163 protein-coding genes and 1 pseudogene (1 of these 164 only partly in view) are annotated in these 176,826 nt (G+C 74.5%); 106 read left to right on the top strand and 58 right to left on the bottom strand.

The window, feature by feature from the left end; genetic code table 11:
- Positions 1 to 97 precede the first annotated feature (97 nt).
- Genes GCU56_RS04940 through GCU56_RS04920 form a run of 5 tightly spaced genes read left to right on the top strand, consistent with a single transcriptional unit; the run spans position 98 to position 4,368 of the window.
- Positions 98 to 400, top strand: coding sequence for a DNA glycosylase AlkZ-like family protein (locus GCU56_RS04940; protein ID WP_345771639.1), 303 nt, complete (start codon positions 98 to 100; stop codon positions 398 to 400).
- Between the two features lie 9 nt (positions 401 to 409).
- Positions 410 to 1,228 (top strand): thymidylate synthase, encoded by an 819-nt coding sequence (locus tag GCU56_RS04935; protein ID WP_440588730.1) that lies wholly within the window; start codon positions 410 to 412, stop codon positions 1,226 to 1,228.
- Positions 1,225 to 1,761, top strand: coding sequence for a dihydrofolate reductase (locus tag GCU56_RS04930; protein WP_163480392.1), 537 nt, complete (start codon positions 1,225 to 1,227; stop codon positions 1,759 to 1,761). Before GCU56_RS04935 ends, GCU56_RS04930 begins: the two co-directional genes overlap by 4 nt.
- 10 nt (positions 1,762 to 1,771) lie before the next feature.
- A complete protein-coding gene (dapA, locus tag GCU56_RS04925) occupies positions 1,772 to 2,671 on the top strand; it encodes a 4-hydroxy-tetrahydrodipicolinate synthase (RefSeq protein ID WP_204331435.1) in 900 nt (299 codons plus the stop codon).
- On the top strand, positions 2,668 to 4,368 hold the full coding sequence (locus GCU56_RS04920; protein WP_163480390.1) for an RNase J family beta-CASP ribonuclease: 1,701 nt from the start codon (positions 2,668 to 2,670) through the stop codon (positions 4,366 to 4,368). Before dapA ends, GCU56_RS04920 begins: the two co-directional genes overlap by 4 nt.
- 113 nt (positions 4,369 to 4,481) lie before the next feature.
- Here the strand turns inward: GCU56_RS04920 and GCU56_RS04915 are convergent, their stop codons facing one another.
- On the bottom strand, positions 4,482 to 6,425 hold the full coding sequence (locus GCU56_RS04915) for an alpha/beta hydrolase family protein (protein WP_163480389.1): 1,944 nt from the start codon (positions 6,423 to 6,425) through the stop codon (positions 4,482 to 4,484).
- 73 nt (positions 6,426 to 6,498) lie between these two features.
- On the opposite strand from GCU56_RS04915, the gene GCU56_RS04910 reads away from it, so the two are divergent.
- The 11 genes from GCU56_RS04910 to GCU56_RS04860 all read left to right on the top strand — a co-directional run bounded on the left by GCU56_RS04910 (position 6,499) and on the right by GCU56_RS04860 (position 20,260).
- The gene (locus GCU56_RS04910) at positions 6,499 to 9,027 is read left to right on the top strand and encodes a DNA translocase FtsK (protein ID WP_163480388.1); all 2,529 of its coding nucleotides are present in this window, start codon (positions 6,499 to 6,501) and stop codon (positions 9,025 to 9,027) included.
- A 53-nt stretch (positions 9,028 to 9,080) separates the two neighbouring features.
- A complete protein-coding gene (locus GCU56_RS04905) occupies positions 9,081 to 10,514 on the top strand; it encodes a MiaB/RimO family radical SAM methylthiotransferase (RefSeq protein WP_163480387.1) in 1,434 nt (477 codons plus the stop codon).
- 5 nt (positions 10,515 to 10,519) lie between these two features.
- A complete protein-coding gene (pgsA, locus tag GCU56_RS04900; RefSeq protein ID WP_163480386.1) occupies positions 10,520 to 11,185 on the top strand; it encodes a CDP-diacylglycerol--glycerol-3-phosphate 3-phosphatidyltransferase in 666 nt (221 codons plus the stop codon).
- A 234-nt stretch (positions 11,186 to 11,419) separates the two neighbouring features.
- Positions 11,420 to 11,815, top strand: coding sequence for a helix-turn-helix domain-containing protein (locus tag GCU56_RS04895; protein WP_163480385.1), 396 nt, complete (start codon positions 11,420 to 11,422; stop codon positions 11,813 to 11,815).
- 133 nt (positions 11,816 to 11,948) lie between these two features.
- The gene (locus GCU56_RS04890; protein WP_345771638.1) at positions 11,949 to 12,506 is read left to right on the top strand and encodes a TetR family transcriptional regulator; all 558 of its coding nucleotides are present in this window, start codon (positions 11,949 to 11,951) and stop codon (positions 12,504 to 12,506) included.
- Between the two features lie 131 nt (positions 12,507 to 12,637).
- Positions 12,638 to 13,870, top strand: a complete 1,233-nt coding sequence (locus GCU56_RS04885) for a DUF4032 domain-containing protein (protein ID WP_163480384.1) — start codon at positions 12,638 to 12,640, stop codon at positions 13,868 to 13,870.
- Between the two features lie 304 nt (positions 13,871 to 14,174).
- Positions 14,175 to 15,365, top strand: coding sequence for an extracellular solute-binding protein (locus GCU56_RS04880; RefSeq protein ID WP_239521748.1), 1,191 nt, complete (start codon positions 14,175 to 14,177; stop codon positions 15,363 to 15,365).
- A complete protein-coding gene (locus GCU56_RS04875) occupies positions 15,362 to 16,321 on the top strand; it encodes an ABC transporter permease subunit (protein ID WP_163480382.1) in 960 nt (319 codons plus the stop codon). Before GCU56_RS04880 ends, GCU56_RS04875 begins: the two co-directional genes overlap by 4 nt.
- Before the next feature lie 3 nt (positions 16,322 to 16,324).
- Complete coding sequence (locus tag GCU56_RS04870) at positions 16,325 to 17,158, top strand: carbohydrate ABC transporter permease (RefSeq protein WP_163480381.1); 834 nt, start codon at positions 16,325 to 16,327, stop codon at positions 17,156 to 17,158.
- 48 nt (positions 17,159 to 17,206) lie between these two features.
- Positions 17,207 to 18,496: an ABC transporter ATP-binding protein gene (locus tag GCU56_RS04865; RefSeq protein ID WP_163480380.1), complete on the top strand. Its 1,290-nt coding sequence runs from the start codon at positions 17,207 to 17,209 to the stop codon at positions 18,494 to 18,496.
- Between the two features lie 102 nt (positions 18,497 to 18,598).
- Positions 18,599 to 20,260, top strand: a complete 1,662-nt coding sequence (locus tag GCU56_RS04860) for a glycoside hydrolase family 13 protein (protein WP_163480379.1) — start codon at positions 18,599 to 18,601, stop codon at positions 20,258 to 20,260.
- Positions 20,261 to 20,281: 21 nt separating this feature from the next.
- Here GCU56_RS04860 and GCU56_RS04855 read toward each other — a convergent pair whose 3' ends face one another.
- Complete coding sequence (locus GCU56_RS04855) at positions 20,282 to 21,298, bottom strand: PfkB family carbohydrate kinase (RefSeq protein ID WP_163480378.1); 1,017 nt, start codon at positions 21,296 to 21,298, stop codon at positions 20,282 to 20,284.
- 149 nt (positions 21,299 to 21,447) lie between these two features.
- Between GCU56_RS04855 and GCU56_RS04850 the strand changes: the two genes are divergently transcribed.
- Complete coding sequence (locus GCU56_RS04850; protein WP_163480377.1) at positions 21,448 to 22,287, top strand: PspA/IM30 family protein; 840 nt, start codon at positions 21,448 to 21,450, stop codon at positions 22,285 to 22,287.
- A gap of 128 nt (positions 22,288 to 22,415) precedes the next feature.
- Positions 22,416 to 22,601: a hypothetical protein gene (locus GCU56_RS04845; RefSeq protein ID WP_163480376.1), complete on the top strand. Its 186-nt coding sequence runs from the start codon at positions 22,416 to 22,418 to the stop codon at positions 22,599 to 22,601.
- Between the two features lies 1 nt (position 22,602).
- Here the strand turns inward: GCU56_RS04845 and GCU56_RS04840 are convergent, their stop codons facing one another.
- Complete coding sequence (locus GCU56_RS04840; protein ID WP_163480375.1) at positions 22,603 to 23,457, bottom strand: DNA-formamidopyrimidine glycosylase family protein; 855 nt, start codon at positions 23,455 to 23,457, stop codon at positions 22,603 to 22,605.
- Between the two features lie 95 nt (positions 23,458 to 23,552).
- On the opposite strand from GCU56_RS04840, the gene GCU56_RS04835 reads away from it, so the two are divergent.
- Complete coding sequence (locus GCU56_RS04835; RefSeq protein WP_345771637.1) at positions 23,553 to 24,140, top strand: antibiotic biosynthesis monooxygenase; 588 nt, start codon at positions 23,553 to 23,555, stop codon at positions 24,138 to 24,140.
- A gap of 10 nt (positions 24,141 to 24,150) precedes the next feature.
- Here the strand turns inward: GCU56_RS04835 and GCU56_RS04830 are convergent, their stop codons facing one another.
- Complete coding sequence (locus GCU56_RS04830) at positions 24,151 to 28,749, bottom strand: ATP-dependent helicase (protein WP_163480373.1); 4,599 nt, start codon at positions 28,747 to 28,749, stop codon at positions 24,151 to 24,153.
- A gap of 214 nt (positions 28,750 to 28,963) precedes the next feature.
- On the opposite strand from GCU56_RS04830, the gene GCU56_RS04825 reads away from it, so the two are divergent.
- The 5 genes from GCU56_RS04825 (at position 28,964) to GCU56_RS04805 (ending at position 33,655) form a co-directional block, all read left to right on the top strand.
- Positions 28,964 to 30,109: an acyl-CoA dehydrogenase family protein gene (locus GCU56_RS04825; RefSeq protein WP_163480372.1), complete on the top strand. Its 1,146-nt coding sequence runs from the start codon at positions 28,964 to 28,966 to the stop codon at positions 30,107 to 30,109.
- A gap of 12 nt (positions 30,110 to 30,121) precedes the next feature.
- Positions 30,122 to 31,414, top strand: a complete 1,293-nt coding sequence (locus GCU56_RS04820; RefSeq protein ID WP_163480371.1) for an MFS transporter — start codon at positions 30,122 to 30,124, stop codon at positions 31,412 to 31,414.
- Positions 31,415 to 31,571: 157 nt separating this feature from the next.
- Positions 31,572 to 31,766, top strand: coding sequence for a DUF3046 domain-containing protein (locus GCU56_RS04815; protein ID WP_163480370.1), 195 nt, complete (start codon positions 31,572 to 31,574; stop codon positions 31,764 to 31,766).
- 175 nt (positions 31,767 to 31,941) lie between these two features.
- On the top strand, positions 31,942 to 32,985 hold the full coding sequence (gene recA / locus GCU56_RS04810; protein ID WP_163480369.1) for a recombinase RecA: 1,044 nt from the start codon (positions 31,942 to 31,944) through the stop codon (positions 32,983 to 32,985).
- Positions 32,986 to 32,992: 7 nt separating this feature from the next.
- Entirely contained in the window at positions 32,993 to 33,655 is a 663-nt protein-coding gene (locus GCU56_RS04805; RefSeq protein WP_163480368.1) for a RecX family transcriptional regulator, read from the top strand.
- A 72-nt stretch (positions 33,656 to 33,727) separates the two neighbouring features.
- Here GCU56_RS04805 and GCU56_RS04800 read toward each other — a convergent pair whose 3' ends face one another.
- From GCU56_RS04800 to GCU56_RS04780, 5 genes are all read right to left on the bottom strand, one after another.
- Positions 33,728 to 34,150, bottom strand: coding sequence for a hypothetical protein (locus tag GCU56_RS04800; RefSeq protein ID WP_163480367.1), 423 nt, complete (start codon positions 34,148 to 34,150; stop codon positions 33,728 to 33,730).
- Between the two features lie 85 nt (positions 34,151 to 34,235).
- Positions 34,236 to 35,129 carry an amino acid ABC transporter permease gene (locus GCU56_RS04795; RefSeq protein WP_163480366.1) on the bottom strand — a complete coding sequence of 298 codons (894 nt, stop codon included), beginning with the start codon at positions 35,127 to 35,129 and terminating at the stop codon, positions 34,236 to 34,238.
- The gene (locus GCU56_RS04790) at positions 35,126 to 35,773 is read right to left on the bottom strand and encodes an ABC transporter permease subunit (protein WP_163480365.1); all 648 of its coding nucleotides are present in this window, start codon (positions 35,771 to 35,773) and stop codon (positions 35,126 to 35,128) included. The genes GCU56_RS04795 and GCU56_RS04790 overlap by 4 nt, the downstream gene beginning before the upstream one ends.
- A 75-nt stretch (positions 35,774 to 35,848) precedes the next feature.
- Positions 35,849 to 36,739: a glutamate ABC transporter substrate-binding protein gene (locus tag GCU56_RS04785; protein ID WP_163480364.1), complete on the bottom strand. Its 891-nt coding sequence runs from the start codon at positions 36,737 to 36,739 to the stop codon at positions 35,849 to 35,851.
- A gap of 22 nt (positions 36,740 to 36,761) precedes the next feature.
- Entirely contained in the window at positions 36,762 to 37,517 is a 756-nt protein-coding gene (locus tag GCU56_RS04780; protein WP_163480363.1) for an ATP-binding cassette domain-containing protein, read from the bottom strand.
- A gap of 123 nt (positions 37,518 to 37,640) precedes the next feature.
- Here GCU56_RS04780 and miaB point away from each other — a divergent pair, with 123 nt between their 5' ends.
- Positions 37,641 to 39,107, top strand: a complete 1,467-nt coding sequence (gene miaB, locus GCU56_RS04775) for a tRNA (N6-isopentenyl adenosine(37)-C2)-methylthiotransferase MiaB (protein WP_163480362.1) — start codon at positions 37,641 to 37,643, stop codon at positions 39,105 to 39,107.
- 57 nt (positions 39,108 to 39,164) lie between these two features.
- Here miaB and GCU56_RS04770 read toward each other — a convergent pair whose 3' ends face one another.
- Together GCU56_RS04770 and GCU56_RS24425 are read right to left on the bottom strand one after the other, a co-directional pair.
- Positions 39,165 to 39,869, bottom strand: coding sequence for an alpha/beta fold hydrolase (locus GCU56_RS04770; RefSeq protein WP_163480361.1), 705 nt, complete (start codon positions 39,867 to 39,869; stop codon positions 39,165 to 39,167).
- Positions 39,870 to 39,888: 19 nt separating this feature from the next.
- Positions 39,889 to 41,574, bottom strand: coding sequence for a DUF349 domain-containing protein (locus GCU56_RS24425; protein WP_163480360.1), 1,686 nt, complete (start codon positions 41,572 to 41,574; stop codon positions 39,889 to 39,891).
- A gap of 40 nt (positions 41,575 to 41,614) precedes the next feature.
- Between GCU56_RS24425 and GCU56_RS04760 the strand changes: the two genes are divergently transcribed.
- Genes GCU56_RS04760 through dapF form a run of 3 tightly spaced genes read left to right on the top strand, consistent with a single transcriptional unit; the run spans position 41,615 to position 44,129 of the window.
- Entirely contained in the window at positions 41,615 to 42,346 is a 732-nt protein-coding gene (locus GCU56_RS04760) for a hypothetical protein (RefSeq protein WP_345771636.1), read from the top strand.
- Positions 42,343 to 43,266, top strand: a complete 924-nt coding sequence (gene miaA, locus GCU56_RS04755) for a tRNA (adenosine(37)-N6)-dimethylallyltransferase MiaA (RefSeq protein WP_163480359.1) — start codon at positions 42,343 to 42,345, stop codon at positions 43,264 to 43,266. The genes GCU56_RS04760 and miaA overlap by 4 nt, the downstream gene beginning before the upstream one ends.
- Positions 43,263 to 44,129 carry a diaminopimelate epimerase gene (gene dapF / locus GCU56_RS04750; protein WP_345771635.1) on the top strand — a complete coding sequence of 289 codons (867 nt, stop codon included), beginning with the start codon at positions 43,263 to 43,265 and terminating at the stop codon, positions 44,127 to 44,129. Before miaA ends, dapF begins: the two co-directional genes overlap by 4 nt.
- A 4-nt stretch (positions 44,130 to 44,133) precedes the next feature.
- Here the strand turns inward: dapF and GCU56_RS04745 are convergent, their stop codons facing one another.
- Positions 44,134 to 44,358: a hypothetical protein gene (locus GCU56_RS04745; RefSeq protein WP_163480358.1), complete on the bottom strand. Its 225-nt coding sequence runs from the start codon at positions 44,356 to 44,358 to the stop codon at positions 44,134 to 44,136.
- A gap of 148 nt (positions 44,359 to 44,506) precedes the next feature.
- On the opposite strand from GCU56_RS04745, the gene hflX reads away from it, so the two are divergent.
- The 3 genes from hflX (at position 44,507) to GCU56_RS04730 (ending at position 47,834) form a co-directional block, all read left to right on the top strand.
- On the top strand, positions 44,507 to 45,994 hold the full coding sequence (gene hflX, locus GCU56_RS04740) for a GTPase HflX (RefSeq protein WP_239521747.1): 1,488 nt from the start codon (positions 44,507 to 44,509) through the stop codon (positions 45,992 to 45,994).
- Between the two features lie 63 nt (positions 45,995 to 46,057).
- Positions 46,058 to 46,804, top strand: a complete 747-nt coding sequence (locus tag GCU56_RS04735; protein WP_345771634.1) for a phosphatase PAP2 family protein — start codon at positions 46,058 to 46,060, stop codon at positions 46,802 to 46,804.
- Entirely contained in the window at positions 46,776 to 47,834 is a 1,059-nt protein-coding gene (locus GCU56_RS04730; protein WP_345771633.1) for a hypothetical protein, read from the top strand. The genes GCU56_RS04735 and GCU56_RS04730 overlap by 29 nt, the downstream gene beginning before the upstream one ends.
- A gap of 32 nt (positions 47,835 to 47,866) precedes the next feature.
- Here GCU56_RS04730 and lexA read toward each other — a convergent pair whose 3' ends face one another.
- Positions 47,867 to 48,664, bottom strand: coding sequence for a transcriptional repressor LexA (lexA, locus tag GCU56_RS04725; RefSeq protein WP_163480356.1), 798 nt, complete (start codon positions 48,662 to 48,664; stop codon positions 47,867 to 47,869).
- Between the two features lie 474 nt (positions 48,665 to 49,138).
- On the opposite strand from lexA, the gene GCU56_RS04720 reads away from it, so the two are divergent.
- The 4 genes from GCU56_RS04720 (at position 49,139) to GCU56_RS04705 (ending at position 54,395) form a co-directional block, all read left to right on the top strand.
- The gene (locus tag GCU56_RS04720) at positions 49,139 to 49,624 is read left to right on the top strand and encodes a LysM peptidoglycan-binding domain-containing protein (protein WP_163480355.1); all 486 of its coding nucleotides are present in this window, start codon (positions 49,139 to 49,141) and stop codon (positions 49,622 to 49,624) included.
- 190 nt (positions 49,625 to 49,814) lie between these two features.
- On the top strand, positions 49,815 to 50,474 hold the full coding sequence (locus tag GCU56_RS04715; protein ID WP_163480354.1) for a hypothetical protein: 660 nt from the start codon (positions 49,815 to 49,817) through the stop codon (positions 50,472 to 50,474).
- 390 nt (positions 50,475 to 50,864) lie between these two features.
- Positions 50,865 to 51,422 (top strand): transcriptional regulator NrdR, encoded by a 558-nt coding sequence (nrdR, locus tag GCU56_RS04710; protein ID WP_163480353.1) that lies wholly within the window; start codon positions 50,865 to 50,867, stop codon positions 51,420 to 51,422.
- A 93-nt stretch (positions 51,423 to 51,515) separates the two neighbouring features.
- Positions 51,516 to 54,395 carry a vitamin B12-dependent ribonucleotide reductase gene (locus tag GCU56_RS04705; RefSeq protein ID WP_163480352.1) on the top strand — a complete coding sequence of 960 codons (2,880 nt, stop codon included), beginning with the start codon at positions 51,516 to 51,518 and terminating at the stop codon, positions 54,393 to 54,395.
- Between the two features lie 135 nt (positions 54,396 to 54,530).
- Here the strand turns inward: GCU56_RS04705 and GCU56_RS04700 are convergent, their stop codons facing one another.
- Positions 54,531 to 54,686: a hypothetical protein gene (locus GCU56_RS04700; RefSeq protein WP_204331479.1), complete on the bottom strand. Its 156-nt coding sequence runs from the start codon at positions 54,684 to 54,686 to the stop codon at positions 54,531 to 54,533.
- A 256-nt stretch (positions 54,687 to 54,942) separates the two neighbouring features.
- Here GCU56_RS04700 and mgrA point away from each other — a divergent pair, with 256 nt between their 5' ends.
- Both mgrA and GCU56_RS04690 read left to right on the top strand, forming a co-directional pair.
- Entirely contained in the window at positions 54,943 to 55,974 is a 1,032-nt protein-coding gene (gene mgrA, locus GCU56_RS04695; protein ID WP_163480350.1) for an L-glyceraldehyde 3-phosphate reductase, read from the top strand.
- A gap of 88 nt (positions 55,975 to 56,062) precedes the next feature.
- Entirely contained in the window at positions 56,063 to 57,007 is a 945-nt protein-coding gene (locus GCU56_RS04690; RefSeq protein WP_163480349.1) for a hypothetical protein, read from the top strand.
- A gap of 8 nt (positions 57,008 to 57,015) precedes the next feature.
- Here the strand turns inward: GCU56_RS04690 and GCU56_RS04685 are convergent, their stop codons facing one another.
- Positions 57,016 to 57,537 carry a DinB family protein gene (locus tag GCU56_RS04685; RefSeq protein ID WP_163480348.1) on the bottom strand — a complete coding sequence of 174 codons (522 nt, stop codon included), beginning with the start codon at positions 57,535 to 57,537 and terminating at the stop codon, positions 57,016 to 57,018.
- 96 nt (positions 57,538 to 57,633) lie between these two features.
- On the opposite strand from GCU56_RS04685, the gene GCU56_RS04680 reads away from it, so the two are divergent.
- The 3 genes from GCU56_RS04680 (at position 57,634) to GCU56_RS04670 (ending at position 59,832) form a co-directional block, all read left to right on the top strand.
- Positions 57,634 to 58,605, top strand: coding sequence for a helix-turn-helix transcriptional regulator (locus tag GCU56_RS04680; RefSeq protein WP_163480347.1), 972 nt, complete (start codon positions 57,634 to 57,636; stop codon positions 58,603 to 58,605).
- Between the two features lie 121 nt (positions 58,606 to 58,726).
- Positions 58,727 to 58,909 (top strand): hypothetical protein, encoded by a 183-nt coding sequence (locus tag GCU56_RS04675; RefSeq protein WP_163480346.1) that lies wholly within the window; start codon positions 58,727 to 58,729, stop codon positions 58,907 to 58,909.
- Positions 58,910 to 59,022: 113 nt separating this feature from the next.
- On the top strand, positions 59,023 to 59,832 hold the full coding sequence (locus tag GCU56_RS04670; RefSeq protein WP_163480345.1) for an SDR family oxidoreductase: 810 nt from the start codon (positions 59,023 to 59,025) through the stop codon (positions 59,830 to 59,832).
- 9 nt (positions 59,833 to 59,841) lie between these two features.
- On the opposite strand, the gene GCU56_RS04665 is transcribed toward GCU56_RS04670, so the two are convergent.
- A complete protein-coding gene (locus tag GCU56_RS04665) occupies positions 59,842 to 60,774 on the bottom strand; it encodes a GGDEF domain-containing protein (protein ID WP_163480344.1) in 933 nt (310 codons plus the stop codon).
- A 127-nt stretch (positions 60,775 to 60,901) separates the two neighbouring features.
- Positions 60,902 to 61,855 carry a trypsin-like peptidase domain-containing protein gene (locus GCU56_RS04660; protein ID WP_163480343.1) on the bottom strand — a complete coding sequence of 318 codons (954 nt, stop codon included), beginning with the start codon at positions 61,853 to 61,855 and terminating at the stop codon, positions 60,902 to 60,904.
- Between the two features lie 103 nt (positions 61,856 to 61,958).
- Between GCU56_RS04660 and GCU56_RS04655 the strand changes: the two genes are divergently transcribed.
- From GCU56_RS04655 to GCU56_RS04640, 4 genes and pseudogenes are all read left to right on the top strand, one after another.
- A complete protein-coding gene (locus GCU56_RS04655) occupies positions 61,959 to 63,932 on the top strand; it encodes an alpha-amylase family protein (RefSeq protein WP_345771632.1) in 1,974 nt (657 codons plus the stop codon).
- Between the two features lie 65 nt (positions 63,933 to 63,997).
- Positions 63,998 to 64,789: an SDR family NAD(P)-dependent oxidoreductase gene (locus tag GCU56_RS04650; protein ID WP_163480341.1), complete on the top strand. Its 792-nt coding sequence runs from the start codon at positions 63,998 to 64,000 to the stop codon at positions 64,787 to 64,789.
- Positions 64,790 to 64,793: 4 nt separating this feature from the next.
- Positions 64,794 to 66,077 (top strand): annotated as a pseudogene (locus GCU56_RS04645) (erythromycin esterase family protein).
- A 2-nt stretch (positions 66,078 to 66,079) separates the two neighbouring features.
- Complete coding sequence (locus GCU56_RS04640) at positions 66,080 to 66,745, top strand: phospholipase (protein ID WP_163480340.1); 666 nt, start codon at positions 66,080 to 66,082, stop codon at positions 66,743 to 66,745.
- Positions 66,746 to 66,764: 19 nt separating this feature from the next.
- On the opposite strand, the gene GCU56_RS04635 is transcribed toward GCU56_RS04640, so the two are convergent.
- Positions 66,765 to 66,908, bottom strand: coding sequence for a hypothetical protein (locus tag GCU56_RS04635; protein ID WP_163480339.1), 144 nt, complete (start codon positions 66,906 to 66,908; stop codon positions 66,765 to 66,767).
- Between the two features lie 261 nt (positions 66,909 to 67,169).
- Positions 67,170 to 68,594: an NAD(P)/FAD-dependent oxidoreductase gene (locus GCU56_RS04630; protein WP_163480338.1), complete on the bottom strand. Its 1,425-nt coding sequence runs from the start codon at positions 68,592 to 68,594 to the stop codon at positions 67,170 to 67,172.
- 119 nt (positions 68,595 to 68,713) lie between these two features.
- Here GCU56_RS04630 and GCU56_RS04625 point away from each other — a divergent pair, with 119 nt between their 5' ends.
- The 8 genes from GCU56_RS04625 to GCU56_RS04590 all read left to right on the top strand — a co-directional run bounded on the left by GCU56_RS04625 (position 68,714) and on the right by GCU56_RS04590 (position 78,301).
- Positions 68,714 to 69,367, top strand: coding sequence for an alpha/beta fold hydrolase (locus GCU56_RS04625; protein ID WP_163480337.1), 654 nt, complete (start codon positions 68,714 to 68,716; stop codon positions 69,365 to 69,367).
- An 87-nt stretch (positions 69,368 to 69,454) separates the two neighbouring features.
- Positions 69,455 to 70,621 carry an ROK family protein gene (locus GCU56_RS04620; RefSeq protein ID WP_163480336.1) on the top strand — a complete coding sequence of 389 codons (1,167 nt, stop codon included), beginning with the start codon at positions 69,455 to 69,457 and terminating at the stop codon, positions 70,619 to 70,621.
- A gap of 240 nt (positions 70,622 to 70,861) precedes the next feature.
- Positions 70,862 to 72,418 (top strand): sugar ABC transporter ATP-binding protein, encoded by a 1,557-nt coding sequence (locus tag GCU56_RS04615; protein WP_345771631.1) that lies wholly within the window; start codon positions 70,862 to 70,864, stop codon positions 72,416 to 72,418.
- Positions 72,415 to 73,605, top strand: a complete 1,191-nt coding sequence (locus tag GCU56_RS04610; RefSeq protein WP_163480335.1) for an ABC transporter permease — start codon at positions 72,415 to 72,417, stop codon at positions 73,603 to 73,605. Before GCU56_RS04615 ends, GCU56_RS04610 begins: the two co-directional genes overlap by 4 nt.
- A gap of 131 nt (positions 73,606 to 73,736) precedes the next feature.
- On the top strand, positions 73,737 to 74,795 hold the full coding sequence (locus GCU56_RS04605) for a substrate-binding domain-containing protein (RefSeq protein ID WP_163480334.1): 1,059 nt from the start codon (positions 73,737 to 73,739) through the stop codon (positions 74,793 to 74,795).
- A gap of 65 nt (positions 74,796 to 74,860) precedes the next feature.
- Positions 74,861 to 76,030 (top strand): Gfo/Idh/MocA family protein, encoded by a 1,170-nt coding sequence (locus tag GCU56_RS04600; protein WP_163480333.1) that lies wholly within the window; start codon positions 74,861 to 74,863, stop codon positions 76,028 to 76,030.
- The gene (gene xylA, locus GCU56_RS04595; protein WP_163480332.1) at positions 76,027 to 77,190 is read left to right on the top strand and encodes a xylose isomerase; all 1,164 of its coding nucleotides are present in this window, start codon (positions 76,027 to 76,029) and stop codon (positions 77,188 to 77,190) included. The genes GCU56_RS04600 and xylA overlap by 4 nt, the downstream gene beginning before the upstream one ends.
- A 103-nt stretch (positions 77,191 to 77,293) precedes the next feature.
- The gene (locus GCU56_RS04590) at positions 77,294 to 78,301 is read left to right on the top strand and encodes a sugar phosphate isomerase/epimerase family protein (RefSeq protein WP_163480331.1); all 1,008 of its coding nucleotides are present in this window, start codon (positions 77,294 to 77,296) and stop codon (positions 78,299 to 78,301) included.
- 188 nt (positions 78,302 to 78,489) lie between these two features.
- Here the strand turns inward: GCU56_RS04590 and GCU56_RS04585 are convergent, their stop codons facing one another.
- The 4 genes from GCU56_RS04585 to GCU56_RS04570 all read right to left on the bottom strand — a co-directional run bounded on the left by GCU56_RS04585 (position 78,490) and on the right by GCU56_RS04570 (position 82,584).
- On the bottom strand, positions 78,490 to 78,978 hold the full coding sequence (locus GCU56_RS04585; RefSeq protein ID WP_163480330.1) for a cupredoxin domain-containing protein: 489 nt from the start codon (positions 78,976 to 78,978) through the stop codon (positions 78,490 to 78,492).
- 158 nt (positions 78,979 to 79,136) lie between these two features.
- The gene (locus tag GCU56_RS04580) at positions 79,137 to 79,637 is read right to left on the bottom strand and encodes a hypothetical protein (protein ID WP_163480329.1); all 501 of its coding nucleotides are present in this window, start codon (positions 79,635 to 79,637) and stop codon (positions 79,137 to 79,139) included.
- Between the two features lie 104 nt (positions 79,638 to 79,741).
- The gene (locus GCU56_RS04575) at positions 79,742 to 81,337 is read right to left on the bottom strand and encodes a DEAD/DEAH box helicase (RefSeq protein WP_163480328.1); all 1,596 of its coding nucleotides are present in this window, start codon (positions 81,335 to 81,337) and stop codon (positions 79,742 to 79,744) included.
- A gap of 188 nt (positions 81,338 to 81,525) precedes the next feature.
- Positions 81,526 to 82,584 (bottom strand): GlxA family transcriptional regulator, encoded by a 1,059-nt coding sequence (locus GCU56_RS04570; protein ID WP_163480327.1) that lies wholly within the window; start codon positions 82,582 to 82,584, stop codon positions 81,526 to 81,528.
- 71 nt (positions 82,585 to 82,655) lie between these two features.
- Between GCU56_RS04570 and GCU56_RS04565 the strand changes: the two genes are divergently transcribed.
- On the top strand, positions 82,656 to 83,975 hold the full coding sequence (locus GCU56_RS04565) for an MFS transporter (protein WP_345771629.1): 1,320 nt from the start codon (positions 82,656 to 82,658) through the stop codon (positions 83,973 to 83,975).
- Positions 83,976 to 84,011: 36 nt separating this feature from the next.
- Here GCU56_RS04565 and GCU56_RS04560 read toward each other — a convergent pair whose 3' ends face one another.
- On the bottom strand, positions 84,012 to 84,758 hold the full coding sequence (locus tag GCU56_RS04560; RefSeq protein WP_163480325.1) for an IclR family transcriptional regulator domain-containing protein: 747 nt from the start codon (positions 84,756 to 84,758) through the stop codon (positions 84,012 to 84,014).
- A gap of 202 nt (positions 84,759 to 84,960) precedes the next feature.
- Here GCU56_RS04560 and GCU56_RS04555 point away from each other — a divergent pair, with 202 nt between their 5' ends.
- The 4 genes from GCU56_RS04555 to GCU56_RS04540 are packed head-to-tail and all read left to right on the top strand — an operon-like array spanning position 84,961 to position 89,438.
- A complete protein-coding gene (locus GCU56_RS04555; protein ID WP_163480324.1) occupies positions 84,961 to 85,707 on the top strand; it encodes an SDR family NAD(P)-dependent oxidoreductase in 747 nt (248 codons plus the stop codon).
- A 28-nt stretch (positions 85,708 to 85,735) separates the two neighbouring features.
- Entirely contained in the window at positions 85,736 to 87,253 is a 1,518-nt protein-coding gene (locus GCU56_RS04550) for a class I adenylate-forming enzyme family protein (protein WP_163480323.1), read from the top strand.
- Positions 87,250 to 88,398, top strand: a complete 1,149-nt coding sequence (locus GCU56_RS04545; protein ID WP_163480322.1) for an acyl-CoA dehydrogenase family protein — start codon at positions 87,250 to 87,252, stop codon at positions 88,396 to 88,398. Before GCU56_RS04550 ends, GCU56_RS04545 begins: the two co-directional genes overlap by 4 nt.
- Positions 88,395 to 89,438: an acyl-CoA dehydrogenase family protein gene (locus GCU56_RS04540; protein ID WP_163480321.1), complete on the top strand. Its 1,044-nt coding sequence runs from the start codon at positions 88,395 to 88,397 to the stop codon at positions 89,436 to 89,438. The genes GCU56_RS04545 and GCU56_RS04540 overlap by 4 nt, the downstream gene beginning before the upstream one ends.
- Before the next feature lie 56 nt (positions 89,439 to 89,494).
- On the opposite strand, the gene GCU56_RS04535 is transcribed toward GCU56_RS04540, so the two are convergent.
- The 5 genes from GCU56_RS04535 to GCU56_RS04515 form a co-directional block, all read right to left on the bottom strand.
- Positions 89,495 to 91,111, bottom strand: coding sequence for a thiamine pyrophosphate-binding protein (locus GCU56_RS04535; protein WP_163480320.1), 1,617 nt, complete (start codon positions 91,109 to 91,111; stop codon positions 89,495 to 89,497).
- A 45-nt stretch (positions 91,112 to 91,156) separates the two neighbouring features.
- The gene (locus tag GCU56_RS04530; RefSeq protein ID WP_204331433.1) at positions 91,157 to 91,972 is read right to left on the bottom strand and encodes an ATP-binding cassette domain-containing protein; all 816 of its coding nucleotides are present in this window, start codon (positions 91,970 to 91,972) and stop codon (positions 91,157 to 91,159) included.
- 5 nt (positions 91,973 to 91,977) lie between these two features.
- Complete coding sequence (locus tag GCU56_RS04525; protein ID WP_163480319.1) at positions 91,978 to 92,913, bottom strand: ABC transporter permease; 936 nt, start codon at positions 92,911 to 92,913, stop codon at positions 91,978 to 91,980.
- Position 92,914: 1 nt separating this feature from the next.
- Entirely contained in the window at positions 92,915 to 93,715 is an 801-nt protein-coding gene (locus tag GCU56_RS04520; RefSeq protein ID WP_163480318.1) for an ABC transporter permease subunit, read from the bottom strand.
- Between the two features lie 154 nt (positions 93,716 to 93,869).
- Positions 93,870 to 94,850, bottom strand: a complete 981-nt coding sequence (locus tag GCU56_RS04515; RefSeq protein ID WP_163480317.1) for an ABC transporter substrate-binding protein — start codon at positions 94,848 to 94,850, stop codon at positions 93,870 to 93,872.
- Between the two features lie 222 nt (positions 94,851 to 95,072).
- Between GCU56_RS04515 and GCU56_RS04510 the strand changes: the two genes are divergently transcribed.
- Positions 95,073 to 96,608 (top strand): aldehyde dehydrogenase family protein, encoded by a 1,536-nt coding sequence (locus tag GCU56_RS04510; RefSeq protein ID WP_163480316.1) that lies wholly within the window; start codon positions 95,073 to 95,075, stop codon positions 96,606 to 96,608.
- Positions 96,609 to 96,653: 45 nt separating this feature from the next.
- On the opposite strand, the gene GCU56_RS04505 is transcribed toward GCU56_RS04510, so the two are convergent.
- Positions 96,654 to 98,150, bottom strand: a complete 1,497-nt coding sequence (locus tag GCU56_RS04505; RefSeq protein ID WP_163480315.1) for an aldehyde dehydrogenase family protein — start codon at positions 98,148 to 98,150, stop codon at positions 96,654 to 96,656.
- Between the two features lie 42 nt (positions 98,151 to 98,192).
- A complete protein-coding gene (locus GCU56_RS04500; protein ID WP_163480314.1) occupies positions 98,193 to 99,812 on the bottom strand; it encodes an AMP-binding protein in 1,620 nt (539 codons plus the stop codon).
- Positions 99,813 to 100,008: 196 nt separating this feature from the next.
- On the opposite strand from GCU56_RS04500, the gene GCU56_RS04495 reads away from it, so the two are divergent.
- From GCU56_RS04495 to GCU56_RS04450, 10 genes are all read left to right on the top strand, one after another.
- Positions 100,009 to 100,935, top strand: a complete 927-nt coding sequence (locus GCU56_RS04495; protein ID WP_204331432.1) for a PaaX family transcriptional regulator C-terminal domain-containing protein — start codon at positions 100,009 to 100,011, stop codon at positions 100,933 to 100,935.
- Positions 100,936 to 101,090: 155 nt separating this feature from the next.
- Positions 101,091 to 102,002 (top strand): SDR family NAD(P)-dependent oxidoreductase, encoded by a 912-nt coding sequence (locus GCU56_RS04490; RefSeq protein ID WP_163480313.1) that lies wholly within the window; start codon positions 101,091 to 101,093, stop codon positions 102,000 to 102,002.
- A gap of 14 nt (positions 102,003 to 102,016) precedes the next feature.
- Positions 102,017 to 102,901, top strand: a complete 885-nt coding sequence (locus GCU56_RS04485) for an amidohydrolase family protein (protein ID WP_163480411.1) — start codon at positions 102,017 to 102,019, stop codon at positions 102,899 to 102,901.
- Positions 102,902 to 102,914: 13 nt separating this feature from the next.
- Positions 102,915 to 104,525, top strand: coding sequence for an AMP-binding protein (locus GCU56_RS04480; protein ID WP_163480312.1), 1,611 nt, complete (start codon positions 102,915 to 102,917; stop codon positions 104,523 to 104,525).
- Between the two features lie 28 nt (positions 104,526 to 104,553).
- On the top strand, positions 104,554 to 105,018 hold the full coding sequence (locus GCU56_RS04475; protein WP_163480311.1) for a MaoC family dehydratase: 465 nt from the start codon (positions 104,554 to 104,556) through the stop codon (positions 105,016 to 105,018).
- Entirely contained in the window at positions 105,018 to 105,692 is a 675-nt protein-coding gene (locus GCU56_RS04470) for an RraA family protein (protein ID WP_163480310.1), read from the top strand. Before GCU56_RS04475 ends, GCU56_RS04470 begins: the two co-directional genes overlap by 1 nt.
- Before the next feature lie 17 nt (positions 105,693 to 105,709).
- The gene (locus GCU56_RS04465) at positions 105,710 to 106,390 is read left to right on the top strand and encodes an RraA family protein (RefSeq protein ID WP_163480309.1); all 681 of its coding nucleotides are present in this window, start codon (positions 105,710 to 105,712) and stop codon (positions 106,388 to 106,390) included.
- Complete coding sequence (locus GCU56_RS23705) at positions 106,387 to 106,782, top strand: RidA family protein (RefSeq protein WP_345771628.1); 396 nt, start codon at positions 106,387 to 106,389, stop codon at positions 106,780 to 106,782. Before GCU56_RS04465 ends, GCU56_RS23705 begins: the two co-directional genes overlap by 4 nt.
- Entirely contained in the window at positions 106,779 to 107,792 is a 1,014-nt protein-coding gene (locus tag GCU56_RS04455) for an amidohydrolase family protein (protein ID WP_163480308.1), read from the top strand. Before GCU56_RS23705 ends, GCU56_RS04455 begins: the two co-directional genes overlap by 4 nt.
- Positions 107,789 to 109,897 (top strand): acyl-CoA dehydrogenase family protein, encoded by a 2,109-nt coding sequence (locus tag GCU56_RS04450; RefSeq protein WP_163480307.1) that lies wholly within the window; start codon positions 107,789 to 107,791, stop codon positions 109,895 to 109,897. Before GCU56_RS04455 ends, GCU56_RS04450 begins: the two co-directional genes overlap by 4 nt.
- A gap of 15 nt (positions 109,898 to 109,912) precedes the next feature.
- Here GCU56_RS04450 and GCU56_RS04445 read toward each other — a convergent pair whose 3' ends face one another.
- On the bottom strand, positions 109,913 to 110,875 hold the full coding sequence (locus GCU56_RS04445) for a 2Fe-2S iron-sulfur cluster-binding protein (RefSeq protein WP_163480306.1): 963 nt from the start codon (positions 110,873 to 110,875) through the stop codon (positions 109,913 to 109,915).
- A 324-nt stretch (positions 110,876 to 111,199) separates the two neighbouring features.
- Between GCU56_RS04445 and GCU56_RS04440 the strand changes: the two genes are divergently transcribed.
- The gene (locus GCU56_RS04440) at positions 111,200 to 112,114 is read left to right on the top strand and encodes a transketolase (RefSeq protein WP_163480305.1); all 915 of its coding nucleotides are present in this window, start codon (positions 111,200 to 111,202) and stop codon (positions 112,112 to 112,114) included.
- A 5-nt stretch (positions 112,115 to 112,119) separates the two neighbouring features.
- The gene (locus tag GCU56_RS04435) at positions 112,120 to 113,124 is read left to right on the top strand and encodes a transketolase family protein (RefSeq protein ID WP_239521788.1); all 1,005 of its coding nucleotides are present in this window, start codon (positions 112,120 to 112,122) and stop codon (positions 113,122 to 113,124) included.
- 66 nt (positions 113,125 to 113,190) lie between these two features.
- On the opposite strand, the gene GCU56_RS04430 is transcribed toward GCU56_RS04435, so the two are convergent.
- Complete coding sequence (locus GCU56_RS04430; protein WP_163480303.1) at positions 113,191 to 114,387, bottom strand: cytochrome P450; 1,197 nt, start codon at positions 114,385 to 114,387, stop codon at positions 113,191 to 113,193.
- A gap of 373 nt (positions 114,388 to 114,760) precedes the next feature.
- On the opposite strand from GCU56_RS04430, the gene GCU56_RS04425 reads away from it, so the two are divergent.
- The 7 genes from GCU56_RS04425 to GCU56_RS04395 are packed head-to-tail and all read left to right on the top strand — an operon-like array spanning position 114,761 to position 121,525.
- Positions 114,761 to 115,441: a nuclear transport factor 2 family protein gene (locus tag GCU56_RS04425; RefSeq protein WP_163480302.1), complete on the top strand. Its 681-nt coding sequence runs from the start codon at positions 114,761 to 114,763 to the stop codon at positions 115,439 to 115,441.
- A gap of 31 nt (positions 115,442 to 115,472) precedes the next feature.
- Positions 115,473 to 116,459 carry a hypothetical protein gene (locus GCU56_RS04420; RefSeq protein WP_163480301.1) on the top strand — a complete coding sequence of 329 codons (987 nt, stop codon included), beginning with the start codon at positions 115,473 to 115,475 and terminating at the stop codon, positions 116,457 to 116,459.
- Between the two features lie 4 nt (positions 116,460 to 116,463).
- Positions 116,464 to 117,306, top strand: a complete 843-nt coding sequence (locus tag GCU56_RS04415) for an ATP-binding cassette domain-containing protein (RefSeq protein WP_163480300.1) — start codon at positions 116,464 to 116,466, stop codon at positions 117,304 to 117,306.
- Positions 117,299 to 118,015 (top strand): ATP-binding cassette domain-containing protein, encoded by a 717-nt coding sequence (locus tag GCU56_RS04410; protein ID WP_163480299.1) that lies wholly within the window; start codon positions 117,299 to 117,301, stop codon positions 118,013 to 118,015. The genes GCU56_RS04415 and GCU56_RS04410 overlap by 8 nt, the downstream gene beginning before the upstream one ends.
- A 14-nt stretch (positions 118,016 to 118,029) precedes the next feature.
- Positions 118,030 to 118,956 carry an ABC transporter permease subunit gene (locus GCU56_RS04405; protein ID WP_163480298.1) on the top strand — a complete coding sequence of 309 codons (927 nt, stop codon included), beginning with the start codon at positions 118,030 to 118,032 and terminating at the stop codon, positions 118,954 to 118,956.
- Positions 118,953 to 120,188 (top strand): ABC transporter permease subunit, encoded by a 1,236-nt coding sequence (locus tag GCU56_RS04400; RefSeq protein WP_163480297.1) that lies wholly within the window; start codon positions 118,953 to 118,955, stop codon positions 120,186 to 120,188. The genes GCU56_RS04405 and GCU56_RS04400 overlap by 4 nt, the downstream gene beginning before the upstream one ends.
- Positions 120,188 to 121,525 (top strand): ABC transporter substrate-binding protein, encoded by a 1,338-nt coding sequence (locus GCU56_RS04395; protein WP_163480296.1) that lies wholly within the window; start codon positions 120,188 to 120,190, stop codon positions 121,523 to 121,525. The genes GCU56_RS04400 and GCU56_RS04395 overlap by 1 nt, the downstream gene beginning before the upstream one ends.
- Positions 121,526 to 121,571: 46 nt before the next feature.
- Here GCU56_RS04395 and ppk2 read toward each other — a convergent pair whose 3' ends face one another.
- The gene (ppk2, locus tag GCU56_RS04390) at positions 121,572 to 122,504 is read right to left on the bottom strand and encodes a polyphosphate kinase 2 (RefSeq protein WP_163480295.1); all 933 of its coding nucleotides are present in this window, start codon (positions 122,502 to 122,504) and stop codon (positions 121,572 to 121,574) included.
- A gap of 145 nt (positions 122,505 to 122,649) precedes the next feature.
- Between ppk2 and GCU56_RS04385 the strand changes: the two genes are divergently transcribed.
- The gene (locus GCU56_RS04385; protein ID WP_163480294.1) at positions 122,650 to 125,631 is read left to right on the top strand and encodes a sacsin N-terminal ATP-binding-like domain-containing protein; all 2,982 of its coding nucleotides are present in this window, start codon (positions 122,650 to 122,652) and stop codon (positions 125,629 to 125,631) included.
- A gap of 104 nt (positions 125,632 to 125,735) precedes the next feature.
- Here GCU56_RS04385 and GCU56_RS04380 read toward each other — a convergent pair whose 3' ends face one another.
- Entirely contained in the window at positions 125,736 to 126,110 is a 375-nt protein-coding gene (locus tag GCU56_RS04380) for a hypothetical protein (RefSeq protein WP_163480293.1), read from the bottom strand.
- Between the two features lie 212 nt (positions 126,111 to 126,322).
- Positions 126,323 to 126,613, bottom strand: a complete 291-nt coding sequence (locus GCU56_RS04375; protein ID WP_163480292.1) for a hypothetical protein — start codon at positions 126,611 to 126,613, stop codon at positions 126,323 to 126,325.
- A gap of 194 nt (positions 126,614 to 126,807) precedes the next feature.
- On the opposite strand from GCU56_RS04375, the gene GCU56_RS04370 reads away from it, so the two are divergent.
- The 9 genes from GCU56_RS04370 (at position 126,808) to fabG (ending at position 136,621) form a co-directional block, all read left to right on the top strand.
- Positions 126,808 to 127,176 (top strand): anti-sigma factor antagonist, encoded by a 369-nt coding sequence (locus tag GCU56_RS04370; RefSeq protein WP_163480291.1) that lies wholly within the window; start codon positions 126,808 to 126,810, stop codon positions 127,174 to 127,176.
- Between the two features lie 264 nt (positions 127,177 to 127,440).
- A complete protein-coding gene (locus GCU56_RS04365) occupies positions 127,441 to 128,232 on the top strand; it encodes an ABC transporter ATP-binding protein (RefSeq protein WP_440588729.1) in 792 nt (263 codons plus the stop codon).
- Positions 128,229 to 129,080, top strand: coding sequence for an ABC transporter ATP-binding protein (locus tag GCU56_RS04360; protein ID WP_163480290.1), 852 nt, complete (start codon positions 128,229 to 128,231; stop codon positions 129,078 to 129,080). Before GCU56_RS04365 ends, GCU56_RS04360 begins: the two co-directional genes overlap by 4 nt.
- Positions 129,077 to 130,957, top strand: coding sequence for an AMP-binding protein (locus GCU56_RS04355; RefSeq protein ID WP_204331431.1), 1,881 nt, complete (start codon positions 129,077 to 129,079; stop codon positions 130,955 to 130,957). The genes GCU56_RS04360 and GCU56_RS04355 overlap by 4 nt, the downstream gene beginning before the upstream one ends.
- Positions 130,957 to 131,844, top strand: coding sequence for a branched-chain amino acid ABC transporter permease (locus GCU56_RS04350; protein ID WP_163480289.1), 888 nt, complete (start codon positions 130,957 to 130,959; stop codon positions 131,842 to 131,844). The genes GCU56_RS04355 and GCU56_RS04350 overlap by 1 nt, the downstream gene beginning before the upstream one ends.
- Complete coding sequence (locus GCU56_RS04345) at positions 131,841 to 133,031, top strand: branched-chain amino acid ABC transporter permease (RefSeq protein WP_204331430.1); 1,191 nt, start codon at positions 131,841 to 131,843, stop codon at positions 133,029 to 133,031. Before GCU56_RS04350 ends, GCU56_RS04345 begins: the two co-directional genes overlap by 4 nt.
- Before the next feature lie 133 nt (positions 133,032 to 133,164).
- Complete coding sequence (locus tag GCU56_RS04340; RefSeq protein WP_163480288.1) at positions 133,165 to 134,508, top strand: ABC transporter substrate-binding protein; 1,344 nt, start codon at positions 133,165 to 133,167, stop codon at positions 134,506 to 134,508.
- A gap of 131 nt (positions 134,509 to 134,639) precedes the next feature.
- A complete protein-coding gene (locus GCU56_RS04335) occupies positions 134,640 to 135,857 on the top strand; it encodes an acetyl-CoA C-acetyltransferase (protein WP_163480287.1) in 1,218 nt (405 codons plus the stop codon).
- A gap of 2 nt (positions 135,858 to 135,859) precedes the next feature.
- Positions 135,860 to 136,621 carry a 3-oxoacyl-ACP reductase FabG gene (gene fabG, locus GCU56_RS04330; RefSeq protein WP_163480286.1) on the top strand — a complete coding sequence of 254 codons (762 nt, stop codon included), beginning with the start codon at positions 135,860 to 135,862 and terminating at the stop codon, positions 136,619 to 136,621.
- 83 nt (positions 136,622 to 136,704) lie between these two features.
- Here fabG and GCU56_RS04325 read toward each other — a convergent pair whose 3' ends face one another.
- A complete protein-coding gene (locus GCU56_RS04325; protein WP_163480285.1) occupies positions 136,705 to 137,571 on the bottom strand; it encodes a DUF1206 domain-containing protein in 867 nt (288 codons plus the stop codon).
- 23 nt (positions 137,572 to 137,594) lie between these two features.
- Positions 137,595 to 138,446: a DUF1206 domain-containing protein gene (locus GCU56_RS04320; protein ID WP_163480284.1), complete on the bottom strand. Its 852-nt coding sequence runs from the start codon at positions 138,444 to 138,446 to the stop codon at positions 137,595 to 137,597.
- A gap of 194 nt (positions 138,447 to 138,640) precedes the next feature.
- Between GCU56_RS04320 and GCU56_RS04315 the strand changes: the two genes are divergently transcribed.
- The 4 genes from GCU56_RS04315 to GCU56_RS04300 all read left to right on the top strand — a co-directional run bounded on the left by GCU56_RS04315 (position 138,641) and on the right by GCU56_RS04300 (position 142,571).
- Positions 138,641 to 139,213, top strand: coding sequence for a hypothetical protein (locus tag GCU56_RS04315; RefSeq protein WP_163480283.1), 573 nt, complete (start codon positions 138,641 to 138,643; stop codon positions 139,211 to 139,213).
- 52 nt (positions 139,214 to 139,265) lie between these two features.
- The gene (locus GCU56_RS04310; RefSeq protein WP_163480282.1) at positions 139,266 to 140,876 is read left to right on the top strand and encodes an SIR2 family protein; all 1,611 of its coding nucleotides are present in this window, start codon (positions 139,266 to 139,268) and stop codon (positions 140,874 to 140,876) included.
- Positions 140,877 to 140,991: 115 nt separating this feature from the next.
- Entirely contained in the window at positions 140,992 to 142,227 is a 1,236-nt protein-coding gene (locus GCU56_RS04305) for a cytochrome P450 (protein WP_163480281.1), read from the top strand.
- Positions 142,228 to 142,346: 119 nt separating this feature from the next.
- Positions 142,347 to 142,571, top strand: coding sequence for a hypothetical protein (locus tag GCU56_RS04300; protein WP_163480280.1), 225 nt, complete (start codon positions 142,347 to 142,349; stop codon positions 142,569 to 142,571).
- Between the two features lie 6 nt (positions 142,572 to 142,577).
- Here the strand turns inward: GCU56_RS04300 and GCU56_RS04295 are convergent, their stop codons facing one another.
- Positions 142,578 to 143,282 (bottom strand): response regulator, encoded by a 705-nt coding sequence (locus GCU56_RS04295; protein ID WP_163480279.1) that lies wholly within the window; start codon positions 143,280 to 143,282, stop codon positions 142,578 to 142,580.
- The gene (locus GCU56_RS24420) at positions 143,279 to 145,321 is read right to left on the bottom strand and encodes an ATP-binding protein (protein ID WP_163480278.1); all 2,043 of its coding nucleotides are present in this window, start codon (positions 145,319 to 145,321) and stop codon (positions 143,279 to 143,281) included. Before GCU56_RS24420 ends, GCU56_RS04295 begins: the two co-directional genes overlap by 4 nt.
- 167 nt (positions 145,322 to 145,488) lie before the next feature.
- Between GCU56_RS24420 and GCU56_RS04285 the strand changes: the two genes are divergently transcribed.
- The gene (locus GCU56_RS04285; protein ID WP_163480277.1) at positions 145,489 to 146,187 is read left to right on the top strand and encodes a hypothetical protein; all 699 of its coding nucleotides are present in this window, start codon (positions 145,489 to 145,491) and stop codon (positions 146,185 to 146,187) included.
- Between the two features lie 73 nt (positions 146,188 to 146,260).
- Here the strand turns inward: GCU56_RS04285 and GCU56_RS04280 are convergent, their stop codons facing one another.
- Positions 146,261 to 148,549, bottom strand: coding sequence for a HelD family protein (locus GCU56_RS04280; protein ID WP_345771627.1), 2,289 nt, complete (start codon positions 148,547 to 148,549; stop codon positions 146,261 to 146,263).
- Between the two features lie 152 nt (positions 148,550 to 148,701).
- Between GCU56_RS04280 and GCU56_RS25015 the strand changes: the two genes are divergently transcribed.
- Positions 148,702 to 149,025, top strand: coding sequence for a DUF6191 domain-containing protein (locus tag GCU56_RS25015; RefSeq protein WP_163480276.1), 324 nt, complete (start codon positions 148,702 to 148,704; stop codon positions 149,023 to 149,025).
- On the opposite strand, the gene GCU56_RS04270 is transcribed toward GCU56_RS25015, so the two are convergent.
- From GCU56_RS04270 to GCU56_RS04260, 3 genes are all read right to left on the bottom strand, one after another.
- Complete coding sequence (locus GCU56_RS04270) at positions 149,011 to 150,018, bottom strand: alpha/beta hydrolase fold domain-containing protein (RefSeq protein ID WP_163480275.1); 1,008 nt, start codon at positions 150,016 to 150,018, stop codon at positions 149,011 to 149,013. The two genes, GCU56_RS25015 and GCU56_RS04270, sit on opposite strands and share 15 nt — an antisense overlap.
- Positions 150,015 to 150,743, bottom strand: coding sequence for an alpha/beta fold hydrolase (locus tag GCU56_RS04265; RefSeq protein WP_163480274.1), 729 nt, complete (start codon positions 150,741 to 150,743; stop codon positions 150,015 to 150,017). Before GCU56_RS04265 ends, GCU56_RS04270 begins: the two co-directional genes overlap by 4 nt.
- 355 nt (positions 150,744 to 151,098) lie before the next feature.
- Positions 151,099 to 151,845 carry a hemerythrin domain-containing protein gene (locus GCU56_RS04260; protein WP_163480273.1) on the bottom strand — a complete coding sequence of 249 codons (747 nt, stop codon included), beginning with the start codon at positions 151,843 to 151,845 and terminating at the stop codon, positions 151,099 to 151,101.
- Positions 151,846 to 152,048: 203 nt separating this feature from the next.
- Between GCU56_RS04260 and GCU56_RS04255 the strand changes: the two genes are divergently transcribed.
- From GCU56_RS04255 to GCU56_RS04235, 5 genes are all read left to right on the top strand, one after another.
- Positions 152,049 to 152,846 carry an alpha/beta fold hydrolase gene (locus tag GCU56_RS04255; RefSeq protein ID WP_345771626.1) on the top strand — a complete coding sequence of 266 codons (798 nt, stop codon included), beginning with the start codon at positions 152,049 to 152,051 and terminating at the stop codon, positions 152,844 to 152,846.
- An 11-nt stretch (positions 152,847 to 152,857) separates the two neighbouring features.
- Positions 152,858 to 155,134 (top strand): SpoIIE family protein phosphatase, encoded by a 2,277-nt coding sequence (locus GCU56_RS04250; RefSeq protein WP_163480272.1) that lies wholly within the window; start codon positions 152,858 to 152,860, stop codon positions 155,132 to 155,134.
- Positions 155,135 to 155,195: 61 nt separating this feature from the next.
- Positions 155,196 to 155,513, top strand: a complete 318-nt coding sequence (locus GCU56_RS04245; protein ID WP_163480271.1) for a hypothetical protein — start codon at positions 155,196 to 155,198, stop codon at positions 155,511 to 155,513.
- A 135-nt stretch (positions 155,514 to 155,648) separates the two neighbouring features.
- Positions 155,649 to 156,809 (top strand): acyl-CoA dehydrogenase family protein, encoded by a 1,161-nt coding sequence (locus GCU56_RS04240; RefSeq protein ID WP_163480270.1) that lies wholly within the window; start codon positions 155,649 to 155,651, stop codon positions 156,807 to 156,809.
- The gene (locus GCU56_RS04235) at positions 156,806 to 157,879 is read left to right on the top strand and encodes an acyl-CoA dehydrogenase family protein (protein WP_163480269.1); all 1,074 of its coding nucleotides are present in this window, start codon (positions 156,806 to 156,808) and stop codon (positions 157,877 to 157,879) included. The genes GCU56_RS04240 and GCU56_RS04235 overlap by 4 nt, the downstream gene beginning before the upstream one ends.
- 88 nt (positions 157,880 to 157,967) lie before the next feature.
- Here the strand turns inward: GCU56_RS04235 and GCU56_RS04230 are convergent, their stop codons facing one another.
- Entirely contained in the window at positions 157,968 to 158,588 is a 621-nt protein-coding gene (locus GCU56_RS04230; protein WP_163480268.1) for a hypothetical protein, read from the bottom strand.
- 143 nt (positions 158,589 to 158,731) lie between these two features.
- Positions 158,732 to 159,352: a hypothetical protein gene (locus GCU56_RS04225; protein ID WP_163480267.1), complete on the bottom strand. Its 621-nt coding sequence runs from the start codon at positions 159,350 to 159,352 to the stop codon at positions 158,732 to 158,734.
- A 162-nt stretch (positions 159,353 to 159,514) separates the two neighbouring features.
- On the opposite strand from GCU56_RS04225, the gene GCU56_RS25010 reads away from it, so the two are divergent.
- Positions 159,515 to 160,255, top strand: a complete 741-nt coding sequence (locus GCU56_RS25010) for an alanyl-tRNA editing protein (RefSeq protein ID WP_345771625.1) — start codon at positions 159,515 to 159,517, stop codon at positions 160,253 to 160,255.
- 12 nt (positions 160,256 to 160,267) lie between these two features.
- Here GCU56_RS25010 and GCU56_RS04215 read toward each other — a convergent pair whose 3' ends face one another.
- Positions 160,268 to 161,044, bottom strand: a complete 777-nt coding sequence (locus GCU56_RS04215; protein ID WP_163480266.1) for a DUF6308 family protein — start codon at positions 161,042 to 161,044, stop codon at positions 160,268 to 160,270.
- A 91-nt stretch (positions 161,045 to 161,135) separates the two neighbouring features.
- Here GCU56_RS04215 and GCU56_RS04210 point away from each other — a divergent pair, with 91 nt between their 5' ends.
- Positions 161,136 to 161,435 carry a hypothetical protein gene (locus GCU56_RS04210; RefSeq protein WP_163480265.1) on the top strand — a complete coding sequence of 100 codons (300 nt, stop codon included), beginning with the start codon at positions 161,136 to 161,138 and terminating at the stop codon, positions 161,433 to 161,435.
- 132 nt (positions 161,436 to 161,567) lie between these two features.
- Here the strand turns inward: GCU56_RS04210 and GCU56_RS04205 are convergent, their stop codons facing one another.
- Positions 161,568 to 162,614 (bottom strand): glutathione S-transferase C-terminal domain-containing protein, encoded by a 1,047-nt coding sequence (locus GCU56_RS04205; RefSeq protein WP_163480264.1) that lies wholly within the window; start codon positions 162,612 to 162,614, stop codon positions 161,568 to 161,570.
- Positions 162,615 to 162,653: 39 nt separating this feature from the next.
- Positions 162,654 to 163,070 (bottom strand): DUF1810 family protein, encoded by a 417-nt coding sequence (locus tag GCU56_RS04200; protein ID WP_163480263.1) that lies wholly within the window; start codon positions 163,068 to 163,070, stop codon positions 162,654 to 162,656.
- 57 nt (positions 163,071 to 163,127) lie between these two features.
- Here GCU56_RS04200 and GCU56_RS04195 point away from each other — a divergent pair, with 57 nt between their 5' ends.
- Both GCU56_RS04195 and GCU56_RS23690 read left to right on the top strand, forming a co-directional pair.
- Positions 163,128 to 164,198, top strand: coding sequence for an alpha-amylase family glycosyl hydrolase (locus GCU56_RS04195; RefSeq protein ID WP_239521742.1), 1,071 nt, complete (start codon positions 163,128 to 163,130; stop codon positions 164,196 to 164,198).
- Entirely contained in the window at positions 164,174 to 164,443 is a 270-nt protein-coding gene (locus tag GCU56_RS23690; protein WP_345771624.1) for a DUF3459 domain-containing protein, read from the top strand. The genes GCU56_RS04195 and GCU56_RS23690 overlap by 25 nt, the downstream gene beginning before the upstream one ends.
- Before the next feature lie 6 nt (positions 164,444 to 164,449).
- On the opposite strand, the gene GCU56_RS04190 is transcribed toward GCU56_RS23690, so the two are convergent.
- A complete protein-coding gene (locus tag GCU56_RS04190; protein ID WP_163480262.1) occupies positions 164,450 to 166,318 on the bottom strand; it encodes a prolyl oligopeptidase family serine peptidase in 1,869 nt (622 codons plus the stop codon).
- A 134-nt stretch (positions 166,319 to 166,452) separates the two neighbouring features.
- On the opposite strand from GCU56_RS04190, the gene GCU56_RS25005 reads away from it, so the two are divergent.
- A complete protein-coding gene (locus tag GCU56_RS25005; protein WP_163480261.1) occupies positions 166,453 to 168,000 on the top strand; it encodes an AAA family ATPase in 1,548 nt (515 codons plus the stop codon).
- Between the two features lie 24 nt (positions 168,001 to 168,024).
- On the opposite strand, the gene GCU56_RS04180 is transcribed toward GCU56_RS25005, so the two are convergent.
- The 3 genes from GCU56_RS04180 to GCU56_RS04170 form a co-directional block, all read right to left on the bottom strand.
- Positions 168,025 to 169,569, bottom strand: coding sequence for an acyl-CoA synthetase (locus GCU56_RS04180; RefSeq protein WP_163480260.1), 1,545 nt, complete (start codon positions 169,567 to 169,569; stop codon positions 168,025 to 168,027).
- A gap of 68 nt (positions 169,570 to 169,637) precedes the next feature.
- On the bottom strand, positions 169,638 to 170,525 hold the full coding sequence (locus GCU56_RS04175) for an SAM-dependent methyltransferase (protein WP_163480259.1): 888 nt from the start codon (positions 170,523 to 170,525) through the stop codon (positions 169,638 to 169,640).
- Between the two features lie 66 nt (positions 170,526 to 170,591).
- Positions 170,592 to 171,497, bottom strand: a complete 906-nt coding sequence (locus GCU56_RS04170; RefSeq protein ID WP_163480258.1) for an alpha/beta hydrolase — start codon at positions 171,495 to 171,497, stop codon at positions 170,592 to 170,594.
- Positions 171,498 to 171,619: 122 nt separating this feature from the next.
- Here GCU56_RS04170 and GCU56_RS04165 point away from each other — a divergent pair, with 122 nt between their 5' ends.
- Both GCU56_RS04165 and GCU56_RS04160 read left to right on the top strand, forming a co-directional pair.
- Complete coding sequence (locus tag GCU56_RS04165; protein ID WP_163480257.1) at positions 171,620 to 172,561, top strand: helix-turn-helix domain-containing protein; 942 nt, start codon at positions 171,620 to 171,622, stop codon at positions 172,559 to 172,561.
- A 444-nt stretch (positions 172,562 to 173,005) separates the two neighbouring features.
- The gene (locus GCU56_RS04160) at positions 173,006 to 174,190 is read left to right on the top strand and encodes a PP2C family protein-serine/threonine phosphatase (RefSeq protein ID WP_345771623.1); all 1,185 of its coding nucleotides are present in this window, start codon (positions 173,006 to 173,008) and stop codon (positions 174,188 to 174,190) included.
- Between the two features lie 5 nt (positions 174,191 to 174,195).
- Here the strand turns inward: GCU56_RS04160 and GCU56_RS04155 are convergent, their stop codons facing one another.
- The gene (locus GCU56_RS04155) at positions 174,196 to 174,519 is read right to left on the bottom strand and encodes an EthD family reductase (protein WP_163480255.1); all 324 of its coding nucleotides are present in this window, start codon (positions 174,517 to 174,519) and stop codon (positions 174,196 to 174,198) included.
- A gap of 94 nt (positions 174,520 to 174,613) precedes the next feature.
- On the opposite strand from GCU56_RS04155, the gene GCU56_RS04150 reads away from it, so the two are divergent.
- The gene (locus tag GCU56_RS04150; protein ID WP_163480254.1) at positions 174,614 to 175,195 is read left to right on the top strand and encodes a TIGR03086 family metal-binding protein; all 582 of its coding nucleotides are present in this window, start codon (positions 174,614 to 174,616) and stop codon (positions 175,193 to 175,195) included.
- A gap of 29 nt (positions 175,196 to 175,224) precedes the next feature.
- Here GCU56_RS04150 and GCU56_RS04145 read toward each other — a convergent pair whose 3' ends face one another.
- The 4 genes from GCU56_RS04145 to GCU56_RS04130 all read right to left on the bottom strand — a co-directional run.
- A complete protein-coding gene (locus GCU56_RS04145) occupies positions 175,225 to 175,629 on the bottom strand; it encodes a hypothetical protein (protein ID WP_163480253.1) in 405 nt (134 codons plus the stop codon).
- A 68-nt stretch (positions 175,630 to 175,697) separates the two neighbouring features.
- Entirely contained in the window at positions 175,698 to 176,105 is a 408-nt protein-coding gene (locus GCU56_RS04140; protein WP_163480252.1) for a hypothetical protein, read from the bottom strand.
- A 68-nt stretch (positions 176,106 to 176,173) separates the two neighbouring features.
- The gene (locus GCU56_RS04135) at positions 176,174 to 176,746 is read right to left on the bottom strand and encodes a dihydrofolate reductase family protein (RefSeq protein WP_345771622.1); all 573 of its coding nucleotides are present in this window, start codon (positions 176,744 to 176,746) and stop codon (positions 176,174 to 176,176) included.
- Positions 176,743 to 176,826 carry the 3' portion of a dihydrofolate reductase family protein gene (locus GCU56_RS04130; protein WP_163480251.1) on the bottom strand. Its footprint extends 495 nt past the window's final position, so only the last 84 of its 579 coding nucleotides appear in the window; its start codon lies off the right edge, out of view — the gene reads right to left on this strand; its stop codon occupies positions 176,743 to 176,745. The genes GCU56_RS04135 and GCU56_RS04130 overlap by 4 nt, the downstream gene beginning before the upstream one ends.

Raw genomic sequence — 176,826 nt, 5'->3', positions numbered from 1 at the left:
GTCCCCGGTGGGTGCGGGCGCGCGCCCTGCTGAGCCCGTTCGACTCGCTGGTCTGGGAGCGCCCGCGGGTCGAGCGGTTTTTTCGGCGGCGAAGCGGGTGCACGGCTACTACGTGCTGCCGTTCCTGCTCGGCGATCGGCTCGTCGCCCGGGTGGACCTCAAGGCCGACCGGCAGGCCGGCGTCCTGCGCGTGCAGTCGGCCTTCGCCGAGGCCGGCGTGGACCGCGCCGAGGTGGCTGCCGCCCTGGCCGAGGAACTCGCGCTGATGGCGGCCTGGCTGGAGCTCGACACGGTCGCCGTCGGCGACCGCGGCGACCTCGCCCCCGACCTGGTCGCCGCCGGTCCCGTCCGGAGGCTCGCCGCGGGCCTGCGCGCGGTGAGGGGGACGGGGTCCTTCTAGGCTGGCCCCGTGGCGAGCACGGACGGCCGGACGGTGGACACGCAGTACGAGGACCTCCTGCGCAGGGTGCTCGAGGAGGGCACGGCCAAGCAGGACCGCACGGGCACCGGGACGGTCAGCCTGTTCGGCGAGCGGCTGCGCTACGACCTGTCGGCCGGGTTCCCCCTGGTGACGACGAAGTCGGTGCACTTCAAGTCCGTCGCCTACGAGCTGCTGTGGTTCCTGCGCGGGGACAGCAACGTGCAGTGGCTGCGCGACCGCGGGGTGACCATCTGGGACGAGTGGGCCTCTCCGGAGGGCGAGCTCGGGCCGGTGTACGGCGTCCAGTGGCGGTCGTGGCCGACGCCGGACGGGCGGCACGTCGACCAGGTGTCGGCCGTCCTCGAGACCCTGCGCACCGACCCGGACTCGCGGCGGATGATCGTCTCGGCGTGGAACGTCGCGGCGATCCCGGACATGGCGCTGGCCCCCTGCCACACGCTGTTCCAGTTCTACGTCGCCGACGGGCGGCTGTCCTGCCAGCTCTACCAGCGCAGCGCGGACATGTTCCTCGGGGTGCCGTTCAACATCGCCAGCTACGCGCTGCTCACCCACATGGTCGCCGCGCAGGTCGGTCTGGTCCCCGGTGACTTCATCTGGGTGGGCGGCGACTGCCACGTCTACGACAACCACGTCGCCCAGGTGACCGAGCAGCTCTCCCGAGAGGTGCTGCCGTTCCCGACGCTGCAGCTCGCGCCTGCTCCGTCGCTGTTCGACCACTCCTACACGGACTTCCGGCTGCACGACTACCGCCACCACCCGGCGATCCGGGGTGCGGTGGCCGTGTGAGCGTCGGGCTGGTCTGGGCCCAGACGCCCGACCGCGTCATCGGGCGGGACGGCGGGCTCCCGTGGCACCTGCCCGAGGACCTCGCGCTGTTCCGCGACCTGACCACCGGCTCGACCGTGGTCATGGGCCGGCGCACGTGGGAGTCGCTGCCCGAGCGCTTCCGCCCCCTGCCGGGCCGCGCCAACGTCGTCCTCACCAGCGACCCGGCGTGGGACGGGCAGGGCGCCCGCCGCGCCGGCTCGGTGGCGGAGGTGCTGGGGCAGCGGGACGGCGCGCTGTGGGTGATCGGCGGCGGCCGGGTCTACGCCGCCTTCCTCCCGCACGCCGACCGGGTGGTCGTCACGCAGGTCGACGTCCGGGTGGACGGCGACACCTGGGCGCCGGAGCTCGGCCCCGAGTGGCAGCCGGTCTCCCGCGACCCGGCGTCGGGCTGGTCGACGTCGCGCACCGGCCTCCGGTACGTGGTGTCGGAGTTCCGGCGGGACCTCCGGGACGGGGCCGCGCCGGCAGGCCCACCCGCCCCCGCTCGGTAGATTCATGCCCATGACGACCGACCCCGCCCGACCCTTCGGGCGTGTGCTGACGGCGATGATCACCCCGCTGGTCGAGGACGGTTCGATCGACCTCGCCGGGGCGCAGGAGCTGGCCGCCCACCTGGTCGACCGGGACGCCCACGACGGCCTGGTGGTCATGGGCACCACCGGGGAGTCCCCGACGATCAGCGACGCCGAGCAGCGCGCCGTCCTCGAGGCGGTGCTGGACGCCGTGGGTGACCGGGCGACCGTGGTCGCCGGGGTGGGCACCAACGACACCGCGCACTCGATCGAGAAGGCGCGGGACGCCGAGCGGCTGGGCGCGCACGGGCTGCTGGTGGTGACCCCGTACTACAACCGCCCGTCGCAGGCCGGCCTGCTGCGGCACTTCACCGCGGTCGCCGACGCCACCGACCTGCCGGTGATGCTCTACGACATCCCGCCGCGGTCGATCGTGCCCATCGAGGTGGAGACGCTGGTGCGGCTGGCCGAGCACCCGCGGATCGTGGCGGTCAAGGACGCCAAGGGCGACCTGGGTGCGGTGGCCTGGACGCTGGCCCGCACCGACCTGGCGTACTACAGCGGCGAGGACATGCTCAACCTGCCGCTGCTGGCGGTGGGCGCGGTCGGCATGGTCAGCGTGGTCGGGCACCTGGTCGGCCCGCGGCTGGCCGAGCTCGCCGCCGCGGTCGAGTCCGGCGACCTGGTGAAGGCGCGCAGCGTCAACGAGAGCCTGCTGCCGGTCTACTCCGGCGTCATGGGCGGCGGGCAGGGGGTCATGATGGTCAAGGCGGCGCTGAACGCGCTCGGCCGGCCGGCCGGCCCGGTGCGGCCCCCGCTCGTCGACGCCACCCCCGAGCAGGTGACCAAGCTGCGCGCCGACCTGGCCGCGGGCGGAGTGGCCCTGTGACGGCGGGCGTCACGCAACCACACCTGGACCTCCAGGCGCCGCCACCGCTGGCCGCCGGCGCACTCCGGGTCATGGCCCTCGGTGGGCTCGGGGAGATCGGCCGCAACATGGCCGTCCTGGAGTTCGACGGCCGGCTGCTGGTCATCGACTGCGGCGTCCTCTTCCCGGAGGCCGAGCAGCCCGGGGTCGACCTGATCCTCCCCGACTTCGGCGTCATCGAGCACCGCCTCGACGACGTCGCGGCCGTCGTCCTCACCCACGGCCACGAGGACCACATCGGCGCCATCCCCTACCTGCTGCGGATGCGCGGCGACATCCCGCTGATCGGGTCCCGGTTCACCCTGGCGCTGGTCAAGGCCAAGCTGCGGGAGCACCGGTTGGACCCCGTGCTGGTCGAGGTCGCCGCGGGGGACGACGAGGTCGCCGGACCGTTCCACTGCGAGTTCATCTCGGTGAACCACTCGATCCCCGACGCCCTCGCCGTCGCCGTGCACACCCCGGCAGGGGTGCTCGTGCACACCGGCGACTTCAAGATGGACCAGCTGCCCCTCGACGGCGTCCTCACCGACCTCGGTGCGTTCGCCCGCCTGGGCCTGACGGGCATCGACCTGCTGCTGGCCGACTCGACGAACGCCGAGGTGCCCGGCTTCGTCACCTCGGAACGCTCGATCGGCCCGGTGCTCGAGGACGTGTTCCGCCGGGCCACCCAGCGGCTGATCGTCTCGAGCTTCGCCAGCCACGTGCACCGCATCCAGCAGGTGCTGGACGCCGCCGAGGTGCACGGTCGCAAGGTGGCCCTCGTCGGCCGCTCGATGGTCCGGAACATGGGCGTGGCCCGCGACCTCGGGCTGCTGCGGGTGGCACCCGGGCTCATGGTGTCCCTCGACGAGGCGACGTCGATGCCCCCCGAGCAGGTCGTGCTGGTCAGCACCGGGTCGCAGGGCGAGCCGCTCTCGGCCCTGGGCCGCATGGCGCGCGGGGACCACCACCAGGTGACCATCGAGGCCGGCGACACGATCGTGCTGGCGTCCTCGCTGGTGCCGGGCAACGAGACCGCGGTCTACAAGGTCATCAACGGGCTCGCCCGGCTGGGGGCCACCGTCGTGCACAAGGAGACGGCGATGGTGCACGTCTCCGGGCACGCGCCGGCCGGCGAGCTGCGCACCCTGCTCAACGTCGCCAAGCCCCGCCACCTCATGCCCGTGCACGGCGAGTGGCGGCACCTCCGGGCGCACGCCGCGCTGGCCGAGCAGACCGGGATGGCCGCCGACGCGATCCTGCTCGCGGAGAACGGCGTGGTGGTCGACGTGGTCGACGGGAAGGCCGCGATCGTGGGCAGCGTGCCGGTCGGTGACGTCTACGTCGACGGGCTCAACGTCGGCGACGTGGGGGAGGAGTCGCTGCAGGAGCGGCGGATCCTCGGCGACGAGGGCTTCGTCGCGCTCACCGTCGTCATCGAACCCTCGACCCGGACCATCGTGCGGCCGGTGCACCTCTCCGCCCGCGGGTTCGCCGACGACCCGGCCGTCTTCGACCCCGCCCTGCAGCTGGTCGAGGAGGTCCTGCGGCGCACGCTGGCCGACGGCGAGACCGACCCGCACCGGCTCTCCCAGGTGATCCGCCGGACGATCGGCAAGTGGGTGTCCGACACCCACCGTCGCCGCCCGATGATCATCCCCACCGTCCTCGAGGTCTGAGAGAGGGCCCCGCTGCCCCCTACGGCCCCCGCCAGAGGCTCGCCCGGAGCGCGCGAGGGGTGAGGAGGCCGGGGTCCTCCATCTGCAGCGGGGGGATGTCGGAGGCTCCGCAGCTACCGCACAAGCTCGATGGGCGTGATGTCCTCGGCGGCGGGCAGCTCGAAGCCCCACACCTGTGCGTAGAACGACAGCTCGCCGTCCAGCGCGGCGCGGATGTTCTCCGCCTTCCGGAACCCGTGCTGCTCGCCGCGGAAGAGCAGGTAGGCGTGCGGCACGCCCTTCCGCCGCAGCGCCGCGACGATCGCCTCGGCCTGTCCCGGCGGGACGACCTCGTCCTCGTCGCCCTGGAAGACCGCCAGCGGGGTGTCGAAGGCGTCGACGTGGGTGAGGGGGGAGCGCTCGGCGTACACGTCGGCGCCCTCCGGCCAGGGCGCCACCAGCCCGTCGAGGTAGCGCGACTCGAACTTGTGCGTCTCGGCGGCCAGTGCGCCGAGGTCGGCGACGCCGAAGTGGCTGGCCCCCGCGGTGAACGTCCCCGGCCGCATGCACAGCGCCGCCAGGGTGGTGTACCCGCCGGCCGACCCGCCGCGGATAGCCATCCGCGTGGGGTCGACCCGGCCCGCGTCGGCCAGGTGGCGGGCGCAGGCCACCACGTCGTCGAGGTCGACGACGCCCCAGCGGCCCTTGAGCGCCTCCCGGTACCGGCGGCCGTAGCCGGTCGAACCGCGGTGGTCGACGTCGGCGACGCAGAAACCGCGGGACGTCCAGTACTGGACCCCGACGTCGAGCGCCGGCGTCGCCGCCGACGTGGGACCGCCGTGCACGACGACCAGCAGCGGCGGCAGCGTGCCCTCGGGCGCGGTCGCCTCCGGATTGGTGGGCGGGTACACGAGCGCGTGCGCGACGTCGATGCCCGTCCCGTCGTCCGGGGTGGGGAAGGAGACGTGCTCCGGCCGGGAGAGCCAGGCCGGGTCCAGGCCCAGGTCGCGGGCCGGCCGCAGCACCTCCGCGCTGCCGCCGTCCACCGACACGCGCAGCACCACCGGCTCGCTGGCCGGCCCGGCCGCGACGCACACCACCGCGTCGCCGGCCGCCGCGAGCGACCGGAAGACCGCGTACGGCAGGTCCAGCTCCCGCAGCGCGCCGCCGGGCTCGCGGACGGCGAGCCGGTCCGCCCCGTCGCGGGCGCAGGCGACGACGAGCCGCCCGTCGGCCAGCAGCGCGTACCGGCTCTGTCCGAAGGCCCACTGCGGTCCGGCGATGTCACCGCCGGCATCGAGGACCAGCTCCACCTCGCCGTCGGGGCGGCGCCGGTACAGGCACCACAGGTCGTTCCGGTCGGAGAGGAACAGCAGGCCGCCGCCGGGTTCCCACACCGGCGCGACGACGGACTCGCCGGGGCCGCCGGCGACGACGGTCTCCGCGCCGTCGGGCGACCGGACGACCAGCTGCGCGGCGTCCCACGGCATGTCGGGGTGGTCCCACTGCAGCCAGCACAGCGTCACGCCGTCCGGCGCCAGGCGGAGGTCGGAGACGAAGTCGGGCCCGCGGACGAGCACCTCGGTGGCGCCGTCGGCCGCGACGCGGACCAGCTCGTTGACCACGTCCGCGGGTCCGGCGCCCGGCGCGTGCGTCTCGCGGACCGCCAGCACGCCCGCGGAGGTGGCCCGCAGGTCGGCGTGCCGCACTCCCGACGGCACGGCCGGCTCGGGGGTCACCGGCACCGGGACGGCGGCGCCCGGGTCGAGCCGGTACAGCCGCTGGTCGGAGAACTCGGTGAACCACAGGACGCCGCCGCACGCGGTCCAGGCACCCCCGCCGTACTCGTGCACCCGGGTGCGGGCGTTCCACGGTGCCGGGAGGACGTCGGTGAGGGTGCCGTCGGCGCTGCGGCGCACCACCGCGGACCGGCCGCCCTCCTCGGGCCGCGACTCCGACCACCACACGTCCGAGCCGTCGACGACCACCTCGCCCAGCCGCGCGGCGGTGCGCACGACCAGTTCGGAGGTGATCGGCGTGGGCCAGCTGCCGTACGGGAGGGGTGCGGGAGTCGGCATCTCCCGACCGTAGGTGCCGGACACGAGCCTCCGCCTGCCGTCGGGGGGCACCTGCGGCGATTACCGTCGATGCATGCCTGCTCGCACGACGACGACCCGGCCGTCGGGTCGGTCGTCCGCGCGCGGCCGCTCCGGTTCCGGGTCGACCGCGTCCCGGAAGCGCCCACCCGCGAAGCGGGCCGCGGCGGGTGGCCGCAAGCCCGCCGCCCGCACGTCCGGCCCCGGCCTGTGGGGTGTCATCGGCGGTGGCTGGTCGCTGCTGGCCCGCGGCGCCGGCGGGCTCGCCCGTTCGGTGGCGCGTCCGGAGGAGGCCGAGCCGCTCGCGCCCGAGCACCGGCGGGACGGTGTCGGGCTGGCGGTGCTCGGCCTGGCCGTGGTCCTCGGCGCCGCCGCGTGGAGCAACGGCATCGGCCCGGTCGGCGAGGCGCTGACCGGCGCCGTCCGGCTGGTCGTGGGCGCGCTGGTCATGGTGCTGCCCGTCCTGCTGTTCTTCGCCGCGCTGCGGCTGCTGCGCCGGGGTCCCCGGCCCGAGGCCCGCGGCCGGCTGGCGATCGGCTGGCTGTGCGCCGTCGCGTCGGTGCTGGGCATCGCGGAGGTCGTCGGCGACAGCGCCGTCCCCTCCCGCCTGGAACCGGGATCCGGCGGGCTGGTCGGGTGGGCCGTCGGTGCCCCGCTGACGGCCGGGGTCGGCAGCGTCGTCACCGTCGTCCTGCTGGTGCTCGGTGCCTTCTTCGGGCTGCTGGTGCTGACCGCCACGCCGGTGCACCAGATCCCCGAGCGGCTGCGTGAGCTCGCCGACCGGCTCATGGGCCACGGTCCCGACGAGGACTACGACGGCTACGACGAGGACTGGGACGACGAGGCGGACGACGAGGAGCCCGAGGAGGCGCCGGTCAGCCGGCGCTCCCGCCGCCGGTCGCTCATGGACGACCTCACCCGGACCGGCCCCATCGAGACCGTCCCCGCCATCGACCACGCGGCGCTCGACGAGGCGCCCGAGGCCATCCGCACCACCCCGCCGGTGCCCACGTCGCTGCGCACCCCGGTGGTGGACCGCACGGCCCCGCCCGAGGACCTCCCGCCCATCGACGAGCCCCAGCAGCTGGTCATCCAGCCGGTCGAGGGCGACTACGTGCTGCCCTCGCTGTCGACGCTCCGGCCCGGCACGCCCCCGCGGGCACGGTCCAAGGCCAACGACGTCGCGATCGAGGCGATCACCGGCGTCCTCGAGCAGTTCAACATCGACGCCGCGGTCACCGGCTTCACCCGCGGCCCGACGGTCACCCGCTACGAGGTCGAGCTCGGCCCCGCGGTGAAGGTCGAGAAGATCACCGCGCTGACCCGCAACCTCGCCTACGCCGTCGCCAACGACAACATCCGCATCCTGGCGCCCATCCCGGGCAAGTCGGCGGTCGGCATCGAGGTGCCCAACACCGACCGCGAGACGGTCAGCCTCGGCGACGTCATGCGCTCGACCGCGGCCAAGCAGGACCCGCACCCGATGCTGGTGGGCCTCGGCAAGGACATCGAGGGCGGCTTCGTCTGCGCCAACCTCGCGAAGATGCCGCACCTCCTGGTCGCCGGTGCGACCGGCGCCGGCAAGTCCAGCTGCATCAACTCGCTGCTGACCTCGCTGCTGCTGCGGGCCACCCCCGACCAGCTGCGGATGATCCTGATCGACCCGAAGATGGTCGAGCTGACGCCCTACGACGGCATCCCGCACCTGATCACACCGATCATCACCGACCCCAAGAAGGCGGCCACCGCGCTGGCCTGGCTGGTCGAGGAGATGGAGCAGCGCTACCAGGACATGCGGGCCACGGGCGTCCGGCACATCGACGACTTCAACCGCAAGGTCGAGAAGGGCGAGATCACCGCCCCGCCCGGCAGTGAGCGGGTCTACCGCCCCTACCCCTACATCCTCACCATCGTCGACGAGCTCGCCGACCTCATGATGGTCGCCCCCCGGGACGTCGAGGAGTCGATCGTCCGGATCACCCAGAAGGCGCGCGCCGCCGGCATCCACCTGGTGCTGGCCACCCAGCGCCCCTCGGTCGACGTCGTCACCGGCCTGATCAAGGCCAACGTGCCCTCGCGCCTGGCGTTCTCCACCTCGAGCCTCACCGACAGCCGGGTCATCCTCGACCAGCCCGGCGCGGAGAAGCTGATCGGCATGGGCGACGCCCTGTTCATGCCGATCGGCGCCGGCAAGCCGGTCCGCGTGCAGGGCGCCTACGTGTCCGACACCGAGATCGAGGCGGTCGTCGAGTTCACCAAGCGGCAGGCCGAGCCCGAGTACCGCGAGGAGGTCTTCACCGCCGCGGCGGGGGAGAAGAAGGAGATCGACGAGGACATCGGCGGCGACCTCGAGCTGCTGGTGCAGGCCGTCGAGCTCGTGGTCACCAGCCAGTTCGGCTCGACGTCGATGCTGCAGCGCAAGCTGCGGGTCGGCTTCGCCAAGGCCGGCCGGCTCATGGACCTCATGGAGAGCCGGGGCATCGTCGGCCCGTCGGAGGGGTCGAAGGCCCGCGACGTGCTGATCAAGCCCGACGAGCTGGAGTCGGTGATGTTCACGCTCCGTGGCGGCCCGGGGGACGGCTGAACGTCACCCTCCGGTTGCCCGACGTCCCTGGACTCGGCGACTAGCATGGGGCGGTGACAGCTCCGTCCAGCCCTGCCCGGAGAGTGGCGGTGGTGACCCTCGGGTGCGCCCGCAACGAGGTCGACTCGGAGGAGCTGGCCGGCCGGCTGGCCGCCGGCGGGTACGAACTGGTCGAGGACGCCGACACCGCCGACGCCGTCCTGGTGAACACCTGCGGCTTCATCGAGTCGGCCAAGAAGGACTCCGTCGACGCCATCCTCGCCGCCACCGACTCGGGCGCGGAGGTCGTCGCGGTCGGCTGCATGGCCGAGCGGTACGGCTCCGAGCTCGCCGGGGCGCTGCCCGAGGCGACCGTGCTCGGGTTCGACGACTACGCCGCGATCGGGGACCGGCTCGACGACGTCCTCACCGGTCGCCCGCTGGTGCCGCACGACCCGCGCGACCGCCGCACCCTCCTCCCGATCAGCCCCGCGGCCCGCACCGCGGCGGTCGGCACCGACGCCGCGCCGGCCATCCCCGGGCACGGCTGGCTGCAGCGCCGCCGGCTGGCCGGTGGCCCGTCCGCGGCACTGAAGCTGGCGTCGGGCTGCGACCGCCGGTGCGCGTTCTGCGCGATCCCGACCTTCCGCGGTTCGTTCGTCTCCCGTCCCCCGGCCGAGGTGCTGGGGGAGGCCCAGTGGCTGGCCGGCGAGGGCGTCACCGAGCTGGTGCTGGTCAGCGAGAACTCGACCTCCTACGGCAAGGACCTCGGCGACCTGCGCCTGCTGGAGCGGCTGCTTCCGCAGCTGGCGGACGTCGAGGGCATCGCCCGGGTGCGTGTCGCGTACCTGCAGCCGGCCGAGCTGCGTCCCGGCCTGCTCGAGGTCATCGCCGGTGGCGGTGGCGTCGCGCCGTACTTCGACCTGTCCTTCCAGCACTCCTCGCCGGCGCTGCTGCGCCGGATGCGTCGCTTCGGCGGCACCGACGACTTCCTCGCGCTGATCGAGCGGGCCCGGTCGCTGGCGCCCACCGCCGGCTTCCGCACCAACGTCATCCTCGGCTTCCCGGGGGAGACCGAGGACGACGTCGCCGAGCTCGAGCGCTTCCTCACCGAGGGCCGGCTCGACGCGGTCGGCGTCTTCGGCTACTCCGACGAGGAGGGCACCGAGGCCGTCGGGCTGCCGGGCAAGCACGACCAGGCCGAGATCGACGCCCGGGTGCGCCGCATCACCGACCTCGTCGAGGAGCTCACCGCCCAGCGCGCCGAGGACCGCGTCGGTGAGCGCGTCGAGGTGCTGCTGACCGAGGACCTCTCCGCCGAGGAGGAACCGGGCACCTGGGTCGGGCACGCCGCCCACCAGGACCCCGACGCCGACGGGACGACGACGATCTCCGGGGTGGCCGCCGACGCGGTGCCCGGACAGCTCGCGGTCGCCGAGGTGATCGGCACCGTGGGCGTGGACCTGCTCGCCACCGCTCTCGTACCGGCCCTCCCGGCCGGTCGGTGACCTGCATGAGCGAGGTCGCCCCCGATCCGGCCGCGACGCCGCCGCAGTCGGTCCGCGTGGTGAACCTGCCGAACGCCCTCACGGTGCTGCGGCTGGCGGTGGTGCCGGTGTTCGCCGTCCTGCTGCTCAGCGACGGCGGCACGGACGAGTCGCAGCGGTACTGGGCCACCTTGTTCTTCGCCCTGGCGATCATCACCGACCGCTACGACGGCATGATCGCCCGGCGCACCGGTCAGGTGACCGAGTTCGGGAAGCTGGCCGACCCCATCGCCGACAAGGCGCTGACCGGCAGCGCGCTCATCGCGCTGTCGGTCCTGTCGCTGGTCGCCTGGTGGGTGACGCTGGCGATCCTGGTGCGCGAGGTCGGCGTGACCCTGCTGCGCTTCTGGGTGATCCGGCACGGCGTCATCGCGGCGAGCCGGGGCGGCAAGGCCAAGACCGTCGTCCAGGCGCTGGCGATCGGTCTCTACATCCTGCCGCTGGACGGCGTGCTCGCCAGTGCCCGCTGGTGGGTGATGGCGGTGGCGCTGGTGCTCACCATCGTGACGGGCGTGGACTACGTCTACCGGGCCCTCACCCTGCGCCGCACGAGTGCTCGGGCGATGCGCGACGCGGCGGCCCGGCGGGCGGCCGGGCCCTCCGGCGGCCCGCGGACCGACGCGGCCGCCTGAGAGAGGACCCCCTGCCCCCCACAGCTCGCACGGTCGGGGCGGGTCCCTGCAGGGGGCCACTGTTCCCGCCGCACGCCTGGTGACGGTCGGGAAGGGCCGTCCGGTCCACGGCGTTACGCCCAGAGCGGACGCGTCCGGGATGGCGCGGTGTCTGTCAGCGGCGCCGCGTACCGTGAGCGCACGGCGCCCTCCCGGGGAGCCGCCGCTTCCGCACAGGGAGGACAGGAGACGGCCATGACGCTGCTGCGCACCCAGCTGGGGACGACCCTGCGCGGCCACCGGCTGCGCCAACGGCGCACGCTGCGCGACGTCTCCGGCGCCGCCCGGGTGAGCCTGGGCTACCTCTCCGAGGTCGAGCGGGGCCAGAAGGAGGCGTCCTCGGAGCTGCTCGCCTCGATCTGCGACGCGCTCGACGTGGAACTGGCCGACCTGCTGGCCGAGGTCAGCCTCGGCCTCCGCGGCGAGGACGGCAGGCTGCGTCCACTCGTCCCGGCCGGCGCGCCCGAGCAGCCGGTCGAGGAGGCGTCCGCCGTGGCGGAACAGCCGGCCGCCGAACCCGCTCTCGCGCTCGTCGGAGGCTCGGCCCGTGCGGCGACCCGTCCGGGGGGCGCGGTCTCGCTCGCCGCCTGAGACGGCGACCCTGCGCCCACGACACGGCCGGCGTCCGCGCCGGCGTCCTTGACTCGCCGGGGTCGCGGTGCCAGACAGGGGCATGGCGACGGTCGACCCCTTGGTCCCGGCCCCCGTGTCGCCGCCGGGATGGGTGCCCCGCGCGCCGGCCCACGTCCCCGGCGCGCACACCCGCGGCGGCAACGCGATGATGCGCACCCGGGCCGGGCTGCTGGACGGCGCGATCCGGGCGTTCGCCGAGCGGGGGCTGCGCCGCAGCACGATGCAGTCCGTGGCCGCTGCTGCCGGGGTGGCGAAGGCGACGCTGTACAACCACTTCCGCACCAAGGACGACGTGGCCCGGGCACTGCTCGCCGCCGAGGTCGACCGGTTGGCCACCTCCGTCACCGGCCTGCCCGCGGCCGCGGCGCTCGGCGTCCTCGCCGAGGAGGTGGCCGGGCACCCGGTGCTGCGCCGGCTGGCCGCTGACGAGCCCGAGGCGCTCGTCGCCCTGCTCGGCGTCCCGGCGGCCCGCTGGTCGGAGGTGGTGGCCCGCCTGGCCGAGGCGCTGGGCGGCGTGGACGCGGCCGCGGCCGAGGTGGTCGCCGCGTGGCTGGCCGGGCTGGTCCTGCAGCCGGGGGAGCCGGCGAGCCGTGCCGAGGCGGCCGCCCGGCTGGCGGTCCTCCTGCCCCCGGGAGACACCCCGGCCTGACCACGACGCCTCGCGCGGACGGCACAGCGGCATGGGATCGTGACGGTTCGACGTCCCACCGGCGGCGGACGGGTGCCGGCGCCGCCGGCCGGCCGCGGACGGCACCTGCTGGCAACCCAACGGAGCGAGCCATGCGGTACCTCTTCCGACCTCCCGCCTCCGACGGCGCGGGCCTGCTCAGCCTGCCCTGGGAGCAGCCGCTCGAGGAGTGGGACCCGGCGGTCCTGCTGGAGGTGCCGCAGCGCGGCATCTCGCGGCACGTCGTCCGGTTCACCGCGCAGTCCGGTCGCGTGTACGCCCTCAAGGAGATCGCCGAGCCGCTGGCCCGCCACGAGTACGCGCTGCTGGGGCAGTTCGAGGAGGAGGGGCTCCCGGCGGTCTCGGTGCTCGGCATCTGCGTCGACCGCCCGCACGGGCAGGACGCCATCCTCGTGACCCGGTACCTCGAGTACTCGATGTCCTACCGGTACCTGTTCTCGCGGCCGACCGGCGAGCACTCGGCCGACCAGCTGCTCGACACCCTCGTCGTCCTGCTCGTCCGCCTGCACCTGGCCGGGGTCTTCTGGGGCGACTGCTCGCTGTCGAACACGCTGTTCCGGCTGGACGCCGGCACGCTGGCCGCCTACCTCGTCGACGCCGAGACCGTCGAGCGGCACCAGCGACTCACCCCGGGGCAGCGCCGCTACGACGTCGACCTGGCCCGGGAGCGGGTGGGGGCCGAGTTGCTGGACCTGCAGTTCGGGGAGCTGTTGCCCCCGGACATCGACCCGGTCGACGTGGCCGACAGCCTGCCGCCCCGGTACGAGGCGCTGTGGGAGGAGGTGACCCGCGAGGAGGTCTTCGCCCGGGACGAGCAGCGCTACCGGGTGGCCGAGCGTCTCGACCGGCTCAACGACCTGGGCTTCGACGTGGGCGAGGTGGAGCTGGTCACCACGGCCGACGGCGCCAAGCTGCGCGTCGACACCCGCGTCGCCGAGCCGGGGCAGAACCGCCGGGAGCTGTTCCGGCTGACCGGCCTGGAGGTGCAGGAGCGCCAGGCCCGCCGGCTGCTCAACGACATCCGCGCCTTCCGCGCCTGGCTCGAGCAGAAGACCGGCGGACCGGTCGCCGAGACGGTGGCCAGCTACCGCTGGCTGGCCGAGGTCTACCGGCCGGTCGTGGACGCGATCCCCGCCGAGCTGGCCGGCCGGCTGGCGCCGGCCGAGGTCTTCCACGAGGTGCTCGAGCACCGCTGGTTCCTGTCCGAGAAGGCCGGTCGGGACGTCGGGACGTCGAAGGCGGCGCGCTCGTACTTCGAGACGGTGCTGCCGCGGACACCCAAGGAGATGACCACGCCCTCGGCGTTCGTCAGCGGCCGCGACTGACCCGTCCGCAGCGGCTGTCGGTGCAGCTCAGCGCTCGGTTACGAGCCGGTTTCGTTCGAGTTGACACCTCAGGTGACCTGGGCCACGGTACGAAAACCGCGGTGGCAGGACGTCACCGCGCGCCAACGGAGGCGATGCCGTCGTGTCGAAGAGAGTCAGGGGAAAGGCGCCTGGACCAGCGCCTTCCCGATCGGGGTCACCGACGCGGGCGCGATCCCGCCGGTCGCTCGGGAGCGCGGCGGCACTGCTCGTCGCGGCCTCCACGCTGGCGGCCTGCGGGGGTGACTCCGGCGGCGCGTCGACCTTGACCTGGTACATCAACCCCGACTCCGGTGGACAGGTCGAGATCGCCAGCCGGTGCACCGACGCGGCCGGCGGCGCGTACACGATCGAGACCGCCCAGCTGCCGCGTGAGTCCGCCCAGCAGCGCGAGCAGCTGATCCGCCGCCTGGCCGCGGAGGACTCGTCGATCGACATCATCAGCCTCGACCCGCCCTACATCCCCGAGTTCGCCGAGGCCGGGTTCCTCGCGCCGGTGCCGGAGGACGTCGCCGAGCGGGTCACCGAGGACGTCGTCCAGAGCGCGATCGACGGCGCGACGTGGAACGACCAGCTCGTCGCCGTCCCCTTCTGGGCCAACACCCAGCTCCTCTGGTACAAGAAGTCCGTCGCCGAGGCGGCCGGGCTCGACATGGAGCAGCCGGTCACCTGGGAGCAGCTGGTCCAGGCCGCCGAGGACCAGGACACCCAGATCGCGGCCCAGGGGATCCGGGCCGAGGCGCTGACGGTGTGGCTCAACGCCCTCATCGAGTCCGCCGGCGGCTCCATCATCGAGGAGACCGCTGACGACCCCCAGGACATCCAGCTGGGACTGGAGTCCGACGCCGCGGAGCAGGCCGGCGAGGTCATGCGGGCGGTCAGCGCCGTCGGTGGGCCGGCCTTCACGACGGCCGGGGAGGACGCGAACGTCACCGACTTCGAGGAGGGTGACGCCGGCTTCATGGTCAACTGGCCCTTCGTCTGGGGCCGGGCCCTCAGTGCCGTGGAGGCGGGCACGCTGGAGGCCAGCGTGCCCGAGGACTACGGCTGGGCGCTGTACCCGCGGGTCGTCGAGGACGAGCCGAGCGCGCCGCCCTACGGCGGGATCAACCTCGGCATCGGCGCCTTCAGCGAGAACGTGGACGGCGCCTTCGAGGCCGCGGAGTGCATCGTCTCCGAGGAGAACCAGGCCTACTACTTCACGACCAACGGCAACCCCGCGTCGAAGGCCTCGGTCTACGACGACCCCGAGGTCATCGAGGTCTTCCCGCAGGCCCCGGTGATCCGGGAGTCGCTGGAGCTGGCCGCTCCGCGACCGCTGACCGTGTACTACAGCGAGGTCTCCGGGGCGCTCCAGCGCGTGTACCACCCGGCGACGGCGATCGATCCGGCATCGACCGGCCAGGCGGCGAGCGAGCTCATCTCCGCCGTCCTCCGAGGGGAGCAACTGCTGTGAGCACCACGACGCTTCCTCCCACCAAGAAGACGGAGCCGGTCTCCGCACCGAAGGGCGGGATCAGCGACCGCGCACGCAGCGAGCGGAAGCTCGGTTGGATGCTGGCCGGCCCGGCCTTCGTCGTGATGCTGGCGGTCACCGCCTACCCGATCCTGCAGGCGATCTACGAGTCGCTCTTCTCCTACCGGCTCACCGACCCCGACAACCGGGCGTTCACCGGGTTGACCAACTACGCGGTGATCCTCAGCGACGGCCTGTGGTGGCAGTCCATCCTCGTCACCCTGTTCATCACCGTCGTGACGGTCGCGGTCGAACTGGTCCTCGGCTTCGGGCTCGCGATGGTGATGGCCAAGGCGCTGAGCTCGATCCGGCCGGTGGTGCGCGCGGCGATCCTCATCCCCTACGCGGTCATCACCGTCGTGTCGGCCTTCGCCTGGCAGTTCGCCTTCGACATCAACACCGGGTTCGTCAACTCGTGGTTCGCCTGGTTGCCCGGGGTCGCCACCGACACCGACTGGTTCGGCGAGAAGTGGCTGTCCCTGCTGGTGATCTGCCTGGCGGAGATCTGGAAGACGACGCCGTTCATCTCGCTGCTGCTCCTGGCCGGGCTCGCCCAGGTGCCCGAGGTGCTGCAGGAGGCCGCGCAGGTCGACGGCGCCACGTGGTGGCAGCGGTTGTGGAAGGTCACCATCCCGAACATGAAGGCGGCCATCATGGTCGCCCTGCTGTTCCGCAGCCTGGACGCGTTCCGGGTCTTCGACAGCATCTTCATCATGACGGGCGGCGCCAACGGGACCGAGTCGGTGTCGTTCCTGGCGTACCGGCAGACCATCGCGCGGCTCGAGATCGGTCTCGGGTCCGCGGTCTCGGTGCTGCTGTTCATCGTCGTGGTGCTGATAGCCGCGGCCTTCATCAAGGGCTTCAAGGTCGACCTGTCACAGGCACGGGGGGAGTAGCCGATGTCCACACGCAAGAAGGTCTTCTGGTGGATCGGCGGCGCGGTGATCGTCCTCTACGCGCTGTTCCCGATCGCCTGGATCATCTCGATCTCGTTGAAGGCGCCGTCGGACATCGCCAACGGTCAGTTCACGCCCACGGACGTGTCCTGGGTCAACTACAGCACCATCCTCACCGGCAGCGCGAGTGACCTCTTCCTGCCCTCCCTGCGGAACTCCTTCGGCATCTGCCTGATCGCCACGGCCATCTCCTGCCTGCTGGCGATGTTCGCGGCCTATGCCATCGCGCGACTGGACTTCCCGGGGAAGCGGCTGATCCTGTCGACCGCGCTGGGGGTGGCGATCTTCCCGGTCATCTCGATCGTCACGCCGCTGTTCAACGTGTGGCGCCAGATCGGGCTCTACGACACGTGGCCCGGGCTGATCCTCCCGTACCTGTCGCTCACGCTGCCGATCTCGATCTGGACCATGTCCGCCTTCTTCCGCGAGATCCCGTGGGAGATGGAGCAGGCCGCCCAGGTCGACGGGGCCACGACGTGGCAGGCGTTCCGGAAGGTGATCGTCCCGCTCGCCGCGCCCGGCGTCTTCACCACGGCGATCATCGCCTTCTTCATCGCGTGGAACGACTTCGTGTACGGCATCGTGCTGACCTCGACCGAGGCGGCCCGGCCGGTGCCGGCGGCTCTCGGGCTCTTCTCGGGGGCGTCCCAGTTCGAGGACCCGACCGGGGCGATCGCCGCGGCCGCGGTGATCGTCACGATCCCCGTCGTCGTCCTCGTCCTGCTCTTCCAGCGGCGCATCGTCGCCGGTCTCACCAACGGCGCGGTCAAGGGCTGACGCACCGGTGCTCCGCCACATCCCGACCTCTCGAGGGGACGAACTCTGATGGCATCGATCGAGATGCGGAACATCGTCAAGCAGTACGGGGACGGCTTCCCGGCCGTGAACGACGTCAGCCTCGACATCGCGGACGGGGAGTTCATGATCCTCGTCGGGCCCTCGGGCTGCGGTAAGTCGACGCTGCTGCGGATGATCGTCGGACTGGAGGACATCACCAGCGGCGACATGGTCATCGGCGGCAAGCGGGTCAACGACCTGGCGCCGCGGGACCGCAACCTGTCGATGGTGTTCCAGAACTACGCGCTCTACCCGCACATGACCGTGTACGAGAACATCGCCTTCCCGCTGCGGCTGTCGAAGACGCCCGACGACGAGATCCGTCGCCGGGTCACCGAGGCCTCCGACGTCCTGGAGCTCAAGGACCACCTCGAGCGCAAGCCGGCCAACCTCTCCGGTGGTCAGCGCCAGCGGGTGGCCATGGGCCGGGCCATCGTCCGGCAGGCCGAGGCGTTCCTCTTCGACGAGCCGCTGTCCAACCTCGACGCCAAGTTGCGCGGGCAGATGCGGACGGAGATCTCGCGGCTGCAGCGCCGGCTGGGCATCACCACGGTCTACGTCACGCACGACCAGACCGAGGCCATGACGCTGGGCGACCGGGTCTGCGTGCTGCGCAAGGGCAAGATCCAGCAGGTCGCGTCGCCGCGCGAGCTCTACGAGCAGCCGGTCAACCTGTTCGTGGCCGGGTTCATCGGCTCGCCGCCGATGAACTTCCTGCCGGCGGCGCCGGAGGGCAACCGGCTGAACACGCCCTTCGGGACCATCGAGCTCGACGAGCGCCGGGCGGCCAAGGTCGCCGGGCACGAGCTGCTGCTGGTGGGGATCCGGCCGGAGTACTTCGAGGACGCCTCGCTGGTCGATGAGGCGAAGCGGCCGCTGGGGTCGATCTTCCGGGCCCGGGTCGACGTGACCGAGTGGCTGGGTGACTCGCAGTACGCCTACATCCCGTACGAGGCGCCCGAGGCCATCCGCAACCAGCTCCGGGACCTCTCCCGCGAGCTGGACGCCGAGGAGCTCCGCACCCAGGCGATCGTCTCCATCGACGCGACCAGCCGGATCCGGGAGGGCCGGGAGGCCGAGTTCTGGCTCGACAGCCGCAAGGTGCACGTGTTCGACCCGCAGTCGGGGGACAACCTGACCCGGGACGCGGAGGCCGGGGCCCGGCTGACCCAGATGGCCGAGGAGGACCGCGTCGAGCAGGTGGGTGAGGCCCAGGCCGGCGGCCACACGGTCACCGGTGGTGGGGGCGGGGGCGCCTCGCGGGCCGGGGCCGCCTGAGCGACGACGTCACCGCCGGCGGCCGATCCGGCCGCCGGCGGTGGCGTGTCCGCGACCGAGCCGGGCCGTCCGCGGCCCACTCCTGAGCAGGTCTGGAGGGCCATGCCCGACCGCGCGCCGCAGGGTCACCGTCCGTGGTGGCGCACGGCGGTCATCTACGAGGTCTACCTGCGCAGCTTCGCCGACTCCGACGGCGACGGCGTCGGGGACGTCGACGGGCTGCGCGGTCGGCTCCCCTACCTCGTCGACCTCGGTGTGGACGCCGTCTGGATCACGCCCTGGTACCCGTCCCCCATGGCCGACGGCGGGTACGACGTCAGCGACTACCGCGACATCGACCCGCGGTTCGGCACGCTGGCCGACGCGGACGCGCTCGTCAGCGAGGCCCACGACCTGGGCCTGCGCGTCGTGATCGACCTGGTCGCCAACCACACGTCCGTCGCCCACCCGTGGTTCGTCGCGGCCCTGGCCGCGGGACCGGGGTCGGCCGAGCGAGGGCGGTACTTCTTCCGCCCGGGCCGATCCGGTGGCGCGCAGCCGCCCAACGACTGGATCAGCGCCTTCGGCGGATCGGCGTGGACGCGGGTCCGGGAGCCCGGGGGAGAGCCGGGTGAGTGGTACCTGCACCTGTTCGCCCCCGAGCAGCCCGATCTCGACTGGGGCGACCGGTCGGTGCAGGAGGAGTTCGACGCCGTCCTCCGCTTCTGGCTGGACCGCGGGGTCGACGGCATCCGCGTGGACGCGGCGCCGGCCATGGCCAAGGTGCCCCACCTGCCCGACGCCGGCCACGGCCCGGAGGCGCTGTTCGAGTCCAGCCGCTGGGTGGACAACCCGCACTGGGACGTCGACGAGGTGCACGACATCCTCCGGCGCTGGCGCCGGGTCGGCGACGAGTACGACGGCGACCGGCTGTTCGTCACCGAGGCGGTGGTCAACGGTCCCGAGCGGCTGAGCCGCTACGTCCGCCCCGACGAGATGCACACGACCTTCAACTTCGACTACCTGCGCGCGCCGTGGGACGCGCGGAGCATCCGGACGGTCGTGGAGGGGACCCTCGAGGCGCTGGCCCCGGTCGGTGCGCCGGCCACCTGGGTGCTGTCCAGCCACGACGAGACGCGGCACGTCACCCGCTTCGGGCGGGCGCACAGCGCGGCCGCCACCATGGGCTTCGACCGGGACGCGCCGCCCGCCGACCAGGCACTCGGGCTCCGCCGGGCCCGCGCCGCGGCGCTGCTGACGCTGGCGCTCCCGGGCGGGGTCTACCTGTACCAGGGGGAGGAACTCGGGCTGCCCGAGGTGGAGGACCTCCCGGACGAGGTCCTGCAGGACCCCACGTGGGAGCGCTCGGGGCACACGGCCCGCGGCCGCGACGGCTGCCGCGTGCCCCTCCCCTGGTCCGGCGACGCCCCTCCCTTCGGCTTCACCACGGAGGGGACGGAGCCCTGGCTGCCGCAGCCGTCGCGGTGGCGGGACCTCACCGTGGCGGCCCAGCGCGACGACCCGTCGTCCACCCTCGCGCTGTACCGGGCGGCGCTCCGCCTGCGCCGCAGCCTGCCCGACCTGCACGAGGGGCCGCTGGACTGGCGCGAGGCGGGAGACGACGTCCTGGCGTTCGACCGGGGGACCGGGTTCCGGTGCCTCGTCAACTTCTCGGCACGACCGGTGCCGCTGCCCGGTGGCGCGCGCCAGCTCCTGCGCAGTGACACCGCCGAGGGCGACCTGCTGCCCGACACGGCCGTCTGGCTCGCCGTCGACGGGGGCTGACCCTCCGGGCTCCCGTCGTGCTCAGCGGCGGGCGGCGGCCAGCTCCGCACGGGTCGGCGGGTCGGCGCCCACGCGTGTGCAGGTGAGCGCCGCCACCAGCGCGGCGTCGTCGACGATCGGCAGCAGCCGGTCGTCGGGGAGGTCCTGCAGTGCGGCGCGGGTGGTGACGCCGGCTTCCAGCAGCCCGGCGAACAACCCCGCGGCCAGGGAGTCACCGGCTCCCACCGTGTCGGCGACCTCCACCCGCGGCGGCTCCCGGTGCAGCAGCGAGCGGCCCGGGCGGGCGATCCGCAGCGGTGCGCCGCCGTCGGTGAGCAGCACGAGTGCGGCACCGCGGTCGGCCCAGCGCAGTGCCGTCGCGTCGAGGTCGTCGAGGGCCTCGGGCTCGAGCCAGGCGAGATCCTCGGCGCTGACCTTGACCACGTCGGCGCGGGCGAGCAGCCGCCGCAGGCGGGCCCGCACGTCTTCCGGGGTGTTGCCCAGGGTCGCTCCCACCGGGCCGCCGGCCAGCATCGGCCGGATGTTGGGATCGACGCTGACCAGGGCCCGGCCCGAGGCCGCGACCTGCTCGACCAGCCGGGCGATCGCCTCGCACCCGGGCGGGGTCCAGCTCGAGATCGAGCCGACGTGCAGGATCGCCGTCCCTGCCGGGAGGACCGCGGCCAGCTCCGCGTCCGACCACTGCCAGTCGGCGGCACCCTGGACGTGGAACCCGTAGTCGGGGGAGCCGTCGGCTCCGAGGCCGACCACGGCGAGGCTGACCGGTTCCGCGGCCGGGACCAGGCCGGCGAGGTCCACCCCGGCCAGTTCGACGTGGCGCCGCAGCGATGCCGCGAGCGGGCCGGTGCCCAGCCGGGCGAGCAGCCGCACCGGAGCGCCCAGCCGTCCCGCGGCAACGGCGACGTTGAGCGCGTTGCCCCCGGGCCGGGCGATGTAGTGCGGCGCGGTGCCCTGCGGGCCGGCGTCCGCGCTCGAGTCGGGGAGCAGGTCGACCACCAGTTCACCGAGCACGCTGAGGACGGCGCTGTCGCTGGACACGGTGGGACCCTAACGAGCGAAGCACTCGAGGGGTCTCTGGTGGCTGGCACACCCGGGCACCTGGGACGATGGGCGGCGACGACGATCGCTGCGGCCCGCCGGTCGGGTACCACCGCCAGCGGACGATCCGCGCCGGAGCAGGAGGAACCATGCCCAACCCGTTCGTGAAGCTCTGGAAGTACCTGACGGCCTCGGCGAATGCCCAGATCGACCAGCGCGCCGACCCCAAGATCCAGATCGCGCAGGCGATCGAGGCCGAGCAGCAGCGGCACCAGGCACTGGCCAACCAGGCCGCCGCTGTCCTGGGCAACCAGCGGCAGCTGGAGATGCGGCTGAACCGGCAGCTCGGCGAGGTCGAGAAGCTGCAGGCCTCCGCCCGGCAGGCGTTGGTGCTCGCCGACCAGACCCGAGCCGGGGGCAACGCGTCGAAGGCCGCGGAGTACGAGAACGCCGCGCAGGCGTTCGCCACCCAGCTGGTCGCCGCCGAGCAGTCGATGGAGGACCTCAAGCGCAGTCACGACGAGGCACTGCAGGCCGCGGAGCAGGCGCGCGGCGCCGTGGAGCAGAGCCGGATGCGGCTGCAGACGACCCTGGCCGAGCGCACCAAGCTGATGAGCCAGCTCGAGCAGGCCAAGATGCAGGAGCACGTCGCGTCGTCGCTCAAGCAGGTCAACGAGCTGTCGGCCCCGGGGAACACGCCGAGTCTGTCCGAGGTCCGCGACAAGATCGAGGCCCGCTACGCCAACGCGCTCGGCCAGGCGGAGCTGGCGCAGACGTCGGTGGAGGGCCGCATGCTCGAGGTGCAGAAGGCGACGCTCGACGTCGCCGGCGCCTCGCGGCTGGATCAGATCCGCGCCTCGATGGGTGGCCAGCAGGCGGTCACCGGCGGCGCTGCGGCACCCGCGCTCGAGAAGGGCGCCCCGCCCGTGCAGACGCCGACCGGTCAGCACGCGGCCGAGCCGGCGGACCGCCCGGAGCAGGGCGTCTGACCCAGCCCAGGACCTGAGCTGACGGGCCGGTCTCGTACCGGGACCGGCCCGTCTCATCACCGTGACGCGGGGTCACGACCCTCCTCGCCCCAACGTCCGGGCTGCTGGTCTCCTACCACGTGCCGCCCGTGCAGCGGCTTGACGACGCCGCCCACGTGCAGGGCCCCGAGGTGCACGCCGGCTTCCCGGCCGGCGTGCTCGACGGATTGGGCGCCGGCTGGGGGTGGGTCGCCTCGGTCTCCCCGGAGACGGCGATGGAGGACACCTGCCCCGGCGACACGACCGCCGGGCCGGTGCGGCCGGTCGTCCCCTGAGTCAGGTCGAGCCGATGAGCGGCTGCGGGCGGCCCGGCTCGCCGGTCCGTGCGGCAGGGTCGACGGGGGAGCGGGCGGCCTGGCAGCGCGGGCACCACCACGTGACCCGCTCCTGCAGGTCGGGGCCCTGGTCGCCCAGCAGGATCGAGGTGCCGCAGCGACGGCAGGGGCGGCCCTTGCGACCGGCGACCCAGTGGTCCTGCCCGCGGCGCAGGTCGCCGGTGGTGCTCTGCTCGGGGTGGTCGCGGTTGGCCAGCATCAGGGTGCGGGCCCGCTCGACGAGGCCGGGGAGGTCGGCCACGTCCGCCACCCGCGCCCAGGGGTGCACACCGCAGAGGAAGAGCGACTCGACCTTGTAGAGGTTGCCGATGCCGGCCAGGTTGCGCTGGTCGAGGATGGCCACGCCGATCTGTTCGTCGGGGTGGGACCGCAGCCGGCGCAGCGCCTCCTCGAGGTCCCAGTCGGGGCCGAGGACGTCGGGCCCGAGATGGCCGACCAGCTGGTCCTCGTGCTCGGTGCGCACCATCGCGACGTCGTGCAGCCGGTAGCCGACGCACTCCCACTGCTCGGTGCTCAACACCGCACGGACCGCGAAGGCCGGGCCGCCTCGCCACTTCGCTCCCGGCCGGTAGATGTGCCAACTGCCGTCCATGCGGAAGTGCGTGCGCAGCGTCCATCCGTCGGCGAGCCGGATCAGCAGGTGCTTGCCACGGGGCACCACGGCGGAGACGGTGCGCCCGGCGAGGTCGGTGGCCGCCAGTTGGGGCACGCGCAGCTCACCGCGGCGCAGCGTCGCGCCGGCGAGCGCGGTGTGCATGCGCTGCGCCGCCAGCCAGACGGTGTCTCCCTCGGGCACGCGCTCCAGTGTCCCCGAGCCGCGTTCGCGCTGCGCAGGCTGTGAGTCTCCCGACAGCCGGGATGACCCCGGCCGTGCTCGGCGCTGCTGTGCCCGTGGCCGTGACCTCCCTGCTCCGCGCCCGGTGGGCCCGTTCCGAGGTCGCCGGGCGCAGGCCCGAGCCGGTGACGGTCACCGTGGCGCGGGTGGTCCGTCCCCATCGTCGGCAGGCGTTCGAGCGGTGGGCGGCCGAGGTCCTCGCCGTGGCGGCCACCTATCCGGGCAACCTGGGCGGCACCCTCCTCAAGCCCGGACCGGGCAGCTCGGAGTACCACCTGGTCTACCGGTTCCGGGATGACGCGGCGCTGGCGGCGTGGGAGCGCTCGGCCCAGCGGCGGGACGCCCTGGAGCGGATGCAGGAGATGATCGACGAGGAGCGGTACGCGCGCGTCGCGGGCCTCGACAGCTTCTTCACCAGGCCGGCCGCGCCGGGGCCTCGGTGGCGGTCCACGGTGCTCACGATCGGCGCCGTCTTCCTCATCACCTCGACCCTGCAGGTGCTCGTCATGCCGCATCTGGCCGGCTGGGCGTGGCCGGTGCGGCTGCTGCTGTCGGCGTGCGTCGTCGTGGTGCTCCTCGGTTACGTGGTGATGCCCACCCTGACCCGGCTGTTCGCCGGCTGGCTGCACCCGCGCGCCGACTGAGCGCAGCGCGTCAGCCGCGCAGGCGCAGGCCGCGGGGGGTCGCGGCGAACCCGGCCGCCTGGAGGGCCGCCGACAGGGGTGTCGTCTCGTGCACCGACGCGCCATCGGCCTTCTGCACGACCATCCGCCCGAGTGCGCCCGCGGCGACCGCGCCCGACAGCGCCGTCGCCGCCTCCTTGAGCGTGGTCTCCTCCTCGGTCCAGGACAGCAGCGTCTTGCCACCCCGTTCCACGTACAGCACCAGGGCGCCGTCGACCAGGACCACGAGAGCGCCTGCCTTGCGACCGGCGCGGTGGCCGGAGCCGCGCCGTCCACCGGTGCCCTCGCCGACGTCGACCGCGTCGGAGCCGGCGGGGTCGACTGCTGTCGTGCGCTCGGGCCACGGCAGTGCAGCGCCGTACACGTTGGCCGGGTCGGTGGCCGCCAGCACGACCGCGCTCGCGGGGACGCGGTCGGGTGAGGCGAAGCTGCGCAGCCGGTCCACCGAGCCGGGCGTACCGAACTGGGCGGCGCCGAGGGTCTCCACGAAGTAGCCGCGCCGGGCCCGGCCGTTCTCCTCGAAGGCGCGCAGCACCGGGTAGACCGCCGAGAAGCCCCCGCTGACCTGCTCGGCCATGACCGCGCCACGGGTGAGGACGCCGTGCCGCTCGAGCAGGGCCTCGGCGCGGGCCGTCGTCCGCTTGGTCGGGTTCGACTCGCGATCGGGCAGCCGCGACCAGCGACCGGCCACCGTCGGTGGGCCGGTGCGGGTCGGCATCGCGGGGCGGCCGAGCCGGGTGCGCCCGTACCGGGAGCGGTCCAGCCGGGCCCGCGGTGCCGGCGCCTGGCGCTTGTGCGTGCCGCCGCCGGCGAGGCGGGTGCGCAACGGGGCGAGGGTGTCGTTGGTGAGCGCGCCGTTCCAGACCAGGTCCCAGACGACGTCGGCCAGGGCGGTGTCGTCGGTGGCCCCGACCAGGTCGGAGAGCCCGCGGAAGAACATGGCCTGCCCGCCGGCCAGTCGCTCCAGCACCGCGGAGCCGGGGCCGCCCTCCTCCGGCGGTTCCAGGGGCTCGGGCAGCAGCAGGGGAGCGAGGTCGGCCGGCACCAGGCTGACCCACCCGTCGCCCCCCGGCAGCCCGCCGGCACCGGCCCACAGCACCTCGCCGGCGCTGGTGAGCTCGTCGAGCATGGCTGGGGAGTAGTCGCGGACCCGTGTCGGCAGCACCAGTGACTCCAGGGCACTGGCCGGTACGAGGGCGCCGGCCAGTTGCTCGACGACCGCGAGCACGCCGTCGACCCCGCGCAGGCGGCTCCCCACCGACTGCCACGACGGGGTGAACCGGGCCAGGGTGTCGATGGGGACCGGCTCCACCTCCTGGCGGAGCTTGGCCAGGCTCCGCCGCCGGATCGAGCGCAGCACGTCGGCGTCGCACCACTCCTGCCCGCTGCCGCCGGGACGGAACTCGCCGGTGACCAGCCGACCGGTGCCGACCAGCCGCTGCACCGTCGCGGTGACCACCGCGACGCCCAGACCCAGCCGCTGGGCGGCCTCTCCGGGCGTGAAGGGCCCGTGGGTGCGGGCGTACCGGCCGACGAGGTCCCCGAGCGGGTCGGGCACGGGCTCGGTGAAGACCTCGGGCACGCCCACCGGCAGCGCGGTCCCGAGGGCGTCGCGCAGCCGGCCGGCGTCCTCGATGGCGACGTGCCGCTCCTCGCCGGCGATCCGCACGACCAGCGCACGCCGGGCGGCGACGAGCTCGGTCAGCCACGCGCGCGGCACTCCGCGCGCCGCGGCCTCGCCGGCGGTGAGGTCACCGACGATGCGGAGGAGGTCGGCTCCGCCGTCCATGTCCCGGGGGTGCCGGTCAGGCGGCAGCCGCTGCAGCTCGGCCTCGATCTCGGCCAGTGCCTCGGCGTCGAGCAGCTCGCGCAGCTCCGAGCGGCCGAGCAGCTCGGCCAGCAGGCCGGTGTCGAGCGCCAGCGCCTGCGCCCGGCGCTCGGCCAGCGGGGCGTCCCCCTCGTACAGGAACTGCCCGACGTAGCCGAACAGCAGCGACTGGGCGAACGGCGACGCGGACTGGGTCTGCACGTCGACGACCCGAACGCGGCGGGAGCGGACGTCCCGCATCAGCTCGACCAGCCCGGGGACGTCGTAGACGTCCTGGAGCACCTCGCGGGCGGCCTCGAGCGTGATCGGGAAGCTGGCGAACTCGCTGGCGACCGACAGCAGCTGGGCCGCTCGCTGGCGTTGCTGCCACAGCGGCGTGCGACGTCGGGGGTCGCGTCGGGGCAGAAGCAGCGCCCGGGCGGCGCACTCGCGGAAGCGGCTGGCGAACAGCGCCGACGTGCCGACCTCGGCGGTCACCTCGCGTTCGACGTCGTCGGGGTCCAGGACGGCGAGGTCGGCCTCCGGCGGCTCACCGGTGGTGTCGGGCAGTCGCAGCACGATGCCGTCGTCGGAGTGCATGGACGCGACGTCCACGCCGTACCGCTCGCGCAGCCGGGCGGCCAGCACCAGCGCCCACGGGGCGTTCACCTGGGCGCCGAACGGGGAGTGGACGACCAGCCTCCAGTCGCCGAGCTCGTCGCGGAAGCGCTCGACCAGCAGGGTGCGGTCGTCGGGCAGGTGCCCGGTCGCCTGCTTCTGCTCGGCCAGGTAGGCCAGCAGGTTGGCCGCGCCCCACTCGTCGAGGCCCGCTGCCCGCGCCCGCTCCAGACCGGCGTCGGAGCTGGCCGAGCCGACCTCCCGCAGGAAGGCGCCGAGGGCCCGCCCCAGCTCGAGCGGCCGGCCCGGTGCGTCGCCGTGCCAGAACGGCATCTTCCCCGGCTGCCCGGGGGCGGGACTGACCAGCACGCGGTCGTGGGTGATCTCCTCGATCCGCCAGGACGAGGACCCGAGGAGGAACACGTCGCCGACCCGCGACTCGTAGACCATCTCCTCGTCGAGCTCGCCGACCCGGCGACCGCCGGTCCCCTCGCCCCCGACGAGGAAGACGCCGAACAGCCCGCGGTCGGGGATGGTGCCGCCGCTGGTGACGGCCAGGCGCTGGGCCCCGCTCCGGGCGGTCAGGGTGTCGGCCACGCGGTCCCAGGTCAGCCGGGGCCGCAGTTCGGCGAACGCGTCGGAGGGGTAGCGACCGGCCAGCATGTCCAGCACGGCGTGCAGGGCGGAGTCCGGCAGCGACGCGAAGGCCGCCGAGCGGCGGACCAGCGCGGCCACCTCGTCGACGGTGCGCGGCCGCTCGGAGACCATCGCGACGATCTGCTGGGCCAGGACGTCGAGCGGGTTGCGCAGGTAGCGGATCGACTCGATCGCACCGGCCTTCATCCGCTCGGCGACCAGCGCGCACTGCACGAGGTCCCCGCGGTACTTCGGGAACAGCACCCCGCGGCTGACGGCGCCCACCTGGTGCCCGGCCCGCCCCACGCGCTGCAGCCCGGAGGCGACCGTGGGCGGCGCCTCCACCTGGACGACGAGGTCGACCGCCCCCATGTCGATGCCCAGCTCGAGGCTGGAGGTGGCCACCACCGCCGGGAGGCGTCCGGACTTCAGTGCCTCCTCCACGATCGCCCGCTGCTCCCGGGACACCGAGCCGTGGTGCGCCGCCGCGACCGGCTGGACGCCCTCGGGCACTCCGCCGCCCGAGCCGGCCTGCGCCATGAGCGCCGCGGCGTTGGTGCCCGGGGGCACCTCCTCGCCGGTGGCCCGCTCGTAGGCCATCTCGTTGAGCCGGCTGGTGAGCCGCTCGGCCAGCCGCCGGGAGTTGGCGAAGACGATCGTGCTGCGGTGGGCCTCGACCAGGTCGAGCACGCGCTCCTCGACGGCCGGCCAGATCGACGACCGCGGCTGGTTGCCCGCCGCCGACCCCTCGAGCTCGCCGGTGGGTTGGCCGAGGGTGCTCATGTCCTCGACCGGCACCACGACCGACAGGTCCCACTCCTTGGTCGAACCGGGCGCCACGACCTCGACGGGCCGGCCACCGGCCAGGAACGTGGCGACCTCCTCGATCGGCCGGACCGTCGCCGACAGCCCGATCCGCTGCGCGGGCCGCTCCAGCAGCTCGTCGAGCCGATCGAGGGAGAGCGCCAGGTGCGCGCCGCGCTTGGTGTCGGCGACCGCGTGCACCTCGTCGACGATCACCGTCTCCACGCCGCGCAGGGCCTCGCGCGCGGAGCTGGTGAGCAGGAGGAACAGCGACTCCGGCGTGGTGATGAGGATGTCGGTCGGCCGCCGGGCGAAGGTCCGGCGCTCGTCGGCCGGGGTGTCACCGGACCGGATGGCCACCTGGATCTCCGGCCGGGGCAGGCCCAACCGGGCGGCGGCCTGTCCGATGCCGGTCAGCGGCGCCCTCAGGTTCCGCTCGACGTCCACGGCCAGCGCCTTGAGCGGCGACACGTAGAGGACCCGGCAGCGCGCCCTCTCGTCCGCCGGCGGCGGGGTGCCGGCCAGCCGGTCGAGGGACCACAGGAAGGCGGCCAGCGTCTTCCCCGATCCGGTCGGGGCCACCACCAGGGCGTGGCCGCCACTGCTGATCGCCTGCCACGCGCCCTCCTGGGCGGCCGTGGGCTCGGCGAAGGCGCCGGTGAACCACGCCCGGGTGGGCTCGGAGAACCGGTCGAGAGCAGACACACCTCCAGTCTCCACAGGGGTACGACACTCCGCTGACCTGCCAGGACCGCCGGGGTGGAGGGACACCCGATCCGGCTACGGGCCGGGTGGCCCGGCCCGCGTCCTCGCCGGGGAGTCCGCCGCCGACCGGGCCCGCGGACACCGGCCACAGGCCGGGGCCGGTCGCCGCTGAGCCGTCTGGGGAACGGTCGTGGGGTCGGGCACACTGACGGCCATGCGCCGTTCCCTGTACGAGGCCGAGCACGAGGACTTCCGTGACATGGTCCGTGCCTGGGCCGAGAAGACCGTCGTCCCCTTCCACGCCCAGTGGGAGAAGGACGGGATCGTGCCGCGCGACGTGTGGACCTCTGGCGGTGCACAGGGCCTGCTGGGCATCGACATGGACGAGCAGTACGGGGGCGGCGGCGTCCGGGACTTCCGTTACCTGGCCGTCGTCGACGAGGAGCTCATGCGGATCGGCGCCACCGGTGTCGGCTTCACCCTGCACAACGACGTCGCCGGGCCCTACCTGCGCGACCTGGGGACCGACGAGCAGAAGCGGCGGTGGCTGCCGGGCTTCTGCAGCGGTGAGCTGATCACCGCGATCGCCATGACCGAGCCGGGGGCGGGCAGCGACCTCCAGGGCATCCGGTCGACGGCCCGCCGCGACGGCGACTCCTGGGTGCTCACCGGGTCCAAGACCTTCATCACCAACGGCATCAACGCCGACCTCGTCATCGTGGTGGCCCGCACCGATCCCGACGCAGCCGGCTCCAAGGGCCTCAGCCTGCTGGTGGTCGAGCGCGACATGCCCGGCTTCTCCCGCGGCCGGAACCTCGAGAAGGTCGGCCTCAAGGCGCAGGACACCGCCGAGCTGTTCTTCGACGGGGTCCGGGTGCCCGCCGAGAACCTCCTCGGCACGGAGAACCGCGGCTTCTACCACCTGATGGAGAACCTCCCGCAGGAGCGGTTGTCCATCGCCGTCGGCGCCGTGGCCGCGGCCGAGGCGGTGCTCGCCCACACCCGTGAGTACGTCACCAACCGCACGGCGTTCGGCAAGCCGGTGAGCACCTTCCAGAACACCCGGTTCGTGCTGGCGGAGCTGCAGACCGAGCTCACGATCGCGCGCACCTTCGTCGACGAGTGCATGCGGCAGCTCAACGACGGCGACCTGACCCCCGTCGACGCGGCGATGGCCAAGTACTGGACGACGGAGCTGCAGAACAAGGTCGCCGACCGCTGCCTCCAGCTCCACGGCGGCTACGGCTACATGGACGAGTACTTCGTGTCCAAGGCCTGGCGCGACGCCCGGATCCAGCCCATCTACGGCGGCACGAACGAGATCATGCGGGAGATCATCGGCCGCTCCATGGGCCTGTAGGCCCGGCCGCGGGTGACCACCCAGGCGCACGTGGCGCTCGATCCGGCGCGGGTCCAGCGCCGGACCGTCGGCGTGCTCAGCGGGGGAGTGGCCCTCGGCGGGCTCGGGGTCACGGTGGGCATCACCGTCGGTGGCCTGCTCGCCCGTGACGTGGCCGGCACGGACACGGCGGCCGGCCTCGGGCAGACCGCCGGGGTGCTCGGTGCGGCCGTCATCGCGGTCCCCCTGGCCCGGATCAGCGACCGGGCCGGCCGGCGGGCGGGACTGGCGACCGGGTACGCGATCGCCGTGCTGGGGTCGGTGCTCACCGTCGTCGCCGCGGTGCTCACGTCGCTGCCGTTGCTGCTGGTCGGCCTCTTCGGGTTCGGCGCGGCGACCGCCTGCGGCCTGCAGGCCCGCTACGCCGCGGCCGACCTGGCCGCTCCGGAACACCGGGGGCGGGCGCTGTCCCTCGTGGTGTGGGCGACGACGGTCGGCTCGGTGCTGGGACCCAACCTCGCCGGTCCCGGCGCCGACCTCGGGCGCGCGTTCGGTCTCCCGGCGCTGGGTGGGGCCTTCGCCATCTCGGTCGTCGTCTTCGCCGTGGTGGCGCTCGGCCTGCTCCTGCTGCTGCGCCCCGACCCGCTGCTGCTGGCGCGGCGGCTCCGCGGTGGCGGGTCCGCGGCCGGCGTCCGGCCGCGGCGGGCCACCGTCTCGGCCGTACGCGCCGTCTGGGCCGATCCGCGCGGACGCCTCGGCCTGACCGCCGTCGTCGTCTCCCACGCCGTCATGGTCGGCGTGATGGTGATGACGCCGGTGCACATGGGACACGCGGGTGGGGCCGAGGGGACGACGCTGCGGGTCATCGGCCTGGTCATCAGCGTGCACGTGGCCGGCATGTACCTGTTCTCCCCGTTGGTGGGGCACCTGGCCGACCGGGCCGGCCGGCGGGCGACGGTCGCCGTGGCCGCCGGTCTCCTCCTGGCCGCGGCAGCGCTCGCCGGGACCGCCGCCCCGGGCGCGGCGGCCCAGCTCGGCGCCGGCCTGCTGCTGCTGGGCCTGGGGTGGTCGTGCGGGTTGATCGCCGGTTCCACGCTGGTCACCGAGTCGGTCGACGACGGTCAGCGGCCCACGGCGCAGGGCGGGACGGACCTGCTCATGGGCCTGGGGGCGGCGGTGGCCGGGGTGGCCGGTGGCCCGCTGCTGGCGGCCGGCGGGTACGGCTTGGTGGCGGGCGTGTCGGCGGCCCTCGTCGTCCCCCTGGTCGTGGTGTGGGCCGCGACCGCCGCGGACCGGGTGCCCGCCGGGGGTCAGCGGCCGCGGTAGTTCCGGTACACGAGGACCAGCGAGGTGAGCAGCGCGAGGGCGATGCCGATCTCGAGGACGAGGTCCCACGTCGGCGATCCGGTGGTGGGGAACACGCCCCCAGCGTAGGAGCGGGTGCCCCGGCGCGGGCTCGGCCGGGCGCGCTAGCGTCGGGGGCGTGCGCCTGCAGGAGTTCTGGTCCCGCCTCGCCGACCAGTTCGGCTCGATGCGGGCCCAGAGCGTCGCCAGCGACCACGTCTTCGCCGCGCTCGGCGGGCGCACGGCGGTCGAGGCCATCGACGCCGGCCTGCCGGTGCGCAAGGTCTGGCTCGCGATCTGCGAGGAGTACGACGTCCCGCGGAAGGACCGCTGAGTCGCCGAGGAGCGGCGTGTCACCCTGGCAGTCGAACACACGTTCGGTCTAGATTGGGCGGCGCAGTCCACAGGCCGGGCGTTCCTCCACAGATCGACCGGTTCGACCGGAAGTGTCAGATCCCCGCCCTAGCGTCGGTGCCGACCCGCTTCCCCGTGATCTGAAGGTGAACACCATGGCAACTCTCGACCGCGACAAGGCCCTCGACATGGCCCTCGCCCAGATCGACAAGCAGTTCGGCAAGGGCTCGGTCATGCGTCTGGGTGACAGTCCGGAGGTGGCCATGAAGGTCATCCCGACCGGCTCGATCGCCCTCGACATCGCCCTGGGCATCGGAGGCCTCCCGCGCGGCCGCGTCATCGAGGTGTACGGCCCCGAGGCCTCCGGCAAGACGACGGTCGCCCTGCACGCGGTGGCCAACGCCCAGGCCGGCGGCGGCATCGCGGCCTTCATCGACGCCGAGCACGCACTCGACCCCGAGTACGCCCGCGCGATCGGCGTCGACACCGACGCCCTGCTGGTCAGCCAGCCCGACACCGGTGAGCAGGCTCTGGAGATCGCCGACATGCTCATCCGGTCCGGCGCCCTCGACGTCATCGTCATCGACTCGGTCGCCGCCCTGGTGCCCCGCGCCGAGATCGAGGGCGAGATGGGTGACAGCCACGTCGGTCTGCAGGCCCGGCTCATGAGCCAGGCGCTGCGCAAGATCACCGGCGCACTGAACAACTCCGGCACCACGGCGATCTTCATCAACCAGCTGCGCGAGAAGGTCGGCGTGGTCTACGGCTCGCCGGAGGTCACCACCGGTGGTCGGGCACTGAAGTTCTACTCGTCGGTCCGGCTCGACGTCCGGCGCATCGAGACGCTCAAGCAGGGCACGGACGCCGTCGGCAGCCGGGTCCGCGTCAAGGTGGTCAAGAACAAGGTGGCCGCGCCGTTCAAGCAGGCCGAGCTCGACCTCATCTGGGGGACCGGGTTCAGCCGCGAGGGCGGTCTCATCGACATCGGGGTCGAGCAGGGCTTCGTCCGCAAGTCCGGCGCCTGGTACACCTACGACGGCGACCAGCTCGGACAGGGCAAGGAGAACGCCCGCGGCTTCCTGCGCGACAACCCCGACCTCGCCGACGAGATCGAGAAGAAGATCAAGGAGAAGCTGGGCATCGGTCCGCAGCTCGACGCGGCGGCCCCCACCGACCCGGTCGACCCGGTCGACTTCTGAGTCCCCGGTGAGCGGCTGGCCCGAGGCTCGAGAGCGCTCGTCTCCCGGCCGCCGGCGCGGCCGGCGTCCCGGACCGTCCCCTGACCCGGACGGTCCGGACGCCGCCTCGCCGGGCACCGGCGACGAGCCGGCGGACCCCGAGCAGGTCGCCCGCCAGATCTGTCTCCGGGCGCTCACCGGCGCCTCGAAGACCCGGCAGCAACTGGCCGATCTGCTGGCCAAGCGCGGGGTGCCCGACGATGCGGCCGAGCGGGTCCTCGACCGGTTCGGCGACGTCGGTCTCATCGACGACGCCGCCTTCGCCCGGGCGTGGGTCAGCTCCCGCCAGACCAGCCGCGGCCTGGCCCGGCGGGCGCTCAAGGCCGAGCTGCGCGCCAAGGGCGTCGACGGGGAGGTCGCCGACGAGGCGGTCGCACTCGTCGACGACCAGGAGGAGTGGGACGCGGCCCGCCGCCTGGTGGACCGACGGCTCCCCGGTCTCCGCCGGGTGGACCGGGTGACCGCCGAACGGCGCCTGCTCGGCATGCTGGCCCGCAAGGGCTACGGCGCCGGCTTGGCCGGCTGGGTCATCCGCGAGGCGTTGGACCGGGAACACGATGCCGCGGAGACCGCGGACGCGGACGTGCCCGGCGGCCAGGACGAGGTCGGGTTGGACGCCTGGCTGCCCTGAGCGGAGAGCCGAGGTCTGCGGGACGGGACCTCGCCCCCGGTCGTCGTCGGCGGTCGCTCGCCCCGGCGGAGGTCAGCCGGCGTCGCGGGCCGTGGCCGACCAGGCCGGCACGTCGATCGCCCGCCCGTCCGGGGACTCCTCGTCGGGCACCAGCCAGCCGCCCTCGGTGCCGAGGGCGTGCGCCAGCCACGCCTGGATCTGCAGATCGAAGGCGCGCTCGGGTGCGCCGGTGGATCGGCTGACGGGGCCGAGGAAGGTCAGGTCGGTCTCCTGGCCGTCCTCCAGCTGCAGCACCACCCGGCACCGCGACCGGCGGTGCCGGGCCGGAGGCACGACCTCCCGCACCACGGCCGTCTGTGCGCCGGCAGCGGCCGCGAAGTCGCCCGCAGCCGCCCGGAGCCGCGTCACGAACTCCTGCGCGGCGTCGTTGCGGCCGTCGGACAGCCGCACCATGGTCGGGAGCGGCGGGACGGCGGGGCGCAGGGCGGTGTCCACGAGGGAGATCTCGGCAGCCGGGGTGGTGGACGTGACCCTGTGCCCGGTCCCGGCCGGGGGGCACGGTCGGCCGGGGGCACCTCGCTCAGGCGGGACCGGTGGGTGCGCCGACCGGGGCCTCGGCCGACCCCGCGACCTCGGCGGTCGCGGCCGTCTTCTTGTCCCGGCGCGTGCGCCGCTCGACGTACTTCGCCAGCTGGGAGAGCAGCACGTTGAGCACGATGTAGATCAGCCCGGCCGCGACGTACAGCTGGAACGTGTACTCGTTGCCGAAGCGGGGTGTGAAGAACTCGACCAGGCTCCGGGCCTGCCGGAGGAGCTCGAAGTAGCTGATGATGAACCCCAGCGAGCTGTCCTTGAGGAGGACGACGAGCTGGGCCACGAGGACCGGCAGCATCCGCCGCACGGCTTGCGGCAGCAGTACCAGGCTCATGACCTGGGACTTGCGCATGCCCAGCCCGAAGGCGGCCTCCCGCTGGCCCCGGTCGACCGAGAGGATGCCGGCGCGGAAGATCTCGGCCAGGACGGCGGCGTTGTAGAGCACGAGACCGCCGGTCAGCGCGGCGAAGGCGCTGATCTGGATGCCGAACTTCGGCAGCACGAAGTACAGCGCGAAGATGACCACCAGCAGCGGGATGGCCCGGAAGAACTCGATCACCGTGACCGTGGGGATCCGCACCCACCGGTGGTCCGACAGTCGCCCGACCGCCAGGAGCAGGCCGAACAGCGTCGCCAGCACCATCCCGACGGCGGCCACGCGCAGGGTCCGCACGAGGGCCTCGCCCAGCGCCTGGGGCACGCCGGTGCGGGTGTCGGTGAGCACCGCCCAGCGCTGCGGGTCCAACTGCCCGTTCCCGCCCAGGCGCCACAGGACGAACCCGATGACCGCCAGGACGACCAGGCCGCCCACGATCGTGGCGATGCGGATCCGGGCCCGGGCCTTCGGCCCGGGGAGGTCGAACAGGAGCGTGCTGCTCATCGGAGGATCGCCACCCGTCGCTCGACGCGGCTGAGGACGAACGCCGCCGGCAGCGTGATGACCATGTAGCAGACGACGACGCCGAGCAGCACCAGCATCAGCTCGCCGGCGTTGGCGTTGACCAGGCGGGGGAGCAGCGAGCTCAGCTCGCTCACCGAGAAGCCGGCGGCGATCGAGGTGTTCTTCACCATGGCGATCAGCACGTTGCCCAGGGGCGGCACCACCGTCCGGAACGCCTGGGGGAGGACGACCTCGCGCAGCGACTGGCTGAAGGTCAGCCCGATGGCGCGGGAGGCCTCGGCCTGGCCGGCCGGGACGGCGTTGATGCCGGAGCGGACCGCCTCGCACACGAACGCGGCCGTGTAGAGCCCCACGGCGAGCACCGAGCCCGGGAAGAAGTCGATCACGAAGTCGATCTGCGGCAGGCCGAAGATCACGAAGAAGAAGACCACCGTCAGCGGGGTGTTCCGGAACGTCTCGACGTAGAAGGTGGACAGCGCCCGCAGCGGCGTGATCGGGCTGACCCGCAGGGCCGCCAGGAGCGTGCCGAGCACCAGCGCCAGCAGCCCGGCCAGGAGCGACAGGCTCAGCGTGGTCAGGAACGCGTCCCAGAAGAGGTCGAGGTTGTCGACGAAGAACTGCACGGCGCCTCCTCCCGAGGCCGGACCGGCGGGACGCCGCCGGGCGGGTCAGCACCCGCCCGGCGGCGTCCCCGGGGATCAGTAGCGGTCGACCTGCGGCGGCTCGGGGGCGTCCTCGCCGGTGATGGCGCCGGCGGTGCGGTCCCACGCGGCCGCCCAGTCGCCGTTCTCGAAGGACTCCTCGAGGACGTCGTTGATGAAGTCGCGGAACTCGGTGTTCCCCAGCTCCAGCCCGATGCCGTAGGGCTCCTCGGTGAACGGGTTGCCGACGAGCTCGAAGCCCTCGGGGTTGCCGGCGACCAGGCCGGTGAGGATGACGTTGTCGGTGGTGACGGCGTCCACCTGGCCGTTGGTCAGGGCGTCGGCGCACTTGGAGTACACGTCGAACAGCGTGAGGGTGGCCTCGGGGTAGTTGTCCCGGATGTTCTGCGCCGGGGTCGAACCCTCGACCGAGCAGACGTTCTTGCCGGCGAGGTCCTCGGGACCGGCGATGCCGTCGGGGTTGCCGGCCGCGACCATGATGTCCTGACCCGCCTCGTAGTACGGGCCGGCGAAGTCGACGAGCTGCTTGCGTGCGTCGTTGATGGTGTACGTCGCGACGACGATGTCCACCTGACCGTTCTGGATGAACGGCTCCCGGTTGGCCGACACCGTCTCCACCCACTCGATGTCCTCGGCGGCGATGCCGAGCTCGGCGGCGACGAGCTTGCCGATCTCGACGTCGAAGCCCTCGGGGACGCCGTCGGGGTTCAGCAGTCCGAAGCCCGGCTGGTCGTACTTCGTGCCGATGGTGATCGACCCGGCCTCGGCGAGCTCGGCCATCGTCGTCCCGGCCGGGAACTCGGCGTCCTCCTGCACCTCGACGGTGCTGTCGGCGGCTCCTTCGGCCTGCTCGCCGGCGTCGCTGCCACAGCCGGCCAGGACGAGTCCGAGCGCCGTCATCGAGACGGCGTAGCGGGTGATGCGCATGTGCGTTCCTTTCCTGTCGGGCTCAGTGGTTGAGGATCTTCGAGAGGAAGTCCTTGGCCCGATCGGACTGTGGGCGGGTGAAGAACGTCTCGGGGTCTGCGGCCTCGACGACCCGGCCGGCGTCCATGAACACGACCCGGTTGGCCGCCCGGCGGGCGAAGCCCATCTCGTGCGTGACGACGACCATCGTCATGCCGTCGCGGGCGAGCCCGGTCATGACGTCGAGGACCTCGTTGATCATCTCGGGGTCGAGGGCCGAGGTCGGCTCGTCGAAGAGCATCACCTTGGGGTCCATGGCCAGCGCCCGGGCGATCGCGACCCGCTGCTGCTGGCCGCCGGAGAGCTGGGCGGGGTACTTGTCGGCCTGCGCACCCACCCCGACCCGGTCGAGCAGCTCACGGGCCCGCTGCTCCGCCTCGGCCTTGGGCTTCCGGCGGACCTTGACCGGGCCGAGGGTGACGTTCTCGAGGATCGTCTTGTGCGCGAAGAGGTTGAAGCTCTGGAACACCATGCCGACGTCGGCGCGCAGCCGCGCCAGCTCCTTGCCCTCCTCGGGCAGCCGCTGACCGTCGATGGTGATCTCGCCCTGCTCGATCGCCTCCAGGCGGTTGATCGCGCGGCACAGCGTCGACTTGCCCGAGCCCGAGGGACCGATGACCACGACGACCTCGCCGCGGTCGATCGACAGGTCGATGTCCTGCAGGACGTGCAGTTCGCCGAACCACTTGTTGACGCCGGTGAGCCGGACGAGAGGCTCTCCCTTGGCGAGGCTGGTCACCTCCGCGACCCTAGGGCCGGCCGCGTACACGGGACGAACGCGGCGATCACGAAGGCGTAACGAACCCACCGGCCGGGTGACGCGGCTCACCGGAGGGTGCTGCGCCGTACCCTCGCTGTCGTCATGGGAACCGACCTGAGCCGCACCGACCCCTCCGCCCCGGCGCGGACCTACCGGGTCCGCACCTACGGCTGCCAGATGAACGTGCACGACTCCGAGCGCCTCTCCGGCCTCCTGGAGGCGGCCGGCTACACCGCCGCGGGGGAGGAGGACGACGCCGACGTCGTCGTCCTCAACACCTGCGCGGTGCGGGAGAACGCCGACAACCGGCTGTACGGCAACCTCGGCCACCTGCGGCCGGTCAAGGACGGCCATCCCGGCATGCAGATCGCCGTCGGCGGCTGCCTCGCGCAGAAGGACCGTGGGGAGATCGTCCGCCGCGCCCCGTGGGTGGACGTCGTCTTCGGCACCCACAACGTCGGCTCGCTGCCGGCGTTGCTGGAGCGGGCCCGGCACAACGCCGAGGCGCAGGTCGAGATCGCGGAGTCGCTGGAGGTCTTCCCCTCGACCCTGCCGGCCAAGCGGGACTCCGCCTACTCCGGCTGGGTGTCGATCAGCGTCGGCTGCAACAACACCTGCACGTTCTGCATCGTCCCGGCGCTGCGCGGCAAGGAGAAGGACCGCCGTCCCGGCGAGATCCTCGCCGAGGTGCAGGCGCTGGTCGACCAGGGCGTCCTCGAGGTGACCCTGCTCGGGCAGAACGTCAACGCCTACGGCGTGGAGTTCCGCGACCGCGGGGCCTTCGCCGACCTGCTGCGGGCGACCGGCCGGATCGAGGGCCTCGAGCGGGTCCGCTTCACCAGCCCGCACCCGCGCGAGTTCACCGACGACGTCATCGCGGCGATGGCCGAGACGCCGGCCGTCTGCCACCAGCTGCACATGCCGCTGCAGAGCGGCTCGGACGACGTGCTGCGGCGCATGCGCCGCGGCTACCGGCAGGAGCGCTACCTGGGGATCATCGACCGGGTCCGGGCGGCCATGCCCGACGCCGCGATCACCACCGACATCATCGTGGGCTTCCCCGGCGAGACCGAGGCGGACTTCGAGCAGACCCTCGACGTCGTCCGCCAGGCCCGCTTCGCCAGCGCCTTCACCTTCCAGTACTCCAAGCGCCCGGGAACGCCCGCGGCGGAGATGGACGACCAGCTGCCCAAGGACGTCGTCCAGGAGCGTTACCTGCGGCTGACCGCGTTGCAGGACGAGATCAGCTGGGCGGAGAACCGGGCGCAGATCGGCCGCAGGGTCGAGCTGCTCGTCGCGGCGGGCGAGGGGAGCAAGGACGCCGCACGCGGCCGGCTGTCCGGCCGGGCCCGCGACGGCCGGCTCGTGCACTTCACGGCGGCGGACGGCGTCCGGCCGGGTGACGTCGTGGAGACCGTCGTGACCCAGGCCGCCCCACACCACCTGATGGCCGACGGCGCCCTGCTGTCACACCGGCGCACCCGGGCCGGCGACGCCGCCGACGCGGGCACGAGGCCGACGACACCCGGCGTGCTCCTGGGCATGCCCCGGATCGGCGCGCCAGCCTGAAGGAGGACCCGTCCTCCTCACCGCTCGCAGGCTCGCGGTGAGCCTCGGACGAGGCCCTCAGGCCAGTTCGAGCAGCAGGTCGGTGAGCTCGCGGGGGCGGTTCTGGGGCACCAGGTGGGTCGTGTCGATCTCCCGGTGGTGCCAGGCCTCCGAGGCCCGCGCCCGGGCGGCGGCCGCCTCGAACGCCGGGTTGGCCGGCACCCCCGGCTCGTCGGCGGTGGCCCGGACGTAGGTGCGGGTGAACGGCCACTCCTCCAGCGGCCGCGACAGCCGCACCGGTTCGGTGAAGCAGCCGACCGGGTGCGGCGTCCGGCGCGGGGCGGAGAACGCGGCCTCCGCCGGGTCGTCGTACCGCCGCTGCGGACCCTCGACCAGCCAGGGCTCGCCCGGCTGCTGCAGGCCCGTCGCGGGCGCGCCGACCAGCCCGTACAGCGAGTCGCCGTCCGCAGGGACGAAGGCGTCGAGGTAGACCAGGTGGCGCACCCGGTCACCGACGGCGTCCAGGGCCCCGGTGACCACCATCCCGCCGTAGGAGAAGCCGACCAGCACGATGTCGTCGAGGTCCTCGTAGCGGACCAGGTTGACCACGTCGGCGACGTGCGTGCCGAGGCGGACCTGCGGGCTGACCAGGTGCACCCGTTCACCGATGCCGGTGAGACCCGGGGTGAAGACCTCCTGCGCGGCGGCCGAGAGCATCCGGCGCACGTGCCGGAACCCGTGGGCCCCGCCCCAGGCGCCGTGCACGAGCACGAACGTCGTCACGGGCATCCCCCCGTCGTCGTCAGCGGCGGCTGGCGGCCTTCTCCGCCTCGGCCAGCCATTCCCGGCGGGTCTCCAGGTTGGCCCTCGCCTCCGTGATCCGCCGGGCGTCGCCCGCCGCCTCGGCCTTGGCCAGCTGCTCCTCGGCCTTGGTCACCGCCGCCCGCATCGACGTGACCATCGGGTTCTCCGGGGCCACCCGGGCGCGGGTGTTGTCGACGGCGCCGCGGACGCGCTGCTCGACGGCCTGCATCCGGTCCTCGAGGCTGCGCATCGCCCCCCGGGGGACGTGGCCGATGGCGTCGTAGCGCTCCTGCAGCTTGCGCAGGGCGTTCTGCGCCCCACGGAGGTCCGTGCCGGGGTCGAGCTTCTCCGCCTCGGCGAGGATCTCCTCCTTCGCCTGCTGGTTGGCCACCTGCTCGCTGTTGCGGGCCTTGTCCGACTCGGTGCGGGCGGAGAAGAAGGCGTCCTGCGCGGCGCGGAACTGCTTCCACAGGTCGTCGTCGCCGTCCCGGCCGATGCGGGGCACGGCCTTCCAGCGGTCCATGAGCGTGCGCATGGCCGCGCTGGTCGCGCCCCAGTCGGTCGAGGAGGACAGCCGCTGCGCCTCGGCGATCAGCTCCTGCTTGGCGGCCCGGGCCTCACCGCGCTGCGCGTCGAGGGCGGCGAAGTGCGCGCCCCGGCGGCGGCCGAAGGCGTCCCGGGCGGCGGCGAACCGGGTCCACAGCGCCTCGTCGGTCTTGCGGTCGATCCCGCGGATGGTCTTCCACTCCTCGACGATGGCCTTCAGCCGGTCGCCGGCGGCCTTCCAGGCAGTGGACTCCGCGGCCAGCTGCTCGGCCTCGGCGGCCAGCGCCTCCTTGCGGGCGACCTGCGCGGCGCGGGCAGCCGCCTTCTCGGCGCGGGACTCGGCGGCCGCGGAGTCGGCCGTCTCGACCATCGCCCGGGCCCGGGCGGCCAGCCCGTCGAGGTCGCCGACCGCGGTGGCGGTCGGGATGGACTCCGCCAGGCCCTGCGCCTTGGCCTTGATCTCGCTCGGGTTGCCGGTGTGCGCCTTGAGCCGGGCCTCGAGCAGCGCCACCTCGGTGGCGAGGTCGTCGTAGCGCCGGGCGTAGTGCGCCAGCCCGGCAGCCGGCTCCCCGGCCTGCCACGAGCCCACCGCGCGCTCACCGTCCGCAGTCCGGACGTACACCGTGCCCTCGTCGTCGACCCGCCCCCACTGGGCCGGGTCCGACGGCGGGACGGCGCCCTCGGCGTGCTCCGCGGGGGCGGACGGCGCCGGTGCGTGGGCCGGGACGACCGTCCCCGGGACGACGGCGTCCGGCACGGCCGTCTCAGGGACGACGGCTGCCGGCTGCTCCGCGGCCGCCGGGCCGGGCTCCCCGGTGGCCGGGGCGACGCCTTCGGGGCTGCTCACCGCGGGACCGGCGTCCGCGGCGCTGCCGGCCTCGGGGCCGGCGTCCGCGGGGCTGCCCACCTCGGGCGCGGCATCCACCGGGGTGCTGATCTCGGTCGTGGCCTCTGCCGGGAGTCCGGCCACCTCGGGGGTGGCGTCCGGGCCCGGCTCCACGGTCGGGTCGGCGAGAGCGGCGTCGCCGGGCGTGGGCGCCGCCGCCGTCCCCGCCTCGGGGGCCACCGCCTCGGAACCGGCCGTATCCGGCGTGGGCAGCTGCTGCGAGTGGTCTGCGGGGTTCTCCGTGCTCGACACGCACCGCAGTCTCCCACGCCGCATCCGGGACACTGCTGCGGTGAGCTCCGTTCCGGCTCCACCCCCGGTCGACGGGGTGGTCGAACCCGGCCCCGTGACCGTCTCGGTCGCCTTCTGCCCGTGCCCGCCGCTGCTGCACCCTGCCGTGGCCGGCCGCGCGGCAGCCGACACCGCCCGCCTGCGCGCGGCCTGCGCCGAGGCGGTCGACGCGATGCTGTCGGTCCGGCCCGAGGTGGTGCTCGTCGTGGGCCACGACGCCCGCGGACGCTTCGGCGCCGGTGACGGCGGTGACCTGCGTGGCTTCGGCGTCGACCTCACCGTGCCCTTCGCCGGGCGGCTGCGGCCCGGCGGCCGGCGCACGCCGCTGGCGCTCACCCTGGGCGCCTGGCTGCTGGGCGAGGCCGGGCACGCCGGCCTGTGTCTCGGCGTGGGGCCCGACGACCTGGCCGGCGCGTTCGACGGCCTCCCCGGGCCGGTCGGCGTCCTCGCGATGGGCGACGGGACCGCGCGGCGCACCGCCAAGGCGCCCGGGTACCTGGACGAGGCGGCCGCACCCTTCGACGCCGCCGTGGCCGCCGCACTGCGCGCCGGGGACGCCCGCGCCCTGGCCGGACTCGACCCCGCGGAGGGGGAGCGGCTGCTCGCCTCGGGAGTGCCGACCTGGCGGGCACTCGGCGCCGTCCTCGCCGGCCGGCCGGTCACCGCCCGTTTGCACGCCGAGCAGGCGCCGTTCGGGGTCGGCTACCTCGTCGCGGACTGGGTGGTCCGATGAGCGGCCGGCCACCGGTGGTGGCGCTGGTCGGGCCGACCGCCACCGGGAAGACCGCCCTGGCCGTCGCGCTGGCGGCGCGGCTGGGCGGCGAGGTGGTCAACGCCGACTCGATGCAGCTCTACCGCGGGATGGACATCGGCACGGCGAAGCCCGACGCCGCGGAGCGGGCCGGGGTGCCGCACCACCTCCTCGACCTGTGGCACGTGCGGCAGGCGGCGTCGGTGGCGGAGTACCGGAGCGAGGCCCGCAGGGTGATCGACCGGCTGCGGTCCGCGGGCACGGTGCCGCTCCTGGTCGGTGGCTCCGGGCTCTACGTGCGCGCAGTCCTCGACGAACTGGACTTCCCCGGTACCGACCCCGTCGTCCGGGCCCGGCTGGAGGCCGAGCTCGCCGAACTCGGGTCCCTTCCGCTGCACGCCCGGCTGCGGGAACGCGACCCGGCCGCGGCCGACGCCGTGCTGCCGAGCAACGGGCGTCGGATCGTGCGCGCCCTGGAGGTCGTCGAGATCACCGGCGGGCCGTTCCGCGCGAGCCTGCCCGAGCCCCGGCCGCACTACCCGGCCGTCGTCGTCGGGCTGGACCGCGAGCCGGCCGAGCTCGACGCGCGGGTGGCGACCCGGGTGTCGCGGATGTGGGCCGCCGGACTCGTCGCCGAGGTGCAGGCGCTGGCCGCCGACGGTCTCCGCGAGGGCCCCACCGCCTCGCGCGCCCTGGGGTACGCCCAGGTGCTGGCCCAGCTCGACGGCGACCTCACCGCGGACGAGGCCCGCGAGCGCACCGTCACGGCCACCCGCCGGTTCGTCCGCCGTCAGCGCTCGTGGTTCCGCCGCGACCCGGCCACCACCTGGCTGGACGCGGGACGGTCCGACCTGGTCGACGCCGCGGCCGCCCTGGTCGCCGCGCCTACGATCGGCGCGTGACCGGGAACCGCGTGCTGGTGGGGCACGGCACGGAGAACGACTTCGTCGTCCTCCCCGACCCCGACGGCACGCGGTGGCCGGAGGACCGGCTGGACGCGGCGATGGTGCGCCGGCTGTGCGAGCGGCGGTCCGGTCTGGGCGGGGACGGCGTGCTGCGCGTCGTCCGCAGCGTGCACGTGCCCGACGCCGCCGACGCCCTCGGCGCGGACCTGGACCGCTGCGAGTGGTTCATGGACCACCGCAACGCCGACGGGTCCCTGGCCGAGATGTGCGGCAACGGCATCCGGCTGTTCCTGCACGTGCTGGTCACCGAGGGGCTGCTCGACCGGTCAGCGTGCGCGGACGGCGTCCTGGTCGGCACCCGCGGCGGCCCCCGGCGGGTGGGCGCCGCCGCCGACGGCTACTGGGTCGACATGGGCCCGGCGCGGCCCTTCGGTCGCGGGCAGGCCGAACTGCCCGGGACGGCCCTCCCGGGTCGGGCCGTCTCGATGGGCAACCCGCACCTCGTCTGCCTCACCGACACCGACGTCGCCACGCTGGACCTGACCACACCGCCGGTCGTCGATCCGGGGCTGTTCCCCGACGGCGTGAACGTCGAGGTGGTCAACGTGCTGGCGGCCGGCGCGCACATCCGGCTGCGGGTGTCCGAGCGCGGGGTCGGCGAGACCCGGTCCTGCGGCACCGGCGCCTGCGCGGCGGCGTGGGCGGCCCTCGAGGACGCCGGGACGCCCACGGGCACGGTCGCCGTCGACGTCCCCGGCGGCCGGCTGACCGTGCAGGTCGACGAGCGGACGACCGTGCTGACCGGCCCCGCGGTGGTCGTGGCCGCCGGCGAGCTCACCGCAGAGTGGCTCGCCGGCTGACGGCTCACTCCGTCTTGTCGGCCGACCTCAGGTTCTCCGACTCGTCCGGGGCCTCGGGCATCATCGACTGCCCGGCGGTGCCGGGACTGCCCTTCGGCTGGCCGCTGCCGCTGTCCTGGTCCGGACCGCCGCCCAGCGGGTTGCGCGGCACGCCCAGGCCCTTGGGGTCACGACCCGGGTCGTCCAGCTCGCTGTCCGCGCCCAGGCTGCTGCTTCCGGTCTCACTCATCGGGCCCTCCTCGGGTTCGGTCGTGGTCGGGCCCTACCCGCCCGCGGACCCGGCACGCCTGCCGGGATGGTTGTCCGGGGTGGCGGTGTTGTAACGGGCGATGACAACTCAGATGCCCCAGGTGCTGGGGTCTGCCACGCTGGACACGATGACGACAGCACACGACCGCGCCGTCCACGAGGTCGCCGAGGAGCGGGCCGTCGTAGCGCCCGCCGACGAGCCGACCCGCCCCGCCCCGGCCGGGCAGTGGGACGAGGACGACGACACGACCGGCTCCTACGAGCGCGAGGCCCGCGGTGCCCTGCGCCGGGTCGCCGGACTCTCCACCGAACTCGCCGACGTCACCGAGGTCGAGTACCGCCAGCTGCGTCTCGAGCGCGTGGTGCTCGTCGGGGTCTGGACCGAGGGGACGCAAGCCGACGCCGACCGCTCCCTGGCCGAGCTCGCCGCTCTCGCCGAGACCGCCGGGTCCGAGGTCCTCGAGGCGGTCAGCCAGCGGCGCGACAAGCCCGACGCGGGCACCTACGTCGGCTCCGGCAAGGCCGCCGAGATCCGCGACATCGTCGCCTCGACCGGCGCGGACACGGTCATCTGCGACGGCGAGCTGACCCCGGGCCAGCTCAACCAGCTGGAGAAGATCCTCAAGGTCAAGGTGGTCGACCGGACCGCGCTGATCCTCGACATCTTCGCCCAGCACGCCTCCAGCCGGGAGGGCAAGGCGCAGGTCGAGCTCGCCCAGATGCAGTACATGCTGCCGCGCCTGCGTGGCTGGGGTGAGTCGCTGTCCCGCCAGGCCGGTGGCCGGGTGGCCGGCGGTGGCGGCATCGGTACCCGCGGTCCCGGTGAGACGAAGATCGAGACCGACCGTCGGCGGATCCGGGCGCGGGTCAGCAAGCTCCGCCGGGAGATCGCCGGCATGGCCACCGCACGGGCCACCCAGCGGGCCAGCCGCGGACGCAACGCCGTGCCCAGCGTCGCGATCGCCGGCTACACGAACGCCGGCAAGTCGAGCCTGCTCAACCGGCTCACCGGTGCCGGCGTGCTCGTGGAGAACGCCCTGTTCGCCACCCTCGACCCCACGGTGCGCCGGGCGGAGTCACCCGACGGCCGCGAGTACACGCTGACCGACACCGTCGGGTTCGTGCGGCACCTGCCGCACCAGCTGGTCGACGCCTTCCGCTCGACGCTCGAGGAGGTGGCCGCCGCCGATCTGCTGCTGCACGTCGTCGACGGCGCCGACCCCGACCCGCTCGGCCAGATCGACGCCGTCCACGTCGTCCTGGGGGAGATCGACGCGGCGGCCGTGCCGGAGCTCATCGTGGTCAACAAGGTCGACGCGATGACCGAGGACGACGTGCTCACCCTCCGGCGCGCCCTGCCCGGAGCGGTGTGGGTGTCGGCGCGCACGGGGGAGGGCATCGAGCAGCTCCGGGAGGTCCTGGCGGCCCGCCTGCCGCACCCCGACGTCGACGTCGACGTGCTGGTCCCCTACGACCGGGGTGACCTGGTCGCCCGGGTGCACCGGGACGGCGAGGTGCTCAGCGAGCAGCACGAGCCCGACGGCACCCGGCTCGCCGCCCGGGTGGACGGCGCGCTGGCCGCGGCCCTGCAGGAGTTCGGCGCTCCGGTCGCCTGACCGGCGCCGCACCACCCGGTCGGGCGAGATCACGATCGGGTCACGGGCCGGTACCGTGGCCTCGTGACCAGCGGCGCGGTTCGGCGGCGTCCGGGCGGCCCGCTGCCGCCGGACGACGTCCCCGCGTCCGCGGAGCCGGTCGTCGCCGCCGGCCGTCCCTCGTGGTGGGCGCTGGCGGTCGCCCTGCTGGTGACGGTGGCGGTGACGGCGGACCTGCTCAGCCGCGGGATCCTCGAGCGCATGGACCTGCGGGTCTCCGAGGTGGTCAGCGCCTGGGACCTCAAGGACTCCGCCGCCTACTGGCCGGTGTGGGCGGTCACCCAGCTCGGCGGGCGGGGGTTCATCCTCATCGTCCTCGCCGTGCTGGTCGGCTACCTCGCGTGGTGGCGGCGCACGGTCCTCCCGCTGGTCCGGGTGCTGGTCGCCCTCGCGCTGCTGACGGTCGTCGTCTACGGCTTCAAGTACGGGACCGGACGGACGGCGCCGGCCTATCCCGGGTCCTTCTTCTACCGCGACGGCGCCTCCTATCCCTCGGGGCACGTGGCCAACGCGGTGCTCATGTGGGGCGTCGCGCGGTGGCAGGCGGTGGAGTTCGGGCTCGCGCCACGGGTGCAGCGGACGCTCTGGTGGCTCGCCGTGTCCGCACCGGTCGCGACCGGCATCGCCATGGTGTCGCTGGACTTCCACTGGGTCACCGACGCCGTCGTCGGGGCGGCCGTCGGGCTGGTGCTCTTGGGCGTGGTTCACGCACTCGACGGAGTCGTCCTGTCACGCTGGGTCGGTGCCCGAGCAGGCCGGCCGTCCGCCTAGCGGCGTCGGGGGACGGCGTCTGGCAGCGGGGGTCGCCCTCGCCGCGACGCTCGTCCTCGGTCCGGCGCTGCCTGCGGCAGCCGAGCAGGCGGCGGCCGACCCCGCTGCGCCCTCGACCCGCTGCCAGCTGACCGATCCCCGGTTGCCCGAACTGTCGGGACTCGTCGCCGTGGGAGACCAGATGCTGGCGATCAACGACGGTGGCGACCGGATCGACGTCTACCTGCTCGACGCCGGCTGCCAGGTCGTGACGGTGCAGGGTGCCGACGTGGACCCCTACGACCCCGAGGACCTCGCCGTCGGCCCGGACGGGACGGTTTGGGTGGCCGACACCGGCGACAACCAGGGGGACCGGACGACGGTGGCCCTGCTGGCGCTGCGCCCCGACGGCGGAACCGGCCTGTACCGGCTGGCCTACCCGGATGGCCCGCGCGACGTCGAGGCGCTCCTGCTGGCACCGGACGGCGTCCCCTACCTGGTCTCCAAGGAGGTCCTCGGCGCCAGCAAGGTCTACCGCCCCGTGGCCGACCTGCTCGATGGCGGCACGGTCGGCCTCGTCGAGGTCGCCGCCGTGAACCTGACCGTGACCGGCACGCCCGGGGGACCGGTGGGCCGTGCGGGACAGCTCATGGTCACCGGTGGCGCGGTGGCGGCCGACGGGAGCCGGCTGGCGCTGCGCACGTACACCGACGCCTACGTGTGGGCGCTGGCGGGGGCGGACGTCGTCGGTGCCCTGGCCGGCGAGCCGACCCGCATCGCGCTCCCGGAGGCCCCCCAGGGGGAGGCGGTGAGCTTCACCGCCGACTCCACCGGGCTCGTGGTCGCCAGCGAGGGTCTGCCCAGCGACGTCACCGTCGTCCCGTTGCCCGCCGCCGCGATCGCCGCGGCGTCGTCCGGTCCTGCCGACGGGTCCCTGACCGACCTGTTCAGCGCCGACGACGGGCTGCCGGTCGTCCCCGCCGCACTGATCGCGGCCGGTGTCGCGGCGGTGCTGGTGTGGCTCGGCGGGAAGGTGCGCCGCCGCTCCTGACCCTCGGGCCGTCGTGACCCCGGGCCACCGCCTCAGACCCGGCGGAGCACCGTGACGACGCGCCCGAGGATCGTCGCCTCGTCGCCGGGGATCGGCTCGTACGCCGGGTTGTGCGGGAGCAGCCACACGTGCCCGTCGCGCCGCTTGTAGGTCTTCACGGTCGCCTCACCGTCGAGCATGGCGGCGACGATCTCGCCGTTCTCGGCGGTCGGCTGCTGGCGCACCACGACCCAGTCGCCGTCGCAGATGGCCGCCTCGACCATGGAGTCACCGGCCACCTTGAGCATGAACAGGGTCCCCTCCCCGACCAGCTCGCGCGGGAGGGGGAAGACGTCCTCCACGGCCTGCTCGGCCAGGACCGGGCCACCGGCGGCGATCCGACCCACGAGGGGCACGTAGGTCGGCGCCGGCACCTGGTCCCCGGTCGCCGTCTCGACGCCCGGCGCGTGACTCTCGCCCGGGGTGTCGCCGGGGAGACGGACGTCGAGTGCGCGGGGGCGGTTCGGGTCGCGGCGCAGCCACCCCTTCTTCTGCAGCACGGTCAGCTGGTGGGCCACCGAGGACGCCGACGAGAGGCCGACCGCCTCGCCGATCTCCCGCACCGACGGCGGGTACCCGCGTCGCTCGATCGAGTCGCGGATGACCTCCAGGACTCGGCGCTGACGCTGGGTCAGCCCGTCACCGGCCTCACCACGGTCCGGGAAGGTGCGGACCGATCCGCCCGTGACCGTCTCCGGCGTCGCGGCGGACGTGCTGCCGGCCCGTCCGCCCGAGGTGCGTCGTGTCGGGCTGCTGCCCGCTCCCCCCGACGTCCCGCTCGTGCCCGCCACGTGTCCTCCTCGTCGGCCGTGCCGCCACGGCCCTCGTCGGGCGCTCGTCCGCACCGGCCGGTCGCGTCCGGCGCGGCACCGGGCGGTCGCTCGGGACCTGCCGCCGCCCCGGGTGGAGCGGGGCCGGTGGTGCCCCGGGGGAACCGTAGCGCTCCGGACCGGCCATTTCAAACGTGTGTTCGAACGACACGCGCCGGGGAGTCGTTTCCGTCGGCGTCCTGCGGTAGACATCGTCCAGGCGTTCGGTTCGAACAGACGTTCGATCCGGTTCCGCCTCAGGTCGGCGGCGCCGAGCGGCGGAGGAGTGGCGGAGGAGTGGCGATGCGAAGCGTGCAGCGGGCGGTACCGATCTCGTGCGGGTGCCCGGGGGGCCGGGGCGGACCCGCCCCGGCGGGAGTGGTCCGACCGGTCGCCCCGGTGTCGCTTGTGGCGACGCCGGACGGCCCCGACCGGCTCCCTGGTGCGGGCTCGCGCGTGACCGGCCCACTCCGGCCGGTGGCCGAGCGTGCCGGGTCGGCCGGGCGGTCCGCCGTGGGTGGCCCGGGCGGTGCCGGCCGCCCGTCCCGGCGCCGGGGCGATCTCGCCCGCCCCGGAGGGCGACCGCCCCGGTCGGGCCGGCGGGCCGGCCGCACGGTCCGGGTGGGGTGTGGCTCCGGCTCGGCGGCCGCGCCGCTGCGCCTGACGCGCCGTGGCCGCCGGCTGGTCGCCGTGCTCGCCGCGGCCCTGGCGGTCGGCGTGGTCGCCCTGGGGCACGGCCTCCTCGACGACGGCCCCGGGAAGGGGTTGCGTCTGGCCGGTGACCGGACGGTCGTCGTCCAGCCGGGCGACACGGTGTGGTCCATCGCCGCGGAGGCGGCCGACGCCAGTGACGACGTGCGCGGCGTCGTCGACGCGATCCAGGCGCTCAACGGCCTGGACGACGCCGTCGTCGTCCCGGGTCAGGTCCTCACCCTGCCGTGATCGCTGCGTAGCGGTCGCGCTGGACCGGCCGGGTGGTGCATCGGCACCTCACTGGGTGCCGGCGAGCCGCAGGCCTGCGCAGACGCGTCCCCGGGGCCAGAGAGCGCCAAGGTCGGAGACCGATGTTCGTCAACCGTCGGTACGGAGTTGCTGACTGTCCGTGCACGGTTCCGCGCCTACGGTCATCGGTGTGTCAGGGATGACGGAGAGCCGAGCAGTGGTCTTCACCCAGCTGTCGCAGCACGTCGAGGTCTGCGTCGACGCCACCTGGTGGCCCGGGGTGATCCTGGGCTGGCGCCACGATGCCCGCGGCGCCTGCCAGGTCCGGGTGCGCGCAGTGGTCGCCGGGGCCGAGCGCGAGGCCTGGACCGATCTGGCGGAGCTCCGGCTGCCCGAGCCGGCTCGCGACGATCCTGCTCGCGACGTGCCTGCTCGCGCCCCGGCGCCGGCGGAGGGTCACCGTGGCCGGGGCGGCTCGACGGACCCCGCACCCCCGACGGTCACGCTGCACCGCGCCTCCGCGCGCGAGCGCCTGGTGGCCGACGTGCTCGCCGCGCCGGAGTACTCGTCGGAGGCCGGCGCCCCGACTGCCGCTGACCACCGCCGTCGTCGCCGCCGTCACGGTGGGGACGTCACCGCGGAGCTGCCCGCCGTCCGCAGCGGCATCGTGCCGGGGCGGCACCGCGCCCCTGCGGTCCCCGGGCGTCACCGTGCCGTCGACGAGGTCCCGGCAGAGCCGCCCAGCGACGCACCGCGCGCAGAGGCCGACTGCATGACCAGGCCGCTGCGCCTCGGTGACCGCGTACCGCGTCCGCGGCTCCCCCGACCGGACGCCGTCGGGCGGGCCTGACGGCGCCCTCCGCGCCAGGCGGAGCTGCGCCGTCCCTCCCGTGCCGGTCGGACTGGCGCCGCCCCACACCAGTCACGTCGCCGGACGCGGGTGCCCGGAGGCGTGTCGCGGCGTGTCGCTGTGACCGGTGGGACGGCTGAGCGCGCCTGGCCACCCGCGGGTCACGGCGGAACACGCCGGGTGCGTCTGCGCTTGCACATCTAGTGGGGGCAGTTCTAGGGTTCCCCTACATCTAGTAGTTGCACCGCTGTAAGTCCGTCCACAGCCGATCCTCAGGTTCTCCCCGTGACGTCCACCGGATGTCCCCAGGAGGGTCCACAGCGTCGGTCGTGACGGACGCCGCGCTCCGGGACTCCCCGGACGCGGCACCACACGAGAGGGGAGGACGCCGTGCGTTGCCCCTTCTGTCACAACGCCGACAGTCGCGTCATCGACTCGCGAGAGGCCGACGAGGGAGCCACCACGCGCCGCCGCCGCTCGTGCCCCGCGTGCGGGCGTCGTTTCACCACGGTGGAGGAGGCCGTCCTGGCCGTGGTGAAGCGCAGTGGCGTGAGCGAGCCGTTCAACCGCACCAAGGTGGTGGCGGGCGTGCGGCGGGCCTGTCAGGGGCGGCCGGTCGACGAGGACCAGTTGCAGCTGCTCGCCCAGCAGGTGGAGGACGCCATCCGCGCCACCGGCGCGGCCGAGGTGCCCAGTCACGAGGTCGGGTTGGCGATCCTCCGGCCGCTGCGCGAGCTGGACGAGGTGGCCTACCTCCGCTTCGCCAGCGTCTACCGGGCCTTCACCTCCCTCGAGGACTTCGAGAAGGAGATCACCGAGCTGCGGCTCCGGCACCTCCCCGCCGGCACCCCGCCGCTCCCCGGCATGCAGGACGGCCCCCCGGCCGTCCGTCGTCGGGGTGGGGGACGGGCCCAGCCCGCCCCCGACGGCAGCGTCGTCGGCACCTGAGAACTGTCAGCACCACCCGCTACACACCATCCAGAGCAGCACCCGAGAGCGGCGCTTCCCCAGCCGCCGGACCACGACACGAGGGAGAGCTCCGTGACAGAGACCGAGGACCGCTTGTCGGGCCGCACCCGCCGCGCCGCCAAGGCACCGACCCGCGGCAAGGGCCTGAAGATCAAGCGGGTCTTCACGACCGCCGGGGTGCACCCGTACGACGAGGTGACCTGGGAGCGTCGCGACGTCGTCATGACCAACTGGCGTGACGGCTCGATCAACTTCGAGCAGCGTGGCGTGGAGTTCCCGGCCGAGTGGAGCGTCAACGCGGCCAACATCGTCACCACGAAGTACTTCCGCGGCGCGGTGGGCACCGCCCAGCGGGAGAGCAGCCTCCGCCAGCTGATCGACCGGGTCGTGCTCACCTACGGCCAGGCGGGCCGGGACCACGGCTACTTCGCCACCGAGGGCGACGCCGAGATCTTCGAGCACGAGCTGACCTGGATGCTCATGCACCAGTACTTCAGCTTCAACTCGCCCGTCTGGTTCAACGTCGGCACCAGCGCCCCGCAGCAGGTCAGCGCGTGCTTCATCCTGGCCGTCGACGACACGATGGACTCGATCCTCAACTGGTACCGGGAGGAGGGGCTGATCTTCAAGGGCGGGTCCGGTGCCGGCCTCAACCTCTCCCGCATCCGCTCCTCCAAGGAGCTGCTGTCCTCCGGTGGCACCGCCTCCGGCCCGGTCAGCTTCATGCGCGGTGCCGACGCCTCCGCCGGCACCATCAAGTCCGGTGGCGCCACCCGCCGCGCGGCGAAGATGGTCGTCCTCGACATCGACCACCCCGACATCGAGGAGTTCATCGAGACGAAGGCGCGCGAGGAGGACAAGATCCGCGCGCTGCGCGACGCCGGGTACGACATGGACCTCGGCGGCAAGGACATCACCAGCGTCCAGTACCAGAACGCCAACAACTCGGTCCGGGTCTCCGACGAGTTCATGCGCGCGGTCGAGGAAGGCACCGAGTTCGGCCTCCGCGGCCGCATGGACGGGTCGGTCATCGAGACCGTCGACGCCAAGACGCTGTTCCGCAAGGTCACCCAGGCCGCCTGGGAGTGCGCCGACCCGGGCATCCAGTACGACGACACGATCAACGACTGGCACACCAACCCCGAGACCGGGCGGATCAACGCGTCCAACCCGTGCTCGGAGTACATGAGCCTGGACAACAGCTCGTGCAACCTGGCGTCGCTGAACCTGCTCAAGTTCCTCAAGGACGACGGCACCTTCGACGCCAAGACCTTCGTCAAGGCCGTCGAGCTGGTCATCACGGCGATGGACATCTCCATCTGCTTCGCCGACTTCCCGACCGACCCGATCGGCGAGACCACGCGCGCCTACCGGCAGCTGGGCATCGGCTACGCCAACCTGGGTGCGCTGCTCATGGCCACCGGCCACGCCTACGACTCACGCGGCGGTCAGACCCTGGCGGCGGCGATCACCTCGCTCATGACCGGGACGGCCTACCGCCGGTCCGCCGAGCTCGCCGGCATCGTCGGCGCCTACGAGGGCTTCGCCCGCAACGCCGACGCCCACGCCCGGGTGATGCGCAAGCACGCCGCGGCCAACGACGCGATCCGTCCGGTCGGCGCCGATGACGCCGACGTGCTCAAGGTCGCGACCGCCCAGTGGCAGGAGTGCCTGGAGATCGGCGGTGACAACGGCTGGCGCAACGCGCAGGCCTCCGTGCTGGCCCCCACCGGGACCATCGGCTTCATGATGGACTGCGACACAACTGGCATCGAGCCGGACTTCTCGCTGGTCAAGTACAAGAAGCTGGTCGGCGGCGGCTCCATGCAGATCGTCAACCAGACGGTGCCGCGGGCGCTGAAGAGCCTCGGTTACCAGGGTGAGCAGATCGAGGCGATCGTCGAGTTCATCGCGGAGCACGGGCACGTCGTCGACGCCCCGAGCCTGCGGCCGGAGCACTACGAGGTCTTCGACTGCGCGATGGGTGAGCGGGCCATCGCGCCGATGGGCCACGTCCGGATGATGGCCGCGGTGCAGCCGTTCATCTCCGGCGCCATCAGCAAGACGGTGAACATGCCCGAGACGGCGACCATCGAGGACGTCGAGAACATCTACTTCCAGGGCTGGAAGTCAGGCCTCAAGGCGCTGGCGATCTACCGCGACAACTGCAAGGTCGGTCAGCCCCTGTCCGACGGCAAGGCCAAGAAGGCCAGCAGCGACGTGGCCGCCACGACCGAGGTGGCGGCGCCGGCCGCCATGTCGCACCCGGTGCGCAAGCGGCTGCCCAAGAAGCGGACGAGCATGACCACGTCGTTCAGCGTCGCGGGCGCCGAGGGCTACATGACCGCGGGCATGTACGAGGACGGCAGCCTGGGCGAGGTCTTCCTCAAGCTGGGCAAGCAGGGGTCGACCCTGGCCGGCGTGATGGACGCCTTCTCGATCGGCATCTCGATCGCGCTGCAGCACGGTGTGCCGCTGGAGACCTACATCCAGAAGTTCACCAACATGCGCTTCGAGCCGGCCGGTATGACCGACGACCCGGACATCCGCATCGCCCAGTCGGTGATGGACTACATCTTCCGTCGCCTGGCGCTGGACCACCTGCCCGTGGACAAGCGCGCCGAGCTCGGCATCTTCAGCGCCGAGGAGCGGGCCGCCCAGGTGTCCGGTTACGGCACCTCGGCCTCCACCGCCGACGTGGTGGAGGAGGAGGTCGACGTGGAGGCGCTGCGCAGCTCCGTGCCGACCGAGGCGCCTGCCAAGCCGGAGCCCAAGCCCGAGGCCCCGGCGGGGAAGCCGATCACCGAGGCGCACTCCTCGGCCGAGCTGTTCGAGCTGGTCACCGGCACGGCGACCGACGCGCCGCTGTGCATGACCTGCGGGACGAAGATGCGCCCGGCCGGCAGCTGCTACGTCTGCGAGGGCTGCGGCTCCACCAGCGGCTGCAGCTGACGTAGTCGGCCGGCTCAGGACGTCGGTGCCCCGGTTCCGCCTCGTGCGGAGCCGGGGCACCGCTGCTGGGGCACTGCTGGACGGACGGTCGCTGCGACACCCCCGGGCTCAACCGATGGGCCCGGCACCCGGCGGTCAGAGCCGCTTCTGCTGCTTGCCCCAGCCGAGCGCCGCGGTGGCGACGAAGAAGACGAGACCGACGATGGCCAGCCAGAACAGGCCCTTCACGACCGCACCGAGGATGGTGATCGCCAGCCAGATGACCAGCAGGAGTCCGAGTAGGCGGAGCACGACATCTCCCGGGTCGGAGGGGACCACTGACGACCCGACCCTAGGCCCTCGCGTGCCCCCCTCCCAGGGGTCGAGCCACCCGCCGCGCGAGCAGGCGGGCCCCTCGACCGGCCGGCCCGCCAGCCGTCCGGCCGCCGGTGGGAGTTGCTCCGCGCGACCGGGGGACCGGCCACCTCACTCACCCTCACGGGCCACGGGGCGTCGGCCGCAGAGCAGGCGACGGGCCGGTACGCGGGCGCGCTGGTTGGATCGGGGCATGCCGTACTGCGCGTCCGACACCCGCTACGACTCCATGACCTACCGGCGCACCGGCCGCAGCGGCCTGGACCTGCCGGCCGTGAGCCTCGGGCTGTGGCACAACTTCGGCGACGACGTCCCGTTCGACCGGCAGCGCGCCATCCTCCGGCGCGCCTTCGACCTCGGCGTCACCCACTTCGACCTGGCCAACAACTACGGCCCGCCGTACGGCTCCGCGGAGACGAACTTCGGCCGCCACCTCGCCGATGACTTCGCGCCCTACCGCGACCAGCTGGTGATCTCGACCAAGGCCGGTTACGACATGTGGCCCGGTCCGTACGGGCACGGCGGGGGCTCCCGCAAGTACGTCCTGGCCAGCCTCGACCAGTCACTGCGCCGCATGGGCCTCGAGTACGTCGACGTCTTCTACTCGCACCGGCCCGACCCGAGCACGCCGCTCGAGGAGACGATGGGTGCACTCGACCTCGCCGTCCGGTCGGGCAAGGCGCTCTACGCCGGCATCTCGTCCTACTCGCCGGAGGACACCGCCAGGGCCGCCGAGATCCTCGCCGACCTCGGGACGCCGCTGCTGATCCACCAGCCCTCCTACTCGATGCTCAACCGCTGGATCGAGACCGAGGGCCTGCTCGACACCCTCGAGGACGTCGGCGCCGGCTGCATCGCGTTCTCCCCGCTGGCCCAGGGCATGCTCACCGACAAGTACCTGGACGGCATCCCCGAGGGCTCACGGGCCAGCCAGGGCAAGTCGCTGTCGACCGACCTGATCACCGACGAGGCACTGACCCACGTCCGCGCCCTGCACGAGATCGCGGGCGGGCGCGGTCAGAGCCTGGCGCAGCTGGCGCTCGCGTGGGCGCTGCGGGACCCGCGGGTGACCAGCGTGCTCGTCGGTGCGAGCAGCGTCGGCCAGCTCGAGCAGAACATCGCCGCCCTGGACCGGCTGGACTTCACCGACGACGAGCTGGCCGCCATCGACCAGCACGCCGTGGACGCCGGCATCGACATCTGGAAGGGCCCCCGCACCGCCTGACCGTCAGCCGCGGGCGCCCCCGGGTGCGACGAACTCCGGGTACTCCCGGCTCGACGGCCACCACGGCGCAGGACCGCACGGAGGTGGCATGGATCTCGAGGACGTGGCCGGCGAGCTCTACGCGGTGCCGCCCGAGGAGTTCATCGCGCTGCGCAAGGCCCGGCAGGACGACGCCCGCGCCGACGGCGACCGCCCGCTGGCCAAGGCGATCGGCGAGCTGCCCAAGCCGTCCACGGCGGCGTGGGCGTGCAACGTCCTGGTGCAGGCCCACCGCGCGGAGATCGAGTCGCTCGTCGAACTCGGCGGACTGCTCCGCGAGGCGCAGGAGAGCCTGGCCGGGGACCAGCTGAGAGCGCTCAACCGGCAGCGTTCCCAGCTGCTCAACGCACTCACCCGCCAGGCCGGTGCCCTGGCCCGGGAGCGGGGGCACCGGATCAGCAGCTCCGTCGAGGCCCAGGTCGAGGACACGCTGCGCGCGGCGATGGCCGATCCGGAGGCGGGGGAGGCGCTGCTGTCGGGTCGGCTGACCGCGCCCATGTCCTACAGCGGCCTGGGCACCACCGGCAGCCGGCCCGACCTGCGCCTGGTGCCCCCGCCGCGCGCAACCCGGCCGGACCGGCCGGAGCGGCCGGCGACGGCGGTCGGTGCCGACGCGGCCGAGCGCCGCCGGCAGCGGGAGGAGGAGGCCCGGCGGGCGGCCGAGGAGAAGCGCCTGCGCGAGCTGGCGGAGGCACGGCAGGCCGTCGAGGAGGCGACCACCGTGGCCGCCGAGACCCGGGCCGCCGCGGAGGAGGAGCAGTTCCGCGTCGACGACCTCGACGCACGGCGGAGCGAGCTCCAGGCCCGGGTCACCGAGCTCGCCGACGAGCTGGCGCGGGTCGAGCGGGCGGCCGCCGAGGCCACCGACGAGCTCAGGACCGCCGAACGGCACCGCCGGACCGCCGAGCGGCAGGCCACCGAGGCCGCCGCCGCCCGCGACCGGGCGGTCGAGCACCTGCACGCCCTGGAGGACGACGCACCGCCCGCCAGGTGACGCGCGGATCACCCCATGGACTTCTGGCCGTCCAGGGACTCCCGCAGGATGTCCGCGTGCCCGGCGTGCTGGGCGGTCTCGGCCACGATGTGCAGGAACACCCGGCGAGCCGAGCGGAACGCGCCCGGCTCGAACCACGGCGCCTCGGGCAGCGGGTGGCCGGCGTCGAGGTCGGGCAGCGTGCGCACCAGCTCGTCGGTGCGCCGGGCGACCTCCGCGTAGTCCGCGAGGACGCCGTCGAGGGTCTCGCCGGGACCCATCCGGAACTCCGCTCCCCACGCGGCCCACCCGGACTCCTCGGTGGGCGGGGCGACGGCTGCGGGGCCCTCCACGATGAAGCGGACCCAGTTGGCCTCCTGGGCGGCCACGTGCTTCACCAGCCCGCCGAGGGTCAGCTCGCTGGCCGTCGTCCGCTGCCGGGCCTGGTCGTCGGTGAGCCCGCGGACGGTGTAGCGGAGGAAGTGCCGGTGGGCGGCCAGCGTCTCCAGCAGGTCGGCGCGCTCGCGGGTGAGGGTGGTGGTCGCGTCCATGGTGTCCGCCTTCCGGTGTCCGTCATCTCGGTCAGGCACCACGCTATGGGGCACAAGTGCCAGATCCTGACCGCAATCCCGGACAAGATGGCGGACATGACCGACCCCGGTGGCCGCACCCTGCGCCTGCTGTCCCTGCTCCAGCAGCGCCGCTACTGGGCCGGCGCCGACCTCGCCGACCGGCTGGGGATCTCGGTGCGCACGCTGCGCCGCGACGTCGACCGGCTCCGGACGCTCGGCTACCCGGTGGAGGCGCAGCGTGGCGTCGACGGCGGGTACCAGCTGGCCCCGGGAGCGGCGTTGCCACCGTTGGTCCTCGACGACGAGGAGGCGGTCGCGCTGGTCATCGGGCTGCAGGCGGCGGCACACAGCGCGGTCGCCGGGACGGCGGAGTCGTCGGTGCGCGCGCTGGCCAAGGTGGTGCAGGTGATGCCGGCCCGGCTGCGGCGCCGGGTGGAGGCTCTGCGGGCGGTGACCGAGCCGGCGTCCTGGGGCGGGCCCCGGGACGTCGTCGACCCCGCCGCGCTCACCACCGTGGCCTCGGCCTGCCGGGACGTCGAGCGACTGGCCTTCGCCTACACCGCCGCCGACGGCACCCCGACCGACCGCGAGGTGGAGCCGCACCGGCTGGTCTCGCTGGGGCGGCGCTGGTACCTGGTCGCCTACGACCTCACGCGCGGGGACTGGCGCAGCTTCCGCCTCGACCGGCTGAGCGCCCCCCGGGCGACCGGCGCCCGCTTCGCCCCGCGGCGGCTCCCGGCCGAGGACGCCGTCGCGTTCGTGCGGGCCGGGCTCGGCGTACGGGCGACGGGGTGGCGGGTGGAGGCGCTCGTGGCGGCCCCGGCCGACGACGTCCGGGCGCGGATCGGCCGCTGGGCCGCGGTCGAAGACGCCGGCCCGGGGCGCTGCAGGGTCACCACCGAGCCCGACGACCTGGACTGGGCCGCCCTCGCCCTGGGCTCCCTCGGCGCGGAGTTCAGCGTGGTCGGCCCGCCGGAGCTGCGCGAGCACCTGCGCGGCTGGGCCGACCGGTTCGACCGCGCGGTTCCTGTCGTACCCCCCGCCTAACGTCCGGGTCGTCCCCTCCGACTGGGGACGGGAGCCACCCCAGGGTGCGGCTGCCGCGGCGAACGCGGGAGCGGCACCGTGGCACCGGGACGACAGGCATCGCACTCGCCGGGAGGTCACCATGACCCGCACCGTCAGCAGCCTCGACGACCTCGACCTGGAGATCGCCGTCGCCTACATCGCCCTCGGCGTCGCCCGCAGCGCGCAGGCGCACTGCCCGTCGGCCGAGAACACCCATCGGGTGGCCGAGGCCGCGGCGGCCGTCGACGGTCTGCTCGACGAGCGCCTGGCCGTCGCAGCCTGAGAGAGGACCCCTCTGCCCCCCGCCACTCGCAGGCTCGCGGCGGGACCCTGCAGAGGGGCCCACCACCCTCTCTGCCCCTCGCGGGTCCGCGGCACGGGTCTTAGCGTCGGCGCATGACCCAGAGCGCAGCGCCGCGCGTCGCCGTCGTCACCGGCTCGGAGTCGGGCATCGGCCGGGCCACCGCGGTCGCCCTCGCCGAGGCCGGCTGCGACGTCGGCATCACCTGGTACCGCGCGCAGGCCGCCGCCGAGGCCACCGCCGAGGAGGTCCGTGACCTGGGTCGCCGGGCCGAGGTGCGCCACCTCGACCTCACCCGGTTGCCCGGCGCGGCGGACGTCGTCGACGAGCTGGCCGAGGCGCTGGGCGGACTCGACGTCCTGGTCAACGACGCCGGCACCGGCCATGCCACCCCGCTGCTCGAGCTGGACCTCGACACCTGGCGGGAGGTGCTGGCCACCGACCTGGACGGTGCCTTCCTCTGTCTGCAGCGCGCGGCGCGGCGCATGGTCGCCGCCGGCCGCGGCGGTCGGATCGTCAACATCACCAGCGTGCACGAGCACCAGCCACGCGTCGGTGCCGCGGCCTACTGCGCGGCCAAGGGCGGCCTGGGGCTGCTGACCCGGGTGGCCGCGCTGGAGCTCGCCGAGCACGGCATCACCGTCAACGCCGTCGCCCCGGGCGAGATCGCCACCGAGATGACCGGTCAGGAGGACGAGGACCCCACCGCTCCCGGGCACGAGCGCCCCGGGGTGCCCCTGCGCCGGCCCGGCGACGCCCGCGAGGTGGCCGCCGTCGTCGCCTTCCTCGCCTCGCCGGCGGCCGGGTACGTCACCGGTGCGTCCTGGGCGGTGGACGGCGGGATGCTGCAGATGGGCCCGATGGCCGGCTCGCACCTGCGCTCGGACGACTGGCGGCGTCCCTGACGGGCCCGTTCAGGCGATCCGGCCGCTGCGCCGCTTGTGCCGGTACAGCTCCGCGTCCGCGCGCAGGAGCAGCTCGGGCAGGGTGTCGCCGGCGCGCGCGGCCGCCGTCCCGGCCGACCACGACGCCGGGTGGCTGGACCGCAGCCGGCTGAGCAGCTCCTCGGCCCGGACCGCGTCGGTGCCGGGCAGGCACAGGACGAACTCGTCGCCGCCGAAGCGACCGAGCAGGTCCGCGAGGCGCAGCTGCTCGCTCCAGCGCTCGGCGAGGGCCTGCAGCAGGGCGTCTCCGGCCCCGTGGCCGTCCTCGTCGTTGATCGCCTTGAAGCCGTCGAGGTCGAGCACGGCCACGGTCAGCGGCTCGCCGGTGCGCAGTGCGTGCGCGAGGGTGCGCGAGGCCTCCGCCTCCCATGCGCGCCGGTTGGCCAGCCCGGTCAGCGGATCGGTGCCCGCGGCGCGGTGCAGCTGGCCGGAGATGCGCGCCTGCGCCTCGGTGAGGATCACGACGGTCACCACCATGGTGGTCCACGGCGCGAGGAAGCCCGACGGCTCGGCTGCGGTGGCGCCGGCGGAGGCCGCGCTCAGCAGGAAGGCCACGTGCCCGCGGGCAGCGCCGTGGGAGAGGAAGTGCGCCGCGAAGACGCCGAGCGCGACCATCGCCGGACCGAGCCCGACGATGCCCACCGCGGTGGCCGAGCGCCAGGCCAGCACGCCGACGAGGGCGGACATGAGCAGCACCGCCACGTGCACCGTGCCGCTGCCCAGGCGGTCGCGGCGCACCCAGAGCACGGCCGCCCCGGCGGCACCGATGCCGGCGAGCGCCCACAGCAGCGGGACCGGCGTCCGCGAGGACATCGGCTGCACAGCGCCGACGGCACACAACGCCGCGCTCACCGCGTAGAGCAGTGAGAGCAGCGCGATGCCACCCTGTCGTTCCGGCCGCATGGGACCCCCCGTTCCATCCGGGGACAGCATCGGTCGCTCCGGTGACACTCCGCAGTCCGGCCGGAGGGTTCCCGCCCCAAGGGGTGAGCCGGTGCCCGTCCGGTCGGGGGACGAGGGTCCCCGCCGGTCACGCGCCGCTCAACTCGGTGGGCACCGTGATGACGTCCACCATGGCCCCGCGCCGGTGGACGGTGACCGGCAGCGGTACCCCGATGGCGTCCTCGAACAGCAGCCGCTGCAGGCTCTGCGCCTCCGCGACCGGCGCCCGCGCGGCCTCGAGCACGAGGTCGCCGGCCTTGAGGCCGGCCCGGTCGGCCGGGGAGCCCGCCACCACGTCGACGATCCGCAGCCCGCGCCGGCGGCCGGTCCGTTCGGCGAGCGCGGCCGGCAGCGGCGCCGGCGTGCTGACCAGGCCGAGGTAGGCGCGGCGCACCCGGCCGTCCCGGACCAGGGCCGCGACGATCCGGCGGGTCGTCTCGTCGACCGGCACGGCCAGCCCCAGCCCCCAGCCGGCCACCGCGGTGCTGACGCCGACGACCCGGCCGGCCGAGTCGGCCAGGGCTCCGCCGGAGTTGCCGGGGTTGAGCGCGGCGTCGGTCTGGATGACGTCCTCGACCACCCGGGCGGTACGGCCGTCGCGGGTCGGCAGGGAGCGCCCCAGGCCGCTGACCACGCCGGCGGTCACCGAGCCGGCCAGCCCGAGCGGGTTGCCGACGGCGACGACGAGCTGGCCCACCCGCAGGTGCGCGGCGTCGCCCAGCACCGCCGGGGGCGGGGTCGCGGACCGGGCGCGCACGACGGCCAGGTCGGACAGCGGATCGGCCCCGACGACCTCGACGTCGGACTCGCTGCCGTCGCTGAACACCGCCCGGCCGCGGCGGGCCGGGCCGACCACGTGGGCGTTGGTGAGCAGCAGCCCGTCCCCGGGGACGACGACGGCCGACCCGGCGCCGCCGCGACCACCGGGGCCGGTGATCTGCAGAGCGGCCACGTGCGGGGTGAGGTCGGCGGCGACCGCGGTGACGATGCGGGAGTAGGCGTCCAGCGCCGCGCCAGTGTCGGACTCGGGTGCCAGGCTCACGGCCCACCTCCTGATTACTCGATTACGCCCTCCAGTGAACGCCGGGCGAGCGGTCCGCGGCGGTGGTCATGCCGTGGGCGAACACCGCCGCGATACTGACCCGGTGACGGTTCCGGCGGCCGCCCGCAACGAGGCGGCGCGGCGGGCGTGGGCGGCCCTCCGGCCCCGGCTGGAGCCGGACGCGGTGGCCGCGTTGGGCGCCGCCGACGCCGACGCCTTCCTCAGCCGGGCCGACCTCGCGCTGTTCGACGTGCACGAGCCCCTCGCCGTCCTCTACGGGCCGGCCGCGGACGAGCTCTTCGAGCGGGCGCTGCGGATGGTGCTGACCGCCGCGGGCGAACGGCCGGCGGCGCTGCGCCGGATCGACCGCCGCCGGGAGATCGACCCCGGCTGGTTCCAGCGGGCGCGCGTGCAGGGCTACGTCTGCTACGTCGACCGGTTCTGCGGCACCCTTGACCGGCTGCCCGGCCACCTCGACCACCTCGCCGAGCTGGGCACCACCTACCTGCACCTCATGCCGCTGCTCCGTCCGCGTCCGGGCGAGAACGACGGCGGGTACGCGGTGGCCGACTACCGCGCGGTGGACCCCCGGCTGGGCACGATGGCCGACCTCGAGCAGGTGGCTACGGCGCTGCACGACCGGGGCATGAGCCTGTGCATCGACCTGGTCCTCAACCACACCGCCCGGGAGCACGCCTGGGCGCAGGGGTGGCTGGCCGGGGACCCCGCCTACGCGGGCTTCTACACCGCCTTCCCCGACCGGACGATGCCCGACGCGTACGACGCCACGATCCCCGAGGTGTTCCCGGACCGGGCGCCGGGCTCGTTCAGCTGGGTGCCCGAGGCCTGCGGCGGCGCCGGGGGCTGGGTCTGGACGACGTTCTGGCCGTACCAGTGGGACCTCGACTACGCCAACCCCGAGGTGACCCTGAGGATGCTGGGGGAGATCACCTGGCTGGCCAACCGCGGGGTCGACGTCTTCCGCATGGACGCCGTCCCGTTCATGTGGAAGCGGCTGGGCACCAGCTGCCAGAACCAGCCGGAGGGGCACTCCCTGCTCCAGTTGCTGCACGCGCTCGCCCGGCTGGCCGCACCCGGTGTGGTGTTCAAGGCCGAGGCGATCGTGTCGCCCGACGACCTGGTGCCCTACCTCGGAGGCCACGACCGGTACCGGCCCGAGTGCGACCTGGCCTACCACAACCAGCTCATGGTGCTGCTGTGGAGCAGCCTGGCCACCCAGGACACCCGGCTGGCCCGGCAGGCGCTCGGCCGGATGAAGCCGATCCCACCGACGGCCTCCTGGGTCACCTACGTCCGAGGGCACGACGACATCGGCTGGGCGGTCGCCGACGAGGACGCCGCCGCCGTGGGGCTGGACCCCTTCGCGCACCGGCGCTTCCTCAACGACTTCTACGCCGGCCGGTTCCCGGGCTCGTACGCGCGCGGTGCCCTGTTCCAGGAGAACGAGGCGACCGGCGACGCCCGCGTGTCGGGCTCCGCGGCGTCGCTGTGCGGCATCGAGGCAGCGCTCGAGGCCGGCGACGACGCCGCGCTGGACGCCGGCATCCGGCGGCTGGTCCTGCTGTACTCGGTGGCCTTCGCCTGGGGCGGCATCCCGCTGCTGTACATGGGCGACGAGCTCGCGATGCGCAACGACAGCGGCTACCTCGCCGACCCCGAGCGGGCGCCGGACAACCGCTGGCTGCACCGGCCCCCGATGGACTGGGCCGCCGGCGAGCGCCGCGGCGACCCCGCCACGCTCGAGGGCCGGGTGTTCGGGCAGCTGCAGCGGCTCGGCGCGGTCCGGCGCTCGCTGCTCGCGCTGCGCGCCGGCGTCGAGTCGGTGCTGCTGGACGCCGGGAGCGACGAGGTCCTGGTGTGGCGGCGCGAGCACCCGCGCAGCGGTGCCTTCGTCGGGGTGGCCAACTTCTCGCCGCACCCTCGCGGCCTCGACGCCGACACCGTGACCGGCTACGGGACCTTCGAGCAGGTGCACGGCAGCGACGGCCCGCTCCGCGTCCGGGACGGCCGGCTGGTGGTCCCGGGGCTGGGCTTCGCCTGGTACGCCGAGCCGTGACGCTCCCACTGCCGGCAGCCGCCGCTGTCGCGCGTGCTCGGCGGGCCGACGGGTAGAGGCAGGGCATGAGCGACTCGCGTCCCCTCGCCCTCGTCACCGGAGCCTCCAGCGGGATCGGCCTGGAACTGGCCCGCCAGTTCGCCGGCGCCGGCTTCGACCTCGTCGTCACCGCGGAGGACGCCGAGCTGGCCTCCGCCGCCGAGCGGCTGCGCAGCGGTGCGCAGACGGTCCAGACCGTGCAGGCCGACCTGCGCACCGCCGCCGGGGTCGCGGCCGTCCACGCCGCGGTCCAGGCCACCGGCCGGCCGCTCGCGGCCGCGGCGCTCAACGCCGGGATCGGGCACGGCGGCCCGTTCGTGGAGAACGACATCGAGGACGAGGTCGCGATCATCGAGCTGAACGTCACCTCGACGGTGCGGCTGGCCAAGCTGGTGCTCCGGGACATGGTGGCCCGCAACGAGGGCCGGCTGCTGATCACCTCGTCGATCGCCTCGACGATGCCCGGGGCGTTCCAGGCCGTCTACAACGCCTCGAAGTCCTTCCTCCAGTCCTTCGCGGAGGCGCTGGTCGAGGAGCTCGAGGACACCGGGGTCACCGTCACCTCGCTGATGCCCGGGCCGACCGACACGGAGTTCTTCGACCGGGCGGAGCTGCAGGACACCAAGATCGGTGCCGGCCCCAAGGACGACCCCGCCCAGGTGGCGGCGCAGGGCTTCGCGGCGCTGATGAAGGGCGAGGACAAGGTGGTCGCCGGATCGCTGAAGACCAAGGTGCAGGGGGCGGTCAACTCCGTCCTCCCTGACCGGCTGAAGTCGAAGGCGCACCGGCAGATGGCCGAGCCCGGCTCCGCCGAGTGACCCCGTGACCGGGCTCGCGGACCTCGCCCGACCGCTGCGCGACCCCGCCGACCTCGATCCGCTGCTGGACCGGATCGGCGGGTCGCGCGTCGTCGCGATCGGCGAGGCCAGCCACGGCACGCACGAGTACTACGCGTGGCGGGCGGCGCTGACCCGGCGGCTGGTCGAGGAGCACGGCTTCGGGTTCGTGGCCGTGGAGGGCGACTGGCCCGACTGCTACCGGGTCAACCGGAGCGTCAAGCTCCGCGCCGGTGCGGACTGCGACCCCCGGGAGGCCCTCGACGCGTACGCCCGCTGGCCCACCTGGATGTGGGCCAACGACGACGTCGTCGACTTCTGCCGCTGGCTGCGGGGGTGGAACGCCGCCCGGCCCGACGGCGACCGGGTCGGGTTCTACGGGCTGGACGTCTACAGCCTCTGAGACTCGATGCACGAGCTGGTCGCCTGGCTCCGGGAGCACGAGCCCGACTCCGTCGACAAGGCCGTCCAGGCGCTGCGCTGCTTCGAGCCCTTCGGGGAGGACGGCGCCGAGTACGCGTTCGCCACCCGCTTCGCGCCCACGACGTGCGAGCAGGCGGTCGTCGACCTGCTGCAGCACCTGTGCGCCGACCGCGGCCGCCGGGCACCCGCGGGTGATCCCGAGGCGCACTTCTCGGCGGAGATGAACGCCGGCGTCGTCGCGGATGCCGAGCGGTACTACCGGGCGATGGTGGGCGGGTCGGCGCAGTCGTGGAACGTCCGCGACGTGCACATGGCCGACACCCTCGACCGGCTGCTGGAGCACACCGGCGGCAGAGCCGTGGTGGGGGAGCACAACACCCACATCGGTGACGCGCGGGCCACCGACATGGCCGCGGGCGGGATGGTCAACGTCGGCCAGCTGCTGCGCGAGCGGCACGGCACGGACGACGTCGTCCTCGTGGGGCTGGGCGCCCACTCCGGCGGGGTGATCGCCGCGACGGCATGGGGCGAGCAGATGCAGGAGATGCCGGTGCCCGAGGCGCGGGCCGGCAGCCTGGAGGCGCTGCTGCACGCCGAGGTCGGGCACGACGCCCTGCTCGTCTGGCCGGCCGCCGGGCCGCGCCCGGCGGAGCTGGACCGGAGCCTCGACCACCGGGCGATCGGCGTGGTCTACCGGCCGGAGCGGGAACGCTGGGGCAACTACGTGCCGACCGTGCTGGGGGAGCGCTACGACGCCTTCCTCTGGTTCGAGTCCACCCGCCCGCTGCGGCCGCTGCACCTGGAGCGGTCCGACGCCCACGTGCCGCCGCTGGCGCACGCCGTCTGACGGTGGCCGCGCCGCAGGACCGCGCCGGCCGGCTGCACAGCCGGCCCAGCTGGCCGTCCGGGCCGCCGGTGGCGCCCGGCGTGCACGCCCTGGACGTGGGTGGGCGCGCGGAGGCGCTGCTCGCCGTGCCACCCGGTGGGCCGGGACCACGTCCGCTGCTCGTCTTCTGCCACGGCGCCGGCGGGACGGCGCAGCAGAGCCTGGCCGCCGTCGCGGAGCCGGCGGGAGCCCGGGGTGTCCTGGTCCTGGCGACGACGTCGGTGGGTCGGACCTGGGACCTCATCGCCGGCGGCCTCGGCCGGGACGTCGCCGTCCTCGACGAGGCGCTCGAGCGGGTGTTCGCGACCACATCGGTCGGCCGGGTGGCGCTGGGCGGCTTCTCCGACGGTGCGTCCTACGCACTGAGCCTGGGCCTGGCCAACGGGGACCTGGTGGACGCGGTGCTGGCCTTCTCGCCGGGCTTCGCCGTCCCGCCCCGGCGCGAGGGCCGGCCGCGGGTGTGGATCAGCCACGGCACCGGCGACCGCGTGCTCCCGGTGGAGAACTGCGGCCGGCGGCTGGCCCACGAGCTCGGGGGCGCCTACGACGTCACCTACGAGGAGTTCGACGGCGGCCACGTCGTCCTCCCCGACCTGGTGGACGCCGCCCTCGGCACCTGGCTGGGCTGACCGGACGCGAGGTCCCTCCTCAGGCGGCGCGGCGGGCACGGAGCCCGGCCCAGAGCAGGAGGACGCAGAGACCGATCAGCGCGGGCTGGAGCGCGAAGGCGGCAGCCAGCCCGTGCCGGTCCGCCAGGCTGCCGAGCAGGAAGGGGGAGGCGGCGGAGACCACGCCGAGGGTGCCAGGACGGCGAGGGCCGGCCTGCGCGTCCCCGACGACGTCGCCCTCACCGGCTGGGACGACAGCGACGCGGCCGCGCCCGCCGGTCTCACCACCCTGGCGCAGTCCCTGCGCGACCAGGCGCCGACTGTGCCCGTGCCGCGCTCGGACTCCCGACCGCGGCCGCGGCGCGGCACGGCTGGCAGGTCGTGGAGCGGACCAGCACCCGCCGACGGCCCTGATCGCCACGGCGCCCCGGCGCGTGCGTCCGGGCTAGGCCGACCGGCGCTCCGTCACGTCCTCGGCCGGCGCAGCCGGGTCCTTGGGGCCGCCGGTCTTGGAGACCGAGAAGCCGGGCCCGAGCTGCTCCAGCGCGAGCCGGCCGTACACCTGCTGCTGGGTCGCGACGCGCTGGGAGCGGCCGCGGCCGAGGAAGCTCACGGCCCAGTGCAGCACCGTGGTGATGCGGCTCTTGAAACCGACGATGTACATGAGGTGCACGACCAGCCAGATGACCCAGGCGAGGAAGCCCTCGAACTTGAACTTCGAGATGTCGGCGACCGCGGAGAACCGCGAGATCGTCGCCATGGAGCCCTTGTCGTAGTAGTGGAAGGGCTTCTGCGGCGGCTTGCCCTCCAGCCGGCGGGTGATCGCCTTGGCGGCGTACTTCCCGCCCTGGATGGCCACCTGCGCCACGCCGGGCAGCCGGTCGAGGCTCATCATGTCGCCGACCACGTGCACCTCGGGGTGGCCGGGCAGGGTCAGGTCGGGCTGGACGGAGACCCGCCCGGCCCGGTCGACCTCGGCGCCGGAGCGCTCGCCCAGCAGCCGCCCCAGCGAGGAGGCCTGGACGCCGGCCGCCCAGATCTTGGTGGCCGCGTTGATCCGCCGGACGTGGCCGTCGCCGTCCTTGACCTCGAGGCCGTTGGCGTCGACGTCGGTGACCATCGCGCCGAGCTGGACCTCGACGCCGATCCGGTTGAGCTGGCGGCGCGCGGCGTCGCCGAGCTTGTCGCCGAACGAGGGCAGCACCTTGGGTGCGGCGTCGAGCAGGATCACCCGGGCCGACGTGGGGTCGATGGACCGGAAGTCGCGGCGCAGCGTGCGGCGGGCCAGCTCGGCGATCTGCCCGGCCATCTCCACACCGGTCGGTCCGGCACCGACGACGACGAAGGTCAGCAGCCGGTCGATCTCGGCCTGGTCGGTGGCCAGTTCGGCCAGCTCGAAGGCGCCGAAGATGCGGCCGCGGAGCTCGAGGGCGTCGTCGATGCTCTTCATGCCGGGGGCGAACTCGGCGAACCGGTCGTTGCCGAAGTAGGACTGGCCCGCACCGGCCGCCACGATCAGCTCGTCGTAGTGGTGCACGGTCGTGCGGCCGAGGATGGACGAGGTGACCGTCCGGGCGGTCAGGTCGACGTCGGTGACCTCGCCGAGGACGACCCGCGCGTTGCGCTGCCCGCGGAGCACCTCGCGGGTCGCCGGGGCGATCTCGCCCTCGGACAGGATCCCGGTGGCCACCTGGTAGAGCAGCGGCTGGAAGAGGTGGTGGCTGGTCTTGCCGATGACCGTGACGTCCACCGGTGCCCGCTTGAGCGCCTTCGCGGCGAACAGACCGCCGAAGCCGGAGCCGACGATGACGACCCTGGGACGTCCGGACGAGGCGGCGCCGACGCGATCGGTCGCAGGTGATGTCGTCATGATGAATGAGTCTCCCACTCAGGCGTCTCCGGGCCGGTCCCGACCCCGGGCGATCCAGGCCACAGTCTGGCCTCCTCCCCGCCGGGCGTCACCTCCGGGCGGGCGTGGAGCCTGTCCGGGTGCGCAGTCCCGCCCGGGTGGTCCTGGTCCCCGGCCTCGGCCTGGACGACCGGTCGTCGGCGCGGGTTCGCGCCCTGGTCGACGCCGACGTCGTCCTGCTGCCCGGCATGGGGCGCCGCGGACCGGTGCCGTCCGTCGCCGCGCTCGCCGACCTGCTGGCGGCCCGGCTCGGCAGCGGGCCGGTGCTGCTCGTCGGGCACTCGCAGAGCTGCCAGGTGGTCGCCGCGGTGGCCGACGACCCCCGGGTGGTCGCGCTCGTGCTGCTGGGGCCGACCACCGACCCGCGGCTGCGCTCCTGGCCGGTGCTGGCCGGACGCTGGCTGCGGACGGCGGCCCGCGAGCCGTGGGCGCAGGTGCCCCTGGTCCTCGCCCAGTGGCTGCACACCGGGCCGCGGGCGATGCGGCAGCTGTGGCGCCGCGCGGCCCCCGACGACATCACCGTCCGGCTGCGCGGGGGAGCGCTCCCGGTCACCGTGGTCCGCGGCACCCGCGACCGGCTCTGTCCCCGGGACTGGGCGCTGACCGTGGCCGCCGCCGCGCCACGGGGCCGGCTGGTCGAGCTGCCCGGTGCCGCGCACATGACGGTGCACACCCACCCCGGAGACGTCGCCGCGATTCTCATCGGCGTCGCCGGGACGGATGGTCGCGGCTGACCGTGATGCCGCGCGCACGGGTGGTCCGCGGTGGACGGCGGCGCCGACGCGCTCGGGAGAGGACCCGGCGCGTGCCACTATGACCGCGTGCCGCACATCTCCGCCTCGGCCGGCGCGCTGCTGCGTCACGTGCGCACCGGTCGCGCGCGCAGCCGGGCGGACCTCGTCGCGCTCACCGGCGCCTCGCGGAACACGGTCAGCGCCCGGGTGGACCAGCTCATCGCGGCCAACCTCCTCGCCGAGGGCGGGCGGGGGTGGAGCACCGGCGGGCGGCCGCCCACGCTCCTGCAGTTCAACAGCCGGGCCGGGTGCGTGCTCGCCGTCGACCTCGGGGTGACCAGCGTCGACGTCGCGGTCACCGACCTGTCGGCACAGGTCCTGGCGACCGTCGGGCACCCCATCGACATCGCCGACGGGCCCGGGCCGGTGCTGGCCGAGGTCGACCGGCTGGCTCAGGGGGTGCTCGCCGAGGCCGGACTCACCTCGGCCGACGTGTGTGCCGTGGGCATCGGCGTGCCGGGACCGGTGGAGTTCTCGACCGGCCGGCCCTCGCACCCACCGATCATGCCGGGCTGGCACGACCACCCCATCCCGAGCGCCTTCGGCCGCTACGAGTGCCCCGTCTTCGTCGACAACGACGTGAACGTCATGGCGCTCGGAGAGATGGGCGTGGCCGGTTCGGTGCAGGACGTGCTGGTCGTCAAGGTGGGCACGGGCATCGGGTGCGGCGTCATCGTCGACGGGCGGGTGTACCGCGGGGCGCAGGGCAGCGCCGGCGACATCGGGCACATCTACGTCGCGCGTCCCGACGGGCGCACGGTGATCTGCCGGTGCGGCAACGAGAACTGCCTCGAGGCCATCGCGGGAGGCGGGGCGCTGCTGCGCGACGCCGTCGCGGCGGGGCTGCCGGTGACCAGCACCCGCGAGGTCGTGGAGCGCGCCGCCCAGGGCGACGGCATCGCCCTGGAGCTGGTGCGCGACGCCGGCCGGACGATCGGCACGGTGCTCGCGGCGCTGGTCAACTTCTTCAACCCGCACCGCATCGTCATGACCGGCGGTGTCGCGCAGGCCGGCGTGCCCCTGCTGGCGGGGATCCGCGAGGCGGTCTACCGCCGCGCCATGCCGCTCGCCGCCCGGGCCCTGGAGATCACGGTCAGCGACGCCCCCGACCTCTCCGGCCGGGTGGGGGCGGCCCTCATGGCCATCGAGGGCTTCCTCGACGAGGACTCGGTCCACGAGGCCCTCGCCCGCTGACCCCGGGCCGTCCGTCCCCCACGGGTGAGCGGTCCGCCTTCGAGCGAGCACGGTCAGGTTGCGGTTCGGTAAACGACGCCTGCGACCTTGACCACACCGTGGCCCGCACATAAGTTCACGCCTCAGCAGACTAATGGTCAACGGTGAGCAAAAGTCCGGAGGTGGTGTCGTGCGCAGCAGTCGGTCCGGCGCCCCGAGCGTCACCGTCGCCGCCGCACCCCCCGCCGCCGGAGGCCCGTCGTGACCACGCCCTTGCTGGAGATGCACGACATCGTCAAGACGTTCCCGGGGGTCCGGGCGCTCGACGGTGTCGACCTCGACGTCCGCCCGGGCGAGGTGCACTGCCTGCTCGGCCAGAACGGCGCCGGCAAGTCGACGCTCATCAAGATCCTGGCCGGTGCCCACCAGCCCGACGGTGGCCGGATCTCCTGGCAGGGGTCCCCGGTCACGCTGAGCAACCCGCAGGCGGCGATGTCGCTGGGGATCGCCACGATCTACCAGGAGCTCGACCTGGTGTCGGGCCTGACCGTCGCGGACAACATCTTCCTGGGGCGGGAGTTCTCCCGGTTCGGCCTCACCCGGCCGGCCGAGGGCAACCGGGCGGCCACCGCGCTGCTCACCCGCCTCGGCCACCCCGAGATCCGGCCCGGGGCGGAGGTCGGCTCGCTGTCGGCGGCCTCGCAGCAGATGGTCAGCATCGCCCGGGCGCTGTCCCAGGACGCGAAGCTGATCATCATGGACGAGCCGTCCGCCGTCCTGGACAACGAGGAGGTCGGGCGGCTGTTCGCCGTCATCCGGGACCTCACCGCCCACGACGTCGCGGTCGTCTACATCTCCCACCGGCTCGAGGAGATCCGGGAGATCGGCGACCGGATCACCGTGCTCAAGGACGGCCGCACGGTGGCGACCGGGCTGCCCGCCCGCGAGACGCCGACCCGCGAGGTCATCACGCTCATGACCGGCCGCACCATCGAGTACGTCTTCCCCGAGCGGCGCACGCAGCCGCACCTCGACGAGGCGCCGCTGCTCGAGGTGCAGGGACTCGCCCTGCGCGGCAGCTTCGCCGGGGTCTCCTTCTCGGTCCGGCCGGGCGAGATCGTCGGCCTGGCCGGACTCGTCGGCTCCGGGCGCTCGGAGATCCTCGAGACGGTCTTCGGCGCCCGGCACGCCACCAGCGGCACCGTCCGCGTCGCCGGCCGCCGGCTGCGGGCAGGGGACGTCGGCGGCGCGGTGGCGGCCGGCGTCGGCCTGGCGCCCGAGGAGCGCAAGAGCCAGGCGCTGCTCCTGGGTGACTCCGTCTACCGCAACATCAGCATCTCCAGCCTGGCCCGCTTCACCCGCGGTGGTTTCCTGTCCGGCGCGGCCGAGAAGGCCGCCGCGCGGGAACAGGTGGAGTCGCTGGACGTGCGGCCGGCCGACGTCGACCGCGAGGTCCGCACCCTGTCGGGCGGCAACCAGCAGAAGGTCGTCCTGGCCCGCTGGCTGCTGCGCGACTGCAAGGTGCTGCTGCTCGACGAACCCACCCGCGGTGTCGACGTGGGTGCGCGGTCGGAGATCTACGCGCTGGTCCGGGCGCTGGCCGACCGCGGGGTGGCCGTCGTCGTCGTCTCCAGCGAGATCCCGGAGGTGCTGGGCCTGGCCGACCGGGTCCTCGTCATCGCCGACGGCACCGTCGTCACCGAGCAGCCGGCCGGCGCGCTCGACGAGCACCGCGTGCTCGACCTGGTCATGGAGGGGACGGCGCACCCCGGCGTCGCCGTCCCGCGAGGAAACCGGCACGAAGGGGACGTGGCATGAGCGGCAGCACCACCGCGACGACCGGGGGAGTGGACAGCGCGTCCCCCACCGGCACCGGCGCCGCATCGGACGGGCGCGGCAAGGGACCCGGCTTCATGGCCGGGCCGGTCGGCCGCAACCTCGGCCTGGTGGTCGCGCTGGCGATCCTCTGCATCGTCGGGGTGGTCACCGCGGGCGACCGGTTCGCCGACGTCGACAACGTGCTCACCATCCTGCGGCTGGCCGCGGTCATCGGCGTGGTCAGCGTGGGCATGACCTTCGTGATCATCGGTGGGGGCATCGACCTGTCGGTCGGGGCGCTCGCGGCGCTGGCGTCGGTGTGGGCGACGACGCTGGCCACCCAGCAGATCGCCGAGGACGTCCACTGGATCGTGATGGTGTTCACGGCGCTCGTCGTCGGCGGCGTCGCGGGGCTGGTCAACGGCCTGGTCATCGCGTACGGGAAGCTGGCGGCCTTCATCGCCACGCTGGCGATGCTCGCCGCGGCCCGCGGCCTGGCGGAGATCATCGCCAACCGGCGCACCCAGATCGTCCAGGACCGCGACTTCCTCGCCTTCTTCTCCGGTGACGTCCTGGGCGTCCCGACCCTGGTGATCATCTTCGCCCTGGTCGCCATCGCCGGGTGGGTGCTGCTCAACCGCACCACCTTCGGCCGGCGCACCTTCGCGGTCGGCGGCAACGCCGAGGCCGCCCGCCTGGCCGGCATCCGGGTGCAGCGGCACACGGTGAAGCTCTACGTGCTGTCGGGCATCACCTGCGGCATCGCGGCGGTCATGATCATGGCCCGGACGACGACCGGCAGCTCCACCCACGGCACGCTCTGGGAGCTCGACGCGATCGCCGCGGTCGTCATCGGCGGCACGCTGCTGATCGGTGGCCGGGGCACGATCGTCGGCACGGTGCTCGGCGTCCTGATCTTCACCACGCTGGGCAACGTCTTCACCCTGAACAACCTGTCCAGCTCCGCCCAGGCGGTGGCCCGCGGCGTGATCATCGTCGCCGCCGTGATGCTGCAGCAGCGGCTGGTCACCGGCGGGTTCAGCTTCCGCCGGCCCGGTGCGGGGACCTCGTCCGGCGGTCCAGCCGCGACCGGCTCACCCGCGGGAGCGGTGACCGGCGGCACCGGCGCGGACGGCGGACCCGGCGGCGCCCGCCCCGGCGAGGGCACGGACCGCCCCCCGACGTGACCGGGGCGGCGCGCCGCCCCTCCCTCCCCGCACCACCCCACGGGCCGACGGCCCGCTGGGCGCACGGCACTCCCGCACCCCCCACACGACCTGGCGCCCCCTGCCAGGGAAGCGATACCCGAGGAGAGAACATGTCTGCAGCGAGGCAGCGTCCGTTCCGCCGCCTGTCCTACAGCGCGGTGGCCCTGATCGGTGCCGGTGCGCTGGTGACCGGCTGCACCAGCAACACCCCGGAGAGCTCCGGCGAGGGAGGCGGCGGTGACACCAACGCCGCGAGCTCCAACGACGAGGCCGGCGACACGGTGACCATCGGCTTCTCGGCGCCGGCCGCCGACCACGGCTGGATGGCCGGCATCACCGAGGCCGCCCGCGCGGCGGCCGAGGAGTACGAGGACGTCGAGCTCACCGTGGCCGAGGGCACCAACGACGTCGGCACCCAGATCAGCCAGGTCGAGACGTTCATCAACCAGGGCGTCGACGCGATCGTGCTGCTGCCCTTCGACGGCGCGGCGCTGACCCCGGTCGCGCTGCAGGCGATGGAGGCCGGCATCCCGGTCATCAACGTCGACCGCGAGTTCAACAGCCCGTTCGCCGCCCGCGCCACCATCCTGGGCGACAACTACGGCATGGGCGTCTCCGCCGGCACCTACGTCTGCGAGCAGGTGGGGGACAACCCCAACGCGGTCGTCGCCGAGATCGCCGGCATCGACTCGCTGCCGCTGACCCAGGACCGCAGCCAGGGCTTCGCCGACGCGCTCGACGAGTGCGGGCTGACCGTCGCCAACCGCGTCGCGGCGGACTTCACCGTCGAGGGTGGCGAGGAGGCCGCGGCCAACCTGCTCCAGGCCGCACCCCAGATCGACGCGCTCTGGAACCACGACGACGACCAGGGCGTCGGCGTCCTGGCCGCCATCGAGAACGCCGGCCGCGACGAGTTCGTCATGGTCGGCGGCGCCGGCTCGGCCAACGCCATGCGGGCGATCGAGGCGGGCGACTCCGTCCTCCAGGCGACCGTCATCTACCCGCACACCCAGGCCGCGGACGGCATCCGCCTCGCCCGGCTGGTCGCGCAGGACAAGTCCCTCTCGGACCTGGTCTCCGCTGAGGTCCCCCGGCAGATCGTGCTGAACGCCCCCGTCGTCACGGCCGACAACGTCGACCAGTTCATCGACCGCGCGTTCGAGTCCTGATCCGCCGGAGCCGCGGGGGAGCGGTTCCCGCTCCCCCGCGGCTCCACCTCTCCGAGAGAGCCTCCATGACACCTCCCCTCGGCGTCGGCCTCATCGGCTACGCCTTCATGGGCGCCGCGCACTCGCAGGCCTGGCGCACCGCCCCCCACTTCTTCGACCTGCCCCTGCACCCGCAGCTCACCGTGCTCGCCGGCCGGGACGCCGCCCGCGTCACCGCCGCGGCCGGCCGGCTGGGCTGGCACTCCACCGAGACCGACTGGCGCCGGGTGGTCGAGCGCGACGACGTCGCCCTCGTCGACGTCTGCACCCCCGGCGACACCCACGCGGAGATCGCGATCGCCGCGCTCGAGGCCGGCAAGCACGTGCTCTGCGAGAAGCCGCTGGCCAACACCGTCGCCGAGGCCGAGGCGATGGCCGAGGCCGCCGCGAAGGCCGCGGCCCGCGGCGTGCGGTCGATGGTCGGCTTCACCTACCGCCGGGTGCCGGCGATCGGCCTGGCCCGGAAGCTGGTCGCCGAGGGCCGGCTCGGCGACATCCGGCACGTGCGGGCGCAGTACCTGCAGGACTGGATCGCCGACCCGGCCGCGCCGATGTCGTGGCGGCTGGAGAAGGACAAGGCCGGTTCCGGCGCACTCGGGGACATCGGCGCGCACATCGTCGACCTCACCCAGCACGTCACCGGCCAGACCCTGACCGGTGTCAGCGCGATGCTCGAGACGTTCGTGACCAAGCGGCCGCTGCCCGCCGAGACCGGGAAGCTCTCCGGCGTCGGCGGCACGGAGATGGGCGAGGTCACCGTCGACGACGCCGCGCTGTTCCTCGGCCGGTTCACCGGCGGGGCGCTGGCCACCTTCGAGGCCACCCGCTTCGCGCTGGGCCGCAAGAACGCCATCCGGATCGAGGTGAACGGCTCGGCCGGCAGCCTCGCGTTCGACTTCGAGGACATGAACGTCCTGGAGTTCTTCGACGGCAGCGAACCGGCCGAGACCGCCGGCTTCCGCCGGATCATCGTCACCGAGCCCGAGCACCCCTACGTCGAGGCCTGGTGGCCGGCCGGCCACGGGCTGGGCTATGAACACGGCTTCACCCACCAGGTCGTCGACCTGGTGACCGCCATCGCCTCCGGCACGGACCCGACGCCGTCGTTCGCCGACGGACTCCAGGTCCAGCGGGTGCTCGACGCCGTCGAGCGCAGCGCCGCCGGGGGCTCGGCCTGGACGGAGATCCCCTCATGACCGATCCGTACACCCCCACGCCGGACGACAAGTTCAGCTTCGGTCTCTGGACCGTCGGCTGGCAGGGCGTCGACGTCTTCGGCGGCGCCGTTCGGCCGCGGCTGGACCCGGTCGAGGCGGTGCACCGGCTCGCCGAGCTCGGCGCGGCCGCCATCACCTTCCACGACGACGACCTGGTGCCCGACGACACGACCCGCGACAAGGAGCTGGACCGGTTCCGGACGGCCCTGTCCGAGACCGGGCTCGCCGTGGAGATGGCCACGACCAACCTGTTCAGCCACGCCGTCTTCAAGGACGGCGGGCTGACCGCCAACGACCGCGACGTCCGCCGGTACGCGCTGGCCAAGGTGCTGCGCAACATCGACCTGGCCGCCGAGCTCGGCGCGAACACGTACGTGCTGTGGGGCGGCCGGGAGGGGGCGGAGTCCGGCGGCACCAAGGACGTCGCCGCGGCGCTGGACCGGTACAAGGAGGCGATGGACGCCCTCTGCGGATACGTCCGCGAGCAGGGCTACGACATCCGCTTCGCCCTGGAGCCCAAGCCCAACGAGCCGCGCGGCGACATCCTGCTGCCGACCATCGGGCACGCACTGGCCTTCATCGACTCCCTCGAGGAGCCCGGCCGGGTCGGCCTCAACCCCGAGGTCGGGCACGAGGAGATGGCCGGGCTCAACTACGCCCAGGGCATCGCGCAGGCGCTCTGGCACGGCAAGCTCTTCCACATCGACCTCAACGGGCAGCACGGTCCGCGCTTCGACCAGGACCTGCGCTTCGGCGCGGGCAACCTGCGGGGGGCGTTCTGGACCGTCGACGTCCTGCAGGGTCCCGGTGAGGGCCGCGCCTACGACGGGTACGTGCACTTCGACTACAAGCCGCCGCGCACCGAGGACATCGACGGCGTCTGGGAGACCGCCCGGGCGTGCATGCGCAACTACCTGATCCTGCGGGAGAAGGTGCGCGCGTTCCGCGCCGACCCCGAGGTGGGCGAGGCCCTGGCGGCCGCCCGGGTGGGCGAGCTCGCGGTCCCCACCCTGGCGCCGGGGGAGTCCCTGGCGGACCTGCGCGCCGAGTCGCACGACCCCGACGCCATGGCGCAGCGGGGCATGGCCTTCGAGCGGCTCGACCAGCTCGCCATGGAGCACCTGCTCGGCGTCCGCTGAGCCCGCCCGCCCCCTCTTCCCCGGACTCTCGGCGCCGGGAGTCCCCGCTCCCTTCCGGACCCTCGGCGCCGAGGGTCCGCCTTCGACCAGGAGGAACCACCGCATGCCGCGTCCCGTCACCCTGTTCACCGGCCAGTGGGCCGACCTGCCGTTCGAGGAGGTGGCCCGGCTCGCCTCCGAGTGGGGCTACGACGGCCTGGAGATCGCCTGCTGGGGCGACCACCTCGACGTCGAGCGCGCCGCGAACGACGACTCCTACGTCCAGGAGAAGCTCGACCTGCTGAAGCGGCACGACCTGCAGGTCTTCGCGATCTCCAACCACCTCAACGGCCAGGCCGTCTGCGACGACCCGATCGACGAGCGGCACCGCGGCATGGTGCACCCGCGTGTCTGGGGCGACGGCGATCCGGAAGGGGTCCGCCAGCGGGCCGCGGAGGAGATGAAGCTGACCGCCCGCGCCGCGGCGAAGCTGGGCGTGACGACGGTCGTCGGGTTCACCGGGTCGAAGATCTGGAAGACCGTGGCGATGTTCCCGCCGGTGCCCGAGTCGATGATCGAGGACGGGTACCGGGACTTCGCCGACCGCTGGAACCCCATCCTCGACGTGTTCGACGAGGTCGGCGTCCGGTTCGCGCACGAGGTGCACCCGTCGGAGATCGCCTACGACTACTGGACGACGGTCCGCACGATGGAGGCCATCGGCCACCGGGAGGCCTTCGGGCTGAACTGGGACCCGTCGCACTTCGTCTGGCAGGACCTCGACCCGGTGGGCTTCATCTGGGACTTCAAGGACCGGATCTACCACGTCGACTGCAAGGACGCGAAGAGGCAGGTCGGCAACGGCCGCAACGGCCGGATGGGGTCACACCTGCCCTGGGCCGACCCGCGCCGCGGCTGGGACTTCGTGTCCACCGGGCACGGCGACGTCCCGTGGGAGGCGTGCTTCCGGATGCTCAACACGATCGGCTACGACGGCCCGATCTCGGTCGAGTGGGAGGACGCCGGGATGGACCGGCTGGTCGGTGCGCCGGAGGCGCTGGAGTTCGTCCGCCGGTTGGCGTTCGACCCGCCGGCAGCCGCCTTCGACGCGGCCTTCGCCAGCGGCAACTGACGAAGGACCCCTCTGCCCCCGCCACTCGCGAGCTCGCGGCGGGACCCTGCAGGGGGCCGGGGGCGGCAAGCCACCCGGGTCGGGGGACCGGGGGGAGGACCGAGGGATGGGTGGCGAGCGGGGGTCCCGCCGCCCATCCCCCGGGGTCTGTGGCCGCTCCGACGACGCCGGTCGGAGTCGGCGGGGTGTCACGCGGCGACGGTGACCGGCACCTCCATGCCGTTGGCCCGGTGCTGGCCGACGCCGCAGTAGAAGACGTAGTCGCCGGCTTCGAGGGTGACCTCCGCCGTCGCGGACTGGCCGGGCTGGAGGACGTCGGTGCCGCCGACGTCCTGGCCGTCCCGCTCGACCCGGAAGTTGTGCGGCATGGCGCCGGTGTTGGTGACCTCGAAGGTGTAGGTGCCGGCGGAGTAGGAGTCCTCGGACAGCTCGAAGTCGAAGTCGACCGCGGACACCGTCACCGCCTCGGCCTCGGCCGGGGCGGAGGTCGCCGGGGACGAGGAGGTGGCGGGCGCCGAGGACGACGACGTGCTGTCGGACGCCTCGGAGCTCGAGCTCGACGCTGCGGCACCGGGATCGCCGCCGTCGTCACCGCAGGCGCCCAGCGCACCGAGACCCAGGGCGAGGACCAGGGCGACGCCACGGCGGGACCGGGTCGAGCCGATGGTGTGGGACACAGGGCCTCCTCGGGACGGTGGGCGCCGGGGCGGCGATACCGGTGGAGGAGATCCTGCAACTTTGTAGTACTCGAGCGGAACCCCCACTCAGGGGGTTCACAGGTCGTTGACAGGTCGCGTGGAGCCGTCCGGTCGGACGGCTCCACGCGGACCGGCGGTCAGGCGGCCTTGCTGGCGGCCCGGGCGGCCCGGCGGTTGGCCTTGGCGAGGGTCTTGGCGGCCTTGCGGACCCGCCGGGGCTCCCGGTCGATCGTGCCGCGGGTGAGCAGGCCGACGCCGATGCCGAGGAGCCAGACGTCCTTGGCGACGGCCAGGCCGTCCGGGGTCGGGGCCAGGCTCCCGGGCTTCCGCATCCCCGGGGTGTTCAGGTAGAGCCCGAGCAGGCCCCCGGAGAACCCGGTGAGGGCCGCGCCGGCGACCGCGGTGGGCACGAACGGGGTCAGGAGCAGCGCCCCGATGGCCATCTCGCCGTAGGCCAGTCCCTTGACGAACTGAGTCGGCTCGACGCCCTTGAGGAACGGGTAGGTGCCCGCGGCGAAGCCGTGCAGGCCCGCCGCGGTGCCCTCGTCGGCGTCGCGCTTGCCCAGGCCGCTGTTGAGGATGAACGCACCGGCCGAGAGTCGGGGGCCGATCTCGGACAGTGTGATGGGCAGTCGCATGGTGCACCTCGCTGGTCGTCGGACGGTCGAGAGTTCAACCAGACTCTGGACGACCGGCTCTGTGCCCACCACCCCGGGGGTCAATCCCCGGGGTGGTGGCGCGGTCAGCGACCGCCGCGACGGGCGCGTCCGCTGAACGACGACGCCGAGTGCGTCCCGGCCCGGGCGGCGAGTTCGGCGCGGGTGCGCGCCGGCCCGCTGGTCCGCCCGGCTCCCGACCGCCCGCCGCCGGACGCCGTCCCCGTGCGGGACGCGGCGGAGGCCGCGGGCGCCGCCGAGCCGCCGGCCGCGCCGGAGCGGCGGCGGCGACCGCCACCGGAGCCCTGCGGCTGGGGAGCGGGCGCCGGCGCGGGCTCGACGTGCGGCGCCGCCGGGCCGGTCAGCGCCGTGATCTCCCGTGCGCCCGGCTTGATCGCCGAGACCTCGGGGGTGATGCCGGCCTGGCGGGCCAGCGTGCGGACCTCGCCGGCCTGGTCGGCCGTGGCGATGGTGACCACGGTGCCGCCGGCACCGGCGCGGGCCGTGCGGCCGGAGCGGTGCAGGTAGGCCTTGTGCTCGGCCGGCGGGTCGACGTGGACGACGATGGAGACGTCGTCGACGTGGATGCCGCGCGCGGCGATGTCGGTCGCGCAGAGCACCCGGGTCTCGCCGGTGCTGAACGCCTCGAGGTTGCGCTCGCGGGCGTTCTGGCTGAGGTTGCCGTGCAGGTCGACGGCGGGCACGCCCGCGGCGGTCAGCTGCTTGGCCAGCTTCTTGGCCTGGTGCTTGGTGCGGGTGAACAGGACGACGCGGCCCAGCCCGGAGGCGAGCTCCTTGACGATCTGCCCCTTGTCGGCGGCGTCGACCCGGAACACGTGGTGGGTCATCGTGGAGACCGGGGCGACGGCCGGGTCGACCGAGTGCGTGGTCGGGCTCGACAGGTAGCGCTTGACCAGGACGTCGACGCCGTTGTCCAGCGTGGCCGAGAACAGCAGCCGCTGGCCGACCTTCGGGGTGCGGTCCAGCAGGCGCTTGACGCCGGGCAGGAAACCGAGGTCGGCCATGTGGTCGGCCTCGTCGAGGATGGTGATCTCGACGGCGCCGAGGTCGGCGTGCCCCTGGCCGATGAGGTCCTCGAGCCGCCCGGGGCAGGCGATGAGGACGTCGAGGCCGCCGGCCAGCGCCTGCACCTGCGGGTTCTGGCCGACGCCGCCGAACACCACGGCGGTCTTCATGCCCAGCGCACGGGCCAGCGGGTCGACGACGGCGGCGACCTGGTTGGCCAGCTCGCGGGTCGGCACCAGGATCAGCGACCGCGGCCGCTTGGGCTGGCGCTTGCTGGTCGAGGCGGCGAGCCGGGCGACCAGGGGCAGGCTGAAGGCCAGGGTCTTGCCCGAGCCGGTGCGACCGCGGCCGAGGACGTCACGGCCGGCGAGGGTGTCGGGCAGCGTCGCCACCTGGATGGGGAACGGCGCGGTGATCCCGCTGGCGGTGAGCACCTCGACCAGCGGGGCGGGCACGCCGAGCTGGGCGAAGGTCGTGTCGGTGGGCAGCACGGTGGGGACGTCGCCGGCCGGCAGGACCGGTGCGGGCACCGGGTCGCGGCGGTCGGCCGGGCGGGCGTCGGGCGCCTGCTGGGCGCCGGTGGGGCGGCCACGGCCGCGGCTGCCGCGGCGGCGGGCGCGCGCAGCGTCGGGCGTGGGGGAGTCGTGCGAGGTCATCGTGTTCCTGACGGTCGGTGTGGCTCCCGTCGATCCCGGCGACCCCGGGCCCGGCGCGCCTGCGGTCGCAGGGCGGGGCTCACGTCGTCAGCGGGACGTCGGACAGCCGGGCGCGCCTGGGTGGCGCAGCCTCAGCCCGACGTCGAGTCCTGCAGCTCCGGATGAGCGGAGGGCGGCGCCGGTACACCTCACTCAACCAGACGCGGGGTCCGGATGTGCCCCACGGCGGGCGAGGCGCCGGTCACAGCCGTGCCACGGAAGGTGCGCCGGTAGGCGCCGGGAGCCACGCCGATGCTGGCCCGCAGGTGCTGGCGCAGCGAGGCGGGCGTGCCGAACCCGGCCTCGGTGGCGACCCGGTCGACGGGTGCGTCGGTGGACTCGAGCAGTTGCCGGGCCAGGGCCAGCCGCTGGCCGGCCAGCCAGCGCAGCGGCGAGAGCCCGGTCTCCTCGCGGAACCGGCGGGTGAACGTGCGCACGCTCATCCGGGCGTTCCCCGCCAGGTCGGCCAGCGTGAGCGGCTCGGACAGCCGCTGCGCCGCCCACGCCCGGGTGGCGGCGGTGCCGGTGTCGCCGGACTCGGGCAGCGGACGCTCGACGAACTGGGACTGTCCGCCCTCGCGCCACGGGGCGACGACGTTGCGCCGGGCCACCCGGTTGGCCACCTCGCTGCCGTGGTCCCGGCGCACCAGGTGCAGGAGCAGGTCGATGCCGGCCGCGTTGCCGGCCGAGGTGAGCACGTCGCCGTCGTCGACGAAGAGCACGCCGGCGTCGAGCGCGACGGTGGGGAACAACCGGCGGAACGCCGCGGCGTGCATCCAGTGCGTCGTCGCCGGCCGGCGGTCGAGCAGCCCCGCGGCGGCCAGGACGAAGGCGCCGGTGCAGATCGACACCATCCGCGCGTGCCCCGCGGCCGCCTGCAGTGCGTGGGCCAGCCCGTCGGGGAGGGTGCCGTCGGTCATGGCCGGCCCGCCGTAGACCCCGGGGACGACGACCGTCTGCGCCTGCTCCAGCAGCGTGACGTCGTGCTCGGGCAGCACGGTGAAGCCGGCCGAGGTGCGCACCGGTCCGCCGTCCAGGGTGGCGACGCGGACCCGGTAGCGCGGGCGGTCGTCGGCGTCGACCGCCGACTCGAGCAGCCGGTGGGGGAGTCCCAGCTCGAAGGCGATGGTGTTCGGCAGCGCGAGGACGGCGACCTCGTGGCGGGGCGCCGGGCTCGGTGTCCTGGCCGGACTCGGGCCTGGAGTCATGGCCGGATCGTTGCACATGTTGGCCGTCGGGCCACTCGTGTGGGGCAGGGAGCTCGGTCATGCTCGTCGCCGTGACGACGCCCGCCATCGCCCGCGCCGGCCGCATCCATCCTGCCTGGTGGGTCGCCGCGGTGACCTTCCTGGCCCTGGTCGGAGCGGCCGCGTTCCGGGCGGTCCCGGGTGTGCTCATCGACCCGCTGCGGGCGGAGTTCGGCTGGTCGGTCTCGACCATCTCGGCCGCGGTCGCGGTGAACATGGCGCTCTACGGGCTGACCGCACCCTTCGCCGCGGCCCTGATGGAGCGCTTCGGCATCCGCCGCGTCGTGATGGCGGCGTTGCTCGTGGTGGCACTCGGCAGCGGGCTGACCGTCTTCATGACCGCGAGCTGGCAGCTCGTCCTGCTGTGGGGCGTGCTCGTCGGTCTCGGGGCCGGCTCCATGGCCCTGTCGCTGGTGGCCACGGTCACCGGCCGGTGGTTCGTCGCCCGGCGCGGGCTCGTGTCGGGCATCCTCACCGCCGGTGGTGCGGCCGGGCAGCTGGTCTTCCTGCCGCTGGTCGCGTGGATCGACTCGGAGTGGGGCTGGCGAGCGGCCTCGCTGGGCACGACGGCGGCCGCGCTCGCCGTCCTGCCGCTGGTGGCGTGGCTGCTCCGTGACCGGCCTCGCGACCTGGGCGTCGTCCCCTACGGCGGAACGGCGGCCGACGACGTCGACCCGGTGCGCACCGGTGCCGCCCGGGCGGCGGTGCGCGGCCTCGCCCTCGCGGCCCGGTCGCGACCGTTCTGGCTGCTGGCGGTCGGCTTCTTCATCTGCGGCCTGTCGACCAACGGGCTGGTGCAGCCGCACTTCATCCCCGCCGCGCACGACCACGGGATGCCGGTGACGACGGCGGCGGGCCTGCTCGCGGTGGTCGGCCTGTTCGACATCGTCGGCACTGTCTTCTCCGGCTGGCTCACCGACCGGGTCGACCCACGGGTGCTGTTGCTGGCCTACTACGGCCTGCGCGGCATGTCCCTGTTCGCGCTGCCGACGCTCTTCGGGCCGGACCTGCACGTGAGCATGATCGCGTTCATCGTCTTCTACGGCCTGGACTGGGTGGCCACCGTGCCGCCGACGCTGGCGCTGTGCCGGGAGCACTTCGGCGCCCGCGCGCCCGTCGTCTTCGGGTGGGTGTTCGCCTCGCACCAGCTGGGCTCCGCGGTGGCGGCGTTCGGCGGGGGAGTGATCCGCGACGTCACCGGCTCCTACGACCTGGCCTGGTTCCTCGCCGGCGGTCTCTGCCTGCTGGCCGCGGCCGCGTCGATCTCGATCCGGCGCAACCCGCCTCCGCCGGCCGAGACGGCGCTGCCGACGTCACCCACGGAGGCTGCGGCCGCCCAGGCGCACGGCTGAGCCCCCGCTGCGAGGTGGAGAGCAGCGGGCCACCCGTCAGCCCATGCTGACCAGCCGGGCCGTCCTCATCGCCGCCTCGCCCAGCCGGGCGCTCAGCTCGGGGGTGAGCCGGCTCGCCGGCGCGGCGACGGCGAGCGCGGCGCGGGCGTGCCCGAGGTCCTCGCGGATGGCGACGCCGACGGCCCCGATGTCGACGTCGGTCTCGGTGTAGGCGACGGCGTACCCGGTGCGCCGCGCCTGCGCCAGCATCTCCTCCAGCTCCGCCCACGAGGGTGGCGGGGTGTCGCCGCGGGCGGGCAGCGTCCGCTCGGGATAGACCTCGAGCAGCTGCTCGGGGGTCATGGCCGCGAGGATGGCCAGCCCGGCCGACGTGCTGTGCGCGGGGAGGACCAGGCCGATCCGCCCGCCCACCCGCAGGGCGCGGGTGGTCTCGACGGCGTCGACGAACCGGACGGAGGCGCCCTCCTGGATCACCAGCACCACCGTCTCGTCGACCTCGTCGCGCAGGCCCTCCATGAAGGGGCGGGCGCGGGCGCGGATGTCCAGGCCGGTCACCGCCGACAGCCCGAGCGACAGGATCGCCTCGCCGGCGCGGTAGCCGCGGCGGTCCGGGTCGCGGCGCAGGAAGCCGTGGTGCTCGAGCATCGCGATCAGCCGGTGGGCCGTCGACCGGGCGATCCCCAGCTCTGCGGCGCACTCGGACACCCGCAGGTTCGAGCGATCACGCAGGAGGAGCAGCAGGCGTAGCGCGTTCCCGACCGACTCGATGGGATACGCGGGCACCGACGTGGGTGTCGAGATGGCCCCGCTCCTTCCTTGACCGGCCGTTTCTGCCGTGAGATGTTGTTGATAGCGGGACAGTGTTCTGCTGTCAAGAACAAGCGTTGCCGCGGAACCGTTCCGTCGCGTACCCCGGATCCGCCGCGACACCCACCCGCGGCCGCGGGAGGCCGCGCACCCACGACACCTCGGGAGAGAACAAGGCATGAGCCGCTTGCAGGACGTCACCGTCGTCATCACCGGCGGCGGGAACGGCATCGGCCGGGCCGGCGCCCTCGCCATGGCGGCGGAGGGCGCGACCATCGCCGTCCTCGACCTCGACGACGACGCCGCGGCCGGTGTCGTGACCGAGATCGAGCAGGCCGGTGGGAAGGCGCGGGCCTGGCGGGCCGACATCACCTCCCCGGAGCAGGTGGGCACCGCGGTGGACGAGGCCATCGCCTGGGCGGGATCGGTGGACGTGCTGGTCCACTCGGCCGGCATCGTGGGCCCCAGCATGCTCAAGGACATGTCCGTCGAGTCCTTCGAGCGGGTCGTCGCGGTCAACCTCACCGGCACGTTCGTCTGCCTCAAGGCGCTCATCCCGCACTGGATCGAGAACAAGCGCGGCAAGTTCATCGCCCTCACCTCCCCGGCGGCGCTGCGCGGCCAGGTCGGCGGCGGCAACTACGCCGCGGCCAAGGCCGGCGTGGTCGCCCTGGTCAAGACCGCGGCGGTGGAGCTGGCGCGCTACAACGTCACCGCCAACGCGCTGCTGCCGATCGCGGCCACGGACATGTCGGCGAAGGTGCGCGAGGACCCCAAGCTCGAGGAGAAGTTCCTGAGCCTGATCCCGCTGCGCCGGTGGGCCGGGCCCGAGGACATCGCCCCCAGCCTCGTGTACCTGGCGTCCTCGGACTCGGACTACATGACCGGCAGCATCCTGTCCATCGACGGCGGCCGCACGATCTGACCGACGGGACGACCGGAAGGGCCCCGACATGCCGCACTCCTGGACCGTCTCCGACCAGCTGCACTGGGTCGCCGGCCGGCGACCGGACGCGACCGCGCTCGTCGACGCCTCGGGGGAGGTGTCCTTCGGCGCGTTCCACCGGCGGGTGCAGGCCCTCGCCGGGCACCTGGCGCCGCTGGCCGGCGGCCGGGTGGGGCTCTACCTGGCCAACCGGCGGGAGTGGGCTGAGGCCTTCTTCGCCTGCCAGCTGGCCGGGATCGGCGTCGTCCCGGTCAACGACCGGTACCAGGAGCGCGAGCTGCGCCACCTCGTCGAGGACGCCGGGATCGGCCTGGTCGTCTCCGACGGCGCCGCCCACCGCGGCGACGTCCTCGCTGGGCTGCGCGGGGACGTCGACACGCTGCTGGTGGGCGATGCCTACGAGCGGGCGCTGGCCGGTGCCGACCCCGCCCGGCCGCGTCACCACGACGAGTCGGCCGTCCTCTACACCTCCGGGACGACCGCGCTGGCGAAGGGCGTGCGGCTGACCCAGGCCAACCAGGCGCTGGGCACCTTCCTGGGGCCGGCCACCCTGCTGGCGATGACCGCGGCCGACACCGTGCTGATCGCGACGCCGCTGGGCCACCGCGTCGGCCAGGTCCGGCTGCTCGGTGGCCTGCTCACCGGTGCCCGCACGGTGCTCACCTCCGACGCCCGGCCGGGCACCTTGGTCGACGCCGTGGAGCAGTTCGGCGTCACCGTGACCGGCATGGTGCCCACGATCGCCCGCGACCTGGCGTTCTCCGACACCCGTCCCGGTCCGCGGCTGGCCAGCCTCCGGGTGCTGAGCGTCACCGGGGAGGCCATGACGGCCGAGCTGCGCGAGCGGGTGGCCGGCATGCTGCCGGGGACCGAGCTGTGGACGTTCTTCGCCTCGACCGAGACGGGCCTGGCCACGGCGCTGCCGCCCGAGCAGTTCACCGCCCGCCCCCGGTCCTCGGGGCGCCCCCTGCCGGGTGTCGAGCTGGCCGTGCACGACCTCGGGACCGGCATCACCGGACGCACCGGCTCCGGTGAGATCCTGGTCCGGTCCGGCGAGCCGGGGTCCTACGCCGTCGGCGCCGGCTACGTCGGCGCCGCGGCGCAGTCGCCGTTCACCGACGAGGACGGCTGGTTCCACACCGGCGACATCGGCGTCCTCGACGAGGACGGCTGGCTGGAGATCACCGGCCGCAGCAAGGACATGATCCTCTCCGGCGGGTTCAACATCGCCGCGCAGGAGGTGGAGGACGTGCTCCGCCAGCACCCCGCCGTCCGGGACGTCGCGGTGACCGGCGAGCCCGACGAGCGGTTCGGTGAGCGGGTCGTGGCCTGGGTCGTCACCGGCGCCGAGGGCGGTGCCACGGCCGACGAGCTGCGCGCCTTCACCGGGGCCCGGGTCGCGGCCTTCAAGCGCCCGCGGGTGGTGCGTTTCGTCGACGACCTGCCCCGCACCGCCACCGGCAAGATCGCCAAGTGGCGCCTCTCGGGCGCGCCCGCGACCGACGCCGGAGAACCGCTGCGGTGAGCGCGGGGATGCGGGTGGCCATGCCGCCCGCCCACCAGGAGTTCCGGCGGCGGCTGCGCGCGTGGCTGGCGGACAACCTCCCCGCCGGCGGGCTGCCCGACGTCGACACCGACGACGGCTTCCGCGCCCACCAGGCCTGGGAGCGCACCCTGCACGACGCCGGGTACGCGGGCATCTCCTGGCCCGTCGCGCACGGCGGGGGAGGTGGGGACCTGCTGCACGAGGCGGTCTTCGCGGAGGAGTACGAGCGCGCCCGCGGGCCGGTGCGGATCACCCGGCCCTCGCTGCGCTTCCTGGGGCCGACCCTGATGCGCTTCGGCTCCCCGGCGCAGCAGCAGCGCTGGCTGGTGCGGATGCTGCGGGCCGAGGACATCTGGTCCCAGGGGTTCTCCGAGCCCGAGGCCGGCAGCGACCTCGCGGGTCTGCGCACGCGGGCCGAGCTGCGAGGGGAGGTCTACGTCGTCGACGGCCAGAAGACGTGGACCACCCACGGGCGGTTCAGCGACTGGATGTTCGCCCTGGTCCGCACCGGCGCGCCCGGCGGGCGGCACCGCGGCCTGACCTGCCTGGCCATCGACCTGCGCGGCCCCGGCGTGACGGTCCGCCCGGTCGGCCAGGCGCACGGCCGGACCGGCTTCGCGGAGGTCTTCCTCACCGGCGTCGAGGTGCCGGCCGACCAGCGGATCGGCGGGCACGACGAGGGCTGGGCGGTGGCCATGACCCTGCTGTCCTTCGAGCGCGGCCCCGACACCGGCGGACCGGTGCGCAGCCGGCAGCGGCTGGCGGCGCTCGCGGGCGACGTCGCCGCCGACCTCCCCCCGGCACAGGTCGCCGCGGCCGCCGGCGAGCTCGGCACCGCGGCGGCGCGGCTCTACGCCTACCGGGCGCACACCGCCCGCCGGGTCGCCGGCCAGTGGGAGGGCGAGCCGGGCGGGGTGGAGTCCAGCGTGGTGAAGCTCTACTCGACCGGACTCGACCGGGACCTCGTGGAGCTGGGCAGCGAGCTGTTCGGCGACCTGCGGCTGGCCGAGGGGACGCCGGAGTACGTCGACTTCTGGCACTCGCGCGCCGGGCGCATCTACGGCGGCACCGCGGAGATCCAGCGGAACATCGTGGCCGACCGGATCCTGGGGCTCCCGCGGTGACCGAGCTGCACCTGTTCCGGCCGACCGCCGAGCAGCGCGAGCTGGCGTCCTCGGCGGAGGCCGTCTTCGCAGCGGCCACGCGCGCCGGTGTCCGGGCCTCGGACGGCGCCGGGCCGGGGCCCGGCTGGCGGCTGCTCGCCGACTCCGGCTTCCTCGGGGCGCTGCTGCCCGAGGAGCGGGGCGGGCTGGGGCTGCTGCCCTCGGACCTGGTGCTGCTCACCGAGGAGGCCGGCCGCATCCTGCTGGCCGGGCCGGTCGTCGAGACGCTGTGGATCGGGGCGCCGGCACTGGACGCCCTCGACGGGGCGGGCGCCGGCGAGCTGGACCGGGTGCTGGCCGGGGCCGACTGGTGCAGCGCCGTCGACGAGACGCTGCGCGGCCCCGACCTCGACACCGCCGCCGTCGTCGCCGTCCCGGGCCCGGCCGGCGACGTCGTCCTGACCGCCGAGGCGCTGGGCGGCCTCGAGCCGGTGCCGACCGCCGACCGGCTGGAGCGCTCCTCCCGGGCACCGGACCTCGACGTCGGGGCGGGGCGGTCCCTGCCGCCGCTGGCCGGGGTCGGCGTGCTCGCCCTCGGCCGGCTGGGCGGCGCGGCCCACCTGCTCGGCGTGACCCGCTGGCTGCTGGACACGTCGGTGACGTACGCGACCGACCGCACCCAGTTCGGCGTCCCGATCGGCAGCTTCCAGGCGGTGCGGCACCGGCTGGCCGACGTGCACGTCGAGCTGGAGTTCGCCCGCAGCGCGGTCTGGTCGGCCGCGTGCGAGGTCGAGGCGGGGGCCGCCTCGGCGCGGACGGCGGTCGTCTGCGCGGCCGTCGCCGCGCGCCGGGCGTTCGCCCTGGCCGACCGCACCGCCCTGCAGGTGCACGCCGGGATCGGGATGACCTGGGAGCACCCGCTGCACGTGCACGTCAAGCGGGGCCACACCCTGGCCTCGCGGTTCGGCACCGGCCGGACCCTCGCCCACCACCTGGGGGAGCAGCTGCTCGCCGAGGCGGCGAGCGCACCGCGCAGCGAGCCGCCGCACCCCTCGATCTGAGCCGGCGCGTCCCGGACGCGCAGGGATGGCCATCCCCGCCCCGCCGGGACGGCGGCTCAGGGGCCGAACTCGCTGGGGTCGGTCATCACCTCGACGAGCGTCGGGTGGTCGACACCGCGGGCGGCGTCCAGGCACTCGCGCAGCTCGGCGAGGGTGTCCACCCGCTGGCCGGGCACGCCGAAGCCGGTGCTGATGTCGGCGATCCGGGGGCCGGCGATGTCCACGCCCGGGTAGTCCTGCCGCTCGACCGCCGTCCCACCGAACCGCTTCAGCGCCGCGCCGACCGCGGCGTAGCTCTGGTTGTTCATCACCACGTAGGTGACCGGCAGGCCGGTCCGGGCGGCCGACCACAGGGCGGGCATCCCGAACTGGAAGACGCCGTCGCCGAGCACCGCCGCGACGCGCCGGTCGGGCATCCCCATGGCGATGCCGAGGGCCGCGCCCATGCCCCAGCCCAGGGAGCCGGACGTGGACACGAAGTAGTCGTCGCCGCCGTGCTGGTGGGCGCGCTGCTGCAGGATGCCGCCGGCGGTCGTGGCGTCGCCGACGAGGGCGGTGCCACGCAGCGACTCGGTGATCACGTCCACGACGTCGGCCGGTCGCAGCGGGGCCCCGGACGCCGAGGGCGGCCGCGGTGCCGGCTGAGTGGCCGGGGGCACCTCGCGGGATGCGCCGGTCGGCAGGGCCGCCGCCAGCGCGTCCAGGACCAGGCCCTGGTCACCGACCAGCGCGGCGTCGACCCCGTGCACCATCGCGAGGTGCCTGGGGTCGGTGTGGCTGTGCACGATCGGCGTCCCGGCCGGCAGCGGCGGGACCTTGGCCGGCTCGAACTCGTTGAACAGGCGTGCGCCCAGGAAGACCAGCAGGTCGGCCTGCGCCACCAGCGGGTGGTCCACGGTGTACTGGCCGCGGAAGTTCGGGTGGTCGGTGGGGAAACCCGGCCGCTCGAAGCCGCGCCGGTCCTCGTGCAGCACTGGCGCGCCGAGCTGCTCGCTCAGGGCCACCATCCCCTCCACGGCGCGCACCCGGGCCAGCTCGCTGCCGGCGACGAACACCGGGCGGCGGGCGGCGGCGATCAGCGCGGCGGCGGCGGAGACCGCGTCCGGGCTCGGCGCGGTCCGCGAGTCGAACCGGTACCGGTCGACCGCCGGCACCGGCACCTCCGCCGCGCTCTCCAGCAGGTCCTGGCTCAGCGCGACCCAGACCGGCCCGGCCGGCTCGGTCACCGCCGTCCGGAAGGCCCGGTTGACGTCCTCGGGGATCGCCTCGGTGGTCAGGGACTGCCAGTCGGACTTCACGTACTGGTGCACGAGGTCGCGCATCCGCCGCCCGGTGGTGAAACCCTCGCGCGACTGGATCGAGGTCGCCTTGACCCCGTTGAGCACGACCACGGGGGAGTAGGCCAGCTGCGCGGCGTAGAGGTGGCTCAGCCCGTTGGTCAGCCCCACGTTGGCGTGCAGGTAGGCGACGCCGGGCTCGCGGGTCGCCCGGGCCAGCCCGTCGGCCATCGAGACGGCCACCGCCTCGTGGGTGGTCAGCACCAGCTCGACGTCCGTGCGGGTGACCAGCGCGTCGAGGACGGCGGCCTCGGTGCTCCCGGGGCAGGTGAACAGCTTGTCCGCCCCCCAGTCGCGGATCACGTCGAGCAGCGCCGAGGCGGCGGGTGTGGACATCGGTGGGGAGATCTCCTCGTCGTGGGGTGGGGGGGCGGCCGGCGCTCAGTGCGCCGTGACCAGCTCCATGAGGTGCCGGCGCAGCTGGGCGAAGGTCTCCTCGGACCGGGTGACCAGCTGGTTGCGCGGCCGGCCCAGGGGCACCGGGACGATCTCCTCCACCCGGCTGGGGGCCCCGCTGAGGACGACGACCCGGTCGGCCAGGTACACGGCCTCGTCGATGTCGTGGGTGACCAGGACGACGGTGATGTCGAGGTCGGACCGCACCTTGAGGATGAGGTCCTCCAGGTCGAAGCGGGTCTGGGCGTCGACCGAGGCGAACGGCTCGTCCATCAGCAGCATGTCCGGCTGGTGCGCCAGCGCCCGGGCGATCGCCACGCGCTGCTGCATGCCGCCGGAGAGCTGCCAGGGGTAGTTGCGGCCCACGTCGCCGAGGCCGACCGCGTGCAGGACCTCCGCGATGCGGTCCTCCCGCTGGCGCTTGGCCACGCCGGCGACCTTCAGCGGCAGGGCCACGTTCCGGTTGACCGTCAGCCAGGGCATCAGCGACCGGCTGTAGTCCTGGAAGACCACGCTGAGCCGGGCCGGCACCTCCTGCAGCGGTGCGCCCTCGAACCGGACCTCGCCCGAGGTGGGCGCCAGCAGCCCGCTCAGGCAGCGCAGCAGCGTGGTCTTGCCGGCGCCGCTGGGGCCGACGACGCAGACGAACTCACCCTTGGCCACGTCGAACGTGACGTCGGCGATGGCCAGCCGCTCGTTGGGCTTGCCCACGTTGTAGGCCTTCTGGAGCGCCCGGACCGACAGCACGGGCTCGGTGCCGGTGCCGGAGTGGGACGTGGGAGTGACCGCGGGGTGCGACACGGGGCTCAACCCTTCTGCTCGACGGCGCGCGCGCCGATGTACCAGGCCAGGACGACACGCTCGACGGCGATGAAGAGGAACGTGAGGATGCTGCCGACGACGGCGAGCACGATGATCCCGGTCCACATCTCGGTGATGGCGAACCGCTGCTGGGCCTCGAGGATGAAGAAGCCGATGCCCTCGCGGGAGGCGATCAGCTCGCTGACCACCATCATGATCACGCCGATCTGCAGGCTGTGCCGCAACCCGGCCATGATCTGCGGCATCGCGCCCGGCAGCACGATCGACCGCACCGTGGCCAGCGGGGACATGTGCAGCACCCGGGCCGTGTCCAGCCGGAGGGGTTCGATGCCCCGCATCCCGTCCAGGGTGTTGAGCATGGTCGGCCAGATCGCGGCCAGCACGATGATGGTGATCTTCATGGACGACCCGATCCCCATGATCGCGACGATCGCGGGGAGCAGGGCGGCGGTCGGGATGACGTAGATGAAGTACAGCACCGGGGAGACCGCGTGCCCGATGCGCTGGAACTTCCACAGCAGGGCGCCCACGGCCACGCCGAGCACGCCGGCGATCGTGTAGCCGACGGCGAAGTGCCGCAGGCTCGACCACAGGTCGCTGCGGGCCTCGCCGGCGATCCAGGTGTCGTAGAGGCTCTGCGCGATGTCGCGCAGCGGCGGGAAGAACGTCGACGTGGAGTCGGCGGACAGCACCCACCAGAGCACCAGCACGGTGACGAAGAACCACAGCCGCCACAGGTTCGACCACAGCCCGCGCAGGAGCCGGCCGGCGCCGCCCCCCGGGGCGCGGCCCGAGCGGGCAGCGAACTGCTGGGACGGCGTCGTCGCCGCGGCGACGATCGGGTCGGCGACGGAGGGGACGTCCGCGGACGCCGTCCGGCCCGTCTCGGGACGGGACGGCGCGTCGGGGCTCGGGGTCATGTCAGGCCGCCTTCGCTGCCGCGTTGCGCTGGCTCTCGTGCCAGTGCAGGAGGCGCTGCTCGAGGTAGGCGAAGGCACTGGTGACCAGCACCCCGGCCACGCCGGTGAAGAGGATGAAGGCGTACGTCGCCGGCAGCCGCGAGGGGCCGGCGTTCACCGAGGTGAGGATGCTCAGCCCCAGGCCCGGCGCGCCGCCGATGAGCTCCGCGATGATCGTCAGGATCAGGCCCACCGCGGCGGCCACGCGCAGTCCGGTCGCGATGAACGGCGCGGCGCTGGGCAGTGTCACGTTGAGGAACTTGCGCAGCCCGCGCAGCCGGAGGACGGCGGCGGTGTCCCGCACCACGGGGTCCACGGCGCGGACGCCGTAGATGGTCTGGATGGTCAGTGGCCAGAAGACGCCGAACGCGACGAGGAAGACCTTCATGTCCAGCGTGGCGCCCCAGACCACGATCGCCAGCGGCAGGATCGCGATGACCGGGACGGTCTTCAAGAACTCGATGACCGGGATGACGCTGAGGTAGGCGAACCGGTTCAGCCCGAGCAGCGTGCCCACCACGATGGCGAGCGAACAGCCGATCAGCAGGCCCAGGCCCCAGCCGCGGACGGTCTCCCAGACCGCCAGCCAGAGGTCGGCGGACTGCAGCTGGCGGCCCGCCTCGGCCATCGTCGCCGTCATGCTGGGGAACGAGGTGGTGTCGAGGATCTCGGCGGCACTGAGGTACTGCCAGCCCGCCAGCAGCGCGGCGACCACCAGGACGCGTGCACCGATGCGGAACCAGCCGGTGTCGACGATGGTCACGTCGCACCTCCGGACCCGTCGTCCGCGCTGCGGAGCGCATGCATGCCGGTCGTCCTCTCTGTGCTGAGCGATGGTGGCCCGGACCGGGGGCGGGGCGGCCGGCCGAGGGGGACGGACGGCTCGCCCGTCCCCCTCCGCCGGCAGAGGTGTGCTGTTACGGCTGCCAGACGAGGTCGGCCGGATCGACGGTGTCGTCGATCGAGCCCTGCTCGAGCATCAGGTCCTGGATCTCACCGATCGAGTCGACGTTGATCTCCGGGACGTAGTTGGTCGGGATGACCTGGGCCTGGGCCTGCTCCTCGGTGAGGTCGAGGTGCTCCACGAGGGTGGCCTTCGCCTCGTCCTCGTGCTCGCCGGCGTAGGTGATGGCCTCCTCCATGGCGGCCTGGAAGCCCTCGGCGACCTCGGGGTTCTCCTCGATGTAGCTGTTGGAGGCCGCGTAGCAGTAGATCGTCCCCTCCGGGAACAGGTCCGAGCTCGGGTGGGCGAGCTCGACCGCGCCCGCGTCGAGCGCCTGCTCGACGTAGGGGGAGGTGATGACCGCCGCGTCGACCCGGCCGTCGGCCAGCGCCTGCGGCATCTGCGGGAACGGCATCGCGATGAACTCGGTGCCGGTGGCGCCGGCGTCCTCGATGAGCTTGCGCGCGCCGATCAGGTTGATGCTGGCGAGCTGGACGACCGCGACCGTCTTGTCGGACAGGTCCTCGAGCGAGTCGATGCCGCTGTCCTTCGCCGCGACCAGGGCGCTGGCGTCACGCTCGGGGCTGACCTGACCGTCGATGGGCGCCACGCACTGGAGCGGCGTTCCCTCGCGGTTGGAGTTGATCAGGACGGGGGTGGTCACGAAGCCGAACTGCGCCTGGCCGGCGACCAGCGACGCGACGACGGGGATCGGCGAGGCGGCCTCCACCAGGTTCACCTCGAGCCCCTGCTCCTCGAACATGCCCTTCTCCATGGCGAGGAAGAGCACCGCGTTCGGCGAGAACGGGACGATGTTGACCGTCACCGGCGTCAGCTCGCCGCCGTCGGCACCGGCGGCCGAGCCCCCGCCGCTCCCGCCCTCGTCGCTGCTGCCGCACGCCGCCAGCATCGCCATGGCCGCCGCTGCTGCGGTGACCTTGAACCCTGTTCGCACTCGGTCCTCCAGTAGGTGTCGTGCATCGCCGCAGGCGCTGGTCGTGGCTGCGCGCCGCTGCCCGTCCGGTCGCCCCCGTTGCGGAGCCGGTGTCTGGCGTCCTGACCGGACGAGACGCAGGCCACACTATGGTCGCGCCGCTGGGAATGTCCAGCATGCGGATTCCAAACGCAGTAGGTTCTGCACAGAGGAACTCTCGCCGACCGTGAAGGGGTGCCAGACATGGACCGTCCGCCCACCGCCACCACCACTGCTGCCCCTGCCGCCGGGGGTTCCCTCTCCCTCCCGGCCCGGGCGCCCGTCCTCGTGGCGGGGGAGGAGCTGCCGGTCGACTCCTGGTCGCCGGTGGTCAACCCGGCCCGCACCGGTGAACTGGTGGGCGAGGTCGCGATGGGCGGCGCCGAGAACGTCGACCGGGCGGTCGCCGTCGCCCATGCGGCCTTCCGGGGGTGGGCGGCGACGCCGCCGGCGGCCCGCGCGGAGCGGATGGCGGCCGCCGCGGCGGCACTGGCCGAGCACAACGGACCGCTGGCCGAGCTGCTGACCCGGGAGCAGGGCAAGGTGCTCTGGGAGACCCGGCTCGACGTGGGCGGCGCGGGGCACATCCTGAACTGGTACACCGGGGTGGCCGACGTGCTGGCCGAGGACGAGGTGTTCCGGTCCGACGCTCGCGGCACGATCTGGACCGGTCGTCGCCCGATGGGCGTGACCGGGGTGATCGTGCCGTGGAACAGCCCGGTCTACCTGGCGTTCCTCGGCATCGCGCCGGCGCTGCTGGCGGGGAACACCGTCGTGGTGAAGCCCTCCGAGCTGGCGCCGCTGGCGCTGGGCGAGGTGCTGCGGATCGTGGCCGAGCACCTGCCCGAGGGCGTGCTGTCGGTGGTCCCCGGCGGCCGGGAGGCAGGGGCGGCGATCGCCGGCCACCGGCTGGTCCGCAAGGTGTTCTTCACCGGCAGCACCAGCACCGGGCAGGCGGTGATGCGGGAGGCCGCCGGGAACCTCAAGAACATCAGCCTGGAGCTGGGCGGCAACGACCCGGCGATCGTGCTGGAGAGCGCGCGGGTCGACGACGCGCTGGCCGAGGAGCTGGTGCGGTCGGTCTACTCGGCCAGCGGGCAGATCTGCTTCGACGTGAAGCGCGTCTACGTGCACCGGGCGCACCACGCGGAGTTCCTCGAGCGGTTCACCGCGGCGGCCGACCGGCTGGTCGTGGGGAACGGCCTGGACCCGCGGGCGACCATGGGGCCGGTGAGCAACCGGGCCCAGTTCGACAAGGTGTCCGGCCTGATCGAGCGGACGCGGGCCAGTGGCGCCACGGTGCGCACGGTCGGCACGAAGCTCGACCCCGGGAGCTGGGACGAGGGCCTGTTCCTGCTGCCCTCGGTGGTCAGCGACGTGGACCCGCGGGCGGAGATCGTGACCGACGAGCAGTTCGGCCCGGTCGTGCCGGTGCTGCCCTTCGCCGACGACGACGAGGCCGTCGCGCTGGCCAACGACACCGAGTTCGGGCTGGCCGCGTCCGTGTGGAGCGCCGACCGGGAACACGCACTCGCCGTTGCGCGCCGGATCGAGTCCGGGACGGTGTTCCTCAACGTGCACCGCTACGGCGCCTCGGACGTGTCCATGCCCTTCGGCGGGGTCAAGGGCAGCGGGATCGGCCGCGGCCACGGGCTGGCCGCGCTGCACGCCTGCACCGAGCTGCAGACCGTCGCGGACTACGTCGACGTCTCGGCGTTCCCCGGGCCGGACAACCGCTGACCGCCCGAGGGGCAGGGATGCCGTCCCTGCCCCTCGGGGGTCTGCTCAGCGGTGCCGGCCGTGCAGGAGCGCCACCACGCGGGCCAGCGCGTCGGCAGCCGTCGCGGGCCGGCCGAAGCTCATCAGGTCCACCGGCAGGCCGAACCGCTGCCGGGTGATCGCCTTGGCGCGGGTGAACTCCTTGAGCCCGTCGGCACCGTGGATCCGGCCGAACCCGCTCTCGCCGACCCCGCCGAACGGCAGCGCCGGCACCGAGGCGAAGGTCAGCACGGAGTTGACCGAGGTCATACCGGTGCGCATCCGCCGGGCGAGGTCCATGGCCCGTGTCCGTGAGCGGGAGAAGACCGCGCCGGCCAGACCGTGCGGATTGGCGTTGGTGCGCTCGAGGGCCTCCTCGGCGTCCCGCACCCGGGTGATGGTGAGCGTCGGGCCGAAGGTCTCCTCGCGGACGGCGGCGGAGGTCTCCGGGACGTCGAGCAGCACGGTCGGCGCGACGAACCGGCCCTCGACCGTGCCGCCGGCGACCAGCCGGCCACCGGCGGCCACGGCGTCGTCGACGTGCCGGCGGACGACGTCGGTCTGGCCGGGCATGGTCATCGGCCCGTAGGCGGCGTCGCCGTCGCTGCCCGGGCGCAGTCCGCGCACCCGCTCGGTGACCTCGGCGACGAACCGGTCGTACACCGGGGCGGTCGCGTAGACCCGCTCGATCCCGATGCAGGTCTGCCCCGCGTTGCTCATCGCGCCCCACACGGCGGCGCCGGCCGCCGCGGCCACGTCGGCGTCGTCGGCGACGATCATCGCGTCCTTGCCGCCGAGCTCCATGAGGACCGGGGTCAGCGTCTCGGCGCAGGCGGCCATCACCTCCCGGCCGGTGGGCGCCGAGCCGGTGAAGGCCAGCTTGCCGACGCCGGCGCGGCACAGCGCGGCACCGGTCTCGCCCAGCCCGGTCACGACCTGCAGGACGTCGGCGGCGTCGGGGACGGCGGCCCGCCAGGCCTCGGCCAGCCACGTGCCCACGGCCGGGGTGTGCTCCGAGGGCTTGAACACGACGGCGTTGCCGGCGGCCAGCGCGTAGGCGATCGAGCCCATCGGCGTGAACACCGGGTAGTTCCACGGGCCGATGACTCCGACGACCCCGAGTGGCTGGTACTCCAGCCACGCGGCGTGGTTGGCGGCGAGCAGGCCGGGAGCGACCCGCCGCGGCCCGAGCACCCGGCGGGCGTGGCCGCCGGCCCAGGCGAGGTGGTCGACGGCCAGGGTGATCTCCAGGAGCGCGTCGGCGTGCGGCTTGCCGTTCTCCCGGTGCACCAGGTCGGCCAGCTCCCGCAGCCGGCGGGCGAGGTGACCGCGGTAGGCGGCCAGCCGCTGCCGCCGGCCGTCGAACCCGAGGGCGGCCCACGCCGTCGCCGCGGTGCGGGCCCGGTCGACCGCCGCGCGGACGGCCTCGGCGTCCTGCACCGGGAAGAGCCCGACGACCGCGCCGGAGGCGGGGTCGGTCGACTCGAGGGTCTCGGCGGGGGTGGCGGTACCGGCGAGCGACATGGCCGGAGGCTAGCCGCGGGTGGAGCGGGCGGCGATCGTCGCTCAGGCCCCGCCGCGCGCGACCTGCCCGGCCCAGCGCAGGTCGAGCTTGCCCGCGGGGGAGCGCAGCACGTCCGGGACCACGACGACCTCGCGCGGGCGCTTGTAGTCGGCCAGCTCCGCGCCGACGGCGGCCCGCAGCTCCTCGGCGGTCACTCGCGCGCCGGGTGCGAGGGCGACGACGGCGGTCAGCCGCTGGCCGAAGCGCGCATCGGGGACCCCGACGACGACCGCGTCACGCACCGCGGGGTGCCGGAGGAGCACCTGCTCCACCTCCTCGGGCTGCACCTTCTCGCCGCCGGTGTTCACCACCCGGCTGCCGCGGCCGAGCAGGACCAGCGTGCCGTCGTCCGCCAGGGTGGCGAGGTCCCCGGGCACCGACCAGCGGACCCCGTCGACCTCCCGGAAGGTGCCGCTGCTGGCCGCGGGATCGCCGGCGTAGTGCACCTCCGGCGGCGCCGGCGCGGCGAGCGTCCCCACCTGGCCGGAGCCCGGGAGCACGTCGCGGCCCTCGTCGTCGAGCAGCCGGGCACCGGGCGCGAGCACGAAACGGGAGGTCGGGGCGACCTCGCCGCGGCGGGTGAGCGACAGCGCGTAGGGCCCACCCTCCGAGGCGACGACGACGTCGGTGATGTCGACGTCGGCGTGCCGGAGGAGGGCGGCCTTGTTCTCGGCGCTGAACACCGCCCCGACCGACACCACCCGCCGGAGGCTGGACAGGTCGTACGGGTGTCCCGCCGCCGCGGCGGCGTCCAGCGCGGCCACCCACGGCTGGGCGAAGACGTCGCCGACGACGACCACGTCGGTCACCCGGTGCCGGCCGATCGCCGCGGCCAGCTCGCCGGGGTCGTAGGAGCGGGACGCGGGGAAGACCACCCGGCCGCCGGCGACCAGGGTGCCGAGGGTCGTGTAGATGCCGGTGCCGTGCATGAGCGGGGTCGGCGTGTAGGTCACCAGCCGGTCGGGGTGGGACTGCGACTCGCGCACCCGCGCGGCCAGCTCGTCGAGGCTGCGGGGAGCCGGCACGCCGAACTTGGCGAACCCGTTGGGCACGCAGCTGACGGCGAACACCGTCGACTGCCGGGTGAGCACGCCCTTGGGTCGGCCGGTCGTCCCACCGGTGTAGAGCAGCCAGTCGCCGTCGGGGCGGCGGGTGCGCGGGAGCGGGGCGGAGCCGGCCAGGACGGTCTCGAGGTCGTCGCCGACCGGCGCGGCGCCCTGGGGGCCGGAGCCGACGCGCACCAGGGCGCGCAGGGCGGGCGACCGCCCGGCCACCTCGGCCACCACGTCGCTGGTCGACGCGTCGAAGACGAGCCCGGCCGCGCCCGCGTCGGCGAGCACGTGGGCCAGTTCGGTCGCGCGGTAGCGGTAGTTGACGTTGAACGGCACGGCGCCCAGCGCGCAGACGGCGAACACCGCCTCCACGTACTCCGGGCTGGTCCACAGCCCGATGCCGACGCGGGCTCCCGGGGTCACCCCCCGCTCCGCCAGACCGCCGGCGAGCCGGGCGGCGCGCTCGGCCAGCTCGGCCCACGTGCGCACGCGGTCGCCCTGGACGACGGCGACCGCCTCGCCGAGGGTCTCGGCCACGGTCTGGAGGACGGTCGCGAGATTCTCCTCCATGCGAGGCACACTACTGGCGATCGTCACGATCATGCGTATGTTGTTCGTGCGCCTCCGCGCGGGCGGGAGAGGCTCTGCCACCCGGTGGGAGCGGACTGGTCCCCGGCGTCGGCCGCCGCCCGCGCCGATCGTCCCGTAACCGGCAGGAGGCCGCCATGACCAGCAGTGCGGCACCGCTCGCACGGGGGGTGCGGCCGTGACCGTCACCGCGCGGCCCGCACCGGACGGGAACGGCGTCCTCGGGCTGCCGGCCGGGGACGACGGTGCCGCCGAGCGGCCCTCGCCGGCCGGCGGGACGGCGGTGGTCGCGGCCGTCCGCCCGCAGACCCACGTCCTCATGTTCTGCGGCGTCCATCTCACCGACCCCGCGGTCGCCGTGCCCACCCTGGGCCTGATCGACGCGCTGGCCCGCGTCGGCGTCGGCGAGCACGCCGCCCGCTCGACGGTGAGCCGGATGTTGCGCCGGGGCACGCTCGAGCGGCGCCGGCAGGGTCGGCGGATCGTGCTGTCACCGACGCCGCGGGCGCGGGCCGAGCTCGCCGAGGGCGGTGAGCGCGCCTGGCGCTCCCCGGTGAACCGCACCTGGGACGGCCAGTGGACGCTGCTCGGGTTCTCGCTGCCCGAGAGCCGCCGGGCCGATCGCCACCTGCTGCGGTCACGGCTGCTGTGGGCGGGCTTCGGCATGCTGCAGAACGGCCTCTGGGTGGCGCCGCGGCAGGTCGACGTCGAGGCGCTGCTCCAGAGACTCGACGTCCTCGACCACCTCAAGGTCTTCCGGGCCCAGGTGGCCGCCCCCACCCACGTGCCCGACCTGATCGACGACGCCTGGGACGTGGCGACCATCGCGCGCGGCTACGAGCAGTTCCTCGACCGCTGGGACCGGCCCGACCCGCTGCCCGGGGCGCCCGACGACCTGGCCCGCCAGTTGTGGCTCCTCGCGGAGTGGACGCTGCTGGTCCGCTCCGACCCCGGGCTGCCGGTGGAGTACCTCCCCGCCGACTGGCCCGCCGTCCGCGCCGAGCACGTGGCGCTGCGCCTGCGCACCCGGTACGAGGCCGGCGCGGCCGCGATCGCCGCGGGGCTCGTCGAGCGCCTGGACACCCCTGGCGCCGCGTCGCGCTGACCCGGGTCCTGGCATGCTCCCGGCACCCGTGGCGACTGCAGCCGCGCGTTGACGTCCGCCACGAAAGTGAATAACTTGCCCGTGGCGGCAGGTGTCGGGTGCGTATCGCCCATGTACCCCCTGCGTCACACTGCCACGCTCCCGAGAGGACTCCCATGCAGCTGAACGGCAAGGTCGCCGTCGTCACCGGGGCCGGTCGCGGCCTCGGCCAGGCCTACGCCAAGGCCCTCGCCGCGGCCGGTGCCGCCGTCGTGGTCAACGACCTCGACGTCGACCAGGCGGAGGTGACCGTCCGGGAGATCCAGTCCGCCGGGGGCACCGCGGTGGTCGAGGGGTCGGCCATCGGCTCGACCGAGGCCGCCGACGCGCTCGTCGCCAAGGCGGTGGAGGAGTTCGGCCGGCTCGACGTCATGGTCACCAACGCCGGCGTGCTCCGGGACCGCTCGCTGCTGAAGATGGACGACCAGGACTTCGACCTCGTCGTCCACACCCACCTGCGCGGCACCTTCACCTGCGGCCGCGCCGCGGCGAGGCAGTTCAAGGAGCAGGGCGGCAACGGCCGGCTCATCCTGATCGGCTCCCCGGCGGGCCAGCGCGCCAGCTTCGGCCAGACCGGCTACACCGCCTCCAAGGCCGGGATCGTCGGCCTGGTCCGCACCTGGGCCGCCGAGCTGGAGCGCAGCGGCACCACGGTCAACGCCGTCATCCCGGTGGCGCTGACCCGCATGGTCGCCACCATCCCGGCCCTGGCCGAGCTGGTGGAGAAGACCGAGCGGGGCGAGCCCATCCCGGCCGACGTCCGCCGCACCGGCCTGGGCACGCCCGACGACGTGGCCGGCCTCGTGGTGTTCCTCGCCTCCGACGAGGCCGCCGGCGTCACCGGCCAGGCCATCGGGATCGGCGGCGACCGGATCGCGGTCTGGTCGCACCCGACCGAGGTCGCCGTCGAGGTCCGGGAGGGCGGCTGGTCCGCCGACGCGATCGCCGAGGCGTTCCCGACGACCTTCCAGCCGCACCTGCAGGCGTGGAAGCCCGACACCGTGCCCGGCGCCCCCGAAGGGAAGTGACCCACGTGCCCGAGATGAACGTCGACGAACTGGTCGCCATCGACGTGCACACCCACGTGCACAAGTCGGTCCGCAGCGAGGCCCCGAGCCGGTCGGGCGCCGAGGACATGGGGGAGTACTTCGGCATCGGCAAGATGCCCGAGTACTCGGTCCCGGAGCTGGCCGAGTACTACCGCGAGCGCAAGATGGGTGCGGTCGTCTTCGGCGTGGACAGCATCTCGCAGAGCGGTGAGGACATGCTGGCGACCAACGAGGAGGTCGCCGAGCTCGCCGCCGAGCACGGCGACGTGCTCATCCCGTTCGCCAGCATCGACCCGCACCGCGGCGCAGCGGGGGTGAAGGCGGCCAAGCGGCTGGTCACCGAGTACGGCGTCCGGGGCTTCAAGTTCCACCCGAACACGCAGGCGTTCTTCCCCAACGACCGGCTGGCCTACCCGCTGTACGAGGTCATCGCCGAGCACCAGCTCATCGCGCTGTTCCACACCGGCCAGACCGGCGTGGGCGCGGGCACCCGGGCGGGCGGGGGCATCCGGCTGAAGTACTCCAACCCGATGCTCGTCGACGACGTCGCCGTCGACTTCCCGGACATGCCGATCATCCTGGCGCACCCCTCGTTCCCGTGGCAGGACGAGGCACTGTCGGTGGCCACCCACAAGCCGCAGGTCTACATCGACCTGTCCGGCTGGTCGCCGAAGTACTTCCCGCCGCAGCTGGTGCAGTACGCCAACTCGCTGCTCAAGAACAAGGTGCTCTTCGGGTCGGACTTCCCGGTCATCACGCCGGAGCGGTGGATCAAGGACTTCGAGTCCATCGCCATCAAGGACGAGGTCCGTCCGAAGATCATGAAGGGGAACGCCGCCACGCTGCTCGGCCTCACCGGCTCCGCCGACCAGGGCTGATCGGGGCGACCTCGTGAACGAGAGCTTCGCGACCGTCCTCGAGACGGTCGGCGACCTGCGCCGCGACCGGGTCGCCGTCAGCCACGGCGAGCGGTCGCGGACGTGGGCCGAACTGGACGAGCGAGCCGCGCGGCTGGCCGGGCACCTGGCGACACAGGGCGTCGGGCCGGAGTCGCGGGTCGCCGTGGCGCTGTACAACGGCATCGAGTACCTGGAGAGCGTCTTCGCGATCCTGAAGCTCCGCGCGGTGCCGCTGAACGTCAACTACCGGTACCGCCGGGACGAGATCGTCGGGCTGCTCGAGGACGCGCAGGCCGACGCGATCGTCTTCGACGCCTCCCTGGCCGAGCGGATGGGCGAGGCCCGCCCCGCGCTGCCCCGCCTGCGCACGCTGCTCCAGGTGGGGACGGGCGAGCTCCCGGAGTGGGCGACCGACTACGAGCAGGCGATCGCCGCGGCCGGGCCCGCGCCCCGCATCGAGCGCGGCAACGACCACTGGCTGATGTACACCGGCGGTACGACGGGGAAGCCCAAGGGCGTGCTGTCCCGGCACTCCGGGCTGTTCGCCACGTGCAGCGCCAACGGGCTGCTGCTGCTGGGCGAGGCGCTGCCGACGACGCTCGACGAGCTGCGGGCGGCGCTGGAGCGGCTCGGCCTGGACCGCGACTCGATGGTGTGCCTGCCCGCGCCGCCGCTGATGCACGCGACCGGCATGTACACCACCTTCGGCGCGCTGCTGGCCGGCGGCCGCGTGGTCTACCTCCCGTCGAAGTCCTACGACCCCGACGAGCTGGCCGCCACCGTGCAGCGGGAGCAGGTCGACACCGTCTCGATCGTCGGCGACGTCTTCGCGCGGCCGCTGGCCGAGGCGCTGGACGCCGCCGAGGCGGCCGGTCGCCCGTACGACGTGTCCACCCTGAAGCTGATGATCAGCGTCGGGGTGACCTGGAGCGCCGACGTCAAGGAGCGGCTGCTGCACCACGCCGACATGGTCTGCCGCGACCTCGTCGCCTCCTCCGAGGGTGGCCCCTACGCCGTCCAGGAGACCCGGCGCGGCGAGGTCACGGTCACCTCCCGGTTCAGCCTGTTCCCCGGTGCCCGGGTCATCGACGAGGACGGCGGAGACGTCGTCCCGGGGTCGGGACAGATCGGGCTGCTGGCGGCGCCGGTCGACGAGCACATCCGTTACCAGGGCGACGAGGAGGCGACCGGGAAGACCTTCCGCGAGTACGGCGGACGGCGCTGGGTCGTGCCCGGCGACATGGCCAGCATCGACGCCGACGGCTCCGTGGTCTTCCACGGCCGCGGCAGCCGGGTGATCAACACCGGCGGCGAGAAGGTCTACGCCGAGGAGGTCGAGCTGGCGCTGCTGACCCACCCCGCCGTCCGCGACGCCATGGTCGTCGGCACTCCCGATCCCCGCTGGGGGTCCCGCATCGTGGCCGTCGTCGCGCTCCGGCCCGGCGCCCAGCTGACCGACGAGGAGGCCCGGGCGCACGTCGGCGCTCAGCTGGCCGACCACAAGCGGCCCCGCGAGCTGGTCGTCGTCGACGAGCTCAAGCGCAGCCCGTCGGGCAAGGCCGATCTCGGCTGGGCCCGCACCGTCGCCCAGTCCCATCCGTGAGACCCGTCCGCACAGAGGAGCACACCCCATGAGCACCCCCACCACCGTCGACGGCATCGAGGGCGTCAAGAGCCTGGTCGGTCAGGAGGTCGGCCCCACCGACTGGGTCGAGATCACCCAGGACATGGTCAACCTCTTCGCCGACGCCACCGGCGACCACCAGTGGATCCACGTCGACGTCGAGCGGGCGAAGAAGGAGAGCCCCTTCGGCGGCCCGATCGCGCACGGCTACCTGACGCTGTCGCTCATCCCGCGCTTCCTGCCCCAGCTGACCCAGTTCACCGGGTTCGGCATGGGCGTCAACTACGGCACGGAGAAGGTCCGCTTCCCCTCGCCGGTGCCGGTGGGCGCCAAGCTGCGCGCCAAGACCCGGTTCGACGAGGTCACCGACATCAAGGGCGGCGTCCAGATCCAGCAGACGGTCACCTTCGAGACCGAGGGCGGCACCAAGCCGGCCTGCGTCGCCACGATCGTGGTGCGGCAGTACGTCTGATGGGGGTCACGCCGGCCGGGCCGGTCTCGCTGACCGCCCGGCTGGCGGCCCTGGACACCTGCGCGCTGTCCGACGCCCTCGACGGGTACGGGCGCGCGGGGGTCCTCGCCGGCCTGCGGCCGCTGTGGCCCGTGCCGCGGGTGGTCGTCGGTCGCGTCCGCACCCTCCGGGTCGGCCCGCGCGAGCCCGGCGCCGGGCCGACGGTGCATCTCGGGACGCAGCTGGTCGAGACCGCCGAGCCCGGGGACGTGGTGCTCGTCGACGCCGGCGGGCGCACCGACGTCTCGTCCTGGGGCGGCATCCTCAGCACCGCCGCCACCCGGGCCGGCATCGCCGGGATCGTCATCGACGGCGCCTGCCGCGACATCGGCGAGAGCGAGCAGCTGGGCCTGCCGGTGTTCGGGCGGGCCGTCGTCCCCACCAGCGCCCGCGGCCGGATCGTCCAGCTGGGCATGGACGAGGAGATCACCGTGTGCGGCGTCCCCGCCCGGACGGGCGACCTGCTCGTCGCCGACGTCTGCGGCGCCGTGCTGGTACCCCAGGACCTGGCCGAGCAGGCGGTGGAGCTCGCCGAGCGGATCGCCGCCCGCGAGCGGGACATGGTCGCCGCGGTGCGCTCGGGCCGCTCCGTCGTCGACGTCATGCACGACTCGCAGTTCCCGTCCCCCCGCTGACCCCCGCCGAGGAGCTCATGAGCGCCCCGCTGCCCACCGCCGAGTTCGCCGGGCTGCCCACCGCGGCGCTGTCCGACGCCATGGACCGTCTCGCCCTGCCGGCCGCCTGCCAGGGCGTCCGGCCCCTGGCCCCGGGGCAGCGGCTGCTCGGCCGGGCGTTCACCGTCCGGTACGTGGCCACCGGCCGGCCGCCGGGCACCGTCGGTGACTTCGTCGACGACGTGCCGCCCGGGGACGTCGTGGTGATCGACAACGGCGGCCGCGAGGACTGCACGGTGTGGGGCGACATCCTCACCGCCGTGGCCTCCCAGCGGGGGATCGCCGGCACCGTCATCGACGGGGTCTGCCGCGACGTGCACCGCGCCCGGGACATCGGCTACCCCGTCTACAGCCGGGGCTGGTTCATGCGCACCGGCAAGGACCGCGTCACCGTCTCCGACGTCGGGACGCCGGTCAGCGTGGCCGGCATCCGGGTGCGCGCCGGCGACCTGCTCGTCGGGGACGACGACGGCGTGGTCGTGGTCCCGGTGGAGGTGGAGCAGGAGGTGCTCGCCATCGCCCGCGAGATCGAGGACCGCGAGGGCGCCATCCTGGCCGCCGCGCTGGCCGGCAGCAGCCTGCGCGACGCGCGGGCGGCGCAGGGCTACCACCAGCTCCAGCGCGCCGGCCGACCCCATCCAGACGAGGAGGAACGGTGACCGGACGCCGGTCGATCGAGGTCGAGGGGCTGCACCACAGCGCCCCCATCCCCATGGCGGCGCGCGTCGGCCCGCTGCTGGTCTCCAGCGGCATCTCCGGGCAGGACCCGGCGACCGGCGAGGTGCCGGCGGACGTGGCGGACCAGGTGCGCCTGGTCTTCGCCAACCTCGGCCGCGTGCTGGCCGCCGGCGGGGCGGGCGCGGGCGACGTCGCCAAGCTGACCTTCTTCGTGCGCGACCGCGCCGTCCGGGCCGCCATCGACCCCCACTGGCTGGAGATGTTCCCCGACGCGGACAGCCGCCCGGCCCGGCACACCCTGACCGCGGACCTGCCGCCCGTCTTCGACGTGCAGTGCGAGGTCATCGCCTACGTGACGGAGGACGCCCGGTGATCATCGACGCGCACGCCCACGTGCTCGCCCCGGAGGTCTTCTACGCCTACCGGGCGCAGCTGCTGGGCAGCGGCGGGTACCACCAGGACCCCCCCAAGATCACCGAGGAGGCCCTCGCGGCGTCGGCCGCGGCGAACGTCTCGATCATGGACGGCGTCGGCACCGACGTGCAGTTCATCTCCCCGCGGCCGTTCCAGCAGATGCACTCGGCCAAGCCGCCGGAGATCGTGCACCGCTGGATCCGCGCCAACAACGACGTGATCGCCCGGTCGGTCGCCCTGCACCCCGACCGCCTGGCCGGGGTCGCGGGCCTGCCGCTGTGCGCCGGGGCGCCGGTCGAGTCGTGCTTCGGCGAGCTCACCCGCGCCGTCGAGGAGCTCGGCTTCATCGGGGTCAGCCTCAACCCCGACCCGTACGAGGGCACCGGCGGCGACACCCCGACCCTGGGCGACGAGTCCTGGTACCCGCTGTGGGAGCGGCTCGTCGAGTACGACGTCCCGGCCCTCATCCACTCCGCGGGCTGCTACAACGGCCGGGAGGTCTACAGCGACCACTTCATCACCGAGGAGTCCATCGCCGTCCTCTCGCTGATGCGCTCTCGGACGCTCCTCGACTTCCCCGACCTGAAGCTGATCGTCGGGCACGGCGGCGGCTCGGTGCCCTACCAGATCGGCCGCTGGAAGGCGGCCCGGCTGGCCCCGGGGCTGGGCAACGACGCCCTGGACGAGCGGTTCGAGGTCTCGCTGCGCCGGCTCTGGTTCGACACCTGCCTCTACGACCAGGCGTCGCTGGCGCACCTGTTCACCACCGTCGGACCCGAGCGCTGCCTGTTCGGCACCGAGCGGCCGGGCAGCGGCTCGGTGACCGACCCCGACACCGGCCGCCCCTTCGACGACCTCAAGCCGGTCATCGAGGGCATCCCCGCGCTCTCCGAGGCCGACCGCCGGGCGGTCTTCGAGGGCAACGCGCGGAGGGTGTTCAGCCGCTGGCCGGGGCCGACGACGGCATGACGGCCCTGGCGCCCGAGGAGCTCGCCGACCTGCGGTCGACCGTGGCCGGCGCGCTGCGGGCGGCGTGGGACGCCCCGCAGGCCGCCGGCCGGGACGGCGCGGGGGAGGGGGCGCTCACCGCGGTCTGGGACGTCGCCGTCCGGCAGGGGTGGACCGAGTTCGGGGGCGCCGACGCACTGGACGCCCTCGTCGCGGTCACCACCGAGCTGGGCCGGCTGGCCTGCCCCCTGCCGCTGGCCGACGGCTACGTCGCCGCGCGACTCCTGGGGGAGGACGTCGCCGAGGAGGTCGCCGAGGGCCGGGTGCGGCCCGTGGTGGCGCCGGCCGGGTCCGGGGGGACGGTCCGCTTCGTGGACGGTGCGGGCGCGGCGACCCACGTGCTCCGGCTGCCGGACGGCGCGGGTGACGTCGTCCTCGCGCCGGTGGCGGCGTACCGGCCCACCCCGGGGACGCCCGCACCGGCCTGGTCGGACGTGGACCTCGGCACCGAGGGCGTGCTGACGCACCCGGTGACGGCGGCCGAGGCGGAGGCCGCGCGGGCGGTCGTGCGGCTCGCGCTGGCCGCCCGGGCGATGGGCGCGGCGGCGCGGTCGGCGGAGCTCGCGCTCGAGCACGCGACGCTGCGGCACCAGTTCGGCCGGCCCATCGGGTCCTTCCAGGCGGTGTCGCACCGCTGCGTGGACGGCGCGATCGACGTCGGCGCCGGGACGGCGCTGACCGACGAGGCGGTGCGCCTGGCGACGGCGGGCGACCCGGCGTGGGTGCTGGCCGCCGAGCTCGCCGTCGCGCACGCCGCCGACGCGGCACCGCGGGTGCAGTTCGGCGCCCACCACACGCTGGCCGCCATCGGGTACTTCGAGGAGCACGAGGCGCCGTGGCTGTTCCGCCGGGTGCACGGCGACCTCGCGCGGCTGCCGCTGTTCGCCCTCGCCGCCGGCGAGGCCGGTGACCTGCTGGTCGAGGGGAACGCCGGCCTGCCCGCGCTCGACCTCGGCGAGACGGCGGAGGCGGCCCGCACCGAGCTGCGCCGGTTCCTCGCCGAGCGGGTGCCGGAGGGGCTGACCGGTGAGGACCCCGCGCTGCTCGACCTGCTGGGCGACGCCGGGTACCTGGCCGCCGGGCTCCCGCCGGAGTACGGCGGCCGCGGTGCCGACGCCGCCGAGCAGGTCGCGATCGGCGAGGAGCTCACCTACGCGGGACTGGCCCGGGAGGCCCGGGTGGCCGCCGCCATGCTCGGCCCGTCGATCGCCGCGCACGGCGACGCGGAGCAGCGCGCCCGCTTCCTGCCGCTGATCGCGCGCGGCCGGATGCCGTTCTACCTCGGCTACAGCGAGCCCGAGACCGGTTCCGACCTGGCGCACCTGCGGACGACCGCCCGCCGCGACGGGGACGACTGGGTGGTCACCGGCCAGAAGGCGTGGGGGACCGGCGCCCACCGCGCCGAGTGGATCTGGCTGGCCGCCCGCACCGATCCCGACGCCCGGGCGCACGCCGGCATCACGGTGTTCCTCTTCCCCGTCGGGCTGCCCGGCTGGAGCCTGCAGGAGCACCTGTCCCTGGGCGGGGAGATCTCCTGCAGCTCGTTCTTCGACGACGTCCGGGTGCCCGATGCCGCCCGCATCGGGGAGCCGGGCAGCGGCTGGCAGGTGCTCACCGCCGCACTGGCCCACGAGCGCATCCACATCGCGTCGGGCACCGCGCGGCTGCTGCGGCTGTTCGACGACCTGCTCGCCGTCCTGCGGGCCGATCCGTCGGTGGCCGGTCCGCGGGGCTCGGCTGCCCGGCGCACGGTGACCGAGCTGGCCGCCAGGCTGCAGGCCGCGCGGACGCTGGTCGCGTCCAGCACCCGCCGCGCCCTGGCGGCCGGCAGCGACTCGGCGGCGGCGGGGATGGCGAAGATCGTCGGCAGCGAGCTGGAGGAGGACCTCGGCGAGGCGGTGCTGCGGCTGCTCGGGCCCGCGGCGGCCCTGGCCGACGGCCCCAACGCCGGGGCGCCGCAGACGTTCGAGGCCTCCCTGCGGTTGTCGATCATGATGGTCGTGTCCGGCGGGACCAACGACATCCAGCGCAACGTGGTGGCCCGTTCCCTCGGACTGCCCCGCTGACGCCGGGCGGCGCCGTCAGAGCTCGAGGACCAGCCTGGGGCAGGCGGCGCGCGAGACGCAGATGAACATGGTGTCGTTGGCCGCCTGCTCGGCCGGGGTGAGGAGCGAGTCCCGGTGGTCGACCTCACCGGCGAGGACCGGCGTCTCGCAGGTGCCGCACGTCCCTTCCTGGCAGGAGGAGAGCACGGCGATCCCGGCGTCCTCGACGACGTCGAGGACGGACCGGTCCGGGGGGACGGTCAGGGTCAGGCCGCTGACGGTCAGCTCCACCTCGAAGGAGCCCGTGCGGACGGGAGCGCCCTGCTCCTTGGGGCTGAACCGCTCCAGGTGCAGGCTGCCCGCCGGCCAGGAGGCGCAGTTGTGCTCGACGGCCTCGAGCAGCGGCTCCGGACCGCAGGCGTAGACCACCGTGCCGGGCTGCGGGGTGCCGAGGACCCGGGGCAGGTCGATGAGACCGACCTCGTCCTGCGGGTGCAGGGTGACCTGGTTGCCGGTCGCGTCCTCGAGCGCCTCGAGGAACGCCATGGAGCGTCGGCTGCGCCCGCCGTAGTGCAGCTCCCAGTCCGCGCCGGCGGCCTCGGCGGCGGTGAGCATCGGCAGGATCGGGGTGATGCCGATGCCGCCGGCGATGAACAGGTAGCGCGGCGAGTCGACCAGCGGGAAGTTGTTCCGGGGGCCACGGACCTCGACCTCCGCCCCCGCGGTCAGCGCCTCGTGCACGTGCTCGGACCCGCCGCGGCTCTCCGGTTCCCGGAGGACGGCGATCCGCCACACCGACCGGTCGCGCGGGTCGCCGCAGAGCGAGTACTGGCGGGTCAGGCCGTCGGCCAGCTCGAGGTCGATGTGCGCGCCCGGCGCCCAGGCCGGCAGCTCGGCACCGGACGGGTCCCGCAGGTCGAGGACGACGACACCCTCGGCGCCGACGGTGCGGGCGGCGATCAGCAGGCGGAGGTCCACCTCGTCGTGGGTGCTGTGCACGGCAGTACTCCCCTCTCGGGACGGTGGCACTCGGACCGGGGACGCGCGGCCGGGCGACGGACCGCGCGATCGGGTCGAGGGTGACTGCCGTCACGGCGTCTCCGGAGCGGTACTTCCGAGAAGCGGAAGCACCGGTCCGTGGGGAGCAGTGATCGCCGTCACGTCGGCGGGGGACCCCCGCACGCCGGGCCCCGGGCCGGCGGTCGGCGGGCGTGCGACGACCGCGGTGCCGGCACGTCCTCGGCTGTCACTAGGGTCACACCTGGGCCCGTGGCCGGCGGCCAGGCGCCTCGCGGATGCCTCTCGTCAGCGAAGGAGACGCCCATGCGGGTCGACACCGCGCCACCGGCCACCACTCCGGCGCCGTCGGACGGGGACGACGGCGGCCCGACGCTCGACCGCGGCCGGTCGATCACACCGGTCGAGCTCGCGCGCCGTGCCGACTGGATCCGGCTCCAGACCATCGAGCTCATCGACCGGGCCGGCCTCGGTCACTACTCGAGCACCTTCTCCTCCGCCGAGGTCTTCGCGACGCTCTACTACCGCACGCTGCGGCTCCGCCCGTCCGACCCGGCGTGGCCCGACCGCGATCGCTTCCTGCTCGGCAAGGGCCACGCGGCCACCGGCCTGTGGCCGGTCCTCGCCGACCTCGGCTTCTTCCCCACGGAGTGGCTCGACACCTTCGGCACCGCGGGCACCGCCCTCAACGACCACCCGGACATGCTGCGGGCGCCGGGGATCGACTTCAGCTCCGGATCGCTGGGCCAGAACCTCTCGGTGGGCACGGGCATCGCCCTCGCGGGGCGGCTCCAGGAGCGCGACTACCGCACCTTCGTGCTCACGGGGGACGGCGAGCTGCAGGAGGGGCAGGTCTGGGAAGCGGTGATGGCCGCCAGCCACTACCGGCTGGGCAACCTGGTGGCGGTCGTCGACGCCAACGGGTTCTCCGGTTCCGGGCCGACCTCCGACGCGATGGGCATCGAGCCGCTGGCGGCACGCTTCGAGTCGTTCGGGTGGGCGGTCCGGGAGATCGACGGGCACGACCCCGAGGCGCTCCTGAGCGCCTTCGACACGCTTCCCGACCCCTCGGCCGAGCAGCCGGTCTGCGTCATCGCGCGAACCCGGAAGGGCAAGGGCGTGCGGATGATGGAGGAGGCGCCCCAGGCGTGGCACCTCGGCCACCTGGGACCCGACCTGCGCCGTCAGGTCGTCGAGGAGATCTCCGGGAGGATGCCGTGACCGCGATGCAGGAGGGCGCGCACGTGCCGTCGGTCGAGGAGTCCGACGAGCCGAAGATGCGCGACGTGTTCTCCGACGTCCCCACGGACACGGGACTCGCCACCGATCCGGCCGGCGTCGTGATCGCCGAGCTCGGGGACGCCGACCCGCGGATCCTCACGCTGTCGGCCGACGTCGGCGTCACGCTGGCGGAGTTCCGCTCCCGGCACCCGGAGCGCTACATCGAGATGGGCATCGCCGAGACCAACTCCATCTCGGTGGCCGCGGGCCTGGCCGCGTCGGGCTTCGTGCCCTACGTGTTCTCGATGAGCGCGTTCGGCGTGCTGAAGACCGCCGAGCAGCTGCGCACCGGCGCCGCCTACAACCGCCTCCCCGTCCGGCTGGTGGGCCGGCTGACCGGCCTGGCGATGGGCTTCTTCGGCACCAGCCACCACGCCGTCGAGGACGTCGCGGTGGCGCGCGCCATCACCGGCCTGTCCGTGGTCGCGCCGGCCGACGCCCAGTCGGTGATCAGCCTCATGCGAGCCACCGTGGACCGCGAGGGCCCGGTGTACATCCGGATCGCCGAGGACGCGCAGCCGGTCTACGCGGAGCCGCCGACCTACCGGCCGGGCGAGCTGCTGCGCGTCCGCGAGGGCGCCGACGTCACCCTGGTCGGCCACGGCATGGGGGTCGGCCTGGCCCTGCGTGCCGCGGCGCGGCTGGCCGAGGAGGGGGTGCAGGCCGAGGTGCTCGACGCCGCGTGGCTCAAGCCCTTCGACGCCGAGGGCGTGGTCGCCAGCGCCCGTAGCACGGGCGCCATCCTCACCATCGAGGACCACGACGTCGTCGGCGGGCTGGCGAGCATGGTGGCCGAGGCGGTCGGCCGGGCGGGCGTGGCCGCCGCGTTGGGCAGCATCGCGCTGCCGGACGAGCGCCTCGAGGTCGGCGTCCCGGCGCAGCTCTACGAGCGCTACGGGCTCACGGTGCCCAACGTGGCCGCGCAGGCCAAGGCGCTGCTGGGTCGGTGAGGGCGGTCGGTGCGTCCACGGGCGCACCGGCCGGGCGTCGTGCACGACGGTGACCCGGCTGCGGGGTCACCACGTCAGGCGCAGCGGGAGCTCCTGGGGCCCTCGGTTGACGAAGCTCGGCAGGTAGTCGATCTGGTCCGGCTCCACCGCCAGCTCGAAGCGGGGGATGCTCCCCAGCAGCGTCTCCAGGGCGACGCGGCTCTCCAGCCGGGCGAGGATGTTGCCCAGGCACGAGTGCACACCCCTGCCGAACGCCAGGTGCGCCGACGGCCTGTGCCGCGCGAGGTCGAGCTCGTCGGGCCGCTCGACCAGCGCGGCATCCCGGTTGCCCGAGCCGTACATCACCTGCACGCGGGCGCCGGCCGGGATGGCCACGCCGCCCACCTCGGTGTCCCGCGTCGTCAGGCGGAACAGGCCCTGGATGGGGGACTCCAGCCGCAGCGACTCCTCGATGAAGAAGCTCAGGCGCGACGGGTCCGCGCGCAGCCGGTCGGCCAGTCCGGGGTCCCGGGCCAGGAGCAGGATGCTGTTGCCCAGGTGGTCGGTCGTCGTGATGTTGCCGGCGATGAGCAGCTCCATGACGAACCGGGTCGAGTCGTGCCGCGGCAGGCCGGCGGTGCGCTCGGCCGCGGCGATCGTGTGCAGGATCGTGTCCTCGTCCTCGCCGGCTGCGGCCGCGGCCTCGAGCGAGGGCGCCAGGAGGGCGGCGAACTCCTTGGCGATCCGCACGATCTCGCCCGGGTCCGCGCTGTGGTTCCCGACCGTCGCGGCGAGCTCCTCCGACAGCGAGCGGAAGGACGCGGTCTCCTCGTCGGGGACGCCGAGCACGGTGGTGATCACCGCGATCGGCAGGGGCACGGCGAGCGCCGCCATGGCGTCCACCTCGGTCTGCCCCCGGACGTCGTCGACCAGGGCGGTGCACAGCTCGCGGATCCGCGGCTCGAACCGGGCCAGCCGGCTCGGGGTGAAGGCGCGCTGCACGAGCTTGCGTCGCTGCGCGTGCTCCGGCTCGTCGGACAGCAGCAGGAACGGGACGTGCCGGGCCAGCTCGCTCTGCGGCGGGATGGGCGGCGCCCCGATGGCGTTGCGGGAGGAGAACGTCTCCGGGTCGCGCAGGACGGCGTCGACGTCCTCGGCGCGGGTCACCAGCCAGGCGTTGGCCGCCTCGACGAACGTCACCCCACGCTCCCGCAGCTCCGCGTAGGCCGGGAAGGGGCACCGCAGCGCCTCCGGCTCGAGTCTCGCGGCGGCGTCGATCAGCATGCGCGTCCCTCTCTCCGTCCGGGCCCCGGTGCCCGTCACCCGGCTCCGGCCAGGCGTCCTCCCGGCCGGGCCCGGCGCGCGGCCCCCCCGGGTGGGTCAGGACCGGACACTGGCACCGTCACCGCCTCCCGTCAAGGAAGCGCATCAGACCTGTCCGGGGCGGGGCAGCGCGCCTGCGCGGCCCGCAGACGCGCCGCTGACCTGCAGTTCTGCAGCAGGAGCGGGAGGCGTGGTCGCCGGGCGGGACGCGAGTCCTCTGCCGTCCCGCAGAAACGTTTGTCAGATCGTTGACGGTGACCAGCGTCACGCATACGTTCCCGAGTGCCCTCGTCGCGACCGGCGGCGCCGGCAGAGGCACTGCGGAGGACATCCCATGACTGACCAGGTGGCCGCCCTCGAGGCGCGGATCGCACAGCTCGAGAACCGGCTCACCCGGGCCGAGGACGTCGAGGCGATCCGGCGGCTGCAGTACACCTACGGCTACTACCTCGACAAGACGTACTACGAGGAGGTCGTCGAGCTCTTCGCCGACGGCGAGGACACCCGGGTGCACTTCCTGCACGGCGTCTTCCACGGCAAGGAGGGCGCCAAGCGCCTCTACACCGGCCGGTTCATGACCAAGTTCGCCGAGGGGCACAACGGGCCGCGCTACGGCCGGCTGCTCGACCACCCGCAGATGCAGGGGATCATCACGCTCTCGGAGGACGGCCAGTCCGCGCGCGCCCGGTTCCGCTCGGTGATGCAGGCGGGCACCCACGAGACCGTGCCCGGCTTCCGCCAGTGGTTCGAGGGCGGCCTCTACGAGAACGAGTACGTCAAGCAGGACGGCCAGTGGCGGATCAAGGTCCTCAACATGCGCTCGTTCTGGCAGGGCGACTTCGACAAGGGCTGGTCGCGCGCCCCGGTCGAGTACGCGGGGTACCTCACCGAGACCTACCCGACCGACCCGCACGGTCCCGACGAGATCGTCGACGACTGGTCGATGTTCCCGCACACCGAGACGATGCCGTTCCACTACGTGCACCCGGTGACCGGCCGCCAGGTCACCGACTGAGACTGCGCGTCCCCGAGCCCAAGGAGTTGTGATGGCCACCGTCGTCGGGGCGATCGGCACCTCGCACAGCCCGATGCTGCTCACCAACCCGCGCCTGTGGCGCGAGCGGGCGGCACAGGACCGGAGCAACAAGGAGCTCTACGACACCTCCGGCCGGCACGTCACCTTCGACGAGCTCTCCGCCGCGGTGGGCGACCGGTACGCCGCGGAGCTGACCGACGAGGTGTGGGAGCAGCGCTACACCGCCTGCGTGGAGGGCATGGACCGCCTGGCCGCCGACCTGGCCGAGCTGCGGCCCGACGTCCTGGTGGTGATCGGGGACGACCAGGAGGAGGTCTTCGACGCCACCAACCAGCCGTCCATGGCGATCTTCTGGGGCGACAGGTGGGAGACCGGGACCATGGAGGGCGCACCGCCCGGTGAGTTCTTCGAGGCGGTCAAGTCCGGCTACGCCATGGACGCCGTCCACCAGTTCGACGGCCACCCACAGCTGGCGCTCGACGCCATCCGCGGCCTGGTCGCCCGCGACTTCGACGTCGCCAGCGTCGCGAGCACCCCGCCCGGGCACGGGTTCGGTCACGCCTACGGCTTCATCATCCAGCGGCTGCTCGGCGAGCGCACCGACGTGCCCGTGGTGCCGGTCATGCTGAACACCTACTACCCGCCCAACCAGCCCTCGGCGCGGCGGTGCCACGACTTCGGCCGGGCCCTGCGCGCGGCGCTGGAGGCCTCGCCGGTGGACGCCCGGGTGGTGCTGGTCGCCTCGGGCGGACTGTCGCACTTCGTCGTCGACGAGCAGCTGGACCGGCGGGTGCTCGACGGCATCGCCCGGCGGGACGCCGAGTCGCTGCGCGGCATCCCCGACGACCTGCTCAACGCCGGCTCGTCGGAGATCCGCAACTGGGTCGCCGTCGCCGGTGCCATGCACGACCGCGAGGTGCTGTGGTCGGAGTACGCCCCGTGCTACCGCACCGCCGCGGGCACCGGGTGCGGCATGGGCTTCCTCCGATGGCAGTGACCCGGTGACCGGGGCAACCGCCGCCGCGGCGTCGCGACCGGCAGCGGACGACGCGACGCCCCTGCTGCGGGTCGAGGACGTGAGCGTCCGCTTCGGGGGCGTGGTCGCCCTCGACGGGTTGTCCTTCGACGTCCCGCGGGGCAGCATCTGCGGGCTGATCGGCCCCAACGGTGCCGGGAAGACGACCATGTTCAACGTCGTCAGCCGGGTGTACGAGGCGAGCTCGGGTCGGGTGCTGCTCGACGGTCAGGACCTGCTGCGGCTGCCGGCCCACCGGATCGCCTCCGTCGGGGTCGCCCGCACCTTCCAGAACATCGCGCTCTTCCCCACGATGACGGTCCTCGACAACATCACGGTGGGCGCGCACTCACGGGGTTCGGGCGGCTGGGTGTCCGCCGCGCTCCGGCTCGGGACCCGGCGCAACGACGCGGCGGCCCGGGCGGACGCCATGGCCCTGCTGGACCGGCTGGGCCTGGCCTCCCTGGCGCTGCGACCGGTGGCCGGGCTGCCGTTCGGCACGATGAAGCGGATCGAGCTGGCGCGGGCCATGGCCGCCCGGCCCAAGCTGCTGCTGCTCGACGAGCCGGCCAACGGCCTCACCCACTCGGAGGTCGACGAGCTCGGCTCGGTGATCCGGACACTGCGCGACGACTTCGCGTTGTCCGTCCTGCTGGTGGAGCACCACATGAAGATGGTGATGGGCATCAGCGACCGGGTGACCGTGCTGGACTTCGGCCGCCGGATCGCCGACGGGACGCCCGCGCAGGTGCAGCGGGACCCCGCCGTCATCGCGGCCTACCTCGGCGGCGACGTCCACCGCGACGGGGACGGGAGCGATCGTGGCTGAGGCGCTCCTGCAGCTGTCGGACGTCCATGCCGCCTACGGCGAGGTCGAGGTGCTCCGCGGGTTGGACCTGGAGGTGGGCGAGGGGGAGGTCGTCGTCCTGCTCGGCGCCAACGGCGCCGGCAAGACCACCACCCTGCGCGCCATCTGCGGCATGGTCGGCACCCGCGGCTCGGTGCGCCTCGCCGGCCAGGAGCTCGTCGGCCGGCCCACGGAGTGGGTCATCCGTCAGGGCATCGCGCACGTCCCCCAGGGCCGGGGGGTCTTCGGTTCGCTGTCGGTCGAGGAGAACCTGCGGGTCGGCGCCTGGAACCGCAGGGACACCGCCGGGATCCAGGCAGACATCGAACGCTGGTACGGCGTCTTCCCCCGGCTGGCCGAGCGGCGCACGCAGCTCGCCGGCGGGATGAGCGGCGGTGAGCAGCAGATGCTGGCGGTCGCCCGGGGACTGATGGGCCGGCCGCGCCTGCTGCTCCTCGACGAACCCTCGCTGGGCCTCGCCCAGATCATCACCCGGGAGCTGTTCCGCCAGCTCGAGCAGATCAACCGCGAGGAGTCGGTGTCCATGCTCATCGTCGAGCAGAACGCCGAGCTGGCGTTGTCCTTCGCGGGCCGGGGCTACGTCCTCGAGTCCGGCTCGATCGTGCTCGGAGGCACCGCCGACGAGGTGCGGGGCAACGAGGACATGCGCCGCGCCTATCTGGGCTACTGAGGGGGTCCGCCGACGTGTCGCCCAACATCGACAACCCCGCCTACCTGCTGACCCTGCTCACCGGCGGCCTGACCAATGGTGCCCTCTACGCCCTGGTCGCGCTGGCGATCGTGCTGGTCTACAAGACGACCAGCCACATCAACCTCGCCCAGGGCGAGATGGCCACCCTGGGCGCGTTCGCGGTGTTCGAGCTCACCCGGCGCGGGGTCCCGGTCTGGATCGCCATCGGCATCGCGTTCCTGCTGTCCTTCGCCCTCGGCGCCGGCCTCGAGCGCGGGCTGATCCGGCCGCTCGAGCGCCGGGGCGTCTTCCCCGTCATCCTCGCGACCCTGGCGCTGTTCCTGATCATCAACGCCGGCGTGGCCATCATCTGGGGCACCCAGCCGGTCGAGGCGCCGGAGCCGATCCCCGGCGGGATCGAGGACAAGGTCGACGTCCTCACCGGCCCCCCGCCGTTCTTCGTCACCTACGTCTCCCTCGGCGTCCTGGCCGTGCTGGTCGCACTCCTGCTCGGCCTGTGGCTGCTGCTCGAGAAGACCAAGCTCGGCCTGGGCTACCGGGCCGTGGCGGCCAACCGGGAGGCCGCTCAGGTGATGGGCATCCCGGTCGGCCGGATGTACATGTTCGGCTGGGGCATCGCCGCCGCCCTCGGCACGTTGGCCGCCGCCCTGGTCGCCGAGACCGCCGGCACGCTGGACTTCAACTCGATGGGCGTGATCCTCATCTTCGGGCTGGCTGCCGCCACGCTCGGCGGGTTCGACAGCGTCCCGGGTGCAGCGGTCGGCGGGCTGGTCCTCGGTCTGGTCATGGCCTTCGTGCCGGGGCTGTTCACCGTCGTGGAGGGTGACCTGAGCGTCGTCATCGCCCTGGTCGTCGTCCTCGTGGTCCTGCTGGTCCGGCCGCAGGGCCTGTTCGGCACCAAGACCCTGGAGCGGGTGTGAAGACGCGCGTCGTCCTGGAGGGCTCGCGAGCCCACCGGCTGTGGCAGGGCGCCGGGCTGGCCCTCGCCGTCCTGGTCGCCCTGGCGCTGCCGCTGCTGTCCAGCGACTTCCGGATCGGGCAGTTCAGCCTGGTCATCGCGTACGCGGTGGCCGTCCTGGGCCTGAACCTGGTCACCGGCTTCACCGGTCAGGTCTCCCTCGGCCACGGGGCCTTCTTCGGTCTGGGCGCCTACACCACCGCCATCCTGGTCACCGACCACGGCTGGGCCTGGGCGGCGACCGTGCCGGTCGCCGCACTCCTCGGGCTGGCCCTCGGGTTCGTGGTCGGCATCCCCGCGCTGCGCCTGCACGGGCTCTACCTCGCCGTCATCACCCTGGCCGTGGGCGTCGCGTTCCCGGTCGTGGTCAGCCAGCCGGTCGGTCTCGCGCTGGGCACCGGCGGAGTGGCCGGGAAGACCGTGCAGGTCAGCTGGGACAAACCCGCGTGGTTCGGCCTCGACGTCTCCGACCGCGGCTGGACGTTCATCGTCATGGCCGCGATCGCCGGCGTCCTGTTCTGGCTGGCGACCGGGCTGGTCCGCAGCCGGATGGGCCGGGCGATGGTGGCGCTGCGGGACAACGGCACCGCGGCGGCCATCGCCGGGATCTGGCCCGCGGAGGTGAAGACGGTCGCGTTCGCGATCAGCGCCCTCTACGGGGCGGTGGGCGGCTGCCTCTACCTGCTCACCACGCCGATCGTCAGCCCGGCGACCGTCGGCTTCACCATCACCCTGCTGTTCATCACCGCGATGGTGCTCGGCGGTGCGGCCACCGTGTCCGGGGCGTGGATCGGCGGCATCGCGATGGTGTTCCTGCCCTACTACACCGCCGAGTGGGCCGGGCAGATCCCGGTCCTCCGCGAGCTCACCGACCAGCCCGGGCTCTTCGCCAACGTGATCTACGGCCTCATCCTCATCGTCTTCATCTACTTCGTCCCGGCCGGGTTGGTGCCGCTGCTGACCCGGCTGCGGACCCGCTTCCTCGTGATCGTCCCGCCGGAGGCGGCGGCCGGGCCGACGCCGTCCGGCAGCGACACCACGCCGGGCGCTCCCGACGGCGGACTGGCCGGACCCAGTCCGGCGATCGGCGGACCGGTCACGGCCGCCGGCGACCACGACCTGTCGCACGACCCCGGGCCCCCTGCCCGGGCCATGGCCCCGCCCCGGGGCTCCAGCCAGGAGGAGAGAACGTGATGACGAGGACACGCCGCTCGTTGGCGCTGACCGGCGCCGGCCTGCTGCTGCTGGGCGTCGCCGCCTGCGGCGACACCCGCAGCGAGGGTGACGCCGGTGGTGGCGGTGGTGGGCAGACCAACGCCGAGGGGGAGTTCAGCGTCGACACCTCGGCCTGTCCGGAGGAGGCGACGACCGAGCTCGCCGACGGAGAGCCGATCCGGGTCGGCTCCAGCCAGCCGCTCAGCGGCCCGCTCGCCGTCCCGGGAGCCGCCAACGTCGCCGGCATCACCGCCTACTTCGAGAAGGTCAACGCCGAGGGCGGCATCGACGGCCACCAGCTGGAGCTCGTCGCCCGGGACGACGCCTTCGACGCCGCCCGCGCGGTCACCAACGCGCAGGCGTTCATCGGCCCGGAGGAGGTCTTCGGCACCCTGGCGCAGGTCGGCACCCCGCAGATCAACGCGACCATCCCGATCTACGCCGGCGCGTGCGTGCCGCAGCTGTGGGCCATCACCACCTCCCCGGGCTTCCAGGACCCGGAGGAGAACCCGTGGGTGGTCAACGGCATCCCCCCGGCACCCGTGGAGATCCAGGCGATCGTCGACTACATCGCCGAGCAGGTCCCCGGCGGCTCGGTCACCCAGATCCTGGGCACCGAGGCGCTGGCGGAGGACTTCAACGCCGCCATGCCGGGCCTGGCCGAGGAGGCCGGCCTGACCATGCAGCCGCCGCAGACCATCCCGGGCGGGGCGACGAACTTCGACGCGCAGATCTCCGCCGCGGTGGCCGGGCAGCCCGACGCCATCGTGCTGGCGGCCCTCCCCAACTTCGCGCCCGGCTTCCTGACCGGCCTGGCCCGGGCCGGCTACGAGGGCCTGGTGGTGCTGAACTCGTCGGCGAACGCGGCACAGCAGTGGATCTCTCCCTCCGACCCCGCCGGTGAAGGCGCCGTCGCGCCGCTGTTCCGCAAGGACCCCACCGACCCGCGGTGGGACGACGACCCGGCCATGCAGGAGTACCTGGCCGACATGGAGGCCGCCGGCCAGGGTGAGCTGGCCCCGCTGGGCAACGCGCTGGACGGCTACGGGTGGGGCGAGCTGATGGTGCAGAACCTGCGGGATGCCGCCGAGATGGAGGGCGGACTCACCCGGGCCAACCTGATGAACGCCGCCTGGAACACCGACATGGAGCGGCCGCTGATGCTCAACCCGCAGGCGACCACCAGCGGCCCCGACGACCCGTTCATCGCCGAGTCCGGCGAGATCGCCGCCTACTCCGCGGAGACCAAGGGCTGGGAGACGGCGATGGAGTGGGACTACTCGGGCGAGAGCGGGCAGATCGTCGGCCAGGGCTGACCCGACCGGCACCGCCCGTCCGCTCCCGCGGCGGGCGGTGCCGGGCTCAGCGGGCCGCGGCGAGCTCCCCGCGCTCCAGCGCCTCCCGGTCGGACTCCAGGACGTCGGCGGCGGCGACGACGATGTTCGGGTCCGGCGTGCCGACGACCGCCTCGTCCTTGCCCGCGTAGGGCAGCGAGCTCAGCACGGCGCGCAGCGCCTCCAGTCGGGCCCGCTTCTTGTCGTTGCTCTTGATCACCGTCCAGGGCGCGTGCTCGGTGTCGGTGGCGGCGAACATCGCCTCCTTGGCCGCGGTGTAGTCGTCCCACCGGTCGAGGGAGGCGAGGTCGGTGGGGGAGAGCTTCCACTGCCGCACGGGGTCGATCCGCCGGACGATGAACCGGGTGCGCTGCTCGCGCCGCGAGACCGAGAACCAGAACTTGACCAGGTGGATGCCGCTGTCGACCAGCATCCGCTCGAACTCCGGCGCCTGGCGCATGAAGCGCTCGTACTGCTCGTCGGTGCAGTACCCCATCACCCGCTCGACGCCCGCACGGTTGTACCAGGAGCGGTCGAACAGGACGATCTCCCCGGCGGCCGGCAGGTGGGACACGTAGCGCTGGAAGTACCACTGCGTCTGCTCGCGCTCCGAGGGCTTGTCCAGTGCCACCACCCGGGCCCCCCGCGGGTTGAGGTGCTCGGTGAACCGCTTGATCGTGCCGCCCTTGCCGGCCGCGTCCCGTCCCTCGCAGAGGACCACCAGCTGCTGGCCGGTGTCCTTCACCCAGCCCTGCAGCCGCAGCAGCTGGATCTGCAGCCGGCGCTTCTCGTGCTCGTACTCGCGACGGGGCAGCCGCTCGTCGTAGGGATAGCCCTCCCGCCAGGTGTCGACCCGCCGGCCGTCGGGGCCGAACAGCTCGCCGTCGTCGTCCCAGTCCTCGTCGGAGTCGTCGCCGGGCAGGGCCTGGAGCCGGTACTGCGACACGTCGATCTCGCTCATGCAGTTCCTCGCCGGCGCTCGTCGCCGCATCCGCGGCGCTGCTGTGTCCACGCGTGAGCTCGCGAGCTCGCTCACGGACGTGGACTACCCCGCCCGGGCTCCCGCGCACGCACGACCTGCGGCGCGCCGCTGCGATGCTGTCGCGGTGCCCGACCCCTTCGCCACCGCCGAGCTGCGGCGGCGCGTGCTGGCCGCCTGGACCGACTCCCCGGCCCGCTTCCGCGAGGACGCCAACGCCGAGGAGGACCTCGTGCGCGGCGGGTACCGCGACCGGCTGCTGGTCGAGATGGCGCAGAACGCCGCCGACGCCGCCGCACGCGCCCGGGTGCCCGGGCGGTTGCGGCTGGAGCTGACCTCCGACGGCTCCGGCGGTGAGGTGCTGCGGGCGGCCAACACCGGCGCGCCGCTGGACGCCGCCGGGGTCCAGGGGTTGGCCTCGCTCCGCGCCTCGGCCAAGCGGGCGGAGCCGGTCGAGACGGTCGGCAGGTACGGGGTGGGCTTCGCCGCCGTCCTGGCGGTCAGCGACGAGCCGGCGCTGCACTCCACCACCGGGAGCGTGGCCTTCAGCGCGACCCGCACCCGCGCCGAGGTGGCCGGCATCGGGGCACTGGCCGACGAGCTCTCCCGCCGCGACGGCGCCGTCCCGGTCCTGCGGCTGCCGTGGCCGGCGGAGGGGGTGCCGCCGGAGGGGTTCGCGACCGAGGTGGTGCTGCCCCTGCGCGCCGGTGCGGGCGGGACCGTCCGGGCCGCGCTGGCCGGGCTCGACGCCGCGCTGCTGCTCGGGCTGCCGGGCCTGGCCGCGGTGGACGTCGTCGTCGACGGCGCGACCCGGTCGCTCGCGGTCCGGGACCGGGGGACCGAGGTCGAGCTCACCGACGGCGGACGGACGACGACCTGGCGGGTGCAGCGGCGCACGGGTGAGCTGGCTCCGGCGACGGTGGCCGACCGGCCGGTCGAGGAGCGCGCCCGCCGCGGGTACGCCGTCACCTGGGCGGTACCGCTGACCCACGACGGCGCCCCGGAGCCGCTGCCGGTGCCGCAGCGGGTGCACGCCCCGACGCCCAGCGACGAGCCGCTCAGCCTCCCGGTCCGGCTGGTCGCCCCGTTCCCCCTCGGCCCCGACCGGCGGCACGTGCTGCCCGGACCGGTCACCGACGTGCTGGTCGACGTCGCCGCGGACGCCTACGCCGGCCTGCTCGCCGGGCTGCCGGCCCACCCGGCGGTGCTCGGCCTCGTCCCGCGGGTCGGGCTGGCCGGCGCGGAGCTGGACGCCGCGCTGGGCACCGCGGTCCTCGAGCGGTTGCGGGCGGCGGCGTGGCTGCCGGTCGCCGGGCACGACGGCGACCGGCAGTGCCCGGACCGCGCGGTGGTGCTGGCCGAGGCGACCCCGGAGCGGGTCGCGGCGCTCACCGACGTGCTGCCCGGGCTGCTGCCGGCGGACTGGTCCCGCCGCACCGACGCCCCGGCGCTGGCCGCCCTCGGCGTGCGGCGGGTCGGCACGGCCGAGGTGGTGGAGGCGGTGCGCGGCGTCGGCCGGCCCGCGGCGTGGTGGGGGGCGCTCTACGCAGCGCTGGACGGCGCGGACCGCGAGGAGCTGGCCGCACTCCCGGTGCCGCTGGCCGACGGCCGCACCGCCCACGGCCCGGCCGGCGTGCTGCTGCCCGACGCGGAGCTGCCGGTGCCCCGGCTCGGGCCGCTCGGGCTCCGGGTGGCCGCCCCCGGCGCCGTCGCGCCGCCGGCGGCCCGGCGACTGCTGGAGCGGCTCGGCGCCCGGCCGGCGACCGCCGCCGGCGTGCTCGCCGACCAGGACGTGCGGGCGGCCGTGGAGGCGTCCCTCGACGCGGCCGACGACGCCTGGGACGCCGACCCGGCCGCCTTCGCCGAGGCGGTGCTCGCCCTGGTCGAGGCCGCGGGCACGGTGCCGGGCGAGCTGCCGTGGCTGGCCGAGCTCGCGCTGCCCGACGCCGACGGGGGCTGGGCACCGGCCGGGGAGCTGGTGCTGCCGGGGTCCCCGTTCGCCGCCGTCCTCGCCGGCGGGTCCCTGGGGACGCTGGGCTCCACCGTCGCCGCCGACCCCGCCGTCCTGCGGGCCGTCGGGGTGCTGGACGGGTTCGCCCTCACCGGCGCCGAGGACCCCGACGAGCTGGACGTCGACGCCGCGCCGGACTGGGCCGACGCCGTCCTCGACCGGCTGCCGCCCGGGAGCCCGCCGCCGCGGTGGCCGCAGCTGACCGCCGTCCGGGACCTGGAGCTGGTGGTCGACTGGCCGCGGGCGCTACCGCTGCTGACCGCGCTGCCCGCTGCGGCCTGGGCCGACGTCTCGCTCGACGGCACGGCGGTGCCCGGCTACCTCCGCTGGTGGCTGCGCACCCACCCGGTGCTCGACGGCGCCCGCCCCGACCGGCTGCGGCACCCCGCCGGCACGGAGTTGCAGGGACTGTACGAACCGGCCCGCGCCGATCCGGCGCTGCTCGAGCTGCTCCGCCCGCCGGCCACGGTGGCGGACGTGCTGGCCGACGTGGACGGCGCGCTCGACCTGCTCGAGCGGCTCGGCGATCCCCGGCGCACGGTGCCGCCGGCCGTGCTGGGGACGCTGTACGCGCGGCTGGCGCGGGCCCTCGACGGGGTGGACGTCGCCCCGCCGGCACGGGTCCGCGTGGCGGCCGACCGCGCCGTGCCGGCCGACGGCGCCGTGGTGCTCGACGCGCCGTGGCTGCTGCCACTGGTCGAGGGGCCGCTGGTGCCGGCCGGTGGGGAGCCGGACGCCGTGGCGGACCTGCTGGACCTGCCGCTGGCCACCGAGGTCGTCCGGGCGGGGGTGGAGAGCCGGCCGGCGCGCCGGCTGCCCTGGTCGCGCGTGCCGGGCGCGGCGCTGGCCGCCGCCCGCCTGGGCCTCGCGGCGCTGGAGGGACGGGTGGCCGTGCACGAGCCGCTGCTCGCCGGTGGCCGGCCGGTGAGCTGGTGGCCCGGCGAGGAGGAGGACCACGTCGACGGCAGCCCCGCAGCGCTGGGCCGCGCCCTGGCCTGGCGGGCGGGGGCCTGGCCGGCGCGGCAGGCGCTGGCCGAGGCGTTCGCCGCACCCGACCGTGCCGCGGAACTCGCCGCCGAGGACGCCGTCGGCCCGTGAGGCCGACGGCGCCCCCCTCGGTAGCGGGTCACTGGCCCACCCGAGCCCGGCCCCGTCCCGGGTCCCACCTCGAGCCTGCGAGGGGTGGGGAGGACGGGGTCCTCCTACTGCCCCCAGCGCGGGATGGCGTGCGCTCCTCCCGCGTGGCCGTGCGCGGACGACGGTCGGCCGTTGACGCCGCGGCCACCCGGCCCGCCGGACGCCGGTGCGCGCCCGGAGCCCGACCAGCTGCGGTACAGCGACAGCCAGTGCCCGGCGTCCAGGGCGGTGGCCGGGGTGGTCGGTGACAGGCCGACCGAGTGCAGCCAGCGCACCCCCTCGGTGCCGGGCAGCTGGGCCCGGAGGGTCGGGCCCAGCGCGGCACCCGGATGGGCGAGGACGGCGGCGGCCAGCCGGTCGAACGCGGCCGCCTCGGACTCGGGCAGTTCCGCGCGCGCGGCGGCGGCGGGTCCGTCGAGGGGGCGGTGTGGTCGTGACATGGGGACCTCCTGCAGGGCAGGCCCGGCCGCGGGCAGCCGCGGCCGGGGAGGGAACGGTGATCAGCGTGCCCCGGAACCGGGCGGGACGGCGAGGAGCGACGGCTCGACCCGCGGTGCGTGTCGCTGGGGGAGGTGCCTCGGGGCACTCAGGAGCGCATGCGAGAGACGCTAGGGGACCGACGGGGAGCCGTCGACCGGTTTTCGCGTGCCGGCTAGCGGGAGGAGCGGTCGCTGCGGCGCTGCTGGTGGGCTGCCCACCTCGCGCGGTCGCGCTCGCGGGCGCCCCTGCCCCGCTCGTGGCGCTCGGCCCGCCGGCGCGCCCGGTCGAGTTCGCGCTGCTCGAACGAGGAGTGCCGGTCCCAGTCGCTGGCCAGCGCCGCGACGCCCCAGACGCACAGGCCCAGGATCGCGAGGAACGCGGCCAGGATCGGGTCGAGCAGGACGAAGGCCGCCGCGGACCCGGCGGCCCAGACCGCGCCCCACCCGATCAGCCGTCTCGCCACGCCCGCCAGTATCCACCGGACGTGACGCTGGGCTCTCGCGGCGGCCGCCCCTTGCCTCGGAGCGGTTCGATGCCTACCGTCGGTACCAGCGGTTCAACAGTCAGCCGTCGAACAAGTGCCGGACTCCTTCGCCGCACCACGGCTCCGCTGTGGTTCCCCGCGTGCGGGCCCGCCCCTTCGAGAGGCGTCGTGCCGTGACCGCTACCTCCCTGACCCCCGTCGACGACCTGGTGTCCATCGATGTGGTCACCTCCGGCTCGTCCGTCCGGCTCACCGTGACCGGTGAGGTGGACTCCTCCTCCGCTCCGGCCCTGCGGGCCGCCCTCGACACCGCCCTCGCGGGCGGAGCGCGCGAGCTGGTCGTCGACCTCGACCGCGTGACCTTCCTCGACTCCGCCGGCCTGTGCGTGCTGGCCGCCGCCCACCGGCGCTCCGACGAGCAGGGTTTCGTGCTGAGGGTGCTGGCCTCGACCCGCGCGGTCACGCGGCCGCTGCAGATCACCGGACTCTGGCAGCTGCTGGCCGTCGAGCAGGTCGAGCCCGGCGAGGGCAGCGCCGCCTGACCCGGCGGCTCGCGCCGCCCCTCCGACGACCGTCCCGCCGCTGCCCGGCGGGACGGTCGTCGTCGTCCGTCCGGTGTCCCGTCCCGACGGGCTCACCCGGTACGCGGCGCTGTCGCGCGAGTGGGTGACGCCCACGTAACGAAATGGCGTGCCGCTCTCCCTGTGCTTCCCCCGTGGCCGACCGGCCACCTACTGTCGCCGCTCAGCCCACCATGTGATCTGCGCCACATCGGTTGGCTCCTGCAACATCCCGACGGCGGATGGGTGGACGTGCTGGCGGTCAGCAACCTCGAGGTCGTCTACGACGACGTCGTCTTGGTGCTCCGGGGCGTGAGCCTGGACGTGCCGGACGGGCAGATCGTCGGCCTGCTCGGTGCCAACGGCGCCGGCAAGACCACGCTGCTCCGCGCACTGTCGGGACTCCTCGACATCCACCACGGGGAGATCACCCGCGGCCAGGTCTCCCTCGACGGCGAGCGGATCGACCACCTCGGCCCGCAGCAGATCGTCGACCGCGGGATCAGCCAGGTGCTCGAGGGGCGGCGCGTCTTCGGCGAGTTCACCGTCGAGGAGAACCTGCGCGTCGGTGCCCACACCAAGCCCAAGGACCGCGCCGCCAACCTCGAGCGCGTCTTCGACCTGTTCCCGCGACTGCTCGAGCGGCGCACCCAGGCGGCCGGCTACCTCTCCGGCGGGGAGCAGCAGATGCTCGCCATGGGCCGGGCGCTGATGAGCAACCCCCGCTACCTGCTGCTCGACGAGCCGAGTCTCGGGCTGGCGCCGCAGCTGGTCGGCTCCATCCGGGACCTGATCACCGCCATCAACGAACAGGGGACGACGGTCCTGCTGGTCGAGCAGAACGCCTCGATGGCGCTGTCGATCGCCGACCACGGCTACGTCATGGAGACCGGCCGGGTGGTCATGGACAAGCCCGCCGAGGACCTCCTGGCCGACGACGACATCCGCGAGTTCTACCTGGGGCTCGGCGCCGAGGGCAGCGCGCGCTCGTTCCGGGACGTCAAGCACTACCGGCGCCGGAAGAGGTGGCTGTCATGACCGCGGGAAGCGCAGCCGCGCCGGTCGTCGAGGTCGCCGACGTCACCCTGCGGTTCAAGGGCGTCACGGCGATCAACGGCGTCTCGTTCACCGTCGGCGAGCACGAGCTGTTCGCGATCATCGGTCCCAACGGCGCCGGGAAGACGTCGATCTTCAACGTGCTGTCCGGGGTGTACCGGCCGCAGGAGGGCTCGGTGCGGTTCCTCGGCGAGCCCGTCCTCGGCCGGCGGCCGCACACCATCGCCGCCCGCGGCATGGCCCGCACCTTCCAGAACATCGAGCTGTTCGAGAACCTCACGGTGATCGACAACCTGATGCTCGGCCGCGCGCACGCGGTCCGCTACGGCATGTTCGCCGCGGCCGGCTGGCTGGGCCCCGCCCGCCGCAGCGAGCTGGCCGACCGGGCCGCGGTCGAGGACATAGTCGACTTCCTCGAGCTGGCGCAGTACCGCGGCTTCCCGGTCGGGCTGCTGCCCTACGGCGTCCAGAAGCGGGTGGAGCTGGGCCGCGCCCTGGCGATGGAACCCAAGCTCCTGCTCCTCGACGAGCCGGTGGCCGGCATGAACCTCGAGGAGACCGAGGACATGGCGCGCTTCATCCTCGACATCCGCGACGAGCTCGAGATCCCGATGATCATGGTCGAGCACGACATGGGCCTGGTCATGGACCTCGCCGACCGCGTGCTCGTCGTCGACTTCGGCGTCCCCATCACCACCGGCACCCCGGTCGAGGTGCAGCGCAACCCCGACGTCGTCAAGGCCTACCTCGGCGAGGACCACGCCACCGGCGGCCGGCGCTCGAAGGCGCCCAGCGCCGCCGGGACCGCAGCGGCAGGAGAGCACCCGTGACCACCACCGCGCCGCGGCGCACCTCGGACGCACCCGCCGTCACCACGACCGTCGTCACCCGGGTCCGCGACCGCGCCGCCGCCACCCCCGACGGCGTCGCCATGCGCACCAAGGAGCTCGGCCTGTGGCGGGAGACCAGCTGGGCCGAGTACTGGGACGAGGTGCAGGACGTCGCCCACGCCCTGCTCGCCCTCGGCGTCGGCCGCGGTGACCGGGTCGCCGTCCAGTCGGAGAACCGGCGGGAGTGGCTGACCGCCGACCTCGGCACGGTGGCGATCGGCGGCGTCACCGTCGGGCTCTACCCGACCAACCCCGCGGCCGAGGTCGTGCACGTGCTCGCCGACTCCGGTGCGACCGTGCTCGTCGCCGAGGACCAGGAGCAGGTGGACAAGGCGCTCGAGGTGACCGGCCGGACGCCGGACCTGCGGCACGTCGTCTACGTCGAGCCGCGCGGCATCCGTGGTCGCTACACCGACCCCCGGTTGCTGTCCTGGTCGGACTTCCTCGCCCGCGGCCGGGAGCACCGCGCCGCGTACCCCGGCCTGGTCGACGAGACGATGGCGCAGACCCGGCCCGGCGACCTGATGACGCTGATCTACACGTCGGGCACGACCGGCCTGCCCAAGGGCGCCATGCTCAGCGTGGCCAACGTCGAGGCCACCGTCGGCGCGCTCACCGGCGCCGGCGGCCTGCTCGACCCGCCGGCCGGCCCGCGCGACCTGTCGCTGTCCTACCTGCCGCTGTGCCACGTGGCCGAGCGGATCTTCACCACCTGGAACAACGCCGCCACCGGCATCCAGGTCAACTTCGCCGAGTCGATCGACACCGTGCCGGCCAACCTGCGCGAGATCCAGCCGACCTTCTTCTTCGCCGTCCCGCGGATCTGGGAGAAGCTGCTGGCCACCGTCCAGGTGAAGCAGGCCGCGGCCAGCCCGCTCAAGGGCGCGATCGCCGGCGCCGGGCTGAAGCTCGCGGGGGAGGTCGGGAAGACCCTCGCCGCCACCGGCGGGCGGCACACGGCCGGGTCGCGGCTGCGCTACGCCCTCGCCTGGGTGCTGGTGGTGCGCGCACTGCGCGAGCGGCTCGGGCTGCGCCGGGTGCGCTGGGCCGGCTGCGGGGCGGCGCCGGTCTCGATCGACGTCCTGCAGTTCTTCCTGGGTCTGGGCATCCCGGTCTACGAGGTCTACGGGATGACCGAGAACACCGCGTCGGCCACCGCCAACCGGCCCGGGACGTGGAAGCTCGGCTCGGTCGGCGTCGCGCACGACTCGGTGGAGCTGCGGATCGACCCGGCGACCGGCGAGATCCTCACCCGCGGCCCGGCCACCTTCCAGGGCTACTGGAACCGCCCGGACGCGACCGCCGAGGCGATCGACGGCGAGGGCTGGCTGCACACCGGGGACGTCGGCGTGCTCGAGGACGACGGCTTCCTGCGGGTCACCGACCGCATGAAGGACATCATGATCACCGCGGGCGGCAAGAACGTCGCGCCGTCGGAGATCGAGAACGCGCTCAAGGTCAGCCCGTACGTCAAGGAGGCGGTGCTTATCGGCGACCGGCGTCCCTACCTGACCGCGCTGATCGGCATCGAGCCCGACACCGTCTCCGACTGGGCGCAGCAGCAGCGGATCGCCTTCACCACCTACCGGGACCTCACCGAGAAGAAGGAGGTCCTCGACCTGGTCCAGGGCATCGTCACCGACGTCAACAGCCGGCTGGCCACCGTGGAGCAGGTCAAGGCCTTCCGGCTGCTGCCCAAGCTGCTCGACCACGAGGACGGCGAGCTCACCGCCACCCAGAAGGTCCGCCGGGCCGCGATGGCTGAGCGGTTCTCCGGCCTGGTCGAGAGCATGTACCGCGGCGGAGGGCGCGGCTGATGGAGGAGGTCCTCTCCACCCTGGTGCGCGGGCTGGGCTTCGGCTCGCTCTACGCGATGCTCGCCGTCAGCTTCGTGATCATCTACAAGTCGTCGAGGGTCATCAGCTTCGCCCAGCCGGCGATGATGCTGGCCGGCGCGACGCTGGTGAGCTACCTGGCCGGGCCGGTCGGCTTCTACCTCGCCGTGCCGCTGGCCGCCCTGGGCATCGCCGCGCTGGGCCTGGGCATCGAGCGGGCGACCATCCGGCCGATGATCGGCCGGCCGGTGTTCGTCATCGCGATCATCACGCTCGGCCTGGACATCGCCATCCGCGTCGTCGTCAACGTCTTCATCGGTCGCGACGTCCGGCAGGTCGGGGACCCGTGGGGGCTGTCCACCGTCGAGGTGCTGGGCCTGACCGTCCAGCAGCGGTACATCGCGATGATCGTGGTGCTCGTCGTCGTGGTCGCCGCGCTGTTCAGCTTCTTCCGCTACAGCCGCTGGGGGCTGGCCATGCGGGCGGCCTCCCTGGACCAGGAGACGGCGCTGGTACAGGGCGTCTCCGTCGGCACCGCGATGGCCATGTCATGGGCGATGGCCGGTGGCCTGGCCGCCGTGGCAGGGGCGTTCGTCGGCACCGGCGGCGGGGTGGACCAGTCCACCTGGGTCATCGCGCTCAAGGCGCTGCCGGCGATCATCATCGGGGGCCTGGACTCCATCGAGGGCGCCGTCGTCGGCGGACTCGCCGTCGGGGTCGTCGAGTCCTTCGTCGCCGCCTACCAGGCCGACGTGGCGCCCTGGCTCGGGCAGAACTTCTCGCTGGTGTCGCCGTACGTGCTCCTGCTGCTGGTCCTGCTGGTCCGGCCCTACGGCCTGTTCGGCACGCGGGAGGTGGAGCGGGTATGACGGCCACGGAGCCGCGCCGCGCCGAGGCGGCCACCGGGAGCACTCCCGGGACCGGGCCGACCGCACGCAGCGGGGGGCGACGGCCCCGCGGCCGCCCGGCGATGTACACCACCTACGCGCAGGACATGGCGCTGCTCAACACCCGGGGCAAGAAGGTCGGCCTCGGGGCGCTCCTGGTCCTCGCCGTCCTGCTGCCCTTCGTCCTGCAGGACGACCTGCTGCGGCTGCTGGCCACCGGCTGCGTCCTGTCCATCGGCGCGATCGGGCTCAACCTGGTGACCGGTTACGCCGGGCAGGTGTCCCTCGGCCACGCCTTCTTCCTGGGGGTGGGCGCCTACACCGCCTCGGTGGTGGCCGGTGACCCCGAGGACGAGGAGGTCTGGGGTCTCGGCATCACGTTCCTGCCGGTCTGGCTGCTGGCCGCCGGCGTCGTCGCCGCCGTGCTCGGGCTGGTCGTCGCGCCGCTGGCCAGCCGGCTGCGCGGCCTCTACCTCGCGATCGTCACCCTCGGCCTGGTCTTCATCGGCGAGCACGTGTTCCGCGAGTGGGACTCGCTCACCGGCGGCGTCGGGGTGGGCCGGCAGGCGGCCGAGCCGGTGCTGTTCGGGATGGACCTGTCGCGGCGCAGCGAGTCCTTCTCCGGCGACCAGCAGATGTACTGGCTGATGCTGGCCATGCTGCTGCTCTTCGCCCTGGTCGGTCGCAACATCGCCCGCTCGGCGATGGGCCGCAGCTTCGCCGCCGTCCGGGACCGCGACATCGCCGCGGAGATCACCGGTGTCGACGTGCGGCGGGTCAAGCGCCGGGCGTTCGTCGTCTCCAGCTTCTACGCCGGCTGCGCCGGGGCGCTGTGGTACTCGATCCTCGGCTTCATCGACCCGTCCTCGTTCGGGTTGCTGCTGTCGGTGCAGTTCATCGCGATGGTCCTGATCGGCGGGGTGGCCACCATCTCCGGCTCGATCATGGGCGCCTTCTTCATCGCCCTGCTCCCGCGGCTGACCCGTGAGCTGCCCGCGTACCTGCCGTTCCTGTCCTCCTCCGCGACCGACACGCCCAACGTCTTCCAGTTCGAGACGCTGCTCTACGGCCTGCTGATCGTGTTGTTCCTCATCTTCGAGCCGCGCGGGCTGTACGGCGTCTGGATCCGCGTCCGGAACTACTGGAAGGCGTGGCCCTTCAGCTACTGACAGGGCCCCGTCCCTCTCACCCCTCGCACGCTCGGGGCGAGCCTCCGGACGGGGCACACCCCGAGACCCCCGCGGGCAGTGCCGCCCGCAGGCACCACGACCGGCGCCGTTGCCGGCGAGAAGGGAGCACCCCATGAGGAACACCGCGCGCCGCGGAGCCGGCCTCCGGCGTCGCAGACTGATGGCGGTCTCGCTGACCGGCCTCGCCGTGCTGGCGGCCGGATGTCGTGGTGGCGGCGAGGACCCGGCCGACGGCGGCGACGGCGGTGGCGACGTCGCCACCGACGTCGGGGTCACCAGCGAGCCGTGTCCCGACGCCGTCAACGCCGACAACGGCTGCATCTACCTGGGCACGCTGTCCGACCTGACCGTCGGCCCGTTCGCGGCGGCCGGCCCGCTGATCATCGAGGGCCAGGAGGCGTTCTGGAACCGGGTCAACGAGGACGGCGGCATCGGCGGCTACGACGTCGACGTCACCGAGTACGTGCGGGACAACCAGTACAACCCGCAGGTGACCAACCAGGTCTACCAGGAGATCAAGCCCGACGTCCTGGCCCTCGCGCAGACCCTCGGCTCGCCGATGACCGCCGCGATCGTGGACGACCTCGACGCCGAGGACATCATCGCCGCGCCCGCCGCCTGGAGCTCGCTCTACCTGTTCCAGGACGTCATCGTGGAGAGCGGGGCCAGCTACTGCGCCGAGGCGATGAACGGCGTCGACTACGCCGTCGAGAACGACGGCATCCAGTCGGTGATGGCCATCCACTACGCCGGCGACTACGGCGCCGACGCCGCGGCCGGCGCGAAGGTCGCCGCCGAGGCCAACGGCATCGAGTTCACCAACGTCGAGACCACGGCCGGCGCCGACAACCAGGCGGCCGCCATCGCGGCGATCCGGGAGCAGGCGCCCGACCTGGTGCTCATCTCGACCGGCCCGACCGAGACGGCCACGATCGTCGGCCAGGCCGTCGCCGGCGGCTTCCAGGGCCGGGTGATGGGCTCCTCGCCGACGTGGAACCCGGCGATCCTGCAGTCCCCGGCCGCGCCGGCCTTCCAGGCGGCGTTCCAGCACCTCGGGCCGTGGGGCCCGTGGGACGCCGAGACCGACGGCCACGCGGCGGCGCTCGAGGCGCTGGGCGACGTCCAGCCCAACGAGTTCTACCTGGCCGGCTGGTTCTGGTCCTACCCGCTCAAGGCCGCACTGGAGGCCGCCGCCGAGAACGGTGACCTGACCCGCGCCGGCCTCCGCGAGGCGGCCGAGGGCCTGGAGGAGATCGACTTCGAGGGCGTCCTGCCCGAGGGCACCGGCAACTACGCGGGCGGGGCGAACGAGGCGGCGTCGCGGGCGACCTACATCAGCGCCATCGACCCGGCCGCGAGCACCGGGCTGGCGCCGGTCGCGGAGGCCTACACCGGTCCGACGGTCGAGGCCTACGAGTTCACCGGCCCCTGCTACGAGGTGGAGGACCTCGGCTGATCCGGCGGGTCCCGCCGATCGTCGGCGGGTGGCCCTCCCGGCCGGCGTGCCGGGCAGCCACCCGCCGATGATCGACCGGCCCGCAGGGGGGACACTCGGGGACGCCGACCTGGTCGAACGAGGAGGACACCGTGCGTGATGCGGTCATCTGCGAGCCCCTGCGGACCCCGGTGGGGGGCTTCGGCGGTTCACTGCGGGACGTGCCGGCGCAGGACCTCGCCGCCACGGTCATCCGCGCGGTCATGGAGCGCAGCGGCCTGCCGCCCGAGTCGGTCGAGGACGTCGTGCTCGGCCACTGCTACCCGACGATGGACGCCCCGGCGATCGGCCGGGTCGCCGCGCTGGACGCCGGCCTGCCGGTGACCGCCTCGGGCATCCAGCTCGACCGCCGGTGCGGGTCGGGCCTGCAGGCGGTCCTGTACGCGGCGATGCAGGTGCAGTCCGGGGCCTCCGACGTCGTCCTGGCCGGTGGCGCGGAGTCGATGAGCAACGCGCCGTTCTACTCCACCGCCATGCGCTGGGGCGTCAAGGCCGGGCCGGGGGTGCTGCTCAACGACGGGCTGGCCCGTGGCCGGGTGACCGCCGGGGGGAAGAACCACCCGGTGCCCGGCGGGATGCTCGAGACGGCGGAGAACCTGCGTCGCGAGTACGGGATCGGCCGCGCGGAGCAGGACGAGTACTCCGTCCGCAGCCACCAGCGCGCCGCCGCTGCCGCCGAGGCCGGCCGGTTCGCCGACGAGATCGTGCCGGTGACCGTGAAGGGCCGGAAGAGCGAGACGGTCGTCGACCGCGACGAGCACATCCGCCCGGACTCGAACGTGGAGACCCTCGCCAAGCTGCGGCCGATCATGGGCAAGGACGACCCGGACGCCACCGTCACCGCCGGCAACGCGAGCGGGCAGAACGACGGCGCCGCCATCTGCATCGTCACCCACCCGGACAAGGCCGCCGAGCTGGGCCTGCGGCCCCTGGCCCGTCTCGTGTCGTGGGGTGTCGGCGGCGTCCCGCCGAAGACCATGGGCATCGGCCCGGTGCCCGCCACGGCCAAGGCGCTGGCCCAGGCCGACGTGAAGCTCTCCGACGTCGACCTGATCGAGCTCAACGAGGCCTTCGCCAGCCAGGTGCTCGCCGTGACCCGCGAGTGGGGCTTCACCGAGAGCGACTTCGAGCGGACCAACGTCAACGGCTCCGGGATCTCCCTGGGTCACCCGGTCGGCGCCACCGGCGGCCGGATCCTGGCCACCCTGCTGCGCGAGATGGACCGCCGCGGCGCCCGCTACGGCCTGGAGACGATGTGCATCGGCGGCGGGCAGGGCCTCGCGGCGCTGTTCGAGCGGGTGGCCTCTTGACCGTGGGTGCCCCCCACGGCCGGGTCGCGATCGTCACGGGTGCCGCCCGCGGGATCGGCGCGGCCACCGCCCGGCGGCTGGCGGCCGACGGCCTCGCCGTGGCGGTGGTCGACCTGGCCGAGGACGACGCCCGCGGCACGGTGCAGGCGATCGAGGCCGACGGCGGCCGGGCGCTGGCCGTGGGCGCCGACGTGGGCGACGCCGACCAGGTGCAGGCCGCCGTCGACCGGGTCGCCGCGGAACTGGGCCCGCCGTTGGTGCTGGTGAACAACGCCGGCGTGACACGGGACAACCTGCTGTTCAAGATGACCGACGCCGACTGGGACGTGGTCATGCACGTGCACCTGCGCGGCTCGTTCCTCATGACCCGCGCGGTGCAGCAGCACATGACCGCCGCGCGGTGGGGCCGCATCGTCAACCTGTCCAGCACGTCCGCGCTGGGCAACCGGGGTCAGGCCAACTACTCGACGGCCAAGGCGGGTCTGCAGGGGTTCACCAAGACCCTCGCCATCGAGCTGGGCAAGTTCGGGGTCACCGCCAACGCGATCGCCCCGGGCTTCATCGTGACGGACATGACCAAGGCGACCGCGGCGCGGATCGGCGAGGACTGGGAGACCTACGTGCAGGCGCGCGCCGCGGCCATCCCGGTCGCCCGGGCCGGTCAGCCCGAGGACATCGCGCACACCGTGTCCTTCCTCGTCAGCGAGGGGGCCGGCTTCGTCTCCGGCCAGGTCGTCTACGTGGCCGGCGGCCCCCGCGCGTGACGGTCCGGCTCCTCCGCGGACGGTCCCCCGGGACTCCCCGCGGAAGAGCCCAGCGGCTCCTCCGCGGCGGGTCCCGGCCCTCCTCAGGACGACGGGTCGCGGTCGGGGTAGCGGGCCCGGGCCAGGGCGTAGACGCCGAACGCGGCGAACCCGGCCGCCACGCCCCCGAGCAGCCACGGCCCGCCCGCCACCCCGGCGATGGCCGTCATCGCGCCGTCCAGACCGGTGGCGGTCGCCACGTCGGCGGACGTCGCGGCCCGCCACAGCAGCACGCCGACCAGGCCGAACGCGATGCCCTTGGCCACGTAGCCGACCCGGCCGACGGCGGCGATCAGCGGTTCCCAGCGGTCGGGGGCGGCCGGGAGGTCGATGTCCTTCATGAAGCCGCCGGTGAGACCCCGCACGACGGTGTACAGCCCGACGGCCACCACGCCGGCGGCGACGGCCAGCACCAGCGCCGCGCCGCCGGGGATCTCCAGCGTCTCGCCGGTGAGCTCGCGCAGCCGCTCGTCCGCCTCGTAGTCCAGCCCGACGGCGAAGAGCAGCGCGGTGCCGCCGAGGACGGCGTAGACGGCGGCCTTGGCCAGGCACTTGGCGCAGACGAACGCCGTCCGCAGCCGGTGCTCCCCGTCGAACAGTCCGTGCCACCACAGCAGCACCTCGCCGGCCTGCCACAGGGCGAGCGCCAGCATGCCCAGGCCGATCAGCCAGAGCAGGACCTGCCCGCCAGGGGTGCCGGCCACCGTCTGCAGCGCGCCGGTCTGGTCGGCGTCGGTGCGGCCGGCGCCGCGGGCCAGCTGCACCGCCAGCCAGGCGATTAGCAGGTGCATCGCGCCGTAGGCGACCAGCCCGACACGGGCCACCGCCTCCAGCACCGGGTGGTCGGTGACCTCACGGACCGACCCGACCACCCGCTGCACGCGGTCCAGCAGCTGACGAGTCGAGGGCACCGGTCGATGGTGCGGGGTGGAGCTCAGGTGCGCTCGGGATACCGGGCGCGGACGAAGCAGAAGGCGCCGAACGCGGCGATGCCGAGCGCCACGAGGGTCAGCAGGACCCGGCCGAACGGAGCGTCGAGGACGGTGCGCAGGGCGCCGTCGAGACCGGTGGCCTTGGCCGGGTCGAAGGTGACGGCGGCGTAGACCAGCAGGCCGCCGACCAGCCCCAGCGCGACGCCCTTGGCCGGGAAGCCGGCCAGCCCGAGCTTCTCGACCAGGGACCGGGTGCGCGGCGGGGCCTGGCCCAGGTCGATCTGCTTGAGGAACTTCTTCGAGACGCCCTTGTAGACGTGGTAGACGCCGACGCCGATGAGGACCAGCCCGGCGATGCCGACCAGCCAGCGCCCGGCCGGCCAGCCGAACACGCCGGCGGTCTGCTGCTGTTGCTGGCCGGAGCTGGACTGCCCGCCGCCGGTGGCCGTCCTGATGGCCAGCACGGCCAGAGCCAGGTAGACCACGGCCTTGACGACGGACTTGACGATCTTCTCGACCGCCTTCTTCCGGGCGTCGCCGGACGCCGACAGCCCGCTGCGCCAGCGCAGGGTCTCGGCGGCCTGCCACGCCGCCAGGGCGATCAGCCCGACGGAGAGCACCCACAGCAGCGGCTTGCCCAGCGGCTGCTCGGCCAGGGTGGCGAGGGCTCCGGACTGGTCGGCCGACTCGCCGCTGCCACCACCCCAGGCCAGCTGCAGTGCGAGCCAGGCGATCAGCAGGTGGACCACGCCGTAGGCGATCAGTCCCACCCGCGCCAGGTGCTCGAGACCGTCGCTGTTGCCTGCCCGATCCGCTGCGCCCGCTGCCGAGCCGACCGTTCCGCGCCCGCTCATCGCCGGCTCCTCTCGCACCACCCGTGGACTGACCAGCCTGGCACAGCAGCGGCTCCGGTGCTGGTCGGAACGGCGTGGCGGGCTCGCGGGCCGCCGTGGGGTGCCGGCCGGGGTCCCGCGGTCGCGGGTGGGGGACACTGGCACCCGTGGCGAACGGCGCATCGGTGTTGACGGCGGACCGGACGAGCCCCGAGGTGGCTGCCCGCACGTGGCCCCGGTGGCTGGCCGGCGGGATGGCGCTGCTCCTCGTCGCCGTGCTGGGCGTCTTCTGGGCCGGCGTGGGCCCGCGGCTGCTGCTGGGCGTGACCGGCGCCCTGGTCGCGCTGCGCGGTGCGCTGCCGCCGGGACGCCCGGCCGCCGTCCGGGCCGGGGCCGCCGTCGCCGGGCTGGGCGCGGTCGCCGTCGCGCTGCTGTCGGCTCCGCTGACCGGCTGGGTGCTGCTCGTCGGCGTGCCGGCCGGTCTGCTCGCGGGGGCGCTGGTGCTGCTGTCCCGGGGCGGGACCGCCCGGCGCAGCGGCCAGGCGGCGCTCATCTGGTGGGCCCTGGTCGCCGGCCTGCTGGTGGTGACCGGCGTCCTGGCCGACTGGGGCCGGGCCGCGGACGGTGCGGCCGTGGTCGCCGCCCTCGCCGTCGGGCTGCTCGGCGTCTCCCTCGTCGTCGGCTCCGGCACCCTCCGCGCGGCGGCCCGCCGGCCCGCGCCGCCGGCCCGCCCCGCCGCCTGCGCGGGCTGTGCCTGCAGCGCCGGCGGCTGCGGCGCCCTGGGCTGACCCGCACACCGGGCACCCGTTCCGGTCCGGCCCCGCGGGGTATCCCTGCGGCGTGAGCGGACACGTCTTCGTCGTGGGCGCCGACCTCCGCCGGCTGGTCTGCGACGACGTGCTGGTGCCGACCGACCGGTCGCTGCGGGTCACCGCCGGCTGGCGTGAACTGCTCCCTCCCGGGCTGGCCGTCGGCGAGGACGCCGACGGCCTGTGCCTGGAGCTGGGCTGGCGCGGCTCCGAGCGGGTGCTCGAGGTGCCGGGCGGGGGGTCCCGCCGGTTGTGGCTGGTGGACACGGCCGGCCGGGACTCCGACGACACGCTGCCGTGGCTGCTCGACGGTGCCCGGGAGGCGCTGGCCGCCGTCGCCCGGCGGGAGGTGGCCGAGCCGGTGCACGGCCGTGCCCGCCGGCTGGTCGCGCTGCCCGCGCTCGGCACCGGGTGGGGTGGGGCCGCCGGGCGGCGCGGCACCCTGCTGCAGCAGCTGCTGCCGGTGCTGCGGGAGGCGGCCGAGGAGCACGGCTTCGACGTCGCGCTGGTGCTGCGCGGGCCCAGCGACCTGGCGGCGGCGCAGCGGGTGCGGCGCGGTGAGCCGGACAACTGGTCGCTGCCCGACCACCTCCGCCGGCTGGCGGACGCCCTCGGGGAACGCGCGCGGCGCGGTCAGCTGGCCGTCTTCGTCGGCGCCGGGGTGAGCGCGGCGGCCGGCCTGCCCACCTGGGAGCAGCTGCTCGACGAGCTCGCCGTCCGCTCGGGGCTGGGCGAGGCGCTCGGCGAGGGGCTGGCCCGGCTGCCCGCCCAGGACGCCGCGGCGTTGCTGGCCCGGGAGCTGGGTCGCGAGCAGCTGGAGGCCTTCGTGGGGGAGCGGTTCGGGCCCGGGCCGTACGCGCTGGCCCACGCCCTGATCGCCGACCTGCCGGTGCAGGAGTTCGTCACCACGAACTACGACCCGCTGGTCGAGCTCGCCGCCGCCGACATCGGCCGGGACCTGTCGGTGCTGCCCTTCGACGACGCCGAACCCGGCCGGCCGTGGCTGCTGAAGCTGCACGGCGACTCGGCGCACCCGGCGAGCGTCGTCCTGACCCGCGACGAGTACCTCCAGTTCGGCGACTCCCGTGCCGCGCTGGCGGGGGTGCTGCACTCGCTGCTGCTCACCCGGCACGTGCTGTTCGTCGGCACGTCCATGCAGGACGACGACCTGATCCGCATCGCCCACCAGGTGCGCAGCGCGATCCAGGCGCCCGGGTCGCCTCCCCGGCGGCGCAGCGGGACGGTGCTGACCCTGCGGGAGGACCCGGCACGCGCCCGGCTGTGGGAGCAGGACGTCGAGACCGTCGCCATGTCGCCTCCAGGGACCCCACCGGCCGAGGCGGCTCGCCTGCTCGAGGTGCTGCTCGACCTGATCGGCTGCCTGTCCACGCCGCCCACCGGCTACCTGCTCGACCCGGCCTACCGCGGCCTGCTCAACGACGAGGAGTGCGCCCTGGCCGGGGCCCTGGCGCACGTGGAGGCGGGCATGCCCGCCGAGGCCGGCACGTCGGCGACGGCGGAGGTGGCCGCGCTGCTGCGCCGGCTCGGATCACGGCGCTGCGCCGCCGGGACCGAGCCCGTGCCGGCCGACGGCGCCACCGACACCGCGGACGACCGGCCGCAGGAACAGCGGCCCGGCTGAACGAGGCCCCCCTTGCCCCCGCCGCTCGCAGGCTCGCGGCGGGCTCCTGGACGGGGCCACGCGGAGGGGGCGACGGTCGTGTGAGCGGCCGCGGGGCTGGGCACGGCATCCGGCCATGCGCCGCCTCCGCCTGGACACCACCCTGCAGCTGATCACCAGGGGCTACGGCTGGCTGCCCGACCAGCGGCGGGCAACGGGCCGCCGGACCGTCGCGACCCGGCTCGGCGGCCGGCCCGTGCTCGGTGTCGAGGGCCCTGACGCGGCCCGTTTCCTCTACGACGAGGACCACGTCCTCCGGGCGCACGCCATCCCGGAACCGGTGCAGGGGACGCTGTTCGGCAAGGGGGCGGTGCACACCCTGGACGGGTACGAGCACCGGGTGCGCAAGGCCATGTTCATCGCCCTGCTGATGGACCCGGCCCGCATCGCGCCGCTGGTCGACCAGGTCACCGCCGCCTGGGACGCCGCGGTTCCCGGCTGGGCCGCCCGGGAGCAGATCGTGCTCCTCGAGGAGGCGCGAGTCGTGCTCACGCGGGGGGTCTGCGACTGGGTCGGCGTCCCGCTGGCCGCCGACGAGGTGGACTCCGTCGCCCGGGACCTCACCGCGCTGGTCGACGGGTTCGCCACCGGCGGTCCCCGGCACTGGCGGGCCCGCCGCGCGCGCGGTCGTCGCGAGGCGTGGCTGGCCCGCCTCGTCGAGGAGGTCCGCGAGGGCACCGCCGCCGTGCCCGCCGGCTCCGTGGTCGACGTCGTCGCCCGGCACCGGGACGCCGACGGCGAGCGACTCGAGCCGCGGGTGGCCGCGGTGGAGGTGCTCAACGTGGTCCGGCCCACCGTGGCCGTCAGCTGGTTCGTGGCCTTCTCCGGCCACGCGCTGGCCCGCTGGCCGCAGTACCGGGAGCGGCTGGCCGGAGGGGACGCCGAGTTCGCGGAGGCGTGGGCGCACGAGGTCCGCCGCTTCTACCCGTTCGCGCCCTTCATCGGCGGCCGCACGCCGCGCGCGGTGGAGTGGGACGGCGAGCGGGTCCCGGCGAACTCCATGGTGCTGCTGGACCTCTACGGACAGGACCACGACCCCGACCTCTGGGGCGATCCCTACGCGTTCCGTCCCGAGCGGTTCCTCGGTCGCGACATCGGTCCCTTCGAGCTGGTGCCGCAGGGCGCCGGCGACCCGCGCACCAACCACCGCTGCCCCGGCGAGCAGGTGACGGTCGCGCTGCTGTCGGCGCTGGCGGTCCGGCTGGCCCGCCTGGACGCCGACGTCCCGGAGCAGGACCTCACCATCTCGCTGCGGCGGATCCCGGCGCGGCCGGCCAGCGGCGTCGTCCTCCGGGTCCGCGGCACCACCTGACCACGCGAGCGGTCCGCCCGGTCGCGCTCCGCAGCGGGCGCGCCGACCGCGTCCGGGAGTGTCCCCGGCCCGTGGTCTGATCGACGCCGGGTCCGAGCGGACCGGTCGGGGGAGGGCGCATGAGCAGGTGGCTGGCACCGTTGGCCGGCGTCGTCGGGCTGCTGACGCTGGTCGTCGGCATCGCGTGGGCGGAGTTCGACGTCACCTCGATGGCCGGGCTGGACCTGGTGGGCTTCGGCGTCCTCGCTCTGCTGCTGGCCGCCGCCGTCGCGGGCGCCCACGAGGGCGCGGCGCTCCTGGCCCGCCGCCGGCGCGCGGTCGCCGGGCACCCCCGGCGGCGCTGACCGCGCTCAGCCGGCGGCCGGGCCCAGCCCGGCGTCGCGGGCCAGCGCGACCGCCTCGGCGCGGCTGGCCGCGTGCAGCTTGGTGAGCACGTCCGACACCCGGTTGCGGACCGTCTTCTCGCTGAGGAACAGCCGCGCGGCGATCGCCGCGTTGGCGAGGCCGTGCGCGACCAGGTCGAGCACCTCCCGCTCCCGGTCGGTGAGCTCGGGGAACGGCACCGCGGCCGACCGGGCCCGGGACGAGGCGAAGAAGGCCAGCACGCGGTCGGCGATCCGCGGACCGAACACCGCCTCGGAGCGGGCGGCGGCACGCACCGCGCGCACGATGTCGGCGGCCTCGGACTCCTTGAGCAGGTAGCCCCGGGCCCCGGCCCGCAGCGCGGCGAACACCGAGTCGTCGTCGTCGCTCATCGTCAGCACGACGACGGCGGTGGCGGGCCAGTCGGCGCTGATCCGGGCGGTGGCCGGCACCCCGCCCGTGCCGGGCATGCGCAGGTCCATGAGGACGACGTCGGGCCGGTGGGCCTCGACCGCGGCGACCGCCTCCTCGCCGTCGGCCGCGGTGGCGACCACCTCGATGTCGTCGGCGTCCCCGAGGGAGTCGGCCACCCCGTCGCGGTAGACGGGGTGGTCGTCGACGACGACGACCCGGATGGCGGGCGTCACCGGGCCGCCGGAGGCGTGCCCGCCGGTCACCGGGCCGCCGGTCATCGTGCGGCCAGGGGGAGTCGGGTGCGCACGGTCGTCCCTTCGCCGGGGCTGCTGTCGATCTCCAGGATGCCGCCGACCTCGGCGGCCCGTTCGCGCATGCTGGTCGACCCGACGCCGGGCACCGCAGCGGGGTCGATGCCCCGGCCGTCGTCGGCGACCTCGACCACCAGGTCGTCGCCGGCCACGGCGAGGGTGACCCGGCACTCGGCCGCCGCGGCGTGGCGGACGGCGTTGGCGACCGCCTCGGTGGCGATCCGGTAGGCCGCGACCTCGACCGCGGCCCGCAGCGGGGGCAGGTCCGGAGCGACCACGGTGACCGGCTGCTCGGCGCCGTCCCCGGGGCCCGTTCCGGCCGGTACGGGCAGCCGGTAGGCGGCCACGTGCTCGCGCAGCGCGCCGACCAGGCCGAGCTCGTCGAGGGCGGGCGGGCGCAGGTCGTCGACGGCGCGGCGGACGGCGGCCACCGTGCGGCGCATCTGGTCGCGCAGCCGGCCGGCGAGGGCCGCGAGATCGGGTTCGCCGGCCAGCTTCCCGGCCAGCCGCTCCAGCTGCAGCGCCATGCCGGCCAGCTCCGGACCGACGCCGTCGTGCAGGTCGTGCCGCAGCCGGCGGCGCTCCTCCTCACGGCCGGCGACGATCCGCTCGCGGCTGGCCTGCAGGTCGGCCACCAGACCGGCGGCCCACACCAGCGTCGCGGCGCGGCGCGCGACGTCGTCCAGCGCGGCCCGCTCGGTGCTCCGCCAGCGCTCGCCGGGGGAGCGGTGGGTCACCCGGAGCTCGCCGACGACCCGGCCGAGGGAGCTGAGCGGCAGGACCTCGTCCTCGGCGTCGGTGGCGGCGGGGGCGGAGACCACCGGTGCCAGCCGCGGGTCGGCGGGGACGACGGCCACGCGGGGGAGCCGCAGCACGCGGGTGACCTCGTCGACCAGCGCCTGCAGCGCGTCGACCGGCCCGCCGGCGAGGTCCAGCGTCGAGCCGACCCGGCTCGCGACGGCGAGGGGGTCGCGGCGCTCGCCGTAGAGCAGCCGGTCGACGCCGCGCTGGGCGCGCTCCCACCCGGCCGCCGCGGCGAGGGCCGCCACGGCGGCCGCGGCGACGGCGATCCGGCGTTCCCCGGCGCTGAACTCGCCGACCAGCGCCACCAGTCCGCCGTACGCGACCAGCAGCAGCAGCGAGAGCAGGGTGAACACGACGGCCCGGCTGACCACCTGCCCGACGTCGAACAGGCCGTGGCGGAGCACGGCGACGGCGACCGCGACCGGCACGGCCGCGAAGCCGACCGCGAACAGGGTGTCGGAGACGACCGGCCGGTCGACGACCAGCGAGGCGATCACCCCGGTGAGCAGCACCGCGGCGCCCAGGACCAGCCACTGCAGCTGGATCCGCTCCAGCCCGGCGGAGCGGCGCATGCGTACCACCAGTGCGGCCACCCCGACCGGTGTCCCGACCAGGAAGACCGTCAGGGAGCACACGGCGAGCACGTGGTTGGGCCACATCGCCTGGGTGGGCGCCCACGGGTTGGTGAGGCCGGGGAGGTCGAGCTCACCGGGGCGGATCATGGCCGCCAGCGCGGCGAGCACCACGGCCGCGGCCAGCAGGCGGGCCACCGGCCGCCACCGCGGCGAGGGCAGCTGCCCGGTCGGGAAGTACAGGCAGGCCAGGCCGACGACCGGGTAGTAGGCGGCGAAGCCCCAGGACGTCGTCCAGGTGGCCAGCTCGGCGAGGAACCCGGAGTCGCCGTCGACCAGCACCGCGCGGACGGCGTACTCGCCGGCCAGCAGGTACGGGCCGGTCACCGCGGTCGCCATGAGCAGCCAGCCGACCGGGTTGCCCGGCCGGCGGCGCAGCACGAGCGCCGCGACCAGCGGGTAGAGCAGGCCGAGGACGGCGTCACTCGCCTCGACCGGCACGCCCGCCTCGGTCCAGGCGGCCAGCGCGAGGGCGGCGAGCGTGCACCCGACGCCGAGCGCGGCGAGCAGCCCCGGCACCCAGCGGGGGACGCCGGGCGCGGGGGGACGGGAGGCGGTCGGGCCCGGCACGGGCGACATCCTGCCTGGCCGGGAGCCCGCCGCGCAGGGACGACCCACCCCCTTTCGGCGGGGACCACGGCGCCCGGGGAGTCGGGACGCCGTCCCCTGGGGACCGGGACGCCGGGCGCCGGAGGGTTCGTCCCGAAGCGAACGACCCTCTCAGGAAGGACCGACCGATGACCTCGACCACCGATCAGACCGCCGCCCCCGGGGCGGCGCCGCGGACCGAGCTGACGCCCGGGGCCCGGTTCCGCCGGATCGGCGGTGGGCTCTCCCTGCTGGCCTCGGGCACGCTGGTGTTCGGCAGCCTGCTGATGATCCCGTACCAGAACCAGACCCACGCCGAGTACCTGCAGACCGGCGTGGACCACACGTCGAACATCCTGTGGGCGGCGGTCCCGCTGCACTACGGCTACCTGCTGCTCCTGCCGGCGGCGCTCACCCTGGTGCACCTGGCCCGTCGCGGGGCACGGAAGACGTCACTGGCGGCCATGGTGCTGTCCGGCCTGGGCGCCGGGCTCTCGGGCATCGTCGTGGTCGACTACTACGACGTCGCGCTGGCCAACTCCCTCCCGGCCGACGAGGCGCTGCGCATCTTCGAGCTGGCCGGCAGCTACGGGCAGGGCGCGCTGATCGCGGCGCCCTCCATGATCGGGTTGGCGATCGGCACCAATCTCGCGGTCTTCGCCGCCTGGCGGGCGCGGGCGATCCCGCTGCTGCCGCTGCTGCTGAGCGTCGTCGGCTGGCTGGTGTTCTTCTTCTTCTCCGGCGACGCGTGGCTGCCCTCGGTGGGCACCGGGCTCATGGCGCTCGGCCTGGCCTGGGCCGGCGTCATCGTCCTGACGATGCGCGACGAGGTGTGGGACCGCATCTGAGAGAGGACCCCGGTCCGGCCGACGTGGCCACGAAGGCCCCCTCGCGGGCGGCCCTCGTGGCCACGTCGGCCGTTCAGGCGAGGCGGGCGAGTTCCTCGGGGAGGACGCCGGGGGAGAGGACGCCGAGCCGCTGGGTGGCCCGGGTCAGCGCCACGTACAGGTCGTTGTGCCCGCGCACGCCCTCGTCGAGGATGCCGCGCGGATCGACGACGAGCACCGAGTCGAATTCCAGTCCCTTCGCCTCGGTCGGCGTGATCACCACCGGGCCCGCCGAGGAGTCCGCGTCCGGCCCGGACGAGACCCCGGCCACCCGGCCGGCCACCGCCGCGGCGACCGCGGCCACCCGGCTGGCGGGCACGACGACCGCCGTCGTCCCCTCGTGCCCGGCCAGCTCGGCGGTCGCCGCGGCCACCCGGCCGGCCAGCTCCGCCTCCCCGGTCACCTCCGCCCAGGGCGCGGCCGTGCCGGGACGGACCGACGCCGGTGCGGTCGCCCCGGTGCCGCCGGCGGCCAGGACGTCGGCGGCCACGGCCATGATCTCGGCGGGGGTGCGGTAGTTGACGGTCAGCTCCTCCAGCCGCCAGGCACCGCCGACGTGCGGCTCCAGGGTCTCCGCCCAGGCCGACGCGCCGGCCAGGCTGCCGGTCTGCGCGAGGTCGCCGACGGCGGTCATCGACCGGGTCGGGCAGCGGCGGACCAGCAGCCGCCAGGCCATGGGGGAGAGCTCCTGGGCCTCGTCGACGACGACGTGGCCGAAGGTCCAGGTGCGGTCGGCGGCGGCCCGCTCCGCCGTGGTGCGGGTGTCGGCCGCCCGCTGCCGCTCGGCCAGCTGCTCGGCGTCGATGAGGTCGCCGGCGCTGAGCACCTCGGCCTCCAGGTGCTCGTCCTCCAGGTCGACCGACCGGGAGCCGTGCAGCACGTCGAGGGTCTCCTGCGCCTCGGCCAGCCGGCGGCGGCGGTCCCGGTCCGCCCGCGCCCGCTGCTCGCTGTCGTCGAAGCCGAGCAGCTCGTCGGCCTCGTCGAGCAGCGGCACGTCGGCCGGCGTCCAGGGCGTGGGGTGGGTGGGAGGAGGACCGGGCCGGTACAGCAGCGCGCGGTCGGCGTCGTCCCAGCCGGGGGTGGCGCGGGCGATGCGGTCGGGGTCGGCGAACAGGTCGCCGAGCAGCCGCTCGGGGGTCAGGACCGGCCACAGGTCGTCGACGAGCACCCGGACGGCGGTCTCCCCGGCCACCTCCCGGCGGAGTGCGGCGAGGTCCTCGCGGTCGAGCAGGTTGGCCCCGCCGCGGACGTCGGCCCCGATCCGCTCCGCGTAGCGCCGGGTGAGCAGGTCGACGACCCGGCGGGCGAACTCCGGGCGGGCCAGGTTGTGCAGCCGGGCGGCCTTGCGGGCGGCGTTCTGCGCGCGGGCGACGTCGATCGGCCGCAGCCGGAGGGCGAACCCGTCGACGAGGACCTCGCGCGGTGCGTCGGGCACCACCTGCCGGTCGGCGACGGCGGCCTGCAGCACCTCCACCATGTCCAGCCGGCCCTTGACCGCGGCGACCTCCGGCGCCTCGGCACCGCGGGCGTCCAGGCCGGGGCGGAGCTGGCCCAGCCCGGCCAGCAGCACGCCGGTCTCCCCGAGCGAGGGCAGCACGTCGGCGATGTAGCGCAGGAAGGTGGGGGTGGGGCCGACGACGAGCAGGCCGCGGCGGGCCAGCCGCTCGCGGTGGGTGTAGAGCAGGTAGGCCGCCCGGTGCAGGGCGACGGCGGTCTTGCCGGTGCCCGGTCCGCCCTGGACGACCAGCACCCCGCGGTCGTCGGCCCGGATGATGCGGTCCTGCTCGGCCTGGATCGTGCGGACGATGTCGGTCATCCGGCCGGTGCGGGCGGTGTCCAGTGCGTCGAGCAGCGCCGCCTCGCCGGTGAGCGAGGACCCCGCCACGCCGCCGGTGAGCACCTCGTCGTCGAGCCGGACGACGGTGCGCCCGCGGGTGCGGATGTGCCGGCGGCGGGCCAGGCCCAGCGGGTGCACGGGGGTGGCCGTGTAGAAGGGCCGGGCGGCCGGTGCCCGCCAGTCGACCAGCGCCGGGTCGCCCCCGGCGTCGTCGGCGGCCAGCCCGATGCGGCCGATGTAGAGCGGGCCGTCCTCGGTCCGGTCGATCCGGCCGACGCACAGGCCGGCCTCGGCCGCGTCGAGGGCGGTGACCCGCTCGGTCTGGAACCGCACGGTGGCGTCGCGCTCCTGCAGCGCCTGCGGGTCGACCGCCGGCCAGGAGATCGCCTGCTTCAGGCGCTTGTCGGCGAGGTCCCGGGCGGCGTCCAGCCGGCCGTAGAGCTCCTTCACGTACTGCTGTTCGGCGTCCATCTCGGGGTGGGGCACGACATCTGGCTGCGTCGTCGGCGGCACTGCACGTCTCTTCTGTCGGGATCCGTCCTGTCCTGCCCAGTGGGCAATCGCCCATGGTGCCCCGGCATTCCCGCGTCGGCACCCAGCCGCGTCGCGTGGGCGCGGCGCGGCGCTAGCCTCGACCCGTGGGCGCCGGGCTGCTCGTCGCGCTGACCCTGCCGGGGCTGGTGCTGCTGCTGGTCGCCCTCGCGCTGACCGAGCAGGCGTGGGCGCGGCTGGGCCGGCGCAGCCCGGTCACCCGGCGCGACCGGCACGCGCTGTCGGCGGGCGGGCTCGACGTCTTCTCCGCCGCGCTGGCACCCGGCCGGGAGGCCGACCTGGAGCAGCAGCGGATCCGGGAGGTCCGGCGCCAGGACGTCGAGGACGGCGCGCCGCCGCGCAGCACCGTCGACCTCGACGCCGGCGTCGCCGTGCTCGTCGTGGGCCGGGGCGGCTCAGCCGGCCAGTAGCCGGCGCAGCCAGTCCCGCCGGGCCGACCGGGCCTCCCGGGAGATGGTCGCATCGGGGGCGAAGCCGTCGAAGCCGTGGAAGCCGCCGGGCCAGACGTGCAGCTCCGCCCGCCCGCCGGCCTGCCAGATACGGGTGGCGTAGGCGACGTCCTCGTCGCGGAAGGTCTCGGCCGACCCGACGTCCAGGAAGGCCGGCGGCAGGCCGGACAGGTCGGTGGCCCGCGCGGGGGCGGCGTAGGGGGAGACGTCGGGGCCCCCGCGGTCGGCGCCGAGCAGCGCGGTCCAGCCGGTGTCGTTGGCGGTGCGGTCCCAGACGCCCAGACCCGCCATCTGGTGCGCGGAGACCGAGTCGTTGCGGTCGTCGAGCATCGGGCAGAGCAGCAACTGCCCGGCCAGCACGGGGCCGCCCCGGTCGCGCGCCATCAGGGCGAGCGCCGCGGCCAGGCCGCCGCCCGCGCTGCCGCCGGCGACGACGATCCGCGCCGGGTCGATGCCCAGCTCGCCGGCCTGCGCCGCGGTCCAGACCAGCCCGGCGTAGCAGTCCTCGACCGGGCCGGGGTGCGGCGTCTCGGGCGCCAGCCGGTAGTCGACCGAGACCACCGCCATCCCCAGCGCCTCGGCGTGCTCGACCATGCCGAGGACCCCGGAGCGGTTGTCGCCGACGATCATGCCGCCGCCGTGGGTGAAGTAGATCGCCGGGGTCGGACCGGTCGCGGCGGTCGGCCGGCAGATCAGCAGGGAGACCTCCGGCGCACCCTCGGGACCGGGGACCGACCGCTCCTCGACGGCGAAGGCGCCGCCGCGGCGCAGGTCCTCGTCGGTCGGCCGCGGGGTCAGTGGGTGCTGCCGCAACGCCGGGATGGCGTCCGCGGTCAGCGGTTTGGCGAAGACCTCGGCCAGCGGCGCCAGGGCCACCGCGCACTCCGGGTCGAACGGCGGCGGCGGACCCACCTGCGCCGGAGCGGGGACGGTGGACGGCGACGTCGGTGTCACGGGACCTCCAGAGGGGGGACGGCCGCCCCATCGTGCTGGCCGGACCGGCCGCGGACCAGTCCGTCGAGGACCTCGGCCAGCGCGGCCGGCCGGCTCAGCGCCACCAGGTGACCGCCGGGCAGCTCCTCGACCGGCAGGCCCAGGCGCTCCGCGGCCACCCGCCGCTGGAACTCGACGGGGAAGAACCGGTCGTCGCGGGCGGCCAGCACGCGGGTGGGGACGTCCGGCCAGCCGGTCAGCGGCCACGGCTCGCCGAACGGGGTGCCGGACTGCGCGAAGGGCTGGGTCATGGCCGCGGCGGTCACCTCCGGCGGGACGTCGCCGAAGAAGGCGTCGTCGTCGTCGAGCGGCCACCCCTGCCGCGCGGCGGCCACCGCCCGGGCCTCCGCCTGCCCGGTGGCGGTCCACCAGTCCGCGCCGGTCTCGCCCGGCCGCGGCACCATCGCGTTGAGCAGCACGAGCAGCTCGACCGGCAGCCGCCGGCACACCAGCGGCGCGGTGAGGCCGCCCATCGACTGGGCGACGACGACCAGTGGGCCCGCACGCCGGCCGGGCACCGCGTCGAGCACCGCCTGCGTGTAGTGCTCGAGGCCGGCGGCGTCGTCCCCGGCGGGCAGGTCGACCGGCACCGCCTCGTGGCCGCGACCGACCAGCTCGGGGACCAGCCGGTGCCAGTACCAGGCCCGCCCACCGGCTCCGGGGACCAGGACGAACGTCGCGCGCATCTCCCTCCGACCCCCCGTGGCGACGGGACTCATCGGCGGGCGGGCCGGACACGAAGCGCAACCCCCAGGTCACCTGCGTGACATCTCGGCTGCCTACGGTCGGATTGCGTACACCAGGAGGTAGCCATGAGCCCGATCACCACGCACCGCCCGACCACTGACCGACCGGCCCGACGCCGGTCCGGGACGCGCCGGCGTGCCGAGCGCACCGCCTGGACCTGCTCGAACTGCCAGCGCGAGACGCTCCCCCCGCGCAAGCGCTGCGCCGAGTGCGGGACCTCGCGCTACTGACCCGCCCCGGACGTCGACGTCCCCGGCGCCCGCACCGGGGCGCCGGGAACGTCTGCGGCCCGGGTCAGGGGGCCGGTGGAGCTCCCCGCAGCCGGACGACGGTCGCGCGGTAGCGGCCGTGGCCGGCGAGGCGCCACAGCAGGCGGGTGGACCGGGGCAGCGCGGCCAGCAGCCGGGCCCGGTCGCCGGGGCAGGCGTCCTCCAGCGCGAGCCCCAGCACGAACAGCTGCTCGCGCCCCGACAGCGGGCAGCGGGCGGCGCGGGCGATCGCCGTCCACGCCTCGGCGGGCAGGTACGCGCCGAGCTCCGGCAGCAGCTCGCGCTCCTCGGCGGCGGTCTGGGCGTCCACGGCGTCCGCGACGTCGAGGCACGCCATGGCGAAGGCGTTGCGGGCCGGCGGGGTGCCGGCCACCGCCCACTGCCGTGCGGCGGTGGACAGGTCGCGCAGCCGGTGGTCGAGGCCGGCCACCGACGCGGTCCAGTCGAGCACCCGTGCGCGGACGGTCTCGGTGCGGTCGGCGGGCACGCTGCGCAGCAGGGCCGGCCAGAGCAGGTCGCGCTCGGTCCGGTGGTGGTGCAGGAGCAGGCGGCCGAGCAGGTCGGCGTGGCGGGTCAGGTCCTGGGTCCGGGCGGGGTCGTCGGCCGGAGCCCACGTGGCGAGGTCGGCCAGCAGCCGCAGCTCCCGCCGGACCAGTTGGTGCAGCACCCGCTGGTAGGCGACGGCGCGCGAGCGCGGCCCCGAGGCGGGCGCGGGAACGGGGGCCGGAGCGGCCGGGGGAGCGGAGCGGGCGAGGACCGCGGCGGCGGTCATGGGACACCTCGATGCGGGTCGGGCGGTTCCTGGATGCGGGAGAGCGTAGGGACGCCGATGTCCCGGGCGACAGGGTTTTCGGTCCCTGCTGGGCCGGGACAGCACGATCTCCGTCCCAGGGCGGAGGGGGCGTCCCCCGCAGGGTGGACGCGGCGGGCCGCGGGGAGGGGACAGCGGGGGTATCGGACGGTTACGTTCGACCGGTGAGCGTGGTCCTTCGCAACCGGGTGCGCTCGATCGGCGTCGCCGAGGGCCGGCCGATGGTCTTCGCGCACGGCTTCGGGTGCGACCAGGAGATGTGGCGGTTCGTCGCGCCGGAGTTCGCGGTCGACCACCGGGTCGTCCTGTTCGACCACGTCGGCTCGGGGCAGTCGGACCTGTCGGCCTACGACCCGGAGAAGTACGGCTCGCTGGACGGCTACGCCGCAGACGTCGTGGAGATCTGCCGCGAGCTCGACCTCCGGGACGTCGTGTTCGTGGGCCACTCGGTGAGCGCGATGATCGGCGTCCTGGCCGTGCAGCAGGCGCCGGAGCTCTTCGGCGCGCTGGTCATGGTCGGGCCCAGCCCGCGCTACGTCGACGACGGCGACTACACCGGCGGGTTCTCCCGGGCCGACATCGCGGGGCTGCTCGAGCAGCTGGACAGCAACCACCTGGGCTGGTCGGCGGCGATGGCACCGGTGATCATGGGCAACCCCGAGCGTCCGGAGCTGGCCGCGGAGCTGACCAACAGCTTCTGCCGCACCGATCCCGACATCGCGCGGCAGTTCGCCCGGGTCACGTTCCTCTCCGACAACCGCGCCGACCTCCCCGGCATCTCGGTTCCCACCCTGGTCCTCCAGTGCACTGCCGACGCCATCGCGCCGGAGGTGGTGGGCCGGTACGTGCACGAGCACGTGCCCGGCAGCGTCTTCACCCAGCTGGCCGCCACCGGGCACTGCCCGAACCTGTCGGCGCCCGAGGAGACCGCGGCGGCGATCCGGGCGTTCCTGTCCTGGTGAGGCCCACCGGCATGGACCAGCCCCGTCCCACCGGACCATCGGAGCCACCTGCCGCCCTGTCCCGGCTGCTCGAGGACGACCCGGCCGACCTGTACGAGAACGCGCCCTGCGGCTACTTCTCGGCCCTGCCCGACGGGCGGGTGGTCAAGGTCAACCGGACGTTCTGCGAGTGGACCGGCCGGGGCTCCGGCGACCTGCTCGGCACGCGCCTGCAGGACCTGCTCAGCGTGGGCGGGCAGGTGTTCTACGAGACCCACCTGGCACCCCTGCTGCGCATGCAGGGTGCGGTGCGCGAGGTCGCGCTCGACGTGGTGCGGGCCGACGGGACGCTGCTGCCCTGCCTGGTCAACGCCGTCGAGGTGCGCGACGAGACCGGCGCACCCGTGCTCGTGCGGGCGACGGTGTTCGAGGCGACGGCGCGGCGGACCTACGAGCGCGCACTGCTCGCCGCCCAGCGCGCCGCTGCGGAGTCCGAGGCCCGGTCCCGGGCACTGCAGCAGGTGGTCTCGGAGCTGGCGGCCGCGGTCTCCGTCCGCGACGTCGCGGAGGTGATCGTGGCGCGCATCCGACAGGCGGTCGGCGCCACCGGCGCGGGGTTGTGGCTGTCGGCCGAGCGCCGCGGCTCCCCGCGCCGGGACCGGTCGGTGCCGCCGGTGGAGCTGGTCGCCGTCGACGGGATCGCCGCCGAGCTGCTCCGGGAGATGGAGGCGGCCGCCGCCGGGGGCGCGGAGCTGGTGCGCAGCGGCGGCGGCGTGCACACGGTGCCCCTGGGGGCCGGCCTCCGGGCGGTGTGGCCGGGGCTGGCCGCCGCGATGGAGGACGCGGGGCAGGAGGCACTCGTCGTCGTCCCGGTGGACGCCGACGCCGTGCACCTGGGAGCCCTCCTCCTGCTGCTGGGCGGCGCCGGGGACAGCGGCCTGATCGACCTCAGCGAGCCGGGGCAGCGGGGCACCCTCCCCGCGGCCGACGCCGACCTGCTCTGGACCATCGGCCGCCAGACCGGGCAGGCCATCGAGCGGGTGCGGCTGTACGAGGAGACGGCGCGGCAGGCCGCCCGGTCGACCTTCCTGCTCGACGCCGCCCGGATGCTGGCGTCGGCCGGCGGGGTGACCGACACCGCCGAGCGGCTGGCCGAGCTGGCGGTACCGCGACTGGCCGACCTCTGCGTCATCGACCTGGCGACCGAGCAGGGCCTCACCCGGCCGGCGGTCCGTCACGCCGACCCGGCGCAGCGCGCGGTGGTCGACGAGCTGCGCGAGCGGCACCTCCCGAACCGGGGCGCGGCGCACCCCAGCGTGCAGGCGATGACCGAGAACCGGACCGTGTGGATCCGCCAGGTGACCGACGAGTTCCTGGCCGGGGCCACCGGCGACCAGCACCACCTGGAGCTCGCCCGCACGCTGCGGCTGGCCTCGCTGGTGGCCGTGCCCCTGACCACCGGGGGCCGGACGCTGGGGGTGCTCACGCTGGGCGCCGACCGACGCCGCGGCCGGTTCACCTCCGCCGACGTCGAGGTCGCCGAGCAGCTGGCCCTGCAGGTGGCGCAGGTGGTGGACAAGGCGCAGCGGCTGGAACTGGAGACCCTGACGTCGCACACCCTGCAGGCCAACCTGCTGCCCCCGGCCCCGCCGCCGGTACCGGGGCTGGCCGTCGCCGTCCGCTACCTCGCCGCCAGCCAGGGCGCCGACGTCGGGGGCGACTTCTACGACGTCGTCCCGCTGGCGGAGGACCAGGTGGCGCTCGCGGTCGGCGACGTGGTCGGGCACGACATCACCGCGGCGGCGGTCATGGGGCAGCTGCGCAGCGTCTACCGGGCCCTGCTGGCCGACCGGCCGACGCCCAGCGCGGTCATCGGCCGGCTGCAGGCCGGGTGGCCGCTGCTGGGCATGCAGCGGATGGCCACGGCCCTGTTCGCGACCCTGGATCCGCGCACCGGACAGCTCCGGGTGGCCTCGGCCGGCCACCCGCCGCCGGTCCTGGTCGCCGGCGGGCAGGCGCGGCTGCTCGACGTCCGGCCGAGCCGCATGCTCGGCGCACCCGCGTCGACGGTCCCCGCGGCGGAGTGGGCGGAGGTGCTGGCGCCGGGGGCGACGCTGTTGCTCTACACCGACGGGCTGGTGGAGAGCCGGACGGCCGACCTCGACGCGGGCCTGGCCCGTCTGCTGGCCGCCGCCGCCCGCGCCGGCACCAGCGACCCCGACGCGCTCTGCGACCGGGTGCTCGACGAGCTGGCCCGCGGTGACCGGGCTGACGACGTGGCGCTGCTGGCGATCACCCGGCTGCCCTAGCGTTCCGGCCCGCCCCGCGCGACCATCGGCGGAGGGCACGCACGGCGCGGAGGCAGCGGCCATGGATCCTTCTCCCAACCCGGTGGCCGAGGCGATCGACGGCGCCACCGGCGACCTGACGATGTCCGGCGACGCGATGCGCTGGTCGCCGGAGCTGGCCGAGGCCCAGACGCGCCCTCCGGCGTCTTCCTTCCCCGGGCTGGACGTCGCCGTGGGCTTCGGCTCGCTGCTGGGCCTGGACGGCGCCCAGGTGCGGCGGCTGGTCTCCGGCGCGGTGACCTCCCTGACCACCGTGGCCGGTGACGTCGTGTCCGAGCTGCGGGCGCTGACCCGTGGCCCGGACGCCGAGGACGACGACCCGCCCCCCGCGGGCGGCTGAGCCCGGTCGGCTGCTCTCCGGTCGGTCCCGGTCGGTCGACGGTCGGTCCCCGGTCGCTCTCCGGGCGCCGGAGTCGGTGCCGACCTGTAGAACCGGGGACGAGCCCGGCCACACCGACGTGGGGAGTGCCACCGCATGAGCAGTTCGCTGACCCTGGCGCCGGCGCCGCCGTCCGAGGCCGCGGAGGTGGTGCGGGCGCAGGTGCGGGAGTTCCTGGCCGCCGAGCTGGCCGCGGGCAGCTTCACCACCCACGTCGACACCTGGCTGTCCGGGGTGGACCCGGCGTTCTCCCGCAAGCTCGGGGAGCGCGGCTGGCTCGGGATGACCTGGCCCCGGGAGTACGGCGGGCACGAGCGGTCGGCGATGGAGCGCTACGCCGTCACCGAGGAGCTGCTCGCGGCCGGCGCGCCGGTGGCGGCGCACTGGATCGCCGACCGGCAGTCGGGGCCCAACCTGCTGCGCTACGGCACGGAGGCGCAGCGGCGGGAGATCCTGCCGCGGATCGCCGCGGGGGAGTGCTTCTTCGTCATCGGGATGAGCGAGCCCGACTCCGGGTCGGACCTCGCCTCGATCCGCACCCGGGCGGCGCGCAACGCCGACGGGGACTGGATGGTGACCGGCGCGAAGGTCTGGACGTCGAACGCGCACGCCTCCCACTACGGGATCGTGCTGGTGCGCACGACCCCCGCAGACCCGGCCGACCGGCACGCCGGGCTGTCCCAGCTGCTGGTCGACCTGTCGCTGCCGGGCATCACCGTCAACCCGATCCGGATCCTCGACGGCGGGCACCACTTCAACGAGGTGGTCTTCGACGACGTCGTCGTGCCCGGCGACATGCTGCTGGGCGAGGAGGGCGCCGGCTGGCACCAGGTGACCGCGGAGCTGGCGTTCGAGCGGTCCGGGCCGGAGCGGTTCCTGTCCACCTATCCGCTGCTGGCCGAGTTCGGCCGCCGAGCCTGCGACTCCGGGGACTCCGCCCAGCTGGCCACCCTCGGCCGGCTGTCCGCGCGGTTGCTGGCGCTGCGGCAGCTGTCGCTGCGGATCGCCGCGGCGCTGGACCGCGGGGAGCTGCCCGACATCCCGGCCGCGCTGGTCAAGGACGTGGGGACGACGTTCGAGGCCGACGTGATCGACGAGGTGCGGCGGGTGGTGGACGTCGTCCCGTCGCTGGACTCCCCGGATCCGCTGGGGCGGGCGCTGGCCGAGGCGCAGCTGCACGCACCGGGCTACACGCTGCGCGGCGGGACCAACGAGATCCTGCGGGGGATCGTCGCGCGCGGGCTGGGGTTGCGATGACGTCGGAGCAGGACCTGGTGGTCGCGACGGTCCGGGACGTCCTGGCCGGCTTCGAGCCGTTCGCGCTGACCGCCGAGAGGCCGTGGGACGCCGGGCTCTGGGCGGCGCTGGCCGACGCGGGACTGACCGGGGTCGGGCTGCCCGAGGAGGCCGGGGGCTCGGGCGGGGAGCTGGCCGACGCGGTCGCCGTCGTCCGCACCCTCGCCGCGGGGGCGGCGGCGGTGCCGGTCGCCGAGCAGCTGCTGGTGGCCGGACCGGCCCTGCTGGCCGCCGACCTGGACCTCCCCGACCCGGCCCGGCCGTGCAGCGTCGCGGTCGACGGCGTGGTGCACGCCGAGCCGGTGGACGACGGCGACGGGCCGGGGCGGTGGCGGCTGACCGGGACGGCGACCGACGTCGCGTGGGCGGGGGTCGCGTCGTCGGTGGCGGTGCTGGCCGCCGCGCCGGCCGGCATCGAGGGGGCGGTGCTGGCCCTGGTGGACGCCACCGGCCTGGCCAGCAGCGACGCCCGGAACCTGGCGGGGGAGCCGCGGGGGTCGCTGGTGCTGGCCGGGGCGCCGGCGTCGGGGGCGCTGCTGACCCCGGCGCGGGTCGCCGGGCTGCGGGCCCGGTACGCGCTGGCGCGGGCGGTGCAGCTGGCGGCGGCGCTGGAGCAGGTGCTGGCCTGGACGGTGCAGTACGCGGGGGAGCGGCAGCAGTTCGGCCGGCCGCTGGGGAGGTTCCAGGCGGTGCAGATGGAGCTGGCCGAGATGGCCGGGGAGGTCAGCGCCGTCACCGCGCTGACCGACGCGGCGGTGCAGACCCTGGCCCGCGGCGAGGACGTCGTCCTGGCCGCGGCGGCGGCGAAGGTGCGGGCCGGGTCCGCGGTGGAGGTGGTGGCGCGGCTGGCCCACCAGGTGCACGGCGCGATCGGGTTCACCCAGGAGCACCGGCTGCACCACCTCACCCGCCGCTGCTGGTCCTGGCGGGACGAGGCGGGCTCCGAGCTGACCTGGGCCCGGGTGCTCGGCGTCGGGCTGCTGGCCGGCGGGGGCGACGACCTCTGGCCGGCACTCACCCGCGTCGTGTGAGAGAGGACCCCCGTGCCCGCCTACCGCGGTGGCCCCGTCCCGGGTCCCGCCCCGAGCCTGCGAGGGGTGGGGAGGACGGGGTCCGCTCTCACACCGTCTCGGGCACCCGGAGGTGGGCGAGGACGAGCTCGAACTCGCCGACGTCGAGGACCTCGGCTCCCACGGCGCGGGTGAAGCCCTCCTGCAGGTCTGCGGCCGGGGCGCGGGACGCCTCGAGCGAGGCGCGGTCGGCGACGGTCACCGCGCCCGCCCCGCGTCCCTCGCGGCGGTCCGTCATCAGGCTGGCGCTGCAGAACCCCGGCAGCTCCTCGAGCCTCGGGAGCAGCGCCGTCCGGTAGCCGTCGAGGACCTCGTCGACCCGGTGCGGTGCGACCCGGGTCCAGGTGACCCGCGTGCACGCGCCCTCGGGCGCCTCGTGGACGCGGTGCAGGACGGCGATCTCGTACTCGGCCACGTCCGCGCTGCCGCTGAGGACGTCGCTGAGGCGCTGGCGCATCGAGCGCACCCGGTCCGCGGTCGCGTGCATCGCCGCCCGCGTCTCCCAGGCGGTGGTGACGATGCAGCGGCCGGAGAGGCGGTCGGCGAGCATCGAGAGGCCGACGCTGCCCGCCATCTGCAGCAGCTCCGGCAGCACCTCGTCCCGGAGGTGGGCGACCCCCCGGTCGATGGACCGCGGGTTGCCGTAGATGGTGGTCGTCCGGGCGTACATGCCACCGCTCCTCTCGCGCAGCGGCGACACCACCGCGGCACCGCCGCGTCGGCCAGCCTGCTCGCCCCTGCGCGGGTGTGGCAACGGGCGCGGTCGCCGGCCGGTGCCCGCGGGCAGCCCCGCGCGCACCGGCCGGTGTGCGGTCAGACCGTCTCGGGCACCCGCAGGTGGGCGATGACCAGCTCGAACTCGGCGACGTCGGTGATCGCGATGCCCGTCGACGAGGAGAACTCGTCCCGCATCGCCCGGCCCGTCTCGCGGGTGCCTTCCATCGCCTCCCGGTCGGAGAAGGTGACGGCCGAGACGCCGATCCCCTCGGCCCGCCGGACCAGCAGGCTGGTGCTGCAGAAGCCGGGGTAGGCCTCCAGTCGCGGCATCAGCGCCATGCGGAAGGTGTCGACGGCGCCGTCCATCCGGTCGGGCTCGCTGCGCAGCCAGGTCAACCTGGCACACGCGCCCTCGTGCGTCGCGTGCACCCGGTGCAGGACGGCGATCTCCCATTCCTGCACCTCGGGCTGCCCGCGGAAGACCTCGGCCGCCCGTTGGCGGGAGTCGCGGACCCCCTCGGCGCTGGCGCGCATCGACTCCTCGTCGCGCCAGGACGTCGTGACGATGCAGTGGCCGGTCTCGTGGTCGGCGAGCATCGACAGGCCGACGCAGCCCTCCATCTGCACGACCATCGGCATCACCTGGTCGCGGACGAAGGTGATCCCCTCGTCGACGGACTGCCGGTCGGCGTGGATGGTGGTCGATCGGGCGTACATGCCACCACTCCTCTCCAGGGTCGTTCTCGGTGGAGACGGCGGTGCCCGTGCGGCAGCGCCGCGCCCCCCAGCGTCCTCGCGGTGCCCGGAGGAGGGAAGGACCTCGCGCCGCCGCGCCACCCCCTGCACCGCCGTCCGCGCGGCTGGAGCACCATGCGCCGGGTGACCAGCGAGACCCACCGGCACGGATCGACCCACCGCCTCGACCTCGCCGACGCCACGGTGCGCGAGTGGGACGCGACGGTGGTCGGTGCCGATCCCGAGCAGGGCATCGTGCTCGACCGCAGCGCCTTCTACCCCGGCGGCGGCGGGCAGCCGCCGGACGAGGGGGTGCTGCTGTGGGGCGGCGTCCGGACGCGGATCGCCGGCACCCGCCGAGGCGACGAGCTGTACCTCGTCCCGGTCGAGGGCGACCCGGTCCCGCCGCCGGGCACGGCCGTCCGGGGCGCCCTGGACGACGAGCGGCGCACCCAGCTGATGCGCACCCACTCCGGGCTGCACGTGCTCACCGGCGTCGTCTTCCGGGACTTCGGCGCGCTGGTCACCGGCGGCAACATGGAGCCGCTGACGGCCCGCATGGACTTCGACCTCGCCGAGGTGCCCGCCGACTTCAAAGAGCGGGTGGCCGAACGGGTCAACGCGGAGATCACCGCCGACCGCCCCATCGAGGTGCGGACGCTCCCGCGCGAGGAGGCGTTCGCGATCCCCGACGTCATCCGGACCGCGACCAACCTGCTGCCTCCCGACATCGAGCAGGTGCGCATCGTCGACATCGTGGGTCTGGACACCCAGGCCGACGGCGGCACCCACGTCGCGTCCACGGCGATGGTGGGCCGGGTCGAGGTGGTCAAGATGGAGAACAAGGGCCGCGGCTTCCGGCGGCTGCGGGTCCGCATCGTCTGAGCGGGGCGCGGGTCAGGCGCCGTCCCGGGACGCCGTCCACTCCTCGGTCGCCCGCCCCAGCGCGACGGCGTGGTCCAGTCGCAAGCTGCCGCACAGCCACAGCAGGACGTCGTGCAGCCGCAGCCGGCTCAGGGGGACGCCGCCGGCCGGACCGAGCAGCGCCGCGACCGTCGTCTCGAGCGCGGCGAAGGGAACCGCGTTCGCCACGAGCTCCCGGTGCAGCACGGCCTCCACCCCGCTGTCGCCCTCCTCCACGTGCGGCAGCAGCTGGCGGCGCGTGGTGGCACCCAGGCACGGGAAGAGCTCCGGACGCCGGTGGTGCAGGGCCGCCACGAGGTGCTCGCGGGACCCCGGCGCGAGCCGGCCGATCTCGCGGAGGAGGGCACCGACCGTGCCGGGCTCCCCGAGCACCGAGAACTCCTCGGCGGGCAGGTCCCAGAGGGGGCGCCCGGCCGCCCGCGCGGTGGCCGCGTCGGCGAGGCCCCGCACGTCGTCGAGCGCCGCACGGGCGGCGGCCCAGCCCGCCGGGTCCAGCCGGCCGTGCAGGCCCTCGGCGACCAGGACGTCGTCGTCGGCGAGCCGGCCGTCCCGCCGGGGCCGGCAGTCGAACCGGTCGTAGCCGAAGGCCAGCACCCGTACCCACCGGCCCCCGGGGACGCTGGGCGACCGGAACCACAGCGGCCGGCGTCCGCGGGCGTAGCCCAGGACGGCCGCCACCGCGGTGTCCCACGGGATCGGGTCGGGCCCGGTGCTCGGCAGGACCAGGTCGGGGCCCGGGGAGAGGCTCACGGAGGCGCAGCCTGACGGACCGGGGCCGCCGGCGCACGCCCACCGCGCGCCGCACGTGCCGCGGAGCCGTCCCGGACGGCAAGGTGGCCGCATGGACACGGTGCTGGTCGTGGGGTTGGTGGTGGTCGTCCTGATGGTGGTCGGCACCCTCGCGGAGTCGATGCGGCGCCGGGCGCGTCCGACCCGGCCGCAGGGTCGCCGGCCGGGCCGCTCGGACGGGGGCGGGTCGGCGGTGTGGTGGGGCGGCGCCGAGACGGGCGGGCACCACTCCGGCCACGGGCACGGCTCCGACGGCGGCGGGTGGGGTGGCTCCGACGGCGGGGGCTGGGGCGGCGGAGACGGTGGCGGAGGTGGCGGCGGGGGCGACGGCGGGGGAGGCGGCGGCAGCTGAGCCGCACGCCGTGCGCCCCGGGCGGCGACGGCTCCGCCGCTCGCGGGAGATGGTGTGCGGTCGCGGTGCGGTCCCGCCCCGGGGTGCGCCCAGAGCGCACACCACCCGGCCGGGACGGCGCCGGCCCCGCGCTCAGCGGTGGCCGATGCCGCCCGGACCGGAGTCGCCGGGGACTCGCTCGCCCTCGGCCACCGGCCCCGGCGGCGTCCCGTCGCCGAACGGGGAACCGCCGAGCTCCTCGCGGCCGTGCGGGGTCAGCCAGTTCGCGGTGTCCGGGCCGACCGGCACGATCTGCGTCGGGTTGAGGTCGGCGTGGACGACGTAGTAGTGCTCCTTGATCTGCGGGAAGTCGATGGTGTCGCCGAAGCCCGGCGTCTGGAACAGGTCGCGGGCGTAGCCCCACAGCACCGGGAGCTCCGACAGCTTCTGCCGGTTGCACTTGAAGTGGCCGTGGTAGACGGCGTCGAAGCGGGCCAGCGTGGTGAACAGCCGGACGTCGGCCTCGGTGATCGTGTCGCCCAGGAGGAACCGCCGTCCGGCCAGCCGCTCCGACAGCCAGTCCAGCGCGGTCCACAACCGGTCGTAGGCGGCGTCGTAGGCCTGCTGTGAGCCGGCGAACCCGCAGCGGTACACGCCGTTGTTGACCTCGGTGTAGACCCGCTGCATGACGTCGTCCATCTCGTCGCGCAGGTGCTCGGGGTAGAGGTCGGGGGCGCCGTCGCGGTGGTGCGCCGTCCACTCGGTGGAGAGGTCCAGCGTCATCTGCGCGAAGTCGTTGGTGACCACCTCCCCGGTCGGGACGTCGACGATCGCCGGCACCGTGATGCCGCGGTCGTAGTCGGGGAACCGCGCGAGGAAGGCCTCCTGCAGCCGCTCGTAGCCCAGCACCGGGTCGCGGCCGCCGGGGTCGAGGTCGAAGGTCCAGCTGCGCTCGTCGTGGGTGGGCCCGCACATGCCCATCGAGATCGCCTCCTCCAGGCCGAGCAGCCGGCGCACGATCACCGCCCGGTTGGCCCAGGGGCAGGCCCGCGCGACCACCAGCCGGTAGCGGCCCGCCTCGACCGGCCAGCCGCCGGAGCCGTCGGCGGTGATCCGGTCGGGGATGTAGTTGGAGTCGCGCGTGTACTCGCGGCCCTCGTCGACGTAGCCCGATCCGCTGCTGTCCTCGTCCTGGTCCACGGCGCCCAGAGTGTCCGACCGAAGGCGGACCCGCCCGTTCTACAGCCGCCGCGTCGTCGCCTCGTCGTGCTCGCCGCCGAAGAACTGCGCCAGGACCTCGGCGAACACCGGCTCGTCGGGCGCCGCGGCGGCGAACAGGGTCATCGACGAGCGCAGCTTCACCGCGTCGACGGGGCCGAACACGGCGACGGGGTCGGTCGTGTCCAGCGCGGTCAGCGCGCGGGCGCACTCGACCAGTCGGGGCCCGAGCACCGGGTGGGCCAGGTAGGCCCGCGCCTCCGGCAGCCCGGAGATCGCGTAGTGCTGCGCGGTCGGGCTGCGACCCAGCCCGGCCACCTGCGGGAAGACGAACCACATCCAGTGGCTGCGCTTGCGGCCGGCCCGGAGCTCGGCCAGCGCCGCGGCGGAGGCGCCGCCGTCCTGGGCCTGCACGAACCGCTCGAGGTCGAAGGTCACACCCCCTCCATGACCCGCCGGCGCGTCGGTGAAGCGCGGCCGGGCACAGTCGGTGCCATGCCGGAGTGGGTGCAGGACGCGGTGTGGTGGCAGGTGCACCCACTGGGCTTCGTCGGCGCCGAGCCCGCCGCGCTCCCGGACGGGGAGGTGCGGCACCGCCTCGGCCACCTGAGGCGCTGGCTGGACCACGCGGTCGAACTGGGCGCCAACGGGCTCGCGCTCGGGCCGGTGTTCGCCGCGCAGACCCACGGCTACGACACCGTCGACCACTTCCGCATCGACCCGCGACTGGGGGACGACGCCGACTTCGACGCGCTGGTGGCCGCGGCGCACGAGCGCGGGCTGCGGGTGCTGCTCGACGGCGTCTTCAACCACGTCGGCCGCGGGCACCCGGCGTTCCGGGCGGTCCTGGAGCAGGGGCCGGCGGCGGGCACCGCGTCGTGGTTCCGGCTGCGCTGGCCGCCGGGGGAGTGGCGGCCCGGGGTCGAGCCGGACGCCGACGTCTTCGAGGGTCACGGCGCGCTGGTCGCCCTCGACCACGGCGAGCCCGCCGTGGCCGACCTCGTCACCCGGGTCATGACGCACTGGCTGGACCGCGGTGCCGACGGCTGGAGGCTGGACGCCGCCTACGCCGTTCCGCCGTCCTCCTGGGCGCGGGTGCTGCCGGCCGTGCGCGCCGCCCATCCCGACGCGTACGTCGTCGGAGAGGTCATCCACGGGGACTACGCCGCGGTGGTGCGCGAGGGCGGTCTGGACTCGGTCACCCAGTACGAGCTGTGGAAGGCGGTCTGGAGCGCGGTCGGCGCGCGCAACCTCTTCGAGCTGGCGCACGCGCTGGGCCGGCACGACGGCTTCCTGGAGTCCTTCGTGCCGTGGACCTTCGTCGGCAACCACGACGTCACCCGGATCGCCAGCCAGCTGCCCGACCAGCGGCACCTGGCGCACGCCCTCGTCGTGCTGTTCACCGTCGGCGGCACCCCGGCGGTCTGGTCCGGCGACGAGCACGGCTTCCGCGGGGTGAAGGAGCACCGCGCCGGCGGGGACGACGCGATCCGCCCCGCGTTCCCCGCCGACCCGTCGGGGCTGGCCCGTTCGGGGCGCCGGTGTACCGGCTGCACCAGGAGCTGATCGGCCTGCGCCGCCGGCACCGCTGGCTGCACCGCGCCCGCACCGAGGCGGTGCACGTGGCCAACGAGCAGCTGGTCTACCGCAGCGCGGGGGACGGCGGCCGGCTGCTGGTCGCGCTCAACCTCGCCGACGCCCCCGCCCGCGTGCCCGCTCCCGGCGCCGGCGAGCTGCTCGCCGGCGCGGCGACGGTCGGTGGCGGGAGCGCCCAGCTGCCGCCGCACGGCTGGGCGGTGCTGGCCGGCTGAGCGGGGTCAGCGGACGGCGAGCGCCCCGGCGAGGAACCGCACCATCGTGGCGGCCAGCAGCTTGCGCGACGTGGCCCGCCGGTAGACGTGCCCCTCGCCGGCGAGCTCCAGGTACTGCACCTGCCGGTCGAGCTCGCGCAGCGCGAGCACGATCTGGTGCGCCTCGCCGATCGGCACGTTGGTGTCGTGCTCCCCGTGCACCACGAGCAGCGGGACGTCGATCTGGTCGGCCGCCCGCAGCGGCGAGATGTCCTCGAGCAGCGCCCGGTCCCGCTCGGGGTGCCCGTACTTCGACACCGCCGCCGCGGCGATCCACGGCTCGCTGTCGCGGTAGAACGTGACCAGGTCCGACATCCCGCAGATGTCCACGCCGGCGGCGAACACGCCCGGCGAGAACGCCAGCGACGTCAGGGTCAGGTAGCCGCCGTAGGACCGGCCGGTCACCGCCATCCGCTGCCGGTCGGCAACCCCGGTGTCGACCAGGTGCTGCGCCGCGGCCAGGACGTCGGCGAACGCGTCGTACCGGCCGCCGACGTCGTCGGCGTGCACGAACTCGCGGCCGAAGCCCGACGAGCCGCGGATGTTGGGCGCGAAGACGGTGATCCCGGCCGCCGCCAGGGTCTGGTGCAGCGGCGCGAACGCCGGCCGCTCCTGGTCCTCCGGGCCGCCGTGCAGGCTCAGCGCGACCGGGCCGGGGCCGGTCGATCCCGGCGCCCGGTACAGCCAGCCGGTCAGCGGCAGGCCGTCGTGCCCGGCGAAGGTCTCCAGCCGGGGGACGACGAGCCGCCGCGCGGGCAGGGGCGGGGCGGAGGTGATCCGCGTCCAGGCGTGCGTGGTGGTGTCGAGGTGCCACAGCTCGCGCGGGCGGGTCGGCCCCTGGACGCCGAGGACGACGCTGGACCCGTCGCGGCTGAGCACCGGGTCGGCGGCCACGTAGCCGGGGAGACCGGCGATCGGGGTGCGGCCGCCGGTCGCGGTGTCGAGCAGCTCGAGCTCGCTGCGGCCGGCGACGTTCCACACCAGCAGCAGCAGCCGGCCGGCGTCGTCGGCGTCCACGAACTCCAGCTCGGCGTCCTCGCGGGCGGCCAGCGTGCGCGCCTCACCGCGCCACCCGTTGGGCCCGAAGGGCAGCCCGATCAGCTGCCGGCGGGGCAGCCCGACGTCGGAGGCGAGGTAGACGTACACCGGCCCGCCGTGGTCCTGGGGGGCCGGGCGGATGAGGGCCACCTCGGTGGAGCCGGTGGCGCCGTGCGGCAGGGCGCTGAAGTCCTCGTTGGTGAGCCGGTCGACGACGACCACGTACTGCTGGCCGCGCTCGCCGTCCCGGATGACGATGAACCGCTCCTCCAGCGACACGTCGAGCACGTGGATGAGCTCGCCCTCGGCCAGCGGGTCGAGCCGGCCGGTGGCGGGGTCGGCGAGGTAGGCGTGGGTGGGGGCGCCGGGCGCCGTCCCGGGGAACGTGACGACGAACCGGTGGCCGCTGCGGGTCCAGGGGCCGAGCTCCGCGTGCTCGTCGGGCCCGCCCGCGATGCGCCGGGCGTCGGAGCCGTCGGGCCGGACCACCCACACCGCGGTCCGGACGCCGCCGTCGGTGGCCACCTCGCAGGCGAGCCAGCGGCTGTCGGCGGCCCACCGGACCGCCACGACCGGGTCGTCGGAGAGCGGGATGTGCCGGGCGGGCGGCGCGGGGCCGTCGATGACGACGTCCTGGACCCACACCTGCGGGGTGCCCGACCGGTCGCTGAGGAACGCCACGCAGGTCGCGTCGGGGGTCATGTTCGGCCCCCAGCTGCCCCAGGCGTCGACGAGGTGCTCGCCGAGCGCGACCGCTTCCTCGACGTCGGCAGGCCGCACGCTCGCGTCCGTCGTCACCAGGTCCGTCCCCACTTCTCCCGCGCCGGGTGGTCCGCCGCCTGCGCGCCGAGAGTAGATCGGGCGTCCACCGGCCCGTACCGCACGCGGACAAGTCGCTGGTGGGCGGCGTGCCGACCTGCCAGGCTGCCGCGGTGCAACGGGGATGGACGGCCTACGGACCTGCTCCTGTCGACGGCGCCGCGCCCGTCGACGACCGGCCGCTGGAGCTCGCCGACCTCGGCAAGCTGGCCCGCCGCGGCGTCAAGGCGGTCACCCGGGCGGCGCGGGCCGACGACCGGGTGACCCTCGCGTCGCTGCTCGCCGGCCACCTGGGCGAGGCCGCCCACGGCGACGTCGTCGAGGAGACCTGGCCGGGCTACGAGCACGTCAACGTGCAGGCCGGGCTGGACGCCTGGCTCGCCGCCGGGGACCGCGGCACCGACCTGGTCGGCATCGTCAACTTCCGGCACCGGCCCTTCGGCCTGGCCGAGCTGCTGGCGGCCGACGGGCAGCCCGACGACCCGTTCGGGCCCCGGCCGGGCAACGCCGCGACGGTCAACCTGCCCTGCGGCCCGGACGGCGAGACCCGGCCGTGCCTGCGGTGTGCGATCCACCTGGTGGCCGACGGCGCGGTCCGGACGGCGCTGCTGGTGCGGGCCGCCGAGCCCGAGACCGGCATCAACCACGTGTCGGTGCAGGCGCTGTCGACCGACCCCACCGCCGCCCGGTCGGCGCTGCGGGCGATCCGTGCGGCCGCCGACCGGGAGAACGTCTTCCGCGGGCAGGTGCTCTCCTTCGGCCAGGAGGTGTTCGGCCACGGGCAGACGCTGCTGCAGTTCCACCGGCGGCCGCGGCTGGAGTCCGGGCAGCTCGTGCTCGACGCCGGGACGATGGGCGAGATCGAGCGGCAGGTGGTCGACGTCGCCCGGCACAAGGTCCGGCTGCTGGCCGCCGGGCAGCACCTCAAGCGGGGGCTGCTGCTCTACGGCCCGCCGGGGGTGGGCAAGACGCACACCGTCCGGTACCTGATCGGCCGGCTGCCCGGCACCACCGTCGTCCAGCTGACCGGCGGCGCGCTGCACCTGATCGCCGAGGCCTGCTCGGTCGCCCGGACGCTGCAGCCGGCCATGATCGTCGTGGAGGACGTCGACCTGATCGCCGAGGACCGCGGCATGCACCCCGGCCAGCACCCGCTGCTGTTCCAGCTGCTCAACGAGATGGACGGGCTGGCCGAGGACGCCGACGTGGTGTTCCTGCTGACCACCAACCGGGCCGACCTGCTCGAGCCGGCGCTCGCCGCCCGGCCGGGGCGGGTCGACCAGGCGGTGGAGCTGACGCTGCCCGACCGCGACGCCCGCCGGGCGCTGTTCGACCTCTACCGCGGCGGGCTGGCGATCGACACCAGCGGGCTGGACGAGGTGCTCGACCGCACCGACGGCGTCACCGCGTCGTTCCTCAAGGAGCTGATCCGGCGGGCGGCGCTGTTCGCGGCCGAGCGGACGGCCGAGGGCGCGCTGGCGGTGTCGGCCGGCGACCTCACCGCGGCGCTCGACGAGCTGCTGGACACCCGCAACGCGATGACCCGCACCCTGCTGGGCGCCGGCGGTGGCGGCGGAAGCGGTGGCGGCGGCGCGGCCGCGGGTCTGGCGCCGCCGTCCCCCGGTCTCGCACCGCCGGGGTCCGCCCCCCTGCCCCCATGATCAACGGGGAGTGTGGGTCGTGGGTCAGTGCACGGCGCGCTCTTGGCCCGCCCAGTGCGGCGCGCGCAGCTCGCGCTTGAGCACCTTGCCCGCGGCCGACAGCGGCAGGGCGGCGACGACCTCCATCGACCGCGGCTTCTTGAACCCGGCGATCCGCCCGTCGCAGAACGCCTGGAGCTCCTCCAGCGCGGGCGCGGTACCCCCGGCGGGGACGACGACGGCGTGCACCCGCTCGCCCCACGTCTCGTCGGGGACGCCGATCACCGCGCAGGTGGCCACGCCCGGGTGCTGGGAGAGCACGCTCTCCACCTCGGCGGAGTACACGTTCTCCCCGCCGGTGATGATCATGTCCTTGATCCGGTCGGTGATGTAGACGTACCCGTCGTCGTCCATGTACGCGGCGTCGCCGGTGTGCATCCAGCCGCCGCGCAGCGCCTCCGCGGTCTCCGCCGGCCGCTGCCAGTACCCGAGCATCACGTTGCCGCCGCGCACGACCACCTCGCCGACCTGGCCGCGCGGGACCTCGACGTCGTCCGGGCCGACGATGCGCACCTCGCAGCAGTACGCGGCCCGGCCGGCGGAGCGGCGGCGCACCGGGTCCTGGTGGTCGGCCGGCGCGAGGATCGTGGCCAGCGGGGCGAGCTCGGTCATCCCGTAGGCCTGCGTGAAGCCGGCGTTCGGAAAGGTCTTCACCGCCCGGGCCAGCACGCCCTCGGAGATCGGCGAGGCCCCGTACAGCACCTGCCGCACGCTGGTGAGGTCGAACTCGGCGGCCCGCGGGTGGTCGACGACGAGCTGGATCATCGCCGGCACGAGCAGGACGTCGGTGACGCGGTGCTCGGCGATCGCACCCAGGACGGCGACCGGGTCGAAGACGGGGATCATCACGTGGGTCCCCCCCACGATCGTCACGTCCACCCACGCCGAGAAGTCGGCGAGGTGGAACATCGGGGCGGCGTGCAGGTAGGCGCCCTCGCCCTCGATCGTGTTCGCCGCCAGCCAGGCCGACGCCGAGGTGATCAGGTTGGCGTGGCTGAGCATCACGCCCTTGGACCGGCCGGTCGTCCCGCCGGTGTAGAAGATCCCCGCGAGGTCGTCGCCGCCGCGGCGGACGTCGTCCACCGGCTCGTGTCCAGCGACCAGCTGCTCGAAGCCGAGCGTGCCCTCCGGCACCGGACCGTCGCCGGCGTGCACCACGTGCCGCAGGCCCGGGTGCGCCGCCCGGATCCCGTCCACGCACGCGGCGAAGACGTCGTCGACGACGAGCACCCCGGCGTCGACCTCGGCGAGGGACTCGGCGATCTCCGGCACGCTCCAGCGGATGTTCACCGGGACGACGACCCCGCCCGCCCACAGCGTGGCGCCCAGGAACTCCGCGAACCGGTCGGAGTTGAGCGACAGGATCGCGGCGCGGGCTCCGTCGGTGACGCCCAGCTCCCGCAGCGCGCCGGCCAGCCGGGCGATCCGGTCGACCGACTCGGCGTGGGTGCGGACCCGGCCGGCGGAGACCGTGGCCACGTCGTCGGGGTGCTGCTGCACCGCGCGGTGCAGGCCCTGGGTGAGGTTCATGGCGGCTCCCGGTCGGCGCGCTGGATGCCGACCACGGTCGCGACTGCGGGCGCCGCGCCGCCAGGGACTCAGGACCCTCCGCGCCGCCCGGCGTGGAGCCGCACCGGCGCTGCCCACGTGCGGGGCACCTCGGTGACGTCGGTCAGCCCGCTGCCGTCCAGGACGGCGAGCAGCTCGTCGGGCCGCCACGGATGGCCGCCGCTGCGCACGGTGCGCAGGTCGGTGAGCAGCTGTCCGAGCCGGTCGGGTGGCCCGGCGAAGGTGCCGGGCAGCAGCCAGCCCCCGGGGCGCAGGGACCGGCAGGCCGCCGCGACGACCCCGGGCACGACCGTGGCCGGCAGGAACGGCATCGGCAGCCACACGACGTCGAAGGCGCCGGCCTCGTCGAGCTCGGCGGCGTCCTGCAGCCGCAGGTCGATCCGGTCGGTCAGCCCGGCGTCGGCGACGTTGGCCCGCGCCAGCTCCAGCGCGGGTGCGAAGACGTCGATGCCGGTGATCCGCAGGCCGGGGTAGGCGCGGGCGAGGGCGATCGCCAGCCACCCGGTGCCGGTGCCGACGTCGAGCAGTTCGGCGTCGGGGCGGTGCAGGGCGTCGGCGAGGCCCGGCAGCACGTCCTCGGCGGACCGGACGGCGTCGGCGATCCCCATCGACAGCCGGCCGATGCTCTGCAGCAGGGGCGAGTCCACCTGGTCCCAGCCGCCGGCCCGGCCGGGGTTCTCCACCAGCTCGGCGGCCTGCCGGAGGACGGTCCGGGCCAGCCCGACGACCGGGGCCGCGCCCGCTCCGCCGACGTCCCCGCCCACGAGCTCGGCGGCCACGTCGGCCAGCACCGCCCGGACGGCGGGATCGGCCGGGAGCCGCTCGGTCTCCAGGCGCAGGTGTGCGGCGAGGGCCGCGAGGGCGTCGGCGGCCGCGCCCAGCCGGACCGCCTGGCTCATCGGGGTGTCGGCTGCCATGGCCGGACCTCCTCCACCGTCCGCCCGTCCGAGTCCGCCCGGGGAGTGGAGGTGCCGGACACGGGCTCAGGTCAGGTGCTGCTGGAACCAGCGCAGCTGGGCCGGCGCGGACCGCTGGAAGGACTCGCCGGTGTAGGCGTCGAAGTGTCCGACGGGCAGCACGAGCAGCTCCTTGGGGTGCCGCGCGCGCTCGTAGTACTCCAGCGTCAGGTCCGCGACCGTCAGGTGGTCCTGCGCGGCGACGACCATCATCAGCGGCGTCGGCGCGATCTGGCCGATGTAGGCGCCGGGCTCGTACTCGGTGAACATCTCCACCGAGCGCAGCGTGACCTCGTTCTGCCAGGTGGTCGCGCGCTCGAGGATCGGGCCGAGGAAGAAGTCGTGGCTGTCCTCGGTGGGCAGCGCGCACGGCTCGTCGGGCTGCTCGGACCACGCGACCTGGATCATCGCCGGGTCCTTGCCGTCGTACCGGGCGGCGCGGTCCGCGTCGAACATCTGCCGGAGCCCCGCGAAGGCGTCGGCGCGGATCAGCCGGCGGGCGTTGGCCAGCCCGCTGACCAGCGGCACCTGCGAGACGACGGCCTTGACCCGGCGGTCGAGCGCGGCGACGACGAGCACGTGGCCGCCGCTGTAGCTGGAGCCCCAGATCCCGATGCGGGCGGGATCGGTCCACGGCTGGGTCTGCGCCCAGGTGATCGCCGTCCGGTAGTCGCGGATCTGCTGCCACGGGTCCAGCTCGCCGCGCGGACCGCCGTCGCTCGCGCCGATGTTGCGGTTGTCGTAGACGAGCACGCCCAGGCCCCCGGCGGCGAAGTGCTCGGCGAAGTCGTCGAGGTACATCTCCTTGGTGGCGGAGAAGCCGTGGCTCATGACGACCAGCGGGGCGCGGCCGTCGCCGTCGGTCTGCGGGCGGTAGTGCCAGCCGCGCAGGGTGACGCCGTCCTCGGTGCGGAACTCGATGTCCTCTCGCATGCCGGTCAGCGTCGGGCGGCTCGGCCGGTGCGGTCACGACGATCCGTGCAGACCGGACGGCGATGCGTGCAGGTCTTGCCCCCGCCGACGGGCGGGGGTTGGCTGCGCGGCGGGAGGCGCTCATGACGCTGGTCGCGGAACGGTGGAGCCCGCTCGACGTGCCCGCGGCCGATCGGGACGACGCCTTCCGCGAGGTGGTCAGCGCGACCCACCTCCCGTGGTCCCTGACGCCGGGCGAGCCGCTCCCCGGCCCGACCGGCCTGGCCCGCTACCGGATCGGGGACCTCACGCTGGTCGACTGCCGGTGCGGCCCGTGCTCGGGCTCCCGCGGGCGGTCGCAGCTCGCGGCGACGGACGACGACGTCGTCGGGGTGCTGTTCGTGCGGTCGGGGTCCGAGCTGATCGAGGTGGACGGCGCCCGGGTGGTCGTCGATGCAGGAGCGGCCCTGCTGTGGCGCTCCGACGTCCCGGTGCGGTTCTCGGTGCCCGGACGGCTGCACAAGTGGACGCTCCTCGTGCCGTCGTCCCGGCTGCCCTCGCCGCCGCCGAGCGGGCTGCTGGACCCGGTCGCCGCCGGCCTGCTGGCCGCGCTGCTGGGGACGACGCTCGCCTCGGCCGGGTCGCTGGACGGGCGGCTCGGCCGGCCGGTGGCCGACGCCGCGGTCGCCCTGCTGGCCGGTGCGCTCGCCCCGCCACCGGACGGCGACCCGGCCTGGTCGCGGGTGACCGCGTACGTCGACGCGCACCTGCGCGACCCGTCGCTGACCCCCGCCGCGATCGCCGCCGGCGCCTACCTCTCGGTGCGCTCGCTCTACGCGCTGTTCGCCGAGCGCGGCTCGACGCCGGCCGGGTACGTGCGCCACCGCCGGCTCGCCGGCGCCCGCCAGGAGTTGGCCCGGCGCGGGACCGCGGCCACCGTCGCCGCGGTGGCGCACGGATGGGGGTTCCGCGACACCGCGACGTTCGGCCGCGGCTTCCGCGCGGAGTTCGGCCGGACGCCGGACGAGGTCCGCCGCGCGTCCTCGGCCGGGACGGCCCGGCCGCCCGGCAGTGGTCCCCGATGAGGCTGCCGGGCTCCCGCCGGGCGTCCCGAGCCGGTGAACGGGTCACGTGCGGGTGCTGCGGGCGGGAGCTGCCGCGCACGGCGGTCCACGAGCTGGGCGGGACCCCCGGGGTCCACGTCTGCCGGCGCTGCGCGCTCTGGATGGCCGCGCGGATCGGCCGGTGGGGGTGACCGTCGCACTGGTCGCGGAGGGCGACAGCGTGGTGGGGGAGTTCCGCTGCTCGGGCACGCAGACCGGCCCGGTGGACGGGGCGCCCGGCCACCGGACGGGGCCTTCCGGGACGTGCGCGAGGTGTGCTGGTCCACCGTCCGCGGCGGCCGGATCGTCGACTGCGGGTCCCTGGCGACGACGACGACCGGCGTCGCCGGCTCCGCGGCCCGACGACCACGCCGTGAGATGGGTTACCGTCCCCGGCCAGCGGGGCCGATGGACAGGGAGTGTGCGGTGACCGAGCCGATCAGGTCACTCCTGCACGCGTCCCACCTGCTGGCTCCCGACGACCTGGCCGCCACCGTCGCCGCCCACGCCCGGATGCTGGATGTCCGGGAGACGGTGGTGTACCTCGCGGACTACGAGCAGGCGAAGCTGCTGCCACTGCCCGGTGAGGGCGTGCCCGAACGCCAGGAACTGTCGATCGAGGGCACGATGGCCGGGCGGGCGTTCCGCCGGGTCCAGGTCGTCGACAGCGCTGCGGCGGGGAACGGCCACCGGCTCTGGATGCCGTTGTTGAACGGGGTCGAACGCGTCGGCGTCATGGAGCTGGCCCTCCCGGATGAGCCCACCGCCGACCAGCGGGAGGAGCTCCGCGCGTTCGTGAGCCTGGTCGCCGAGCTGGTGGTGGTCAACGACGCCTACAGCGACGTCTTCTCCCGGCTGCGCCGCCGCAAGACCCTGTCCCTGGCGGCGGAGATGCAGTGGGAGCTGCTGCCCCCGATGTCCTTCGGCACCGACCGCGTGGTCGTCACCGGTGGCCTCGAGCCCGCCTACGACGTCGGCGGCGACAGCTTCGACTACGCCATCAACGGCAGCACGATGGACCTGCTGGTCATCGACGCCGTCGGGCACGGGCTGCCGGCCGCGGTGCTGGCCAGCGTCGCGATCAGCGCCTACCGGCACGGCCGCCGCAACCGGCTGGACCTGCCCGACATGGCCACGGAGATCGACGGGGCGATCGCCGACCAGATCGGCCGCAGCCAGTTCGCCACCGCCGTGCTGGCCCGCCTCGACATCGACACCGGGCGGCTGCGGTGGATCAACGCGGGGCACCCCGAGCCGCTCATCGTGCGCGGCTCCTCCCTGGTGCGGCTGCCGCGCTGCCTCCCGAGTCGCCCTCTGGGCCTGCAGGCGGGCAAGCCGGTCGGCTGCGAGACCCGGCTCGAGCCGGGGGACCGCCTGGTGCTCTACACTGACGGCATCACCGAGGCCCGCTCCCCGCGCGGTGAGTTCTTCGGCGAGCAGCGGCTGGCCGACTTCATCAGCGCCGCCGCCGCGGCCGGCGACCCCGCACCCGAGACCGTCCGCCGGCTGATGAGCCACGTCCTCCACCACCAGGCCGGTCAGCTCCAGGACGACGCCAGCATCGTCGTCCTGGAGTGGCGGACCGGCGGGGAACGCCAGCTGCAGGTGTAGCCGCCTCAGCCGGCGGGCGTGGTCCCGACGTCCTCGAGGTCGAAGAAGGTGACCGAGACGCCGCCGGTGGCGAAGGTGGGCACGTCCTCCCCGGCGGCGGCCCACTCCGGCGTCCGCATCGTCGCGGCCATGGCCTCGGCGGACTCGAAGTCCAGCTCGGCGACCAGGTAGGTGGCCGGTGGCTCGCCGTTGCGGGCGGCGGGACGGCCGACCGTGTAGCGCAGCACGCCGGGCGCCTCGTTGATCAGCCGGATGTGCTCCCGGTACCGCTCCTCGAAGACCGCCGCGTCCGTCGGCTGCCCGTACTGGACCACCATCCTGTGCACCATGCCCCGACCCAACCAGGCGCCGTCCGGGCCGGGGAAGCCGGCTTCCGCCCGGGGGTGAGCGCTCAGTTCTCGCGCCCCGGCCGGTCAGCAACCCATGCAGACGACGCAGCTCGATCTCGGCCCGCAGGTCGACGTCCTCAAGCGGGTGGTCGCCGGCGTGCGCGACGACCAGCTCGGTGACCCCACGCCGTGCACGGACTCCACCGTGGCCGCCCTCCTCGACCACGTCGCCGGCCTCGCCGTGGGCCTGCGGCTGTCGGCCGAGAAGACCCCCGACCCGAACCCGCCGCAGGCCTCCGCCGGCCACCTGCCCCCGCAGTGGCGCACGGTCATCCCCGCCGAGCTCGACGCGCTGGTCGCCGCCTGGCGCCGGCCCGAGGCCTGGGAGGGCGAGACCGCGGCGGGCGGGGTGACCATGCCGGCCGCCGGGATCGGGTTGGTGACCGCCGACGAGGTGCTCGTCCACGGCTGGGACCTCGCGGTGGCGACCGGCCAGCGGTTCGAGGCCGACCCGGCGGCGGTCGCGGCGGCGACCTCGTTCGCGTCGGAGGTCGCGGCCGGGCCGGTGCAGCCGGGACTGTTCGGCCCACCCGTACCGGTGCCCGACGACGCCTCGCCGCTGGACCGGCTGCTCGGGCTGACCGGCCGCGACCCGGGGTGGCGCCCGCCCGGCTGACCGGTCGCCTCCCCGGCCGTCCGCCACGGTCACGGCTCCTCGCAGACCCGGAACTCGTCCTGCTCCTCGACGACCGTCAGCTCGAACCGCTCGGTCCGCTGACCTCCCGACAGCTGCACCTTGACCGCGTGGCTCGACGTCTCGCCGTCGTACCGGACGTCCCCGACGTCCACGTCCACGCCCAGGGCGGACAGGGACACCCCTCCGGACTCCGCTCCGCGCTCGTACGCGTACCGCTCACGAGGTCCCGCGCGCAGCTGGTCCGGCCGGCAGAGGAGCGTCCAGACCGTGCCCCAGTCGCCGTGCACCAGCGCGTCGAGGTAGTCCCCGGCGGCTTCCTGCGGGGTGCTGCGCCCGGTCGCGACATCGCGGATGCCGAGCCACGCAACGGTCGCCACGAGGAGGGCGAAGGCCGCGGATGCCGCCCAGAACACCCTGGGGAGGCGCGCCGAGGGGGCGATCGGCAGGGTCCCGCGCGGGAACCCCGGCGCCCGGTCCGGGGTCACCGGGAGGTGGGCCCGGGCTCGACCAGGGTCTCGACGCGACCGCCGGCGGCGAGGTGGAGGCTCCATCCGTCGTCGCCGAGGACCTCGTGCAGGCCGCGGACCCACGCCGAGTCGTCGTCGGTCGCGACCGCCTCGCCGGGCCGGCCGAGCGCGAGGGCGAGCAGGCCGTCGTCCCCCTGTCGCCCGTCGGCCAGGGCGAGGAGCCCGCGGAGGAACCGGTCGTCGGGCTGGTGCGGCACGTCCTCGATCGGGACGACGGCGGGGGACTGCCGGCCGTCCGGGTCGAACCAGGTCAGCCAGAGCGTCCGGCGATCGAAGGAGAGCGGACCGAGCAGGGCGACCCAGCGGCGGGTGAGCGCCAGGGACGAGCGGACCGGGACCTCGGCGAGCGGTGGCATCGACATGCGCTCCACCGTGGCAGCGGCCGGGGACACCGCCGGCGGTTGTCCACAGGCAGTCGCCCGCCCGGTGCCTACCGGCGCACCCGGTAGCGCAGGTGGGTGGCGTCGCGGCCCTGGAGCCGGCGGACCAGCTCCAGCTCGACGTGGTCGGCGTCCCGTGCCTCGAACAGACGCCGGCCGGCGCCCAGCAGGACCGGGACGAGGTGGATCTCGAGCTCGTCGAGCTGGCCGGCCTGCAGCAACGCCTGCGCCGCACCGGCGCCGTGCACCATGACGGCGCGGTCGCCGGCCGCCTCCCGGGCCTCGGCCGCGCAGGCGAGGACGTCGGTGGAGAACGTCGCGCTGCCCGGCGGTACGTCGTCCGGGTCGACGGAGTGGGTGAGCACGAGGATCGGCACCCCGTCGTGGTGGTCGCCGTTCCAGCGCCCGGCGAGCTCGAAGGTCCGCCGTCCGGAGATCACCGCGCCGGTGGCCAGCGCCTCGGCGTAGACCTCGCCGTCGACGCCCGGGGACATCCGGTCGTCGAGCCAGTTGAACAGCCGCCCGCCGTGGAGTCCGAGCTCCTGCCCGGGCCGGTCGTCGACGCCGGCGATGAAGCCGTCCAGCGACATCGACATGTAGAGCCGGATGGGGCCGGTCGTCACCGTCGCACCTCGTAGCGCAGGAGCAGCACGCCCGGGGCCTCGAGGGTGCGGACCAGGTCGAGCTCCCGCTGCTCGGGCTC

The organism is Geodermatophilus sabuli (assembly GCF_010686765.1).
In the GTDB taxonomy this organism is placed as follows: Bacteria; Actinomycetota; Actinomycetes; order Mycobacteriales; family Geodermatophilaceae; genus Geodermatophilus; species Geodermatophilus sabuli_A.
The sequence above is the reverse complement of the archived record's forward strand: the minus strand, read 5'-3'. Positions and strand labels throughout refer to the sequence as shown.

Coding starts and splice junctions, on each gene's coding strand:
- dapA (WP_204331435.1), top strand. CDS start 1,772: ATGACGACCGACCCCGCCCGACCCTTCGGGCGTGTGCTGACGGCGATG.
- GCU56_RS04915 (WP_163480389.1), bottom strand. CDS start 6,425: ATGCCGACTCCCGCACCCCTCCCGTACGGCAGCTGGCCCACGCCGATC.
- GCU56_RS04910 (WP_163480388.1), top strand. CDS start 6,499: ATGCCTGCTCGCACGACGACGACCCGGCCGTCGGGTCGGTCGTCCGCG.
- pgsA (WP_163480386.1), top strand. CDS start 10,520: ATGAGCGAGGTCGCCCCCGATCCGGCCGCGACGCCGCCGCAGTCGGTC.
- GCU56_RS04895 (WP_163480385.1), top strand. CDS start 11,420: ATGACGCTGCTGCGCACCCAGCTGGGGACGACCCTGCGCGGCCACCGG.
- GCU56_RS04885 (WP_163480384.1), top strand. CDS start 12,638: ATGCGGTACCTCTTCCGACCTCCCGCCTCCGACGGCGCGGGCCTGCTC.
- GCU56_RS04870 (WP_163480381.1), top strand. CDS start 16,325: ATGTCCACACGCAAGAAGGTCTTCTGGTGGATCGGCGGCGCGGTGATC.
- GCU56_RS04865 (WP_163480380.1), top strand. CDS start 17,207: ATGGCATCGATCGAGATGCGGAACATCGTCAAGCAGTACGGGGACGGC.
- GCU56_RS04860 (WP_163480379.1), top strand. CDS start 18,599: ATGCCCGACCGCGCGCCGCAGGGTCACCGTCCGTGGTGGCGCACGGCG.
- GCU56_RS04850 (WP_163480377.1), top strand. CDS start 21,448: ATGCCCAACCCGTTCGTGAAGCTCTGGAAGTACCTGACGGCCTCGGCG.
- GCU56_RS04825 (WP_163480372.1), top strand. CDS start 28,964: ATGCGCCGTTCCCTGTACGAGGCCGAGCACGAGGACTTCCGTGACATG.
- recA (WP_163480369.1), top strand. CDS start 31,942: ATGGCAACTCTCGACCGCGACAAGGCCCTCGACATGGCCCTCGCCCAG.
- GCU56_RS04795 (WP_163480366.1), bottom strand. CDS start 35,129: ATGAGCAGCACGCTCCTGTTCGACCTCCCCGGGCCGAAGGCCCGGGCC.
- GCU56_RS04785 (WP_163480364.1), bottom strand. CDS start 36,739: ATGCGCATCACCCGCTACGCCGTCTCGATGACGGCGCTCGGACTCGTC.
- miaB (WP_163480362.1), top strand. CDS start 37,641: ATGGGAACCGACCTGAGCCGCACCGACCCCTCCGCCCCGGCGCGGACC.
- miaA (WP_163480359.1), top strand. CDS start 42,343: ATGAGCGGCCGGCCACCGGTGGTGGCGCTGGTCGGGCCGACCGCCACC.
- GCU56_RS04745 (WP_163480358.1), bottom strand. CDS start 44,358: ATGAGTGAGACCGGAAGCAGCAGCCTGGGCGCGGACAGCGAGCTGGAC.
- hflX (WP_239521747.1), top strand. CDS start 44,507: ATGACGACAGCACACGACCGCGCCGTCCACGAGGTCGCCGAGGAGCGG.
- mgrA (WP_163480350.1), top strand. CDS start 54,943: ATGCCGTACTGCGCGTCCGACACCCGCTACGACTCCATGACCTACCGG.
- GCU56_RS04690 (WP_163480349.1), top strand. CDS start 56,063: ATGGATCTCGAGGACGTGGCCGGCGAGCTCTACGCGGTGCCGCCCGAG.
- GCU56_RS04685 (WP_163480348.1), bottom strand. CDS start 57,537: ATGGACGCGACCACCACCCTCACCCGCGAGCGCGCCGACCTGCTGGAG.
- GCU56_RS04680 (WP_163480347.1), top strand. CDS start 57,634: ATGACCGACCCCGGTGGCCGCACCCTGCGCCTGCTGTCCCTGCTCCAG.
- GCU56_RS04675 (WP_163480346.1), top strand. CDS start 58,727: ATGACCCGCACCGTCAGCAGCCTCGACGACCTCGACCTGGAGATCGCC.
- GCU56_RS04670 (WP_163480345.1), top strand. CDS start 59,023: ATGACCCAGAGCGCAGCGCCGCGCGTCGCCGTCGTCACCGGCTCGGAG.
- GCU56_RS04665 (WP_163480344.1), bottom strand. CDS start 60,774: ATGCGGCCGGAACGACAGGGTGGCATCGCGCTGCTCTCACTGCTCTAC.
- GCU56_RS04650 (WP_163480341.1), top strand. CDS start 63,998: ATGAGCGACTCGCGTCCCCTCGCCCTCGTCACCGGAGCCTCCAGCGGG.
- GCU56_RS04630 (WP_163480338.1), bottom strand. CDS start 68,594: ATGACGACATCACCTGCGACCGATCGCGTCGGCGCCGCCTCGTCCGGA.
- GCU56_RS04610 (WP_163480335.1), top strand. CDS start 72,415: ATGAGCGGCAGCACCACCGCGACGACCGGGGGAGTGGACAGCGCGTCC.
- GCU56_RS04605 (WP_163480334.1), top strand. CDS start 73,737: ATGTCTGCAGCGAGGCAGCGTCCGTTCCGCCGCCTGTCCTACAGCGCG.
- GCU56_RS04600 (WP_163480333.1), top strand. CDS start 74,861: ATGACACCTCCCCTCGGCGTCGGCCTCATCGGCTACGCCTTCATGGGC.
- xylA (WP_163480332.1), top strand. CDS start 76,027: ATGACCGATCCGTACACCCCCACGCCGGACGACAAGTTCAGCTTCGGT.
- GCU56_RS04590 (WP_163480331.1), top strand. CDS start 77,294: ATGCCGCGTCCCGTCACCCTGTTCACCGGCCAGTGGGCCGACCTGCCG.
- GCU56_RS04580 (WP_163480329.1), bottom strand. CDS start 79,637: ATGCGACTGCCCATCACACTGTCCGAGATCGGCCCCCGACTCTCGGCC.
- GCU56_RS04575 (WP_163480328.1), bottom strand. CDS start 81,337: ATGACCTCGCACGACTCCCCCACGCCCGACGCTGCGCGCGCCCGCCGC.
- GCU56_RS04570 (WP_163480327.1), bottom strand. CDS start 82,584: ATGACTCCAGGCCCGAGTCCGGCCAGGACACCGAGCCCGGCGCCCCGC.
- GCU56_RS04555 (WP_163480324.1), top strand. CDS start 84,961: ATGAGCCGCTTGCAGGACGTCACCGTCGTCATCACCGGCGGCGGGAAC.
- GCU56_RS04550 (WP_163480323.1), top strand. CDS start 85,736: ATGCCGCACTCCTGGACCGTCTCCGACCAGCTGCACTGGGTCGCCGGC.
- GCU56_RS04535 (WP_163480320.1), bottom strand. CDS start 91,111: ATGTCCACACCCGCCGCCTCGGCGCTGCTCGACGTGATCCGCGACTGG.
- GCU56_RS04525 (WP_163480319.1), bottom strand. CDS start 92,913: ATGACCCCGAGCCCCGACGCGCCGTCCCGTCCCGAGACGGGCCGGACG.
- GCU56_RS04510 (WP_163480316.1), top strand. CDS start 95,073: ATGGACCGTCCGCCCACCGCCACCACCACTGCTGCCCCTGCCGCCGGG.
- GCU56_RS04505 (WP_163480315.1), bottom strand. CDS start 98,150: ATGTCGCTCGCCGGTACCGCCACCCCCGCCGAGACCCTCGAGTCGACC.
- GCU56_RS04500 (WP_163480314.1), bottom strand. CDS start 99,812: ATGGAGGAGAATCTCGCGACCGTCCTCCAGACCGTGGCCGAGACCCTC.
- GCU56_RS04490 (WP_163480313.1), top strand. CDS start 101,091: ATGCAGCTGAACGGCAAGGTCGCCGTCGTCACCGGGGCCGGTCGCGGC.
- GCU56_RS04485 (WP_163480411.1), top strand. CDS start 102,017: ATGAACGTCGACGAACTGGTCGCCATCGACGTGCACACCCACGTGCAC.
- GCU56_RS04475 (WP_163480311.1), top strand. CDS start 104,554: ATGAGCACCCCCACCACCGTCGACGGCATCGAGGGCGTCAAGAGCCTG.
- GCU56_RS04470 (WP_163480310.1), top strand. CDS start 105,018: ATGGGGGTCACGCCGGCCGGGCCGGTCTCGCTGACCGCCCGGCTGGCG.
- GCU56_RS04465 (WP_163480309.1), top strand. CDS start 105,710: ATGAGCGCCCCGCTGCCCACCGCCGAGTTCGCCGGGCTGCCCACCGCG.
- GCU56_RS04450 (WP_163480307.1), top strand. CDS start 107,789: ATGACGGCCCTGGCGCCCGAGGAGCTCGCCGACCTGCGGTCGACCGTG.
- GCU56_RS04440 (WP_163480305.1), top strand. CDS start 111,200: ATGCGGGTCGACACCGCGCCACCGGCCACCACTCCGGCGCCGTCGGAC.
- GCU56_RS04435 (WP_239521788.1), top strand. CDS start 112,120: ATGCAGGAGGGCGCGCACGTGCCGTCGGTCGAGGAGTCCGACGAGCCG.
- GCU56_RS04430 (WP_163480303.1), bottom strand. CDS start 114,387: ATGCTGATCGACGCCGCCGCGAGACTCGAGCCGGAGGCGCTGCGGTGC.
- GCU56_RS04425 (WP_163480302.1), top strand. CDS start 114,761: ATGACTGACCAGGTGGCCGCCCTCGAGGCGCGGATCGCACAGCTCGAG.
- GCU56_RS04420 (WP_163480301.1), top strand. CDS start 115,473: ATGGCCACCGTCGTCGGGGCGATCGGCACCTCGCACAGCCCGATGCTG.
- GCU56_RS04395 (WP_163480296.1), top strand. CDS start 120,188: ATGACGAGGACACGCCGCTCGTTGGCGCTGACCGGCGCCGGCCTGCTG.
- ppk2 (WP_163480295.1), bottom strand. CDS start 122,504: ATGAGCGAGATCGACGTGTCGCAGTACCGGCTCCAGGCCCTGCCCGGC.
- GCU56_RS04380 (WP_163480293.1), bottom strand. CDS start 126,110: ATGTCACGACCACACCGCCCCCTCGACGGACCCGCCGCCGCCGCGCGC.
- GCU56_RS04360 (WP_163480290.1), top strand. CDS start 128,229: ATGACCGCGGGAAGCGCAGCCGCGCCGGTCGTCGAGGTCGCCGACGTC.
- GCU56_RS04350 (WP_163480289.1), top strand. CDS start 130,957: ATGGAGGAGGTCCTCTCCACCCTGGTGCGCGGGCTGGGCTTCGGCTCG.
- GCU56_RS04345 (WP_204331430.1), top strand. CDS start 131,841: ATGACGGCCACGGAGCCGCGCCGCGCCGAGGCGGCCACCGGGAGCACT.
- GCU56_RS04340 (WP_163480288.1), top strand. CDS start 133,165: ATGAGGAACACCGCGCGCCGCGGAGCCGGCCTCCGGCGTCGCAGACTG.
- GCU56_RS04320 (WP_163480284.1), bottom strand. CDS start 138,446: ATGAGCGGGCGCGGAACGGTCGGCTCGGCAGCGGGCGCAGCGGATCGG.
- GCU56_RS04305 (WP_163480281.1), top strand. CDS start 140,992: ATGCGCCGCCTCCGCCTGGACACCACCCTGCAGCTGATCACCAGGGGC.
- GCU56_RS04300 (WP_163480280.1), top strand. CDS start 142,347: ATGAGCAGGTGGCTGGCACCGTTGGCCGGCGTCGTCGGGCTGCTGACG.
- GCU56_RS04295 (WP_163480279.1), bottom strand. CDS start 143,282: ATGACCGGCGGCCCGGTGACCGGCGGGCACGCCTCCGGCGGCCCGGTG.
- GCU56_RS04285 (WP_163480277.1), top strand. CDS start 145,489: ATGACCTCGACCACCGATCAGACCGCCGCCCCCGGGGCGGCGCCGCGG.
- GCU56_RS04265 (WP_163480274.1), bottom strand. CDS start 150,743: ATGCGCGCGACGTTCGTCCTGGTCCCCGGAGCCGGTGGGCGGGCCTGG.
- GCU56_RS04260 (WP_163480273.1), bottom strand. CDS start 151,845: ATGACCGCCGCCGCGGTCCTCGCCCGCTCCGCTCCCCCGGCCGCTCCG.
- GCU56_RS04250 (WP_163480272.1), top strand. CDS start 152,858: ATGGACCAGCCCCGTCCCACCGGACCATCGGAGCCACCTGCCGCCCTG.
- GCU56_RS04245 (WP_163480271.1), top strand. CDS start 155,196: ATGGATCCTTCTCCCAACCCGGTGGCCGAGGCGATCGACGGCGCCACC.
- GCU56_RS04240 (WP_163480270.1), top strand. CDS start 155,649: ATGAGCAGTTCGCTGACCCTGGCGCCGGCGCCGCCGTCCGAGGCCGCG.
- GCU56_RS04235 (WP_163480269.1), top strand. CDS start 156,806: ATGACGTCGGAGCAGGACCTGGTGGTCGCGACGGTCCGGGACGTCCTG.
- GCU56_RS04230 (WP_163480268.1), bottom strand. CDS start 158,588: ATGTACGCCCGGACGACCACCATCTACGGCAACCCGCGGTCCATCGAC.
- GCU56_RS04225 (WP_163480267.1), bottom strand. CDS start 159,352: ATGTACGCCCGATCGACCACCATCCACGCCGACCGGCAGTCCGTCGAC.
- GCU56_RS04210 (WP_163480265.1), top strand. CDS start 161,136: ATGGACACGGTGCTGGTCGTGGGGTTGGTGGTGGTCGTCCTGATGGTG.
- GCU56_RS04195 (WP_239521742.1), top strand. CDS start 163,128: ATGCCGGAGTGGGTGCAGGACGCGGTGTGGTGGCAGGTGCACCCACTG.
- GCU56_RS04180 (WP_163480260.1), bottom strand. CDS start 169,569: ATGAACCTCACCCAGGGCCTGCACCGCGCGGTGCAGCAGCACCCCGAC.
- GCU56_RS04175 (WP_163480259.1), bottom strand. CDS start 170,525: ATGGCAGCCGACACCCCGATGAGCCAGGCGGTCCGGCTGGGCGCGGCC.
- GCU56_RS04170 (WP_163480258.1), bottom strand. CDS start 171,497: ATGCGAGAGGACATCGAGTTCCGCACCGAGGACGGCGTCACCCTGCGC.
- GCU56_RS04165 (WP_163480257.1), top strand. CDS start 171,620: ATGACGCTGGTCGCGGAACGGTGGAGCCCGCTCGACGTGCCCGCGGCC.
- GCU56_RS04155 (WP_163480255.1), bottom strand. CDS start 174,519: ATGGTGCACAGGATGGTGGTCCAGTACGGGCAGCCGACGGACGCGGCG.
- GCU56_RS04150 (WP_163480254.1), top strand. CDS start 174,614: ATGCAGACGACGCAGCTCGATCTCGGCCCGCAGGTCGACGTCCTCAAG.
- GCU56_RS04140 (WP_163480252.1), bottom strand. CDS start 176,105: ATGTCGATGCCACCGCTCGCCGAGGTCCCGGTCCGCTCGTCCCTGGCG.